Annotated in this window: 170 protein-coding genes and 1 tRNA gene (2 of these 171 only partly in view); 109 read left to right on the plus strand and 62 right to left on the minus strand. The window is 47.7% G+C overall.

Annotated elements, in window-relative coordinates:
- The 4 genes in view from WBG78_RS26670 to WBG78_RS26685 are tightly spaced (at most 43 nt apart) and all read left to right on the plus strand, a layout consistent with a single transcriptional unit that may run on beyond the window.
- Positions 1–574: the final stretch of a VCBS repeat-containing protein gene (locus tag WBG78_RS26670; protein ID WP_337329574.1), read on the plus strand. 2,660 nt of this gene lie to the left of the window's left edge; the window shows 574 of its 3,234 coding nt (coding positions 2,661–3,234); the start codon falls outside the window, past its left edge; it ends in the stop codon at positions 572–574.
- Positions 555–1,151, plus strand: coding sequence for a hypothetical protein (locus WBG78_RS26675; RefSeq protein WP_337329575.1), 597 nt, complete (start codon positions 555–557; stop codon positions 1,149–1,151). The genes WBG78_RS26670 and WBG78_RS26675 overlap by 20 nt, the downstream gene beginning before the upstream one ends.
- Before the next feature lie 4 nt (positions 1,152–1,155).
- Positions 1,156–4,488 carry a VCBS repeat-containing protein gene (locus WBG78_RS26680; protein WP_337329576.1) on the plus strand — a complete coding sequence of 1,111 codons (3,333 nt, stop codon included), beginning with the start codon at positions 1,156–1,158 and terminating at the stop codon, positions 4,486–4,488.
- 43 nt (positions 4,489–4,531) lie between these two features.
- Complete coding sequence (locus tag WBG78_RS26685) at positions 4,532–7,849, plus strand: VCBS repeat-containing protein (protein WP_337329577.1); 3,318 nt, start codon at positions 4,532–4,534, stop codon at positions 7,847–7,849.
- Here the strand turns inward: WBG78_RS26685 and WBG78_RS26690 are convergent, their stop codons facing one another.
- Together WBG78_RS26690 and WBG78_RS26695 are read right to left on the minus strand one after the other, a co-directional pair.
- Positions 7,850–8,926 carry a DUF4249 family protein gene (locus WBG78_RS26690; protein ID WP_337329578.1) on the minus strand — a complete coding sequence of 359 codons (1,077 nt, stop codon included), beginning with the start codon at positions 8,924–8,926 and terminating at the stop codon, positions 7,850–7,852. It abuts the gene before it with no gap.
- A complete protein-coding gene (locus tag WBG78_RS26695; RefSeq protein ID WP_337329579.1) occupies positions 8,926–11,385 on the minus strand; it encodes a TonB-dependent receptor in 2,460 nt (819 codons plus the stop codon). Before WBG78_RS26695 ends, WBG78_RS26690 begins: the two co-directional genes overlap by 1 nt.
- 217 nt (positions 11,386–11,602) lie before the next feature.
- On the opposite strand from WBG78_RS26695, the gene WBG78_RS26700 reads away from it, so the two are divergent.
- Entirely contained in the window at positions 11,603–12,184 is a 582-nt protein-coding gene (locus tag WBG78_RS26700) for an RNA polymerase sigma factor (RefSeq protein ID WP_337329580.1), read from the plus strand.
- Between the two features lie 124 nt (positions 12,185–12,308).
- The gene (locus WBG78_RS26705; protein WP_337329581.1) at positions 12,309–12,848 is read left to right on the plus strand and encodes a hypothetical protein; all 540 of its coding nucleotides are present in this window, start codon (positions 12,309–12,311) and stop codon (positions 12,846–12,848) included.
- A 217-nt stretch (positions 12,849–13,065) separates the two neighbouring features.
- On the opposite strand, the gene msrA is transcribed toward WBG78_RS26705, so the two are convergent.
- The 5 genes from msrA to WBG78_RS26730 all read right to left on the minus strand — a co-directional run bounded on the left by msrA (position 13,066) and on the right by WBG78_RS26730 (position 20,355).
- The gene (gene msrA / locus WBG78_RS26710; RefSeq protein WP_337329783.1) at positions 13,066–13,623 is read right to left on the minus strand and encodes a peptide-methionine (S)-S-oxide reductase MsrA; all 558 of its coding nucleotides are present in this window, start codon (positions 13,621–13,623) and stop codon (positions 13,066–13,068) included.
- A 274-nt stretch (positions 13,624–13,897) separates the two neighbouring features.
- Complete coding sequence (locus WBG78_RS26715) at positions 13,898–15,037, minus strand: hypothetical protein (RefSeq protein WP_337329582.1); 1,140 nt, start codon at positions 15,035–15,037, stop codon at positions 13,898–13,900.
- A gap of 142 nt (positions 15,038–15,179) precedes the next feature.
- Positions 15,180–16,529: an MFS transporter gene (locus WBG78_RS26720; protein ID WP_337329583.1), complete on the minus strand. Its 1,350-nt coding sequence runs from the start codon at positions 16,527–16,529 to the stop codon at positions 15,180–15,182.
- Between the two features lie 210 nt (positions 16,530–16,739).
- Positions 16,740–19,148, minus strand: a complete 2,409-nt coding sequence (locus WBG78_RS26725) for a glycoside hydrolase family 31 protein (RefSeq protein ID WP_337329584.1) — start codon at positions 19,146–19,148, stop codon at positions 16,740–16,742.
- A 166-nt stretch (positions 19,149–19,314) separates the two neighbouring features.
- Positions 19,315–20,355, minus strand: coding sequence for a LacI family DNA-binding transcriptional regulator (locus WBG78_RS26730; RefSeq protein WP_337329585.1), 1,041 nt, complete (start codon positions 20,353–20,355; stop codon positions 19,315–19,317).
- A 414-nt stretch (positions 20,356–20,769) separates the two neighbouring features.
- On the opposite strand from WBG78_RS26730, the gene WBG78_RS26735 reads away from it, so the two are divergent.
- From WBG78_RS26735 to WBG78_RS26805, 15 genes are all read left to right on the plus strand, one after another.
- A complete protein-coding gene (locus WBG78_RS26735) occupies positions 20,770–24,129 on the plus strand; it encodes a VCBS repeat-containing protein (RefSeq protein ID WP_337329586.1) in 3,360 nt (1,119 codons plus the stop codon).
- Positions 24,130–24,231: 102 nt separating this feature from the next.
- On the plus strand, positions 24,232–25,575 hold the full coding sequence (locus WBG78_RS26740) for a vanadium-dependent haloperoxidase (RefSeq protein WP_337329587.1): 1,344 nt from the start codon (positions 24,232–24,234) through the stop codon (positions 25,573–25,575).
- Between the two features lie 107 nt (positions 25,576–25,682).
- Positions 25,683–26,387 (plus strand): MIP/aquaporin family protein, encoded by a 705-nt coding sequence (locus WBG78_RS26745; RefSeq protein WP_337329588.1) that lies wholly within the window; start codon positions 25,683–25,685, stop codon positions 26,385–26,387.
- 51 nt (positions 26,388–26,438) lie between these two features.
- Positions 26,439–27,917, plus strand: a complete 1,479-nt coding sequence (gene glpK / locus WBG78_RS26750) for a glycerol kinase GlpK (protein WP_337329589.1) — start codon at positions 26,439–26,441, stop codon at positions 27,915–27,917.
- 23 nt (positions 27,918–27,940) lie between these two features.
- Positions 27,941–29,569: a glycerol-3-phosphate dehydrogenase/oxidase gene (locus WBG78_RS26755; RefSeq protein ID WP_337329590.1), complete on the plus strand. Its 1,629-nt coding sequence runs from the start codon at positions 27,941–27,943 to the stop codon at positions 29,567–29,569.
- Between the two features lie 104 nt (positions 29,570–29,673).
- Complete coding sequence (locus WBG78_RS26760) at positions 29,674–30,609, plus strand: ROK family protein (protein ID WP_337329591.1); 936 nt, start codon at positions 29,674–29,676, stop codon at positions 30,607–30,609.
- 37 nt (positions 30,610–30,646) lie between these two features.
- Positions 30,647–31,639, plus strand: coding sequence for a carbohydrate kinase family protein (locus WBG78_RS26765; RefSeq protein ID WP_337329592.1), 993 nt, complete (start codon positions 30,647–30,649; stop codon positions 31,637–31,639).
- Positions 31,640–31,684: 45 nt separating this feature from the next.
- Entirely contained in the window at positions 31,685–32,332 is a 648-nt protein-coding gene (gene pgmB / locus WBG78_RS26770; RefSeq protein ID WP_337329593.1) for a beta-phosphoglucomutase, read from the plus strand.
- Positions 32,333–32,465: 133 nt separating this feature from the next.
- Entirely contained in the window at positions 32,466–34,748 is a 2,283-nt protein-coding gene (locus tag WBG78_RS26775) for a glycoside hydrolase family 65 protein (protein ID WP_337329594.1), read from the plus strand.
- A 212-nt stretch (positions 34,749–34,960) separates the two neighbouring features.
- Positions 34,961–35,287, plus strand: coding sequence for a PadR family transcriptional regulator (locus tag WBG78_RS26780; protein ID WP_337329595.1), 327 nt, complete (start codon positions 34,961–34,963; stop codon positions 35,285–35,287).
- Positions 35,284–37,893 (plus strand): ABC transporter permease, encoded by a 2,610-nt coding sequence (locus WBG78_RS26785; protein WP_337329596.1) that lies wholly within the window; start codon positions 35,284–35,286, stop codon positions 37,891–37,893. Before WBG78_RS26780 ends, WBG78_RS26785 begins: the two co-directional genes overlap by 4 nt.
- A gap of 81 nt (positions 37,894–37,974) precedes the next feature.
- Positions 37,975–38,487 carry an O-acetyl-ADP-ribose deacetylase gene (locus tag WBG78_RS26790; RefSeq protein ID WP_337329597.1) on the plus strand — a complete coding sequence of 171 codons (513 nt, stop codon included), beginning with the start codon at positions 37,975–37,977 and terminating at the stop codon, positions 38,485–38,487.
- A 133-nt stretch (positions 38,488–38,620) separates the two neighbouring features.
- The gene (locus WBG78_RS26795) at positions 38,621–39,265 is read left to right on the plus strand and encodes a CDP-alcohol phosphatidyltransferase family protein (protein ID WP_337329598.1); all 645 of its coding nucleotides are present in this window, start codon (positions 38,621–38,623) and stop codon (positions 39,263–39,265) included.
- Between the two features lie 2 nt (positions 39,266–39,267).
- Positions 39,268–40,218: a phosphatidate cytidylyltransferase gene (locus WBG78_RS26800; RefSeq protein WP_337329599.1), complete on the plus strand. Its 951-nt coding sequence runs from the start codon at positions 39,268–39,270 to the stop codon at positions 40,216–40,218.
- On the plus strand, positions 40,219–40,854 hold the full coding sequence (locus WBG78_RS26805; protein WP_337329600.1) for a lysophospholipid acyltransferase family protein: 636 nt from the start codon (positions 40,219–40,221) through the stop codon (positions 40,852–40,854). It abuts the gene before it with no gap.
- Between the two features lie 37 nt (positions 40,855–40,891).
- Here WBG78_RS26805 and WBG78_RS26810 read toward each other — a convergent pair whose 3' ends face one another.
- The 4 genes from WBG78_RS26810 to WBG78_RS26825 all read right to left on the minus strand — a co-directional run bounded on the left by WBG78_RS26810 (position 40,892) and on the right by WBG78_RS26825 (position 45,434).
- Positions 40,892–42,331 carry an amidohydrolase gene (locus tag WBG78_RS26810; protein WP_337329601.1) on the minus strand — a complete coding sequence of 480 codons (1,440 nt, stop codon included), beginning with the start codon at positions 42,329–42,331 and terminating at the stop codon, positions 40,892–40,894.
- Positions 42,332–42,464: 133 nt separating this feature from the next.
- Positions 42,465–43,106: an SGNH/GDSL hydrolase family protein gene (locus WBG78_RS26815; RefSeq protein WP_337329602.1), complete on the minus strand. Its 642-nt coding sequence runs from the start codon at positions 43,104–43,106 to the stop codon at positions 42,465–42,467.
- Positions 43,107–43,317: 211 nt separating this feature from the next.
- Positions 43,318–44,541, minus strand: a complete 1,224-nt coding sequence (locus WBG78_RS26820) for an MFS transporter (protein WP_337329603.1) — start codon at positions 44,539–44,541, stop codon at positions 43,318–43,320.
- 200 nt (positions 44,542–44,741) lie between these two features.
- A complete protein-coding gene (locus WBG78_RS26825) occupies positions 44,742–45,434 on the minus strand; it encodes an NUDIX hydrolase (RefSeq protein ID WP_337329604.1) in 693 nt (230 codons plus the stop codon).
- Positions 45,435–45,543: 109 nt separating this feature from the next.
- On the opposite strand from WBG78_RS26825, the gene WBG78_RS26830 reads away from it, so the two are divergent.
- The 5 genes from WBG78_RS26830 to WBG78_RS26850 all read left to right on the plus strand — a co-directional run bounded on the left by WBG78_RS26830 (position 45,544) and on the right by WBG78_RS26850 (position 50,109).
- Positions 45,544–47,055 carry a xylulokinase gene (locus WBG78_RS26830; protein ID WP_337329605.1) on the plus strand — a complete coding sequence of 504 codons (1,512 nt, stop codon included), beginning with the start codon at positions 45,544–45,546 and terminating at the stop codon, positions 47,053–47,055.
- A 42-nt stretch (positions 47,056–47,097) separates the two neighbouring features.
- Positions 47,098–48,426 carry a xylose isomerase gene (gene xylA, locus WBG78_RS26835; RefSeq protein WP_337329606.1) on the plus strand — a complete coding sequence of 443 codons (1,329 nt, stop codon included), beginning with the start codon at positions 47,098–47,100 and terminating at the stop codon, positions 48,424–48,426.
- A gap of 135 nt (positions 48,427–48,561) precedes the next feature.
- A complete protein-coding gene (locus WBG78_RS26840) occupies positions 48,562–49,122 on the plus strand; it encodes a hypothetical protein (RefSeq protein ID WP_337329607.1) in 561 nt (186 codons plus the stop codon).
- Position 49,123: 1 nt separating this feature from the next.
- On the plus strand, positions 49,124–49,480 hold the full coding sequence (locus WBG78_RS26845; RefSeq protein ID WP_337329608.1) for a hypothetical protein: 357 nt from the start codon (positions 49,124–49,126) through the stop codon (positions 49,478–49,480).
- A gap of 65 nt (positions 49,481–49,545) precedes the next feature.
- The gene (locus tag WBG78_RS26850; protein WP_337329609.1) at positions 49,546–50,109 is read left to right on the plus strand and encodes a hypothetical protein; all 564 of its coding nucleotides are present in this window, start codon (positions 49,546–49,548) and stop codon (positions 50,107–50,109) included.
- Here WBG78_RS26850 and WBG78_RS26855 read toward each other — a convergent pair.
- The 4 genes from WBG78_RS26855 to proB form a co-directional block, all read right to left on the minus strand.
- Positions 50,106–51,341: an alkaline phosphatase family protein gene (locus tag WBG78_RS26855; protein ID WP_337329610.1), complete on the minus strand. Its 1,236-nt coding sequence runs from the start codon at positions 51,339–51,341 to the stop codon at positions 50,106–50,108. The two genes, WBG78_RS26850 and WBG78_RS26855, sit on opposite strands and share 4 nt — an antisense overlap.
- A gap of 112 nt (positions 51,342–51,453) precedes the next feature.
- The gene (locus tag WBG78_RS26860; RefSeq protein WP_337329611.1) at positions 51,454–52,536 is read right to left on the minus strand and encodes a winged helix DNA-binding domain-containing protein; all 1,083 of its coding nucleotides are present in this window, start codon (positions 52,534–52,536) and stop codon (positions 51,454–51,456) included.
- A 15-nt stretch (positions 52,537–52,551) separates the two neighbouring features.
- Positions 52,552–53,814, minus strand: a complete 1,263-nt coding sequence (locus WBG78_RS26865) for a glutamate-5-semialdehyde dehydrogenase (protein WP_337329612.1) — start codon at positions 53,812–53,814, stop codon at positions 52,552–52,554.
- The gene (gene proB / locus WBG78_RS26870) at positions 53,815–54,918 is read right to left on the minus strand and encodes a glutamate 5-kinase (protein ID WP_337329613.1); all 1,104 of its coding nucleotides are present in this window, start codon (positions 54,916–54,918) and stop codon (positions 53,815–53,817) included.
- A gap of 144 nt (positions 54,919–55,062) precedes the next feature.
- Here proB and WBG78_RS26875 point away from each other — a divergent pair, with 144 nt between their 5' ends.
- The 7 genes from WBG78_RS26875 (at position 55,063) to WBG78_RS26905 (ending at position 64,844) form a co-directional block, all read left to right on the plus strand.
- Positions 55,063–55,524, plus strand: a complete 462-nt coding sequence (locus tag WBG78_RS26875) for a (2Fe-2S)-binding protein (RefSeq protein WP_337329614.1) — start codon at positions 55,063–55,065, stop codon at positions 55,522–55,524.
- Between the two features lie 2 nt (positions 55,525–55,526).
- Complete coding sequence (locus WBG78_RS26880; RefSeq protein ID WP_337329615.1) at positions 55,527–57,701, plus strand: xanthine dehydrogenase family protein molybdopterin-binding subunit; 2,175 nt, start codon at positions 55,527–55,529, stop codon at positions 57,699–57,701.
- A gap of 110 nt (positions 57,702–57,811) precedes the next feature.
- The gene (locus WBG78_RS26885) at positions 57,812–58,537 is read left to right on the plus strand and encodes an ROK family protein (protein ID WP_337329616.1); all 726 of its coding nucleotides are present in this window, start codon (positions 57,812–57,814) and stop codon (positions 58,535–58,537) included.
- Between the two features lie 50 nt (positions 58,538–58,587).
- Positions 58,588–59,805, plus strand: a complete 1,218-nt coding sequence (locus tag WBG78_RS26890) for an NAD(P)-binding domain-containing protein (RefSeq protein WP_337329617.1) — start codon at positions 58,588–58,590, stop codon at positions 59,803–59,805.
- Between the two features lie 179 nt (positions 59,806–59,984).
- Positions 59,985–61,985, plus strand: a complete 2,001-nt coding sequence (locus WBG78_RS26895) for a DUF1592 domain-containing protein (RefSeq protein ID WP_337329618.1) — start codon at positions 59,985–59,987, stop codon at positions 61,983–61,985.
- Between the two features lie 3 nt (positions 61,986–61,988).
- Positions 61,989–63,362, plus strand: a complete 1,374-nt coding sequence (locus WBG78_RS26900) for a DUF1552 domain-containing protein (RefSeq protein WP_337329619.1) — start codon at positions 61,989–61,991, stop codon at positions 63,360–63,362.
- 9 nt (positions 63,363–63,371) lie between these two features.
- On the plus strand, positions 63,372–64,844 hold the full coding sequence (locus WBG78_RS26905; RefSeq protein WP_337329620.1) for a c-type cytochrome domain-containing protein: 1,473 nt from the start codon (positions 63,372–63,374) through the stop codon (positions 64,842–64,844).
- Positions 64,845–64,848: 4 nt separating this feature from the next.
- Here the strand turns inward: WBG78_RS26905 and WBG78_RS26910 are convergent, their stop codons facing one another.
- From WBG78_RS26910 to WBG78_RS26935, 6 genes are all read right to left on the minus strand, one after another.
- Positions 64,849–66,129: an MFS transporter gene (locus WBG78_RS26910; protein WP_337329621.1), complete on the minus strand. Its 1,281-nt coding sequence runs from the start codon at positions 66,127–66,129 to the stop codon at positions 64,849–64,851.
- A gap of 213 nt (positions 66,130–66,342) precedes the next feature.
- Positions 66,343–67,122 (minus strand): SDR family NAD(P)-dependent oxidoreductase, encoded by a 780-nt coding sequence (locus WBG78_RS26915; protein ID WP_337329622.1) that lies wholly within the window; start codon positions 67,120–67,122, stop codon positions 66,343–66,345.
- Between the two features lie 21 nt (positions 67,123–67,143).
- Positions 67,144–68,268 (minus strand): sugar phosphate isomerase/epimerase family protein, encoded by a 1,125-nt coding sequence (locus WBG78_RS26920; RefSeq protein WP_337329623.1) that lies wholly within the window; start codon positions 68,266–68,268, stop codon positions 67,144–67,146.
- Positions 68,269–68,280: 12 nt separating this feature from the next.
- The gene (locus WBG78_RS26925) at positions 68,281–70,830 is read right to left on the minus strand and encodes a DUF7133 domain-containing protein (RefSeq protein WP_337329624.1); all 2,550 of its coding nucleotides are present in this window, start codon (positions 70,828–70,830) and stop codon (positions 68,281–68,283) included.
- 27 nt (positions 70,831–70,857) lie between these two features.
- Positions 70,858–72,228, minus strand: a complete 1,371-nt coding sequence (locus tag WBG78_RS26930; RefSeq protein WP_337329625.1) for a Gfo/Idh/MocA family protein — start codon at positions 72,226–72,228, stop codon at positions 70,858–70,860.
- A gap of 194 nt (positions 72,229–72,422) precedes the next feature.
- Positions 72,423–73,565, minus strand: a complete 1,143-nt coding sequence (locus WBG78_RS26935; RefSeq protein WP_337329626.1) for a Gfo/Idh/MocA family protein — start codon at positions 73,563–73,565, stop codon at positions 72,423–72,425.
- Between the two features lie 194 nt (positions 73,566–73,759).
- Between WBG78_RS26935 and bcp the strand changes: the two genes are divergently transcribed.
- Positions 73,760–74,227 (plus strand): thioredoxin-dependent thiol peroxidase, encoded by a 468-nt coding sequence (gene bcp, locus WBG78_RS26940; RefSeq protein ID WP_337329784.1) that lies wholly within the window; start codon positions 73,760–73,762, stop codon positions 74,225–74,227.
- Between the two features lie 25 nt (positions 74,228–74,252).
- On the opposite strand, the gene WBG78_RS26945 is transcribed toward bcp, so the two are convergent.
- Entirely contained in the window at positions 74,253–76,394 is a 2,142-nt protein-coding gene (locus WBG78_RS26945; RefSeq protein WP_337329627.1) for an outer membrane protein assembly factor BamB family protein, read from the minus strand.
- Positions 76,395–76,600: 206 nt separating this feature from the next.
- On the opposite strand from WBG78_RS26945, the gene WBG78_RS26950 reads away from it, so the two are divergent.
- The 17 genes from WBG78_RS26950 to WBG78_RS27030 all read left to right on the plus strand — a co-directional run bounded on the left by WBG78_RS26950 (position 76,601) and on the right by WBG78_RS27030 (position 110,170).
- A complete protein-coding gene (locus tag WBG78_RS26950) occupies positions 76,601–77,050 on the plus strand; it encodes an RpiB/LacA/LacB family sugar-phosphate isomerase (protein WP_337329628.1) in 450 nt (149 codons plus the stop codon).
- Between the two features lie 35 nt (positions 77,051–77,085).
- Complete coding sequence (gene gndA, locus WBG78_RS26955; protein ID WP_337329629.1) at positions 77,086–78,492, plus strand: NADP-dependent phosphogluconate dehydrogenase; 1,407 nt, start codon at positions 77,086–77,088, stop codon at positions 78,490–78,492.
- Positions 78,493–78,504: 12 nt separating this feature from the next.
- Positions 78,505–80,028: a glucose-6-phosphate dehydrogenase gene (zwf, locus tag WBG78_RS26960; protein ID WP_337329630.1), complete on the plus strand. Its 1,524-nt coding sequence runs from the start codon at positions 78,505–78,507 to the stop codon at positions 80,026–80,028.
- Positions 80,028–80,747: a 6-phosphogluconolactonase gene (gene pgl / locus WBG78_RS26965; protein ID WP_337329631.1), complete on the plus strand. Its 720-nt coding sequence runs from the start codon at positions 80,028–80,030 to the stop codon at positions 80,745–80,747. The genes zwf and pgl overlap by 1 nt, the downstream gene beginning before the upstream one ends.
- Positions 80,748–81,055: 308 nt before the next feature.
- Positions 81,056–85,234, plus strand: coding sequence for a hybrid sensor histidine kinase/response regulator transcription factor (locus WBG78_RS26970; protein WP_337329632.1), 4,179 nt, complete (start codon positions 81,056–81,058; stop codon positions 85,232–85,234).
- Between the two features lie 530 nt (positions 85,235–85,764).
- On the plus strand, positions 85,765–88,974 hold the full coding sequence (locus tag WBG78_RS26975; RefSeq protein ID WP_337329633.1) for a SusC/RagA family TonB-linked outer membrane protein: 3,210 nt from the start codon (positions 85,765–85,767) through the stop codon (positions 88,972–88,974).
- Positions 88,975–88,986: 12 nt separating this feature from the next.
- Positions 88,987–90,552: a RagB/SusD family nutrient uptake outer membrane protein gene (locus tag WBG78_RS26980; protein ID WP_337329634.1), complete on the plus strand. Its 1,566-nt coding sequence runs from the start codon at positions 88,987–88,989 to the stop codon at positions 90,550–90,552.
- A gap of 108 nt (positions 90,553–90,660) precedes the next feature.
- Positions 90,661–93,987, plus strand: a complete 3,327-nt coding sequence (locus WBG78_RS26985) for a VCBS repeat-containing protein (protein WP_337329635.1) — start codon at positions 90,661–90,663, stop codon at positions 93,985–93,987.
- Positions 93,988–94,033: 46 nt separating this feature from the next.
- Complete coding sequence (locus tag WBG78_RS26990; RefSeq protein WP_337329636.1) at positions 94,034–95,956, plus strand: alpha/beta hydrolase-fold protein; 1,923 nt, start codon at positions 94,034–94,036, stop codon at positions 95,954–95,956.
- Between the two features lie 143 nt (positions 95,957–96,099).
- Positions 96,100–97,017: an alpha/beta hydrolase gene (locus WBG78_RS26995; RefSeq protein WP_337329785.1), complete on the plus strand. Its 918-nt coding sequence runs from the start codon at positions 96,100–96,102 to the stop codon at positions 97,015–97,017.
- Between the two features lie 80 nt (positions 97,018–97,097).
- Positions 97,098–99,713: a cellulase N-terminal Ig-like domain-containing protein gene (locus WBG78_RS27000; RefSeq protein ID WP_337329637.1), complete on the plus strand. Its 2,616-nt coding sequence runs from the start codon at positions 97,098–97,100 to the stop codon at positions 99,711–99,713.
- Between the two features lie 47 nt (positions 99,714–99,760).
- A complete protein-coding gene (locus WBG78_RS27005; protein ID WP_337329638.1) occupies positions 99,761–101,449 on the plus strand; it encodes a sodium/sugar symporter in 1,689 nt (562 codons plus the stop codon).
- 50 nt (positions 101,450–101,499) lie between these two features.
- Positions 101,500–103,959, plus strand: a complete 2,460-nt coding sequence (locus WBG78_RS27010) for a glycoside hydrolase family 95 protein (protein WP_337329639.1) — start codon at positions 101,500–101,502, stop codon at positions 103,957–103,959.
- A gap of 16 nt (positions 103,960–103,975) precedes the next feature.
- Positions 103,976–105,640 (plus strand): glycoside hydrolase family 43 protein, encoded by a 1,665-nt coding sequence (locus WBG78_RS27015; RefSeq protein WP_337329640.1) that lies wholly within the window; start codon positions 103,976–103,978, stop codon positions 105,638–105,640.
- A gap of 743 nt (positions 105,641–106,383) precedes the next feature.
- The gene (locus WBG78_RS27020) at positions 106,384–107,316 is read left to right on the plus strand and encodes an alpha/beta hydrolase (protein ID WP_337329641.1); all 933 of its coding nucleotides are present in this window, start codon (positions 106,384–106,386) and stop codon (positions 107,314–107,316) included.
- 100 nt (positions 107,317–107,416) lie between these two features.
- Positions 107,417–108,562, plus strand: coding sequence for a glycoside hydrolase family 43 protein (locus tag WBG78_RS27025; RefSeq protein WP_337329642.1), 1,146 nt, complete (start codon positions 107,417–107,419; stop codon positions 108,560–108,562).
- Between the two features lie 48 nt (positions 108,563–108,610).
- Positions 108,611–110,170 carry a carboxylesterase/lipase family protein gene (locus WBG78_RS27030; RefSeq protein WP_337329643.1) on the plus strand — a complete coding sequence of 520 codons (1,560 nt, stop codon included), beginning with the start codon at positions 108,611–108,613 and terminating at the stop codon, positions 110,168–110,170.
- Between the two features lie 108 nt (positions 110,171–110,278).
- Here WBG78_RS27030 and WBG78_RS30805 read toward each other — a convergent pair whose 3' ends face one another.
- On the minus strand, positions 110,279–110,380 hold the full coding sequence (locus WBG78_RS30805; protein WP_443092806.1) for an ATP dependent DNA ligase: 102 nt from the start codon (positions 110,378–110,380) through the stop codon (positions 110,279–110,281).
- On the opposite strand from WBG78_RS30805, the gene WBG78_RS27035 reads away from it, so the two are divergent.
- Both WBG78_RS27035 and WBG78_RS30810 read left to right on the plus strand, forming a co-directional pair.
- Positions 110,379–110,555 (plus strand): hypothetical protein, encoded by a 177-nt coding sequence (locus tag WBG78_RS27035; RefSeq protein WP_337329644.1) that lies wholly within the window; start codon positions 110,379–110,381, stop codon positions 110,553–110,555. The genes WBG78_RS30805 and WBG78_RS27035 overlap by 2 nt on opposite strands.
- A complete protein-coding gene (locus tag WBG78_RS30810; RefSeq protein WP_443092805.1) occupies positions 110,506–110,646 on the plus strand; it encodes a hypothetical protein in 141 nt (46 codons plus the stop codon). Before WBG78_RS27035 ends, WBG78_RS30810 begins: the two co-directional genes overlap by 50 nt.
- Before the next feature lie 36 nt (positions 110,647–110,682).
- Here WBG78_RS30810 and WBG78_RS27040 read toward each other — a convergent pair whose 3' ends face one another.
- The 4 genes from WBG78_RS27040 to WBG78_RS27055 all read right to left on the minus strand — a co-directional run bounded on the left by WBG78_RS27040 (position 110,683) and on the right by WBG78_RS27055 (position 115,706).
- Positions 110,683–110,880, minus strand: a complete 198-nt coding sequence (locus tag WBG78_RS27040) for a hypothetical protein (protein WP_337329645.1) — start codon at positions 110,878–110,880, stop codon at positions 110,683–110,685.
- Between the two features lie 9 nt (positions 110,881–110,889).
- The gene (locus WBG78_RS27045; protein WP_337329646.1) at positions 110,890–112,044 is read right to left on the minus strand and encodes a PepSY-associated TM helix domain-containing protein; all 1,155 of its coding nucleotides are present in this window, start codon (positions 112,042–112,044) and stop codon (positions 110,890–110,892) included.
- A 63-nt stretch (positions 112,045–112,107) separates the two neighbouring features.
- Complete coding sequence (locus WBG78_RS27050; RefSeq protein WP_337329647.1) at positions 112,108–113,331, minus strand: hypothetical protein; 1,224 nt, start codon at positions 113,329–113,331, stop codon at positions 112,108–112,110.
- 26 nt (positions 113,332–113,357) lie between these two features.
- On the minus strand, positions 113,358–115,706 hold the full coding sequence (locus WBG78_RS27055; RefSeq protein ID WP_337329648.1) for a TonB-dependent receptor: 2,349 nt from the start codon (positions 115,704–115,706) through the stop codon (positions 113,358–113,360).
- Between the two features lie 628 nt (positions 115,707–116,334).
- On the opposite strand from WBG78_RS27055, the gene WBG78_RS27060 reads away from it, so the two are divergent.
- Positions 116,335–117,279 (plus strand): glycosyltransferase family 2 protein, encoded by a 945-nt coding sequence (locus WBG78_RS27060; RefSeq protein WP_337329649.1) that lies wholly within the window; start codon positions 116,335–116,337, stop codon positions 117,277–117,279.
- Positions 117,280–117,410: 131 nt separating this feature from the next.
- On the plus strand, positions 117,411–118,016 hold the full coding sequence (locus WBG78_RS27065) for an HD domain-containing protein (RefSeq protein ID WP_337329650.1): 606 nt from the start codon (positions 117,411–117,413) through the stop codon (positions 118,014–118,016).
- A gap of 28 nt (positions 118,017–118,044) precedes the next feature.
- Here the strand turns inward: WBG78_RS27065 and WBG78_RS27070 are convergent, their stop codons facing one another.
- The 6 genes from WBG78_RS27070 to WBG78_RS27095 form a co-directional block, all read right to left on the minus strand.
- Positions 118,045–118,818, minus strand: a complete 774-nt coding sequence (locus WBG78_RS27070) for an ABC transporter permease (RefSeq protein ID WP_337329651.1) — start codon at positions 118,816–118,818, stop codon at positions 118,045–118,047.
- Positions 118,815–119,723 (minus strand): ABC transporter ATP-binding protein, encoded by a 909-nt coding sequence (locus WBG78_RS27075; RefSeq protein ID WP_337329653.1) that lies wholly within the window; start codon positions 119,721–119,723, stop codon positions 118,815–118,817. The genes WBG78_RS27070 and WBG78_RS27075 overlap by 4 nt, the downstream gene beginning before the upstream one ends.
- 77 nt (positions 119,724–119,800) lie before the next feature.
- Positions 119,801–122,254: an outer membrane beta-barrel protein gene (locus WBG78_RS27080; protein WP_337329654.1), complete on the minus strand. Its 2,454-nt coding sequence runs from the start codon at positions 122,252–122,254 to the stop codon at positions 119,801–119,803.
- A 264-nt stretch (positions 122,255–122,518) separates the two neighbouring features.
- Positions 122,519–122,758, minus strand: a complete 240-nt coding sequence (locus WBG78_RS27085; protein WP_337329655.1) for a CcmD family protein — start codon at positions 122,756–122,758, stop codon at positions 122,519–122,521.
- Positions 122,733–123,401, minus strand: coding sequence for a cytochrome c biogenesis protein CcsA (gene ccsA / locus WBG78_RS27090; RefSeq protein WP_337329656.1), 669 nt, complete (start codon positions 123,399–123,401; stop codon positions 122,733–122,735). The genes WBG78_RS27085 and ccsA overlap by 26 nt, the downstream gene beginning before the upstream one ends.
- A 64-nt stretch (positions 123,402–123,465) precedes the next feature.
- Positions 123,466–125,100 carry an ArnT family glycosyltransferase gene (locus tag WBG78_RS27095; protein ID WP_337329657.1) on the minus strand — a complete coding sequence of 545 codons (1,635 nt, stop codon included), beginning with the start codon at positions 125,098–125,100 and terminating at the stop codon, positions 123,466–123,468.
- A 508-nt stretch (positions 125,101–125,608) separates the two neighbouring features.
- Here WBG78_RS27095 and WBG78_RS27100 point away from each other — a divergent pair.
- The 3 genes from WBG78_RS27100 to WBG78_RS27110 all read left to right on the plus strand — a co-directional run bounded on the left by WBG78_RS27100 (position 125,609) and on the right by WBG78_RS27110 (position 128,023).
- Positions 125,609–126,058 carry a PepSY-like domain-containing protein gene (locus tag WBG78_RS27100; protein ID WP_337329658.1) on the plus strand — a complete coding sequence of 150 codons (450 nt, stop codon included), beginning with the start codon at positions 125,609–125,611 and terminating at the stop codon, positions 126,056–126,058.
- A 41-nt stretch (positions 126,059–126,099) separates the two neighbouring features.
- On the plus strand, positions 126,100–126,897 hold the full coding sequence (locus tag WBG78_RS27105; RefSeq protein ID WP_337329659.1) for a phosphatase PAP2 family protein: 798 nt from the start codon (positions 126,100–126,102) through the stop codon (positions 126,895–126,897).
- A gap of 79 nt (positions 126,898–126,976) precedes the next feature.
- Positions 126,977–128,023: a sulfite exporter TauE/SafE family protein gene (locus tag WBG78_RS27110; protein WP_337329660.1), complete on the plus strand. Its 1,047-nt coding sequence runs from the start codon at positions 126,977–126,979 to the stop codon at positions 128,021–128,023.
- 125 nt (positions 128,024–128,148) lie between these two features.
- Here WBG78_RS27110 and WBG78_RS27115 read toward each other — a convergent pair whose 3' ends face one another.
- Positions 128,149–129,855 carry a hypothetical protein gene (locus WBG78_RS27115; RefSeq protein WP_337329661.1) on the minus strand — a complete coding sequence of 569 codons (1,707 nt, stop codon included), beginning with the start codon at positions 129,853–129,855 and terminating at the stop codon, positions 128,149–128,151.
- Positions 129,856–130,062: 207 nt separating this feature from the next.
- Here WBG78_RS27115 and WBG78_RS27120 point away from each other — a divergent pair, with 207 nt between their 5' ends.
- The 4 genes from WBG78_RS27120 (at position 130,063) to WBG78_RS27135 (ending at position 145,153) form a co-directional block, all read left to right on the plus strand.
- Positions 130,063–133,365 carry a DUF6443 domain-containing protein gene (locus WBG78_RS27120; protein WP_337329662.1) on the plus strand — a complete coding sequence of 1,101 codons (3,303 nt, stop codon included), beginning with the start codon at positions 130,063–130,065 and terminating at the stop codon, positions 133,363–133,365.
- Between the two features lie 31 nt (positions 133,366–133,396).
- Positions 133,397–139,981: an Ig-like domain-containing protein gene (locus tag WBG78_RS27125; RefSeq protein WP_337329663.1), complete on the plus strand. Its 6,585-nt coding sequence runs from the start codon at positions 133,397–133,399 to the stop codon at positions 139,979–139,981.
- 61 nt (positions 139,982–140,042) lie between these two features.
- Positions 140,043–140,543 (plus strand): suppressor of fused domain protein, encoded by a 501-nt coding sequence (locus WBG78_RS27130; protein WP_337329786.1) that lies wholly within the window; start codon positions 140,043–140,045, stop codon positions 140,541–140,543.
- Positions 140,544–141,502: 959 nt separating this feature from the next.
- Positions 141,503–145,153, plus strand: coding sequence for an RHS repeat protein (locus WBG78_RS27135; protein WP_337329664.1), 3,651 nt, complete (start codon positions 141,503–141,505; stop codon positions 145,151–145,153).
- Between the two features lie 223 nt (positions 145,154–145,376).
- On the opposite strand, the gene WBG78_RS27140 is transcribed toward WBG78_RS27135, so the two are convergent.
- Both WBG78_RS27140 and WBG78_RS27145 read right to left on the minus strand, forming a co-directional pair.
- Positions 145,377–145,592: a hypothetical protein gene (locus WBG78_RS27140; protein ID WP_337329665.1), complete on the minus strand. Its 216-nt coding sequence runs from the start codon at positions 145,590–145,592 to the stop codon at positions 145,377–145,379.
- A complete protein-coding gene (locus WBG78_RS27145; RefSeq protein ID WP_337329666.1) occupies positions 145,589–146,140 on the minus strand; it encodes an RNA polymerase sigma factor in 552 nt (183 codons plus the stop codon). The genes WBG78_RS27140 and WBG78_RS27145 overlap by 4 nt, the downstream gene beginning before the upstream one ends.
- Positions 146,141–146,707: 567 nt before the next feature.
- On the opposite strand from WBG78_RS27145, the gene WBG78_RS27150 reads away from it, so the two are divergent.
- A complete protein-coding gene (locus tag WBG78_RS27150) occupies positions 146,708–148,147 on the plus strand; it encodes a hypothetical protein (protein ID WP_337329667.1) in 1,440 nt (479 codons plus the stop codon).
- Between the two features lie 272 nt (positions 148,148–148,419).
- On the opposite strand, the gene WBG78_RS27155 is transcribed toward WBG78_RS27150, so the two are convergent.
- Positions 148,420–148,755 carry a hypothetical protein gene (locus WBG78_RS27155; RefSeq protein WP_337329668.1) on the minus strand — a complete coding sequence of 112 codons (336 nt, stop codon included), beginning with the start codon at positions 148,753–148,755 and terminating at the stop codon, positions 148,420–148,422.
- A gap of 439 nt (positions 148,756–149,194) precedes the next feature.
- On the minus strand, positions 149,195–149,500 hold the full coding sequence (locus tag WBG78_RS27160; protein ID WP_337329669.1) for a phosphoribosylpyrophosphate synthetase: 306 nt from the start codon (positions 149,498–149,500) through the stop codon (positions 149,195–149,197).
- 817 nt (positions 149,501–150,317) lie between these two features.
- Here WBG78_RS27160 and WBG78_RS27165 point away from each other — a divergent pair.
- On the plus strand, positions 150,318–151,712 hold the full coding sequence (locus WBG78_RS27165) for a sigma-54-dependent transcriptional regulator (protein WP_337329670.1): 1,395 nt from the start codon (positions 150,318–150,320) through the stop codon (positions 151,710–151,712).
- Between the two features lie 108 nt (positions 151,713–151,820).
- Here WBG78_RS27165 and WBG78_RS27170 read toward each other — a convergent pair whose 3' ends face one another.
- Together WBG78_RS27170 and WBG78_RS27175 are read right to left on the minus strand one after the other, a co-directional pair.
- Entirely contained in the window at positions 151,821–152,294 is a 474-nt protein-coding gene (locus WBG78_RS27170; protein WP_337329671.1) for a nuclear transport factor 2 family protein, read from the minus strand.
- A 47-nt stretch (positions 152,295–152,341) separates the two neighbouring features.
- A complete protein-coding gene (locus tag WBG78_RS27175) occupies positions 152,342–153,220 on the minus strand; it encodes a helix-turn-helix domain-containing protein (RefSeq protein ID WP_337329672.1) in 879 nt (292 codons plus the stop codon).
- Between the two features lie 371 nt (positions 153,221–153,591).
- Between WBG78_RS27175 and WBG78_RS27180 the strand changes: the two genes are divergently transcribed.
- Both WBG78_RS27180 and WBG78_RS27185 read left to right on the plus strand, forming a co-directional pair.
- Entirely contained in the window at positions 153,592–154,539 is a 948-nt protein-coding gene (locus tag WBG78_RS27180; protein WP_337329673.1) for an adenylate/guanylate cyclase domain-containing protein, read from the plus strand.
- Positions 154,540–154,579: 40 nt separating this feature from the next.
- Complete coding sequence (locus WBG78_RS27185; RefSeq protein WP_337329674.1) at positions 154,580–155,101, plus strand: winged helix-turn-helix transcriptional regulator; 522 nt, start codon at positions 154,580–154,582, stop codon at positions 155,099–155,101.
- A gap of 3 nt (positions 155,102–155,104) precedes the next feature.
- On the opposite strand, the gene WBG78_RS27190 is transcribed toward WBG78_RS27185, so the two are convergent.
- The 4 genes from WBG78_RS27190 to WBG78_RS27205 all read right to left on the minus strand — a co-directional run bounded on the left by WBG78_RS27190 (position 155,105) and on the right by WBG78_RS27205 (position 157,658).
- Positions 155,105–155,512, minus strand: a complete 408-nt coding sequence (locus tag WBG78_RS27190; RefSeq protein ID WP_337329675.1) for a nuclear transport factor 2 family protein — start codon at positions 155,510–155,512, stop codon at positions 155,105–155,107.
- A gap of 126 nt (positions 155,513–155,638) precedes the next feature.
- Positions 155,639–156,451: an SDR family oxidoreductase gene (locus WBG78_RS27195; RefSeq protein ID WP_337329676.1), complete on the minus strand. Its 813-nt coding sequence runs from the start codon at positions 156,449–156,451 to the stop codon at positions 155,639–155,641.
- Positions 156,452–156,482: 31 nt separating this feature from the next.
- Positions 156,483–156,875, minus strand: coding sequence for a GlcG/HbpS family heme-binding protein (locus tag WBG78_RS27200; RefSeq protein WP_337329677.1), 393 nt, complete (start codon positions 156,873–156,875; stop codon positions 156,483–156,485).
- A gap of 183 nt (positions 156,876–157,058) precedes the next feature.
- On the minus strand, positions 157,059–157,658 hold the full coding sequence (locus WBG78_RS27205) for a DUF2490 domain-containing protein (protein ID WP_337329678.1): 600 nt from the start codon (positions 157,656–157,658) through the stop codon (positions 157,059–157,061).
- Positions 157,659–157,975: 317 nt separating this feature from the next.
- Here WBG78_RS27205 and WBG78_RS27210 point away from each other — a divergent pair, with 317 nt between their 5' ends.
- Positions 157,976–158,245: a hypothetical protein gene (locus WBG78_RS27210; protein ID WP_337329679.1), complete on the plus strand. Its 270-nt coding sequence runs from the start codon at positions 157,976–157,978 to the stop codon at positions 158,243–158,245.
- Positions 158,246–158,274: 29 nt separating this feature from the next.
- On the opposite strand, the gene WBG78_RS27215 is transcribed toward WBG78_RS27210, so the two are convergent.
- Positions 158,275–158,694, minus strand: a complete 420-nt coding sequence (locus tag WBG78_RS27215; RefSeq protein ID WP_337329680.1) for a response regulator — start codon at positions 158,692–158,694, stop codon at positions 158,275–158,277.
- A 243-nt stretch (positions 158,695–158,937) separates the two neighbouring features.
- On the opposite strand from WBG78_RS27215, the gene WBG78_RS27220 reads away from it, so the two are divergent.
- Together WBG78_RS27220 and WBG78_RS27225 are read left to right on the plus strand one after the other, a co-directional pair.
- Positions 158,938–159,249 (plus strand): hypothetical protein, encoded by a 312-nt coding sequence (locus tag WBG78_RS27220; protein ID WP_337329681.1) that lies wholly within the window; start codon positions 158,938–158,940, stop codon positions 159,247–159,249.
- A 186-nt stretch (positions 159,250–159,435) separates the two neighbouring features.
- Positions 159,436–160,329, plus strand: coding sequence for an AraC family transcriptional regulator (locus WBG78_RS27225; RefSeq protein ID WP_337329682.1), 894 nt, complete (start codon positions 159,436–159,438; stop codon positions 160,327–160,329).
- Positions 160,330–160,350: 21 nt separating this feature from the next.
- Here WBG78_RS27225 and WBG78_RS27230 read toward each other — a convergent pair whose 3' ends face one another.
- Positions 160,351–162,462 carry a sigma-54-dependent Fis family transcriptional regulator gene (locus WBG78_RS27230; RefSeq protein ID WP_337329683.1) on the minus strand — a complete coding sequence of 704 codons (2,112 nt, stop codon included), beginning with the start codon at positions 162,460–162,462 and terminating at the stop codon, positions 160,351–160,353.
- A gap of 309 nt (positions 162,463–162,771) precedes the next feature.
- Here WBG78_RS27230 and WBG78_RS27235 point away from each other — a divergent pair, with 309 nt between their 5' ends.
- The 3 genes from WBG78_RS27235 to WBG78_RS27245 all read left to right on the plus strand — a co-directional run bounded on the left by WBG78_RS27235 (position 162,772) and on the right by WBG78_RS27245 (position 164,786).
- Positions 162,772–163,134, plus strand: a complete 363-nt coding sequence (locus WBG78_RS27235; protein ID WP_337329684.1) for a DoxX family protein — start codon at positions 162,772–162,774, stop codon at positions 163,132–163,134.
- 37 nt (positions 163,135–163,171) lie between these two features.
- A complete protein-coding gene (locus WBG78_RS27240) occupies positions 163,172–164,221 on the plus strand; it encodes a lipid A deacylase LpxR family protein (protein ID WP_337329685.1) in 1,050 nt (349 codons plus the stop codon).
- 61 nt (positions 164,222–164,282) lie between these two features.
- Positions 164,283–164,786, plus strand: a complete 504-nt coding sequence (locus WBG78_RS27245; protein ID WP_337329686.1) for a hypothetical protein — start codon at positions 164,283–164,285, stop codon at positions 164,784–164,786.
- Positions 164,787–165,031: 245 nt separating this feature from the next.
- Here WBG78_RS27245 and WBG78_RS27250 read toward each other — a convergent pair whose 3' ends face one another.
- Both WBG78_RS27250 and WBG78_RS27255 read right to left on the minus strand, forming a co-directional pair.
- A complete protein-coding gene (locus WBG78_RS27250; RefSeq protein ID WP_337329687.1) occupies positions 165,032–166,030 on the minus strand; it encodes a DUF4238 domain-containing protein in 999 nt (332 codons plus the stop codon).
- A 417-nt stretch (positions 166,031–166,447) separates the two neighbouring features.
- The gene (locus WBG78_RS27255) at positions 166,448–167,296 is read right to left on the minus strand and encodes a universal stress protein (protein ID WP_337329688.1); all 849 of its coding nucleotides are present in this window, start codon (positions 167,294–167,296) and stop codon (positions 166,448–166,450) included.
- Between the two features lie 256 nt (positions 167,297–167,552).
- Between WBG78_RS27255 and WBG78_RS27260 the strand changes: the two genes are divergently transcribed.
- The 6 genes from WBG78_RS27260 to WBG78_RS27285 all read left to right on the plus strand — a co-directional run bounded on the left by WBG78_RS27260 (position 167,553) and on the right by WBG78_RS27285 (position 176,757).
- Entirely contained in the window at positions 167,553–169,937 is a 2,385-nt protein-coding gene (locus WBG78_RS27260) for a tetratricopeptide repeat-containing sensor histidine kinase (protein ID WP_337329689.1), read from the plus strand.
- A gap of 104 nt (positions 169,938–170,041) precedes the next feature.
- Positions 170,042–172,450, plus strand: coding sequence for a sensor histidine kinase (locus tag WBG78_RS27265; RefSeq protein ID WP_337329690.1), 2,409 nt, complete (start codon positions 170,042–170,044; stop codon positions 172,448–172,450).
- Positions 172,451–172,994: 544 nt separating this feature from the next.
- The gene (locus WBG78_RS27270) at positions 172,995–173,825 is read left to right on the plus strand and encodes a hypothetical protein (RefSeq protein ID WP_337329691.1); all 831 of its coding nucleotides are present in this window, start codon (positions 172,995–172,997) and stop codon (positions 173,823–173,825) included.
- 177 nt (positions 173,826–174,002) lie between these two features.
- Positions 174,003–174,725: a HEPN domain-containing protein gene (locus tag WBG78_RS27275; protein WP_337329692.1), complete on the plus strand. Its 723-nt coding sequence runs from the start codon at positions 174,003–174,005 to the stop codon at positions 174,723–174,725.
- 546 nt (positions 174,726–175,271) lie between these two features.
- Positions 175,272–176,402 carry a hypothetical protein gene (locus WBG78_RS27280; protein ID WP_337329693.1) on the plus strand — a complete coding sequence of 377 codons (1,131 nt, stop codon included), beginning with the start codon at positions 175,272–175,274 and terminating at the stop codon, positions 176,400–176,402.
- A 121-nt stretch (positions 176,403–176,523) separates the two neighbouring features.
- A complete protein-coding gene (locus tag WBG78_RS27285) occupies positions 176,524–176,757 on the plus strand; it encodes a hypothetical protein (protein ID WP_337329694.1) in 234 nt (77 codons plus the stop codon).
- Positions 176,758–176,876: 119 nt separating this feature from the next.
- Here WBG78_RS27285 and WBG78_RS27290 read toward each other — a convergent pair whose 3' ends face one another.
- From WBG78_RS27290 to WBG78_RS27305, 4 genes are all read right to left on the minus strand, one after another.
- Positions 176,877–177,482, minus strand: coding sequence for a tetratricopeptide repeat protein (locus tag WBG78_RS27290; RefSeq protein ID WP_337329695.1), 606 nt, complete (start codon positions 177,480–177,482; stop codon positions 176,877–176,879).
- A 205-nt stretch (positions 177,483–177,687) separates the two neighbouring features.
- On the minus strand, positions 177,688–178,254 hold the full coding sequence (locus WBG78_RS27295) for a hypothetical protein (protein ID WP_337329696.1): 567 nt from the start codon (positions 178,252–178,254) through the stop codon (positions 177,688–177,690).
- An 11-nt stretch (positions 178,255–178,265) separates the two neighbouring features.
- The gene (locus WBG78_RS27300) at positions 178,266–178,739 is read right to left on the minus strand and encodes a hypothetical protein (RefSeq protein ID WP_337329697.1); all 474 of its coding nucleotides are present in this window, start codon (positions 178,737–178,739) and stop codon (positions 178,266–178,268) included.
- A 78-nt stretch (positions 178,740–178,817) separates the two neighbouring features.
- Positions 178,818–179,390 (minus strand): hypothetical protein, encoded by a 573-nt coding sequence (locus tag WBG78_RS27305; protein WP_337329698.1) that lies wholly within the window; start codon positions 179,388–179,390, stop codon positions 178,818–178,820.
- A 992-nt stretch (positions 179,391–180,382) separates the two neighbouring features.
- On the opposite strand from WBG78_RS27305, the gene WBG78_RS27310 reads away from it, so the two are divergent.
- From WBG78_RS27310 to WBG78_RS27325, 4 genes are all read left to right on the plus strand, one after another.
- Positions 180,383–180,580 carry a hypothetical protein gene (locus WBG78_RS27310; protein ID WP_337329699.1) on the plus strand — a complete coding sequence of 66 codons (198 nt, stop codon included), beginning with the start codon at positions 180,383–180,385 and terminating at the stop codon, positions 180,578–180,580.
- A gap of 146 nt (positions 180,581–180,726) precedes the next feature.
- Positions 180,727–180,984 carry a hypothetical protein gene (locus tag WBG78_RS27315; RefSeq protein WP_337329700.1) on the plus strand — a complete coding sequence of 86 codons (258 nt, stop codon included), beginning with the start codon at positions 180,727–180,729 and terminating at the stop codon, positions 180,982–180,984.
- Positions 180,985–181,019: 35 nt separating this feature from the next.
- A complete protein-coding gene (locus WBG78_RS27320; protein WP_337329701.1) occupies positions 181,020–181,547 on the plus strand; it encodes a glycoside hydrolase family 73 protein in 528 nt (175 codons plus the stop codon).
- A 144-nt stretch (positions 181,548–181,691) separates the two neighbouring features.
- Positions 181,692–182,267: a glucosaminidase domain-containing protein gene (locus tag WBG78_RS27325; RefSeq protein ID WP_337329702.1), complete on the plus strand. Its 576-nt coding sequence runs from the start codon at positions 181,692–181,694 to the stop codon at positions 182,265–182,267.
- 116 nt (positions 182,268–182,383) lie between these two features.
- Here the strand turns inward: WBG78_RS27325 and WBG78_RS27330 are convergent, their stop codons facing one another.
- A complete protein-coding gene (locus tag WBG78_RS27330) occupies positions 182,384–183,424 on the minus strand; it encodes an aromatic ring-hydroxylating dioxygenase subunit alpha (RefSeq protein ID WP_337329703.1) in 1,041 nt (346 codons plus the stop codon).
- Between the two features lie 178 nt (positions 183,425–183,602).
- On the opposite strand from WBG78_RS27330, the gene WBG78_RS27335 reads away from it, so the two are divergent.
- The 14 genes from WBG78_RS27335 to WBG78_RS27400 all read left to right on the plus strand — a co-directional run bounded on the left by WBG78_RS27335 (position 183,603) and on the right by WBG78_RS27400 (position 204,883).
- Positions 183,603–184,757, plus strand: coding sequence for a Gfo/Idh/MocA family protein (locus WBG78_RS27335; protein WP_337329704.1), 1,155 nt, complete (start codon positions 183,603–183,605; stop codon positions 184,755–184,757).
- 49 nt (positions 184,758–184,806) lie between these two features.
- Complete coding sequence (locus WBG78_RS27340) at positions 184,807–185,859, plus strand: sugar phosphate isomerase/epimerase family protein (RefSeq protein ID WP_337329705.1); 1,053 nt, start codon at positions 184,807–184,809, stop codon at positions 185,857–185,859.
- Between the two features lie 54 nt (positions 185,860–185,913).
- Entirely contained in the window at positions 185,914–186,339 is a 426-nt protein-coding gene (locus WBG78_RS27345; protein WP_337329706.1) for a c-type cytochrome, read from the plus strand.
- Positions 186,340–186,456: 117 nt separating this feature from the next.
- Entirely contained in the window at positions 186,457–187,173 is a 717-nt protein-coding gene (locus WBG78_RS27350; RefSeq protein ID WP_337329707.1) for a 3-keto-disaccharide hydrolase, read from the plus strand.
- Positions 187,174–187,205: 32 nt separating this feature from the next.
- A complete protein-coding gene (locus WBG78_RS27355; protein ID WP_337329708.1) occupies positions 187,206–190,520 on the plus strand; it encodes a ThuA domain-containing protein in 3,315 nt (1,104 codons plus the stop codon).
- Between the two features lie 31 nt (positions 190,521–190,551).
- Entirely contained in the window at positions 190,552–191,403 is an 852-nt protein-coding gene (locus tag WBG78_RS27360) for a sugar phosphate isomerase/epimerase family protein (RefSeq protein ID WP_337329709.1), read from the plus strand.
- 68 nt (positions 191,404–191,471) lie between these two features.
- The gene (locus tag WBG78_RS27365; protein WP_337329710.1) at positions 191,472–191,843 is read left to right on the plus strand and encodes a transmembrane 220 family protein; all 372 of its coding nucleotides are present in this window, start codon (positions 191,472–191,474) and stop codon (positions 191,841–191,843) included.
- A gap of 75 nt (positions 191,844–191,918) precedes the next feature.
- Positions 191,919–193,706 carry an alpha-amylase family protein gene (locus WBG78_RS27370; RefSeq protein ID WP_337329711.1) on the plus strand — a complete coding sequence of 596 codons (1,788 nt, stop codon included), beginning with the start codon at positions 191,919–191,921 and terminating at the stop codon, positions 193,704–193,706.
- Between the two features lie 48 nt (positions 193,707–193,754).
- Positions 193,755–195,698 carry an alpha-1,4-glucan--maltose-1-phosphate maltosyltransferase gene (locus tag WBG78_RS27375; protein ID WP_337329712.1) on the plus strand — a complete coding sequence of 648 codons (1,944 nt, stop codon included), beginning with the start codon at positions 193,755–193,757 and terminating at the stop codon, positions 195,696–195,698.
- A 4-nt stretch (positions 195,699–195,702) separates the two neighbouring features.
- Complete coding sequence (treS, locus tag WBG78_RS27380) at positions 195,703–199,032, plus strand: maltose alpha-D-glucosyltransferase (RefSeq protein WP_337329713.1); 3,330 nt, start codon at positions 195,703–195,705, stop codon at positions 199,030–199,032.
- A 60-nt stretch (positions 199,033–199,092) separates the two neighbouring features.
- Positions 199,093–201,069 (plus strand): 1,4-alpha-glucan branching protein GlgB, encoded by a 1,977-nt coding sequence (glgB, locus tag WBG78_RS27385; protein WP_337329714.1) that lies wholly within the window; start codon positions 199,093–199,095, stop codon positions 201,067–201,069.
- 50 nt (positions 201,070–201,119) lie between these two features.
- Positions 201,120–203,513 carry a DUF3536 domain-containing protein gene (locus tag WBG78_RS27390; RefSeq protein ID WP_337329715.1) on the plus strand — a complete coding sequence of 798 codons (2,394 nt, stop codon included), beginning with the start codon at positions 201,120–201,122 and terminating at the stop codon, positions 203,511–203,513.
- Between the two features lie 3 nt (positions 203,514–203,516).
- Positions 203,517–204,029, plus strand: coding sequence for a hypothetical protein (locus WBG78_RS27395; RefSeq protein ID WP_337329716.1), 513 nt, complete (start codon positions 203,517–203,519; stop codon positions 204,027–204,029).
- The gene (locus WBG78_RS27400) at positions 204,026–204,883 is read left to right on the plus strand and encodes an HTTM domain-containing protein (protein ID WP_337329717.1); all 858 of its coding nucleotides are present in this window, start codon (positions 204,026–204,028) and stop codon (positions 204,881–204,883) included. The genes WBG78_RS27395 and WBG78_RS27400 overlap by 4 nt, the downstream gene beginning before the upstream one ends.
- On the opposite strand, the gene WBG78_RS27405 is transcribed toward WBG78_RS27400, so the two are convergent.
- The 4 genes from WBG78_RS27405 to WBG78_RS27420 all read right to left on the minus strand — a co-directional run bounded on the left by WBG78_RS27405 (position 204,858) and on the right by WBG78_RS27420 (position 211,402).
- Positions 204,858–205,841, minus strand: a complete 984-nt coding sequence (locus tag WBG78_RS27405; RefSeq protein WP_337329718.1) for an ROK family protein — start codon at positions 205,839–205,841, stop codon at positions 204,858–204,860. The two genes, WBG78_RS27400 and WBG78_RS27405, sit on opposite strands and share 26 nt — an antisense overlap.
- Positions 205,842–205,874: 33 nt before the next feature.
- Positions 205,875–206,858, minus strand: a complete 984-nt coding sequence (gene pfkA, locus WBG78_RS27410) for a 6-phosphofructokinase (RefSeq protein ID WP_337329719.1) — start codon at positions 206,856–206,858, stop codon at positions 205,875–205,877.
- A gap of 59 nt (positions 206,859–206,917) precedes the next feature.
- Positions 206,918–208,570 carry a glucose-6-phosphate isomerase gene (gene pgi, locus WBG78_RS27415; RefSeq protein ID WP_337329720.1) on the minus strand — a complete coding sequence of 551 codons (1,653 nt, stop codon included), beginning with the start codon at positions 208,568–208,570 and terminating at the stop codon, positions 206,918–206,920.
- Positions 208,571–209,071: 501 nt separating this feature from the next.
- Positions 209,072–211,402: a Tex family protein gene (locus WBG78_RS27420; RefSeq protein WP_337329721.1), complete on the minus strand. Its 2,331-nt coding sequence runs from the start codon at positions 211,400–211,402 to the stop codon at positions 209,072–209,074.
- 82 nt (positions 211,403–211,484) lie between these two features.
- Between WBG78_RS27420 and WBG78_RS27425 the strand changes: the two genes are divergently transcribed.
- Complete coding sequence (locus WBG78_RS27425) at positions 211,485–211,913, plus strand: methylglyoxal synthase (RefSeq protein WP_337329722.1); 429 nt, start codon at positions 211,485–211,487, stop codon at positions 211,911–211,913.
- A gap of 41 nt (positions 211,914–211,954) precedes the next feature.
- Here WBG78_RS27425 and WBG78_RS27430 read toward each other — a convergent pair whose 3' ends face one another.
- Both WBG78_RS27430 and WBG78_RS27435 read right to left on the minus strand, forming a co-directional pair.
- A complete protein-coding gene (locus WBG78_RS27430) occupies positions 211,955–212,956 on the minus strand; it encodes a phosphotransferase enzyme family protein (protein WP_337329723.1) in 1,002 nt (333 codons plus the stop codon).
- A gap of 557 nt (positions 212,957–213,513) precedes the next feature.
- Positions 213,514–213,587: transfer RNA gene (locus WBG78_RS27435), tRNA-Met, on the minus strand.
- 151 nt (positions 213,588–213,738) lie between these two features.
- On the opposite strand from WBG78_RS27435, the gene WBG78_RS27440 reads away from it, so the two are divergent.
- The 7 genes from WBG78_RS27440 to bshB1 all read left to right on the plus strand — a co-directional run bounded on the left by WBG78_RS27440 (position 213,739) and on the right by bshB1 (position 221,426).
- Complete coding sequence (locus tag WBG78_RS27440) at positions 213,739–214,152, plus strand: START-like domain-containing protein (protein ID WP_337329724.1); 414 nt, start codon at positions 213,739–213,741, stop codon at positions 214,150–214,152.
- Between the two features lie 201 nt (positions 214,153–214,353).
- Positions 214,354–216,084, plus strand: a complete 1,731-nt coding sequence (locus tag WBG78_RS27445; protein WP_337329725.1) for an LptF/LptG family permease — start codon at positions 214,354–214,356, stop codon at positions 216,082–216,084.
- Between the two features lie 86 nt (positions 216,085–216,170).
- Complete coding sequence (gene rpsO, locus WBG78_RS27450) at positions 216,171–216,446, plus strand: 30S ribosomal protein S15 (protein ID WP_337329726.1); 276 nt, start codon at positions 216,171–216,173, stop codon at positions 216,444–216,446.
- Positions 216,447–216,541: 95 nt separating this feature from the next.
- A complete protein-coding gene (pnp, locus tag WBG78_RS27455) occupies positions 216,542–218,686 on the plus strand; it encodes a polyribonucleotide nucleotidyltransferase (RefSeq protein ID WP_337329727.1) in 2,145 nt (714 codons plus the stop codon).
- A 76-nt stretch (positions 218,687–218,762) separates the two neighbouring features.
- On the plus strand, positions 218,763–219,626 hold the full coding sequence (locus WBG78_RS27460) for a sigma-70 family RNA polymerase sigma factor (protein WP_073130761.1): 864 nt from the start codon (positions 218,763–218,765) through the stop codon (positions 219,624–219,626).
- 79 nt (positions 219,627–219,705) lie between these two features.
- Positions 219,706–220,656, plus strand: a complete 951-nt coding sequence (trxB, locus tag WBG78_RS27465; RefSeq protein WP_337329728.1) for a thioredoxin-disulfide reductase — start codon at positions 219,706–219,708, stop codon at positions 220,654–220,656.
- Positions 220,657–220,706: 50 nt separating this feature from the next.
- Positions 220,707–221,426, plus strand: a complete 720-nt coding sequence (bshB1, locus tag WBG78_RS27470) for a bacillithiol biosynthesis deacetylase BshB1 (RefSeq protein WP_337329729.1) — start codon at positions 220,707–220,709, stop codon at positions 221,424–221,426.
- Positions 221,427–221,525: 99 nt separating this feature from the next.
- On the opposite strand, the gene pdxH is transcribed toward bshB1, so the two are convergent.
- Positions 221,526–222,167 carry a pyridoxamine 5'-phosphate oxidase gene (gene pdxH, locus WBG78_RS27475; protein WP_337329730.1) on the minus strand — a complete coding sequence of 214 codons (642 nt, stop codon included), beginning with the start codon at positions 222,165–222,167 and terminating at the stop codon, positions 221,526–221,528.
- A 121-nt stretch (positions 222,168–222,288) separates the two neighbouring features.
- Here pdxH and WBG78_RS27480 point away from each other — a divergent pair, with 121 nt between their 5' ends.
- The 3 genes from WBG78_RS27480 to WBG78_RS27490 all read left to right on the plus strand — a co-directional run bounded on the left by WBG78_RS27480 (position 222,289) and on the right by WBG78_RS27490 (position 225,411).
- The gene (locus tag WBG78_RS27480; RefSeq protein ID WP_337329731.1) at positions 222,289–222,864 is read left to right on the plus strand and encodes a YqgE/AlgH family protein; all 576 of its coding nucleotides are present in this window, start codon (positions 222,289–222,291) and stop codon (positions 222,862–222,864) included.
- 56 nt (positions 222,865–222,920) lie between these two features.
- Positions 222,921–224,768, plus strand: a complete 1,848-nt coding sequence (locus tag WBG78_RS27485) for a DUF349 domain-containing protein (RefSeq protein WP_337329732.1) — start codon at positions 222,921–222,923, stop codon at positions 224,766–224,768.
- Positions 224,769–224,892: 124 nt separating this feature from the next.
- Positions 224,893–225,411 carry a hypothetical protein gene (locus WBG78_RS27490; RefSeq protein WP_337329733.1) on the plus strand — a complete coding sequence of 173 codons (519 nt, stop codon included), beginning with the start codon at positions 224,893–224,895 and terminating at the stop codon, positions 225,409–225,411.
- Here WBG78_RS27490 and WBG78_RS27495 read toward each other — a convergent pair whose 3' ends face one another.
- Both WBG78_RS27495 and WBG78_RS27500 read right to left on the minus strand, forming a co-directional pair.
- Positions 225,412–228,081: an ABC transporter permease gene (locus WBG78_RS27495; RefSeq protein WP_337329734.1), complete on the minus strand. Its 2,670-nt coding sequence runs from the start codon at positions 228,079–228,081 to the stop codon at positions 225,412–225,414. It lies immediately after the preceding gene.
- Position 228,082: 1 nt separating this feature from the next.
- The gene (locus WBG78_RS27500) at positions 228,083–228,418 is read right to left on the minus strand and encodes a PadR family transcriptional regulator (RefSeq protein WP_337329735.1); all 336 of its coding nucleotides are present in this window, start codon (positions 228,416–228,418) and stop codon (positions 228,083–228,085) included.
- A gap of 354 nt (positions 228,419–228,772) precedes the next feature.
- On the opposite strand from WBG78_RS27500, the gene WBG78_RS27505 reads away from it, so the two are divergent.
- Both WBG78_RS27505 and WBG78_RS27510 read left to right on the plus strand, forming a co-directional pair.
- A complete protein-coding gene (locus tag WBG78_RS27505; protein ID WP_337329736.1) occupies positions 228,773–229,498 on the plus strand; it encodes an NUDIX hydrolase in 726 nt (241 codons plus the stop codon).
- Positions 229,482–230,686: the 5' end (the start) of a ThuA domain-containing protein gene (locus WBG78_RS27510; RefSeq protein WP_337329737.1), read on the plus strand. Its footprint extends 1,345 nt past the window's final position; only the first 1,205 of its 2,550 coding nucleotides appear in the window; its start codon is at positions 229,482–229,484; its stop codon lies beyond the right edge, outside the window. Before WBG78_RS27505 ends, WBG78_RS27510 begins: the two co-directional genes overlap by 17 nt.

The following is a 230,686-nucleotide window of genomic DNA, read 5'->3' on the forward strand; positions in this document are numbered from 1 at the left end:
TGGTGCTGTCGAGCAGATCATTACCCGGTTCGAAAATGGCGTTGCTTACCCCATTGTTCAAAAAACTGATCTGCTCACGCAATTACCATCGCTGAAAAAGCGTCTGCTCAACTTTAGCGATTATAAGGGAAAACGTATGGAAGAGATCTTTGGGCCAAAGGAGATCGCCAGTTCTGTTCGGTTGAATGTGTACGACATGAAAACCAGCGTCTGGATTAATAAAGGCAATTCAAAGTTCGAACGTATTGACCTCCCTTATGAAGCTCAATACTTTCCGGTATACGCTATCATGGTCGATGATTTTAATGGTGATGGGGCTCAGGACATTCTCCTGGGAGGAAACCTGTATAGGGCGAAGCCGGAAACAGGTATTTACGACGCTGGATTCGGGCTCGTACTAGCAGGGAACGGTCTTGGGCAATTCAATACAATGACGCCCGATCAATCTGGCCTTTACGTAAGCGGCGAAATCAGATCACTGCTAAAAGTCAGAGGCAGTCATCACTCTCGTATTTTAATTGGAGTAAATAATCAGCCTATCAGGACGTATAAATATGACACTAATACAAAGTAGACCGGTTCACCTTCTCCAGCTGGGTTCGCTGGTGCTCTTAATGATAGGTCTTTCATGTTGCGGGCGGCAATCGGCTAAGAGCGATGCAAAATATGATAGCCTGTTCCTCGGCATCTCTTTGGGGATGGAGAAAAAGAGTTTTTATGATCATTGCTGGGAATTGAACAGGCAGAAAGTTGTCACGCATGGTCCCAAGAATCAGGAGGTAGAATATTTGATCAAAGGTGACATGAAGCAGCCGGTATACATGCGTTTCTATCCGACATTCTACAACGACCATATCCTGGAGATGCCCGTTCTTTATAGTTACGAATCATGGGCCCCCTGGAATAAGCAACTCAGCTCTGATTCGTTGCTCATAGATGTCCTCGCATACTATAAAAACACCTATGGCGACAACTTCAAAAGTCTTCAGCACAAAACTATGGGAACGGTCTATTATAAGATCGACGGCAGGAGGAGAATTAATTTGTTCATTCGTGACGACCAGTTCGTGCAGGCGGTTTTCAGCGACATGCGGCAGTTAACTGCGCAGGCCCGTGAGCGCGAGAAGTTGGTTGAGCAACAAACTCAATAAGGCAATGACATATTATTTCGTTCGTTCGATCGGAAGTATCTGCACTATCGTTGCGTTGTCAATTTTGTTCGTTGGATGCAGTAGTCGCAACGAGAAAAATGATTCATTGTTTTTGTCCTTAACCGATGAGCGAACCGGAATTGACTTTGAAAATTCATTGAACTTCGACAATGAATTTAATATCTACACCTACAGGAATTATTATAACGGCGGCGGCGTAGCAATTGGCGATATCAACAATGACGGATTGCTGGATATCTACTTTACCGGGAACATGGTCCCCAACAGACTGTATCTGAACCAGGGAAACTTCAAGTTTAAAGATATCACCGGAACGGCTGGGGTAGAAGGTAAGGGTAAATGGTCTACAGGAGTGAGCATGGCCGACGTCAACGGTGATGGACTTACTGATATTTATGTTTGCAACTCAGGCGATATCCGCGGAGATGCGAAACAGAACGAGTTGTTTATTAACAACGGAGACCTCACCTTCACTGAAAGGGCAAAAGAATACGGGGTCGACGACAGGGGCTACACTACACACGCAGCTTTCTTTGATTATGACAAAGACGGCGACCTTGATCTTTACATTCTCAATAACTCCTACACGCCGATTGGAAGTTTTAACCTCAGAAAAAACGAAAGGCACAAGCGCGACAGTTTGGGCGGTGACAAATTCCTGAGAAATGACAATGGAAAGTACCACGACGTTAGCGACGAGGTCGGCGTGTATGGAAGTTTGATCGGCTTCGGACTTGGAGTGACTGTTGGTGATGTTAACCGGGATGGCTGGATGGATATCTATGTCTCAAATGATTTTTTTGAACGGGATTACCTCTATATCAATACAGCAGATGGAAAGTTTAAGGAGGTGCTTCCAGAGTCAATGCGATCTATCAGTGCGGCTTCAATGGGAGCCGATGTGGCAGACATTAATAACGATGGGTACCCGGATATTTTTGTGACAGACATGTTGCCCGGCAACAATTCAAGGTTGAAAACTGTAACTACGTTCGACAACTGGGATAGATATCAGTATAACGTCGAAAATGGGTACTTTCACCAATTCACAAGGAACATGCTCCAACTGAATAATGGCGATGGAACCTTTAGCGAGATAGGAAGACTATCCGGTGTAGAAGCGACGGATTGGAGTTGGGGAGCGCTGGTATTTGACATGGATAACGACGGCCTCAAAGACATATTTGTTTGCAACGGCATTCTCAGAGATCTAACCAATCAGGACTATTTGCAATACGTCTCGAATCCCGACATTGCAAAAACTCTCGTTAATGGGAACAAGGTGGACTACAAGACCCTTGTGGAATTGATTCCGTCCAATCCTATTTCAAATTACGCATTCAGGAACATGGGCAATTTGAAGTTCTCTAATGTGGCAAAAGACTGGGGCTTAGACGCGCCAGCTTTTTCTAATGGCGCAGCTTATGGCGATCTCGATAATGACGGAGATATGGATCTTGTAGTCAATCATGTCAACGGTAAGGCTGGGGTATTCCAAAACGAAACTCAAAAGAACTTTCCCAGCCATCATTACCTGAAGTTCGATTTGACCGGTTCGCTTGGCAATACCGCTGCCGTCGGCACATCCATAAGTATCGAAGCAAAGGGAAAGATCTACTATATAGAACAAATGCCGATAAGAGGATTTCAGTCGTCGGTGGACGATCGGCCGAATATCGGCGTAGGAGATGCAGATACGGTTGAGCGTGTAACTGTGCGGTGGCCGGGAGGTACGATCACCAGATTGGATAATGTTCCGACGAATCAGGTATTGCACCTTTCAGAGGCTAAGGGCGTCGCGGCAGATTTGCCGAATCCTGTCTCCGCAGCTCATTCAAATACAGTATTGAAAAAGTCTGCGGACCTCATCCCTTTTACTCACGTCGAGAATAGTTTTGTAGACTTCGATCGCGACAAATTGATCTATCATATGCTGAGTAATGAAGGACCGCGCATGACTCAGGGAGATGTAAACAGAGATGGTCTGACTGACATTTACATTGGAGGCGCCAAGGATCAGTCAGGACAACTTTTTATTCAGCAGAAAAATGGCCAGTTCATATTGAGTAAGCAGGCCGCATTTGAGCAGGATAAAGGGTGTGAAGATATGGGGTCCGCGATGTTTGATGCCGATGGAGATGGCGACGATGACATTTATGTCTGTAGCGGAGGAAGTGAATTTTCGAATGTTTCAACAGCGCTGATCGATCGGCTGTACCTGAACAACGGAAAAGGGGAGTTTACAAGAGCAAACCAGACGCTACCGTCCGCTGCCTTCGAAAGCAAATCGACTGTTAAGCCTTGTGATTACGACAACGACGGAGACGTAGACTTATTCGTCGGTGTTCGGTTTGTTTCTTCGTATTACGGAGTGCCGTCTAACGGTTACATTCTTAATAACGATGGTAAAGGGAAATTTACAGAGGTCAGCGCAAGTGCTGCTCCAGGCCTGCGCGGCGTTGGGATGATCACTGACGCGATCTGGTCGGACGTCAACCATGATGGGCAGCAGGATCTTGTTGTCGTGGGAGAATTTATGGCCGTGAAGGTATTTCTGAATCAACAAGGGAAACTTGCGGAATCACCGGATAAATCAGGCCTCGCCAGGTCAAATGGCTGGTGGAATAGAATTGAGGCTGGTGATCTGGACAAAGATGGAGACATCGATTTTGTCGTCGGTAACCACGGCTACAATTCACGGTTCCGTGCGTCATATAGCCATCCCGTTGAAATGTATATCTCTGACTTCGATCAGAACGGTACAACAGAACAAATCATGTCTACATTCATCGGGGATTCCAGTTACCCGATGCCGCTACGGCATGATTTGATTTCTCAGATGCCCATATTAAAAAAGAAGTATCTGAAGTATGAAAGCTATAAGAACCAAACAGTGAGCGATGTCTTTGGGCCAGAAAATTTGGGCAAAGCACTAAGGGTTTCTGCGTATGAGTTTGCAACCTCTGTACTACTCAACAATGGCTCGGGAGAATTCACAATTCATCCTCTGCCTGTCGAGGCCCAACTCGCTCCTGTATTTGGGATTGAGATAGCAGATTATGACAAAGATGGTATCAGCGATCTTCTCCTGGGCGGGAATCAGTACCGATCGAAACCTGAAGTCGGCAGATATGATGCCAGCTACGGGCTGATTCTGATGGGTAATGGTGATGGAACCTTTCGCGCGTTGAGTGCCAAGGAATCAGGTGTGAATATCGATGGGGAAGTGCGGGACGTTATTACAGTCCAGACGCCGCGCGGTCCGGTTACAGTAATCAGTCGAAATGATCGGTCAGTTGTCACGCTTGAGCAGTAATGACTTCTTGCGAGTCGATCGCAGGCTTCGCCGCGTCATTTCAATGATCACTATAACAGTGAGCATACTCTTGTGGACTGCCTGCAAGAACCATAAGCGCGACACGTTCTTACAAGCTTTAAGTCCGGCAGAAACTGGAGTTTCATTTGAAAACACACTGAAGTCTTCGGATGACTTTAACATCATTGAATACCTGTACTTCTATAATGGAGGAGGGGTTGCAGCAGGCGATATCAACAATGACGGGTTAACTGATTTATACTTTTCGTCCAACCAGGAGAGTAACCGGCTTTACCTGAACAAAGGTCAGTGGCATTTTGAGGATATTACGGAAAAGGCTGGCGTTCAGGGAAGCGGCAACTGGAAGACTGGAGTTACGATGGCCGATGTTAACGGCGACGGGCTTCTCGATATTTTTTCCTGTGGAGTAGGTGGTTATAAAAAATTCGACGGAGCCAATCGCCTCTATATAAACAACGGTGACCTGACGTTTTCAGACAGTACGGAAGCCTATGGTCTCTCGTTTCAGGGATTTTCCTCTCAAGCGTCGTTTTTTGACTACGACAATGACGGAGACCTGGACATGTTCCTGGTTAATCATGCCGTTCACACGTCTCGTTCTTTGGCCCCGGCGTCTGATCGTTTACAGAGTGACGCCCGTGCCGGTGACAAGCTATATCGGAATGAGCGCATACCCTTTGGACAACGCGTGTTTAAGGAAGTAACTTCTTCCGCCGGTATATTAAGCAGCGCTTCAGGATATGGTCTGAGTGTATCCGTATCCGACCTGAATCGCGATGGCTACCAGGACCTATACGTGGCAAACGATTTCCATGAAAACGATTATTTATATATCAACGACGGCAATGGCAGCTTTGGAGAGAGTATTGTCAACAGTGTTCCTCACACCAGTCGGTTTAGCATGGGTGTTGACATAGCAGACATCAACAACGATGGATGGAGTGATATATTTTCACTTGATATGCTGCCACGCGACGAAGTGGTAATCAAAACAACTGCAGGTGAAGATCCATTCGATATTTACGATTACAAATTGAAATTTGGCTATCACCATCAATATGCGCGGAATGCTCTACAGTTAAATCGCGGCCTCGATAATCAGGGGCAACTGATGTTCAGTGACATTGCGCCGTTGGCGGGGGTAGAAGCGACGGACTGGAGTTGGGGGCCGGTCATAGCGGACTTCGATCACGACGGATTGAACGACATTTTTGTTGCCAACGGTATAGCTGGGCGTCCGAACGATATGGACTATATTAACTATATCAGCTCCGATTCCGCTCAGCGATTTCTGAGCAACAGCCAGTTAATTGGCAAGATGCCGGGTGGAGCCGTTCCTAATATGTTTTTCAGAAATTGCGGGAGCCTTCGATTTTGCAATGTAACTGAGGATTGGATCGGGAAAGAACCATCGCTGTCAAATGGGGCGACGTCTGCTGATCTGGACAATGACGGAGATTTAGACCTTGTAGTGAACAACATGAATGCCACGGCGTCTATCTTCCGAAACAATCATGATCCAGGTCAAGGCGGTTACTTAAAAATAAAACTGAAGGGAAATTCCTTAAACCGTACCGGTGTGGGCGCTTCAGTCGCGTTATATGCCGGAGGCAATAGCTATGTTAGGGAACAAATACCTGCACGAGGCTGGCTCTCGTCAACTGACCATGTGTTACACTTCGGACTTCCGACAAAAGCCGTTATTGATTCGATAGTTGTCAATTGGCCTGGAGGAAAGAAGCAGCGGTTGGCTGCAATAGCGCTGAACCAGACAATAGAGATTAACCAGCATGATGCCAACGCTCCGGAACGGCACGAGCTTCAGGCAGCCTCGCCATTGCTGAAAATGCTGCCTGAACTGGATGTGGCACACCGTGAAGACGAATTTGTTCCATTTAACCGTGAGCGCCTTATGCCCACCGCCGTATCGATGGAAGGACCCGGGATGGTTAGAGCCGACGTGAATGGCGATGGCCGGGATGATATCTACATGACAGGTGGCAAGGGTCAAAGCGGTTCGCTGTACCTGCACCAGGCGAACGGGGCTTTTCGCCGACTCACTGTCCCGGCATTTGAAATAGACTCAGTTTTTGAAGATGTTGATGCCGCGTTCTTCGATGCCAATGGCGATGGTACGACGGATTTACTGGTGGTCAGCGGCGGTCAGGAGGCACTCACTCCCGGCACTCTCCAGCCTCGGTTATATCTCAACGACGGTCGTGGAGGTTTTCGTCGATCCCAGGAAGTTCCGGTGGTGGATATAAATGCTTCTTGTGTTCGTCCGTGCGATTTCGATGATGATGGCGATGTGGATTTATTCATCGGCGCCAGTGTAGTCCCTGGGCGATACGGTCAGTTTACGTCACAGACGCTTTGGAGGAACAACGGCAAAGGGGTCTTTGAAGATGTCAGTTCAGCGCTCCTCCCAGGCAGTCTAAGGGACAGCGCAGGTATGGTGACCGACGCGATTTGGACAGATATAAATGCCGACACACGAGCTGACCTTGTGATCGTCGGCGATTGGATGCCCGTAACTGTGTGCATTCAAAACATCAGTGGAAAATTTGACGACGCGACCAATAGCATTGGACTGGCAAATACCGGTGGATGGTGGCGTTCAATTGCTGCCGCTGATTTCGACCATGATGGTGACGTGGATCTGGTCGGCGGAAACTTTGGATTGAATTCTCGTCTAAGACCAGCAGGTGAACTGCCGCTCAACCTTTACATAAGTGATATTGATAACAATGGTAGCGCAGAGCCACTAATGACCTATAACAATGATGGCATTTCCTATCCGTTTATATCACGCGACCAGTTGTTAAAGCAGGTCCCATCATTAAAACGGAGATTCGTGAATTATCGTCTGTTTCGCGACGTGAACATCAATGATCTGCTGAATCGGCAACAACCGATCATACAACGGAGCGTCCACACGTTAGCCACGACATATTTTGAAAACATCGGCGGGAAATTTTTGGCAACGGCGATGCCGGTTGAATCTCAGTTAAGTTCTGTTGAATGCATCGCCATTGATGACATAAATAGTGATGGTGCATTGGATGTCGTAATGGCAGGAAACGCAGGTGCCGTTCAACCTGACATTGGCAGGGCAGATGCATCATACGGAGTTATTCTGTTAGGTGATGGCAAGGGCAGCTTCACCAGCATTGAGCCGTCAGCCTCCGGATTTGTCGTACGCGGTCAGGCGAGGAGTATCGTGATAGTGAAAGGACAGAACGATGAGAAGAAAGTGATAGTAGGTCGCAACGATTCGCGACCGCTTGTCTTTTCGACGATTCGACACGAAAATTCTTCTGTCCAGCGCAAGTCTCCCTAGCTAAAACCAATCTGGCCTGTTGTAACTTGAGTTTCGAACGCTCGTGCAATCCAAACAACGGTCGGGGTAGGATGAACGTTCAGCGGCGTATACGCAATCCGTCACCAGCAGAGGAAAAGGCAAATCAGATCTATACAGGAAAAAACGATTTAATGCTTGTGCGTTGGCAGAGAACAGTCCGAAGACACGCTCGTTTCCATTCCCGTGGACATTGCCTTTGAGTTCGGCTGGCGGTGTATCGAATATAGAACCAGTTTGATTACTCAACAAATCGGCCTGATGCCAGTAAGTATGGGTTCGCGCCGATATTGCGGATTGATAAACAGTAATCGCGTGCTTCTCCAGGAACGTCCAATCCACTATTCTGACAGCGACTAGCAACTTATCAATCTTGCGGGTTGTGACCTTGGTTCCATCGTATAGTGTCACTCTCTGAGGATCCACCCTTTGCGCCACCAGGCATGATGGAGGAACATTGCCGAATGGGTCGGGGAAGTCTGTCGGTGATAACAGGAAGACTTCATCCACGTTCCATTTTAAATATTGGCTCCCGGAAGCTTCAGGTAACTCGGCGTCGACGTATACAAACAGGAAGGGCTGATCTGAAACGACGCCATCAAAATCCGTGTATGACTGGACTTTGAATTCGTAACCTGCTTGAATAGTCCCAGGGGCATCTGGCATTACGTCGGTTTCCGACCGGTAGCTCCCTCGTTGTGGCAACTCTATCTCAACATGATAGGCATGTCCCGGAACGCCTGCGTAATTTGTCGGATGATAGATGCCAGGGGCGCTGCTGGATTCAAAAAGAGCAATGGATTCTCCCGTTGTCTCGTCAATAATGTTCACAGCGGCTTCCGATACCGGAAAGGGCAGTCGATCAGTGTCTGCGGTTAACCCGACTTGAACTTCTGTTTGGTCAGCAATATTGCTTACCTGGCCGCTGATGACCACGATGCCGCTGGTGTTGTCGATATTAACGTCGATCGGAGTGAGGCAGCCTGAAAGGGCACCGAACAAGATGATGCGCGGAAGTTGGCACTTGATCACGTGCAGGTATCGTTGGAGTATACGCATCAGAACTTAAAGTTGTAAGTAAGCGAAGGCAACGCGGTTCCGAGAATGGCAAGTTTATACGGCTTGGGTATAAAGTAGTTGGGAGCGGGGCGCTGATAAAAGACCGAGTATGCGTTTTCTCTGCCGAAGAGATTATAGATTGAAAAGACAATAGAGTCTTCGATCTTTCGGAAAACGTTACCCACGGTAATCGAAGCATCAACCCGGAAGTAGTCTGGCATCTTGTAGGCATTGCGCGCCGAGTACACCGGTATAACAGTTCCATTAACTATATAGCTGGATTCGATCGCCGTTAGTGGCCTCCCCGAAGCGTACGTTGCAATGAGGCTAAAGGAGCCATTGTTTTTGAACTTTCGCTCAAGCACAAAATTGAATGTATGCGGCTTGTTGTAGTTTGAAGCATACCAGGCACCGCTATTGATTGATGTTGTTTCATCGCTGCCCTGAACCTGGACCTGGGTCTGTGTGTATGTATACGAGATCCAACCAGTTAGTCGTCCTTTCAAGCGTCTTATATACAGTTCACCACCGTATGCGCGGCCGCGGCCCGTTAGCAATTCAGTTTCCAAATGATTGTTGAGGAACAGCTGCGCGAAGTCTTTGTACTCAACGAGGTTTTGCATTTTCTTATAAAACAGCTCAGCTGATGTTTCCCATGCATTGTTATTCAGATTGAGGAAGTAACCGATTGAGTAATTATCGGCAACCTGTGGAGGAAGGTAACTATTGCTGACCTGCCATAGATCAACAGGAGTGGGAGCAGTTGTATTAGAGATCAGGTGAATATACTGACGCATACGGTTGTAGCTCACTTTAATCGATTGGTTTTGAGTAAGACTTACCCGTGCTGAGATACGCGGCTCAAGTCCATTGAAAGATTGAATAACTTCGCCGCCATCATGGTATGTCGTGTCTGCTATGTTGTTTGGGAGCCGTGGTGAGCCGTCGGCATAATGAAAAACAGTATCTGGTCCGAGGTGTGCATAATAACTATAGCGGAGTCCGAAGGATACTGAGAAATTTTCCGTTACCTTAAAATCGTCGCCTGCATAAATTGCCAGTTCTATGCCATTGTTCTTCGGCACTTCCCGCTGTGATACGTTAGTTGCTCCATTGATACCCCGAATTCGTTCGGCTTGGGGAAAGTATCCGGTTCCGGAAATTCCTGCTACGATCGCGTGCTTGTCCGAAGGTTCATAATTGAGATTCTCCGTGGCCACCAGATAGTTCATTGTGTTGGTTAGCTCGGATGCATCCAGACCATTGGGATCTATCAGTGTGCTGCTGAAGTGCCCGTAGGAGAGCGAGAAGACAGGGGAGGCTTTTCGGTCGGCGAGTGCCTGAAGGCGTGCATCGACGACATAGTTGTTATAACGATACCCAAATTGATCCGAGAATCGGAAGTCATCATGACTTGCATAGAACGACACATCAGCGATGCTATTTGTACTGAAACGATGACTTAACCCAAGGTAGCCATCGTAGAATGACAGATCACTATTGGAAACATCCGGGTCATTAGCTTTATGCAACACCCAGTTGGCGTACGAGCCTCGACCGGCTGCCAGCAGCGAGGTCTTGCCCGGCACGATTGGACCTTCCACGGCAATACGGCTGGAGATGGGCCCGATACCTCCCTGCAATGACCATTTGTCGAAAGCGCCACGCCGCGTATTGATTTGTAATACAGATGAGGCGCGGCCGCCGTATTCTGCCGGAACGTTGCCCTTATACAGACTGAAATCTTCGAGCACATCCTGGTTAAAGGCAGACACAAATCCCAACGCATGTGTCGTGCTGAAGAGTGGAGTGTTGTTTAGCAGCACAAGGTTTTGATCCATGCGTCCACCCCTTACGTTAAATGCTGATGACCCTTCGCCAACGCTGGATACCCCGGGCATGAGTTGGAGGCTTTTGAGGATATCGACTTCACCCATCATCGTTGGCAGCATCTTAATTTCCTGAACATTCAGTGTGTTCAACCCCGGAAGAGACTCTTTCACGTTGCTATCAATGGCACGCGATAAAATAGTCACTTCATCCAGGGAGGTAACGCCTTCTTCCATCGTTATGTCTACGACGCCGTTGGAGATAACCCGCAGTCGCATGTATACATGCTTGTAACCCAAATGACGCACTGCTACCCGATAACGACCGGTTGGCATGTTGAGGATGTAGCGCCCGTCTGCATCGGCATGGTCGAAGTGCTTGAAAGATTCTGCTGAGATAGTTGCGCCTGAGATAGGCGCACCATTCTCGCCACGGATGGTGCCCGTTACAGTCACCATGCTGCCCTCAACCAGATCGGCTGAGTCGCCAACCATTGTATAAGGCACATTCCATTCGTCTCCGACCTTCTGCTGCGCTGTTGTGGGGGCGGAAAGAAAAAGTCCCGTCAGGCCCATAATCATCAAGAGAGTAAGTGGATGTTTCCAGGTCGAAGACTTAAGTCCAGGCATGACGATGTTTAAGTTTGCTAACATATACTATCGACCCTGAAACGACCCGAACATTCTTATGTTTTTTGCTAAACGGCAGATCTAACACGATTGCAGGCGTAATTTTGAGGCTTTTAGAGCATTTTTGTGATCCTGGAAATCCAGTTGTGGTTGTGATCGTTTGGCATGTGTGGCCGGGGTCGGTGACGAAATTGGATGTTACCAATTATTTTAGCTATTGACAGGCAACCTTGCAGGTAAGCCGCTTGTCTTTTGTAACGGATTGGACGAAGTATTTAACATACATCAGGATTTGATTGCTCGCTGCCGGACGGGCGATCAGACGGCGCATCATAGCCTTTACAAGCTGTATTCCCGTGCCATGTACAACGTTGGGTATCGGATCGTTCAAAATGAAGAGGAGGCCCAGGACGTGCTCCAGGAGGCTTTTATCAGCGCTTTCCGAAACCTTGACGGATACAGGGGTGATGCCACGTTCGGGTCGTGGCTGAAGCGTATTGTCGTCAACAAGGCCCTCAACGCCGTCAGCCGCAGGAAGTTTGAACCGATACCCGAAAATGAGGACTGGGATATTGCCGAGCCTGAATCTGACGTTAGCTATCGGGGGGAGCTTACGGTGGAGCGGGTCAAGAAAGGAATTTCACAATTGCCCGATGGATACCGGAATGTCTTATCGCTGTACCTGATTGAGGGATATGACCATCAGGAAATAGCGGAGATTATGGGGTTCACGGAATCGACTTCAAAGTCTCAGCTCAACCGCGCGAAGGCTAAGCTTAGAGAACTGCTAGAGAATTAAGAATTAAGAGTTAAGAATTAAGAATTAGGGATTGCAGGCTACAAATTAAAGTACTCAGTACTCAGGACTCAGGACTCAGTACTAACGATGAGTATTCAGAATAAAGGAACAGAACATCAGCTATATGAAAGACGAGTTGGAGGAATTTTTTAAAACAAACAGAAGCGCGTTCGACGATCGCGAGGTGCCAAAGGATGCGTGGAAGAACATAAGCAACCGACTGTCCTTTCAACGGCCATCGCTTTGGAACTCCGTTGTCATATGGCGGGCCGCCGCCATTCTATTTATGGTGACAACCGGTTACTTTCTTGTGTCAATGACGGTGAGCCGTCGTGGTGATGTAAAAGAGCAACAGGCGAGTGCTGTCACGTTGAAAGAATTCAGAGATGTGGAGGAGTTTTATGTTCAGCAAATTTCAGAGAAAGTTAAGTTGATTGATGACTTCAAACGCGCGGATGGGCTGAATGGATTTACACACGATTTTCATCAGCTTGAAGCCATGTATGATGTGCTCAGGGAACAGATGAAGTCAGATCCCACTGATAAAGTAAAAGATGCTCTTGTGTTGAATCTACTTGTACGTATTGATTTGCTGAATCAGCAACTGCACAAGCTTGAACGCGAGTATAAGGCCGACAAAAAAGATCAGGCCAAATCTGTGTAGTATTTTACGAATGGTCGAAAATCAAGGTTGACTTTTGCACCACTATGCGCAAACAATTGTCCGATTGCGGGGCAACCCCCGCTATAAATGCAAAAAGGCCCAGCGTCTCTGGGCCTTTTTGTTTACCTAAACCTAAACCTATGAGAAGAATTACTCTACTCACAGAATTATAACGCAATCATTGTTCCAAAGTTTCAAACGTACAAGGAAAATTATTTCATTTTTTCAGCTTGTCAGCGAACACCTTTTTGAACTTGTCCATCTTCGGTTTGATCACAAACGAACAGTAGGGAGCGCTTCCGTTCAGGTTATAATAGTTTTGATGGTAGTCTTCTGCCTTATAAAAGTTGGTGAATGGAGTGATCTCCGTTACAATTGGATTGTTAAATGCGCCTGATGCATCCAGTTTCTTTTTGTATTCCTCTGAAAGCTTCTTTTGTTCTGCATTGTGGTAAAAGATCACCGATCTGTACTGTGTTCCCTCGTCAGCACCCTGACGATTTAACGTTGTGGGATCGTGTGTTCCCCAAAAAATCTCCAACAGTTCTTCAAACGATACTTTAGCAGGATCGTACGTTAACTGAATAACTTCTGCATGACCAGTAAGTCCACTGCAAACTTCCCGGTAGGTTGGATTCTTTACTTTCCCACCGGAGTATCCGGATTCAACTTTGGCAACACCGTCTACTTGCTGGAACACTGCTTCTGTACACCAGAAACAGCCTGAACCGAAGGTGGCAATCTGGAGGCTGTCGTTCGTCGCGATTTCGCTCATAGAATTATCTGTACCTGAGTAAATGTTATCACGCGACGTACAGGACGCACTGGCGAACAGTACAACGGCCGCCGCGGACATTATCAAGCGTATCATAGTTTGTTTTATTATTAAACCTATTTACGATAAAATTGGTTTGCACGGATGTTATTAAAATGTCGGGAACACCCCGTCCGCGCATTGATAGCGTAAAAATGCCAATCAATTCCTCATACACCAAAAGGAATTGACTGGCAGTAAATGATTATTCTGATACCGCTGGTTGTAAGAACTCTTAGTAGTTCTGATAGAATCCCCGGATACCCGAGGTCAGCTGATTGTATATCGGCTTTGTGAATTCCAGAAACAGATCCTGGGGGCCGGGAGGTTGTTGTTCGCGAAGGCGGCACAGTCTCAATTGAGGCTCTGCCAATGCACGCTCGTCGCCGTTGAAGCGGGCCCATTCCGATACCCAAACATATTGACCACTATATTTCTTGTGATCGAGAACACCGTTGGTCTTCGCGTCGGTCACCACCATGCTAAGTGTTCCCTGACTCATCACTTCCTTGTGATATGTGGTAAGCTTTGCCTTCACTGTGTTATAAACAGGTACGACCTTGCCGTTCACCTTGGCTTCGCCAACCCTCACGCTATCCTTTGAATATGTTTCTGTCTTTTCGCGCAGCACAGAATTGCCGACGCTGAAATCATCGAATTCTATACGCACCACCTGGTCAATAACCTGCAGATTTTCGCCCTTCGCTTCGCCTGGAGTATAGAATCTTATAAAGGTTGTTTCAGTATATGTGTTGCGCAGATACGATTCTACTTTGTCCTGGAAGAAGTCACCGGACAAATCGTAACGACGGGGAACAGGTATCTGTTCAAGAACAACTTTCAGTGTTGCTTCAAACTTTGCTTTGTCGAGATATTCAACTACGTCTTTGTACCCGGGAACAAACTTTTGGGCATCGTTAAAATTGAAGTAGGCACGTCGTGCCTCCATGCGATTTCCTTTCATCAAAGCATCGATGCCAAGGTTATAGCTTTCTTCTGCCGCCTTCTCCTTTAACGGGCCGATCTCGGCGTAATATTCCTTTGGATTTGGCACTACCTTCTTGCATCCAGGGCACTGTCGAATGAGCTCATATAAGCCGTTTATTGTATTGTACGACTCAATGGCGCTTTTCCATTTAAGGGGAGCGTTGGAAGCGATTTGATTTTTGGCTTCCTGTTCATAGTACTCCACAGCCAAGGGATAGGCGTTTTTCAGGGCTTCCAGTGATTTGCTGTGGTCGGGGTTCTGACGAAGCCGGTTTACCGACTGGGTCACAGCTTCATAGTAATCTCCGCGCTCGTAGGCCTTTTTCCCGGAACTACACGCTATCGTCAAAAAAACCGCAGTTGCGATAGCAAGATGGGGTGCTCTCATAAAAGGGGGTAAACGAAAAAATCATTCCAAGATACCGCCAATTCCGAAAAAAAAGTTTTGAATCTGCGGAATTCAATACATGCGTCGGACGAAGCCCGTAAGGGATCGCTAACCGGTAGTGGCTACGACTGAACCGGGCGCGTTAACGGCGCGCACCGTGCGGCATATCATCAGCGTCTTCTACGAACCGCACAAAGAATGCAGCAACCAAAAAGAATGCTCCGGCCGCTACCAGACTGAACACGGCGTGCGAACCATAAATGTACTTAACCACAGGTCCGCCGATAATGCCGTTTACGATCTGCGGGAGCGTAATGAAGAAATTGAAGACCCCCATATAGAGTCCCATTTTCCTGGCAGGCAGAGCACCCGCCAGGATAGCATAAGGCATGGCAAGGATGCTCGCCCAGGCAATGCCGATGCCGATCATGGGAACTATCAACAGGTATGGATTACTGATAAAGTAAATAGACATCAGTGAAATGCCACCGATGGTGAGCGACATTGCGTGTGTTCGCTTCCTTCCCAACGCATAGGCTATTGCCGGAAGTACGAGCGCATAAACAGCAGACACACCGTTGTAAATGCCGAACAGGCCGCTTACCCAGTTAGCGGCTTCCTGATAGGTCGTTGATGAGTGATCGTCTGCTGGAAGTCCGTAAACATGTGTAGCAATTGCCGGAGTCGAAAACACCCACATAGAAAAGAGGGCAAACCAGGAAAAGAATTGAACGACGCCCAACTGTTTCATGGTCTTTGGCATCTGGGCGAAATCTGTAAAGATCTGCGCTATGCCTTTCATCTTAGCTTCACCATTCCTTTCCTTAGGATATTCATCGGGTGGGAATTCCTTAGTTGTGACCACCGTCCATAAGATGGCAGCCAGAAATACTACTGCTCCAACATAGAAAGATAAAGTCACAGACTGCGGCACAACGCCCTCGCTGGCGGTATTCTCCACACCAAATACTTCTGCAAAGAGATATGGCAACCAGGAGCCAAGCACCGCGCCGATTCCAATGAGGAATGTCTGAACGGCAAACCCTTCTGTTCTTTGATCGGAGGGCAACAGGTCCGCTATGAGTGCTCTGAACGGTTCCATAGCAACATTGAAGGAGGCGTCCATGATCATGAGGATCCCGGCGCCTGCGTAAAGCGGAGGCAGCAAATGAATCAGCACTTCAGCGTTAGGCATGAGCATGAGCGCCAGTGCGGCGACTATGGCCCCCACGAGAAAGTAGGGCTTGCGCCTGCCAAGGGATGTCCACGTATGGTCGCTGTAGTATCCGATAAGAGGCTGGATGATCATGCCTGTAAGTGGTGCCGCCAGCCAGAACCAGGAGAGGTGCTCGACGTCGGCACCGAAGATTCCGAGGATGCGCGATGCATTTCCGTTTTGAAGGGCAAATCCGAACTGGATCCCGAGGAACCCCACACTCATGTTCCAGATGCGCGCATTTGATAGTCGTTGCCGTTGTTGAATGGTAACCATAGTTTGGACGGTGTCGTGAGTACCCGAACCCCGGAATAAGTTTAGTGGAAACAGGTACTGGACGCTACTTTAAACGCGTGCTAAACGGGCCGTCACTAAGAACAGCAAATCGCCAAATATGCTCCAAGAAAAAAATTGAATTTCCTTCAATTTGGCCCAGTTGCAACGTGTGCGGCTGTGTTGCAGCGATGGTTATGGCCGGATTTGAAATTACCAAGTAATGGTGATCGCGTGCGACTCGTTGGACATAGTCGCGGAATGGACCGCCTCGGCCGGAGCAGGTTCAGGATCGTAGAACGGATCGAATTTTTCCAGAGCACTGAAGAAGCTGTTCATCTCTGGTGACAGACCTGTAGGCTTGCCATTAACGGTGATCGTTTCAACCGATGTTCCCAGTCCATGAAATACCAGTTTAATGTTACTTACCGACGATTGGAAAGAACCAGAGACAGCACCCAGCGTTAGCTTTCGCTGGTTCGCGCTATATGAAATGTCGCGTCTGGCGTGATTGCCTGCCTGATAGTTGAAAGTTGAACCGTCGTCATCGTAATAGGTGAATGAACCGTCGGCCCCGATGTAGATATGAAGGATCAGGAGTTCCTGTGCAACATCCGTATTTTGTACGACGGGTTGCATGGGGACGATAGCACCTGCTTTTACAAAAACGGGCAGCCTTCGGAGAGGACACTCAAGGATGTACTCGGCATTTCCGGCATAAGTCTGTCCGTTGTATAACGAGAACCATGTTCCTTCGGGCAAATATGCCTTCACAAACTCTTTATCACTCTCTACTGGAATAACCAGAAAAGCTGGTCCGAACAGATATTGATTTTGAAACGTGCCCTCGTAAATTCTTGGATTGTGAGTGTAGTTAATTGCCAGTGAGCGTTGCAGCGGCATTCCGGTCGTTGCCGCATCATAGAACAATGAATAGATGTACGGAAGCAGCTGGTACCTGAAACGGATATAGTTACGGGAGATTTGCTCAACCTCCTCCCCATACGCCCAGGGCTCGGAGTCGCGACTATTGATCATAGTGTGAGCGCGAAAGAAAGGGGAGAAGGCGCCAATTGAAAGCCAGCGTGCAAAGAGACGGGAGCTTGCTTCGCCTACAAATCCACCGATGTCATAGCCGCAAAACGCAACGCCGCTCATTCCCATACAGGAGACCATGCGGGTGCCAAGCATCATGTGTTCGTCGTACGCGACGTTGTCGCCGGTCCAAACCGCGCCATAGCGCTGCACACCCGCGAAACCAGAGCGCGTCAGATTGAAGGGACGTTTACCATTAAGCAGTGCTTTTGTTCCTTCGTATGTACTGCGCGCCATTTGAAACCCGTAAACATTTCTGCCTCGGCGCATAGTGGCACCGTTACCTTCGAAACTTAGCTCGATGTTTTCAGGGAGCATTTGTCCCCAGGTAGCGATCTCATTCATGTCGTTCCAGAAACCTTCCACTCCAAGTTCAATGGTCTCGGCAAACTGTTCCTGCCACCATTGCCTGGTTTCGGGATTCGTGAAATCGGGGAAGTGACACCAGCCCGGCCAAACCTGCCCCGAATAGGGAGTGCCATCAGGATATTTTAGAAAGGCATTGCTTTTTATTCCGTCGTCATAGGCCTTGTAACCTTCCTCGACTTTGATACCGGGATCGCACATGATCACTACGCGAAACCCAAGTTCACGTAATTCTTCAACCAGGCGTTTCGGATTCGGAAAGTCCTTTCGGCTCCACGTAAAGATCTTATAGTTATCCATGTAGTGGATATCCAGCACGATCACATCCGCAGGGATGTTCTTGTCGCGAAACGTCTGGGCAAGTGTCAGCACCTCTTTCTCAGGATAGTAACTGTAGCGGCATTGCTGATATCCGATGCTCCATCGTGGTGGCAGTTCAATGCGACCGGTAAGCTGAGTATAGTGGTTAATGATTTGTCCGACCGAATGATCATACATGAAGTAATAATCCATTTCGCCGGCGTCGGCAGCGAAGCTTGAGAACCGATTATTTGATGCACCGAAATTAAAGAACGACTTGTGCGTGTTATCGAAGAAAATGCCATACACCAGTTCGGAGTGAATACCCATGTAAAACGGGATAGAGCAATACAGAGGATCCTGGCCTGTACTAAACGCGAACGCATCAGTGTTCCAGTTTGTATAACCGGCGCCTCTTCGATCGAGTGGGCCGGTCTTTTCGCCCAGACCGATAAAGCGTTCCCCGCTTTGTAATTTCTTATAGGTTGTAACCTGTTCACCGTTCCAGCACGTGCCAAAGGCAGCATCATCTTCGTTAATAACGCGGCCATCTGCACTAACAAATACAAAGCGCACAGGATCCTTTCTGATGATGGCGGTTACTGCAGGAGTCTTCACAACGAGATGGTCTGGTTGCTCAGCAATGTGAAACTCTGCCGGCTCTGGTCCTGAGACCACGGCGTATGAGAAATCTTCGAACGTAGATGCACGCGTGATCGTTATGCGGAGCGTGTTCGTTCCATACACCTGTACTCTGAATATGCCATTGGTGGTTTCGCCCGTTAACCCTGATCGGATAAGTGACCAGGACTGGAGTTTGCCTAAACTTGTTGTCTGGGGGGTAGTAAGAGAGCGCTGCATTGGCTGTACGGATTGTGATCAAATATAATGTAAAGCGTAAACAGTGTGTCCGCACATGGTCAACCACAATCAAAGAACAAGTCCGGAATCGATTTCCAGGCGGACATAAAAAAACGCAGCCCGATAATCGGACTGCGCCTTAGTATATTTCAGTATACAGGAAGACCTATTTCCCTTTTTTCAGTGATGAATCGCGAACGATCAACTTTGTCTTCAGGATCTTCGTTTCCGGAGTCGGCTCTTCATTGTCCTTCGACTTCACCTCAATCTGGCGGATAAGCAACTTCGCTGCTTCCTGGCCCATTTCAAAACCAGGCTGATCGACAGATGAAAGAGATGGATCCAGCAATCCGCTGAATACCCAGTTGCTAAATCCAACAACTGCTACATCTTCGGGGATCTTCAATCCGGCAGCCTTAATTGCCTGCATAGCACCCATGGCCGCAGGGTCATTGGTAGCAAAGATGGCATCAGGACGATTGGAAAGTTTCAATAGCTGCTCCGTTGCAGCCTTACCTTCTTCGATTGTTCCCTGAGGACAAGAAACGATCAACTCGTTTTCAACAGGAAGGCCTGCTTCGTTAAGCGCCTGCACGTATCCCTCAAGTCGTTGCTTGGTAATGCCAAGGTTCGGGGGACCTTCAAGGTGAGCAATCCGCTTGCAACCCTGGGATATCAAATGTTGTGTAGCTTCTTTTGCGCCGCTCAGATCGTCAACGATAACGCTGCTTGAGTTGGCGTTTTCGTACACGCGATCAAAGAACACCATAGGTACTCCTTTGGCCAGAATGCTTTCGATGTGGTCGAATGTGCTTGTCTCGCGTGATATGGAAATAAGCATTCCGTCAACGCGGCTGTTAAAGAGCGCTTTGATGTCAGTCTTCTCACGTTGCAGGGATTCGTTTGATTGCGTGATGATGACATTGTATCCAGCGCTGTAAGCAACGTCTTCGATACCCGAAATCACCGTTGAGAAAAAGAAGTGAACCAATTCAGGTATGATAACCCCCAGGGTATTGGTCTTTGATTGCCGAAGGCTCAACGCAACGATGTTGGGCTGATAGTTCAGTTTTTCAGCGAGCTCATTAACTGCCTTCTTCGTCTGCGGGCTGATATCAGGGTGATCCTTCAGCGCACGGGAGACAGTAGACGGGGAGATGCCCAACTCACGGGCAATGTCCTTAATGGTTACTTGATTGTACTTCATAGTTGCAAGATTAGAAGTTCTTGCGGTAGAACCGCAATTAGTTGCGCAATTTTTTTTAAATGCTCTGCAATCGATATAGATGCAAAGGTCTGGTGCATTTCAAACGTGTGCGGAAAATCGGCAAAAAGCTGGAAGTTGCCAATATTTTAGCAGTTTTGTTTCGTTCCCTGCTGGCAGGCGACGGTTCCCGTTTGTCCTAAAATCGCCATTGATCCGCCTCGCCCGCCATTCTTGACGTATGCGAAACATTTAAAAAGGCGCATGTTCAGGTAACGATTGCTTGGTCGTCAGGGGGCGTCTAAAGTATATTACCTCCAAATTTTCATAGTTTAAAACCGCAGGGATCCTCTACTACCTTCATGTCGTTCACATTACATCTTTTAAAAAAAGGGGCATCTTCATCAGGTGTTGGCTATGCGGATTGAGGAAACCATCGGGGATTTGCAATTGGGGAGGAAAGCCTGGCGGTGGATGTTCCTTATGGTACTCATCGCAGGTGCGCTGTCGTCGTGCTCCGACAATACCGACCAGTCTGCGATGACGCTTTTTACCGAGGTCAGTAAACAGAGTGGCATCGACTTCGCCAATAAGCTCACATTCGACAATGACTTTAATATCTACACCTACAGAAATTATTATAATGGTGGTGGTGTAGCTCTGGGCGACATCAACAACGACGGCCTGATCGACATTTACCTCAGTGCTAACATGGGCCCTAACAGGTTATTCCTGAACAAGGGAAACTTTCAATTCGAAGACATTACAGATAGGGCGCACGTTGCAGGTACAAAGGCCTGGTCGACTGGCGTGAGTATGGCCGATGTCAACGGCGACGGTTGGTTAGACATCTACGTCTGCAATTCGGGAGATGTCAAAGGCGACAACAAGCAGAATGAGCTGTTCATTAACAATAAGGATCTAACGTTCTCCGAAAGTGCTGAAGCATACGGAATTGCTGATCGGGGGTACACCACACACGCTGCTTTCTTCGATTACGACCGCGATGGAGATCTCGACCTTTACATTCTCAACAACTCCTATCAGGCCATTGGCAGCTTTAACCTCCGGAAGAACGAGCGGCCTAACCGCGATCCACTGGGCGGGCACAAGCTCATGCGCAATGACGGAAACAGATTTGTCGATGTCAGTGAGAAAGCAGGCATCTACGGAAGCATCATTGCATTCGGCCTGGGGGTCAATGTAGGCGACATCAACAAAGACGGCTGGCCCGACATATACGTCTCCAATGACTTCTTCGAACGCGATTACCTTTACCTTAACAATACTGACGGCACTTTCAGGGAAAGTCTCACCGAACAACTACGATCTATCAGCGGTGCGTCAATGGGCTCCGATCTTGCAGACATCGACAACGACACATACCCTGATATACTTGGCACCGAAATGCTTCCAAGCGATAACGAGCGCCTAAAAACGGTTACCATGTTTGAAAGCTGGGACAGGTATCAGTTCAATGTTAAGAACGATTACTTCCATCAGTTTACACGCAACATGCTTCAGCGTAATAACGGCGACGGGACCTTTAGCGAAGTAGGAAGGCTTGCCGGTGTCGAGGCAACCGACTGGAGCTGGGGAGCGCTGATGTTCGATATGGATAACGACGGGATGAAAGACATCTTCGTCGCCAACGGAATATATCAGGACCTCACGAATCAGGACTTCCTTCAATACATTTCTAATGAGGAGATGGTTAAAACGATTATATCAGGTAATCGTGTCGACTATAAGAAGCTTGTGGATTATATGCCCTCCACACCCGTTCCTAATTTTGCATTTCATAATGAGGGGAATTTCAAATTCACTGACAAGGCGAAAGAGTGGGGACTTTCGAGGCCTGACTTTTCCAACGGTTCTGCGTATGGAGATCTCGACAACGACGGTGATCTGGACCTCGTTGTAAATAACGTTAACGAGCAGGTATCGGTATTCAGGAACAATGCGAACCTCCTGTTGCCCGATAATCATTTTCTGAAGTTTGTATTGAAGGGAAATGGTGCAAATACCTATGCACTTGGAGCGAAGGTCACCGTAACTGCCGGCGACAAAAATCTGTATCTCGAGCAAATGCCGATCAGGGGATTCCAGTCGACCATGGATGCACGACCAAATATAGGAGCAGGCTCCCTTGATACGGTTGACCAGGTTCTGATCAACTGGCCCGATGGAAATGTAACCATTCTCGATCACGTGGCAACCAATCAGACAATCACACTTGAACAGAAGAATGGTGTTCCTCCTCCGGTTTCATATGTGCCACCAGCCCGGCCGTTGCTTTCAGCGGTGCCCGGCATCATAGACTTTGCGCAACAGGAGAATGATTTTGTCGACTTCGATCATGATCACCTTATTTATCAAATGGCCAGCACTGAAGGCCCGCGAATGTCGCAAGGCGATGTTAATGGCGACGGTCTCACAGATGTATACGTCGGGGGACCTCGTGGACAGGCCGGCGCATTGTTCGTGCAGCAGTCGGGTGGCAGTTTTATAAGAACCAATACAGCATTAATGGAACGCGACAAAGAGAGTGAAGATCTTGGCAGTACTTTTTTTGACGCGGACCAGGATGGCGATCTTGACCTGTATGTGGCAACGGGAGGATCTGAGTTTATTGGATCGGTCCTGGAGTTGACGGACAAGCTATACATCAACGACGGCAAGGGTAGCTTCACACGCTCCTCACAAAAGCTTCCGATAAGCACGCCCGAAAGTACTTCCTGCGTTTCGTCAGCTGACTTCGATGGTGACGGTGATCAGGACCTGTTTGTAGGCGGCAGATTGCACACTACAGCTTACGGCCTTCCAATGAATGGTTATCTGCTGCGCAACGATGGGAAGGGCAACTTTGAGGAGGTCGCTAATAGCATAGCCCCAGGGTTATCAGGCATAGGGATGATCACCGATGGAGCCTTTGCAGACATTGATGGCGATGGAGATCCCGATCTTATTGTTGTGGGTGAATACATGCCGGTTAAAGTATTCGTCAATGACCAGGGCAACTTTACGGATAACACCTCGGCGTTTGGTCTGGACAAAACGAACGGATGGTGGAATCGCATTGCCGTTGCCGACCTCGATGGCGATGGCGATCTTGACATAGTCGCTGGAAATCACGGGCTCAACTCGCGCTTCAAGGCATCGGTAGAAAAACCGGTATCAATGTATGTAAGCGACTTTGATCAGAATGGAACCGTCGAACAAATCGTGTGTAACTACATTGGTGATAAGAATTACCCTATGGTGCTGAGGCATGACCTGGTTGCCCAGATGCCATCGCTTAAGAAGAAGTATCTCAAATACGAAAGCTACAAAGATCAAACTGTTGAGGACGTCTTCAGCAAGGAGCAGCTTCAGCGTGCCTCGAAGCTTGAAGTGTACCAGCTTGCGACATGCGTATTCATCAATAAAGGAAAAGGATTTGACGTCCGCCAGCTGCCGACAGACGCTCAGCTGTCGCCTGTTTATGGAATCGCAATTACCGATATAAACAGCGACGACCACCCGGATCTGTTGCTCGGTGGCAACTTATACGGAGTGAAGCCTGAAGCCGGAAGATATGATGCCAGCTTTGGATGTGCACTGGCAGGTGACGGGAAGGGAAATTTCAAGTCAATGAAGAAGTCCGATTCCGGATTCAGGATCGATGGAGAAGTCCGCGACCTTGTTATTATTAAACGGCCAAAATCTGATCTGCTACTGGCGTCCCGCAACAATAATAGCCTGATTAGTTTCGTGCGGCAGAAATCGCAGAAATAGCGGCTTGCCTCTTCGGTACGGTTTACTTTTCATACCGAAATTCATAAAGTTTTTTATTCGGCAATAAACCATAATTTTGATATTTGATTACAAGCACTTCGAATGAAATACACCTTCATTATCGTGACTCTTGTCACCATCGCCATGTCGTGTTCAAAAGAAAAAGCCGACTGGCGGAAGAGGGCAGAGAACGCGGAACGCGTGCACCGTTCAATAAAGCAAATCACCGACATTATTGTTCACGACATATTTTCGCCGCCGGTTGCCTCGCGGATATACACTTATGTGAGTGTTGCAGGCTACGAGGCTGCACGTCAGGAGAATGAAAAGTTCGTTTCTTACGCTGGCCAGTTAACTGGTCTTGAGGCATTTCCCAAACCGGAGGCAGGGCAGGAGTATTGTCATGCTCTGGCAGCCTGTCAGGCCATGCTGAAAGTGGGAAGAGCATTGGTATTTTCGGAAGACAAGCTCGATGATTTTTATGCGAAGACCATGCAGGAGTTCAAAGACAGCGGCATGCCTGACGATGTTTTTGAACGTTCCGTTGCTTATGGAACGGCCGTGGCAGATCACGTAATGGCCTGGTCGTCGAAGGATAATTATAAGCAAAGCCGTTCTTTCCCTAAGTATTCAATACTTGACGATCCTGCGACGTGGAAGCCGACGCCGCCGGCCTATATGGATGCCGTTGAACCGCACTGGAATAAGATCAGGCCTTTCGCTATTGACTCAGCTTCTCAGTTCAAACCTAAACCACCGACGGCTTTCTCTTCGCAAAAAGGCAGCGAGTTCTATATTCAGGCCCAGGAGGTTCATGATGTGGGCGTTAACCTAACTACTGATCAGCGTGAGATCGCTTCGTTCTGGGATTGCAATCCGTTTGTGATGAATGTTAAAGGTCACGTGATGTTTGCCACGAAGAAGATATCACCGGGCGGCCACTGGATGAACATCACGCACGTAGCGTGTCTTAAGAGCAATAAAGGACTGGTCGAATCGATGGAGGCCTATTCACGAGTAGCCATATCGTTGGTGGACGGATTTATTTCATGCTGGGATGAGAAATACCGTAGCAGGCTGATAAGGCCTGAGACCTATATCAATCAGTATATCGACGAGAACTGGGTACCATTACTTCAGACTCCTCCGTTTCCGGAATATACCAGCGGTCACAGCGTTATTTCAAGTGCGGCTGCAGTAACGTTGACAAACTTGTTTGGTGACAACTATAGCTTCACAGATTCAACGGAAGTTGAGTTTGGTCTTACCATCAGGAAATTCAGCTCATTCACCCAGGCGAGTGAAGAGGCAGCAATCAGCCGCCTGTACGGTGGGATACACTACATGCCTGCGTGCAAAAACGGTATAGTACAGGGCTCGACGCTGGGCAATTTCATTGTTCAGAAAGTGAAGACGCGCAAGAGCGACATCACGAAAACCAATTAAGATTCAGTAGGATCAGGGTGCCGGGTGAAGTGCGCGTTAAAAGTGAGCGACGGTTATAGCAATCGATTCCGGTTTTGCTATATTGAAAGCGTTGATTTAAAACGCCTATGTCGCCTTACACTGCTGAATTTCTTGGGACACTCATTCTAATATTACTGGGGGACGGCGTCGTAGCCGGCGTGCTGCTTCGGGATTCAAAAGCCGAGAACGCAGGCTGGCTCACCATTGTCGTCGCGTGGGGCCTGGCCGTTACGCTGGCCATTTACGCTGTCGGCAGAATCAGCGACGCACATCTTAATCCGGCAATTACAATCGCTTTGTTCATTAGCGGAGACTTCCCTGCGGAAAAGGTCCCCGGCTATCTGCTGGCTCAGTTTGCCGGCGCATTTTCGGGCGCAGTGCTGGTATGGCTTTACTATCTTCCGCACTGGCGTCGTACCGATGACCCCGGACGTAAGCTTGCTGTATTTTGCTGTGCCCCAGCTATCCGTTCTTATGGTTCTAATTTTTTCAATGAGGCCATAGCAACGGCAGTGCTCGTGCTGGGCATTCTATTTATTGGTGAAAACAAATTTACCGAAGGTCTGAATCCCATTGTAGTAGGAGCGTTAATCATCGCCATTGGACTGAGTCTCGGGGGAACAACAGGCTTCGCGATAAACCCTGCCCGTGACCTTGCACCTCGCCTGGCTCATTTTCTGTTACCCATCCACGGAAAAGGTTCATCTGACTGGGCATATAGCTGGGTTCCGGTAGCCGGGCCGTTGGTTGGCGGCGCATTGGGAGCATTGCTGTTCAAATTGCTCTTTTGATTTCACTCCCATGAAGTTGTATCTGATAATGGCAGTAAAGTTCATTTTTGTATGAAGTACATCATATCGCTCGATCAGGGCACGACGAGCTCAAGGGCCGTACTGTTTGATGAGCAAGGGATAATCAAAGGTGTTGCCCAGCAGGAGTTCAGGCAGATCTTTCCTCGTTCAGGCTGGGTCGAGCATGACGCCATGGAAATCTACGGTACGCAACGTGGAGTACTCGAACGTCTGATCGCGGAACACAAGGTAAATCCTTCCTCCATTGTTGCACTTGGGATCACTAATCAACGGGAAACCACAGTGATCTGGGACCGTGAAACCGGTGTGCCTGTTTACAATGCTATCGTTTGGCAGGACAAGCGCACCGCAGACTTATGCGAACGTATGAAGAGCGACGGGCTTGAACCTCATGTGAGACAGCAGACCGGCCTCGTCATCGATTCTTATTTTTCTGCAACAAAGATCAGCTGGCTGCTGGACAACGTACCAGGTGCACGCGAGCGTGCCTTGCAAGGCAAACTTGCCGTGGGAACAATCGACACCTGGCTCATATGGAATCTCACGAAAGGAAAGAAGCATGTTACTGACTATACCAATGCTTCGCGCACGATGTTGTTTGATATTCACAAGCTTGCCTGGGATAAAGTCATGCTCGACGCACTCAATATACCAGTGCAGTTACTTCCGGAGGTGAAGCCTTCGGCGGCCTTATTTGGAGAGTGTGAGATCGACGGTGTGAAAGTTCCGATCATGGGTGTTGCCGGAGATCAGCAGGCTGCATTATTTGGTCAGGCTTGTTTCGAGCCAGGTATGGCGAAGAACACTTATGGTACTGGTTGCTTTATGCTCATGAACACCGGACCGAAGTTTCAGGCGTCCAGGCACGGACTGATCACAACGATCGCCTGGGGGATTGAAGGGCGCGTTGAGTACGCACTGGAAGGAAGTGTCTTTATCGCCGGTGCGGCGGTCCAATGGCTTCGCGATGCCATGCACCTCATTGATCAATCAAAGGACTCCGAGTATTTTGCTGCCAAGGCATTGGGTTCAAATGAAGTATATGTCGTTCCTGCGTTCGCCGGATTAGGCGCACCTTACTGGGACATGTATGCGCGCGGTGCCATCTTCGGACTCACCCGTGACACCGGAAAGGATCACATCATCAAGGCGACTCTTGAGTCGCTGGCATACCAAACGAAAGACATCGTTCATGCCATGGAAGAAGATGCAAATCTGAAACTGGCGACCCTCAAGGTGGATGGAGGCGCATCGGCAAACAATGTGTTGATGCAGTTTCAATCAGACATTCTTGGCACAGCGGTTGAAAGGCCAGACGTTATAGAATCTACAGCACTCGGTGCGGCATACCTCGCCGGAATGCAGGCTGGCTTGTGGCGCAAAGATGATATCATCCGAAACAGGAAGGTTCAACGAAGGTTTGAGCCGCAGATGGATGAATCTACACGTAACCGATTATATAAAGGTTGGAAAAAAGCAGTCGACCGAACCAAAGGATGGGTCGATTAGTTATAACATAAGTCTTCGCAGTTTTGGCAACATTCTCCTCTCACGATCGCTTAACTAATCTGCAGCAGCTTCGCTCGCAAACTTTTGATCTCATCATCATTGGTGGAGGGATCACAGGTGCTGGTATTGCTCTTGATGCTGCCTCGCGCGGACTGCGAACTGCGCTCGTCGAGAAGGTCGATTTCGCGTTCGGCACAAGCAGCAGATCGACCAAGTTAATTCACGGTGGTCTCCGCTATTTAAAGCAACTCGAGTTTGGACTTGTAAAAGAGGTCGGCAGCGAACGCGCCATTGTGCATGGGCTTGCTCCTCATCTTGTTGTTCCCGAAAAAATGTTGCTACCGCTGTCGGAGAAACGAGGACTTGGGTATTGGCTCACGTCGATCGGATTGAAGATCTACGATTGGCTTGCCGGCGTAAAGGCGGAAGACAGAAGGCGTATGTTAACCCGCGTGCAGACGCTCCGTTATGAGCCTCTTCTGAAAGATGAAGACATCAGAGGCGGAGCTATCTATGCTGAATACCGGACTGATGATGCTCGCCTTACCGTCGAAATTATGAAGCAGGCCGCACGTGAAGGTGCTATCATAGCGAACTATGTTCTGGTAAAAGATTTTGTATATGAAAACAATGTTGTCGCTGGTGTTGTAGCTGCGCCGGCCGGTGGCGATGAGTTTACAATCAAAGGTAAATTTGTTGTGAGCGCTGCGGGGCCATGGGTTGATGAGCTGAGGGAAATAAATCGTTCAAAGCAGGGCAAGAGGCTTCACCTGACAAAAGGTGTGCATATCGTTCTGCCACGACAACGCCTGCCCGTGAAGCAGGCAATTTACTTCGACGTCGAAGATGGACGTATGATATTCGCGATTCCCAGAGGACGCATTACGTATGTAGGTACTACTGACACGAATTACACGGGCGACAAAGACAACGTGCGGACTACACGCGAAGATGCAAACTATTTGATCAGCGCTGTCAACGCTACTTTTCCATCCGTTCAGCTTAAGGTGTCAGACATTGAGTCAAGCTGGGCAGGTCTGCGGCCACTGATTCACGAAGAGGGCAAGTCGGCTTCAGAGCTGTCGCGAAAGGATGAAATATTTGAGTCCTCCACGGGACTCATATCCATTGCAGGCGGCAAGCTTACCGGATATCGAAAGATGGCCGAGCGGGTTGTTAACCTGGTGGCCAGGAAGCATGGAGGAAACCTGGGTAACAGTAAGACATCCGGCATCCGGTTAGGGAGTAATCCCTTTAATGGGGTGAAAGACGTGGCTAAGTTTGCGGCCACACTTAAGTCACAGGCTGCACCGTTATCGCTTTCGGAACATCAGATTTCTTATCTGGTCGAAAACTATGGAGGTGAAGCGAAGCTGGTGATTGAGCAGGCTCTTCGTTCGGGTGATCAGGGAGACCAAGCCCTGATACTGGCGGAACTCGAGTATTGTGTTCACAATGAAATGGTGTATTCGCTTTCAGATTTCTTTGTCAGGCGTACCGGTCTTATCTTTTTTGACATTGCCAGGGTGCAACGCTGGAAGGAGCTGATTGCCACTCGGTGTGGCACCTTGCTGGGATGGAGTTCTGAACGCACAGCACAGGAACTGGGAGGCGTCGAGGAATGGATCAGGAATGCGACCACTTTTAGTTGATTAACATGAAGTTAGGCGTCGAAACTTATTCGGCCTGAGGGGTAGGATAAGTTTGAAATCATCTATTAAATTACGAATCCAAGCAAGGAGAATCTGGCAACGAAATGACTGGTATCATAGAGGGCATCACGTCCCGTAGTTTGTGGGGAATCGATCTGGGGGGAACAAAAATTGAGGGCGCGATACTCAAGTCGGCGGAAGAGCCGGAAGTGTTGTTTCGCAGCAGAATAGCGACCGAGGCCGACAAGGGTTATCAGCATATTCTGGGACAGGTTGAGAAGATGGTAGATCAGATGCGTGCGGCCTCTGGCGATCAAAACAATCGCATAGGTTTTGCAACGCCCGGGATACTTGATCCGAAGTATGGCGTGATGAAGAACTGCAACACCACGGCCATGAACGGTCAGCCGATGAAACAGGATCTCGAGCGACGTCTTGGCAGGGGTATTGAAATGGCAAATGATGCCGATTGTTTTGCCCTTGCAGAAGCTCGGTATGGTGTCGTCAGGCAGCAGTTCCCGGAAGCCAAAGTTGTATTTGGTGTGATCATGGGCACGGGCGTCGGAGGAGGAATCGTAGTGGACGGGAAGGCAATTGTCGGATTGCAGGGGATAGCCGGAGAATGGGGACACAATTATCTCGATGAATCGGGCGGTCCATGTTACTGTGGGAAGACCGGCTGCGTGGAGAATGTGATATCAGGTCCGGCGCTTGAGAAGTATTATCAGCGCGAAAGCGGCGCATATAAGAGCATGAAAGACATCGTTGAGGCGGCTGCTAATGGTACTGATGCGATAGCTACAAGAACAATCGATCGGATGGTAGTATTCTTCGGTCGCGCATTGAGTGTGGTAATAAACATTCTCGATCCGGACGTGGTTGTACTTGGCGGTGGACTTGGAAATATTCCCGTGCTATATGAACGCGGGATTGATGAATTGAGAAAGAACATATTTAATAACAGACTGGACACGCCAGTAGTCAGACCGTTGCTGGGCGACAGCGCGGGAGTTTATGGCGGAGCCTTTTTGGTGAGTTAGTATTTTTGGCGTGGATCTTTCAATTGAACAAAGGGGTATGAAACAGATTGCAGTGATCGGCCCGATACCTCGGGACCACATTGTCACCCATCAGGGCGACCTTATTCAGAAGTGGGGCTGTGTTACACACCCCGTAATTGCACTCTCGGTGCTGGCAGGTGACAAGATAGAAATTATTCCTGTGTGTCATGTCCGGAGCGTTGACCTGGACAACGTCAAGGAAGTCTTTCGGGGATACGATGGCATCAACCTCAAGCACATGACGAGTAAGAACGATCAGGGTGATATTATCAGTCTGAAGTTCGTCGACATGAACAATCGTATTGAGCGTCAGACCGGGTTCATGGATCCCATTCTGCCTTCGGACATGAAGAACCTTTTAAACTGCAAGGTTTTTGTTTTCATCCCGATCAGTGACTATGAAATTTCACTGGACACACTCAAGTTTCTGAAGGAGAACAGCAAAGGCACGATCATTTTTGACGCCCACGGTCCCACTACTGCTTGTCTTTTCTCAGGAGAAAGGCAACGGAAATTCTGGATCGACCGCGATCAGTGGCTGCCTTACATCGACGTATTGAAAATGAATCTTGAAGAAGCGCACGCATCGTGGTTCAAAAAAGAATACGAATCGCGCGACTACTTTAACGATGCCGAAGATCTCGACCGCGACATGCTCCGTGACTTTGCTGTACACTGTCTCAACATGGGCGTGAAGTGCGTATACATCACCGTGGATTCCAGAGGATGTCTCACTTACTATAGAAATAAAGGTAAGCTGGTAGAAGAGATGGTGCCTGCAGTGAAGGTTGACAATGTCGTGGATACAACCGGATGTGGTGATTCATTTGCAGGCGGTGTTGGATTTGGATTGTTACAAAAGCCCAACGACTACGTTGGCGCCGCCAGATACGGCAATGCATTGGGTGCATTGCGAACGCAGGGTAAGACTTTCGCGGTTTTCAAATCCCTCGAGGAAACGGAAAAAATTCTACAGGAGACTTATTCTGAAAATCCAAAAGAGGCCTGATGTAATAACATCGGGTACAACCCACCTCGTAACTACGCGCCAAACTTGATAAGAGCCTGCATATTTGATCTTGACGGAGTGATTGTCGATACAGCACGCTATCATTTCCTGGCCTGGAGTAGACTTGCCGGTGAGCTAGGTATTCCCTTTACAGAGCGCGACAACGAGCGGCTTAAAGGGGTGAGCAGGATGCGCTCGCTGGAGATCTTGCTCAGTCTTGGAAAGAACAAGACTTATTCTGACTCGGAAATAGAAGCGCTTGCTGCCAGGAAGAATGAATGGTTTGTAGAGTACATCGATAGAATGGATCGAAGTGAAATATTCCCTGGAGTAGAGAAGCTGATTGCTGATTTGAAACATCGCGGCATATTGGTAGGGCTTGCATCAAGCAGCAAGAACGCGCCACAGGTAATTCAATCCTTAGGAATTGCAGACGAGTTTGACGTCGTGGTAGACGGTGGAATGGTTAAACACGCGAAACCAGACCCCGAGATCTTTCTCCTTGCAGCATCACTGCTTAAGATATCTTCGCATGATTGTGTTGTATTTGAAGATGCTGCTGCCGGAATTGATGCAGCGATCGCAGCGGGTATGAAGAGTGTAGGTATTGGATCCAGTGAACTTTTGGGACACGCCAATATTGTCGTTAGCAGGACGGGCGACTTTGATCCTGAGGAATTAAAAAAGCTCTGAAGTAAATGAATCGCAGACGCATGTATAGCTGCAATACATTGAACAATGAGGACGATTTTAGAAATTGATTTAAACTAAAGTGTAACGTGCTGTTAAACGCGCGATTTTAACGAAGGCATAAATTCATCACTTCATGAAGGAGTATTTAAAACATCACGAATGGGAGGTTATCGAGGAAGGCCTCAATCCCCATTACAATATGGTATCTGAAAGCGTATTCAGTCTGGGCAACGGACGGATGGGACAGCGCGCAAACTTCGAGGAATATTATTCAGGTGAGACGTTGAAGGGCAGTTATGTCGCGGGCATTTACTATCCCGATAAGACGCGTGTGGGGTGGTGGAAGAACGGATATCCGGAATACTTCGCAAAGGTATTGAATGCTCCAAGCTGGATTGGTATTCGCATAGCGATTGGCAAGCAGATGCTGGATCTGGCAAAATGCAAGGTCGAGGGATTCAGGCGTGTGCTGGATATGAAGCGTGGACTGCTAACGAGAAGTTTTACAGCGACACTGGCGGATGGAAAAACGCTTAAGGTGGAGGCGAAACGATTCTGCAGCATGGCCAAAGGCGAAATAGGTGCGATTCGTTATTCGATAACGGCCGTAAACTTTTCTGACAAAGCAACGGTGACGCTCGATATCGATGCCGACGTTGTAAACAAGGATTCGAATTACGATGAAAAGTTCTGGGAGGAAGTAAGCAAGGAGGCGAAGGAGGGAAGAGCCATTGTCATTGCTCAAACGAAAAAGACCTTCTTCCACGTTGCGACAGGTATGTGTTATTCTTTATCGGAAGCGGGTAAAGAGGTAAAGGCCGAGAGGGTGAATGTGGAGCAACGTGAGAAGTATGCCGGCAACGTATTGCAGCTCACACTCAACGAAGGCAAGGAGATGGTGATCTATAAATACGCCGCTGTTTTGTCATCGGAGAATCATCCAAAGGATAAGCTTCTGGCGCACTGCCATAAGGTGCTTGATGAAGCGATCGCTACAGGATTTGACAAGCTGCTTGAAGATCACGAAAAGGTATGGAAGCATAAGTGGGAGGAATGTGATATCACGATCGAGGGAGATGTAGCGGCGCAGCAGGGTATCAGGTTTAATATCTTTCAGCTTACCCAAACATACACGGGTGAAGACGAGCGTCTCAACATCGGTCCCAAGGGCTTTACGGGTGAGAAATATGGAGGAAGTACCTATTGGGACACCGAGGCATACTGTATTCCTTTTTACCTCGGAACCGCGGAAAAAAAAGTTGCACGCAACCTGTTAGTTTATCGTTACAAGCATCTACCGAAGGCGATCGAGAATGCGAAGAAGCTTGGATTTACCGACGGAGCAGCGTTCTACCCATTCGTGACTATGAACGGGGAGGAGTGCCATAATGAATGGGAAATCACTTTCGAGGAAATCCATCGCACGAGCGCCATGGCTTATGCTATTCGCGATTATATCGACTATACTGGTGATGATGCATACCTCGCGGAGTACGGACTTGAAGTTCTCATCGGCATTTCGCGTTTCTGGGCACAGCGTGCAACCTGGTCAACCGACAAGAACAAGTATGTGGTGCTGGGTGTAACGGGCCCGAATGAATATGAGAATAACGTTAACAACAACTGGTACACGAATTACCTCGGCGCCTGGACACTCCGTTATACGCAGTTCGCCATTGACCACGTAAAGAAAACCAACAGCGCCCGCTACAGCGAGATTGTTTCAAAGACAAGCTTTGATGAGGCTAAGGAGGCTTCGAAATGGAAAGACATTAGTGAAAAAATGTACTATCCTGCCGACGAGCGAAGGGGCGTTATTTTGCAACAGGATGGCTTCTTCGACAAGGAACTTCTCCGTGTTAATGATCTGAAACCTTCCCAGCGCCCGCTCAATCAGAAGTGGTCGTGGGACCGTATACTCCGTTCATGTTTCATCAAACAGGCCGACGTATTGCAGGGTCTTTATCTGTTCGAAGACGACTTCGAAATAGAGACGCTGCGGAAGAACTTCGATTTTTACGAGCCCATGACAGTGCATGAGTCATCGCTGTCGCCCTGTGTGCATGCTATACTCGCGGCCAGGCTTGGCTATAAGGAGCGCGCGTATGAATTCTATCTTAGAACAGCGCGCCTCGATTTGGATGACTATAACAACGACACTGAAGAGGGCTGTCACATTACCTCGATGGCAGGAACCTGGATGAGTGTTGTAAAGGGATTTGGTGGCATGCGCGTTAAGAATGGTCAGCTGCACATCAATCCTTTCCTGCCCGACAAGTGGAAGTCATATTCATTCCGTCTGGAGTTCAGGAAGCGTGTCATTAAAATACGGGTTACTGCCGATGGCGTTGAAACGATACGGGAGTCGGGCGATCCGCTCGAGGTTATTGTGAAAGAGAAGGCAGTTAAGCTTTAAGCTAAACAACGCAATTACTGGCAAAGAGCACGTGCTACCACGTGCTCTTTTTTGTTTACTGCTCACGGTTCTTAAATGTACAGTAGCGTTTCCTGTTGATTTTATGGGTTTGCTTTCCAATGCCAGCAACACTCGCTTATATTTCTTCTTAAAAACAGAACAAATAAGCGACGGAGCCGTACATTAGCAGAAGGAGAGGTTAACCGAATATCATGAAGCACTACCTTGGAGAGTTGGAGGAGCTCGTATTATTAACCGTTGCTGTCCTGGGACAGGAGGCGTACGGAGTAAGTATTCAGCGGGAGATTGAAGCCCGATCGGATCGCCGTATTACTATAGGTGGATTGCATTCCACGATCACCCGTCTGGAGGAAAAAGGATTGCTGAAGTCCTGGGTGGGTGGCGCCACAGCCGAGAGGGGAGGACGCAGCAAGCGATATTACGACATTACGCCATTGGGCAAGAAGGCTGTTGCTGAAACCAGGAGCCTTAGAGATGAACTGTGGACCGAGTCGGGAATCAAACTGGCTATCAAATGAAACGACCGCTGAAGACACCGCAGCCTCCGGGGTTTGCACGAAGATTGTTCGGCCTCCTGGCAGGTAGGGCCCACGTTGACGATTTGCTGGGCGACATGGATGAATGGTTCTATGAAAACCTCAGACACATGTCGTTGTTGCGTGCACGCTGGATCTATTGGAAGCAGGTCTTCTCATTGTCGTTCTCCTACGCCCTTCGCGCACGCCGGCGAAATGCGAGTCATGCAGCACTCGCTTCCTCTTCACTCAATACCGCGATGCTTGTTAATTATTTTAAGGTGGCCGTCCGGAACCTGTATCAGCATAAATATTTCTCCGTAATCAATGCGTTCGGCCTGGCCCTCGGTATGTCGGTAAGCCTGCTGTTAATCGCACTCTTCAGTTATGTCAGCAACTATGATGATTTTCATGATCGCGCGGAGGATGTTTATGCGATAACTTCAATTGTTGACAAGGGAATTGAACATATTGAATTTGCCACCGCGCCAATAGCCCTCGCCGATAAAATGACATCGGAGTTTCATGCTGCAGATCGTGTACTCACTATCGTGAAGGAATATCAGACGGTTGTTACGCGCACACAGAACTTTGCGGTCAAGACGTATTATACTTCCCCTGAATTCTTTGACGTTTTTTCCTTTGAGTTTTTAGACGGAAGTGCCTTGGCATTGAGGCAGCCAGGTCAGGTATTGTTAACTGAAACAACAGCCCGGCGGCTTTTTGGAGATGAAGATCCAATGGGGAAAACGCTTGAACTTTCAGGCGGCGCCCTCGTCCAGGTAAGCGGCGTGCTGAAGGATCTGAAAAAAACACATTTGAATTTTGATATGCTGATGTCGTACCCGTCGATTGTGCAGCATTCGGCAAGCTTCGAGGAGGATTGGGTGAAATTTCCCAACCAATACGTGTACGTCAGAATGCTCAGCGATGCTGCAATTCAGGATCTCGAACAATATCTCGATGCCGCAGCTAACAGACTTTACACGGAGTCGCCGGCAAAAGTTTCTTTTACTGTGCGACCGCTGAAGGGATTAACGGTTGGTCCCGATCTCAGAAACGACATTGGTGAAAAATGGGAGGCAAGTGGATTTATAGTGTTCGCTGTATTTGCAGCGTTAATACTTCTTCCGGCATGTTTTAACTATGCGAACATATCTGTCGCCAGGGCGATGCGAAGAGCTAAGGAAATCGCATTAAGAAAGACCGTGGGAGGCGTGCGCAGCCAGATCTTTTTTCAGTTCGTTACTGAAACTGTCCTTATGTCGATCTTTTCCCTTATTGGTGCAATCGGAATATTTGTGCTCATCCGGCGCGAGTTTCAAAGCATGCTGGTGGCGGGGGCCTCACTTGACTTATCCTTAACCCCATCGTTGATTCTTCTGTTCGTTCTGTTTGCCATTGTTACGGGTGTTCTTGCTGGCATATTTCCGGCCTTGTATTTCGCGAGGCTCAATCCTATTGATGCTTTTAAAAGCCGGGTCGTGACAAAGACATCTATCTTCAGCGTCCGGAAAGTTCTTACCATATTTCAATTTGTGTTGTCGTTTGGTTTCATATTAACCTTGTTCGCCATCAATCGCCAGTATCGGTATGCCATGAGTTTTGATTTTGGCTTCAGGAAGGGGCAGATCATTGATGTTGCCTTACAGGATGTGAAACGCGAAGTCTTTGATACCAAATTCGGCTCGCTGGCAAACGTAGAAACATTGTCACATTCATCTGGAGTGATGGCGGTCACTGTTTCGCAGGCTTGGTATCATGATGCAAACCGGGATTCTGTTATAGCGGCCCAGATGTACGCAGATAGGAATTATTTCAGCAATCTGGAGCTTACTTTCGTGGCCGGGCAAAGTTTTCCGGACGAATCTTTTAGTCGGGAAAGTTACATGATCGTTAATGAAGAATTTCTTAAGTCGCGAAACATCAGCCCACCACAAGCAGCGATAGGCAGAGTTTATCAGGTGGATGGACATGATCTCGAAGTGATCGGAGTCTTGAAAAATTTTCACTATGCGCCTCTCAACTTTCCCATTGCAAACTTTGTGTTTCGCGACGACCCGTCACAATATCACTTTGCAAATCTTAAAGTTACTGGCGGCGATTCCTATGAAATACTATCAGAGTTCGAGACCATATGGAAGCAATTTCCCACGGAAAAGAAAATTATTGCCCGATATTTTGAAGATGAGATGCGGGAAGGGTACGATACGTATGTGGTGATGTTGAAGATTGTAGGATTCCTGGGACTTATGGCCATCACAATATCGCTTTTGGGCATGATTGGTATGGTTGTGTACACATCGCAATCGCGGACAAAAGAAGTAGGTATCCGAAAGGTTATGGGCGCCGATGTCAGGCACATGATCATGTTGCTATCAGGCGACTATATGAAAATGCTTGCCTGGGCGATTGCAATTGGGACGCCTCTTACGGTCTTGTTTTTAAACGCGATGGTACCAAGGCTACAACATTATCATGCGAGCATATCGATACTGGATGTATTTCTCAGCATTGTCGTGCTGCTGGTTTTCGGAGTCGGTACGATTGTACTTGAAACGTATAAGACGGCAGTTGCCAATCCGGCCACAACATTGAGGAGTGAATAGCGTGCCACCCAATGGATCTATTGCTATGGTCATGTATTATGCTGGCATGTTAAAAGTCATCTACATATTATCAGAGGTGGAATGATTGAAGTAATCCAGGGTGACATCACGAAAATAAAAGTTGATGCGATAGTAAACGCAGCAAACACTTCGCTGCTTGGCGGCGGTGGCGTCGACGGCGCCATTCATCGCGCCGGTGGTCCTGAGATTCTTGCGGCGTGTGTGCAGATACGAAACAGGCAGGGTGGATGTAAAGTTGGAGAGGCCGTGATCACTACCGCAGGGAAACTTCTGGCAAAGTATGTTATTCATACCGTTGGGCCGGTCTGGAATGGCGGTACAAACAACGAACCTGAGCTGTTGGCAATGTCGTACAAGAATAGTCTTCGCCTTGCTGCCGAGAATGAAGTCCGAACAATAGCGTTTCCGAATATCAGCACGGGCATTTACGGATATCCCAAAGATCTTGCTGCAGCTGTTGCAATTGAAGCAGTTAATGAGTGGAAAACAGCGAACTTGACCGTGGATCGCGTCATGTTTGTTTGCTTCGACCGGGAGAACTATTCAATCTACCAGGAACTCCTCGCGAACTAGCTATTGGAAGTCACCGATGACCTTCTGTGAATTGGCCTAACTAAAGTTTCACCAACGAGGTGCCGACGCGAAACTGTTTATCACGGATTTCGTTAGAAAATCACTAATTTGATTTTGCGTTAGACCACCCCCAATGACAGAGCCAATGCAAGGCCGGCGCCCGATTGCTTCGAGGAACTCCGGCTGGGCTAAATCCGTAGCTGCCTTTCTTGCCAGCAACGGAGTAACCCCAAACTTTATTTCAATACTCAGTATCGTCTTTGCAGCACTATCCACCTTTGCTTTTTACCTGGAAGCACGGACAACCGGCTATCATCTACTGTGGATGCTATTAGCTATTGCTGGCATTCAGGGAAGGTTGCTCATGAATTTGTTTGATGGCATGGTGGCAGTGGAACACAACAGGAAGTCAGTGCTGGGCGGAATTTTCAATGAGGTTCCCGATCGTGTCAGCGACACCTTAACTTTACTTGGCCTGATCTTCCTGGTTTCATCGTACTCCTATGGCACTGACCTGGTATATTTGGCCATCGCGTTATCAATCACTACTGCATATATCAGAACGCTCGGCGCTTCGCTCAATGTTGGTCACCATTTTCTCGGCCCTATGGCGAAGCAACATCGCATGGCCCTTTTAACTGCCGGCTGTGTTGTATATGTCTGGTATCCGCCGGTATTTTATTACATCCTTATTGTCATGAACATCGGCCTGCTCATTACCTGTTACCGTCGTCTGATGCGCGTGTGTCATCTGCTTAAATCTCCTGCGAAATCTTAATCATGGACAAGTACTTTCATTTCGACTTTCTGTCCGACGGCGAGCTGATGGCCGTTGTCTATGTTATCTTTGGTATTCTCATCTTTGCATCGACACTGTTCTTTGTAGTAGGAAAAGTCAGACCTAAGGCAAACCTCGTAGAATTGAAATCCAGAACGCGGTCGTGGTGGATCATGGCCTCACTGGTGCTGACTGCTGTTCTCATCAATACAACGCTCTGCTACATTGCGCTGGCTTTCCTGTCATTCATGGCATTCCGGGAATTATACTCGGTCCTCGACTTTCGCGAAGCTGATCGTCGCGCTGTCTTCTGGGGTTACCTTGCAATTCCCGTTCAGTACTATCTTGCCTACATCAAATGGTATGGTGCATTCATTATCTTCATACCTGTGGTCATGTTTCTGGTGCTCCCACTTCGAATGGTGCTGAAAGGCGAGACCAAAGGCATCATCAAGTCCATGTCGTCTTTGCAATGGATACTCATGCTCACCGTGTTTGGATTGAGTCACATGGCCTATCTCTTATCATTGTCGCCGGTAGAGGAGCCGTTGTTGGGCAAGAAAATGTTGCTGTTCCTCGTTTTTCTAACGGAGATAAACGACGTCATGCAGTTCACTTGGGGAAAGCTGCTTGGTAAGCATAAGATTGTTCCAAAGGTGAGTCCTAATAAAACATGGGAAGGATTTATTGGTGGGATTGTGAGCACGACAATCATCGGATATTTTCTCGCGTTTCTCACGCCGTTAACTTCAATGCAGGTTGCCTTCGTGAGTTTCTTTCTTGCCTGCTCAGGATTTATTGGTGATATCGTCATGTCTTCGGTTAAGCGTGACATTGGCATCAAGGACATGGGATCTTCAATTCCGGGCCATGGAGGAATTCTGGATCGCATTGACTCACTTGCGTATACCGCACCCGTGTTTTTCCATCTTGTATACTATATGGCGTTCTAGATGCAGCGACTGATCCTCCGATACGGTTATGGTTATGCCATGCGGACATTCCTCCGGATGTTCGTAGGTGTCAGGTTTGATAATGCGCGCTTTCTGCTAGATGAAAAGCAGTTTATCATAGTTGCCAATCACAACAGCCATCTCGACACAATGACGATCATGTCGTCGATCCCGCGGCGCATTTTACACAAGGTAAAGCCCGTGGCAGCTGCCGATCACTTCGGCAAAACCAGCTGGAGTACGAAGCTCAGCAACTACTTTGTTAATACCCTGCTTATTCAACGCAAGCGCGATAAAGACAACCCGCAGAATGATCCCGTAAACAGGATGGTTAAAGCACTCGATGATGGTTATTCACTCATACTTTTTCCGGAGGGCACGCGTGGTGAACCAGAGATTCAGCAGCAGCTTAAACCGGGTGTGGCTTTCGTGCTCAGTCAGCGCCCTCACATAAAGTATGTGCCGGCGTTCATGAAGGGCATGGGCAAAGCCATGCCGAAGAGCGACAGTCTTATTGTGCCCTTCTCTTCCTCGATATTATTCGGTAGACCAAAGTCCATTTCGCCCAGCCAGGACGTCGCCTCTATCATGCAACAGATAGAGGAGGACTTTCGATTACTGCGTGAGCGAAAATAGATTACGGAGCCTCAGATTGATTACGAAGCGAAAATAGTTAGTGGCCAATCGGTGGTGGTCCGTCCGGTACCAAACCTTTGTACACATGATCGCCTTTACGGCGCTTGAACTCCGCCTTTATCTCTTCGACCTTTTTCGGATCCTGCATGATATCAGCGATCGACATTGCCAGGGTCTTGGAGGTGTGGATCAATCCCTTATGTCCTATGGACATGCCACCGCAGGCAACGACGGCCCACGAATGCCACGGTGTGCCTATCGGCGCCGTTGCCGTTGTCATCCGAACCACGGGAACAATCCAGCTCACATCACCAACATCGGTAGAACCACCCGATCCGCCTGGCAAGGTCTCTTCCAACGGTTCGACCTTGCTGTGCAATCCTATCTGCGGCTTACCTGTACTTTCCTGGATCTTTTTAGCAAATGCCGTTTCTTCATCAGTATAATTTATTGGCCCGAGCAATTCGAGGTTCTTTTGAATGACTTCTCCACCTGAACGGTTGACCAGCACTTCATATATCCCCGACACCAGTGATATCTTGTAATCGACGTTGGCAAGTACAGCAGCTCCCTCGGCCATCTTCATCACTCGTTGATATACTTCGTTCATACCAACTCTTGTGGTATCCCTGATCCGCACCCAGAGGCGTGAGTAGTCGGGCACAACATTTACCACCTGACCGCCGTCCTGGATGTGATAGTGCATGCGTACCGACGGCTTTACGTGTTCGCGAAGCATGTTTATTCCATGCGTATAAAGTTCAAGGGCATCTGATGCACTGCGTCCGTTCCATGGGTCGGCAGAAGCGTGCGCTGCCTGCCCTTTGAATTCCACTATGAAGTCAACAAGAGCGAGAGAACTTTGCACCGAAGCTTTTGTCTCTGCACCCGGGTGCCAGTCCATACAAACGTCGAGGCCATCGAATAAGCCGGCCCGTGCCATCCATAGCTTTCCAAAGTATTTCTCTTCCGCAGGCGTTCCAAAGAACTTTATCGTGCCTTTTAATTTGCCTTGTTCAATGAGTTCCTTAACGGCGATCGCCGCGCCAAGACTTGCAGTACCAAACAGGTTGTGCCCGCAGCCATGACCGGGCATGCCTTCATGCAAGGGTGACTTTGTTGGTTGCGTCTTTTGAGATAAGCCGGGCAATGCATCAAACTCTCCAAGGATGCCGATCACAGGACTGCCGCTCCCATAGGTGGCAACGAATGCTGTTGGCATTTCGGCCACGCCGCGTTCCACTTTGAATCCATTTGCTTCGGCATAGTCCGACAGGAGTTTGGCGGATTGTGATTCCTGGAAGGCGAGTTCTTCGGCGGCCCAGATCTTATCACTGATTGAAATAAGATCTGCAGAATGAGTGGTGACAGATTGTACGATTGTTGTTTTTGCTGGCGTCATCTTAGGCGCCGGAGCTTTTTTCTGAGCGATTGCCAATACGGGCAACAACGCCAGTAACAGGAGTGGTGACTTCACTAATTGCGGGTTTAGGTATACGCAATAAAATAAAACCCAACCAAATACTGAAGCCGTCTATATACAAATCCAGGTTCGGATGTTACAGAACTTACGCCATCGATTTCGGCGTATATATGTGCCGTTGTCAGCTCTACTTTTCCTCTTCTTCGGATTCGGGTACGAGAGTAGCGTCTTTCAGGATCAACTCAACCCACTCCGCGTACATCTTGCCTGAAGGATGAAGTCCGTCGGAAGCCACGAGGTCAGGTTCCGCCAGCCCCTTTCGTGAGATTGGCGTAATGTCAAAATAGCGCACGCCTAATTTTTCACTGATCTCTTTGTTGACTTTATTAAATGCATCAACACCCGGTGTTATCTCATTACGCTTTGCCTGGCCGAATGGGGTGTAGCCATAATCCGGGATGGAAACTACAAAGACATGGTTTCTTCTGCCATCGGCAAGCTTGATGGCCGTCTGCAGGAGCTCTTCAAATTCGGGTGCATATGACTCCACGCTTTTGCCCTGATAGAAATTGTTGACTCCTATCAGCAATGAAACCAGCGAAAACGTCCCTTTAAACTTTGCCTTTTCAATCGCGCGTTTGAGCTCATCAGTACGCCAGCCGGTTGTAGCAATGATGTTAGGCTCCAAGGCGTTGATGCCGCGATGGTGCAGAGAATCAACCAATAAAGCCGGCCACCGCGAATCGGCAGTGACGCTTTCTCCGATCGTGTATGAATCTCCTAAGGCAAGAAAGCGCAGGTTGTCTTCAATGATTATTTTCTGAGCCATAGTTTGTGAGCAAACGAGCAGCGATAGTATGAACAACAATCGAGTCATGGCGTTGAAGGTAAATCGTTTCTGTGACTTACGGAAAAAACAGAGAGGATGGTTTTGCCATCCTCTCTGAAATTTATTTTTCCCGTTGAGCCTGGATGCACCAACAGGACGCATAATGTGCCCGATTGGTTTACTCAGAAGTTCAAGTTTATTTGAGCACCTCTTAGTGTGCAGGCACAGCAGCAACACCCCTTCTTTTGCGAACCCAGAAGAATAAAATAGTGAACAATACGATCAGTATTGCGGGGAAGATCATCATCGTTTGAAGCGTTGCCTGGCCGGCGGCGAGTTCGGCTGCATCGCCCTGGAGTCCAAGGGCGGCCGCTTTTTCTTTACCGTCCTCGATCCAGCCACCAATGATGCGCTGGAACACTGCATTGGAGAACATACCGCAGGCTCCTACGATCGACATGCCCGTAGCGCCACTGGCAGGAATCTTTTCAGCCACGAAGCCGATCATGTTTGGCCAGAAGTAGCAAACGCCCATTCCAAATACTATGGCAGCGACATAGGCCATAGGACCAGTCTGCGAACTCAGCAGGAAAATACCAACAAGAGTGATCACAGCTGATCCCAGCAAAACACCCGTTTGATCGAATCTGTGAACGAATTCACCACCGAAATAACGACCGATGGCCATGAGACCGAATGTCAGTGCTACAATCAGCATGGGTTCAGCGCCGCTCTTTGCAAGCACCAGAGTTGCCCACTGAGAGGGACCGAATTCCGAAATAGCGGTGAGGAACATACAGGCGCTGATGAACAGAAACAGCGGTGAAATCATTGCCTTCAGGTTGTTGCCGATAGAAGACGCTTCTTTCGGAGTCTCTGGAAACTTTTGTCCAAAGAACAGATAAGCATAGATCACGGTAGGGATAAGAATCACCCAGATTTGTGCTTCCCAACCCATGTTCATTTTTGTCATGACAAAAGAAATGATGCTGCCGACAAAAATTCCGCCGGGGAACCACATATGGAACCTGTTGAGCAACGTGTTCATTGTCTTACCCGTGTACATCGTCGCGATCATGGGATTGCAGGCCGCTTCTGTACATCCGTTAGCAAGACCAATAAAGAGAGTTGAAACAAGAAGACCAAAGTATCCTCCGGAATAGATGGTCAGGAGAATACCGATGGCATGCGCGAACAGCGCGAACTGCATAATTCGCTTAGGTCCGATAGAAGCGTAAAAGATACCACCCAATACCATAGATATCGGGAACCCCAGGAACCACATCAGGTTGATGGTACCCAATTGAATGGCGTCTAGTTGAAATCTTTCTGCCAGCTGCGGCAGAATCCCTGCCCTGATACTGAAGGAGAACGCGGTGGTGATTAAGGCAAAGCAACTTCCATAAAAAAGTCGCTTGGGATTAAGCTGTTCCATTGATAATAAGGTTTAAGGTTATAGTGTGTTAAGATACGCTTTATTGATACTTGTTATTTGATGCGTGTCCTTCAAAATCAATCAGAGGGTTTTTCGGTGCTTTGCAGTACTGCAAAGGATTGCAATCTAAAAAAAATGCGGAATTGTTATAGTCTTTTTGACTACCGATGGAGCTTAATTTTGTCCGGCGGAAGGCGGAGTCATAGCTCAAAAATGAACCCTTTGTCTTTCAGCCTCTCATATTTCCGCTTATCAAAACGATAGAGACTTGCGGCGCGGTGCGAAACATCGGTTTGCTTCTCTTTACAAACTTCCAGGAAGTTCATTTTCAGGATCTTTCGTCGAAAGTTTGGCTTATCAAGTCGCTGTCCAAGAATGGCTTCATACAATGCCTGCAGTTGCAAAAGAGTAAACTTCTTGGGGATTAGATTAAATCCAATCGGTTCGCGACGTGCCTTCTCTTTAAGAAAGGTTATGCCCTCAGCAACAATCTGATCGTGGTCGTAGGGCAGGGTAGGAACCTCATCTACCGGGAACCACTGAGCATCTGCGGCCGTGAAGCCGGCGTGCAGCGTATAGTTCTCGGGCTTAACAAGCGCATAGTAAACGATCGTGATAACACGCTTTGTGGGGTATCTGGACACATCACCAAATGCTTTGATCTGCTCCAGGAAAATATTGGTCACACCGGTCAGATCGCGCAGTATACGGTTTGCAGATTCATCAATGCTTTCAGAATACTTTATCCAGCCACCGGGAAGTGCCCACCGGCCTTTACTGATACCCTCGCCATGCTGAACCAGCAAAATCTCGAGCGATCCATTCTGGAACCCGAAAATGAGACAGTCAATAGAGATGGCATCGATGGGTCCATCGGGGGGGTGTTGGTTCATATTTGCGTGTCCCAAGCGGGGTAAAATAATTTCAAATCACTTGTAGTCAAATGTACTATAAGTTATATCTTTACCCAAACTTTCAATCGATTGTAATCATTTAAAAGTTATGAATCAATACCTGTTGGGTTATGATGTTGGCAGTTCTTCTGTCAAGGCGTGTATCATCGATGCTAAGACGGGAACAACAATTGCCTCAGGGCAATCTCCTTCTGAGGAAATGGCTATGCACGCGGCTCAGGCAGGTTGGGCGGAACAGGATCCCGCCATGTGGTGGGACCACGCGGTTAAGGCATTGCAGCATGCTGTAAGTAAAGCACAAATTTCTTCCCGCGATATCAAAGCCATTGGCATTTCCTATCAGATGCACGGACTGGTTTGCGTTGATAAGAACCAGAACGTTTTGCGTCCGTCAATTATATGGTGCGATAGCCGTGCCGTTGAAATAGGCAAGCAGGCATTCCATGAACTTGGAGAGACCTGGTGTTTACAGCACCTGCTCAACTCGCCCGGAAACTTCACGGCCTCAAAACTGAGATGGGTGAAGGTTTTCGAGCCTGAAGTATACGACCGCATTCATAAGGTGATGCTGCCCGGTGATTATCTCGCGATGAAACTCACGGGTGAAACCGTGACGACGCGGTCCGGTCTTTCCGAAGGCATGTTCTGGGACTATGAACAAAACGCTGCCTCAAAGAAGCTGCTTACTCAATATGGAATATCCGAGAAGCTGCTGGCAGACGTAGTCCCCACGTTTGGCGTGCAGGGCAAAGTTAAACGCGACATAGCGGAGTTGCTGAACTTGCAGGAGGGAACTCCGGTGAGTTATCGCGCCGGGGATCAGCCTAACAACGCATTCTCCTTAAATGTTTTGAATCCGGGAGAGACGGCGGCAACTGCGGGTACCTCAGGCGTTATCTACAGTGTGACCGACAAGAATGCCTACGATATGAAGTCGCGCGTGAATGCATTTATTCACGTGAACGATGAACAACATGCACGAAGAAATGGCATTCTTCTCTGTGTCAACGGTACGGGTATACAAAATAGCTGGCTGAGAAAACAGGCGCAGGCCGGAGGGGCATTGCTTTCTTACGAACAGATCAACAGCATTGCTGCCAGCGCCCCGGTGGGCAGTGATGGCCTCACTGTCCTGCCATTTGGAAATGGCGCCGAGCGCGTGCTTGAGGACAAGAACATCAACGGTTCGATCCACGGTCTTAATTTTAATCGCCATTCACAGGCTCACTTGTTCCGCGCTGCGCAGGAGGGAATTGTTTATGCACTGCGTTACGGCTTCGATGCGCTGAAGGAAATGGGAGTGAGCTCAACTGTTATTCGTGCCGGTAATGCTAACATGTTCCTCAGTCCGTTGTTCCGCGAAGCATTTGTTAATACGACACGCGCTCGCCTGGAACTGTACGACACAGACGGAGCAAAGGGTGCAGCTTTGGGAGCGGGCGTGGGTGCCGGACTCTTCGGTTCGTTCAGCGACGCCTTCAAAAGTTTAAAGATCATCCGTTCGGAAGAGCCTACCGCCGAGTTGTCAGAGATGTACGAACAGTCATACATGCATTGGAGCATGTTATTGAAACGACAGTTGCAGCAGCAACACGGATAATGAAATAGTAGTAATTGTAAACACATAATCCTGTTAATAAATATGAAAGCTACATTGGGAAACAAGGAATACTTTAAGGGCATTAAGCCCATCCGGTATGAGGGCCCTGAGTCGGACAATCCGCTCGCGTTTAAGTATTACAATCCAAAACAGCGCGTAGGTAAGAAGACCATGGAAGAGTATTTCCGGTTTGCCATCGCGTACTGGCACACGTTCTGTGGCACCGGCGGTGATCCGTTCGGTCCAGGCACCAAGATATTCCCCTGGAACGAAAGCGGCGATGCCGTGCAGCGCGGATACGATAAGATGGATGCTGCATTTGAATTCATTACCAAGATAGGTGCACCGTTTTATTGCTTCCACGACTACGATCTCGTAGATGAAGCTCCAACATTGAAAGAGTCTGAGCAGCGTCTGCAAAAGATGGTTGATTATGCCAAACAAAAGCAGAAGGCCTCTGGAGTGAAGCTGCTCTGGGGAACGGCTAACATGTTCTCCAATCCGCGCTACATGAATGGCGCAGCAACAAATCCTGACTTCAACGTGGTTTGCTGGGCTGGTGCGCAGGTAAAGAATGCGCTTGATGCTACGATCGCTCTCGGCGGCGCGAATTACGTCTTCTGGGGTGGCCGTGAAGGTTACATGTCTCTTCTGAATACCAACATGAAAAGGGAGCAGGAGCACCTTGCAAACTTCCTTCATATGGCACGCGACTATGGTCGTAAGCAGGGGTTCAAAGGAACGTTCCTCATCGAGCCGAAACCGATGGAACCCAGCAAGCACCAGTATGATTTCGACAGCGCAACGGTGATATCATTCCTGCGACAGTACGATTTGCTAAGCGATTTCAAATTGAATATTGAAGTCAACCACGCTACTCTTGCTCATCATACCTTCGATCACGAACTCCAGGTAGCTGCCGACGCAGGTGCGCTTGGTAGCATCGATGCTAACCGTGGCGACTATCAGAACGGTTGGGACACAGACCAATTCCCTAACAATTTGTATGAGCTCACCGAAGCAATGCTGGTGATTCTGCAAGCCGGAGGTTTCCGCACAGGTGGCGTGAACTTTGATGCCAAGACGCGCCGCAATTCGACAGATCCTGTCGATGTATTCTATGCACACATTGGAGGTATGGACAGCTTCGCACGTGCCTTGCTTACAGCCCAGGCTATCCTCGATGATGGTGAATACCTGCGTATCCGTCAGGAGCGCTACAATTCTTTTGATTCCGGAAAAGGCAGGGAGTTTTCACGCGGCAGACTTTCTCTCGAGTCGCTGCGCACGCTCGCTCACAAGAATGGTGAGCCCGCACAAATCAGCGGTCGCCAGGAATACATCGAGAACCTGATCAACAAGTTCATATAAGTAATTACTCAGCGACGCAAGGGGCCATTCGACTTGTTAACTGTCGAATGGCCTTTGCTTTTTGATGGATTCTGGGCAGTTGCGTAACTTTAAGAGGCGAGAGGACAAATCCAGTCTGTCGCCCGACCGATACTTATGAAACGCCTCCTATTTATCCTGCTTTTTTTGGCTCAGGCATCATTCATCCTGGCGCAGGGCAACACTGCTTTCGGCAACTTTAAAATCGATGAGCAGGAACTCATCTACCAGAAAATATTCCTGAACGATTCTATTACTTCTTCGAAGCTGGCTGACTACTATAAGACTTTGCCATTCGTATCCAATGTAAGTGCGAAAGGCGACGAGATTACCTTCAATCTGAATGAGCTCGTCGTAGACTATAAGAAGTTTCAGTTCACCCAGGTGGCAACACCTTCAATTATCCAGACCGGAAAATACAGTGGCTACGCAACGGTAGGGGTAAAGGATGGAAGGTACCGGGTTACGGTGCGCGAAATAGTCCTCACCGGCGACATCGGATATAAGAAGATCACCAACAAAGAACCACTGACAAGTTTTGCCTGTAAAAATAACGGTACTATCATGGCACAGGACTGGTGCCGCCCAAACATGCTCGGACTTTTAGACCAGGCGTTCACTGACAAGCTTCAGTTTGTTGAGCTGAAAAAGAAAAAGACAGACGATAAGGACTGGTAAGATGCGTCGATCTCCGTTTTATTCAGATCTTTCACTTATCACTTTTGGCTTACTATTCCTCGTAAGCGTTTCCTGCAAGAAGACAAGTTCCTTTCCAAAAGATGATATACGCTATTTTCAGGATCTGCTCGAAGCGGATATGGCAAGCGATGAAGTGATCGAAGTATTAGGTGCACCGGCTATTGATCTGAATGCCGAGTGGGCCGCCAGTGATGGACTGCACATCTACCAGTACCCATTAAATGACACGACGTCCGTGCGCATCGGTGTTGCAGATCGTCTTACATACGTATGCACCGTCGATAAAAAAGATAACCTTGTTGAGGACATCATGTTCTTCGATGCGAAAAGCGACTAAGTGGCCTTGTATGTTCGTGTCTTGTATATTGAAGATGTCTTTCAATTAATCAGGATACATCTGGCATGAACAGCACTGCTACTGCAAGTCTTTGGGAAACAGAATCTGCCCGTTGGACAGCTAACGAGATTGCCCGGCTCAGAGGCGTTTATTGTGGCCCGGCTGCCGTAGCATGGATCGCCGCTGTTTGGAATGCAAATCAGGGTACTTCGTATGATTATCTTCGGCGACTGCAGGATAAAGCATTGTTTCCCGACGGCCCCCGATCGTTTAACAACGCCATTCCATTCTTCAAATCCAGTCTTAATCAGATCCTAAGAAGGGAAACGAACGGTCAACTGGAGCTGTCCTCCAATCGACAATTCCGTTACCAGGACATTCACAATCGTATAGCCGCGAACGGCATGCCATTCATCGTGCGAATTGCCCTTCCGAGCCTTCGCGATGGACTCCACTATGCAACCATTTTCAGGACAACTTTAACTGATGATAAGTGCACTTGTTATTGCCAGGATAACGGAGTCATAACCGGCGGAAAAAAGATAACAGAAGGCATAACCATCACCGCCCATTCGATGCGCAGAGCTCCATTTTTTGCATGGGGAGCACGTCAGGTAAAGGTTGTTTAATCGCCCACAACCCACGTATTGCACCAATTGTCAGCCGTCTTCAGCACAACTTTTTGTATTCGGTTGTCGGCGCTGCCTGCTGTAGGTGCGGGTAGCTTGAACGTTGCCGCTTCAGATTGGATGTCCACAGATGCCACCTTGCGGTATTCGTCCTTTCCTCCGGTCTTGAAATTGTTGCCCGAGGTGACATAAATGTCTGCCTTCCCCGAAGCTCCCGCCACTTTCGTCCACGTCAGATTGATGTCACTGCCTTTGCGTGTAGCCTGAAAGTTGTCTACCGCTACCTTTCCAATGAATGGAATTCCGTCCATTTCTGCTTTTACCTCATCCTTGATCGTGATGTTAAGGTGACGAAGAATGGTAGGGGCAATGTCTGTTGCTCCAGGCAGCGATTTAAAGTGAGCGTTCGTGTTCTTCGCATTCGTAACGATCCACGTTGTTCTTTCCCGGTCTGACTGACCGCCGTGTCCTTTCCCGTCAATCGCTGTACGTCCGTGGTCTGTGGTAATGACGACAAGCCATTCCTCACCATATTGTTTTTCGCGCGCCTGTACTGCCTTCCATATTTTTCCGATGCGTGCGTCTGCAGCTTTAATAGCATCGTAGAATTGCGGGCTGTCACCATAGGCGTGTCCCATGTCGTCGGTGAACTCAAGATAAACCCACGAGAGGTCGGGTGCTTTGGTCTCTATCGTCTTCGCCGCTTCTTCCGTCACGAGATCATCAATGTCGGAAATATACTTGCTGCCCTTCCTGTTAGGAAAGCGTACCGTATCCAGCTCGTATCCGTCGAATGCATAGGTGATATGAATATTTCCTGCTGAGGGCAAACTATCACCAACCAATTTTGTGCGATTGTCAAGCCAGGTGGAAAACACTGCAGTGGTGAGGTTCTTATTTGCTTCGCTGGCGATTCGGAACATGTTTTGATAATGATAGTTCGGCTCCTTAATATCATTGTCCCATACGTTGTGCTTGTTGGTCCAGGTACCGGTTAGTACATGATTGTAGCCCACGGCTGATATGGTGGGCGATTCGGAGTATCCGCCCTTCTTCCCACCTACGTAAGCCCTTGTGTAACCTTCCGCGCCTGCAATCTCCTGCAATACCGGCGGCCTTAATTTTTCAATTACGTCGGCAGGTATTCCGTCGACAATTATGAACACAGCTTTTCGTTGTGAAATGGCGGGAGCTGCGAATAGAAGAAACAACGCCAAAAGATATACTCTCATAAGGCCTTGGAAACAGTAAAAGTGGGTGTACAATAATAGAACCGGAGCACAATGATAAAGAGAATTTGTCTGCTCAGACGATTACAGGTTATGAAGCGTGTGTTATGATATTTCAACTGAGCACTTCTATTGTGCTGTTGTGAACGCCGACGAATGCCGCGTACTTCTTTATCTGCGCATTTATCTTAGTGCGTTGGGCAGCGGTGATGGTACCAAATGGTTTCAGTTGAAAGTTTATCCTGCTTTTTACCAGAGACCGGCTCCATGTACCCATCAGTGCGCCATTGACGGACATCACTGGACTCAATACTTCCATACTGCTTCTGTCACGTTGATTCTGAGGAAGCAGGAGCGTGCGGTCCTTATAGGCAACTGTAAATTCGTCGTAAGCCGGCAGCAGGTGTGTGACGTTGAACTTTGTTGTCTTCTTTGAGTCGGCATCAGAAGTCTCATAGTATGTGATGTCCTTCACTTTAATGGTACGCAGAGCTGAACTGGCCTTATCGATTGCCTGGCGGGCCTCGGTGAGAGTAAGTCCTGACCACCAGGCGAAGTCCTGAACTGTTGCCGGGCCGTGTCCTGCGAAATATCTTTCTGCCAATGTCTGCTGGATGTCATCCGGCTGAAATTCTTTAGCCGTTCTGAGCCATTCATCCCGCAGCACTATAGTGTGCTGCTTCCCTTTTCTGGGACCCAAACATATCCGTCCGGTAATGGCCATGTATCCGGTGATATGAAGTCCTCTCGAATTTCCCGTCGCGATGCCACCTTTCTCCAACCGCTCATACATTTCATCGCGCGTGAGAACGGGTTCCTTCTCAAGAGCTTTAATGATCAAACGCTCGCTTTTTTTGAATACGGATGAATCCAATCCTGCCTTTTGATAAACTGATCGTGTTTTGGGAAGCACGCGGGCAGCAAGAAAGTCGCATAGCCAGCGTGCATCTTCGGCAGCAACCAGGTGGAGAGTACCACGCATTGGCCACGTGCGTATAAGGGAACCGTTAGCGATTGATCGTTCAACAATTGTTTCATCGCTTCCCGGGAGCCGCTGTCCGATGGCCCACATTGATCCTAAATAGTCCTGGGCCTGTACCGCCAGCAACTGCCGCACAACATCCGAAGGGGATTGGGCAGGTGATTCAACCAGCCATTGGTTTTTGAGTCGTTGCTTTAAGATATCGGCAATGGTCATGGGCGGCGCAGTTGATTACGGATTGCGGACATTTCCCTGACCGCGAACAATCCATTTATAGGAGGTGAGCTCCGGCAAAGCCATTGGCCCGCGGGCGTGAAGCTTTTGAGTGCTGATGCCGATTTCGGCTCCCATCCCGAACTGCGCACCGTCCGTGAATGCAGTCGAGGCATTCGCGTATACGACTGCTGCGTCGACTGAACGGAGAAATGTATCAACGTGGCCCGGATCTTCCGCGACGATGGCCTCACTGTGTTTGGAGCTGTGACGATAGATATGATCGAGCGCCTCATTGAGCGATCCTACGGTGCGAATGCTCATTTTATAGTCGAGGAATTCGGTTCCAAAGTGTTCCTCACTGGCGTGTTCAAGCAAACGGGTGGGGTAGTGGTCACGCAACACTTCAAACGATAACTCGTCTGCATAGATGGTAACATTTTTCTCCGCCAGCTTAAGTGTAAGCGAAGGCAGATCATTCAGTCGTTGCTGATGGATGATGAGACAATCCAGGGCATTGCATACGCTCACCCTTCGGGTCTTGGAATTAAAAACGATGTTCGCGCCTTTCTGCAGATCGCCGCTTACATCAAAATAGGTGTGAACAATGCCGGCCCCGGTTTCGATAACGGGGATTTTGGCGTTCTGTCTTACATAGTCAATCAACTGCTGGCTGCCACGCGGGATCAGCACATCGACATATCCTATGGCTTCCAGTAGCGCCTGCGTTGCCGCACGGTCTGGTGGCAGCAATGTTATGGCTCCTTTCGGCAGTCCTTCACCGATAAGAACATTTTCAATTAGCTTTGCAATAAATGAGTTCGACTGTGCTGCATCACTTCCGCCTTTCAGTACGCAGGCGTTACCGGATCGCAGGCACAGCGAAAAAACATCAAAGGTGACATTGGGGCGTGCTTCATAGATCACGCCAATTACGCCCAGCGGTACCGTTACCTTTTCAAGGTGTAGACCATTGGGCAAGAGCCTCGTCTCGATCGTTTTCCCCAGCGGCGAAGGAAGCTTTGCTACCTGACGGATCTCGCCGGTGATCGAATGTATTCGCTCCAGCGTCAGTTTCAAACGGTCATACCTGGGATCATTGGGATCCATTCGCGACAGATCTTCTGCGTTGGCCTTCAATATTCCCTCCGCGTTTCTTTCAGCGCTATCGGCGACAGCGTTCAGCACTGCTGTCACACGGGCAGGTGCCAGCAGCCCAAGCGTTCGCGACGCTTCCCGGGCTCTGTTGAACTCGTCGATCCAGGTCTGTGTGGCTGTCATTTAGTGCAGATATAAGTGATCGTAGTGAATGATTGGTGGCTGATTCTTTTTCCCAACAACTTCTACGGCCTTTTCATTCCCGTAACGCGCAAGTCCAAGTCCGATTTCCTTGCCCTGCTCATCAACTATCCTGATGATGTCGCCCTTCAGGAATTTACCAACCACTTCCACAACACCGATCGGCAATAAACTCTTGGCCTTGTCGGCGAGCAAAGTTGCCCTGGCGCCCGCATTGATCACCACTTTTCCCTTTGGCTCTTCGTATGCATGGGCCATATACTTCTTAAAATTCGAGCGCTGCTTCCTGGCTGGAAATGTTGTTCCGACCGATTCGCCTGCTACTATTCGCGTGACAACCTCAGGCGTTCGGCCATTCGCAATGTGTACACCAATACCCATGGCAGCGATCTTTTCGGCAGTAAGGCATTTTGTAAGAATACCGCCACGACCGAACCCGGATTTCTTCCCGGAAGAGATTTCGTTAACGTCAATAAGGGACGAATCGAAAACTTCTATAAGCTTCGTCCCCGCCTTGTCGGGGTCTCCATCGTAAACGCCGTCGACATTGGTAAGTATAACAAGAACACTTGTATTCGTCATAGCGCTCACCAGCCCCGCCAGCTCATCGTTGTCCGTGAACATGAGCTCCGTAACGGAGATCACATCATTCTCGTTGATGATGGGAACGATCTCGTTACTCAGCAGTCCGGTGATACAGTTCTTCATGTGCAGATAGTGGTTTCTGCTTTTGAAATCCTCTTTGGTGACAAGCACCTGCGCGCAAATGATACCGTGCTGATCAAAGACTTCCTTGTAACGGGAAATCAGCTTGACCTGCCCGATTGACGCGAGTACCTGCCGCTGTACCACCATATCAGTCTTCTTCGAAAAACGATAGATGCTTCGGCCCGCGGCGACGGCGCCGGATGATATGAGCAGCACATCATATCCGCGGCTCCGCAATTCCTTCACCTGATGAACAATGTTCACGATAACCGACTCGTCCGGAAAGCCTTCCGGGTTGGTGATGACATTGGAGCCAATCTTGATCGTTACGAGCTTTTTCTGAGGAGGCATAAGAACGGCAATAATAGCGAATTGCATTGAACCGGAGATGCGTCACTGCAGGCTACAATCAAGGTTGTTCGGGGGCAGCAGAGTGCCATTCATCAAAGTTGAGTTGAATAACTAAATTGAAGCAGGCTAATTTTCGTATTTTCACAGGTCATCCACATAAATCTAAATCACATGGCGCTGTTCAAACTGCAAGTCAATGGAAAGAGTGTTGAAGCCGATGTCGAGGCCGACACACCGCTGCTTTGGGTACTTCGCGACTCTTTGCACCTCGTGGGAACCAAGTATGGTTGTGGTATCGCCCAGTGCGGCGCCTGCACCGTTCATCTTAATGGCACGGCCGTGAGGTCCTGTACCTTGCCAGTATCGGCTGTGAAGGATTCCAAAGTGACGACCATTGAGGGACTTTCCGAGGATGGAAGCCATCCGGTTCAGCAGGCCTGGATGGAGGTGGACGTTCCCCAATGTGGTTATTGTCAGGCGGGTCAAATGATGTCGGCAGCAGCGTTGCTGCAAAAGAACCCGCATCCATCAGAAGAACAGATCGAAACTGCAATGAACGGCAACATCTGCCGCTGCGGGACATACCATCGCATATTCGAAGCCATTCAGCTTGCATCCACTAAAATGAAATAGCCATGACATTACCGAAAACAACCCGTCGTAATTTCCTCAGGATCGCGGCTACAGCCAGCGGAGGATTGCTCATAGGCTTTCATTGGGCGGAAGCTCAGACAACTTCGTCTTCGGCAATGGCCGTGATAGGCGAAGACGCACTTGCCTCAGGCAACATTGAGTTCAATAGTTATCTTTCTATAGGCACAGACGACATCATCACCATCATGTCGCCTAATCCTGAGCTTGGTCAAAACATCAAGACCTCGTTTCCAATGATCGTTGCCGAAGAGCTTGACGCCGACTGGCAAAAAGTCAAGGTCGTGCAGGCCCCATTGGATTCAAAGCGGTTTGATAGACAGGTGACTGGTGGCAGTGGTGCCGTACCCCATTCATGGGAACGCCTGCGGAAAGCTGGAGCAACAGCCCGTACGTTGCTCATCGAAGCGGCGTCAAAGCGCTGGAACGTGCCGGCTAAATCGCTGACAACCGACAAGAGCATGGTTATCCATGCTGAATCAGGTAAGAAAGCTACCTATGGCGATTTGGCGGTTGAGGCATCGCGGGCAGCAATTCCTGCTGAAATCCAGTTGAAGGATAAGAAAGACTTTAAGCTGATCGGTACTTCCGTACGCAATGTCGACAATCCTGAAATGCTGACAGGCAAGCCGTTGTATGGACTGGACTTCTATCGCGAGGGGATGCTTTATGCGATGATTCAACGTCCTGAATCGTTTGGAAAGAAACTGAAGTCTGTTGACAGTGAGGCTGCAAAGGCAATGCCTGGCATCGTTGATGTGGTGACATTCAAGAACAATGTAGCCGTAGTCGGAAAGTCAACCTGGGCAGTGAACAAGGCGCGCAAGGCCCTCAAGATTACCTACGAAGCGGAAGGTGCATTGGAGAGCACGTCTGATCATGATCGGATTTTCAAAGAACTACTCGATAGCACCGACACCGCGGTTGTTTCTGTAAAGCGCCAGGATGGAAACGTCGATGCGGCGTTCAAGAGTGCAGCTAAGGTTATCACGCGTGAATATCAGTGTCCCTTCCTTTCGCATGCGCCTCTGGAGCCTATGAATTTCTTCGCTCATGTTCGCGAGGACGGTGTCGAACTTGTTGGTCCAACGCAAACACCTGAGCTGGCACGCAACGAGGTGGCTAAGCTTTTAGGGATTTCACCCTACAAAGTGACTGTGGATATAACACGTCTCGGCGGAGGGTTCGGCCGCCGTCTCAAAGCAGATTATGTCCTGGAAGCAGCTGAGCTCTCCAGCTTGATTAAGGCACCGGTAAAAGTAATCTGGACGCGTGAGGATGACCTGGGTGGTGGAAGTTATCGCCCTGCTGTACGCTATCGCTTTTCTGCTGCTCTGGATGCAAACAACAATCTGATTGGTTATAAGCTTCGTGGCGTGGGTATCAATGCGGGCAATTGTACGCGTGAAGATAATTTTCCTTCCGGTGCTGTTGACAATTTGCTGATTGAATCAGTGGAACATAAGTCACCCATTACGACGGGACCCTGGCGCGCGCCAATAACGAATTTCCTCGCGTTCGCAGAGCAGGGATTTATTGATGAAGTGGCGGACGCTGCAAAACAGGACCCGGTGAAATTCCGTCTTGCTTTGCTGGAGCGCGCGAAGAAGACACCAGTCGGCGCGATCAAGTACGACATCGACAGGATGAAGGCAGTTATTGAGCTCGCGGCGGCAAAGTCCGGCTGGGGAACGAAGAAGGGTGTGTCGCAGGGATTCAGTGTATACTTTTCGCATAGGTCATACGTTGCGCAGGTGGCCGAGGTAGTAATGAAAAAGGGCAAGCCGGTGCTTGATCATATTATTGCTGCTGCCGACTGCGGCGTGGTGGTGAACCTTAGCGGTGCCTACCAGCAGGTACGCGGCGGGGTAGTGGATGGACTGGGACATGCCATGTACGGACAGCTGACATTCAAAGAAGGTGCTGCCGAACAAAAGAACTTCAATTCCTACAGACTGATACGGATGCGTGAAATCCCAAAGATCGACGTACACTTTACCGACAACGGCATAGATCCAACAGGGCTGGGAGAGCCTGCCTTGCCTCCAACAGGAGGAGCAGTGGCAAACGCGCTCTATAAGGCATTGGGTAAACGTCTTTATGATCAGCCCTTCAGCAAACAGGAGCCACTCCGGGCAACGCTGGGAGAAAAACTGTAGATGTTGATCAACACTGTGTGATTTGCACAGTGGTTATTTTGGTTGTTGGCTTTTGCGCGCCGCGTCGCATCGCTATCTTTGGCGAATAACCTACATCCAAACCCATAACCATGTCGCAATCCACAGCGGACGAAAAGATTCTCTCCTTTGATATCGGTGGATCACGCATTAAGGCAATCCTGCTGGACTCAGAAGGTAATGCCTTGATCGAGTATCAGCGCACTGACACACCCGCGCCATCAACTCCGCAGAATGTGATGCGCGCTGTCTTGAATCTCAGTCAGCGTTTTCCTGGCTATACCAGAGTCTCCGTTGGTTTTCCCGGATATGTTAAGCGTGGTATTGTTCATACAGCGCCGAACCTGGGTACCGGCTATTGGAAGGGCATCAACCTGCGTGATGAACTTGCAACGTTGCTGGGAAAGCCTGTGCGCGTCGTAAATGATGCCGACTTGCAGGGACTCGGAATCGCAAAAGGCCAGGGATTAGAAATGGTGGTTACCCTGGGAACAGGCTTTGGGACAGCACTGTTGATGGATGGAATTTTATTGCCACACCTTGAACTGGCCCATCATCCGTTTACAAAGGATCGCGAATACGATGAGTATATCGGCAACAGAGGATTTATTGAAGTAGGAGCTGAGAAGTGGAACCGCCGTCTGCAAAAGGTGCTCAACACGCTGAACACTGTTTTCAACTACGACCATTTGTACATCAGCGGCGGTAACGCCAAGAAGATCAATTTTGCGCTAAGCAGCAATATTTCACTGGCGACGAATCTTGATGGTATTCGCGGAGGTGCGAAATTGTGGAGCCATGATCATTATAACGTGTAGCATTTCCGTTGCCGTCCGGCGGGTTTGCGCTCGCCGGTCAGGGTCATAATATGAACGGAAATATCTTCGAAGTTATTGTCGTTGGCGCGGGGCCGTCAGGGCTCATGTGCAGCTATTACCTCAAGCACCTTGGTCTTGAGCACATCCTGTTCGACCGGGGAAGACTCGCAGAATCCTGGAGGTCGCAGCGATGGGACAATTTTCGGATGATCACACCATTTAAAGCCAATCTTCTGCCGGGTGCAAAGCTCAAAACGAGAAAGCCCGACGCCTATGGCTCCGCCGCAGACATGGTCACGATGCTGCAGGAATATGTTTCCGCTTTTCAGTTGCCAGTGACAGAACAGGCACAGGTACTTTCAGTCGAAAAGGCCCCGAACTCACCGGTGTTTCAGGTCAAGGTGATTCATGATAATGAAATGACCAGGACATACGATGCATGGCAGGTCGTTGTTGCCGCCGGTATAAGTAACCGTCCGGTGATCCCGCCCATAGCCATCTCGTTGCCGAAAGATATCGACCAGCTGCATTCGTCCGGATACCGACAGGAAAACAAATTGAAGCCGGGTGGTGTGCTCGTGGTGGGTGGTGGTCAGTCCGGACTTGAAATAGCTCATGATCTGTTATCACAGGGGCGGAGTGTCTGGCTTTCATCAGCGCCTCATGCTCAGCTGCCACGCGATTACCGGGGAAATGACATCTTTCAGTGGCTTGCCGATTCCCGCGTATTAGAGGAGGGATTTGGCGCCAGTCACCCAATGCCGGCTATAACGTACCCGCTGGACGACGAGGTTGCAATCACAAGATCATCACTGGCAAATCGTGGCGTTCGTATGATAGGTGAGCTTGCCCGCGTCGAGGGACAAAAATTGGTGTTCCCCGAATGGAAGAAGGAGGCGATTGATTCGGCTAACGCATATTCTTCGTCAATCCTCAGGGCAATTGACCAGCGCATATCCGGAGAGAAGCTCGCATCACCACCTTATGAAGGAAATAATACTCTCGACGCATTGCCCGTTGCCGAAGTACTGGACCTGATAGACGCTGGCATTACCAATGTTATATGGGCAACGGGGTACTCCGGCAGTATTCCTGATATTGAGTATCCGGTCTCAACTGAGCAGATGCAGATTCAAAGCAAGGGGCTCACATCGGTAGAAGGATTTTATGTAGTAGGAGGTGCTCATACGGCGAATAGCGACTACGTTGTAGGAGCAAAGGATCAGGCCAGTTTTGTAACAAATCACATCTACGGCATCCTGCGCTGACGCATTTTGCGTTTCTTTTCATCCCAACTGCTCATAAAGCGCAAGACATTATTGCAATAACTTGCGTCGCAATATCGTGCAGGCCGTCGTGACCGAAAAAACAGGCACTGCGCCACTCGCATAACACTTTCATCGGCAGCGAAAAAATGGGTAAATTGAAAGACATCCATTGCTGCTTCATGGCAATCTCAAACAACACATTGATGGCGCGAATGAAGGTGAAGAAGACTGTCTCGGTTCAATGTGCGCTCGGCTTTCTGCTTGTAATCTTTGCCTCTGTTGCTGCCATTGCACAGGCTATTCCGAGTTACGAGCAGGATATTCGTCCATTGATGGCATCGAAGTGTTTCTCATGCCACAACACCGGAAACACAAAGGGCGGAGTGAATCTTGATAATTATAAAGAGCTGGGACGCGTCATTGAAGATGGAGCTTTTTGGCTTAAAGTGGTTGATCAGATCAAGACACGCTCGATGCCTCCAAAATCTGAACCGCCTTTATCTCCGGCGGAATACTCTCAGCTGGTCGATGGCCTGACTGGAATCCTGCAGCAGTCGCTTCAGCAGGAGAGTCCCGGGCACGTGGTGATCAGACGTCTTAGTCATAGTGAATACCGCTACACGGTTCTTGATTTGTTGAATGTAGACTTTGATGCAAAAGCTTATTTCCCTTCTGATGGTTCAGGCGGTGGCGGTTTCGACAATCAGGGCGGTGCCTTATTCTTTACTCCCTTGAAGCTTGAAAGGTATTACGATGCCGCCGACATGATCGTCACAGAAGCTTATACGAACGAAGATAAATGGAAGCGGCTCGTTCCTGATGAATACAGTCAGCACTGGTGGGAGAGATTTGCCAATTGGGTGAAAGATTTGATGTTCGATGAGTACGATGAAGTCAACGCGCCGGAAGAGGCTGCAATGCGTGTGGTCACACCGTTGGCTACGAAAGCCTATCGAAGGTTCCTTACTGACGACGAGAAGCAGAAGCTCTCCGGATTGTTCCGCAGAGTATACGACGCAAAAGATAGTTTGAAGAATCCGGAAAGATTTAACCAGTCGGTTGCTGAGACCTTTAAATCACTGCTGATATCACCCAACTTCCTTTACAAGGTCGAGGAGGAGCCGGACATGCCGGGAGCGTATGACCTCAGCCACTTCGAGGTGGCCACACGCTTGTCGTATTTTCTTTGGTGCAGCATGCCCGACGATGAATTGTTTTCTCTTGCGTATGCCGGAAAGCTGCAGGACACGTTAGTGCTGCAGCAACAGGTGAAGCGAATGCTCGCCGATCCAAAGGCTAAGCGATTTGCCGAGAACTTTTCAACGCAGTGGCTGGGCATATCAAAATTGCTGGATCAGCAACCGATGGTAGATGAACAATTGTATCCCGGCTTTAGCAAAACGATCAGGCAGGGTCTTTATCGCGAGACCGTGGAGTACTTCTACTATGTGCTTACCAGGAGCAGAAACATGCTTGAACTTATTAGCAGCGACTACACATTCCTGAACAAAGAGCTGGCAGACTTCTATGGCATCGAGGGTGTAACGGCGGAGGACATTCAGCGCGTGATGTTGAATGATTCGGTTCGGGGTGGAGTGTTGGGCATGGGAAGTGTTCTGGCGGCGACTTCATTCCCCATGCGCACCAGTCCGGTGATCAGAGGTAAATGGGTCATGGAACAACTGTTGGGGATATCGCCTCCGCCTCCGCCACCTGTCGTCGCTGAGTTTAACGAAGACACGAAGGCACATGAAGAACTCGGTCTGCGTAAAATCCTTGAAGCCCATCGGGCCAAACCGGACTGCCAGTCGTGTCATCAGAAGATGGACCCGCTCGGACTGGGTTTGGAGAACTTTGACCCCACAGGCAGATGGAGGAACAGTTATGGTAAAGCATCTGTTGATGCTTCCGGTGTTATGGCTGATGGAAGAACTTTTAAAGGTCCCTACGAACTGAAGCAGCTGCTGCTGACCGAGCGGGCTCGGATAGCACGCAATCTTTCAGTGCGCATGCTTTCATACGCTCTGGGCAGATCCATATTGTTTACTGACGAACCTGCACTGAGACGATTGGACGATACACTCCTCAACAACCACTTTGATCCGGAGCCATTCCTGATTGAGCTGGTGAAGAGTTATCCATTCAGAATGAAGATCAATGACTTTGAAAAGAGAGTATAAGCGATGAGCAAGAAGTGGCATATTTCCCGGCGACGAATGTTAAAGGGCATGGGCGCATGTATCGCGTTGCCTTTCCTGGAGGCAATGGCAATACCCGGACAGGGGAGTACTGGTAAGGCGCCAGTGCGTACAGCTTTCTTGTTCATGCCCAACGGCGTACATCCCGACCGTTGGACGCCGGCAACAACTGGCAATACTTTTGAATTGACGCCCCAGCTTCTTCCATTACAGAAGTTTCAAAAGGACATTGTTGTTCTTGGCGAATTGATGAACAAGAATTCCCTCTTCAAGGGAGCAGACGGGCACTACGCAAAGTCTGCGAGCCTGCTTACGTGCATGCCCATCAAACAAACGATAGGAGATAACATCAGCAGCGGAGGTGTGTCGATCGATCAGGTAATTGCAGGAGATGTGGGTAAAGACACGTTGTTCCCTTCGCTGGAATATGGCCTGGATCGTATTACCACTGGCGTTGATATCAATGTTGGATTCACGCGCCTGTATGGATCAAGCATTTCCTGGAAATCTCCGAACCAGCCATTATCAAAAGAAATAGATCCTCGACTCGCATTCGACCGGTTGTTTCGTCCGTATGTTCCCGGGGTTAAAATAAAGGCCGATCCTTATAAACAAAGTATCCTGGATCTTGTCCTTGACGACGCGAATGAACTGAAGCGCCATCTTGGTCGTGCTGATCAGGACAAAGTTTCCGAATATCTGGAGTCGATCTATAGCGTTGAGAAAAGGATTTCAAATGATGCCAACCGGGCAAAGTTTGCAAAGAACATTTCTCCCGACATTACGCGTGAGCTGGTTCGGCTGAACAAGAGCATAGACGAATACAAGGAAGTATACGCGGGCGTTAATGTTACTGAAAAGACGCGGCTGATGCTCGATATCATGGCGCTCGCTTTCTGGAGCGATGCAAGCCGCGTGAGTACTTTCATGTTCGGCAACTCAGTGAGTGATCGCAATTTCTCATTCCTCGATGGCGTGAAAGGCAACCATCATTCGATATCACACCATATGGACAAGCCCGAGGCGTTGGAGGAGTACACACGAATCACTTCGTGGCATATCAGTCAGTATGCATACTTCCTCGACAAGCTTCAAAACATTCGGGAAGGCGACAAAACGCTGCTTGAAAATTCTATGGTAGTGTTTACTTCTGACCTCAGGGATGGTAATCGCCATTCTCCAAGGAATCTTCCAGTTGTGCTCGCCGGCCAGGGCGGTGGCAGGATCAGGACGGGACAGAATCTTATTTTTGAGAAGGAAACCCCGCTCGCAAACTTATATTTAACAATGCTTCATACACTGAACATTCAACACGACAGGTTTGGTGACAGCACGGGAACACTGAAGGAACTTGTTTGAGTGAGGCAGATGACGCAAACAAGGTTTGCTGCAATACGCAAATGGATTAGTATCGCGGTTGCGCTGGTAGGCGTGGGGTTGCTTGTATTGCCCTTCACTTCGCTGTCAAAGGTCCCGCTACTTTTTCTTTTCGTAGGAAGGCTTCATCCACTCGTTTTACATTTTCCAATTGTGGCGTCACTGCTGGCGCTTGGCATTGAAGTTTCGAGGCTGACCGTCCTGAAAAGGCTGCCGATCATTTTCACCGAAATTCTTGTGGCCATTGCAACGGTCTCGTCGTGGATCACAATAGGGGCCGGGTATTTTCTTTATGCGTCAGGCGACTACTCGGGCGAAACAATTGCTCAGCATTTCTGGGCCGGTACACTAAGCGGCACGGGGCTTTCAATTGCATTGTCTTTGCTTTTGTATTATCATATTACTGGAAGGCTATACGCTGCCTTCCTGGCTACGCTGGCGCTCACTAATGCCGCTGTCGCCTATGCAAGTCACCTGGGCGGCACGGTTACCCATGGACAGGAATATCTGGTTGAATATCTGGATATGATGAGGGCGCAGGATAACTACGTGCAAAGATCGGAAAGTGAACTGCTACTCTATGCAGATATGGTGTCTCCTGTACTCGAGTCGCGATGCGCAAGTTGTCATAACCAGCAGCGTGCGAAAGGAGGACTTGCATTGGATCGCTATCAGCAACTTTTTGGCGCGGGCGACAGTAACAAACCGGCCATTGTGCCGGGATCGGAATCAAGAAGCGAAGCGCTTATTAGAATACATTTGCCTCTAAATGACGATGAGCACATGCCTCCGGAGGGGAAGTCACCGCTTACGGCTGATGAGATTGCATTGCTCACTTATTGGATTAAGAGTGGTGCCTCAGATACCTCGCGCGTATGGACCGCACGTGGTGTGGATACCATTCGCGCATCGCTGGACAGACTAGCGCCGGAATTGCAGAAGTATCAGTTGCGTATGGCAGTGAGTCGCGAGAAGAACGCCAGTACTTATGAACAACTAATAAGCATGGCCCCGGCACTTGGGCTGATCATTTCACGCGACTCATTGAACGACGGTCAACTTCATCTTGGATCAACAGTGCCTCCTCACCGGCTGACCGACGAATCACTCCATAAACTCGCTCCATACTATTCAGAGTTTTCCGGCCTGTCACTGCCGTCTTCAGGGCTTGAGGATGACGACCTGTACTATCTTGCCCAGATGGTGAACGTGAAGGCAATGTACCTGCAGAAAAATGCCCTTGAAGGCTCCGGTCTCATCTACCTTTCAAAGATGCCTGCACTTGAAACTCTCAACCTTTCCTATACACGACTCGATGATCGCCACGCGCTGGAGTTGTTGAAGTTTCCGGTGTTAAAGAAGGTTTATCTGTTCCGTACCAATGTGAGTGCTGATGTAATCAGGGCAATCAGACGTAATCGCCCGGGACTTGAATTACTTCAGGAGGAGGGGCCGTACCGGTAAGTGCTTATTTTATCCGCTCGATCTTTCCCACTACGAAAATATAAGAGCACGCTCCAATGAAGCCGAGTGTCCCGATGAACACCAATGCCGGGCGGAAGTCACCGCCGCGCGCGAGGTATCCGATTACGATGGGTACTATGATTGAAGCAAGGTTGCCCATGAAATTGAATACTCCGCCAGTGAGACCAATAAGGTGCTTAGGCGAGAGAATGGAAACAAACACCCACGAGATCAGCGCCATGCCTGCGCCGAAGAAGGCAAGGGCAAGAAAGAAGATCACCATCGTAGTATCCTCCGTATAGTTTGCGCCTACAATTGACACAGACAGCAGCATTCCGAATATGATAGGAGCCTTGCGGGCAAAACTCACTGACTTGCCTTGCTGGGCCAATTTATCTGAAACAAATCCCGAGAGCAGAAGCCCTGCGCATGCAGCCAGGAAAGGCACCGAAGCGAGATAGCCTGACTTGATAAAGTCGAGGCCGCGATAGTCAACGAGGTAGGAGGGAAACCAGGTTAGAAAGAACCAAAGGGTAGCGTTTACTGCGAACTGAGCAATGTATACACCCCACAGCGTTCTGCTGGAGAACACTTGCTTTAAGTTCTCTTTGCTCCATACCGGCTTTGCTGATTCAACTTTCTTTTGAAACACGCCACCGCCCTGTTCGATGTAATCAAGTTCTTCACGGTTGGCTTTCGGATGTTCCAGCGGATCGCGATAGAAGAAATACCAGACCAATGACCATATCAATCCGACAAGTCCCGTGACTACAAATAGTCCGCGCCAGCCTACTGCCGCTTGCAACGTGACCAGAACGGGAGTAAGAAACGCGAGGCCGATAAACTGACCGGATACGTAAAGCGCGATAGCTGATGCTCTTTCATTGTCCGGAAACCAGCCTGTAACAATGCGGTTGTTGATTGGATAGGAGGGTGCTTCAAAAGCGCCGGTTGCCAGTCGAAACCCGAACAATCCAACGAATCCACGGGCGACGCCCTGCAGCATCGTGGTGATGGACCAGCTGGCAAGACATGCCGCATAGAGCACCCGTGGTGCGACGCGATCGGCCAGTATCCCACCCGGTATCTGTAAGGCAGCATAAGTCCATCCGAATGCTGACAGGATGTATCCACGTTCAACAGATGTAAGTCCTAAGTCCTTTGCAAGTTCGGGCGCAGCCACCGAAAGGTTGGTCCGGTCAAGATAGTTGATCACAATGTTGATGAACAACAACGCAAGCATCCAATATCGAATGTTTGATCTGTTGGTAGTTGCAGAAGCCATAGAATTCTCTGTATCGTTTATTTATCAGTACGACAGAAACAGAGTGAGAGTGGAGTGTGAGAGCGAACGACGTTTCCCTCACTCTCACTATGTTCTTCACTCTCACACTGTTCCTCACACTGTTATTTCGCTGTCCACCTCCAAAAGTCAGAGTGAGAGTGGAGTGTGAGAGCGAACGACGTTTTCCCCACTCTCACACTGTTCCTCACACTGTTATTTCGCCGTCCACCCTCCGTCCACCGGAATAATGCTCCCAACCATATAGCTCGAAGCATCACTGGCAAGCAGCAGTGCAGTGCCTTGTATCTCTTCCAGCCGCGCCCAGCGGCCAAGGGCAGTTGCTCCAACAACGAACTTCTTTGCTTCATCGGAGTTGGCGATAGGCTCATTCATTTCTGTTAGGAACGGCCCTGGGCAAATGGCGTTGACGTTGATGTTAAACGGGCAAAGTTCAAGTGCGAGTGCGCGTGTCATCTGCACAACGGCCCCTTTACTGGACGTGTAGGGTGTTCTGTTTGAAAGTCCAACAAGCCCAAGCGTACTTGCCAGGTTAATGATCTTGCCTGACTGTTGCTTTTTCATATAAGGTGTCACCGCCCTCGATGCCAGCCAGGTTCCTGTTACATTTACATCCATCACCTTAATAAAGTCTTCAGGCGTAACCTCATCAATAGCGCCACGGATGTTAATGCCGGCGCTGTTAACAAGAATGTCGATCCTTCCAAAGACCTTCACGGCCTCTTCCGCCATGTTTTCGGTATGCTCCCGGTTCGTAATGTCGCCGGCAACGGCGACTGCTTTTGTGCCGTATGTCGATGTAAGATGCTCTGCTGCCTCCTGTCCTTCACGCATGTTTCTGTTGAAGATCATGACAGATGCGCCTGCCGAAGCGAGCCCTGCAGCAATTGCCAAACCAAGGCCCTTTGACCCACCGGTTACAATAGCAGTTTTCTTGCTGAGATCGAAGAGTTTAACTCCCGGAAGCTTTTCCATTCAGTATGTTATTTCTGTAGGTTATTTCAGTCCCAATTTATTCTCACTGTACTGCAGTGATTTAATGATGTTTTGCTCCTCAACGTCGAGACGCTGATCGTTAGATAACTGAGCCACTCGCGGCAGAGGTGTTGTGCTCTTATGCTCGCGTACTGATCTTAGTGTGCGCGCCAGCTCAATACCCGGAACAGATCCGAACGTTGACCAATAGTCATCTGTCAGACATGGTATAACCAGCGGATCACGCGTGATCATCTCAAGGTTGAACGTGATGTTAGGATTGTGCTTTTTGCAAATGCTTACAATCTCATTCAGATCAAGAATTCCTGTTCCGAGCGGAACCTCCGACAGCAGAACACCATTCTCGTATTCCTCAAGTCCCATATCCTTTACATGCGTTGAAACGGCAAATGGCGCAAGTGTCTTAACAACGGTCATCGGATCCTCCATCAAAGCAATGCTATTGCCAAAGTCAAGGGTTGCTCCAACCCATTCGCTGCTGATTTGTTTCAGAATCTCGGCAAGTTCTGGCGCACGCCAGTCCTTGTGATTTTCAACACCGAGCTTCACTTTGTGTTTGCGCAGCACGGGCTCTGCCAGTTTGATTGCGGCAATGGCCTTTGAGCGCGCCGTTTGAAAATCAGATTCGGAATGATAGATCTCATAGCGACGGCCACTGGTGCAGACTGTCCGTACTACATCCATCCCGGATGCTTTGGCCGCGGCGATGTTCTTGTCGAAGGCGTCTACCTCAGACGTTGTATAGGGCATTCCCACAGATCCTTCGAGATACAAACCAAGCTTTTCCTTTTGTGCCCTCACTTTGCTGACGAAATCAGATGACCAGTTGTTCACGCCAACCTGAACGCCGCCGGCGCCAATGCTGTGACAATGCTTGATGAGGTCCATGGCGTCTGCGAATCCAGGATAACTGGTGCTTTGCACTTTGGGATTCCAGCGTGCAGCGTAGGAGTGGACCACAATGCCCATTTTGGTTTCCTTGAACAACGCCTCTAACGACGTTGCCTGTTTCGGTCTGGACGATGCGATTCCAGGCATCGAAAGAGCAAATGCAGACATTGCCGATTTCGTAAGAAAGTCGCGGCGATTCAGCGCTGACGAAGAGTTATTAGATGTTGATGCCATAGCAACAGTTGTTTACTGAGACTCGGGAGGCTCAGGGTTCTTTTCAATGTATTCATTCAGTTCCTTCGGTGTCCACGGTTGCACGCGACCCTGCGAAGTGTGTCTTGTCTTCCCCACAAGCCGTGGTTGAATGGCCGGAGCACGGTTGCCCCATTCATTCCGGATATAGGTCATCACGGCTCTGATGGCGCCGTCATCCATGGTTGAATGTGACGGCATAACGGTTAGAATGTCGGGAGCATCATACTTCTTCCCTGCAACGTCGACGGAGCCTTCCAGTCCATGAAGGATAATCAGTGTCAGACGCTTTTCGTTGCCAAGTACCCAATCGGAACCGGCCAACGGTGGCGCCATACGTTTCATTCCTGCTCCATCGGTGCCATGGCATCCTGCGCACGTGGCGAGATAATGCTTTCTTCCAAGGGCAAACTGCTCGAGATCTTTCTCTGCCAGTTCAGTTCCATCTGATTGTTGCTGAGGAGCTGGCGTATGACCAGGCCAGGAGAACATGGACGCCAGTTGATTTACCTGCGCCTGTTGCTGGCTGCTAACGTTGTGAGCGGCCTTAATGGCTTGCATAATCGCCGGTGCGCTGGCAAGTCTAATAGGATTCCGGCGCGCTGCAGCACCCTGAGTCACCAGACCTGTCAGTACGCTTCGGCTAACCCATGGCATGTCACCATGAATTACAGCTAGCAGCGAGGATATTTTTCCTGGGTCTCTTTCTTTCAGAACAGCAGCAGTTAACATCTCAACGACAATCTCTCTCGATGGTGACGATGTTTGCCAGTCGCTGGTGGCTGCCAATCCTTTTATGATGTCGAGCTCGAGCGACTGTGCGCTGCTCATTACCGCATCTCTTAAGAGTGCTGATGTGTCATTACGCTGCAACACCGATTGAAGTAACGGCAGGCGTTTTTTCGGTGGCGCTATGTACGCGCTTAATGATGCCTGAAGGATCTCCGCCTGACCCGCAGCCGATAAACGTTCCATAGCAGCTCCCATCTTATCATATATTGACGGGTCCTTATGCACCATAGGCTCAATCAGTCGCAATGCATTGATGCGTATAAGGGCCTCGTTGTCGTCGAGCATTTTTAGCAACAACTCGACGTTCAGTGCATTCAAACCGTCGAGCGTCCATAGCATGTGAAGCCTCGGAATCGCGCCCTGCTCGCTATCGGTGACCAAAGCCTTTAGCCGATCGGCCGATGATGGATCGTTTCGTTCAACGAGCAGGCGCTGGGCCATGTCGCGATACCATCCATTCGGATGCTTCAGAAGCAGAATAAGACTGTCGTTATTGGTTGTGGACAATTTAAGCCGTCGTTCTGCTTGAAAATTGCTGGGAGCGACGCGCCATATCCTTCCGCAGTCAACGGGCTTTACAAGTTTTCTTGAAAGCGTCTGTTCACGTAAATAGGGCGTCACATATGCACCATGCTGTATAAGTCCGCGATACATATCTGCAAGATAAAGAGCACCATCAGGCCCGGAGGTAATGAACACCGGCCGGAATCTCTCATCAGTGGATGCAAGGAACTCTTTGCCTGGATGTGGATCATGGGCACGTACATAGGTTCCTTCATGTTTTACAACATTGCGTTTAACAAGGTTGCCCGACGGTTCACATACGTAAACATTATCGCGATACTCTGAAGCAAATGCCTCCCCCCGATAATAGAAAGGCGAGCAGGCGGCCGTGAATTCAAGCAAACGCCCCGACTCACTTAAGGTGCCTGGAATGTATCCCCGGTTAACAGCTGGGTTATCACGTATGGGATATACGCGCCGGTCGATGGTCACCCCATAGTCTATGCCCGATGTGGGCTCGTGGTGCTTATTACGTGAAAGATAGTTCGGAGGCACCAGGTCAGCATGCAGCTGCGACCAGTTGTAGTTGTAGTACAACCGTCCAGCGTCGTCCTGGCTGATTCCCCATTGTCCGCGAAACTCAGTACTGTCGCGAATCCATTGACCGCCTTTCAGCGCATAGCGAAACCGTGATTTAGCGTTGTAATACCAGTTGTCCATTCCGCGCAGCAAACCATTGCCGGAATGTTCTGGCATCTTACTGCCCGCGTAGTCTTTGTCAATCAGCTGCTTTTTGTCGCCCTTACCATCTCCGTCTGAGTCCGACACATACCACAACGCCTCCTGTTCAACAATGAGTGCGCCGCCTTTGACAACGGCAAGCGCACGCGGCATGATCAGGCTGTCAAGATATACCTGGTGCTTGTCTGCGGTGCCATCGCCATCCGTGTCTTCAAGAATGCTTATTCGCCCAACGGGATCGCGTTCGCCTTTGCCATCGATATCCGGCATGAATCCACGCATTTCAACAACCCACATTCTCCCGTCTTCATCAAACGTGATCACTACGGGATCCTGTATCGAAGGCTCTGATGCGAATAGCTGAATGTCAAAGCCGGGTTCCGTCACAAAAGTTTTCTTCTCCTCATCTGCGGTCTTCGCAGGAGAAGGTCCGTCGTCGCGCTTCTTACACTGCAACAGCCACGGAAATATGAAGCAACAGATCAATATGTGGCCTACGTTGCGCATGAGCGAATGAACCGGTTCTTAGAAGTCTTAAACTTTTGATGCCTCGGGATGTATCCACGGTGAGCGATACGGGCGGCGTAGCAGCGCAGTGGCTTCAGCATCGCCCTTGACCTCATGGCTATTGGGATCGTAAACGATGGGTCGTCCGGTTTTCATGGAAAGGTTCGCCAGTATACACGAGGCAGTAGAAATATGTCCCTCTTCAATATCTGCAACAGGGCGCGATTTCTTATCAATTGCTGCAAGGAAGTCCAGCATGTGCAAACGAGTTGCCGGTGCTGCATTGAGCTCAATAGCATCTTCCTTAAGGTCCTCCGGATATTTCTCTTTTTCGTAAACGACATCCAGATGTTTCTTTTCTGCGTTTTTGTCAACTGGCGTGAAATCAGCACGCATGGTACTTGCGCGAAGCGTACCCTTTTCACCATACAGGGTGAATGACCAGGGATAATCCGGATCAGCAGGCCCACCCCAGGTGCGATGAGTCCACACGCAGTTCAATTCAGGATATTCGAATATTGCCGATTGTGTATCTGCGATATTAGACTTGCCTTCCTTCTGTACGTATATGCCACCCGTTGACGAGATACGCGTGGGCCAGCCAAGCTTAAGCATCCAGCGCACGGTGTCAAACATGTGAATGCACATGTCGCCCATAATACCGTTTCCGTATTCCATAAATGTACGCCACCAGCGGAGGTGAGGGATTTGATCATAAGGCCGCAGCGGTGCAGGTCCCGTCCACATTTCATAGTCGAGAAAATCAGGAACTGCGGTAACAGGAGGATTGCCGTTGTTGCGCATGTGCAGGTAACAACACATCTCCACGTGCGAGATCTTTCCAAGCAGACCAGCATCGACGATATTCTTCTTGGCATCGATCAGGTGCGGTGTACTTTTGCGTTGAGTACCAACCTGCACCACCTTATTATACTTGCGTGCCGCGGCAACCATCGCCTCTCCTTCAGCAACATCTACGCTGATGGGTTTTTGAACATATACGTTCGCGCCTCCCTTAACCGCTTCAATCATGTTGAGCGCATGCCAGTGATCGGGTGTGCCAACCAGTACAATGTCCAGCTGATTCTCCGACAACATCTTTCGATAGTCACCATAGAGCTTGGGTGTCTTGCCCGATTTCTGCCGCTGACTTACCAGCTTACCCGCAGCACTGAGCATGTTCTTATCAACATCACAAAGGGCAATTACCTCGACTGACGTTACCTGTATGAGACGGAAGAGGTCACTCTTTCCATACCAGCCAGTGCCGATCAATCCAACCCTCAGGGGTTTTTGTGGATGGACGAGGTCCAGGCCATAAGCGCCCATTGTCGACAATGCCAGCGATGCTGTTGCACCTTTCAGAAAATGTCTGCGATTGATGTTGAAGTTGTTCATGGAGACGGGGTTTTCTTAGGATTTTAATTAGTTCACACGTGTTCGAACCAAATTAATGGTTCCTGATGTCAGAATCAATTGACGATTAGGGCATGTGGTGAAAACATGATTTGGCCGGTACACAACACAACAACCGTTACCATAGCGGTATCGTTGCTGTCAGCAGATAAGCATTAATAACTTAAATAACGGGTCTACTTTGATAACTTCAATTGATAGGCCTGCTTCTGTGCCTTAAGAGCAAGTTCCGTAGCCAGAAAGCAATGCTGTTGCGTCATGGCGGTTTCGGTACGGTTCACAACATCGTTTATAAGTTGTTTGCCATAAGGCAGGTCCACCGCGCTGCAATCCACATAACGCGTTTCCTTTCCGTCAACAACGAACAAATGATTGCCACCGTCGCGGCCTCCGATGTCCGTGTTCTTGCGCAATTCCATGAAGCCATCCGTACCCAGCACCGTAAGCCTGCCATCGCCCCAGGTGTTGAGGCCATCAGGCGTAAACCAGTCAACTCTTATATAACCAACACCCTGGTTGCCGCGGATCATCACATCTCCGAAGTCTTCAAACTGAGGGTACTCGGGATGATGCACATTTCCGGTTTGGGAAGACACGATGGTTGCTTCAGTTGATCCGGTGAAGAAAAGGAACTGATCGAACTGATGCGAAGCAATGTCGCAGATGATGCCTCCGAATTTTTCGCGTTCAAAGAACCACTCGGGCCTGGTCTTGGCATTCATCCGGTGCGGTCCGAGTCCGATCGTTTGAATCACTTTCCCTATTGCCCCTGCAGCAATCAGCTCGCCTGCCTTAACAGTCGCCTTATTCTCGAGCCTTTCGCTATACATGATCGAATAGATCCTCTTGGTCTGGGCCTGTACTTTACGCACTTCGGCAAGTTGGTCCAGCGTTGTGATGCCCGGCTTATCGACCATGAAGTCTTTGCCGCTCTTCATCACCCGGATTCCCAGCGGTGCCCGCTCTACCGGTATTGCAGAGCTGAGAACCAATTGAACGGACTTGTCCTGAAGGATCTCATCCTCGCTTTTGGCAGCCTTCACATCGGGGTATCGCTTTTGAAATGCAGCAGCGAGGTCCGGTTCTTTTGCATAGAAAGAATAGAGCTGACCTCCGCCACGAACCGCAGCCTCCACCTGGCCATAAATGTGCCCGTGATTAATTCCGATTACACTGAACCTGACAGATGGCGCCGCAGGTTTCACAACAATGTTGGCTCCGATAGCCGGCTCATTAAAACCAGATGGAATTGCGAATGCCGCCAAACCAGCAGCTGTGGTAATCGATTCGCCAAGGAACTTTCGCCGGGTCTTTTTCATGTCGTATATACCGTTACTATTATCAGTTACGGCGTACTATATTATAAGAACCTCTGCCAATTAGCAATTATTAATTATCAATTGTCAATTATCAATTGTCAATTTGCATTTCTATCTTTATTCAGGCAGCCAACGGTAACAGCTGTTATGATATGAAAGGCTTATTGATTTTACTGGTAGCAACCTCAATCACCATGGTATCTGCACAATCGACATTGAAGATCGGCGACAAGGCGCCGGCTTTTACAGGAAAAGATCAGGACGGTAAATCCGTTGCCCTGAGCTCTTTCGCGGGCAAGAAAGTGGTACTGTACTTTTATCCGAAAGACCAGACTCCGGGATGTACGGCGCAGGCCTGCAACCTGAGAGACAATATCGACATGCTCACCCAACAAGGTTATGTGGTTCTTGGTGTGAGTACCGACGATGAAGCATCGCATCGCGCATTCCGCGAAAAATACAATCTGCCGTTCACATTGATTGCAGATACAGATAAGTCCATCACGCAGTCATATGGCGTGTGGGTTGAAAAGGAACGCGAAGGCAAGAAGTTCATGGGTACAGCGCGAACAACTTTTCTGATTAATGAGAAGGGCGTCATCACGGATATTATATCAAACGTGGATACGGCCAATCACACATCTCAGATCGTCAAACAATAGAATGTCAGGGTTGCTCAAACGGCGGTCACTCTCCAAGCGAGAAGGCAACATAGGAGTCGCCGGACTTTGAACCGACTTTGCCTCCACCGCCCGCAGCGATTACGATAAATTGTTTACCACCGGATTCGTATATCGATGGCGTTGCATAGCCGGCAGCAGGCAACGTGTATTCCCACAGTTGCTTTCCGCTGGACTGTTCGAACACCCGAAGTTTTTCATCTTTCGTCGCAGCAATAAATACCAAACCTGTTGAGGTGATCGCTGGACCACCAAGATTTTGCGTTCCGGTAACGCCAATACCTTTACTGCTTAACTCGGGATACTCACCCAACGGTACTTTCCATTTTAATTCACCGGTATTCAGGTCGATCGCATTCAATGTTCCCCATGGAGGCTTGATGCCGGGATATCCGTTTTGGTCAGTGAGGATTACCCATCCATTGTGAGCATAACGGACCCTGCTTTTAGTACTCCGTGCAGTGTCGACATCGTCTTTGTCAAACAAAAAGGAGATGAGCGCATCGACTTCGTCTCGTTTGAGATTGGGAAACGCCGGCATCTGTCCTTTGCCATTGCGTAGCAACGTGGAGACATCGGTCTCACTTTTTTTCTTCTTTACGTCGAGGAGGCGTGGGAATGAACCCGAACCTTTTCGATCGGCTCCATGACATGACGCACAGTTATTCAACTGGTATATGCGCTCACCGCGAAGTGCCAGTCGTTTCCCCGCCGGCAGATCTTCGAGTCGTTTCATTTTCACCAGCAATGGTATTTCGTTGGCATTAACAAACATGATCGCATTGTCAGGATGAACGGCCGCGCCTCCCCATTCCGATCCACCACGCGTGCCTGGCAACTGTACAACTCCCGCCGTATCGGGTGGCGTATAGATAGAACCCATCTTTGCCGATCCAATTCTCTTAAGAACAAATGCATGAGACTCTTCGCTGATATTCGTGATTTCATCTGACGAAAAGCTTTGTCGCACGAGAGGAGCGGGGCGAACAGGAAAGGGCTGAGTCGGCCATGCTGCTTCTCCAGTGAGCTTTGATGCAGGTACATTGCGTTCTGCCACCTCATGAATTGGTTTTCCATCACGGCGATCGAAGAGAAAGACCAATCCCATTTTTGTTACCTGTGCCACTGCCGGTACTGGCTTACCATCGACGGTAACAGTCACAAGATTGGGAGGCGCCGGAAGATCGTAATCCCATAAGTCGTGATGAACGAGTTGCTGATGCCAGATGAGCTTTCCGGTACTGGCTTCGAGGGCAAGCAGACTGTTGCCATAAAGATTACTGCCGTTTCTGTTGCCTCCATAAAAGTCAAAAGCCGGCGAGCCGGTCGGTACATAAACGATCCCAAGCTTTTCATCAAGGCCCATCCCCGGCCAGCTGTTGGCACCTCCAACTTCCTGGTATGCATCGGGAGGCCAGGTTTCATAACCGGGCTCACCGGGTTGGGGAATGGTATGAAACGTCCACACCGTTTTCCCGCTATGCAAATCAAATGCTCTCACAAACCCGGGTGCAGCATCATAGCCTTCACCCAAAGCAGTGCCCTGAATGATCAGACCGTTGTACACTACCCCGGGCGTTGTGGCCCACACCGACAAGGTTTCAGGATCTCTGCCGAGTCCTTCACGTAAATCAATTCTTCCATCTAATCCGAAGGATTTCATCAAAGTGCCACGCGAAGCATCCAATGCGTAGAGATAAGGCCCGGCCGAAAAGAAGATTCGCGAGGTGTCTTTGGCAGGGTAATAGGCAACGCCGCGATTTACCCCGGTTGCCGTTGTATTAATGAATGGATCGAACTTCCACTTCTCAACGCCAGTCGCGGGATCAAGTGCGATGAGTTTAAGTTTGGGAGAAGTCACATACAACATTCCGTTTGCATGCAGCGGGTTACACTGAATGGTGGAGCGGTTCCCGGAGTCCGCATCCCCTGTGTGATAAGTCCAGGCAACTTTTAGCTGTGATACATTATCAGGTGTGATTTGATCGAGTGACGAAAATGCTGAGCCATGAAGATCACCGCGATAATAATTCCATGTTTCCTTCGATTGCCTTTCCTGGCAGGACAAAGCAACGATCGCGATGATAAATAAGCCGGTAACAGAAGGTGACAGGACGAAACGGACAATCTTTTCGCAGACAAATAACATACAGTTAATGACAGGCATTTCGGATACCCGGCCAGGACAATATAATCCGGTTCGGGATCATTACCTATGCATCCTGTTCAACTTGCCATAGGCCCTGGCCCGCGGAACGCGGGCCTATTGTCAATTGTTTGCCACTGCTTACATTTACGCCGCAAAGTGTGCATATTACGCCATTAGTAGTGGCACCAAACACGATTGCATTTGTTATGAAGCTAGGGATTGCCGCCGATCATGGTGGGTATGTTTTGAAGGAAGCCATTAAGCAATGGCTCACAGCGTCTGGCTATGAGGTCAAAGACTTTGGCGCACACGTTCTCGATAACGCCGACGACTACCCGGATTTCGTCGTGCCCCTTGCTCAGGCCGTTGCTGATGGGACATGTGAACGAGGAATAGCGATTTGTGGCAGTGGCGTCGGCGCCTCGATAGCAGCCAACAAAGTGGTTGGTGTCCGCGCCGCGCTGGTAGTCGATGGCTTCTCGGCGCACCAGGGTGTAGAGGACGATGACATGAACTTAATTTGCCTGGGCGGAAGAGTAGTGGGCAACAAGCTTGCCGAGGAACTGATAATGGCCTTCATAAAGGCAAACTATATTGGAGGCGAACGCCACCGCCGCAGACTAGACAAAGTGAGCAAGCTGGAGCGCTCACGTTAACCGCAGTTGCAATACCATTAAATCAAACCTCAAACATGAAGGGTGACAATTACGAATTTGGAATGATAGGCCTCGGTGTCATGGGCCGAAACCTGCTTCTCAATATGGCCGACAACGGATTCAAGGTTGCAGGCCATGATAAAGACCAGGCAAAAATCGATGCACTTGGCAAAGAAGCAAAGGTTACCAACGTCAAGGGCTTCCTCTCTGTGAATGAGTTCATAGAAAGTCTGCGCTCACCACGTGCAATCATGTTATTGGTGCCCGCCGGGAAGATCGTCGACGCGGTATTGGCGGAGATCACGCCATTGCTCGATGCCGGCGACATTATTATCGATGGAGGAAACTCTCACTATACAGATACTAACCGTCGCGTTGATGAACTGAAATCCAAAGACCTTCACTTCTTCGGAATGGGTATCTCCGGCGGCGAGGAAGGAGCACGGAAAGGACCAAGCATGATGCCGGGCGGCGATGCCCAGGCTTACAATGTTATGCGTCCGATCTTTGAAAAAGTTGCCGCTAAAGTGGATGGCGCCCCCTGTGTTACCTACATCGGACCAGGAGCATCAGGGCACTTCGTGAAGATGGTTCATAATGGCATTGAGTATGGCATCATGCAGCTCATTGCAGAAACGTATGAGATCATGAAGAAGGGGTTGAACCTTCCTGATGAAAAGATCCACGAGATGTTTGTTGGATGGAGTCGTGGTAAACTTCGTTCGTTCCTCATCGAGATCACACGTGATATTCTTGGCTTTAAAGAACCGGGAAGCAACACGTTGCTTCTGAATGAAATCAAAGATGAAGCGCGGTCGAAGGGGACAGGTAAGTGGACGTCGCAGGTAGCGATGGATCTCCAGGCGCCGATAACGGCTATTGATACTGCGGTTTCGATGAGAGATCTTTCAAAATACAAGGCACTGCGTACCACCGCATCGAAGCTGTATCATTCACCTGGCGCACCGTTATCATCCGACATAGTGAATCAGCTGGAGGATGCACTCTATTTTGCAACGATCGTGGCTTATGCACAGGGCATGCACCTGCTCTCTCAGGCGTCAGCTGAATTCAACTATGGACTGAAGCTCGACAAGATAGCTTTGATCTGGCGCGGAGGTTGTATCATCCGGTCAGCATTCCTGCAGGACATCTATCAGGCTTATACGGCGGATCCATCACTTCCGCATTTGCTCGTCGATGGTAATGTGCAAAAGACAGTGAATTCCTTATTGCCGGCAGCGCGCAACGTATTGGCTGGAGCATTGGCGTCAGGGATAGCTATGCCTGCACACACTGCTGCTCTCAGTTATCTCGATAGTCTAAGGAGCGAACGGATGCCATCAAATGTGATCCAGGCGCAACGCGACTTTTTCGGCGCACATACTTACGAACGAATTGGAAAAGAAGGCGTATTCCATACGCAATGGATACCCAAGTAACTCAACCACACTATGGCTCAGACAAAAGGCCCTTTGACCTCTCAATCAATATTGTTTTTCATCTTCGGAGGTACCGGAGACCTTACTTCGCGAAAGCTGATACCGGCGCTGTACAACCTGTTCATCGATGGCTGGTTGCCGCAGAACTTTAAGATCATTGGGCTGGGACGGACATCACAAACAGCCCAACAGTTTCGCGACGCTCTTAAAACGGATGTATCGTCTTTTTCAAGGCGTTCGCTCGGTAAGGAAGAGACCTGGAATGAATTTGCCGGGCATGTCGATTTCCTCGTATCCGACATCGGGGCTGACAAGACTTACGACGACATCGGAGGTCATATATCTTCCGCGCGTGAGTCGTGGAATGCAGAGCCATGTGTTATATACTACCTGGCTGTAGCACCTCGTTTCTTTGGGCCCATTGCGACCAGCCTTTCCAAACACGGTCTTGCCAGTAACTCCAACAGCGCAAGAATTGTCATCGAAAAACCTTTCGGCACTGATCTGGCATCGGCACTTGAACTGAATAAATTGCTCACAAGCATCTTCGACGAGTCACAGATCTATCGCATCGACCACTACCTCGGTAAGGAGACGGTACAAAACATCTTAGCTTTTCGGTTTGCCAATTCCATACTGGAACCGTTATGGAACCGAAACTATATCGACCATGTACAGATCTCTGTAACGGAACAGCTCGGCGTCGGCGATCGCGGTGGATACTATGATGAAGCTGGCGCTCTCAGAGACATGGTGCAGAACCATATCCTTCAGTTGCTCTGTTTGATTGCCATGGAACCGCCTGTGAATTTTCAGGCTGATGAAGTACGCAACCGGAAGGTGGATGTGTTACACGCGATGAGAAAATTTCATCCTGAGGAAATCCAGAAGAATACGGTGCGCGGCCAGTATAGCAAGGGTTGGATCGAAGGGAAGGAAGTGCCGGGATATCGTGAAGAGGGTGGAGTGGATACCGAATCGAATACGGAGACATTTGCCGCTATCAAATTTTTTATCGACAACTGGCGCTGGAACGGCGTGCCGTTTTACCTCCGTACCGGCAAGCGGATGCATCAGTCCTCTTCGATCATCAGCATTCAGTTCAAAGACGTTCCGCACATGATCTTCCCCACAGGTGCGATAGAAGGCTGGCAGCAGAACCGTCTTATCATCAGCATACAACCCGAGATGAGCATACGCATACAGGTTCAGGGAAAACGGCCGGGCCTCGATATGACTCTCAACCCGGTCGACCTGGTATTCGACTACAGCGGTACTTATAAGGGAGAAACTCCCGAGGCATACGAAACGCTTTTGCTCGACACCATGCTCGGCGATCAGACGTTGTTTATGCGCGGAGACCAGGTCGAGGCAGCCTGGGAACTGTTAATGCCCATACTCAGCACCTGGACAGGCAAGAAGAGCCTCAGCTTCCCCAACTACCCCGCCGATTCATGGGGACCGGAAGCCGCCGAAGCGCTCATTGCCCGCGATGGTTTTCATTGGTTTGCCCTTCCACTTAAACAGAAAAAGTAGTGATCAGGAGATTTCCCACGCCCGACTTACTGATGGCCGGACTGGCCGACTTTATTGTTGAAACTGCTAACAACGCCATAGCTACACGCGGTCGCTTCGACTTCGCTGTTTCCGGCGGCAGTTCACCGAAGAGGCTATATGATCTCCTGACAAGCGACGGATACAAAAACAAGATCGACTGGAGCAAAGCATACTTCTTCCTGGGTGACGAACGAAACGTCGGCCTCGAGCATCCCGACAGTAATTTCCGCATGGTGAAGCAGTCGCTGTTCGAACCACTGGGCATTGCTGCAGACCATGTCTTTCCTGTCGATACTATTCTGACACCCGCCGAGGCTGCCGAAAAGTACGAACAGCTCATACGCCAGCATTTTAATGGCGGCCCTTGTCAGTTCGATCTGGTATTGTTGGGGCTGGGAAGCAATTCTCACACGGCCTCGTTGTTTCCACACACCGAAGTATTGCACGAACAAACAAAACTCGTAAGCGGATTATTCATTCCTGAAGTGAACATGTTCCGGATCACGTTCACGGCACCGCTGATCAATCAGGCCCGGCACATTGCGTTTCTCATTTATGGTGCATCCAAAGCTGAAGCAGTTGCAGAGGTCATACAGGGCGAACGGAATATTGAATCTCATCCTGCTCAGCTTGTTCAGCCGGTAGGCGGCACGTTGGAATGGTTTCTTGATGATGCTGCGGCGAAATTTGTCTCTTGACTAGTAGTCGGGAAGATCCGTCAAAATCGACAAGTTCAACAAACCTGTCCTGACGGAAGTGAATCCCGCCTCCAGATTTCCATTGAACCTGACTTCCTTTTCTGGTTAGTCAGCAAGTATTGATTTAAGGACGTTGACAAGCGTCCGATTAGAATCACCACTGTTTGAAATCGCGTAATCATCTTACGAAAAGAACATTACGTCCATTCGAATCGCTTAAAAACCCTTTTTGCATTCGATTGAAATTGGTATAATTGTATTAGATACACTTATTACCCTCAGGTAGGTTGGTAGAAAGCGGTTTGGCGATGGTAAAAACGAGAAGCAGACAGTTTCATAGCATCCTCTTATGCACGACGATCAGAGTCACGATCGTTCTATGTCTCTCCGCAATCACTTTTCTGTCATTTACGCTTTCAGCAACTGCTCAGGAGTTGCCGCGTTCATTCATACCCGTTGCCGCGGAGACGTTGTCTAATTCTTTTGTCCGTTGTGTATACAAGGACAGCAAAGGCTACATGTGGTTTGGAACTGATGATGCGCTGATCCGATACGACGGCAGCAATGCTTACCGGTATGTTCACGATCCGAATGACCGTGCCTCTATTTCAAACAATTCGATTAACACCATTTTAGAAGGCGCGGACAAACGTTTATGGATTGGAACCGCTCAGGGATTATGCATCTATAATCGCGAACTCGACAATTTCACAACGCTCGATTCGATTAAGGCCAATCGAAATTATCTTAACAACAGATATATCACCGACCTCGAATTTGATTCGCAAGGGCTGCTTTGGATAGGAACGCATGAAGGAGGAGTCAATATTTATGATCCCCAAAAAATGGAGTTCTCTTATATCACTGATGCTCCAAGCGAAGGGGTGATGCCCTCGACAAATTTCATAACTGTACTTGTAAACCATGGAGATAAAATATGGTGTGGCAGCAGAGGTGGCCTTATGTTGTTTGATGCGCGAACTAAAAAGCGTCTCCCACTGGGTCCACTCCAAAGATTTTCAACTGCTCAGATCAGTAAGATCATTCCCGAAAAGTCGGGCGACATATTAATCGCAACAATTACCGGGCAGATAACCCGCCTGAGCCCAGGGGATGGACATTATTCGTTCCATGAACTGTTGTCGCGTGATGCACTGGGCAATAGTTCAAACGCTATCCTTGCATTAGACATCGATCATTACGGAAATATCCTCGCCGGTGGTGAGAGTTCGGGATTTAATCAAATTGATCACACAACGAACAAGGTCAATCATCTGCTCGGTGAAGAAGGCAATCCAAAACGCTTGCCTACCAATTCGATTCACTCAATTTATGCCGACGACCTCGGGTTGATCTGGATTGGGACGTTTAGCGATGGTGTATTCGTGTTGGACAATACCCGAAAGAAGTTCGATACTAATGAAAACTCGTTTGCAAAAGCCCCTATTGAAAAAAATGAAGTAAGGAGTTTTGCCGAAGACCGCCACGGAAATGTTTGGGTCGCCTTGTATGGTTTTGGTCTTGCAAAAATTGACGCTGGTAGTAACCATGTTGAATATGCCGATCGGATCAATCGCCAATTGACTAACAGGGATGTGACATCCGTAATCTCCTGCCGCGATGATCAACTGTGGATTGGCACCGCCGGTAAAGGAGTTATCCGTATTAATCCGAACACCAATCAATTGTTTTACTATTCACTTCGATCACAAGGATTCGGTAACGATCAGATCTTTTGCTTGTATGAAGATAAACTGGGAACGGTATGGGCAGGAACGTGGGGAAGTGGCCTTTTCTTCTACGATAAGAAAAATGACAAGTTTGTCGGTGCGACAGAATACGATCAGCCAACTCATATTCCAAACACGGCTTACATCTCAGACATCGTTGAAGACTCGGAAGGGACATTCTGGATCGGAACGATGTATGGCCTATATGAGCTAAAGCGTAAATCACAAAATTCATTTACACACCGTTTGCATATTCTGGAAAACAGTGCAGGAATCATTAAATCTTCGCAGATACAGGCAATAGTGGAAGATAAGAATAGCCATGATCTGTGGATCGGAACAACCGGCGGTTTATGGCTTAAGAAAAGAGACAGCACACAATTCTTGTCGTATGAGATGCCCAGGGGAAGCAGCAATAATGCTATCCGTTCTATACTCATAGACAAGCATGGAAATCTTTGGTCGGGTGGTAACGCGGGTCTTTCAAAATTTGACACGAAGACAAACACGTTCATCAACTACACGCGCGAAGATGGTCTGAAGGCAAATAGTTTTCTGTCGAAGGCTGCGCTGCAAACATCAAACGGAAGATTTTTGTTTGGCAGCAACCATGGCTTCGACAGTTTCTTTCCCGACAGCATTCGTACAACATCCGCCTTTGGAAAAATAGTTCTGGCCGACCTGAAAATTAATGGTCAATCGATCAAACCCGGCGCTGCCGGATCACCGCTGAAAAAACACATTAGCCTGACATCGGCCCTGCAACTGTCGTATGATCAGAGGTCTTTTGTGATTGACTTTGTTGCGCTCAATTACAGTCCTTCAGAAAGCTACACTTATTATTATAAGCTCGACGGGTTTGATGATGACTGGAATTTTACGAGCCGCAGCCATAGCGCTACTTACACTAACCTCGATCCTGGTACATATGTATTCGTCGTCAAGGCCGCGAATAGGGAAGGGGTTACGGTTGATAAGCCATTGGAGTTGGAGATAACTATTCGTCCTGTTTTTTGGAAAACCTGGTGGGCGTTTTGCATCTACATTTTTACAGGGATGTTGTTTATTTATGCACTGATCAAAATCAGGGTGGAGAGGTTGAAGATGAGAAACGAAATCACCATTGAAAAATTCAAACGCGAGCAGGAACATGAATTGAGCGAGTCGAAGACTCAATTTTTTACGAACATCGCTCATGAGTTCCGAACGCCTCTGAGTTTGGTTTTAATTCCCCTGGAAAGTCTAATGGAAACAAACGAGGTTCCTTCATTGCTCCGGGAGAGGATTTTTACGGCGTATAAGAACGCCGATAGAATGAAGAGACTTGTCAATGAGTTTTTGGATTTTAATAAGCTTGAGGTCGGAAATCTCAAATTGAAAGTTCAGCATGGTGAGATAGTTCAGTTCATTACAGAGTGTTGTTCAGCTTTCAATGAAATGGCGGCAAAGCGGGGAATACGTTTTTGTTTAAGCTGTGATGAATCCGTAATTATGGGATGGTTTGATCGCGATAAATTGGAGAGCATAATCTTTAACGTCCTTTCAAATGCGTTCAAATTTACCGCAGATTCAGGTGAGATAAAGTTGCACCTGAAGACCAGCCATTCTGTAATTACCGACGGGACCCTTTCACGATGCTTAGTGTTAACTATTGAGGACAACGGAATTGGTATACTACCGGAGGAACTTCCCCGCATTTTTGAAAAATTCTATCAGGCGAAGTCGTCGTCTAAAATTTCCAGTCCGGGCACGGGAATTGGCTTATCATTGACTAAGGCGCTCGTCGAACTTCACGGCGGAAACATAACGGTCGAAAGCACACCTGATCAGGCAACTACTTTTACCATTTTACTTCCGATCGGTTCTAATATTTATGAATTGAGCGATGCAGCCCTCGACCTCCCGGACGTCAATTATACCAAAGACAACAGTGACGCGGTGAACTTACTGAAGGGCGAGGAATTTGAATATACGGATACGGACAACAACACTGACAAGCCTGAAGTATTGGTGGTAGAGGATAACTTCGAGTTGAGAGAATATCTGATTGCTGAGTTGAAACGTGAATTTTCAGTGTTTGAAGCTAGAGACGGAGAGGAGGGGTTGGCTATTGCTCTAAGCAAAAATCCGGATCTTATCATCAGCGACATCAGAATGCCAAAAAAAGATGGAATCGAGCTCTGCAATGCCATTAAATCGGATTTGAACACAAGCCATATTCCATTTGTCCTTCTTACCGCAAAAGCAACAATCGAAGACCAGATCAAGGGGATAAAGACAGGAGCCGATTTATACTTGTCAAAGCCATTCAATATTCGATACCTTATTGAACACGTTCGGCAGATCATCAACTCGCGGCGGAAGCTGTATGCGCGATTTAGTCATGACGTCTACCTGACTCCGGGCAAAGCTACTACCAATGCTTTAGACCAGGCATTCTTACAGAAGGCGATTGACTACGTAGCTAACAACCTGCAGGATTCGCAACTCAGTGTCGATTCTATGGCTGCTGTTTTTAGCTTGAGTAGGATGCAGGTATACAGGAAGATTAAATCTCTTACGGGAAAGTCTATCGTTGAATTCATCAGAATGGTGCGGATGAAACAAGCCATCAAATTGATGGATGAACATAAGCTCACGTTATCAGAAATCGCATTCGAAGTTGGATTCAATTCAGCATCATACTTCACACGTTGTTTTAAGGAGGAGTATGGTAAAACACCTTCAGAGTACCTTGATCACGCTTCGGTAAAGTAAGTTCTTCGTTTCTTTACATCGTTGTTTGCGTACACACATCTCAGGCAGCGCTATTTCGTCCGTCGATGGGCACGAACTATTGTAGTACGGTAAAGCGCAGCGCATAATAACACTCCACTTAGCAATCAATTCAGTTCTTTCTTAGCGCAAGTCTACGCATTGATTGCTGCCTTCAATGCTGCCACAGAAGCACCTGCTGATCTGCCGTTTCCTTTCAATTATCGTTCAAAAGGGGCCTCGTTTCAAAATTTCAAGTGAATGTTCATTTTTTGATACGTATCAGATAGCGTCAAATCGGACTTTAGCAAACGTGTGCGTTGAAATATGAAGCGTGAGTCTCGAGTTCAGATCCGCAACATGTTTCGAACCCCCAAAGCAAACGGAATGTGAAAGTTCTACTCAAAATCTTAAATGCCAGACGAAGATCCTTTTAACCGGAATCAGGTGTGAGCCTCGATTCAAAACTCATGCAGTAACAGTTATTGTATGAGCCGTCGTCAAAAATTATTTCCAAACAACCCAAAGAAGTTATGAGTGAAATCTACTCGAATTGGTTAAGCCGCAGGCGACTGCTATGGCTAAAGTTCAAGCTCTTGCCGTTTTTGTCCGCGGCACTAATGGTGTGTTTTGTTAGCGCAAACACAGTTCAGGCAAAGCCTTCACTATTTCAGGAAGTGACAGTAACCGGACAGGTCGTTGACGACGCAAGTGCGCCGCTTCCCGGAGTAAATGTCCTGGTAAAGGGTACAACGAACGGAACGACCACCGACGCCAACGGCAACTACCGCCTTAATCTTGGAAGTGGCGATGCAACGCTGGTGTTCAGCTTCATTGGATATGTTACGCAGGAGATCGCTATAGCGGGGCGCACCTCCATAAACGTGTCCATGGTGACCGATGTCGCTACCTTGTCGGAAGTTGTTGTTGTGGGTTATGGTGTTCAGGCGAAGTCTTCGGTGACTGGTGCGGTCTCTTCTGTGAACTCGAAAGAAATTTCAGCGTTGCCTGTTCCGAGCGTTTCTGCAGCATTGCAGGGACGTGTTCCAGGAGTATTTGTCACCAATAACGGGGGACCGGGCACAAGTGCAATTGTTCGGATACGCGGCATAGGTTCCATCACGCAAAATGCAGATCCGCTTTATGTGGTGGATGGATTTCCTGCACCAAACTTCAATCTCAATAGCGTAGATACAAAAGATATTGAGTCTGTTGAAATCTTAAAGGATGCTGCTGCAACTGCTGTCTACGGATCACGTGCCGCTAATGGTGTGGTCATTATTACCACAAAAAGCGGATCTAAGGATCAGCAGGTGCATGTGGATCTTGAAGCCTACGCCGGCACTCAAAGCGCATGGAAACAATTGGACCTGTTGAATCGCGATCAGTACCTGGGATATGGAACGGCACTCGCAACCAACGCAGGTGGCACACCGCCATCCCGGTTCTCCAGTATGAATCAACCTATTTACGCAGGTACAACCCAGACGTTTGCTCAAACAGAAACCGATTGGCAGGATGAGATGTTCCGTTCGGCACCTATTTCTCAACTTCAGGCTTCTGCATCCGGTTCAACCGAAAAGACAAAAATGTATTTGTCGTTCGGTAGATTCAAGCAGGATGGTATCATGTTGGGTACTTCCTTTGACAGATACAACGGAAGACTTAGTGTAGAGACCAAAATTGGCAAGCGATTTACCCTTGGTGAGAACCTTCAGGTTACGCAAAGCAACAACCAGAATCAGTTGGAGAGCGGTGGAAGAACAATGGTCATGCACATGCTTCGTTCCGTTCCCTATATCACGGTACGCAATCCAAATAATCCTGGTGGTTTTAACGGTACCACTTCTGCTGACGGTTCGGACCCCGAAAACCCTGTCCGCTTGGCATTGATGGATAAGAGAAATAACCATAATCTTTATATTCTGAGCAATACGTTCTTACAGGTTAAGATCCTTGAATCACTCAGGTATAAGTTCACTTTCGGTGCAAACTCGTCCCAGGACCGTGCCTTGCAAAATGATCCAATCTTCAGCGACGGCGGTTATCAGGGAAGAACTACGCACAACCTGACAGACAACAGAAACAGCTATTACTCGCTGTATTACTCTAATCAGCTGACGTACGACAAAACCTTTGGTGGTCATAACATAAATGTTGTTGTCGTTGCTGAACGGCAGGACGAAAAGAATAATTTCCTGAATACCAGCGGTCGGTTAACCACAAATGATATCAATAATCTGACAGGAGGAACGAACCTGACGGTAGATAATCAGAGCTGGGAAATGTATCTGCTTTCTTTCCTGGGACGCGTGAACTATGACTTCAAAGGAAAATATTTGCTTAGCGCGTCCATGCGTCGGGATGGTTTTTCAGGATTCGCGCCAGATCATAAGTGGGGTAACTTCCCCGGTGCGTCCGTGGGCTGGAAGATAAGCGAGGAGAATTTTATGCAGGGTATCAGTCAAGTCACTGACCTGAAACTGAGAGCAAGCTATGGAAAGGTTGGCGCGAAGCCGACGGATGCGTACAGCTATGTGTCATCCATATCAACAAACTCCTTCTACCCATTTAATAATGCGCTCGCGCAGGGAGCATACTATCAGAAGCTTCCAAATGCTAACTTCGGATGGGAAGTGTCGACGATGAACAACATAGGTCTTGACCTGGGAATGTTCAATAATCAGTTCACGTTTTCAGCTGACTATTTCATTAAGGATACCGATCATCTGATTTTGGCAACCCAACCTGCTACTTCCTTAGGCCTCGACGAGCCGACGGCGCTGAACATCGCGAAGATGACAAACTCCGGATTTGAATTTACAGCTGGTTATTCTTTGATAGGCAAAGATTTCCGCTTTAATGCTTCCGGAAACGTTTCGATCATTAAGAATGAGATAAAAGCACTTTACGGTGAAAATACTGCGTATTTCGCTGGAGGTAATCAGGACTATGGATCAGGTAATATAACAAGGACAATCGCAGGGTCCAGCATTCAACATTTCTACCTCTCAGAAACGGATGGCCTGTTCCAGAACGAAGGAGAAATTGTTAACGCAGAAGGCAAACCAACGCAGACCGGCATGGTGCTTCCTTTAAAGGCCGATGGTACAGTTGATCTTGCAGCATGGCGCGACCCTGCGAACTCGGGTAAATATACTCGTCCCGGTGACGTTCGGTTTACAGGCGTGATGAAAGACATGGGCAGCTTCCTCCCTAAGTTCAGTTATGGATTAAATCTCTCAGCTACATTCAAAGGCTTTGATGCAACGATGTTTATTCAGGGCGTTCAGGGCAACAAAGTGTATAACGGAACGAGAGTTATAACTGAAGGTATGCAAAGGTTGTTCAACTCCGGCACAGAAGTACTCGATGCCTGGACACCTGGTAATACTGAGACGAATGTACCAAGGGCTGTAAGCGGTGATCCAAATTCAAATGCAAGACCAAGCGATCGTTTCCTTGAAGACGGTTCATACCTTCGGATCAAGAACCTGAATATTGGTTATACATTGCCATCTTCACTCTTCGACTTTACCAACGGAGCTGTCAAGAAATTCAGGATCTATTTCACAGCGCAGAATCTCCTGACCGTAACGAATTACAAAGGCTATGACCCTGAAGTCGGTAATCGGAATATCAACAATACAGCCGACACGAACCGTTTCCTGGTGAATGGCATCGATTATGGGCAGTTCCCACAGCCTAGGACTTTCATAGGTGGTATACAATTAGGATTTTAATCCATATTTAAGATGAAAAAGGTTTTTCTATTAACAATAGCTTTGGTGTCAATGATTGTCATCTCCTGTGATGAGAGTCTGCTGGACACCAAGAGTCCTAATCAGATAACGAGTAACGCTTATTATACTACGTTAGAGCAAATCGGGACTTCCGTGAATGCGATCTATGCGGTGTTGCAGGGCAACCGCCTTGTAGGAAGAGAATACTTCTTCATTCATGATCTCAGGGGAGACGAAATGAAAGCAGGTGGCGGGCAACTGGAAGTGCCGAGAGCTCAGTTATTGAATGGTTCTCATACCTATACCAACGCCGTTATGTCTGACGTCTATAAAGGATTGTTTACCATGATTCATCGCGCGAACGCCGTTATCACAAATGGAGCGGAGCTGACTGACTCGGGTAATCAGGCTTTACTGGACAGATACATTGCCGAAGCACGTTTCCTGAGAGGCTTTGCTTACTACACTCTCGGCGCTTTGTGGGGTGGCGTTCCTTTGTATGACCATCCCGGAGAAGACTTCAGCGACGCCCAGCCAAGGTCAACTCAGGCTGAAACTTTTGCCTTCGCCCTTGCCGATGCTAATGCAGCAGCAAGTGTTCTGCCGGCCAGCTACGAGGCTGCCGACCTGGGTCGTGCAAGCAAAGGCGCCGCGCTTACATTAGCCGGAAAAATTAACCTGTGCAAAGGAGACTACGCAGCAGCTAAGACCGCCCTTGAGGGAGTAAAGAACCTGGGAGTTTACAGCCTTGTGCCGAAGTACTTTGACAATTTCACCGAGGAAGCTGAATATAACAAAGAATCGGTTTTTGAAGTTGGTTTCTTAGATACTGGCTATGGCTGGGACGCATCCGGAAACGGTTCATCAGCCGACAGCTGGGTTCGCTCTCAGGAATATTCTGCCGTTGGATGGGCCAACCTGATTCCATCGGATAAGCTCATAGCGGAATTTGAAGATGCTGATCCAAGACTTACAGATTCTTTCTGGTTTCCTGGAGATAAATTCGCCGATGGATCCAAGACATTAGTGACCAAAGATGGCGACGGCAAAACAACCTTTAACATTGCTGGAGATAACGGCACAACATATGAAGGACAAAATGTGAAGATTAGATGGAAGAAGTATTCCGTCATGTATAAGTCTGATCCTGGAGGATTCAATGTAAACGTCGGTATCAACTACCGTCTTTGGAGATATGCTGACGTGTTGTTGTTGCTTGCTGAGTGTGAGAACGAAACCGGTTCAGCTGCAAACGCGATCGGCTACCTCAACCAGATTAGAAACCGTGCCAGTGTGAACATGCCTAACTATGGTAGTGCAACCATGAATGCTGCCGGCTACCCGGTGACCAGCAAGGACGAGATCCTGAAGGCCATTCAGCATGAAAGATTCATCGAATTAGCGGGAGAAGAAATCAGGAACATTGATATTCTTCGTTGGAGAGCAAATGGCAAGATTAAGGGCCCGGATCCTATCAGCTATTTCCAACCTAACAAATATGAGTTCCTCCCCATTCCACAAGATGAATTCAACACTAACTCCAACTTTACTGAAGCATCACAAAACCCTGGATACTAAAAAGAATTCAGCTGTTTAATAATTGAGTTTAAGATAGTAGCATCTATTTTGGTAATCCCGGAATGTTCAGTTCCGGGATTACTTATGCTTACAAGCATGTTCTTATAAATGAAAATAGCCATCCTTACCACAGTTGTCGCGCTTCTATTTTTATTCAACGGATGCAGGCAGAATCGAACACTTTTTCGATTGGTCGACCAGGCTGATTCAGGAATACGCTTCTCCAATATGCTAACGGAGAATGACACGTTGAATGCCCTGAAATTCGAATACTTATATAATGGTGCTGGCTTAGGTGTGGCAGACTTTAACAATGATGGACTCGCAGATATCTTTTTCGCGGGCAACATTAATAGCTCCGGACTTTATCTCAATAAAGGCAATCTGACTTTCGAGGATGTATCCGACGCTGCGGGTGTAAAGACAAGCCTGTGGTGTACTGGCGTCTCTATCGTTGATATCAACCACGATGGATTGCTGGATGTTTATGTTTCTACCGCCCATCCAAACAAGGACAAGCAAGTGCCGAATATCTTTTTTATCAACCAGGGAATGGATGAAAAAGGTGTTCCTCAGTTTAAGGATTTAGCTACGCCGCTGGGACTTGCTGATTCAAGCTATTCAACTCAGGCGGTGTTTTTTGATTACGATCTCGACAAAGATCTTGATATGTTTCTGCTGACGAATTCCCTCGAGTCTTATCACCGTAATACGCCTTTTGGTCAGCGTACCGACGGAAGCGGCAAGAGCGTTGATAGACTGTACCGACAAGATATTCTGCCAGACGGAACCGCTCATTTTATCAATGTTTCAAAAACGGCGGGGATCCTTGAAGAAGGCTGGGGCCTCGGCGTTATCGTAAATGATTTTAACCAGGACGGTTGGCCAGACATCTACTGCGCCAATGATTTTCTATCATCTGATCAATTGTACGTGAATCAAAAAGATGGCACGTTCAAAAATGAAATTTCAACCTGGATGAACCACCAGGAGTTTAACGGGATGGGTACTGATATGGCAGACCTTAACAATGATGCGCTGAATGACCTGGTGGTCGTAGATATGATGCCCGACGATAACCTCAGACAAAAGACGATGTTCTCCTGGATGGGCTATGAGCGTTTTATGAAGAGCCTGCATTTGAACTATCGTCCTCAATACATTCGAAATGTACTGCAACGTAACAATGGGAATAACACGTTTAGTGATATCGGGTATCAAAGTGGCATATATGCTACCGACTGGAGTTGGTCACCCCTGATTGCCGATTTTGACAATGATGGCCTCCGGGACATTTTTATATCCAATGGTTATCTGAAAGACATCACGGACCTCGACTTTGTAACCTATAATCAGGGCGTAACAATGTTCGGGACGGATTCTTTAAAAATGAAAAATGCTGCCAAAGCGCTTAAAGAACTGGGCGGCGTGTTTAAGCCTGATTTCATGTTCCGGAACAAAGGCGACTTTCAATTCGAAAATGTTGGAATCGACTGGGGTATTACCGAACCCATGTATTCAAATGGAGCTGCCTACGCGGACTTTGATAACGATGGAGACCTTGATCTGGTACTTAATAATCTTAATGGAATATCCCGCTTATACGAGAATACCCTTAACAATGAGCAGGTGAATGCAAAATTCCTGCGATTGAAACTGAGTGGCCCGCAGGAAAACCCACAGGGAATAGGCACAAGAGTTTGGTTGTACTGTGATGGACAAATGAGTTACGGTGAACAACAATTGCAACGCGGCTATCTCTCCAGTGTTGATCCGGTAATGCACTTTGGATTAGGGGCTGCGACAAAAGTGGACTCTGCGGTCATTGTGTGGCCCGGCGGTCAAATGCAGGTAATAAGAGATGTGCTTGCCAACACGCGCGTTGTAGTGTCCTATGACGAGGCTAAACTAGTATATCAAACTCCCGCTCGTAAGCCAACATTGTTGACGAAAGAAGAGTCAGTAGTCACCACAGTGATGCCTGAAGATATTTATACAGACTACAAATCCGGTCAGGCAACATTGCCGCACAAATTCTCTCAGCAGGGTCCGCGACTTGCCGTTGGAGATATTAATAATGATGGCCTTGATGATTTTATCATTGGAGGTACTGCTTACCGTAGCGCAATAGTATATCAACAGAAGGCGGATGGTAGTTTTGATGTTGATTCCCTTTCTGTTAAAGACTCCGAGGATGTTGGCCTGCTACTATTTGACGCAGATAAGGATGGCGATCTGGATCTGTATTGTGTAAGCGGAAGCAGTGAGTTCGGTAGAGATATTTCTAAGTATCAGGACCGGCTGTACAGGAACAATGGCAAAGGTAAATTTCAGCTGGATAAAGAAGCTTTGCCGAAAATTGAAAGCAGCGGAAGTTGTGTAACTGCAGCCGACTTCGATCAGGATGGCGATCTTGACTTATTTGTCGGCGGGCGTGTCATACCGCTCTCGTATCCACTTGCGCCGCGAAGCTATCTCCTGCGAAATAATGGCGAGGGAAAATTTGAAGATTTTACCACCAGTATAGCCAGTGGGTTAGATTCAGTTGGTATGGTGACAGACGCATTGTTTACTGATGTTGATAACGATGGATCAAAAGATCTGATCGTTGTGGGAGAGTGGATGCCCATTACAATCTTCCATAATGAAGGGGGTAAGTTTAAAAAGGCAAAGGAACTTGCTACAGGTTGGTGGAATAGCATTGCTGAAGGCGACTTCGATAATGATGGAGACCTGGATTATATCATAGGTAATCATGGTAAAAACTCGGTCCTTCAGGCGAGCGATAAGGAACCGGTGTCGATATACGCAAAAGACTTTGATGGCAATGGTTCGTTGGATGCATTCATGTCGCGATATATTAACGGGAAAGAATACCCGGTGCATTATCGCGAAACGATGACCGAACAGACACCCACTCTACGCCGTCTCCTGAAGACTTATTCAGAATACGGAAAGATGGAGATGCCACAAATACTTAAATACCTGGGCGACCAGGGAGTGGATGTTAAGCGTGCCACCTCATTTGAATCTTCCTATATGGAAAACCGTGGCAATGGGGATTTTGTGTTGCACGCATTGCCATCGAATATTCAGGTCAGTTGCATGAATAGCATAAGTGTCTGCCACCTGAATAACGATTCCTATCTCGATTTTCTTGCCGTCCAAAATTCTTATGCCGAGGAAACTTTGTCCGGTTATCTCGATGCCGGGATAGGAGTGTACGCCTTAGGCAAAGGTGATGGAACGTTTCAAATTGTTCCACCTGATGAAAGCGGGTTTTGTGTGATGACGGATGCGAAGGCAATAAGAGAGATAAGAGTTGACAATAAGCGCAAATGGATTGTAAGCTCTAATCAGGCGCCGTTGATGTGGTTCAGTGACGTCCAGACAGATATTGCAAGGCGATTGGCCTCGTCTGCTCAACGCCATTGATATCATTAGACATAAGTCGCAGTTAAGCTGAACCTATAATATGAAAATGAAAAAGAGAAGCATTTTTATTTTACTGATCACTATTCAAATAGGTTTTGCATCCGCGCAAAGCATTGAAAAGTCGGCACCGGAGGGTTTTGATAATATTCGTAAGGGAATCGTTAACGGTAAACTGGACACAATTTCCTATTCATCAAAAACGGTGGGTGTTGCTCGCAGGGCCTTGATATATACTCCTCCTGGCTTTTCAAAAGGCAAAAGGTATCCTGTATTGTATCTGCTACACGGAATCGGAGGTGATGAGAAGGAGTGGTTGAGAGGCGGTAGCCCGCAGGTGATCCTGGATAACCTTTATGCCGATAAGAAACTGGAACCGATGATCGTAGTAATGCCCAACGGCAGAGCTATGAAAGATGATCGTGCTATTGGAAATATATTTGACAGTCTTAAGATCAAGGCGTTTTCAGATTTTGAACAGGATTTGATCACCGACCTTATTCCTTTCATTGAGAAAAAATATCCGGTTATTAAAGACCGTGAACATCGCGCCGTTGCCGGCCTGTCGATGGGAGGGGGGCAATCGCTGAATTTTGGTTTGGGCAATCTCGACAAGTTCTCCTGGGTCGGTGGTTTTTCATCGGCGCCAAATACAAAAAGGCCGGAAGTATTGGTGCCCGATGCCGATGTAGCAAAAGCAAAATTGAAACTGCTGTGGATCTCATGCGGGGATGCTGACGGATTGATCGGTTTTAGTAAACGAACGCACGACTATTTATACAGCAAACGCGTTCCACATGTTTTTTATGTTGAACCAGGCGGACATGATTTCAAAGTGTGGAAGAATGATCTCTACATGTTCGCTCAGCTACTGTTTAAGCCAGTAGACCCAGGTGTTTTCTCCTTAACTGTATTGGGTTTTCCGGCATCGACGAATGTCCGGTCAGCAAAGTATCCTCAAGTTCTTCCCGATAATCGCGTGCTCTTTAAAGTCAAAGCGCCAGATGCGCAGAAGATGCAGATCGATCTGGTAAAGAAGTACGATATGAGCAAGGACAGCGAGGGATACTGGTCAGTAACGACAGACACAATCAGCGAGGGAATTCATTATTACTCGCTGATCATCGATGGCGTTGCTGTGGCAGATCCGGCAAGTGAAACGTTTTACGGCATGGGCCGAATGGCAGCGGGTATTGAAATTCCGTCTAAGAATGGAGATTACTACGCTTTGAAGGATGTGCCACATGGTGAAGTGAGGATGAAGAGATATTATTCGGCCGTCTTTAACGACTGGAGACGATTTTATATTTACACTCCCGCAGAATACGAGACAAACCCAGACAAGAAATATCCGGTCCTGTACCTTTTACATGGTGGTGGTGAGGATGAACGTGGGTGGTCTACTCAAGGCAAAACAGATTTGATCCTAGACAATCTCATTGCTGATGGAAGGGCAAAACCAATGCTCGTGGTGATGATGGATGGCAACACTGGTGGAGGTGGTATTGCGTCTTTCGGAGAGCGCTCCCTGCAAACTTTTGAAAACGAGTTAATGAAAGTAGTAATCCCTGTTGTTGAGCGGAGCTATCGCGCGCAAACCACTTCTGACAGCAGAGCCCTGGCTGGTCTGTCTATGGGCGGACTCCAAACTTTGCACGCAGGGGTGAAGAACCACCAGATGTTTTCATACTTAGGTGTTTTCAGTTCCGGATGGTTTGCAAACAATCCGACCCTTTCGGATCCACAGTATGCATTCATGAAGAATAATGTAGCAGCGATCAATAGCGATATCAAACAGTTTTGGATAGCGATGGGGGCTAAGGAAGATATCGCCTATGAAAATTGTAAGGTCATGCTTAAGAAATTTGATGAGATGGGCGTCAGATATCAATACAGCGAATACCCTGGAGGCCATACCTGGCCGGTGTGGAGGAATAATCTTTACAAGTTCGCCCCGTTGCTTTTCCAATAGTTATCAACTGTTGCTATGAGCCAGGGCTCATTGTGAAGAAGGCGTGAGAGAAATAAAACAAGTGTGAGAAAGAAAACAAATATGATCACTTACAAAAACAACACAACATGTTGAAATCATTTACGAGGCTGATAAAAATCTTCATGATCGCCGCTTTGCTTTTTGATGTGACGTTGACATCTGCGCAAGACGGCACCATCTATCCACTCGCATCTCCTGCGGAACCGAATGCCATCCCGTTGGGCACTGGTGGTGTTGAATCACAACCTGCCCCTGAAACCTGGTTCAAACAGTGGGGCGATCCAATGGCACGAAATATTTCGAAGGCAACGCTGACACCATTCTTGCCTAAACCTGAAAAGGCAAATGGCGCAGCCGTGATCGTGGCGCCGGGAGGCGGCTTCCGATGGTTGTCTATGGGCAACGAGGGCTGGGAAGTGGCACAGGCTCTTGCCGATCAGGGTATCGCGGCCTTTGTCCTTAAGTATCGGCTCTTTCCCACACCGGAATCACTGGATGGTTTTAAAGAGTCAATGAACAGAACGTTCGCTGCTGCAGCGCCGCCGGCCGATGGTAACAAAGATACTCCTCCACCCAGCCGTCCGCCGATGGACCTCAGGAATCAACTTGCAGATGCAGAAGCTGCTTATAAGATGATTGTCAATCGCGCAAAGGAATGGGGTGTTGATACAAGCCGGTTGGGAATGATTGGCTTCTCCGCTGGTGCGGGTCTTACGATGCACTCTACACTTAATTCAAAAGTTATGCAGCTTGACTTCATTGGCCCTATATACGGTGGCATGGGGCCGGTTGAAGTTCCAAAGAATGCTCCGCCAATGTTTAACGTAATAGCTACTGACGATTTCTTATTTCGTGGCCAGTTCGGCGTCATCGAATCGTGGTTCAAAGCGGGCAAGCCTGTCGAGTTCCACCTTTACCAGAATGGCGGCCATGGCTTCGGACTGGGCAATCCTAACCGGACCAGTAACAAATGGTTCGATGCGTTTATTCACTGGCTCGATGTTAATAAGTTCCTTGCCAAAGAGACTGCGAAAAAATAAGCGAATTGGATACGGTCCGTCAGTCCGCTATTGTCGGTGATAAGTGAGAATAGGCTTCTGGTGAATAAAAGTATTGAAGTATGAATCAATCTGTAAATGATGTGAATAAGGATGTGCGGAAAAAAACGTCAGTGCTTACAGGAAGCCTGGCGCTAACTGCGGTTTCAACCTGGCGCCTGAAATCAATAGCGACCTTAACGATTTTTCTTCTTTCTTTAGGTGACGGCTTCGCACAGGAATTAAAGCTTAATGATCTGGAGTATTTTGAGACGCAAGGCGTTAACGTCCTCGTTTATAGTAATCTTTTCACGGGAGGATTTAACGACGAGAAGAACGCTGGTATTGAATTAATTCATCATGGCGTAAGGACCGCACAAGGCGGTGCCGTTAGACTCTCCAACACTCCTGAACAGTGGGACCTGGTTCCTGAAATTTCGAACCGAAAGGTGGACCGGGCTTCAAAAAGTATAGAATCTACGTTGCGCTATAAAGACTACGATTTCGATTCGCGCGTGATTGTTACAGCGAAGGGGAATGGTGTTGAAATATCCGTGTACCTGGACAAGCCCCTTCCTAAAGAACTGGAGGGAAGCGCAGGCTTTAACCTTGAATTTCTTCCTTCACAATATTGGGGCAAGGCTTATATAGTGGACGGGCGTTACAATCGATTCTCCCGCTACGTGGTAGGTAACAGTGTGACTAGACCGAACAACGAAAAGCCAAAACAATTTAAAGGATATAAAACATACGACGACAGAGGCACTGGTAAGTACATTGACCCACTTCCGCTGGAGACGGGCCGTACTTTTCTTCTTGCCCCCGATGAACCGTCACGCATGGTGAAAATCACTTCACCCGATGTTGACCTTATGCTTTTCGATGGCAGGATGTTAGCGCAGAATGGTTGGTTTGTCGTCCGCAGCATTCTTCCCTCAGGAAAAACCGGAAAAGTTTTGACATGGACAGTTGAACCAAACGCCATCAAAGGGTGGGTGAGAGAGCCGAATATTGGTTTCTCGCAGGTAGGATACATTTCGAAACAACCGAAAATCGCAGTCATCGAACTTGATAAGAAAGACAAGCCACTCGCAACGGCCTCGCTATATAAATTGGGTACTGATGGCAATGCGAGCACAGTGTTCAGTGGAAAGATAGTGTCATGGGGCGATTACCATAAGTACCACTATGTGAAATTCGATTTTACCTCAGTCACAACGCCTGGTATATACTACATCCAGTACGGAAATTTCAAAACCAACGACTTCCTGATCGAACATAGTGTGTATGATAAAATAACAGACGCCACGAGCGACATCTGGATTCCGATTCACATGAATCACATGTTTGTAAATGAGGCCTACCGCGTGTGGCATGGAGAACCTTTCAGGGAGGGATATCTTCAGGCCCCGCCAAACACAGATCATTTCGATCTGCATGCACAGGGTCCAACAACAGATACAAAGTATAAAGCCCTCGAATTAATACCGGGATTAAACGTCGGCGGCTTTTTTGATGCGGGTGATTTTGATATTGAGACAGGTGCGAATATTAGCGTCGTACAAAACTTCGTTCAAACGTGGGAGTATTTTAAACCATTACGTGATCAGACTTTTGTCGATCAGAAGCAACGTTACGTTGATCTTCATCGGCCCGACGGAACACCGGATGTATTGCAGTTCATTGAGCATGGAACATTAAACCTCGTTACACAGGCAGAGACCATTGGCCACATGGCGCAGACACTTTCAAACGCGGTGCTCGATAATTACCATCACCTTGGAGACGCCGCCTCTTTAACCGATGGACTTCCTTATAATCCGGATCTTGGTCCGTACGAAAAAGCAAAAGATGGAAGATCGAGTGGAGTCAAAGACGACATGTGGGCATTCACAAGCCGGGAGCCGAGACTCGACCTTTACGCGGCCACCACGTTTGCCGCCGCGAGCAGGGCGTTGAAGGGTTATAATGATGATCTTAGTGCCAGGGCCTTAATTCAATCTAAAAGACTTCTGAAAGAAGCAAGCGATCTTCTTGCTGCCCAGCCGGAAGATGCTTCACCCTGGGGAAGGTCTGCTAATGTCGGCACCAATCTTCAACTCTATATCGCGACGGGCGAAAAGCAGTATCTCGACAAATTCATGGAACTGCTGTGGCCGGCACTTGATCGCAACGTTAATTTCATGCTATTGACGGCACTGTACGCGGTCCCGCATGCGGATGAATCATTTAAAGAGAAACTTCGCCCATACGTCGTCAGGTATGCGGAGTATATAAAGGGACTGGAGAAAGAAAATCCTTACGGCGTACCGATCACCCTGGGCAACTGGGCGGGAAGTGGCACAATTATAAATTTTGGTACCACGATCTGTTTTGCAAGCAAGTACTTTCCAGACGTCGTCGCCCCTGAGGAAGCCTTTAAGGTGACGAATTGGTTATTTGGTTGTCATCCCTATCATAATTATTCGCTTGTGGCGACCGTTGGAGCGACTCGTCCTAAAGCAGTATTTTATGGAAATAATCGCGCCGACTTCTCTGCCATACCGGGCAACGTTGCTCCCGGTATCTTATTCAGGAAGCCTGATCACTTCGAGAACTACGACGACTGGCCGTTCCTCTGGGGACAAAACGAAGGCACCATTGGCGGCAATACGAGCTATTTAATTTTCGGATCAGCGTTTAAGAATCTCGTAAAGTAATACACGCCTTACGCCACCGCATTCCATTCAATCCCACATTTATAACTATGAATTCGGAACTCATCTTCGCCGACTATTTGGTATTTGTCATCTACTTCCTGATTGTTGTTGCATACGGCACGTGGATATATCGACGTAAGAAACGCGACTCGGCGAATACAAAAGACTTCTTTCTTGCAGAGGGCTCGCTCACATGGTGGGCCATCGGCGCGTCGCTGATAGCATCCAATATATCCGCCGAACAATTCATCGGCATGAGCGGCGAAGGCTTCTTCGTAGGAATTGCCGTTGCTGCTTACGAGTGGATCGCTGCGCTTGCCCTCATCATCATCGCTGTGTGGTTTATACCGATATATCTGAAGAATAAGATATATACGATGCCACAGTTTTTGAAGACGCGGTACAACGAAACCGTTGCGCTTATAATGGCAGTGTTCTGGCTGTTTCTCTACGTCTTTGTTAATCTCACTTCCATCCTGTACCTCGGCGCGGTTGCCATCAATGGATTAGTTGGTGGTGAGTCTCTCCACCTCATTATGGTAGCCCTCGCGTTGTTCGCGTTGCTGATTACACTCGGTGGTATGAAGGTCATTGGTTATACGGACGTCATTCAGGTTGCAGTACTGATCATTGGTGGTCTGGCGACAACTTATATGGCACTAACACTGGTGAGCTCGAAATTTGGAATGGGCCACGATGCGTGGACTGGCTTCACGCTCCTGATGAAGGATTCTCCCGACCACTTCCACATGATACTGGAAAAGCCGGGACCTGACGCACCTCAGGAGTATATCAACAAGTATTTGGTCCTGCCTGGCATTGCCATGTATTTCGCAGGCCAATGGATTGTCAATTTGAATTACTGGGGATGCAACCAGTACATCACACAGCGTGCTTTAGGCGCAAACCTGCATACTGCGCGAACAGGTATACTCTTCGCTGGTTTTATTAAACTGATGATGCCGGTAATCGTGATGCTTCCGGGAATAGCGGCCTACGTGCTATATAAAAACGGACATCTTCCACAACTCGAAGGCGGCAGCAAAGATGGTGCTTATTCTGCTATCCTCTCGTTCCTGCCGGCTGGATTGAAAGGTCTTTCGATCGCTGCGCTCACTGCCGCGATCGTAGCATCGCTCGCAGGCAAGGCAAACAGCATTTCAACAATTTTCACTCTTGACATTTATAAGAAGTACCTAAACCGGGAAGCCAATGAAGACAAGCAGGTGTGGATTGGTCGTCTCACGGTTTTTATATCCATGATCATTGCAGTGGTGTTCACATGGGAGGATCTGTTGGGTATCGGTGGGGAAGGAGGTTTTACCTTCATTCAAAAGTATACAGGGTTCATCAGTCCAGGTGTATTTGCCATGTTCCTGTTGGGCATGTTCTGGAAACGCACCACCGGAGCGGCAGCTATCGCCGGCGTGCTCACGGGCTTTATCATGTCGGTGTTCTTCAATGAGTTTGCACCTCAGGTATTCGGAAATGAGACGTGGCTGTACACGGCATTTCCCAACGGCAAAGGTGGATATGAGATTCCCTTCCTCATCTGCATGGGCTGGGCTTTCTTCTTCACGATGCTGATCATGGTGCTGATGAGCCTCGCTGGTCCGAGGATTAATCCAAAGGCTTTTGAAATCGACAAGTCTATGTTTGAAGTGAGTCGCTCCACACTGGCGCTGATCATTCTAACGTTGATGATCCTGATGGCGATCTACGTAAAGTTCTGGTGAGTATTGATACCAAAAGTGCGGCTTGGGATTTTGTTAAATATGGAATGGATATGAGATTGACTTTTATAGTACTGCTAGTGATTGTCTGTAACTATGCTGAGGCACAGCAGGCAACTGATCTCAAACTGTGGTACACAACGCCCTCCGGCTCGACATGGGAAAATGCTCTACCTGTTGGTAACGGACACCTGGGAGCCATGGTGTATGGAAACGTAATCAAAGAGACCATTCAGCTCAACGAAAATACGGTTTGGAGCGGTGGTCCTAATCGGAACGATAATCCCGAAGCGCTGCCATCCCTGGCAGAAATAAGAACATTGATCTTCGATGGCAGGCAGAAGGAAGCAGAACAACTGGCAAACAAGGTGATCATCAGCAAGAAGTCCCAGGGCCAGATGTTTCAACCTGTTGGTAACCTGCAGTTGAATTTCCCCGGACATGCGCAATACACAGATTATTATCGTGAGCTGGATATTGAACGGGCGGTAGCGAGAACGAGCTACAAGGTAGATGGAGTTACTTATTCCAGAGAAGTATTCGCTTCATTCACAGACAGGGCTGTAGTGGTCCATCTCACGGCCAGCAAACAAAAAAGCATTTCTTTCGAAGCGACGTTGTCTTCTAAACAGTCCTCGGCAAAGATAACGAGTAATGCCAATGAACTGGCTATAGCCGGTACCACGTCCGACCACGAAGGCATTAAGGGACAGCTGCGATACCACGGAATAGCGCGACTGAAAAATGAACATGGAAGCGTTACGGTTACCGATTCATCACTCGTGGTAAAGGATGCCAACGCAGTGACTATATACATTTCAATCGCGACAAATTTCAATAACTATCACGACATCACCGGAAAAGAACACGAGCGGGCTCGTTCATTTCTCAAATCACCGTTGTCGAAAAGCTATAGTACGTTATTGAGTGAACACGTTTCGAGATACCAATCTTTTTTCAAACGGGTAAGCCTCGACCTCGGTTCAACATCATCCACTCATAAACCGACTGATCAGCGTCTGCGCGAGTTTCGGGATGCTGATGATCCGCAGTTTGCCGCGCTTTATTTTCAATATGGACGCTATCTGCTGATCTCTTCGTCACAGCCGGGCGGACAACCTGCGAACCTCCAGGGCATTTGGAATAGCAGGATGCAGCCCCCGTGGGACAGCAAGTACACGATCAACATCAATGCGCAGATGAACTACTGGCCTGCCGAGAAGACGAACTTGCCTGAAATGCACGAACCCTTCCTGCAGATGGTACGGGACCTGTCGGAAACAGGAAAGGAAACGGCGCGCGTCATGTATGGTGCGCGTGGCTGGATGGCACATCATAATACCGACATATGGAGAGTGAACGGTGCGGTCGATGGTGCTTTCTGGGGCGCATGGAGTGCCGGCGGCGCGTGGTTGAGTCAGCACCTCTGGGAACGATATCTTTATTCAGGCGACAAGAAGTTCTTGTTGTCTGCGTATCCTGTCCTAAGGCAAGCATCCAGTTTTTATGTCGATTTTCTAATTGAACATCCTGCGCATCATTGGCTTATTGTAGCACCCGACATGTCGCCGGAAAACGCCCCGAAAGCACATCAGGGTTCCTCTATAGATGCAGGTACCACGATGACGAACCAAATTGTGTTCGATCTCTTCACTTCAACGATCCGTGCCGCAGAAATACTCAACCTCGACGTGCCATTCGCCGACTCACTTCGGGCATTAAGAAAAAGGCTACCACCGATGCACGTCGGGCAACACGGACAGCTCCAGGAATGGCTCGATGACATTGACGATCCTAACGATCACCATCGCCACGTTTCTCATTTATATGGTTTGTTTCCATCAAACCAGATCTCACCCTACAGGACGCCGGAATTGTACAGTGCCGCGCGCACCACACTGGAACAGCGTGGCGACGTTTCCACCGGATGGAGCATGGGATGGAAAGTCAACTGGTGGGCTAGACTTCTCGACGGCAATCATGCTTTTAAGCTCATCCAAAATCAACTCACGCCGGTTGGAACGGATCCCGAAGGAGGCGGCACTTACAACAATCTTTTCGACGCCCATCCACCGTTTCAGATCGACGGAAACTTTGGATGTACGTCAGGCATCGCCGAGATGTTATTGCAATCTTCTGATGATGCGGTGAACATTCTTCCCGCGCTGCCGGATACGTGGAAGTCGGGTAGTGTTTCCGGACTGCGTGCCCGAGGAGGATTTGAAATCGTTGAGCTGAAGTGGAAGGACCTGAGACTGGTGAAGCTAACCATCCGATCCGTGTTTGGCGGAAACCTCAGGTTACGAACTCCCGATCAGGTTACGTTGGCGAATCGCATTCCTTTGTCGGCAGCCAGTGGTCGCAACGACAACCCCTTCTTTATTGTTGCCGAAACACCATCTCCGGTGATATCATCAAAAGCAACCATCAACACCCCGGCATTAAAGCAATCATGGTTATACGATTTACCCACGAAGGCTGGGGAGTCATACACGCTGATAGCATTGGATTAAACAAATTAAAATCATTATGAATGTTCGCGCACGCCTGCTTATCTTTCTCGCAGCCACACTGATAGTCTCGCAATCAGCAATAGCCCAGACAACGATTACCAATCCAATACTCCAGGGATTTTATCCCGACCCAAGTGTATTGCGCGTCGGTGACGACTATTACCTGATCAATTCCACGTTCTCGTACTTCCCTGGCCTTCCCGTATTCCATAGCAAGGATCTGAAAAACTGGAAACAGATCGGAAATGTGATCAGCAGACCATCGCAGATGAATTTTCTTGAAAATCGTATGACACGCGGATTATTTGCTCCTGCTATTGAACATCACAACGGTGTCTATTATGTGACTTGCACGCTCATCGATCGGGGTGGAAACTTTGTCGTCACGGCCACCAATCCGGCCGGTCCATGGAGCGATCCAACTTATCTGCCGCAGGTTAAAGGCATTGATCCATCATTATTCTTCGATGGTGACAAAGCCTATATCATCTATAACAATGACGCTCCGGAAAACAAACCGTTATATCCAGGACATCGGACGCTGAGGATGTACGAATTTGATCCTGTTCAATTGAAGGTTGTTGGCGAGGAGAAGATCCTGGTGAACGGTGGTGTCGATTTGAGCAAGAAGCCGGTATGGATTGAAGCCCCTCACATCCTGAGGAAGAACAACTGGTATTATTTGTATGCGGCCGAGGGTGGTACGTCGGTGAATCACTCGGAAGTCGTGCTGAGAAGCGAGTCCGTTTGGGGACCTTACGTGCCCTACGAAAAAAATCCTATACTAACTCAAAGGCATCTGCCCGAAGACCGTAAAAATTCAATTACGTCAACAGGTCATGCTCAATTGGTAGAGGGGCCCGATGGTAACACCTATGCTATATTTCTCGCCGTACGGCCCTACCGTGGTAACTATTACAACACCGGTCGCGAAACGTTCATAGCGCCCGTGTCGTGGATAGACGGATGGCCGGTTATCAATCCTGACCACGCAGAAGTGCAGTACAAGTATTGGGTTGGTTACAAAGAGGTAAAGCAGATGGACGCCCGCCCGCAAAGCGGCGCATTTGATTACACCATCACCTTCGAAAAGGAACTCGACCCGGCGCTATTGTTCCTGCGCACCATCGATAGCAGCGCATTTAAGCTCGGCAAGGCGAACGGCCTTACACTAAAGCTGAAGCCTGAAACCTGTATGGAACTGGGACATCCGGCTTTTGTAGGCAAGCGTCAACAGCATCTGAACTGCACGGCGGATATTGAAGTAAAGTTTGAAGCAAATAGCGCAGACGAAAAAGCCGGCTTGACGATCTTTCAGGACGAGCATCACTTCTATTATATCTGTAAATCGTTGGATGCGGGTAAACCGGTAGTGCAGTTGTACCGGAGTACAAAAGAGAATACGATGGAGCTTATTAACCAGGCCGTGGTTGGAAAAGGAAATCTGATGCTGCGTATAGTCGCGGAAGGCGAGTGGTATAGTTGCTACTATGCTGAGAAAACCAACGACTGGAAACTCCTAAAAGATAAACTTGATGGCACTTTCCTGAGCACTCAGGTTGCCGACAGTTTTATCGGATGTGTCTTCGGTATGTATGCTACTTCGTCGGGGGCGGCAACTACGAACGTTGCTTCGTTTAAATTCCTTCGTTACAGCGGCAGTGATAACCTGAACAAATAACGTCGCGCACGGAAGTCACCTTGACACCTGGTTGTCGACGCGACTCTTGCTTTAGACGGCGATTGACATTTGCGCACTTGCAAATCTTTCAGGGGGCTCACCATGGGTTTGAGTGAGCTCCCCTGATCGTATACATTGCACGGCGTTCCCCTTCGTGCCTACACCTAAAGCCTGGAGGTATGCGTAGATGTCGCCCGTTTGATTTGGAAGGATTGTAAAATGGACAGGTTAGCAAGGACGCTTCCTTTTGGCAGGGTTACACCTCAAAGAGAGCGGCAGATATACGAGGATTTTACTGATCAATGGATGATAGAACAAAAGTGGTAAGTTGAAAAGAATTGATATCCTGAATGTCTCTAAAATACTCAAAACACTGATTGTTACGTTTTCGATGTTCTAAAATTATAAGTAAATGAATAGTTTTTGACACCGATACTTTTTTCGATCTCTGTACATTTAGAGTTGTAGATAAAAAGCCGCCGTCAACAGCGGGAACACTTGCACTCGCATGATGGAGATGATGAACAGAACGAATTCCCAAAATGATTGGAATCTTTGCCCGTACAGTAACGATTGTCTGTTTTACACTTTGTATAACTTTTTGCCTTTGCGCACAGCCGGCCCCGACGCCGGTATTTGAGTCTCCTGAGGTTCGTTCCGACAATACAGTCATCTTCAGATTTTTCTCAAAATCTGCCCGTGAGGTAAAGCTCAGTACACAAATTGAAAATTCTCCCGTGGCAATGACTAAAGACTCACTTGGAGTTTGGTCAGTAACGCTCGGACCAGTTAAGCCGGATATATATCCTTATCATTTTGTAGCAGACGGGACGTCAGTCGCCGATCCGCGGAATTCGGCGATCTTCCCAAACGAAGGTTTCCAAAGCAGTCTTGTAGAAATCACAGGTTCATCACCGCTGGTGCACACGCTTCAGAACGTTCCTCACGGAACTGTCTCCTGGCGTTATTATAACTCTCCGGAACTCGGTACACGACCGGTGGTGGTTTATACTCCGCCAGGTTATGAAAAGGATAATAAAACAAAGTTCCCCGTTCTCTATCTGCTTCACGGTAGCTCCGATACGGAAGAGACCTGGACTAAAGTCGGACGAGCCAACATCATCCTTGACAATCTTATCGCCCAGGGTAAGGCGAAACCCATGATCATCGTGATGCCCTATGGCCGCGCTTTTCCCGCCATCAGTAAGTCGTCAGGGAGCTTGCGCAATTGGGACAACCTGCAGGAATTCAAAAAGGACTTTCTTAATAATTTGATTCCCTTTATAGAACGAAACTATCGCGTAAATCCTGATAGGAACAATCGCGCTATCGCCGGCTTCTCGGGCGGAGGAGGGGAGACGCTGTACCTGGGACTTAATCATCCGGAGTTGGCCGCATGGATTTGTGGATTTGCCCCCGGAATGTTAAAGGAGGAATTTGAACGCAACAATGCCGTAGCTTTCGCAGATCCGGCTGAGACGAATAAACGACTTAAACTATTTTGGATCGGCGTTGGAAAGGAAGACTTCTTATACGGGGTGGTGCAGGAGTATATGGACGTGCTGAAACAAAAAGACATTAAACATGAAACCTTCATCTCCGATGGAGGCCATACCTGGATGAATTGTAAACTCTACCTCACAACGATCGCGCAAAAGCTATTTAAACCTCAATGAATTTAAAACAGTACCACATCATGGTCATGACTTATAAAATGATGACGGGGTTAGCAAGCCGCTGATGAACTTCACTTTTACTCAAACACTATTTTAAAACATGACGACCATCGACCCCAACTTTAAAAAAGCATTTGCTTTCACCACATGCAGTTTGATTACGTTTGGCATAGCCTGCACGTTGCTTTTTTCCTGTGGCTCCCGCCCTGCAGAAACCAATGACACAGCCGAGCAAACTACCGCGGAGCAGGAAGACACGCTTCAGGCAATCTCCGATCCATTGGTGAGTGACATTTATACTGCTGACCCATCGGCACACGTATTCAATGGCCGGATCTATATTTATCCATCGCACGACATCGAGTCGGCAGTTCCTCAGGACGACCTGGGGTCGCACTTTGATATGAAAGACTACCATGTCCTGTCTATGGACAGCGTGGGAGGAAAAGTCACTGATCACGGTGTGGCCCTGGACATAAAGGACATCCCCTGGGCAGGCAGACAATTGTGGGCCCCTGATGCGGCCGAAAAAGGTGGCAAGTACTATTTATACTTCCCTGTAAAGGATAAGGAAGATGCGTTCAGAATCGGCGTCGCGGTAGGTGACTCACCTCAGGGGCCGTTCAAACCGGAAGCGAAACCCATTGAAGGAAGCTATAGCATTGATCCCGCTGTCTTTAAGGATTCCGACGGAAAGCACTATATGTACTTTGGCGGAATCTGGGGCGGTCAGCTGCAACGCTGGGATAAAGGAAAGTACGATACCAATGGCTCCAAGACTGATCGCAATGATGGTGGTCCGGCCATTAGACCACGCGTTGCACGTCTCTCGGATAATATGGTTTCATTCGCCGAACCCGTTAAAGAGGTTGATATTGTTGACGAAAATGGAAAACTCCTTGCAGGCAGCGATCACGACAGAAGATTTTTCGAAGCTTCCTGGCTCCACAAGTACAATGGCAAATACTATTTTTCGTATTCAACCGGTGATACCCATTTTATCTGTTACGCGATCGGCGACAGTCCCTATGGTCCATTCACGTATAAGGGTGTAATCCTGAATCCCGTTCTCGGATGGACAAACCATCATTCTATTGTGGAAGTCAATGGAAAGTGGTACCTCTTCTATCATGACGTCGAGCTTTCCGGCAAAACGCATTTGCGGAATATCAAAGTCACACCGCTCTCACACGAGGCCGATGGAAGTATCAAAACCATCAATGCATACGGGAAGCCTGTAATGTGAGACTTCGCGATTCCAACCAGCGACCCTTAAATTCAGTTTCATCTTTCTATGAAAGGCTTATTTAATTCAAGTCTCGGCTGCATCATACTTGTCGCATTGCTCCTTCAGGCATGTGGTCCGGCTGTCGGGGACCACGTATCGACGGTTAGTACAAGCTTTGGCGAGATTTCTGGATCGAGCGAAGACAGTGTTTTTATTTTTGAAGGAATACCGTATGCAAGGGCAGAGAGATTTATGCCGCCGCAGGATCCCGATCGCTGGGAAGGCGTACGTCAATGCGTGGCGTTCGGACCTGTCGCCAAACAAGTGGTGCCATGGATTGCCGACTCGTTGATGAACGAAAAGGAATTGTTCAGTGTCAACATATGGACGCGCGGGTTGTCTGACGGAAAGAAACGACCCGTGATGTTTTGGTTACACGGCGGTGGCTTTCATGTAGGCAGCAGCAGCGATCCTATGACTGATGGAAAGGCTCTTGCAAAGAAAGGAGATGTTGTAGTTGTATCTGTAAATCATCGTCTTAATATTCTGGGCTTCCTGGATCTCTCGGGTGCGGACTCAAAATATGCGCAATCAGCAAACGTCGGTATGCTCGACGTAGTAAAGGCCCTCGAATGGGTAAGGGACAATATTAAAGAGTTCGGTGGCGATCCTTCCAATGTTACCATTTTTGGCGAATCTGGTGGAGGCGGAAAAGTGGGAACGCTCATGTGCATGCCTTCCGCGAAAGGATTGTTTCACAAAGCTATTATTCAGAGCGGGACACTCATTAACGTGATGACGAAGGATAAGTCACAGGCATTAGGTTTGGCAGTACTGAAGAATCTTGGACTTACAACAAATGACGTCCACAAACTTGACACGCTTTCTTATCATGCTTTGTTGAAGGCTGGAAACGAAGCGATCGAATCAATCAATGGTCGAAGAATACCGGGATCCCCAACGATGTTTGGTTTTGCCCCTTCGGCCGATGGAAATGTACTCCTGCAGCAACCATTCACTCCAGGCTTTGCCAGCGTTTCAAGGGAGATACCCCTTCTCATAGGAACCACATTGAACGAATTGATACGCACTGCCTATGGAGAAAAAGAACTTACAATGGAGCAGGCAAAAGACCGACTTAAGAAAATATACGGCAACAGAACGGACGAGTTTGTAAAGTTATACGCGAAGGCTTATCCAGGTTTCACTCCGCAGGATTTGCTTTCTGTTGACACTGTATTCAGGCCTTTTACCATTCGCACGGCCGAAGCCTGGGCGGCTCAATCCAGTGCACCTGTTTACAGTTACTTTCTCGCCTGGAAAAGTCCTGTTGATAGTAGCTCCCGCGGTTCCTTTCACGGTCTGGATGTTCCCTTGGTCTTTGACAATGTAGACCTCAGGTCGGACTGGACAGGGACAACGAAAGAATCATACGATATCGCCGACAAAATGAGTTCGGCATGGATAAACTTTGCCAGAGCGGGTAACCCTAACGTTGCAGGTAAACTTCCCGCGTGGGAAACCTATACAGCGTCAAACGGGGCAACCATGATTTTTGATAGCGGTTGTATCGTTCGTAACCATCATGACCGCGAGTTAATGAAGTTCATCAAGCCATTAGAGTAGCGTGCAGATCTGTGAAGTTTAGTCTCGGTTCTTTATCGTTCGATAAAGCGGCTTCATTTTGAAGAAACAGCATCATTTGAATATTTTATAAGAAACCTCCGACCCTCTTTATATCCGAAGTCCCTGGAGTACCGGATGCCTTACAATTCCGTCCGACGTTATCTGGCAATAGGTAACATTACACACAAGCTTCGGCTCCAGGCAGAACATGTCCCTTTTCCGTTTGATGGGTAAGCAAGCAATGTTGGTGGGTACCTCGCCGGTGCCTCTAGCCGATGTAAAGCTGAAGAGCGTAACGTCCGACAGCATCCCGGTATACATTTTTAACACTACTCATGAAGCGAACCTTGGCAGTCACTATCCGCAGGGCGAACCAAATGTTTGAGTCTCATCCTACGCGGCTTGCTCAGCCCGTAGGGGGCACGTTGGAATGGTTTCTGGATGATGGTGCGGCTAAATTGTTTCCTGAGTCTTAAGGATCATTTACCAGAGAGTACTCTGCATTAAATTGACTAGGTTGTTTTTTTAACTCCAATTCCCCTTCCCGGGAAAAAACCAAAGCGAATACATGATGCAACAGGCACGGCGAGCGCCAGCCAGGAAAGCAGGTGCCAGATACCGGTACCTGCGAGAGCAGCAAGCAATCCAAAGACCGTCAGCGCAGCAAGTAACACTGGGTATTTCCAAACACGAATAAAGTTGTTTTGCATATTGAGTTATCAGGCAGGTACAGCGATTTCTCTTTCCTCAAGTTCTTCAATGCGCGCAAGCTGCGCTTTCCTTCTTGCAAACCACAGATAAAGTCCGCTAATAAGGACAATGATGGTTACGATGTCAAACAATGTCCAGAGCACCTTCAACGGCATACCACCATAATCCCCGAAGTGGAGCGGTTGAGACAGGAATAATGCGTTTACAAACCATGGCATGGTACGCATGTCGGTGAGTGCACCACTCTTGGCGTCGATAAGCGCGGGTTTGATTAATCGTGACGTCATCGGTGTGTTGCCTCGGACGAAAACAGCATAGTGATGCTTACTTGTAAACATAGTGCCCGGGTAAGCAACTATCGAAACGTGCATTTCGGGTTCCTTCGCCTGCGTGACCTCAATAGCGTCTTCCAGTGGACTTAAGTCGCCCTCTAGTGGTGCTGCATCCTTGTACGGCGCCACCATCTCAGAAAGCTGCCCTACCTGCCAGAGTCCCAAAACGATTTCTGACGTTGTGTTGATTACGCCCGTAAACCCAACGACTAACGCCCATGCCAGCGTAACAACTCCCAGCATGTTGTGCATGTCGAGCCATTTCAGTCGTGATGACTTTTCTGTTCGCACCATGCCGAAATTGAATTTTCGCATGATCGGACTATAAAGCATGATGCCCGATATAATGGCGACTACAAAAAGTAAACCCATCAAACCCAGAAACAACTTTCCAATAATGCCTGCGAACATGTCGACATGGAGTTTATACACGGCGTACATAAATCCTTCGTCAAATTTTGGCTGCTTTAAAACGGCACCAGTTCGTTCGTCGATAGCAACGAGGTTAGCTACGGTAGGAGGGGCATCAATAGAATCTGCCATGCTCACCGTTACTATGTTAGGATGATCTTCCTCCCAGTATACGTAACGGATCACATTGTCAGGATACGTCTTCCTGGCGCTGACGAGCAGATCGTCGATTTTCATCCTGGGTGTTCCCAAAGGCATTTCCGGTGCCTCAGCCTCATTTCCCGCCAGGTGATTGATCTCTTCGTAAAAAATAAGAGGCAACCCGGTAATGCATAGCATCAGTAAAAAAAGGGTGCATATCAGGCTGGTCCACTTGTGGACTTCAAACCACGCACGAACGGTCTTTTTAGAAACATCCATAAATTTTCATATTAGGCATTGATACCCGGACATTTACATCCGGGTATCATCTGTTATTGCTGCTTAAGGAGCTACTTTCGCGAAGCCCCAGGTAAACCCGTCGTGATCGACATTGAACGACTGAGTAGCACTGACTCCATCCGAACCCAGCTTGTAATAACCGTCGATTCCTTCGTCAATATTTCTCACCCAGAAATACACGTCGCCGTCTATCTCTGTAATCGCTTGTTCATTTGCGTAGGCGTAGTGATGTTTAGGCATGCCGCTGATCCTGGTTGCAGTACCGCTGGCGAGATCAACTACGTAGTAATCGAAAATGAAAGACTGGAGGTTAGCGAAAGCCGGATCGAGATCTTCTGACGCCAGTTCGAGATACATCTTTCCTTTTTTCACCAGCGCCATGGCAATGGAAGTATTTTTTTTGAGCCCAATGTTAGCCGCATCAACCGTCCAGGCCTCATCAAATGTTGTTGCTCCAGCCTTGATCCTGATCACTTTGCTCTTGGAGAATCCGTTGGTTAATCCAGTGCTGTAAAAGTACAGGGCGCCATCATCGCCAACCGACCACATCTTGTTTCCGGATGATCCCCAACCAATGCTATTGATAACACCGTCATCGTACTTAATCACCTTGTCAAGTTTCTTTGTTGCTATATCGATCACGGCAAACTCGACATGATCAATGAGATCGCCGCCGTATCCGGCTGTATTCAGCGGAGTGTAATTGATGCCTGCATACAATTTTCCCTCCTTAGCGGCGAGGGTATGCTTGCCAACGACCTGATACTCGGATATGGTTTCATCACGCAGTTCCGAGAGATCGATCTCACCGGTCCGTGACATGGTTGACGGATCGAACGTTTGGATCTTCATTGCACCGCGCTTTTCGTCGGAGTAAAATCCCGTTGTTTCATTAACAACCAGGAACTGGGCAGCGTCGATTATAAATCCTTCTGCTTTCAACGTTCCGTCTGCATTTACAGTAAACTTCTGTAGCCCTTCATCGCCGGCTGCATTGGTTCGGGTGAATATCCAGTTCTTATAGGTGCGAAAACCAAACGAAGAGTTTACCTGCAGTGAAGAGCTTTCCAGCGGCGGAACAATACCTGAAGGAAAATCATCGAACGTCGTGAAGTAGCCCTCATCCCATTTTTCTGCGGCATTCAGGAATACGTATTTCGTTTCGCCTTCGGCGCCAGAGCCGCCTTCATCGTCATCACTGCACGAGGCCAGTACGAGTGCCGAAGCAAACAACGCATATCGCAATATTGAAAAGAGTTTGTTCATAGTAAGTAATTATCAGATTGCTTTAGTTATAGATTATATGTGAGTTTCAGGTGAAAGCTGCGGCCGGGGTTCTGGATGCGGAAGTTGTCATACACGCGGGCATCGAAAATGTTTTTGACCTGCATGCCAACCGAGAAGTGCAAATCAAAAGGGAAGTATGTAAAACCTGCTGTGTGCACAGACTGATCGGGAACGATATTGGGAGCATCTACTTTGGCATGTCCCCATAGCCCCAGGAAAGAGTCAGGTTCGAAGTCCTTGGGTATGCTGGAGAGGTAGTATTCGCGCACAAATGAGAAGAACCAGTATCCTTCGATGCGGTCTTTGCCCGTCAGAAAATGATTGGTCGATGCGCGCAATCCCAGGTTGGAAAAGAAATATGGAGTATTCTGTAGCCGTGAGTCTTCCTTCAGATCATTGCCGGTGTCGAACAACCGGAAGTCCTGATAAGTAAAGTTTCCGTTTGCCTTAAGCCACGGCAGAACGGTGTAATTGGCGTCCATCTCAAAACCGATACCCCTCACGTTGCTGATGTTCTGGTTCTGATTGAACAGAAAATTGTACGGGACATTCAGGATGAGGTCATGCGTTTTCCTGTAAAACGCATTCATCTCCACGGTCAGCTTCTCATTCTTTGTGGACGTATAGATGCCGGCATTGACATTAAAGCTCGTTTCAGGTAGCAGTGCAAAGTTGGAAACGTGCAGGTTGCCGTCGCCGAAGAGCTCGTCCTGCTCAGGCAATCGCGTGGCAAACTCAGCCGAAGCCCTCACGAAACTTCTTGTGCTTATAGAATACTTCAGAGCATCTGCAACTCCCCACCGTGATTCCATGGTTGCGCGTTCCTGTTCGGCGCCCTGCCAGTCGCCATCGGTCGCATTGATGGTAAACCCAAAGTACTTTACAATAAGGTTGTTGGTGATCTTGCTGTCGAGGAATCGCGACTCAAGACCTGCAGAAGAGACTGATTTGTCATAGTACGCCGGTACAGAAAGGATGTCACGACCGGAACCTACGAACGTAAGGCCTAATGGATCTTTTCCAACACGTTTGTTCGCCGCGTAAACGAAGTTGATCTCGAGTTTTTGTGTGGGGGTCAACTCAAACGACGCATAGGTGCGCGATGTGAGGTAGCTGAAATCTATCTCGGAGAGAGAACCTCGCAAAGATGCCTCACCGATATAGGACGACGACGGATGATAATCACCGTACCAATCGTAAGAACCGTGCGCAGTATCCACCTGCGATGTTGTGATGGTATTGGCTTCCAGAAATTGGTCGAGCGTAAGGCGTCCATCAAACAAAGTTTTTTTATAACGCAGGGTCGGAATAACAGAATACTGCTTGCTCGCATATTGACCAAATGGCTGCGTCATGCGAGCTCCGTATTGGTTTTGCCGATCGATCCAATACCCGGCAACACCAATCCGAAGTTCATCGGCCCATCGCGTGTTCGCCACACCACCGTATACCTCTCCATAGTAGTGTTTAAACCTGTTGTGAAACAGCTTCACCCGTTCCTGTATCAGTTCAGGTGTGACGTAGTAGTCGTTGTCAGAGTAATTGACGAAACCCTCAACACCGGCAAAAAAATGATGAGCAGTATCTGCTCGTTGCACGTTGAGGTTAGCGCGATGTGTGTTAAAGGAGGCAATCTCGTACGAAGCTTCAATCGCATTGCCCACCACTTTTCTCGATACCATATTGATCCCTCCGCCAAGTGCGTCTGCCCCGAGCGTTACGGGAAGCACGCCTTTGTACACTTCCATGCGCTCAAGCTGATTAACCGGCACCAGTGAAAAATTATAACCAGCGCCGAGGTAGTCCATGGGTACGCCATCTTTAAAGTATCGTATGGCGCGATCCTGAAAACCATTTACAATAATGCCCGCGTTGGAGCCGAGCCCGCCGGTTTGACGAACCCGCACACCTGCCGATCTGTTCATTAACTCGATCATGGTGGATGGTGTCCGCGCGAAAACCTGGGCGTTGATCACAGCGGATTTAATCGGACTCTCCATGACCAATCGCGTATCTGATTTCCCCTCTACGGTTACTTCAGACAACTGTTGTTGAGAGATCATCAAGTGCACTTTCAGTGAATTGCCTGGCACCTGAATAGTAAGTACTTGCGTCTCGTAGCCGACTCCGGAGAAGGTCAGTTCATACGTGCCATCCGGCATATCATGAAAAGCGAATAATCCTTTTTCATCCGTGATCATTCCCTTGTTAGCGCTCTTTATGAAAACACTCACGTATGGAACAGGACCATTGTCATCAACAACACTTCCTGAAATAGAACCTGGTTGAGCCCAACAGAATTGTGTGAGCGCCAGCGACAGAATAAAGAGAACAGATAAGTAACTTCGCTTCAATGATCGAACTGATTTGAAGCGCCAAAGCTAAGTGTCGGAGCAGTAGTTTAGAATCGTTATGAATAGAGTTTTTGAAAATTACCCTTCGTTGGGTATCATCTACCCTGCAACGGGTAGTGTGATGTAACTATACCAGGGGAGAGATTAACGTTACAACCCAGTCTACCATACCCACGGTTTTGCCGGTAATGTCTACTTTAAAACATGACCGATTGTTGAATGTAAATAGTCGGGCTGTATTTGAACTGCTCCTTTTCCGATCGTAAAAAAGCCGTAGGTCATTTTGAAGTGAATTATTTCACCACGCCCAAAAACTCTCATTCTTATAATACGGATAGACGTCATTGTCTTGCGCCATAACTGCAGAAAGAATGACAACAACGAAAAGGGCAGAGATTAATTTCTTCATACTGCGCATTCCAAAGATAAGCACATTTCCATGCGCAGGTTCTGCCATCGATCCAGAATGTATACAGAATTTTCACCTACGTTACAGAGAACGGGTTATTAAGCAATCAAAAGGCGGGGTTCTGTTTTCATACGGAGGAACGAATTGTGATGGGGAAGGATGCATAATAGCATCAAAGCTTAACCCTTGCCGAAAATGACATTGTAAAAAACCATTATTATGGAGCTCTCTGTAGTCGTTACTTTATTTAACGAGCAGGACAATGTCAAGCCATTGCTTAAACAGATAAGTAGTGCGCTCAACGGAATAGAGCACGAAATCCTGTTGATCGACGACGGATCGACTGACGCAACGGTCGCGCGAATAAAACAATACGCTTCTGCCAACGTAACGCTTATTGTTTTAAGAGGCAATCATGGCCAAACGGCAGCGATGTCCGCGGGTATCGAAAATTCACGCGGATCTTATATCGTTACCATGGATGGTGATTTGCAGAACGATCCAACTGATATTCCCTCAATGCTGCATAAACTCAGGAGCGGGGATTGGGATGTTGTGGCAGGAAACAGGAAGCACAGGAAAGACCGTTTGCTGCTCAGAAAGTTTCCAAGCCGGATTGCTAATACTATCATACGCCGCCTCACGGGTGTCGCCATAAGTGACTTTGGCTGCACACTGAAAGTATTCAAGTCTGAGATTGCCAAAAGTCTTGGTCTTTACGGTGAGCTTCATCGATTCATTCCTGTGTTGGCTTCACTTGAAGGCAGCAGGATCACGGAGGTTGATGTTAAACACCATGCGCGCAAATTTGGAGAATCAAAGTACGGTTTGGGCCGAACCTTTAAAGTTCTGAGCGACCTGGTTCTGATGTACTTCTTCAAAGCATACTTCCGCAGACCGATTCATTTCTTTGGACCGATCGGAATACTGTCACTTTTCCTGGGAATGGCAATCAATCTCTACTTGCTGGTGAAGAAGATCATGGGTTTTGATATCTGGGGGCGACCGATATTGATTTTAGGAATTACGCTTGTACTGGCTGGCCTTCAGTTTCTGACTTTTGGCGTTATTGCTGAGTTGATTGTTCGGGTGTATTATGAATCTCAGCATAAACGCACTTACAATGTGAAAGAGATCGTCGCTTTTGGATCAAATGAAATATAATCGCATTTATTTTGCCCTCACCGATAATCACATCGGCATCCGGAGTGATCCACAGAAATTCTACAGAATCCAATGCGAAATTGGCTGAGCCCGTTGTACGTGCAATACTACATTCGGAGCAAACCCACACGATGCAACCTTATACATACCTGCAGCATGAGGCGGAACTATTTTCGAAACAACTAATTGCCTCGCGCATTGGTCAGAATCGCTACTTTCATAATATAGAACACACGCAATTGGTTGTAAAATCGTGTCGCATTTTAGTGGAGCATGAGACATACGCGCCGGTTGACTATGCGGCCCTTATCGTCGCGGCCTGGTTTCACGATACAGGATATACGGTTGTAGGACCCGGTCATGAGTTTGAGAGTGTAAAAATTGTTTCTGGCTTTCTTGAGTCATTTAATTGCGAGAAGCAGTTCATCGCATTGGTTGTCGATTTGATCCTAAGTACGAGAGTGAATTTCACCCCTGCTCATTATTTGGCCGAAATTCTGTGCGACGCAGATCTGAGTCATCTGGGCTCGCCGGAGTATAAACGCTGGGAATTCCGGCTTCGTCATGAGTTGGAATATTCTGATGGTATTTCAAAGACAGACAAAGAATGGCTTGAACAGAATATTTCTTTCTTTAAGTCTCATGATTACTATACTCCTCAGGCACGTAAGTTATGGGGTATTCAAAAAGATCAGAACCTTAGATTACTTGAACTTAATCTGGTAAGGACCGTCTGAGACATTGTGCCCATGTCCACGAAGTAAACTACCTGCTGCGTCTCAATGCTACCGTGAGGTAGCCTCCAAAAACAGCAATTGCCGTCCACGCCCACGACGCCCATATCACGTTGGTCGCGGTACTGGCAGGTAGCCCGGGATTTTTAAAGTAGACGAGAAAAGGGTGGATGTACGGGTATAGATAAATCAGTTCCCACTGTCGTATCATAAATCCCGAAGTAAACAGTACCAGCCCAATGCCAATTGGAATCGCGAAGTTGTTAAACATCAATGAAAGACAGAATTGGATACTTACTATGCCTAAGATTGAAACTATCATTTTGTAAGATGTCGTAAGCATATAATACCATGGTACCGGCAGTTTTGCAAATTGATAGGAGGGATCGATAGCAGACGTGAACCACCCAAATGCGACAATGAACACGTTAAAAAGCAGGAAGCACAACAAGACGAGTGCAATTAGTATCAGGAATTTGGAGAAGTAGATTTCGGCATACGTTCTCGGGGTTGCATATACTTGTTTCCAGGCATTGTTGCCGAACTCAATTTGAATAATCAATGTAGCTAACAGAATAACATACATTGTTAACATGAATCCGGCAGCTATCTGCCAATTGTATTCAATGAATGTTCCCCAGGGATCCTCGGCCATCCTTGGTCGGAAATAGTCAGCCCGGAGAAGGGATTTGAGAGCGTTAATGAAAGGTATTAGTGCAGCACCGGCGATAGTAAGCCAGAATGCCGGCGTGTTTCTTGTCTTGATAAGTTCAGCGGAAGTGCTGTTAAGAAATGTACTCGTCATTTGCTGATCAGTTTAAGATAAATTGATTCCAGATTTTGAGACTCGAATCCTGCTCCGAGAAGTGGAATTTTGTTTTGAACCAACAGTTCGATGATTCTGGGCGCGGAATCTCTGTTGATGTTGCTGATCATTAAGACTGAATCATCCACCTTTTGCGCGTCATAATCAGAACATAGCAGGGCCCTGGCGTCATCGGTCCGGGGCGATTCGATTCGAAATAGTCCAGTAGGCTCAACTACGGAGTAGAGCTCTGACTTCGGCCCTTGATACAATAGTCGACCGCTGCGAATAATTCCAACGTCTGTAGCTATTCTTTCCATTTCGCTAAGAAGGTGGCTGGAGATCAGAAGTGTTTTTTTAAAGTCACGGTTCAGCGAGATGATTAAGTTCCTTACTTCGATCATCCCTTCGGGATCAAGTCCGTTGGTGGGTTCATCGAGAATGAGCAGCTCAGGATCATGAAGAAGGGCGATGCAGATTCCAAGTCGTTGTCGCATACCCATGGAATAGGACCCGACCTTTTGGCGGGCAGCATATGAAATTCCGCAAATCTCCAGCACCGCCTCGATTCGACTTTTGGCAACGCCGTATGCAAGTCGATGGATCTCGAGGTTCATGTATCCTGTCAGATGCCCATATAGGGAAGGTTGCTCTATGAGCGTCCCTGTTCTGCTCAGAATCTCAAGGCGGTGGGTGGTTAGGTCTTTGCCAAATAATTGAATGTCCTGATTACTGGAAAGCAAGCCAAGCAGCAATCTTAGGGTAGTGGTTTTTCCTGCTCCGTTGGGACCAAGGAAACAATAAATACTTCCTTTGTTTACTTGCAGACTCACATTGTCTACAATTCGGTGGCCCTTGTCAAATCCGAACGTAAGGCCTTGCGTATGAATGATAGGTTGGGTCATAGAGTCACGACGAGTTCCGCTGGACAATGTTACTGCGACATGCAGAATTATTAACCAGGTTCCGCTCCAACTCCTTGTCAATTCGAAAAATCGATGTCAGGACCCATCGCTTTTTTCTCTTTCATCTTTCGGGTGTTTTTACTCAGAGGGAGTTGCAGCGAAATCTTATAATACCGGATGTCGCGGCGATTCATGGTATTTTGGTAAGTCAGTGGCTGGTCATAAACGGTGTACTGCACGCGTGAATTAAAAATGTCATTTATAATGAACGTGACTGCACCACGGTTCTGCCAGAATCCTTTTCGCAACGCAAAATCAGCGCCGGCGATTGCCTTCTGGTAACCCTGGAGTTGTGCGCTTTTGCTTCTGTATTGGCCGCTGAGTTGAGCGGATATACCCCAGGGAAATTTGTAAGTCAGATTCATTTTCGCATTGTAGCGCAGCATTCGTGTCGTCACTTCCGTGGACTGAAGTATTACTTCAAAGATGTTAAGGTTACCGAGCAATGAAAGATTGCCTATGGAGTAGGTTAGTGTATTGTCAACTCCATATTGGATGTCTGCCTTGACATTCTGAAATGTTGTAACCAGTATGGTGGAATCTTCCGGGTCTGGCTGTGTAACTGGTTTTATGGTGTGATCTTCATAAATGTAGTAACCGGTTACAAGCCATTGCAGACTCGATCCGGACGTCTTGTCCCAGGTCTTGTTGTAACTCGCCTCTGCCGTATTAACAAATTCAGGACGCACTGCCGGATTGCCAATGGTTATGTTTTGTTTATCGTTTGCCTGAATGCCGACAAACATGTGTCTGAAGCTCGGTCGTCCAACCTTTCGCGACAGACTGACATTCCACTCGGAGCTTTCGTTGATCTTGTTGTTAAAGGAAAGTGAGGGGAAGATAGATTGAAAAATATTCTGACCCGTTTTCGATGGATAGTTGTAGCCGAACGTACTACCATCAAACCTTGACTTGCCGTGCAAAAATGATTGCTCAAGACGAAGTCCACCTTGCCAGTTCATTTTTTTGTTGATCTGGTGCGAGTACAAGCCGTAGACCGCGTTGACGGTCTCATTGATTTGTGCATTCTGTGAATAGTCCTCCAGCAGCCTTATGCTTTCACCGGTTACTTCACTGAATAGGTACTGTTGATCGCGCAGATACGTAAAGCTTCTGGCGCCGAATTCCAGCTTGGAGGATTCGTTTAATGGATGAACATAATCCAGTTGCGCGAGAATTTGATTGCCGGTAATGCTTCCGTCGATCTGGTTGGTAACCGGATATCCTTCCTGAGGCACGCTGGTTCCCTCAACAATGTCGTAGGCAGTCGTATACCAGTCGCCCGCATTGGAAACACGGTTGTGCGTGAACGATGACATGAACGATAGTTCTCGTCCTTTCTGTGAAAACTGATGTTTCCAGTCCAGCTCTATTCCTGTGTTGATGTAGTCGTTGTGTGGCGTTGTCGTGCGGTTGCCATAACTGATTATCGCGTCGTCGGTGTTCCTGTATGCGTAGTTTTGTTCGGTGGATGTGTTAAAGACTCCTCCTGCGAGCGAACCTGCTATCGTTAGTGTATTCCTGTCATTGAATTTGTAGTCTGCGGAAATTCTTCCGCTTTGGAAGGTATTGTCTTGTTTAAGCGAAGTGTTCTGGTCGAAATACGCGATTGGTTCTCCGTTCGGATTCTTGCTGATACGATAAGAGGAGGAAGGGAGTGGATTTTTTGTGGAGTTGAAACTGTACAAACCGGAGATGTTCCATTTGCCTTTTTGATAGTCGAGATTTAATGTGCCGTCGTATCGCGAGTTGGTGCCTACACCGATTATAAGCATGCCGTTGTATCCTTGTTCTTTGTTTCGCTTCAGCACCAGGTTAATGATCCCACCTGAGGTACTTGCATCATAACGGGCAGAGGGGTTGGAAATCACTTCAACAGACTCAATCTGGTTCGCAGGAATTTGGGCGAGCGTTAATTGGGTTGGTTTTCCATTCACGTAGATTGTCGCTGTGAGATTACGCATCGTGGCAGCACCCGATTCATCTATTGTTACCGAAGGAACATTTTTCAGGACCATCTCAGCCGTTCCTCCCTGTGAGGTAAGGTTCTTGTCAACATTGAAGATTCGCTTGTCGGGAGCTATCTCTATTGGTGGCTTCTCGCCAACGACCTCCACTTCTTTGAGTAATTTGGAGTCAGGTGTCATGACTACTCTAACTGAACCATCTGCTGTACGAAGGTCCACATGTTGCTCAGCTGTCTGGTATCCTACGAAGGAAACCTGAAGTAGTATCGTATCAGCCGGTGCATTTGAAATTCCGAACGTACCATCCAGCGCTGTCTGGGATACAGCGATGCGTGTCAGTTGACCATCCTTATTTTGTAGAAGGGCAACAGTCGCGAATGGCAGCGGTTCAGAACTGGTTGCGTCCGTAACAATGCCCTTCAGGTTCCGGCCAGTATTCTGACCGTTGACATGGTGGCCAATGGTGATCAGCAACAATACAGTTATGAATGTCAGGTATTTCATAGTGACTTCGATCACAATTTTCGATAGTCTCCTGGCTTGTCTTCGATAGCACTAAGCCGAATTCCGCATGCAAGCAATAGTTTGAATATGTAGACATTCTGTACAGAGATTTATAATCGACCCGATAGAGATAATTCTCGACGAACAAGGCCGATTTTTCGATTTACACACGATCCCACGCTCGTTATTTCTTGCGGTTAGCAATGAATGAGTGGTTGCCCAAAATTGACGATCTGGATGACAGGCTTGATGCGGGGATTTGCCCTAAACAACTTTATCTTGATCTTTACTTCTAAGGTGGTTGACCTTCCGGTCTACTCTGATCAAAAATTTAATCAGCCCTGTCAGCACCGTGACAAGTCCGATCACGACAGTGTAAATCTTGCCATCGCGACGAAGGGTATCCGCCATCTCGACTTCCTCCGATTGTTCAGCTACGGCAATAGTGGCCGCAATGATGGTTATGAACAGAACAAGACTAAACTTCTTCAACACGTCTTTCATGTGCTTTGACTTTTATGAGTAAGGTTGTAATCCACCATCCCGTCAAACAAAAGGCAATGATGGCTGTATAGATGACGAATTTCATGTTGTGTGAAGTATCGAATATGCTGAACCCGGGATTTCCGCCGTTGCCAGGATGAAGGGAGTCCGTCATTCGCGGCAAAATAAAGATCAACGGAATCATGACACTGAAAGCAAAGATGTTATAAACCGCACTTAGCCTTCCCCGTTGTGTCTCATCCTGCAGTGAGGAACGCAAAACAAAGTACGCCGCGTAGATGAGAAGGCTGATCGCAGTATTGTTGAGCTTCGGGTCGCTCGTCCAGAATGTTCCCCAGGTAGCTTTACCCCAAAGCATTCCGGTCGCGAGGCCCAGCAAACCAAACAATATGCCAACCGTTGCGGATAACGCCGCCCGGTCGTCCAGCTCAATCCTGTTCGAGCGAAGGAACCCAATCGACGACCACAATGAGATCACGAAGAGCAGAAGCATCGTGCACCATAGTGGAAAATGAAAATAGAACAAGCGAATACTTTCGTTCAGAATGGGCAGTCGTGGTACAGGCAAGAGGAACCCTGCGACCACTGTATAATACAGCAAAAGGATCGCGAGGACCTTCCACCATTCGAGACGTTGCTTCATTTGTCAATATGCCGATTAAACTGGAACGGTCAAATCCGTTTGTTTCGGGGTTTGGGTGTATTCTTTAATTGTGATATATCCTCCATTTGCCAAATTTCTTGGTTGCCCATTTTCCGGTCATGATGGAATCCAGATGGACAGGCATTCCATCTCTGGCAATCACTACACATTCCTGCTGCAATTGGAAACGCAATTGTTGTGATTGCTTTGGGTTAGTCGCATCCAGCAGGCTTTTTTTCCATTGGTCATCACGCTCGAATTGCGTCTCACGCTTCAAGGAGGGATCACCTGCAAAAACAGAGATGATGTCCTTGTCTAGTTCAAAAGCGACGGATGGTAATAATCTGTCGTATACAATAATAGTTCTGTTTTGAAGATTGGCTTCCCTTATATAGGAGGTTACATTTTTGAGCGAATTCACTTCGTTACTGTTTAGCCGGAAGAACAGTGCCGAAAAGAGAATCAGGTGCATCGCGAGAATACTGCTCATCAGGATAACAGTATGTTGTTTTGATTTTCCTATCAACAATAGGGAAAGACTGATCACGAGAATCAACGCGGATGATATAACCAGATAACTATCAGTAATGAACCTCCGATAGAAAAGTGAAACAGACATCAAGCACAGGTTAATAAGAATTACGGATGCATTGAATATTATCAAGAGTCTCCGCGGCATATCCTGGGCAAGAAGATGCCCGGTGATCAGGCTGAACCCAATAGCGAGCGGAAGAATATAGAGAACAAGTTTGGAACTGGCGATTGAAAAAATGATGAGAGGAATCACTATCGTCCACGTTAATAATGATTTAATGATGGGCGACCATGAGCCCTTTCTTTTCATAACAACAAGACCACCGGCAAAGACAATAATCCATGGGAACGTGACCAGTGGGACGATGGGCAAATAGTAGTACCATGGTTGCGTCCTCGCAAATACTTCAGCGTGCGCTACCCTGTCCACAAAATGATGAAAGACAAAGTAGTCTGTAAACTTCGCATCCTCGGATACGAGAACCACAAACCATGTTAGTCCGACGACACAGAAGATCAAAAGCGCTATGATGATCTGTTTAAATTTGATGATCAGTTTTCCTTGAAGGATCGGATTTTCTTTGCGCGACAAACGCCAGAGACCGAAGATCGCAAAGAACGGGACTACGATGATGGCGGGGCCCTTCGTAATAAACCCAGCTCCAAGAGCAAATGCCATCAGGTACAGGAATATGCTTCGTCTTGTAGCAATGAACTTTGCCCCTCCATATAAACTGAGCAATACGAACGTTGTCAGGTACGCATCAGTAGTTAATCCCCGTACAGAGACGAGCACCAGCGGCAACGTTGCATACACTATAGAACTGTAGCATGCCGACTGCTCACTCTTGAAAATAACTTTGCCGATTCCAAAAACAAGATAGACCTGTACAACGAAGGCGATTACCAGGAAGAAGCGTGCGGCAAAGGGGGTGATGCCGAAAATTGAATAGGCAAGTGCCGTTAGCCAGTAGGTGAGGGGTGGTTTGTGATAATGATGAACATTGAGCAGCGTGGGATGAATCCAGTCACCAGAACGGTACATTTCACGACTCACTTCTGCATACCTCGCTTCACTGGTTTCGGTCACGCCCCACATATTGCCTGTTGATAGCATCAGCAGGCAAAGAACACTAACTACGATTAAAACAGACCTGATGTTCAAAGTTCGTGATGTTGGAGCTCCTTTACGTTCAATTTTTTCTCAATCTGTTACCAACGTTGTACTTGACTTTCCTGGCGAAATGCGGGTATGCTGTATGGTCTGTTTTGTAACTGTAAGCGAACCCGCCATACATCTTGTTCAGGTTGTTTGTGATACGTCACTCAATTGGTTTGCCAATCTGAAAAAGGATCAGATTAAAGCCCGCGATTTGTCTGACTTGAATACAGTGATCTTAATCTACTAAATTCTCGTATTGAATTCGTGGAAACGCCACCACAAAGGTGGGCGCAATTACCATTGTGTTAATATTTACAACTTCATTGCAGTTGTGAGTCGCCATGTGAGTGATTAATTCAGAATGTCTCCAGAATTTGAGACTAAATGTGAAACACGTGGCCCGTTGAATCGCGACGGATAGCGAGCTCGTCATTCATGACTACGCCGGTAGAATCCAGAGTCGCTCCAGAATCGTTTCGTTAGTTTGTTTATAACATTAAACAAGCATCATATGAAACAATTCCTGGTCGTTCTCGCATTATTGTTTTCCAGTCAATGGTTGGTCGCTCAGAAAATAGCGGCCAGCGAGGTTCCTCAAAACGTCAAGTCTACCCTTGTAAAATCGTACAATGGCAAAGGTGTGGTGTGGAGTAAGGAGTCCGCTGGCTATGAAGCTAGCTACAAGCAGAATGGTAAGGAGATTTCTCTGGTAATAGACACCTCCGGCAAAATAGTTGAAACAGAAACGGAGATTGAAAAATCTGAACTTCCTGCTTCAATTTTAGAGGTTTTAAAGACAGACTACAAAGACTATAAATTAGAAGAGGCGGCAAAGATAGTTGCTGCTGACAATGCTATAACATATGAGGCTGAGGTTGAGAAAGGAGAGGACACGTTCGACCTGATATTTGATTCCGCTGGAAAATTGTTGTCGAAGGAATCTAAAGAGGATCATAATTGATCCTGGTAGCGTATTGCCGCTTGATCTAAACCTTTTCTTTCATGGCCTTGCGACATGTCCTTGTTCTTTTATTGACGTCAATACCCGGATTCGCCCTCGTCGGTCAACCTCTTGCCTCCAGGTCATTTGCAAATACGATACCTCAGTTATTGGTCGATACCGTTGGAATTAATTCCAAAGCTTACTTTTCAACTGAGCTTTCGCGTGCAATAGTGCCACCGTTGTTATTGGTATCGGCAGGGCTGTACGCAACGACAGATAACGAATGGCTGAACAAGTATGAAGTGAAGGAGGAGCGTGACGAGCGCATGCCACATTTCAGATGTCATGTCGATGACTACCTTCAATACGCACCGATTGTAGCAGTGTATGGTTTGAACCTGGCGGGCGTAAAAGGCAGGAACGATTTTGTCAACCGCACAGTATTGCTTCTTAAGTCTGAAATACTTGTGGGAGTTTTGACGTACTCCTTAAAGCAAATCACTGCTGTACCGAGACCCGACACCGGTAAACCTACTTCAATGCCTTCGGGGCACACCGCTCAGGCCTTTGCTGCGGCAACTTTCATGGCGAAAGAGTATGGCCATCGGAGCATTTGGTATTCCATAGGTGCGTACACGGCAGCAACAAGCGTGGGAGTCATGCGTGTACTGAATAACAGGCATTGGGCATCTGACATCCTGGTCGGAGCGGGTGTGGGAATCTTTTCAACCAATATGGCTTATCTGACGCACAGGTATAAGTGGGGGAATCGTGACAAACCACATGGCACGACGCTGTTTGTTCCCGGCTATGATGGACAGAGTTATTCACTTGCTATGATACATCAGTTCAAATGAAGTCAGCCATTTACACAGTTTCTGCAGCAAATCTGAACTGTGCTTTTAAGAAGTGTATGCCTGCACCGATTGGTTGACGATGGTAACAATCGAATCGATCGCCTTGCTTTTTCTGTCCGCCTTTGTCGCCTTCTCGCTTAGTGCTGTAAGCGGTGGTGGCGCGGGCTTGTTATTGATTCCGGTCATCGGTTTTGTCGCACCGGTAGTTCAGGTCCCGGCAATCCTGTCTATTGGAACTGCGACATCTTCGGTATCACGAATCGTCGCATTTAAGACCCATATACAGTGGAAGATAGTTGGCTGGTTTGTTCCCGCAGCAGTGCCCGCCGTATTTCTGGGAGCATGGTTGTTACGCTTTGTTAATCCCCATTATCTTGAATTGGGATTGGGACTTTTTTTAATAAGCAATTGGATCTTTCTTTTTCGAAAAAAGAATACCAGTGCAGAAGATCGCCCCCCACACAGATCTTTGTTATTGGTTGGATTCTTTGCAGGGTTTTTGTCCGGCCTCACTGGCGCTGTTGGCTTGCTTTTTAATCGCTTTTATCTTCGATGGGGGATGACCAAAGAGCAAATTGTTGCCACAAGGGCTGCTAATGAAGTCGTTCTCCATATTATAAAGATTGTGCTGTACACGATGTTCGGCCTGCTCAACCTGAAAGTGGCAGCGTTTGGTTTCGCAATAGCCATTGCGAGTATTGCATCATCGTGGTTCATGACCTGGGGTTTGAGCCGGATCAGTGAGTCGCTGTTCAGAACTGCCGGATATGTATCCATGGTTATTTCCGGCCTGGTAATGACATTTCAGTCCGTGAACGTGCTGGTGGAGCAGAACAATGCAAGTGTTACATTTAGTCCAATTGCATTAGGGGTTGAATCTAAAATCCAGTGGCAGAATGCAGGCATTGCCTTTGAATTTCAGTTTGATGAGGGTCTTGAATTTGAACAAACTGTTTCAATGAACGACGTGCCGGAAGAAGTGCAAAAAATTATTCTTGCACATCAGGGTAACGCCAGTAACATTGTAGTGGAAGAAGTTCATGGTCTCAATGGTCACAGTTTTGAAGCTTATTATTTTTCAGATAATAAACTCTTAAAGAAATGCGAGTTTCCGGCGACCCGTTAACTTAGCCTTAGGTGTATCATTTCAATTGCCGAGACAAAGTTGGTGGCACCCGAATAAGTCGCTCGAGTTTATGAACATCTTCGGAGAGCGTTTGCAAACTATAAAGCTAAGAGGTATCAACGCACCTATCGCTTCCGCTTCTTAATCACATACTCAAACCCAAACCTCGCATTCACCACATCTCCATAAGGACTCTGCCTCTTCGGATCAAACAACCTGAACATTACTGACGCGGTGCCGCGAAGTTGCTTGTAGAGCTTGTATTGTTTCTTCATCCCGGCAAATGCACCCGGTACCCACTGACGTCCATGTGGATCACCCTGCTTCACGGTTGCTGGCGGAACAAGCGTATTCATTAGTTCAACCTCCAGCCTCGGACTAAACCCTTTCGATAAATTAAACTCTCCATATACACGCGGCCCATAGATCTGGCTGCTGTGACTGAACGACTTGTTGTCCCAGTTATAGGCCACGCGCTGGTTCCATCCTGCGCCAGCAGTAATCCTCCTGGTAAACTTATATCCAACGTACGGATTGAAATCCACGAGGATATCGTCGCTCTTTTTGAGCAGCTGGAAGCCTAAGCCCGGAAGCAATCGTTCATGGAACTTATTTTCCTTCAAGGGATTTGTAGGCTTTTTCGCAAGGTCGGCCATGCTTTTCATCTCTGAATATTTCTGCTTGTACTTCGAGATCTTTTCCATGGCTGCTTTCAATTGCGCCTCCTTACCACTGAAGTGATCGACAGCAGCGGCTTGTGCCTGACGTTTCATTTCGGCCTTGAGTGCTTCTTCTGATTTCAGTGCATCGACGCCCTCGAGCTTTGCACGCTTTTGAATTTCCTGCGCTTCGCTGAGACTCGTTACTTTGCTCTCCGCGAGCTTGTCGATGGGCTGCTCCTGGATTGTTTTCAGTTCACCGGTGACTTTTTCTGTCTGACCGGTAACCCCGGTAACTTTCTTCAACTGAGGAACCGGGTCGGCAGAGGGAAGTGACAAATTCGTCGAAGACTTAGCGATGTTTGCGTTAGGCAGGGTCGTATTTGGCAGAGTATTGTTGGGGATAGAAACCCCCTCCGTGATAGCCGTACCGTTGGGAACCTTAACGACATCAGTTATGCCTGACGTGAGATTAGAAAGGGAAGGCATCCCCTTACTCAGCACATCAAGACCCGGAACATCGAACGACAACTTTCCGGCTACCTGCGCAGGTACAAGTTTTGAAATGGATGACTTAAGGTCATTCACCTGTTGTTGCATTTCCGGCGGAACTTCTATTGCTCCCAGTTTTTCCACCGCTTTGCTTTTGGTGTCTGACAGTTTTGATTGAAATTCTTGCTGAAGGTCCCCTAACTTCTGATTGACACTGTCAAGACTGGCAGCCAGCTTGTTGTCAGTTAGTGCCATCCGACTCAGGCTGTCAACTTTGGTCTGAAGTCTTTGCTGAATCTGCGTGACCCTGTTTGCCTGTTCTTCGTATTCTTTTTGCAGGCCTGATACTTCGCCCGACATCCATTGCTTTACCGAATCAATGCGCTGCTGATAATAGCCCACGGAATCTTTAAAATCTGAAACAAACTGAAAGTTGGTCGCGGAATCGATCTTTTGCAATGCCCGTTGTTTCAGCGCCCTCGTTGAATCCTGGAATTTATCAATTGGAGTTAATATCGTATCGGGTGACGGGGTCTTTTGCAGAATGCCTTTGTTCGTGTCGCTTGGTGGCTCCTGCGATTTGTTGTCTGTTTTAGAAAGCGAATCAATCTGGGCGTGTACGGTGACATAACAGCCCACGAACAACATTGTCCAGATCAAATGCTTTCTGAAGAGATTCATGAATTTATGCTAACGATTAGCGCGATGTTAATTGGATACACTTCTTCTCATACTCCTTAGTACAACAATAGCGTTGAGGTCATCAGCCTTTTTGGGATTTGTTTTCAGATAATTCGGATGAATTGCTGAATGGATATTTTTTTAGTGATGACCTTTTTGATATCCGTGGACTAACCGCTCGTAAACCTCTAACCAAGTTGAGTTGTTATGAAGTGGTTCCAGCGTTTGGCCCGGCCGTTAGCATTGAATATTTCGGGTGAATTGAGCACGAGGCGTTTGCGTGTATTCTGTACTGCTGCCTTGCTTTGTGTGGCAGTAATTGCTGCTAACGCACAGACAATCATTTATGTGAAGAAGGGCGCTACGGGTACTGGAGACGGCAGCACGTGGATAAATGCATATCCCGAACTTCGTACCGCTCTTACTGCAGCGGCTGCGCTGCCAGGCGCCAAAGAGGTTTGGGTGGCGCAGGGTGAGTATAAACCGACGGCAGGTATTGATAGAACGATCTCATTCATTATTGGTCCTAATGTGTCGCTCTACGGAGGTTTTATCGGAACAGAGACAAGCAAGAACGATCGTGATTGGAGGAAGAACAGAACAGTACTCAGCGGGGACCTGGGAAAGCAGTTTGACTACTCCGACAACAGTTATCATGTTTTATATAATAACAATGCAACATCAGACTTAACTGTCGACGGGCTTGTAATTAGCTACGGCAATGCTAATTGGATGAATGGTTCGAGTTCCGGTGACGAGTCCGGAGGAGGCGGTTTTTTCTGTAAAGCGCCCGGTGCACAAATAACCGTAAGCAACACCCTGTTCGAAAATAATCGAAGTATCGTCGGTGCTGGTGCAATGTTATGGCTTGAGAACGGCGATGTCGGACCCCGAATTGTCGCTTGCGAATTTAACGGAAACACCGCCGAAGGATTTGGTGGTGCACTGGCAACCAACGGTAATTCCGAAGAACTTTCGGGCACTTTCATTAATTGTACCTTTAGCGGTAATTCAGTTTACAATTCTACCACAACGGAGATTGCAGGATCGGTATTATTCAACCTCGGCTTTGCAAAATTCATCAACTGTACAATTACAAGTAACCGAGGCACTGTTCTGGCGAATGGTGGAAAGATAGAAGTCGAAAATTCTATTTTCTGGAGAAACTTTAAAGGAACTATCGAGAATCCGGAATGGTTGGGCCCAGACGATCCAAACTTGCCAGGCGCGTTATCCATAAAAAACAGTATTGTTCAGGGTGGCTACGGTACATCTGCCGACAACAACATCGACAGCGACCCCTTATTCGTACGCGATCCTTCCATCGTAGGCGTCTACCCACGCACCAGCATCCTTCCGGTTGCCTTCACCAATCCCAAATACGAAAACCAACTCGAATTTAATGGCGCAAGAATGTGGGGCCTCTGGCCGTATGTCGCTTTCCATGATCACACCTACAACAAGACGTACATGCTCGGAAGCACGGTTCAGATACTCGACTATAACAACCTTGTCGACAACAAACCAACGGGCACCCTATACACACAATACTCATGGCCTCGCACCCAGCGGCCCGAGCGGTCCTATCACGCCGCCAGCAACACAATAAAACTGGCCATCCTCGACAATGGAATACTTTCCATTCACAGGCAGACGGGTGCCATGTCCCTTTACAATCCGGCAACTGGCGAGCCTGCCGGTACAAGCCTTAAACCTAATGATCTCGTTGTCGACGACGCCAATAACCTGCTCTACACGCCTGTCTTTTCAAATACCGACAACTCCTTCTATGGATTGTTGGAATTGAACCTCACCACCCAGGCCAAGCGTTGGATTACGGCGAGTAGCTCGCCCGTTGCGATTTCCGGCGGCGTTGCCAACTGGAATGACGACAGCTATTGGGGTGGGTTCAGACTGTTCCTCGACGGTCAGGCCAACGTGCTTTATCTGTCAACAGGCAATGGCCTCTGGTGGTGGAACCGTACCACCAACGCTACTGGCCTTTATAATACCAACGGAGGTATCCCCGTTGCGCCCGGCAATCCACAAATTCCATCCAACCTGGCTACCGGCGTTTATGTTGACAACACCGAAAACAAGGTTTACATCGGCACACACGCGGGACTCTACGTTTGGAACAGAAGCAACAACACCAGCCGCGTTTACAACGCTTCAAATTCGAAGCTGATACATAACCTTATCAATACGATAGATAAGAACGACGAGCGACATCTCCTCTACGTTGCCTGCGAAGATGGCGCTTTGCTCACCATCAACACGGAGACAGGAGAAGAGACATTGACCTCACGCGACATTGGAAGTCCTACGCATCCCCAGTACATGGACGTGTCAGCGGCCTCTGCGTTCTATGATGAATTCGATAAAAAGCTATGGGTGTCTGCCGATCACAACACCGGTGGTACCTGGATAGCGGATTACAACAATCTCGTACCCGACTATGGCGACCTCCGCCTGCAGGTGACTTCGCCCGCGATCGACAAGGGTAATCATGCTGCTCTTCCTTCATTTGTAACCACAGATCTTTTCGGTCTGCCGCGCTACGTAGATTATCCTACTCTTGCCGGGTCGAATAGCCTCGACCTCGGCGCCTACGAACGGATCTTTGAAGAGACGGATGAACCACCGACTCCGCTTCCATCGAATCTTGGTCTGAACTACGTGCTCACGTATACGGCACAACGTGAAGGCATCGATGCAGAAGCACTCGATAGCTATGCAACAAAAGACGTTAACCGGAACATTCAGTACGTCGACGGACTCGGACGACCATTGCAAACTATCGCTATCCAGGGCTCGCCAACGAAGAAAGATGTAATTGTTCCCGTGGAATACGATGAGTTCGGTCGGGAAGTGCGAAAGTATTTGCCATTCACCAAAGAGAACAATGGCGTCTACGTGCCCAATACAACGATCATTGGCACTAGTCATCAGTACATAGGCGATGCGGCATCTTTTTATGCGGGAGCATTGGATCCCACGATCGATGCCGACACGCGTCCTTTCAGCGAAACGGTATTCGAACCTTCACCACTGAATCGTCCGCTTCAGGATTATGGTCCAGGCGAATCGTGGTCGGCTGCTCAAAACAACCGTCCGGTGTCACATCAATATCTGACAAACATCCACAATGCGTCTCTGACGGCGACCGAAGGAGAACGGATTATCGTGTGGAAGCTGGACGCACAGGGTATGCCTGCACCAGCTTCAGTTCCCGTTGCGGGTTACGTGGAGGCTGGCGGTTACTACAGCAGCAACCAGCTGAGCATTAAAGTCACCATCGACGAAGAGGGACACGCGGTTCGTGAATACACCAACAAGCAGGGCCAGGTGATTCTGAAGAAGGTGCAGGCGGTGGCCGGCGCAAATCCGCCATTGAACAACAAAGATTCCTGGGCATGTACCTACTACATATACGACGACCTTGACAATCTCGTGTTCGTGCTCCAGCCCGAGGGTTATAAGCAATACCTGGAGCTACTTCAAAACTGAGTCTTGTCAAACGTTACGCTGATCCTTGAATATGAAAACATTCCCATCTCTTAAACGATATATAATCGCGTTTCTTTTGACAGGCTTTGCCGTAGCTGCGCGGGCGGTTGAAACTCCGCCGGTGATGGCCACAACATTCTACCGCGCCATTAACATCAACGGTGCAGCGCTTACGATCGACGGCAACAGCTGGGTTTCCAGCACGGGCGCTGCAAACTTCAGCTTCGCCGGCGCGACGTTCGCCAATCAGTCCGTCACCCTGAACCCGGCCACAGACGCGAACCGGGCCACGATGATCCGTTCCTCTGCCTACGGCAACGTGACAGCTAACATGAGCGCCATGCCATCGGGCTATTACAAGGTTTTCATCTATGTGTGGGAGGATAATGGGGCAGAAACCTTTTCTGTCAATGTTGAAGGCACCGCCGCAGTGACCAACTACAACAGCGGCACTGCCGGAACATGGGCAAAGCTTGGCCCGTTCATCAGAAATGTAACAGACGGTACGCTGAACATCGCTACTACGGGTGGAACGGCCAACGTGTCAGGCATAGAAGTATATACAACGAGCGCACCTCCGGTGGTGTCCAACGCCATTCCCGATCATACAGCCATAGTAGGAGAGACGTTCAATTATACCATCGCATCAAATGCCTTCACCGATCCCGATGCGGGCACAACGCTGTCGCTATCGGCGACATTATCGAACGGCAACCCATTGCCGTCATGGCTGACCTTTAACCCGTCAACTAAAAAATTCACAGCAACTCCCCAAAGTGGAAATCTGGGTACCATCAGTGTAAGCGTGAAAGCAACTGACGGCGATACCGACGTAACCGACGTTTTTAATCTTACCGTAGCCAACTCGTTTTACCGTGCGATCGATATCAACGGCGTTGCGCAGACGATCGATGGCAATTCATGGGAAGCAAGTTCGGGAGCACCCAACTTTACTTTTACAGGGATCCAATATGCCAATCAGGGCATTACGCTCATTCCCCCAACCGATGCCAATCGGGCGAACATGATTCGCTCGGTAATCTACGCCGATGCAACAACCAATATATCGGGCGTTCCTAACGGAGTATACGACATCTACATTTACATATGGGAAGACAACTGGCCCATTTCTTATAGCCTTACCGTTGAGGGCACTGCTGTTAAAACAAACGCCCTTAGCGGCAACGGCGGCGAATGGACAAAGTTGGGCCCATACAGACGGGTCATGACGGACGGTACGATCAATATTGCCGGGACAGGGGAGCTGGGTTTATCAGGTGTTGAGATCAGAAGAGCTTCTACAGGAGAAGTTTCCTACACTATTGCCGTTGATAATCAAACCGCACAGATAGCGGCCGGCCAGGCCAAACGCATTATCGCTGACGTGAGCCCAAACGACGGTGTTCCGAAAACAGTAAGCTGGAGCAGCTCTAACACGGCGGTTGCGACCGTGGATACCAATGGTCTGGTACGTGGCATTGCCGTAGGCACCGCCACGATCACAGCAAGCCTGGCCGGAGGGGCCAGCGCGACAACCGCCTTTACTGTTCTTGGACCCGGTGCAAATGCCATCTTCAATCCCGAATTTGACAACGGCCTTAACAATTGGTCGATCGTCGACCTCGCAGGAACGCCGGCGAATACCGCAACGGTTGTACAAAATGCGGGAATGTCTGGCGCGAACGCCCTATATGTTGACATTATCAATACTGCCGTTGAGGATTGGAAATATATGATCCGTGCCAGAATTCCCTTCAGGCTCGAGGTAGGAAAGACGTACCGGCTTTCGTTCCTGGGTAAGGCGCAGGCCAACCGGAACATTAGCGCGAACATAGTCGGTAGTCCCTCCAATAATAGTTATTCCTACAATAGCGTTGCGCTCACAACCACGTCTCAGGAAAAGACCGCCACCTTCACGGTCAGCAACACTGCTGTGAACGGCGAAACAGAGTTCCTGCTTGAATTCTATTTGGCGAACGGCACGCTCAACGACGTTTGGCTCGATAAGGTAGCAATCACTGATGTTACGGGTATCACACAAGTATCATCCGTGAGTGTTTCCCCGACTACGCTCAATCTCGCCGTTGGTGCGACTAGTCAGTTGACTAAAACAATATCACCTTCCAACGCGACTAACCAGACAGTGACCTGGTCATCAAGTAATACTGCCGTAGCTACGGTGAGTAATACCGGCCTGGTAACTGCGGTGTCACCGGGAACATCTACGATCACCGTCCTCACCGAGAACAATGCGCGGCAGGCAACGACTACTGTAACGGTAGCGGTACCGGCCATCGCCGTTACTGGTTTGTCGATAAGTCCTTCGGCGATCAACGTGCCTGCAGGTAAAACGGTAAAACTGTCGAAAACTATTCTACCCGCGAACGCAACCAACCAGAATGTAAACTGGGTGAGCGCGAGTACCGCAGTGGCAACGGTCGATGCCAACGGTGTGGTTACAGGTGTCGCTCCTGGCCTCACGAGCGTCACGGCAACCACAGTTAGTGGTGGTTTTTCGAAGTCATCCTCCGTGTATGTAATGGCTGCCGGACCTGATTTCATTGTCAATGGTGAATTTGATTCAGGCACGTCCAGCTGGCAACTGGTCGATAATACGACGCCTGCAACGGCATCCATGTCGGTTGTTACCAATGCATCAATGTCCGGTACCAACGCTTTAAAGATCGACGTAACCAATATAGTAGACGACGCCCCTAAGCTGAAGCTGATGCAAACCCTGGGTAGGAAAATTGAACTGGGTAAAACGTATCGTATTACGTTCGGGGCGAAAGCAGAGTCGAACCGGCAGCTGAGGCTCGCCATTGCCGGTGCAAGTGATTACACCTATGCACTCGAAACCTTTAGCCTTACGCCAACTACTCAGCAGTTCTCGATCGACTACACCTGCAACCAAACCAATGTCAGTTCCGAGAACGCGTTCCAGCTGAGGTTTTATCTTGCGATGGGAGTGCTTAGTGACGTATGGCTGGACGACATCACCATGACTGACATCACGCCTTACGCTGCCGCCACGGGCATCGACGTGACTCCGGCATCGGCCTCTATCGCCGTCGGCGAGCTGCTCCAACTGACGTCTTCATTCTCTCCGGCGAATGCGACTAACCGTACCGTTACGTGGAGCTCTTCAAACACGGCGGTGGCAACCGTAAATAGCGGCACAGGCCTTGTTACCGGTGTAGCAGTGGGGTCCGCTACCATCACGGCGACGAGCGTAGACGGCAATTTTACGGATGTGAGTAGCATTACCGTTGCGAGCACTGCCGTAACTTCTCTTGGCGACCTGGTGAACCTCTTTGCCTTCCAGTACAAATACGATGGCAGGAAGCGCATGATTCAAAAGAAAGTGCCTGGTGCCGACTGGGTGTACATGGTTTACGACGACCGCGACCGCCTCGTCCTGACGCAGGACGGCGAGCAGCGAAAGGATCATGAGTGGACCTTCACTAAATACGATGCCTTGAACAGGCCAATATTAACAGGTATTTATTCCAACACGGCAAATGTTGAGGATATGCAGATAGCCGTAGATGGATTCTACGACATAGCCGACGCTCCCGGCAATCCTCATGAATGGTTCGAAGTCACGGGCGGCACGGTTCATGGCTATTCAAATAATTCCTTCCCTGATGTTAGTGTTGAGAACTCCTATCTCACAGCCACCTACTACGACGACTACAATTTTAAAAGTGGTTTCAATTCGAAGTATAACTACGACAACAATCAGTTATCAGCATCTGGCGGTAAAGCTCAGGAGACTGCTGAATTTAACCGCGTCAAAGGACAGGTGACAGGTGCAAGGATAAAGAACCTCGAAACCAACGACTGGTACTGGACGATCAACTACTACGACGATCACTACCGCGTCATTCAAAGCATTAGCGACAACGCCAAAGGCGGCATCAATAAGGTGACGAACGTCTACGACTTCACCGGAAAAGTGCTGCGCACAAAGAGTGATCACAGCATCTCATCCGGTCCTGTCGCGGCAACCGAACGCCGGATGTCCTACGACCACGTCGGCAGACTGCTTCAAACGGATCATAAGACCAATGTGGTTGATCAACCGAGCCAGCTCGATTTTGTGACGCTGGCTAAAAACGAATACAACGAGCTGGGCCAGTTAATCACCAAGGGACTGCACAGCACCGACAACGGTGCCAACGTAAAACAAAAGATCGATTACCGATATAACATTCGCGGCTGGCTTACACGTATCAACGACAGCGAGCTGAGCGACATTGATGGTGGTCCCAAGGATTTGTTTGGTATGAACTTAGGTTACGAAGATGCTTTGAACCTAACCGGAGGTGACGACCAGTTCAACGGCAACATCAGCGCCATCAAATACAGCAGCAATCTGGGCATTCAGGTTTTTGATCCCTTATCTGAAGTTTACCAGGCATCAGAGCGCGGCTATGCTTTTACCTATGATGTACTCAATCGACTTCACCACGCGGATCATCAGGAGCGCACTACGCAATGGGCGGCGTCGACCTCCTATGACGAGAACGGCATTGATTACGATTTGAACGGCAACATAAAGCATCTTTCGCGCAGTGGGAAAAATGGAGCTGCGATCGATCTCCTTGGTTATCAATACAGGGGGAACCAGTTGATAAGCGTCGCAGACAGCAATTCGAACCCCAACGGTTTCAAAGACGGAAATACTTCCGGAACCGACTATTTATATGATAACGGCAATCGCAGCATGACCTCAGATCTTAACAAGGGGATCAGCCTGATCACTTATAACTATCTGAACTTGCCGTCACGGGTACAGAAAAATACCGGCGAGTATATCAGGTACTACTATGATGCCTCGGGCATAAAGCTGCGCCAGGAAGTTTACAATGCGAGCAATCAGTTGCAAAAGAAATCGGACTATGTCGGGGAGTACTTCTATGAGAATGATACACTACGATTCATCAATCACGAAGAGGGTAGGATCGTGGTGAATGAAACCACACCCGAATATCAGTACATGCTGAAGGATCACTTGGGCAATGTGAGGGTGACCTTCACATCAAACACCTCAACCGATGTCTTTACCGCGAACATGGAGGACGCCACGCGGGCACAGGAGCAAAGCACGTTCAATAATTATAATTCTACCATAAACGACCTGCTGGATCATACCGACGAAGGAAGCGTTTACAACCGCGCGCTTGTATTAAATGGTGGCAATGGAAGTCAGATCGGTTTGGCTAAAAGCTTCGCTGTTAACATGGGCGACAAGGTCACCGCAAGAGCGTATGCAAAATACATTGACACGGCTCCATCAGATGGGAATCTGCAGTACTTCGCTTCGGCGCTTCTGAACGCGTTTGGCGTTACCGCGGTGGGCGGCATCGATGGTCACTCTGCATTTACTGCCTTAAATGATGTGGGAGGTAAGGTGGCTATCGGACTGCGGCCTGTCGAGGACATTACTGCGCCAAAGGCTTTTCTTAATATATTAGTGTTTGATAAAGATTATAATTTCATTGAATTTGCGTTCGATCAACTCGATGCTGGATATGGGCAGGAGGGGGTTGACAAGTCCGCGCCAAGCTTTAATGAATTGTTAGTGGAACAAACGATTGGCCAGGATGGATATGTGTATGTATACGTATCGAATGAGGAGCCAAATGAGCTGCAGGTGGGGTTTGATGATTATGAGGTGAAGCATGAACATGGTGGAGTAATACAGTTGGAGGAGTATTATCCTTTTGGGCTTACATTCAATAGTCATCGAAGAGAAAACTCAACGCTAAATCAATACCTCTATAACGGAAAAGAACTACAAGATGAATTGAATCTCTCTTGGTACGATTATCAGGCGAGACAGTATGATGCTTCGATTGGACGATTTTTATCTATCGATCCAGCGGCTGATTTAATGCGTAGGTACTCACCTTATGCATATGCATATGATGATCCAATAAGATTCACGGATCCAGACGGAATGATTCCGCAAGGTCCGGGTGATCCAAAGACGAAGTCAGATCTGGAAAAATTTTCTGATGGGTTTGAAAACGCCGGCAACCGATTCCAAAAATTTTTTCTTGATCCGGGTGCTAGCGGTCGCATCGATCAGGCTTTAAATGGACTTGTAAACGATCCACTAGGAGCGCTAGAAAATTTATTTACTGGAATATTAAGTGATGCTGAGGCAGCAACGAACGATCCAGTAGCCGCAGGAGAATTTGCTTTTGATGTAGGATTGGCAGTGTTCACGGATGGGATTGCGACAGAAGCGAAAGTCGCCGATGACATTGCAGAGGTGGCAAGTAAATCAATCGATAATCTTAATAAACCGACAGTTGCTTACAATAGAAAGAAACACTATCCAAATACGCCAACTAGGAGCGATCGCAAAGCATTGGGTGCCGGCCCTAATCAGGTCGTTGATCACAATCCGTCTCTTGTCGAGCGATTTTATCTTGGAGACCCAGTAATAGGTGAAAAACCTGGTTATCTTCAAACGACGGCAGAGCGAAAGGCCGGTGCCAGCGATAGGAACCGTATGCAGTTGCAAGAAAAACACGATTCAAATGTTCAAGGAGGCGAAAAGGCGAAGTTTTCAAAAGAAATGAAGAAAAAATTTGGATTATAATTACATGGAATATTCCGAAGCGATTATAAAACACTATGAGACCTGCTGGAAGAATAAGGGAATGACCAGATTTTGGTACAAGGGTCCTATTGGTAAGACTAGTTTGGATTTTTGTGTGTTAGAATTCCCCCCAACGTCTGACCGAAACATGTGGACATATGCAACGTGTTGCATGTCTTCAATCAGCGATATAACACCTCTTGAGGTTCATATGTTCTCCTCAATTCAAGATCAATCTATTGTGGAATTGTTGACTGTAGTTGCTTCATATCATCAAAACGATTCTCAGCTCGACATATATCATACCGTTAATTTTGGACGGCCATGGCAAGGAAAGTCAAAATGCCATTATGGGCTGATTTCTCTTCCATACTTGGATGGTCCAAATTTGGAAGATCTGATTTTTTCGGACTCGCTTAAACGAGTAAAGTTTTACTGGTTGATTCCGATAACCAAAGATGAAATGGAGTTCAAGAAAGGGTTTGGCATAGAAAGTCTCGAAGAGAAGTTTGAAGAAAGTGAGTTTAACTATCTTGATGCAAATAGGCCCGGCGTTGTTTGACGGGAACCTGCGCTAAGACTGGTGGGTACCATTAGATGACCGGGAAAGTAAATCGGAGTCTAGGTTGTTACTTGCGACGAGCCAATCCAAAAGGGACAAATCAGTTTTGAAGAACGCTAGAGATGTTACGCGATATTTTCAGCAAGAGTGTGTAAATCAAGAGCAGAGTTCTACGGTTCTAATTTGGGTAAGAGTGTGCTGACACTCAGTGAGGATGTAATGAGAAAGATAATAAAATGAGTCGGTATATACTGGTGTTATTCCTCGTTGGCTGTTCGACAGTTGCTTTTGCACAATGTGCCAAAGTGCTCAATGTTACATTAACCTTAGACGGGAGTTTGATTGTTGAGCTAATTTATGACATGGCAATTATCGATCAGGCTGGGAAGGAAATTAAATGCACCTATTTTCCAGGACGAATTGTAGCAAAGGATTCAACTATCAGTTTAGACTTCACTGACACCCACACCCAATGGTTGCGTTTAAAGTTTGACTCTCGTATTTATAATGGTAGGAATTATGATATAATAGGAAATATGTGTTGATATTCCCATCACTTACTTTCAAAAGGAATACTTAGTCATTGACGTTTACAACTTGGATAAAAAACATTACTCGCGTCGATTTTCACCTCTCGATTCTGAACGTAATTATACTTTCGAACTGACCTACTTTGGCGGACAGTTACTGAGGGGCAAGAAGTGAAAACCCAGGCGTTCAGTTAACGCTTTATTGCGAATCTTGGCGCAGTGTCTCGTTGTTTATATTAATCAACGCTTTAGATTGTTGTAGGCAACCAATACCTCTGACGTAAACGGTATTCAATAAAGACCGTCGCAGAATTTAGCAAGTTGTCGCATTATTTAGGCACGATGATGATTTTACATACAAATTGACCGAATTTACTGATGACCATCTGTTTCTTTCGGGAACTAAATTAGGTAAAGTAACAGTATGTTATGAAGGTCATTAGATTTACAGTTCTTCTAGCTTTAGTGAGTTTATATTCGTTTGCTCAACAGATCGTTGAACGCTCGGAAAATATGCTCCCTCCGGCACCAACAGCGGCAGAGCTGGGCAAATACGGTCTCTTGCCCATCGGGCTTGCCACCGGAAGCGCTAACGTGACTATTCCTATTCATACTTACGCCACACGAAACCTTTCTCTGCCTCTTTCCCTCAGCTACAGCTCAAATGGCGTAAAAGTAGATCAGGTCGCCTCTTGGGTAGGTCTCGGATGGTCCCTCAACGCAGGTGGTGTCGTAACCAAAATAGTCAGGGACCAGCCCGATGATGCAAATCCGGAGCCCTATCCAGCGCAGATTGGCGCAAGCACAGTTGAAGGCATCAGGTACTTGGAAAAGGCAGATCCCGTAAATGGTTTTGATTCAGAACAGGATCTTTATGCGTTCAATTTCATGGGTCATGCTGGCAAATTCATGTATTCCAGGGAAGGCGAGCAGATCGTCATGCCGCACCAAAACATTTCCATTGAACATCTCTTAGAGAATTCCGAATCAAAAGGATACTTCAAAATAACAACACCTGATGGTGTGTGTTACACCTTTGAAGCCACCGAATCCACCAAAACAACTAGTGAAGGAACTGGCTGCGGACGGACATTTGACGCGAGACGTGTCAACTCCTGGTTTCTAACCAAAATAAAACATCCCGCCGGTGACAGCATTATTTTGGAGTACGATGAATATCTATATCAGTATCCACTAAGTATTACTCAGACTGTCGGCAGAAATATGTCGATTTCTAACTTCGTATGTGCACAACCTGAAATATCAGAACCCTGTATGAACGACTATATCCAGGCTTGTCAAACGAACTCAAGTGTTCTCGGCAAACGACTGAAAAAAGTCAGTGCGGTTGGTTATGGATCGTTGGAATTTGTTTCAACAAGCGATCGACAGGATATCGCCGATGACTATCGATTGAACGAAGTAGTTGTTAAGGATCGCCACGGTGCCGTTGTGAAGAAATTTAAATTGGGATACACATACTCTGTAAGCCAAAATCAGGCATTTTTTAATGAATGGACTACCGAAACTCTTAAAAAGAGACTGTTCCTAACCTCGGTGGAACAGCGCGATGTCAACGGCGCGTTAATCAATTCGCATTTGCTTAGCTATGAAGATATCAATGCCTTACCACCAAGGCTTTCATATGCGCAGGACCATTGGGGATACTTCAACGGTGCAGTAAATAAATACTTCGTTCCGGTTGATGAAATGAGGAGAGAAGACGATAAAGGTCGCAAAATCTTTGACGGCATCGGTGGAGACAGGGAAATACATGCAAATTCTAGTAAGAAAGGCATGTTAAAAACCATCACGTGGCCAACGGGTGGTGTAACCACCCTTCAATACGAGCAGAATAATTACTTTGGCTCGAAGTATGTTTATCCCCCGTTAATTGGTGATACTATTGATATAACAGGTTCCGGACTAAATATACTGAATTCCGTAACCCGGGATACGATGTCAATCAAATACACGCAAGAACTATACATCAATGTTCGCGCGCTATCAAAGCGAGAAGATTATCCTCAAGATGGATTTGATCCAGAGCACCACATTGTATCACTAACAGTTTTGGATCTCACCGATAACCCGAATCAACCTACTCAGGTATATAGCGTCCAGCTAACTCTGGACGACCAGCCAGTGACTAAATATTTGGATGTCAACAAAGATAGGCTGTATCGGATTGTGCTCAGTGCGACGGGACGAATAGTTCAGGGTAAGTTGATGACGAGCTATTTGCGCGCGGGGCCGCAGCTTGTGGAAACAAATATTGAGACTGGAGGTGTAAGAGTCGCTAAGACACTTGATACTGATGGCCTAAGCGGCGTAACAACATCCACCAATTATCTTTATTCGCAATTGGCCAATCCGTCGGTATCTTCGGGCGTGTCACGCGGACTTCCGAGATATTTCGCAACTGACAAGCAAATGATGCAAGTTACATGTAGCACATACAATGGCGGGGAGACTATTACCATATATTGTAACAATGGCATCATGCATTCTTCGAGCATGAGCAACTTGTATCCAGCGGATGGGGGAAATGTATTCTATAAATTTGTAACAGTCACCACTGGCGCGACTGCAATAGACGGTGTCACTGAGCATGAGTTTATAGTCAACCTGGATCAACTTCCTGAACAGGTCTGGGGAACCGATGAGATTCTAAGTGTTCCATCGAGCAATTTTGGATGGAACAATGGATTAGAAAAGGAAACCAGGATTTTTAAGAACACGTCCGGCGGGCTTGTATTGATAAAAAATGTTTTGAATGAGTACAAGACAGATGATCGTGTTCATAAAGAAGTCAAAAACCTGGTTGTGCGTAGACGCTATGATCCTGCTCTTTCCCAGGACGCGGTGATAACCTGCGATCAGGCAAGCATCGATGCTACGTGGGAGATTTCAGGATGCAGAAATTCGAATCACAGAGACCCTATTTTTGACCGGCCTATCAATCACGCATGGTCGGTAGGATTAGGAGGGACACGCTGTATACTCTGGGACTCAGACAACTATGTACAGCAAATTCATGGGCCTTGCCATAACCACAATGTGGGGGATGTGTTAACTATCACATACGCATTGGACCATCTGGATGCCATGCAATACAGGAATGTCGCTTTTTGGTTTTATATGTTTCGAACGACAGAGACGAACTATGATATGAATGGTTTAAATCCTGTCACAAGCGTCTCTGAATTTTATTATGACAATCCGGAACACGCGTTGCTGTCAAAAACACGTCAAACAATGAGTGACGGACAAATAAAAGAAGTTAGCACCAAATACATTGATGACTACAATGACGTGGGCAACTTTGTGACCCTTCGTGAGAAATTTATTGTAGGCATGCCAGTCCAAACGCTAACTGCAATTAATGGAAGATGGTCTCAGGCGGATGTTATTTCTTATAACGACATCGGACTTCCTGTCCAGCTATATAAGTTCGAGGGCACTCCGCTTCAAAATGTGACGACGTTTGATCCATCGGTAATTGTTCCCTCCTCTGATTATAAGGTACAGGCGACATTAGCCTACGATGCAATAGGAAATTTGAAAGACATGGATTCTCGCAAGCTGCCTGATATTGCGTACATCTGGGGCTACAATGGTACAAAAATTATTGCCAAGGCACTTGGAGCTAATTCGTCAAGAATCTTCGTGGAGGGCTTTGAAGAGACAGGAACCGATACAAATGCAAAAACGGGCGAGAAATGCCTTGCATCAGGCAGCTATACCATTTCAACTACAAGTTTCAATCCTTCATCAACTGAAGATCTGATGATGACCTATTGGTACTGGGATTCGAATAAGTGGAAATTCAGCGGTGAAATACCCTTTAACAGAAATATTTCCGCTGGCACGAAACTGGACGAAATAAGGGTATATCCACGTGGTACTCAGTTGACGACGATATCATATGATACGCATTTTGACAATGTTAAGTCGATGACCGACCCTAACAACGTGTCCCATTACTATCAGTATGATGCTGCAGGACGATTGAAAAATGTTGTTGATGAGGATGGAAATGTACTGACGACTTATAAGTACCAATACTATAATAACTAGTGGAAGTCTTGGTTAAACTAGAAAGCGCAGGCGGGAACTTAGAGCAATTTCTTAAAAGCTGCTCGATTCACAAAGGCCCTATTATTGAGGTCAAGCTTTACACTGTTTAGACAGTGTAAAGTGTGGGGTATAGTAATCTGTTTGTCGATTGGTACGTAATGGCTATCGGAGGGCAACAGCCCTCGAAAGCTTGGTATAAATCGTAAGTTTTCTGTTGACCTGTTCATTCTTCGGGATACAGGTCCTTCTTGATCTTTTTCAACATCTCCCGAAACCCATAAGCCCTGATAGCCTCCACAGCGATCTTCATATTGTCAAAATCCTTTTGAGCATCCTTATCCTCCAACAACAACTGTTTTAAGTCCTCCTGCTCTGCAAGTGACAACGCTCCTTCAAAATATCTTTCGATGAGTTTCTGATGCTGTTGTGTAGTACTCATTTCTTTTTAATTTCTGGATTTAAATCTGAAAGGTCAATAAGATCCCGCAGGTATTTCAGACACCTCATCTTCTTGTTCTTCATAGCCTGTTCTGAATTAACGTCATAGCGTGCCTGAAGTTCTCTCATCGACTTATTATTAAAGTAGAATTCTACAAGGACCTCGCGACACTCAGGCCCTAGTTTATCCATAAGCGCCGTCGCTACCCGATCCCACATAATGTCGCGCTCTGGATCATAGTCTGACGCCAGTATCTGATCGTTCCAGAATTCCAATTCGGCAGTAAGCTTTTTGTTAAGCTTATGAAACCGCTTGCAGAATAGTCTGAAGCAAATACCGTACAAATACGTGGACACACTTGCGCGGGATTCAAACTTATTTTCGCGGAGATTCACTAACAGAGCCGTAAGCGCATCTTGTAACAGATCGTGCGCCTCATCGAGTGTTCCGCCTTTCTTAAGAATAAGCGAACGTATCTGAGGATAGCATCGAAGATACAATTGATTCCAGGCTTTTTGGAGCTCAGTTGGATTATCAGAACAAAGCATTTTAACTAGTTCCTGCTCGAAAGCGGAACTGGAATGGCCAGCAGTCATCGGGTTTACTTACAACAAAGTGTTGCAACTTACGAATGAGCGCCGCTAATAACGATTGCATTCGTCGACTATTACGTCACGTTGTAGACGAGTTTGTATTTGTTGAAAATTGATTTGGCGTTTCATAGTGTAGGGCAGGAGTTGTGGCCGTTTTTGGCTTGTTTAAAGCTCATCCGGAACATGTGGGTAGTCGGTCGAACTGGACGAATACAACATACAAAGGAGTTGAACCTGACTAAATGAGGTCAATAATGTCTTAAGCGTCATGGCATACATGTGAAGTGTAACACGTGTATGAATTTGAACCAAAACACACTTTTCCAGCTATTTGGCAGCTATATCTTGCGCCCGAAAAACCGCCAGCCCTCTCCAAGGCAAGTTATAAAGTTAGATATATAAGATCGTTTTTGCGTCTCTGGGGTGATCGAGTCAATTGGTTTTTATGCGCCGACGCTTGTTTGTTAGCGCTGGCACGATATGCCTGCGCTTTAGTGCATCCATCTATACATCCATAATCATATGAAAAAAGTTATTGCAATTTTTGGAATCATCATGACAAGTTCCGCCATAGCACAGGAGGTGCCTTTGCTTAAACTGGATGATCCGATTAAAGGATTTAATCGAAAGGGAACGTGGTCCATTTATGCAAAGTCAGGGTCCGGACCAAATATCTCTTCCTTGCCTCCACGGATTGATGTGACCGAAGGTACAGATGGAGTAATTGTAAGGGGCGACTTTCACCTTGCGAAGTATGACTTCGAGGGCAGAAAGAAATGGGAAGTGACCATGGAAAAAGAATTCGGATTGCCGGCCCAGCCCTATATGAAAATATTGACCGATGAAATCGCCACCTATATCATTGAGGTGCAGACACAGCTTGAATTCTCCGAGAGAGTCAGAATCACACACATTACCAATGACGGTGTTAAGAAGGAATATGCCTTCCATTCGGACCTTAACAAGTTCATAACAGATCCCAAAGTGAAGCCGGCAGTAATTGCACCTTATCTTGTTAAGGGTGAATTGAAGATCCTGGCGGAGAGCAAAGACTTCGACAATGAAGATGAAAACACACCACCTTATCGCCTTTATACTATGGACCTTAAGTCGGGCAAGCTTATTTCAAAGGACATTGTATTGCCGGTTGACCAGGATGAAGAAAACGCACATAGCTGGGATTTCGCCGGTCTCCTGGGCAACAATGCCATTCTAACCAAATCTTTTATCAAGAGAGTTAAAAAGCAAGAAGTTGCTGTCGTAGAAGTCTTAGAGATGGATCCAGAGGGCCGTGTCATCAACCACCGAAAGCTTGACTTCAGGCCTTCTGAAGTGGCCGATCGTGAATTCATTGTTCCTTCGCTCTTCTGGAATGCCGAAGACAGGTCTATCGTCGCCGTCGGCTTCATGTGGCCTGATAAAAGCAAACTCAATGCACTCTATTTAATCAAATATGACTACGCAACAGGCAACCCGGTGTATCGCCAGGAACACTCATTTGAGAAGATCCTGAAGCCCGAGATCAAAACCGATATTAAAGCACATTACTCAATTCCCGAATACATTTATGGAGTGTACTCGGTGGCGCTGGACCCGGAGGACGTACTGATATCTTCAAAGACAAATACGCTCGAAGTGCGGATCATCACGGCATACAATTTCGGCGGTATGAATTTTTTCCAGGTGAAATTTGATAACAATGGCCAACACATTCAGACGGCAATTGCTCAGTATGGTGCCGATTTGACATACTATCGCAGTGTTGTACCTCAGCCCGAAGAATATCAGCTGGTATGGAAGGACCGCCAGATAAATTCTACGTCCAGTTGGGACTTGATAAATATGCAAGTTTCGGGCGGGAAAAGCGATGCCAGCTACTTTGTTCCGCTTAATAGAACCAACAAAGTGGTGAAATACGACCAGGAGAAAGGTTCTTTCTGGATGATATCTCCTAAGCCATAACTCAACGGGTAGAACCGGTTGCGACAAGTCTATACGGGCACAGCTAAATCTAACTGACATTTTAGTACAGTGAAAAAAATACTCATCATGGCCGTGTCACTAATCGGCCTTTGTACGTGCGCCGCAGCACAGGAACTTTCTGTTATGGCTTCGTATGAGATTCCCATTGACGAAATGAAATCGGTATTCGAGCCGGGTCGAGGTGTAAGCGTGACACTGTCCAAAACCAGGAAACGAAAGAAGAAACGAACCGCCATGGGGGTCACTGCTGGTTACTCCAGGTACGTACAAAGGAAGATCTTTTCTACTACCAGGTCAATGAAGACGAACTCGGCACGATCCATTATGACGATATGGTGGTGTACCAACTCAGCGCGCAGTCCCGTCGTGACTTTGTCCTTCAGAAACATCTTGAACTTTTTTATGGCGTTGAAATCGGATGCCATTTCACTAAAACAGGGTACCAACTGCATGACCCATACACCAATGAAAGCAATAGCACCTTCGGTGCCCGGATTGCTGTTGCAGCAAGGCTCGGCGTCAACGTCCCCATTACTGACAAGTTTGGAGCGTCCCTGCAGACAAAGTATCTGGCCAGTTTTGGGCAATCAGAAGACCAGGACAATGTGGTTAATGTTTATTGGAATAACGCATTGGGAATATTTTATCGATTTTAAAAGAGGGCGTAAGCGTCGTTGAGAAGCTAACCTCTTTTGTAATGAATCATGGTTCTCGGTTTAGTCATCGCTACTCTCTGCCTGGGTGTGGCAGGAGAAAGTGACATAGTTGATGTCCGCTCTCATACATCTGTGTGATCCTCGGGATTGTTAGCTATTAATCGATCACGAAAGTCATAAGCTTTCTCAATCTCGTCAATAAGTCCATACGTGTTCAAATCCGTCGGCTGGAAAGATTCTTTTAAACCGTCACAATTGGATAACGCATTGACGGAGTAATCGGTCCAGTATATCGTGGCCTACAAATTCAAGATCAGGCGGCTGTATCGCAGATGCCGCCTTAAGAATTTAATGCTTCAGGCCGACCAAATTACAACCTTCCAACATCGAATTTCCGCGCCATTTCAAACGTCACTTGCTCCGCATACATACCAAACGAATCCACGACCGTGCCCTTCATTCCAGTATGTGAGGAGACCGCATAGAGTACTGAGTTATCATCCGGATTGGAATCTTCTTCAAACCTGTACACTTCGTCAACGGTAAATTGTTCGGGTGTAAACCGAAGGTTGTAGGCGAAGCAATATAGACAGGTCGGGTCCTTCCTAAAGTCGTGTTCATAACCTCGCTTTTTTAAGTCCGTCAGGGCGTCGATCAGGGAATCATAAGTTTTCATACGCTTCGATTTAGTATTCGGATTTTTCGGGTCTAACCACAAATATGTCTGCGGCGAATAGCAAGTAACTGTTTGGCCGAAGTCAATGATGAGTTATACAACTGCAAAGTATTGCATTACCGAGGCATCAGAAATGTCTGATTCGTGTATTCAGTTGCAATATTCCAACCAGTTAAAGAGCGGAGAGAGGACACATGTTTGTTAACCGGCTTGACAAATCTTCCTAAGTTCGCCACCTTCAATTCCACTATTTGCATGTGCGGGCACAAGAGACAACAATTAATGGAACATAAGAGGACAGCGTTATGATTTTGGCTTTCAAAATGACGGGATACCTTTTATGCTCGCATACGATAAAGATTTAATGATCTCCTCAATAATGTTCGCGATCGAATCGAGGCCACCGAGTTGCTGACACTTTGATGGGACGAGGTTCATCCAATTCGAATCTACCAATGGCGTACAAATCGAAGTCATTTTTCCTCTGTCCGGGGAAATCGCTCCGCCTGTCGGGAGCTTGATTTAGTAAATGATCGATGTGACTTTCGTCCCTCAATTAATTCAGCGTGCAATATTCTCGCTACCGTATTCCGGCCAGACAGATTTACGACACGCGCAATCGTCCTTTTGCATATCGTCTGAAGACGAGCCCACCACAGCAGAAGAGCGATCATTGGATTCTCATGCCTCATGGTATAAAAATGGCCTGTTCAACGCAGTAGTGAAATGTAAAATTTGCGGATAGCACTGTACAAATCATTTCTTCTCTTTTTTTGCTATCTTATTTTTTGAAATTGCGGCATTGTTCTCAATCGGCATGAGAAGACTGGAAAGAAAAATCATTGTAGTAGAAGATGAGTTCATTGTGTCTGAGGACTTAAGACTCATCGTCGAAAAGGCCGGATATACTGTGCCGGGAACAGCGGAATCAGTCGAAGAAGCTGAGCGCCTGATTGAATTTCATCGTCCGGGAATAGTGTTGTTGGATATTAATCTAAAGGGACCTCTCACGGGCATCGACCTTGCTATTCAGCTGAACGCCCGATCGATACCATTCATATACATCTCCGCCTATTGTACTCAGAGCATCCTGGAGGAGGCAAACAAAACAAATCCATATGGCTTCCTGGTCAAACCGTTTCGCGCAGCCGACGTAAGGGTGGCCCTGGATATTGCCAGATATCGTTACGAGAATAGCCCGGACGTTGACCCACCGGTTGCTGTCCAGCCCGCTGATTTCGACGGCATTATAGGCAATGATCCCGGATTGCTTCGGGTTCTGGATCAGGCAAAGAGGGTGGCGCCATACGATACATCAGTGCTATTACTGGGAGAGACGGGCACTGGCAAGGAGCGACTGGCACTTTCAATTCATCGGGGCTCCGCGCGTTCGAAAGGTCCGTTGGTAAAAGTCAATTGTGCGGCATTGCCGGTAGACCTTATTGAATCCGAACTATTCGGTCATGAGCGGGGAGCTTTTTCCGGTGCAGTGAGCTCGCGTGTTGGAAAGTTTGAACAGGCAAATGGAGGTACAATTTTCCTTGACGAAATCGGCGAATTGCCGTTGGCGGCACAGACAAAATTACTGCGGGTGCTTCAGGAGAAGGAGATCGATCCCCTTGGAAGCACGGTCACAAAAAGTGTCGACGTCAGAATTATCGCGGCAACAAACAGGAATCTGGAGTTGGAAGTTGGTGAGGGACGTTTTAAGCTCGACCTGTTCTACCGCCTCAACGTCTTTCCGCTGATAGTGCCACCGTTGCGTGAGCGCAAATCGGACATTGAGCAACTGGCTGTGTTCTTTGCCAGGACGCTATGTAAGACGCATAACAGAAAATTTGAAGGAATACATGGTGACATGATGGCAATGTTGCTGGCCCATGACTGGCCTGGCAACATTCGGGAACTCGAGAATCTGATCGAACAAACTGTGGTGCTGCACGACAACCGGGGCATGCTGAACCTGGGCAATGCATCGAATCTCAGAAGAGACTTTAATGCGACGAAAGCTCCTGCTGGTCCCAGAACACTGGAAGATGTGAAAGCGATTCAACGCATGACCGAGCGCGACTACATTATTTCTGTACTTAAGTCTTCGGGCGGCCGAATCAGAGGTGAGCAGGGGGCCGCACACATATTGAAACTTGCACCAACAACACTGGAGTCAAAAATTGCAAGACTTGGCATTTCTAAGCAGGAGTATCTTTCCTGAGTTCCATGTGCCATGAGCACGTTCCAACTATCTTGCCACTCAGGACAGTTCTGCGCTGAGATAGCTCAATAGCACTTCCTGCCCGCGATGTACTCCAGAATACCTGGATTAATCAGTTTTTATTCTCTTCATAATATCCGCGAACTCGATGCCGTCGAGAAACGCTACAACTTCCGTTATTTTTCCATTCTTCATCTTCATATACCAGGAATAAGACGAGCGGTACGCCTTGCCGTCTAAAGCAGTGGCTTCTCCATCCCACAGCACAATCACCATGTCGTGATCGGCGAAGATGTTTCTGACAGTCGGCTTAATTTTGATCCTGAGCTTCTTGTTGAGTGGAATGATCACTTCGTTAAGGAATTGCTTTTTCGAAGTGTATGTTTTTGAATGAGGAGTTGAACCTGTTATTTCCCAGCGCACATCATCCACAAGTAAATCGAAAAAGTTTCCGTTTCCATCGTGCCACTGCTGGAATCCTTTCGCGATAATTTCTTTGTTGGAAAATTCTTCGCGGGTATCCTGAGCGTTGGTTTGAATCGAAAAGACGATCATGGCGGTAAGTATTAAAGGATGTTTCATTAGAGTTCTAAAGGTTTAAGTGAATCTTCAGACGGGTCTGTAATGGTTTATCTTGATAGATTGGGTGTATTAAACCGGTACTGCGAGGGCGGACAATTGAAGTGCGTTTTGAATAACTTTGAAAAGTGACCAATGTTCTCGAAGCCCAGGCTAAAACAGATATCGGTTACAGACATGGTGGTATGCTGAAGCATCTCTTTTGCCTTTTCCAACCGTCTTTGTCTTATCCATTTTGAAGGAGGCATGTTATAAATGGCCAGGAAATCCCGCCGGAAACTTGACAAGCTTCTGCCCGATAGGGACGCCAACTCGTCCAGCGCTATGGAATTTGTTACATTACCCTCTACAACCGCAGTGATGTCGGTGCGGTAATGCTGGCGCAGATCCATAAGCTGCATAAAGATGTTCCTCTCGGCCTCTGCCAGATTGAACAAAAGTTCGAATATCTTGATCTTCGCCAGACGCCGGTCGATGCCGGAAGTCAATAAATAGGTTTTCATCGACTGGAAAAATCTGCGGAGTTGTTTGCCTGTAGCGTATACGTTGATGGACTTTGATTCACCTCGTTCGGGATAAGTGAGCTCAACTAGTTTCAGGAACTCAGTAACGGTGTCTCTTTCCAGCGAGACAATTACAAACGAGCATTCCACCTGCTCGTCGGTCTGTCGCGGGGATGCCTGCACGTCTACCAGCGAGTCTTTTTTGATGAAGGCAATCTGCTTTCTTTCAACGCGGTGCATCACACTTCCATACCGTAAATGCAGTTCTCCGCTGATTACATAAAGCAGCGCATTGTCTTTTAGAAATACAGTTCCGGCAGTCTCTGACAGTGTTCGCTTATACCGGATAGGAGGGTTGGCGTCTAGCGTCACGACTGTATTACCGTTGAGCAGCAGATTGTTTGTGGGGTTTGACGGCGAGTGCATGTCTAGGATGTTTTCTCGGTGACTTGATTCATTGGGTGTAAGTTCTTTTGGTGGCTTCGTGCCTCCTGATATCCAAAGAAAGTGCCGGAGTTGTATCTGTCAGATTGTGAGCGCTCTACGAGACAAATGTCGTACGACAGGGTCGCGATATATCGCTGATCGGCGATCCGTCCTCCGCAATTTTCGGACTCGCAGTAACGTCTATTGAACCGAGTGTGATGCGTTGTGATCGCTATAGGGAAAGTAATTGACTTTCCCGGCGAACCTGACCTTGGAAACGTCAACATAACTTTCAATCACGTAATCAAATAACCAGTCATTGCATTCACAGGCCTGTGTGCGCTGGACTGTCAACAGATAATTGGCCCGGCATGAACATCGAGATAGTTGGTACACCTCCATTTCCAATCCAAAGGAGTCAAACGATTCTTAATGCTGCGATTGAAAACAACGTTCCTATCTTTCATACGTGTGGCGGCAAAGGTGATTGCACAACCTGCAGAGTCGTCGTCATCGAAGGTTCCGAAAACCTCAGCCCGTCCAGTGATAGAGAAGAATGGCTCCGCGAACGAGGAAGACTTCCGCTGAATGTAAGATTGGCGTGTCAGACACAACAAACGAAAGGAAGCGCTAAAGTACAGCGGATCATCCGCGACGACGATGATGTGGGGTTCTACCTCGGCGCGCAATCGATCGACGCCGAAAGTGAAATCGGCAGCGAAAGAATGCTTTCATTGTTTTTCATTGATATCAAAGACTTCACTCCGTTTTCCGAACAAAGCCTTGCATTCGACGTGGTTCATGTGCTCAGGAGATTGTTCAGACTATTTTATGATGCAATAGGATATTATAAGGGTGATGTTATTGAAACAAACGGCGACGGCTTGTACGCAGTATTCGGCCTTGACGGCACTAATACAATCCAGTCAGCATCAAATGCCGTTAAGGCAGGTTTCAGGATTCTGGATGAACTGAGAAGGCAGAACCAAACTTACTTCAAACCCTTTTTTAACTACCTGTTTGAGGCGGGGATCGGGATACACTCGGGTAAGGTGATCGTGGGTAACATCTATAGCTGTTCGAAAGATATTACTTCTGTTATGGGGTACAACGTAAGTATTGCGTCCCGCCTGCAAAGCATAACCAGAACACTCAACAACAATTTCATTATTTCAAAAGACGTTTTTCACGCACTCGAATTCAACACTGAGTACTCAACGAGGGTGGTAAATCTCAAGGGAGTGAGAGAAAGTCTGGATGTTTACCTCCTCGGGATGCCATTTGTGAACAGCTCAACTGGCAAACCAGCTGGTCATTGAAGCGGGCAGAGACCGGATGAATTCGTCTAGAGCATGCGTTATGTTGTGCCGACTGGTAATTCATTTTGAATCTGTCTCTGCAGGTGGAGCAGTATACTTAAGTATAGTGGTGTATCGTGTTTTCCAGGATCCGTTATTTATTTACGGCATGACCAGGCGTCAGCAACATAGCGTAAAGAATTGCCGCGATAGCATCAAGGCGTTAAAAGACACTCTCTATGTCATCAGCGGAAAGTGGAGAATATTTGTTATCGTCGCTTTGATCGAAGGGCCGAAAAGGTTCAATGAAATTCAGAGGAGCGTGGGAGGGATCACCCCCAGGGCACTATCCAGGGAGTTGCATGAGCTGGAATTAAATATGTTTGTTGAGAGAGCGGAAGACGACCGGACGCCTGGCAAAGTCATTTACAAGTTAACACCATATAGCAATTCATTTCGAAAGCTCCTCGACGCTCTGGTGGCATGGGGAGAAAATCACAAGAAGCATGTATTTGGAAGAATCGGGGACACGCAGCAAAAGAGTAAAAAGGGAAAAGGTAAAACTCCTGAGCCTGACTGGTAATATTTACGGCCTTACGCGCTCCCATAGCAGCGACAGTGAAACAGTGTCAAAGAATGCCGTGACTTCTGTTATTTTGCTTTTCTTGATTTTCATATACCACGAGTAGGTATTGTTGTAAGGCGTGCCGTCTTTCGCCATAGCTTTGCCGATCCACAAAGCAATTACCATGTTACCCTCGGCATACAGTCCGGTAACAGTTGGTTTGATTGTCTTAGCAAGCCTCTTATTAAGAGGTTCGATGGCTTCTTCGAGAAACTGTCTTTTGCTCGTATAGGTTTTTGATATCGGACTATTGCCAGTGATGGTCCAGTTCACGTCGTCAGACAGGAGTTCAAAGAAGTCAGCTGTGCCTGCTGACCATTTTTCAAATCCTTTCTGAATGAGATTTCTGTTGATGTTCTTCTTTTTCATGTTGAGATAGTTGACTGGAATGGCAGGTGCGTCGAACCCCGGCCACCAATGTCCCCTTGACAAAGGCGACCAGGGGTTCTGACACCCAAACCTCACCAGAAAGTGTTTCTTAAGTTAACGGCTTCATTATATGGTCGCCACCCAGGCCTTCTCCTGTGTATCTTTCAGCATGTCCTCGACAAATTGAGGGACAACGTTTCTGAATTTTCCTTCGTCCGATGGAACAATCTTAATCATGGCATCGATCATTTCGGCAGGATCCAGTCGTCCCTGAGGCGTGTTGAGCAATGAATCAAAAGTTGCCCGCATCTCGGCCTTCTTGGTAAAATTCTTCTTGTCGTCGAGCCAACGGAATGGATTGTCGGCCATCGTTTCATTGTAGCCGGTCAGGTAGGCACCTGGATTGATCGTTTGAATCTTAATGTTGTACTTCGCAAGCTCGGTTGACAGCGCTTCAGCGATCGCTTCCAGGGCGTGCTTGGTTGATACGTATATCCCATAACCGGCAGGCGTGAAGAGTCCACCCATCGATGATGTGAACACCACTTTCCCTTTCCTTTTTTCATTGATGAACTTGGCAATGAATTTTTGCGCGATGTTTAACCCGGCGAAAACATTTGTTTCAAAGTTTCTGCGAACAAGATCAATCGGTATTTCAAAAACCGGACCGGCCTCACCAATCCCTGCGTTGCTAAGGAGAATATCAATGTCCCATGTTATTGCAAAGGCAACATCATAAGCATCCGTGACATCAAGTTTTTCTACTCGTAGATTTTTCTCAATTCCAAGATCAATCGCCTTCTGACGCAAGGCAGTCACTTGTGGTGAGATCTGCACACCGGCTATAACGGAATGACCTAGTTTGGCAAGGCCGATCGCAGTTCCTTCGCCCAATCCCGAACCTGCTCCGGTAATAAGGATTCTCTTTTTGTCCTTCATAGATTTTCGTTTTTGTTTGGTTATTGATTATTTAAATTCTGCATCCTTCAACTGCGATAAGCAGATCCTGTGGCACGGCGCCGCCGGAAACGCCAATGTATCCGACAATTTCATCGTTGCTGAAAATTGGCCGGCCGCCGGCAAATCCAACGAGCCCATTATTTGTATTCTCCAGCCCGTAAGCTGCTGCCTCTGGACGTAGAAACTCTCCGACTGACTCTGAATTCATCCTGAACAGCATCGACGTCTTTGCCTTTTGCATCGCGATGTCGATAGAGCCGAGCAATGCTCCGTCCATCCTGACAAAATGTTTTAAATGACCTCCTGTGTCGAGCACGACAATATTTACGGGCACCTTTATCTCCTGCGCCTTTGCTGCTGCCAACTCAATTGCGCGGGCAGCCTGTTTAGTAGTGATACTCATTTTTAAGTTTGTATAAGTTGAACTTCGATTTGCTGATCATGCGTTGCTGACGGTGTAAAGTTCATGGATACTGATAAGTTGTCTTTCTCTGTTCGGTTCAAAGTATTTCTTTATGCCGTTTATAGAATGAACTTATTAGATAGTGCGCTGATGGTTCATCGCCACGCAACATCAATCACATCCTTACACGCGCTTCCGGGAATGCCACGGCTGAAACAACCACATCAGAAATAATACGTTTGACTGTCCCTCGTATCGGTCGTACTGTCGAAGCATGGATAAATCGATGAAGAACCACCGTGTTACGGAAGTTTCAAGACCGATGGCAATTCTGTTTCTCACCCATTTCCCCGCACCGAAATAGTAGGATGCCTCGTTATATATGTACAGGCGGGGAGCGTTGGTGCCGGGGGAAAGCGGATGACTGAAACGAAGTCTGTTGCGATAGAAATGAGAATCCTCACCGGTGTTTCCAAACCGGTTCCATATCATATTCCTGTCTTCAATAAGAAATTTTCCGACGGGAACTGTGAGGATGATAGAATTCATGGTAGTGTGTTCCTGGTAATGATAACCACCTGCGTTGCCAAAGTCGATGAACAGATAAGCAGGGTTAAGAGTTACATATTTATTGAGCGTGATAAATACTTGAGGATACACCACTTGCATGCGCTGAGTGCTGATGCCATATTGTGCCATCACTTTCACTTTTGGGGATGCCTGATACATGAAGCCCGGGAGGTTCCAGGCTATGGTCGGGCGATAGGGTTCTTGCGCGAACACGTAGTGTGTGATGCTTTGTATTACGCAGACTGATAAGTAAACTTTGTAAAGACTCGCCCGTGTCATGAGTGTATCGCCTGGACTTACTGTTTGGTCGGATAAAGTAAAGCCTCTGCGTACCAATCTAATTCTTCCTAAGCGTCAGAATTTTTGACTTTGTCACTCGCGTATATGCGTTGTAAGGGGAGGCACTGAATTGCCAACTATTTGGCGCGCAGAGAGAAGTGCTTCTGCGGGAAAGCGATCATCTTTATTATATGCTTACGCATTTATCTGGGCGACTGCCATTGGCTTGATTCTTTAGAATAGGTACCAACATGAAGAATACTGTAAGTGAAAGATCAAAGAAGCTTCGTCCCTTTGCATTCCTCGTGTTGGGCGTTTTGCTGATGATGAAAGTCAGCTGGCCAGGGGATGACTACAACGCAGATGATGAAATGGTTGTCGCTAGCCTGACCATTTTTATGCCCGCAGACTATGCTAGTCACAATGTAAAAAGTCCAATGGAGCGTTGTAGCGTCAGTACACAGGCTGGATCGAAAATGATAGTTCCGGCATGTCTGTCAGCGGGCGACGACATAGAGTGACCGTAAACCAGTGGTAGAGGTTGTGCACTTCACGACTTAGATCTGGTTACGTAACTGATCTGAAATGGCATAAGCAACTTTCTGACTTTAACAAGATCGAATGGCTTGGTCAGATATCCGGCAACGGACGAGAACTGCAGCGCCTTCGCTACGTCATCTGCCGCGCACGAAGAGCTGACAAAATAAAGGAATGTATCGGGATGATGTTTCCAGAAGATTTGCTCGTAGGTCTTGATGAACTGGAAGCCATTCATTACAGGCATGTTGATGTCCACGATAACCAGGTGTGGGAATTGTTTGCCAGCATCTTGAAGAATTGTCAGTGCATCCTCACCATTATCGGCTTCCTGGAAACTGACTTTCTTGAACAGATAACTAAAAAGGCCGATAGTGATGTAGCGATCAATTTCGCTGTCGTCAACCACCAGGATGTTAATGTCGTTTGTCATGATTTGCGTTCGATGCAGGTCCGGATTTTGACGCAACGAGCTATTAATGCCGTGACAGGCTCATGCATGTTAGCGGAACGAAATTAATGAGTTTATCAATACAATCGTTAGCGCTATATAAAAGTATAGTACCGTTGAAAAGTATACTGCAGCTAACGAAAGAAAAAAACAGTCGCGATATCAATCGTCACCACACTATCACGACACAGGGAATAGTTTCAGAGTTAATAAACCTTAAATAGTATGAACACACATTTCGCTGAATCCATTCTCGCAACACTGGTAGCAGACCTTCGTCGATACGATGACCTCGTTGACAGGCTGCAGGGCCAGGGGTATACAGCTAATTTTGTTTGGGTTGCCAATGAGATTCGTTGTGTACAGGATAGTTCATACCTCGCTTTGAAGGCGATCAGGGTGGACCAGATTTATCCGATACGGGTCAATGAAATTAGTCCGCAGTATTACCTGTATGCGCTCGCATATCCGCCAACTAATCAAAAGGGCCTGTTTCTTATTCGTCATGGAATAATGAATAATGCGCCGTTCAGTTAACGACCATTGGCATGAGTGGTACATCCATTGGCTGTTGCTGTTTTTATTTTGCTGGCTGCAGTATTCAAAGTATTTGAAAGAATTTGAAAAATAATAGTTCCTCCAGTCAGCAACCTTTGCGAAGACAGCACGGGCCGCGTCGCAGGACGAGGGTTGATAATACTATTGAACTAAACTGCTATACGTATGATGGTGAGTCGCGCATCGACGATGAGTCGTAAATCTGCAAAGGAAGAAACACCGGTTTTGAATTCAGGATTATCAGTTCGTGCTATTGAACCACTAGCGATCGGACTGGTTGATATGAGATCGTGCGTTGTGTCTAATTCCGCGCACTCGGTGATATTTGTCGAATCCGGAAGCGGTACGCTCCGGGTTGAATCTGGGGAGTATAAGGTCGCCGGTGGGTCACTGTGTTTTATTGGTGCTCACCAGCCATTTGAGACGGCGCTGAGTCACAATACCCGGGGACTCATGATTTGCTGGTCTATGGAGTATGTTACACTATATGAAAAAACTTCTTCAGCGGTGACGAATGCCATTCAGTTAAATCGTCAGATATCACATCCGGTCATTCAGTTGGGGCCGGAAGATGGGTTATTTATCGCGCAGATTGGAGCCGCGATGATACGGGAATTGGAGCAGGAGCTGGAGTTGCGGCAGGAGATGAGTGAAAACCTGCTAAGGACTGTGATGATTTGTGTAGCCAGGCAGTTGGAAGTCAGCTTTGATGGTTATCGTTCGAGGCGGGCGGATTTGGTTAACAGCTTCTATACGAAGTTGGAGGAGCACTTCTCTACTATGAAAAGCACAAGTCGTTATGCAAAGTTATTAAATGTGTCACCCGGATATTTGAACGAAATCGTTAAGCAGGTAACGGGACACACGGTTCGTTATCATATAAGTCAGCGCGTCGTGCTGGAAGCAAAGCGCAGGGCGCTGGTCGACGGATTTAATTTGAAGCAAATTGCCTATGATCTGGGCTTCGAAGATCCTGCGCACTTTAGTAAGTACTTTAAGAATCAGTGCGGCAGAAATTTTACCGATTTCAGGAAAAGTGCTGGCTCGTCCGCTGCCTGAAAGGATATGTCCGGTCGGCAACTACCCTTGGAAAGACCTTCGGATGCCAAGTTTCTTGATGCGTGAGTTTAAGGTGCTGGGCGGAATTCCCAGCAACTCCGCTGCTCCACCTTCGCCTGAAATTCTTCCGTTCACGTGAGTAAGTACCTTAAGGATATATTCCTTTTCGTGCTCAAAGATCGTTTGAACTTTAAATGGCTCTGGGCGGTTCTTCGCAACCGTTCCTGGTTTGGGTAAGTGGATATCTTTTATAGTCACTCCATCAGCTAAAAGGATACTTCGCTCTATAGTATGTTCCAGCTCGCGGATATTTCCAGGCCAGTCATATTCCTTTAACTCCTGAAGAACTTTTTTGCTGAGGCTTGTAATCTTCTTTCCGGTTTTTTTCGAGTAGCGGTCGATAAAATAGCTCGCCAGTTCTGGAATATCTTCTATGCGATCCCGCAGAGAGGGAAGATGAATGGGAAAAATATTGAGACGGTAGAACAGATCCGCTCTGAACTTTCCTTCCTCGACCAGTTTCATGAGGTTTCGGTTTGTGGCAGCTACAATCCTGATGTTGATCCTGATGGTCGTTTGTCCTCCAATGCGTTCTATCTCTTTCTCCTGCAGTGCCCGCAGTAACTTGGCCTGCAGTTCAAGAGGGATTTCGCCAATTTCATCCAGGAACAACGTGCTGTTATTCGCTAACTCAAACTTGCCAATGCCGCGGGCACTGGCACCTGTGAAGCTTCCACGCTCGTGACCAAACAATTCGCTTTCTATGAGGTTTGCGGGAAGTGCTGCACAGTTAACCTTGATCATCAACTTGTTTTTCCTCGACGACGAGTTGTGAATGGCGCGGGCAATTAATTCCTTCCCGGTACCGGTTTCACCTAAAAGTAGAACGGTGCTGTCGGTCGGGGCAACTTGTGTTATTAATCGGAACACGTCCTGCATAGCCTTACAACGCCCGACTATGTCAGACGTGTTTTGCGTGATTTCGATCTCACGCTTCAGGTAGATCTTTTCCTCCTCCAGTTGTTGCCTGTACCTTTCAATTTCCAGAAGTTGCCGTTCGATCTCCTCGTTGGCTATGATATTGGCCAACGCGATGGCTATCTGCGAACAAATGCTCTTGAACAAAGGGCGGTGGATGGCGGCGCTGTCCGTACCGTGCGTGCGAAAGTTCATCACAGCAATGTTTTCATTCCCAAGCTTGATTGCCAGGCCGGACATCCGCATGAGACCAATCGCCTTTGCCGCATTGGTGTATACTGGCGGCGTGTCTGACGTAAACCATTCTTCAACGTTAAAGTCAATAAGATCGTCGGACGCCAGTATCTTGTTAAAGATGCCATCATTGACGTCGGTGTCGGCGTCGATCAATTTGGCAAAATCGGGTTGTTGAACAAAGTCTGCGTCAGGATCGAATAGTACCGGCCGGTGCGTCCGTTTGTCTTTGCTAAGTGCGTGGATAACATAATCTTCAATTCCGAACAAATCTTTCAAATGAGACTTCAGTAGTTTGCCCAGTACCATCTTGTCGCGCACCGAAGCCATGGCATTGCTGAACTCCAGCAGTCTCGTCTTTTCCTGCTCGCGTTCTTTGATCTTTTCATTGGCCAGTATGTTGGAGATCGTAACGGCCAGCTGCGGAGTGACAGCCCTTAGCAAGGTGTCTTTATCTTCGAACGTTACGTTCTTCTCAACAATAAAATGCATGGCTCCGATGGTCTCACCACCGACGCGAAGCGGTACGGCCACTACGCGTTCGATGTTCATAATCTTCCAGAACTGTGCATAGCGGGGAAGCCCGGCGGTAGACTGAATCGATGCTATATCATATTGAATAGGCCTGGTCGAACGCACAATTTCACTAAACAGCGGATCGTCAACATTAAAATTCCCTGCTATGAGATCCTTCAGCTCCTGGCGTTCCCAAATCGCCATGCAGATATCTACAAGGAAGAAACTATAGGTCGTTCGGTCGTCATTGATAATCAGAAAGCCGATTTCCTTCGCCGAAAACAGACCCTTGATGGTGGAGTTAACTACGCCTAATAAATCAGTACGGCTACTTACCGCGGCAATCTGACCCATTGCCGTGTACAGAGCGTCACCTGTGGGAGTTTCATGTGTCTGCTGTGCCATGATCGGTGGCGTCAATATCGAATTATTAACCTGGTTTTTAAAGCATTGGTGCAAAGTAATTTCCCCTGGAACGGCGATACGAACTGAGCACGACACGACGACATCATGGTAAATGTATCTCTACGAATCCGCGACTGAAGTGAATAAACTGATCGCTGTTGCGGATAGGCACACGGTTGACTCAAATGAGCAAATACAATGAATGCGACTGACAATCCGGTTCGTGTTCGTTGAGCGAATTTTACTGAGGCCAGGCTGAGACACATGCCTGGTAAAAATTAACCAAGTCAGAAAACTTAACCACTAACAATGATGGAAGATTATTTGCCTGTCGCTGGAAGGATCATGTTCTGTGCTGTGTTCCTGATCACGTCTCCAAACGCTTTTAAGAAGCAAACTATTCAATACGCCGGGATGAAGGGAGTGCCTTTCCCATCCCTGGCCGTCCCGCTGTCGGGAATAATAGAAATCGCTGGATCACTTTCAATCATCCTGAATTACCATCCGCAATTGGGAGGTAGCCTGATTGTCATGTATTTGTTACCCGTTACACTCTCAATGCACAATTTCTGGTCATTCACTGATCCAATGACCAGACAGATTGAGTTCGCCAACTTCTTAAAGAACCTGTCCATCATGGGTGGAGCTGTGCTCATCGTTGCCTGGGCCTGATCGCTTTAATAACTCTTGCATCGCGACAACCTGCCGTATGAAATTTATCGCGCTCGACTTCATTCGCTTATACCTGAGGTTGCTGTATTCTGCAACATTGATTTTGATGTGGTCTGCCGGTAAATGCAACGGTCAGGGTGGAGTTTCCCGAATGCTCAGGGTCTACGAAGACAACGACTTTATTAACATCCATTTTTCCGGTACAGATAAAGCTTATACACACGGACTTCGGCTGGATTTTTTTGCCACGAGAAACAAACGCAACGCGAGGTCAGGGAGATGGTGGATGATTGCGTCCGGTGATTCAAGCATCATCACCTCGGGTTGGGGCTTGATGCAGGCTATGGTCACACCTGCGGTATTAAGTAACACGGGGATAACTCCCGGCGACTATCGATATGCCTGTTCGATTACGGCACACTATAGTCATCACACGGCTATTCCGGAAAAGAAGGTTAACCTTCAGGCTGACTACGTAGTCGGAATAATGGGACCCGCAGCGCTGGGCCGGCAAACGCAAGCCGCTATTCATCATCTGATAAACGATGAGCCCCCGCGCGGCTGGAATACACAGTTAAAAACAAGTGTGCTGGTCAACGTCAATGTGATGGGAGAGAGGCAGGTAATGAACATTGGTAACATAGTAGAGTGTATTGCCGGAGGCAAGCTATACCTGGGTACTGCCCGCACTGGGTTGTCAGGCTATGGACTTTTGAGAATCGGTAGGCTGGGTTCGTATTTCTCGGGTTATAATAGTCAGTATCTGTCAGGGGCCGGCCCGAAGTGCTGGCAGCTATATGCTGTGCTTCGCCCGTCTTTGGACGTTACATTCCGGAACGCGCTTATTCAGGGTGGCATTATCCGACCGGAACGCGATAGAGTGCTTAAGGAGAATGGTGAATGGACAGAGATAGATTCCGTCGCACTTAATCGCTTTGGTGCAGCACTCGATTACGGAGTAGTGCTTGCCCTCGAACGTTTTTGTATAACGTTCATGCAGATGAATCTTTACCCAATGATTCAATCGCAGTCCCGCCATGAGGTTGGAAACATCTCAGTTTACATACCCATGAAGGCAAAGCATTGAGTTCACACATAAACGCATGGGGACAAGGCATTGGGTTTATTACACATTAGAATCTGGAATTATGATCTTTAGTAAAATACAACTATTCAAATTATCTGTGATATGTTGCCTGATCGTCCCGGCAGTATCGGCACAACCTGTTAAAGACGAGATATCGATCATCGAGGGTGGTTATGGCCTTCAGAAAAGGCAACTCGTCGCGGAATGCATGAAACTTTCCAATGATGAAGCAACTGCATTTTGGAGAATATACGACAAGTATGAGAATGAGCGACGGAAACTGGGAGAGGAGCGGCTAATGCTTACGCACGACTATATTATCGCGTATCCTCTACTCACCGCAGAACAATCGTCGAGCATAACTTTGAGGTGTTTCAGAAACGATGAGGAACTATGGAGGCTTCACAAGAAGTACTATAAGCAAATCAGGAGGTCAGTGTCACCGATGCGCGCCGCGCAGTTTGTACAACTGGAGAACTACCTGCAGCACGTTGTACGAGTCGATCTTCAAAACAAAATCCCGTTCATTGGAGAAATTGCGGATTCGGAGTTACTACAGCAATAGTGCGCGGCAACCAGCGATCTCCTCCGTTTCTTCAGGGCAGTTCTTTACATGCATGCGACTACTAAATTTTCAGCGGACATCAAAGAAGGTAATTGGCGTCGGAAGTCTTGCTGGATGGACGAAATAAGGTGATGATGTTGAAAGTGAAGAGATAAAAGATAAGTGCCCCGCAGAGTCAGCTTCGCGAGTTGAATTCCGCAGCCGTTGAAACTCAAGTACTTTTCATACATATAAGCCAAATCCATTCATGTCGCAACTCTCTCGATGAATCTTCTTAGATACTCCCTATCGCAACAGAATACATATTGATCGCTGTTTTTCAACGTATCTTGGTTGTAAACATACATATCCTCTGGGCTTGCACTATAATAGTTCAAGTGCCTGTCCCTCTCGTCTGAGGGTGGTTCTTGAATCATTTGGAACATTAGGGCTTGATTGCTGCTGATCGGATAGAATGCAGCGATCATGTCGTTCAATCTAAAGCTATGCGTCAAGAATATTGGTTCATTGGGGTGACGCAAAATCGAAAATCCAGGGTTGTCTGAGGCTAGGAAATATTCACCTTCTGGTGCATTGATAACCACCACTCTCATCTGCGCTAAGCGAAACAATGCGTGGTTGGCGGTTTCACTTATCCCAGATAATGCTTCGATGATCGATTGTTGTTGGGTGGTTTTAGCGTCAAATGGTATGTGTGGTACATCTTTTCTGAGGTTATCCCAGTAGTCATCTGTAAAATAGTAATCAAAATTGGGATCACTCCTGAATCGATCGAGCCTCGGATCGTCCTTTTTGAGTTCTTTCCTAAATGACTCAAACGCTTTCATTCTCATTTCAAGTCCACTAATTTTATCCACTTCCTTTACACCTTTAATGTACGTGGGTGTCCTTAGCTTCTGTAAAATATAACCGCGACAGATCAGTAGGAATACTGGAATAGGGATTGTTGCTGGCTTGGTTGCGAATTCAGCTACTATAGCCTGAATATTGTCCTCAAAGTCCTTGAACGCGTGTTGTTCGATTAGTGATGGATTCGTTGTTCCGTAACGGCTCATTACGGACTGGTCAAGGTCATAGAAATAGTTTTCGTAGCAGACCTGTGAAGGGCATGATTTACCGATAGACCTATACTGGGTCCTCCACTTCCAAAACATAATCCCTCCCTTACCGTCGGGTATTGTGAAGCTATTCAAGTAGCATTCAGGTACGTAGTGATCGTGACGGTTGGGCTTTGTCTTTGACATAACGTGATTCCCTAAAATAGGGGAAAATATCTGGATCCTGGAGGTGCATAATCTCCAGGAGATTATGAGTGACTGGCAATCAACGAAATTGTATTACGATCCCAAAAGCGAGAGTCGACTTATGCGGGCAAACATAAAGGGCAGATTGAAGGACCCAGGGTGTCAGGATGGTGAAAACGTGATAAGGTGGGTGCCTCTATAATGCAGTTGGGCAGCTGCAATAAACGAGGAGCTCTTAAATATACTACACAGCTTCATCGCTAATCAGCACAAAATGCAATATCAAAGGAAATCAATTTTCCGAAAGATTACCCAGCGTGTTAGACAATGGCGCGTTTGATTATTGCAGTGTTTTTTTCTTCTCTCAATGCGCGCTGACACTGATGCCTGAAGCTATCTTATTTCGTTTTGCGTGGATCAGTCGGTCAGATAGGTAAGCACAGGTCTTTTGGAGGAATTTACCACACCCCGGGCGATCCCTCTCGTTAGCAGACTGACTACCCCCGAATGCGCATGTGATGCAATGCTAATAAGGTCGGCATTAATATAGTCGGCGAAGTACAGAATGCCTTCTTCTTCCGTTTCGTCATTGAGGATGTTGATGGTATAGTTGGTTAACTCAAGTTGTTTAACGAATGTTTGCATTTGAAGCCGGCTCTGCCTGTCAGGCATAAAGTTTGACTTTGTATTGACCCGCACGAGATGTATGGTGGAGTCGTACAATTTCTGAACATGCTTGAGTACATTTGAAAATGATCTTTCCTCGTGTGAAACATTGGTGGCATAAACGATACTTTTATATGCCTTCGCGGTTGGCTGCTCATGCACTGCCAACACAGGACACCTGGAGTTATTGATGGCCTTTTCCGTGTTCGATCCGTTCAGCAGTCGCCCCAGGTGGTCGTGACTTTGCGTGCCCATAACAATAAGACCGAAAGAACCATCTGACGCGATCGAGTTTATTTCTTCATGAGGCGTACCCATTCGTAAACTTACTTCCGCCTTTACTCCACGGGCCTCAACCTGCTGTGCGGCAATCTCCAGATCCTTAAGGCTTTTCTTTATTATAGCCACTGTAAACAACTTTTCTTCCCAGCCGTTCGTGAGCTCCCACTCGCCGGTAGTGTTGAATGATTGATCCGGCGGACCTTCAATGACGTGCAGCAGATGGATGCTGGTCTTCGATTGTAAGGCGATGTCTGTTGCAACTTCTACTGCCCAGGCGGAAGGATCTGAGAAGTCTGTGGGTACTAAGATTTTATTCATAGCTGAATGGTGACTCGCCCTTGCGGTCGATGGTTAGTCATTGTAGTAATGTAAGGTAGTCCACTCTTGCATTTCTACCGATGAACGAAAGGCGGAAGCTGATGCATAATCCGACGATGCTACTAAAGAACTTGTTAATAATACTCAGGTCTTTCGCAGTGACGTTTTTAGAGGTAACTTGGACTATGGGTAGCAGTGGAAATTTCTGTACTACCTCGCTCGTTGTCCCCGGCTATGTGTTCAATATCCGCTCCCTATGCTGAAATATATTGCGACAATTCTATGTTCGATTTTTTGCGGACAACTATGCGGCCAGGAGAACTCGGGGGTAAATACTGTTTCGCATTATAGTCTTGCACAAAAGAGGCTTCTTTTGCTGAGTACAGCTAGTTTCATCCATCGCGTCATTCAGGATGACGTTGATAGAGATAGCGTGCTGATCCTGGCTTGCCAGATTACGGGACTTCCGTTTCTGCTGGCGTATGACGAGCATATTGGAAGAGGATCACCAGGCGCAAAACTGATTAATAATGGAAGAATTAAAGAAGCTGTTCGGTTACAAACGAAACTGAACGCAGAACAGAGAATGCAGCTTCAGGCTGAACTGGCCATTTGGTATCTGCATAAGCCAGGCGCCAGCACGAGTGACATGGACAGCGCAAATATTTTCATCCAGATGTTAATGCCTGTAAATACCGACAGCAAACATTGGCGAGACATTTATGCGCTGCTGAAAGGGGAGTATTTCAGGCAACTGCAAAAAGAAGACGATAGCAAGAAGGTGTTTGATGAACTCTGGGTAAGGGTAGCAAGTGACGACACCACCACCCTACCGGCAACCACTTTGCACAATGTTGCATCCCTAAGCGGTGATGATAATTTTACCAGGGTCCAGTTGTTAAACAAAGCATTGACGCATTGCCAGCAATACGGTCATGTTGAAAAAGAGATTGAAATACTATGGTCGTTGTTGGACGTTAACTTCGGCTTCGATCCCGTACCCTTAGAGCAATACCTAAGCAGAATTGACTCTCTACAGCGGTCTAGCGGATTCAGGCATTTGCTGTACGTGGACTACTCGTTCGCTTTCACCAGCGTCTTGCGGGCTAAATATTTGGAGGCAACTAATTATGCCAGGACTGCATTGCAAAATTATGAATGGTCGGGAATGACAAATTTATCCGCTCCTTTTTTCTCGCGCATAGGCCTTTCTTACAGGGCGCTGGGAATGAATGACGAGTCACTAACTTGGTTTAAAAAAGCGCTCGACCTAAGAAGGTCAGAGCCGCAGTTCTCCTGGTATAAAAGTTTGTTTTATACGGCCAGTCTTCAAGTTGACATGGGTCGAATAGATGATGCGATTTCACTTCTTAATCAAATAACGAAGGAATATCCACCGTTGTCGCCATGGCAAGATGCTCAACTAAGTACTCTATACGGCTACTGTTACGGTAAAAAGGGCGAGCTTGGAATGGCTGGTACGCACTATGGTCGTATCCTTGAAATAATCGACAAGAGTCCGAACATTGAAAATAGGATGCCGTTCGAAAACCTCGCTGAGGCGGGTAGGTTATTTGTGCAGCTATCCAACGAAAAGATGGCTCGTTTGTTTCTGGAAAAAGCACTTGCAATCAAATCATCGAGTCCGCACGTTGAAATGGAGAAGCACTATCTCATGTATAAAATAGACTCAATGGCAAGGGACTACAGATCTGCACTTCAACACCATGTGCAATACAAGTTCTTTGCCGACTCTGCGGCAAGCGCCTTCCAACGCAGGGCGTTCGATCAACTGACAGCGAAATATAACTCGGAAAAGAAAGATCAGGACATTAAAATGCTCAAGGAGCATGAACTGGTTCTTCAGGGAAATGCTGAGAGAGATCAATTAACGCGGCAAATCCTGATCGCAGTAGCTGTTCTCTTACTCGTGATCGCAGCACTGCTTTTTAACCGCTATAAGCTAAAGCAGCGTTCCAGCGCGAAGATCGATGCCAAGAATGCCGAACTTCAGCAAGCCATCACGGACAAGGAGTGGTTGTTGAAAGAAGTGCACCACCGCGTAAAGAACAACCTGCAGATCATGATCAGCCTGCTCAACACGCAGTCCAACTATCTCAGTGACGAAGGTGCGCTCCAGGCCATCCGTGAAAGCCAGGAACGGATGTACGCGATATCATTGATTCATCAGAAACTATACAGCGCTGAGGACACATCGTTCATTAATGTCAGAGAGTACATACATGACCTGGTAAAGCAATTTAAGTCAGGTCTCGCCGGACAAACTTCGATCACTTTTGACATTGAAGCAGACGAGCTCCGCCTGGATGTGGCGCAGGCTGTTCCTCTGGGACTGATCCTGAACGAAGCTATTTCCAATTCTATTAAGTACGCGTTTCCAAATCGCGCACGCGGACGTGTGAAGATATCTGTTACCCGCACAGAAGACGGATTGCATAAACTTAGTATCACTGACGATGGAGTAGGCCTTCCGTTGTCACAGAACAATAACGATCATGAATCCTTTGGCATTCGGCTGATGCAGGGCCTTAGCAGACAACTCGGCGGCTCGCTGACGGTCGAGTCGCGGAGTGGGGTGAGTGTGGAGGTGAGTTTTAGGCCGGCGGTTTTAGTTAAGTAACTCAACCAGCTATAAGGTGGCATTGTGCCTACTATTTTGGAAATAACTTAGATAACGAATAAGTGGGATACTGCTATTATGTTTTGCTTACCGTCCTCACCCATATGTTAAATATCCGCATTCATTTGCTAAGAAGCATAGCGATTGTTCTATGTTTGATTGTCTGCGGACCGCTATATGCCCAAAACGACTCCGGCGTAAATACTACGTCGCATTATAGCCTGGCACAAAAGAGACTACTACTGCTGAGCACAGCAAGCTTTATCCATCGCGTCTTTCAGGACGACATTGATGGAGATAGCGTGATGGTTTTGGCCTGCCAGATTACCGGACTTCCATTTCTCCTGGCATATAACGAGAATTTGAGAGGAGAATCTCCGGGCGCAGAATTGATTAACAACGGAAAAATCGTAGATGCTGTCGGCCTGCTGAAGACGCTGAGTGCCGACCAGAGAACCCAGCTTCAGGCTGAATTGGCCACCTGGTATTTGCATAAACCAGGAGCCCGCATAAGTGACATGGACAGTGCAAATTCCTTTATCCAGAGGTTATCGCCGCCTCACGTACCCACAAACAGTGATCATTGGCGAGACGTGTATGCGATTCTGAGAGGTGAATACTTCAGGCAGCTGGGAAGTTTAGCCGAGAGTAGGAAGGTGTTTGATGAGTTGTTGCTGAGAACAAATGTCGACTCCACGACGCTACCCGCATACACTTGCCAGTACCTCGCACTGTTGAGTGGCGACGAGGATTCAACTAAAGTCCAATTGCTAAATAGGGCATTAAGACAGTGCGAGCAGTATAGCCATGTTGAGAAGGAAATCGAGATACTATGGGTATTGTTGGATGTGGAGTTTGGATTTGATCCCGTTCCAATAGAGCGATATCTTAACAGGATCGACTCTTTGCAGCGATCTATCGACTTCAAACATTCACTCTACGTCGACTACTCATTCGCTTTCACCAGTGTGTTGCGGGCCAAGTATTTGGAAGCGGCTGATTATGCTAAGGCTGCACTGGCGAATTATGAATGGTCTGGAATGACGAAATTCTCTGCCCCATTTCTATCGCGCGTCGGTATTTCTTACAATCCATTGGGAATGCCTGACCAGGCGATGATCTGGTACAACAAAGCGTTAGATACTAGAAAAGTCGAATCTCAGATATTTTGGTATAAGAGTTTATTCTTCAAAACGTATCTCCTGGCTTTGTTAAATCGCGGTGTCGAAGCGCTCTCAGTCATGAATGCGATCACGAATGAATATCCTCCTCTGTCTCCGTGGCAGGAAGCTCAAATGCATGCAATAAAAGGTTCTTGCTACCGTCGTCTAGGCAGGTTGGATATGGCTGTCCAGGAATACACAATCGTACTGGACCTCATGAACCGCCATCCCAGCTTGGACAAGACCCTGCCCTTCGAAACTATCCACGAAGCGGGTCGGTTTTTCGTTCAGATTGGAAAGGAAAATATGGCTCGGCTATTCCTTCAAAGGGCAATGGCAATAAAATCTAAGAGTCCGCATATTGAAATGGAAAAACACTATCTGATGTTTAAGATTGATTCGATGTCGGGACTTTTCCCGGCGGCCCTTAAGCATCATATCCAGTATAAATTCTTTTCAGATTCGGTAGCCAGTGCTTCTCAACGACGCAGGTTTGCCGAGCTGAATGTTAAGTATGAGACCGAGAAGAAAGACCAGGACATTAAGCTGCTAAGGGAACATGAACTTGTTCTGAAGGCGGAGGCTGAAAGAGATCAACTTACCAGAAGAATACTGATTGGAGTGGCAGGGTTACTGCTGGTGATTGCTGCACTGTTTTTTAACCGATACAAACTCAAACAACGTGCAAGCGCGAAGATCGATGCCAAGAATGCCGAACTTCAGCAAGCCATCACCGACAAGGAGTGGTTGTTGAAAGAGGTGCACCACCGCGTAAAGAACAACCTGCAGATTATGATCAGCCTGCTTAACACGCAGTCCAACTATCTGAACGATGAGAGCGCGCTCCAGGCCATCCGTGAAAGCCAGGAGCGGATGTACGCGATATCATTGATTCATCAGAAACTATACAGCGCTGACGACACATCGTTTATCAATGTCAGAGAGTACATACATGACCTGGTAAAGCAATTTAAGTCAGGTCTCGCCGGACAAACTTCGATCACTTTTGACATTGAAGCAGACGAGCTCCGCCTGGATGTGGCGCAGGCTGTTCCTCTGGGACTGATCCTGAACGAAGCTATTTCCAATTCTATTAAGTATGCGTTTCCAAATCGCGCACGCGGACGTGTAAGGATATCTGTTACCCGCACAGAAGACGGATTGTATAAACTTAGTATCACTGACGATGGGGTAGGCCTTCCGTTGTCACAGAACAATAACGACCATGAATCCTTTGGCATTCGGTTGATGCAGGGCTTGAGCAGGCAACTCGGCGGCGCGCTGACGGTCGAGTCGGGAAGTGGAGTGAGTGTGGAGGTGAGTTTTAAGCCGGCGGTTGTGGTGGTGTAGGTGTTGATGTTATTAGCTCCGTCAGTTATAAGCTGATTGGCCTCGTTCTCCTCTCCACCAAATGGATTGAGGGTTCGAATCCCGCCCTCTCCGTTGACATCGCTGTAAGTAATGGAAATTCAGTTGCTTACGTGATTTATGGTGCCATTTTAGGGTACCAAGTAATGTAAATTCAACTATTTTTTCTTCTGACTTTAGCAAATACCCTTATAGCGGCCATCGAATAATCGTCATGCTTGTACTCAATCGTACCTTGCCGGCAGTGGATCACAAAGCCAAAAGCTTTTGAACCTGCAATAGTACGGTTGCCCTTGATCGAAGCCAACCCATAGAAACAGATAATCAGTGATGAAGTGGTCAGGCTCGTTGTTGATTATCAGCGTGTAATACAAAGAACCTCCATGAGTTTGGACGGCCTTTAGTTGCCGTGGTGTAGTTTCTGGAAATGGCATAGCAGCACAAGCGTTTAAGTTTGCGTTGCCTTTGCCATAGACAGTGTCAATATAGTATCTTAGTTTCAAACACCTCAAAAACGAATAGCAAGATGGATCAGTATTTCAATACCATTGAGTATACGGTAGATTGGCGAATGCTAATCAGCTTAATTTCCTTAGCAGTTCTGGTTTTTAAAGGAATTGACAAACTTACTCAGGATTCGAACAAGAATATCAGCATTAAACAAGTCTCGCTCGAAAAACTTCTTGACAAGCCAAACGAGTTGGTTAATGAATTGAATATACTTTTGAATGGGCAACAAATTCAGGGACTAAATAAACTTGAAATAGGAATTCAAAACGAAGGTAAAGAAACGGTTAACGCCACAGACTTTCACATCCTACCAAGAATGGTTCTTGAAGGCTTTGTGAATATTTTTAGCATCAACGTTTCGACTTCCAATGAGTTTACGACCTGCGCAGTCAATTTGATCAACAACAACGAGATAGAATTAAGCATTAACACCTTGGAACCAAAAGACTATTTACGGCTCGAAATCCTGTTCGAAGGTCTATCAGAAGTTCACAACTACCGCCTTCGCTATCGATTCAAAGAACGTAAGCTGGAGGAAGAGGAATACTTGAAAAATTGGCGAATAGACAAGCATTTAGGACAGAAAAGGGACTATGACGCGTTTATGTATATCCTTGTATTCTTAGGTCCAATATTTATTGGCATTACACATTTCATACTTCGTTACGGCGTTAATATTGATACGTCTAATTCCGACAAATTCGCAATCGGATGGAAAGTCCTATACTTTATTCCGGCTGGACTTGTGTGTCTACATTTGATGCTTAAGTGGAATAAAAACATAAGGGCATTTCACTATGGTTACAAGAATGTGAAACAATGGTTTTCTTCAACCACAGAGCACTAGAAATCTGAGAAGGCCGGAAACGAAAATACGGGAAAACCTGATAACCAATGGCAAAGAAAAACAATTCATTAAATAAGTTGGGCGACCTTTCCGTGATGTTTACTAATGTGGTTCCTTTATATTATCCGACAATTCACACCACTCGCATAAATAACAGACTGCAGAACTAATACTCATATGCCGAAATCCAAAACATCAATTGACACAACGCTAAAGCGACTACTAACCAAAAAGCAAATTACACCGCAAGACGTTCAAGAAATAGTCGATGCAGCAACGGAACGCGTTGACTCATTTTATTTTGCAGCCAATCGAATCAGCGATGCTATTTTGACATGCTTAAGACTGAATAAGTTGCTTAAGCCTGAGTTTGCGGAAGCAAACAAACTTAAAGCTGAGGCAATAGCAACTATTAAGAATGAAGCAGGAAAGAATGCGATGGTAGCCTCTGTATCAGCCATAGAGGTTTTCTTTAAAGATTTGATAACAGAGAACGTTGACGGTTGGAGTTCTGCCGGATATGACGAATTGCTTAAGGACAAAATCACTCTGTATGAAGCCTATCACCTGTTTAAGCACGAGAATCTTTCGCGCGAAAGTATTATAGCGGAACATTATAACTTCAGTACCATCGAAAACATTGCTGCGACTATGGACACTCTCACTGGCGGCGGCTTCTATAAGAAGATGATGGATACCAAAGTAGGCAATAAGGGCGAGACATTTGAGAATACATTTTTGGCTGGCCTGCGTGAACTTTATGACCTTAGAAATAGAATTGTACACGAACATAACAAGGGGATTGAAATTAGCTATGAGCAGGCTCTGAGTCTCCCAACTAATGCATTGATTTTTCTGTTGCGTGTCTCTGCTTACATCATTGAAAAGACTCCATTCTAAGCTAGTCTTTTTAACACGTCTTCAAGTTTCCAGTACGCTTCTGTTTTTGGTGCGAACTTGGTATCAATTCAGCGGTTTTCAAGAGTATACTTTTTTCGTTTGTTCTTCAATGCGTTGGCGAATAGCTGCTAATTGTTCTTCAACCAAATTAATCTAAGTAAGGATAATCACCGTCGTAAATGACTCTATAAACCTGCTTTGTACGCAGCTTCTTCAATTCGTCCTTGGCATAGTCGACAACGAGACGACGACGAAACAGCTTGCGAGCTTCGGCCGTATCTCTGCAACCTGCTGATCAGTTAAACCGATTTCGTCCCAAGCATACGTGAACTGTACGTTGTCAACGTTAGGTAACACCTCAACTTTAAGTGTGGCCCTAAACTGTCTAAGAAACGTGAATTTTAACTTGTCTTGGTTGACCAATGCTATCATTTCACTTTCTTATTTCCCTTAGTTATCCGATTCGCGGCACTTACAAGTGCTGCAATTTCCATCCCCAAGTTCCCATTTTTTTCACTATCTTCCGTATTCACCCCGTTACGCCTCATGAACAAACCTGAAAAACGCAGTCCGAACCCCGGAACCACCAAGCCCTATCCATCACTTCGCTTCAGGCATATGTGCAAACTGGCAGAACAAGTCTATGAACTACGTGCTGGCCAATCCCTAAAGCGGGATGAGTTGTTCAGCATGCTCAACCACGGTAATCCTGATAAAGTCAACAGTCAAATTCGTAACATGATCAAGTATGGTTTGTTAGACTCATCACCTGATGCCGAATCTTTCGAATTGTCTGATAGGGCAAAGACCATGTTGAATGGTCAAAGCTCGCCGGCAAGGCAAATGCAGCTAAAGTTCGATATGGCAGTAAGCCGTATCGCAGTATTTAAGATGTTGTATGATTGTTACGTAGACCAACAGGTTCCCGATATTTCAACTGTGGCCGAGCAGTTAAGAGAAATGGACCGCACCGTCAACCGCGCCTCACTTGGTATCGTCGAAACTTTCATCGATAACGTCAAATATCTTGGACTCTTTAAGGTGGTAGGTAAAACCGAAAGGCTGGTTTCGATCGGACAGCATATCACTGATTTGTCGTTGGCTAGCAACTCACAATCCGTCGTGTCTCCGGGTACATTAACAATTAACAGTAACCGTGCTGGCTTCCGAGCCGTGGATGAGTCAGATAACGTCGGTTTTTATCTGGCACCAGTCAACGCACACAATGACGAGGTTTCAAAGCACGCCCACGCAGTTCTCCATTCTATCATTGAACCTGCCCTCAAGGGGCTTGATCTCAAAGTGGCAGTCAGTAGTGGCGTGAGTGGTTCCGAGGGAATTACCGGCGATTTCATTAAAAAGATTATCCAGTCGAAAATTGTTGTTGCAGATCTGTCATTTCATAGTCCGCATGTTTTTTACGCTTTGGCATTAAGACACGCTGCAAGACTGCCGGTAATTCAGTTGATTCGGAAGACCGATAATTTGTTTTTCAACTTTGATCAATCAAGTACCATCGCCATAGAAACATCCGATATCTATACAATGATGGCTAACATCGAATCATATCGGGATCAGGTTTTGGCATCGGCCCGTAAAGCTATTCATGATGCTGAGTCTATTGGCAACCCTATATCGCAAGTATTTCCAAACATGAAATTCAAGGTAGAATTGTAGGCGCCCTATGATACAGTCTATTGAATTACCTCCCTCTGCCTTGATTTTAATAGGATGCGTCGTAGCATTGGGCTTTCTGATTGCTCTTTTAACCCGGCGGATTAAACCAATATTGCGAGCGATGGTTAAGATAGTATTTATTGCCTTGCTGATTTTTCCATTTATAGCACTTGGCCTGGGCGTTTCTATTGCAGACGTCGATCTCTCTGTACACATACACACGGCGAAGTTCCCTTCGTCGTTTGTGAAGTTCATCTGGTTATTCTTTGTTGTGCTGAACATATGCTATTGGCTGCCCGAGTTTGTGAAGTCCATTAAAAAACGGAAAGGGTCATCTGACCAGCGACCGCAGTAGCTCATAGTCAGTGTTAAGATCCCTGCATCTCAACTTGCTGGATTAGATTAAAGAAAACCGAAACAACTCAGGTCTCATTCTGTCACCACAAGAACCTGAGCCTTCTATCCATATTGAGTTTATAGTTCCTCACCACCTGTCATTTCCTCGATGTTCTCTTCCGCATAGCACGTGCCCACGCCTTTAGCCAGGTACCTCTTGTATACGGTCAGAAAATACTGATACAGGCACCGATACCCCAGACGCTGATAGCACGCTGCGGTGAGAAATCGAGAGTCATTGAGAACTCCTTCAGCGCGATCCAATGTAAGATTACAATCGCTGCCACTGCCACATGGTCCTGCATGAATTTCACGCGCAGGTTCGCACATCAGCTTGTTAAGGACTTCGAGGGCGTGCACGTATTCGCCGTTATAAAAAAGTATTTGTGCGCAGGTCCATCGTGTCAATGGACAACCGCCGCAGATTGATATGGCTTTATTGATACTTTGCAGCGCCAGGTCAAAATCGCCTTTTCCATAGTAGGCCCCGGCGAGTACGCCCTGAAGCCAATGATCGGGCTCGGTCTTACGAAGCAGGGAATTTATGATGTCGATCAATGTATCCCAGTCGCCGCTTTCTGAAAGTTCGTCCATGACATCCAAAAACAGTTCCTGACTTATTGTTCTGTTAACCCTGATTTTCGGATGCGAAGTGTATTTATTGCTTGGCTTTTTGTTTTTCATTTTAACTGTGAGTTAGAAATTGAGGAGTAACGTTCTTGTAGAATAGATGATGGTTTGCTTATTCGGGAACCTCGATAACTTCAGTGCTGGGCCTTGGGAAGGCAGGGGACAAGTCCATAAATTACTTGTCCCTTGCCGTTGCCAGGTGTTACCACGAACATGCCGGCGGAAATGGCCTGACTATTGAAGCTTCACGATGCATGCGTTATAAGGTGATCGTCTTCGATCCTTTGTTGCCGGCAAAGTCCTGGGCGATTGCCGTTATAGTACAACCCTTCGTCGCCGCGATTTTTTGTGTCGTTACATAGTCCCAGAAGCAACTTGAGTCCATCATCTGAGATGCCTCTCCGCTTTCGATAAGTTTACCAGCCGAGTCGTGAATTTGGACCATGACGGCAACGACCCAAAAGTCATCTTTTGCGTGTATGCCGACCGTTTCTCCGGCCTGCCCCTGATAACTCTTAGTGAAAATTGATCCGATCTTTGGAGCGGTTAGATAATCACTCACTGCGACGAGATAGGGGGAGTTCATCTTCGAGTTCACACCCGATTCGTACAGCTCTTTGATAGCTATGTCCTTCATTTGTTCCCGCGCATAGAAGGCCGCATCTGAGAATCTGTTTCGTACTGCCTTTTGATTTGTACTTACGGACTTCGTTTTTCGGGGTCTGTTTGCCACGACCACGCCGTTAGGTGTATTCCGGAATACGAGATTTCCCACGCGGCCGCTGATACCCTGGTATGGGCTGCCTGTTGTTCTTATTCTTGCCATAAATGCTGATTCTAAATGGTTTGTTTGATTGTTGAATTGTTTGACTGTTTTTTGCTTGCATTCCGAAACAGAAGTTGATCACCTTTGCTGCTGCCGAAATAGTATCCATAGATATCCTTGGCTATGGCCGCTGCCATGCCGGTAAGGTTACCAATGATGAAACTTTCGTCTGCGTCCAGAAGGCCAACTCCGTTCGCCAGAATGTATCCGGTCATCGAGAAGAAAGCAACGATGGCCATATACGCCAGCACGTCCTGAGTGAAGTTCAGACTTCCGCTTTTCTTTACGTCAACTTCGCGTTGTCGTGCCGATTGAAGATCTGCCAGCGCCGACTTTGCCATTACCTCCGTGTGCTGAATTTCCAGCTCACGAAGTTTGATGTGCAGTGCTTCCTTTTCCTCATTCGTAGTGACCACCTCATCGATGAGTTCTTTAATTCTTCCGAACAGCTTGCCCGAAAGAATGTCGCCTATGATGTCTTTCATGTTTAATAAAGATTGTGTTTAGAAATAGCAGCCCCGTTCCCGACCGGTCAGGTTCGGGGCTGCATGTTTTTCAACTCACTACACGGTTACCGTGTCAGACACCTCGTTACCGGGAATGTCTTTCGCAGTAGCAGTAATGGAAGTTCCAGCAAGCGATGCGTTCACGACTTTTGCCGTGTAGACCCACTCAGGTTGCAGACTACCGGCGACGAGGGATGCCTCGCCGCTTTCTAGTTCACTTCCTGTCGCACTCTTGATGACAATCCAGACTGAAGCAACCCGGAAGTCGTCCGATGCACGTGCTTTGATCACGTCACCTACGGCTCCGCGATATTGCCTGGCATCAATGCCACGAATTCTGGGCTTTGTCAGAAAATCCGAAATGGCCACCGAGTATGGTGAGGTCAACCTTGGCGTTATAGCCGCTTGATACATAGCCAGAGCTTCTGGTACTTTCATCTGCTCACGCGCGTAATAAGCTGCATCCGAAAATTTGTCTCGCACCGCGAGCTGAGTAGCGCTCGGCGGTTTCGTCGTCTTCTTTGGCTTGTTAGCCACAACTGTCCCTAACTTTGATTGGCGGATCACAATGTTGTTACCCAGCTTTCCGCTCACGCCGTTGAGGACGTTGTTGTTTACTGCTTTTGGCATAAAAATTTGGGTTTAAAATTTCGCAACAACACCGACGTAGACTCGGCCGTTAATCATGACACCAGCTGCTGCTTGATACAAAACTGCAACAACCCAAAAAACTGGTTTTGCACTTTTGACCAATCGTGGCCAAACTTTTCCAAACTTTTCATTCTCTCCTCTGAGAATTTTTTCAGACAATTTTGGGTTGCAATAAAAAAAGCTGAATCTGCTGTATTTGAAATGCAGTGAAAAAGAGATGATGATGATAACGAAACATCCATCGATTCCTCATCTCACAGATTATACGATACATTGATGAGTCTTGATTGTAGTAATGCAGCGTCACGGTATTCGATAACGTGGATGAGAGTGTTTCGTGATAAGTATAATGTGATTCTTGCTTGGCGATGTATTTGCCTACGTACATCATTTCATCCCTCAGTCAAATTTTACCTTCTTTAAGAGCAGCTGCGATTCATTGCTCAGACAATCTCCAGTCGATAACTTGGGTTTAGTAAGATTGTCATGCGCACCTTAAACTTTGTCGTGCTGCCAATATGCCAATACGACCATCGCCCGTAATATTTTGAGAGTTGTATTGAAAAGTTGTTAACACCCGCTCCACACTTTTACTCGTAATCCATTACACTTGGATTACACTTGCCGTACGCTTGGTGTACACCTGGCATGCTGCTCCTCAACTCAAATCAATTCCTAACGGTTGTTAAGGAGTGCGCTCCTGATTCAAAAAAAAATATTTGAAATCTTCATAACCCAAATCACCCGCCTTGCGTTACGAAAACTTAGATGCCACGGATAGACGGCTATCGACATTGATGTTGGTACGTTGGATTAAGATGTCGCAGATTAGCCGCAGTTGTTAGAAAGGTGCTCGAAAATGGCTGACGATGAATTGCTCGTCGTCAACTGGTGAAACTAGTTATATGGGTTGTGAGGACAGTTCCCAGTGGTTATTCAACTCGTTGAAACTTAATCAAAACTAGTTTCATATGGATTCCAACAAAAAAAAGAAGAAGAAGAAAAACGTTTCAAACGTTTCACAGCTCGCCAACCTCTATCAGGTAAGCCGGCCAACCATGCGCAAATGGATTCAGCCTTTACTTGGTCAACTCGGAGAAATCACGGGTAGATTATTCAACAGCAGACAGACACGGATTATCATTGGCCATCTTGGTGATCCCGAGTAGAACAAGACGCTAGCGCGACGCGCGGATTATCAGGAAAATTGCTCGTCACCCCAACTTCTTTCAAAGCAATCGGCCCACTAGTATCTGGGAAAAGTTTGAAAAAGTTTGGCCATGATTGGTAAGCACTGGAAAACCTGATTTTCTCGATGTATCATCTTCGCGCCATGCAACAGAACTACCATTCCCATGACAGCTCAGGCAATTGGATTGCCTTCCTGTTCGGCGCGACGTTCAACATCGTCACGCACGTGATTGATTCCGGTCCTGCCAGCTATTTAGTACACGCTATTGCTGGAGGTATCATCTGTCTGACCTTTAAAATGCTTGGCGACTTGTTTGCCCCTTTGGTCCGGCGTATTGGCATTCGTTTATCGAGATGGCTCGAAAGCCTTGTTGACCAATGATCAAAACAGTTGTTAAACATTAAAACTTCAAGCAGATGACACGCAAAGAATACATCATCAAGTACGCGCCCTTCGTAATAAGCGCGCTGAAAGGCACCAAACTCTTTCCGTCAGTTATGATGGCGCAAGCCCTCATCGAAAGTTCAAACAAAGCCGGCATCCCTGGTGAAAGCCTCCTGGCATCGAAGTATAACAATCACTTCGGTATCAAGGCCGACGCCTCATGGGTAGGAGACAAGATTGATCTGAAAACTACGGAGTATGTTAAAGGCGTCGTCAAGACCGTAAAAGCCTGGTTCAGGGTATATGAACATGCACACCACTCTTTCGAGGACAGAATTGTCTTCCTCACAGCGAACCCTCGCTATCAAAAGGGCGGTGTGTTTAACGCTCTTGATGCTTCCCAGCAAACTCTCGCACTACAACGATCAGGCTATGCAACCGACCCAGCCTACGCTTCAAAGCTGATGTCACTCATCACGCGACTTGGACTGGAAGAACTCGACAAAATAGGAGCAGATGTGCTCGACCTGGTGAGGTTCATTAACCGAAGGGGAGGATAAATTAAGAATTAAGAGTTAAGAATTAGCTATCACGACCAGCGGTCGTGGCTTTCAATCAGGCGCAGGCTGGCTGCTAATTCTTAACTCTTAATTCTTAATTCTTAATTTCTCTCGACCCGCTCAAACCTTTTAAACAGAAACACCTTGAGTATTAAAGATTATATTTCCCGCTTCCGTGGTTTTATCAAGGCCCGGCTCCGCACAACCGGTATCTTGCCGTCCGTTGTGATGGCGCATGCGATCTACGAGTCAGCCGATGAAACAGCAAATGCAGGCGAAGGCGTTCACGCCAGCGTTTATAATAATGACACCCGCATGCGCGCTGATTCGAAATGGAAAGGCCCCAAAGTACGCTTGCCCATCCGGACCATCAGTCCAAAGGCTAAGGGTCGGATGGCCTGGTTCAGGGTATACGTCACGGGTGAACAATCCGTCGCCGACCGGATCGACATGCTGCTGAGCAAACGCAAGTCGTGGCCCACGATGTTGTTTTATGACGACACTTTAAAGATGCAGTCAGAAATCTTACAGGCTGCCGTCGTCTCAAACGACCCGCGCTATGGCGAACGCATCGTCCAGATTGTTAACAAGCACAAGCTTTATTGGATGGACACGCGTTGGATCCTGGAATACGTCCTCCGGACCGTAGTCACCATTAGCCTCGTTAGACTTTGCATCTACCTGCTGGGCTTTTGGGACCAGATAGTACCGTGGCGATGAGAATTAAGAATTAAGAGTTAAGAATTATGAATTAGCCGCCAGCCTGCGGCTGATGAAAGCCACGACCGAAGGTCGTGCCTGCTAATTCTTAACTCTTAATTCTTAATTCTTAATTCCTATGTTATCCAATGCAGCGTCTTCCCCTCCACCGGATTTACAAACGGTGTCTTGTTTTGTACTGACATCGACCACGCCCGCTTCAACTCAAAGTACCATCTCGCCTGCGCATCGGGTTCCCCCAATAGCATTAGCGTTGGCTTGCTTTGCAGTCCTTCATTGAGCTTCCTAAACACTCCGAGGTCCTGGTGTATGAACTGTTTACCAAGAAACCTCAGGGGCCACCATAGGTATTTTATAACACTAATGGACGTATAAAAGATGTGATTTAACTCAGTCTCATTTTCATTGATAGGAGTGAGGCACGTAATCGAAACGATCTCACGGTCACCAACCTTGATATGTTCCGTGCGCACTCCGGGCAACTGGAAATTGATCTCAGTCGAGGTTCCGCCCTTCAGCACCGAATAACCCTTCGAGTTCGATGACGGCGCATGACGCACCATCTTAAAACCCATGCCATCGGGCTCGAACTTCTTTTCCTTCAGCTTCAGCTTCTTGGCGGATCGCCAGTACCACGACTGATGTACAAACGTAACGTGTGCCGGATCAATAAGTCCGATAACGGAGTGATCGATATCCGCGGGCATGGTCACGGTCTCTACATGCAGAAAGTCTTTGTCTTTCGGGACAAGCAGATCAGGCAGTCGCTCATCCGCATCCGCTATTTGCAGTTTGTTATGGGGAATGTACACCCAGATGGTGCCATTGATCTCCCGTACGGGATACTGAAATACCTTTATCTTGGAAGCATTGAATTTCTCATCAAACAATGCCGGGATCCCCAGGCATGTTCCTGCCGTATCAAACCTCCAGCCATGATAACAGCATTGGATCTCCTTGCCATCGTACCAGCCCTGAGAAAGTGGCACGCCCCGGTGAGGGCAGTTGTCGCGTAACGCAAACGGCTTACCGTCAGGATCGCGCCCGAACACAATCTTCTCGCCTACGATCTCCCGACCCTGAAGCTTGCCCTTTTCAAGCTTCGACCCATGCATGACGAAGTACCAGAGATTTTTCAGAAAGAGGGATTCGTTCATGCTGCAGTTCTAAAGAGAGCAAGGAAGGCCTATTTGGTCAGGTTTCCAAATTCAACAGGACATCGATTGAACCATAAATTTTCTCGACCTCCAATGCTTATCGCAATCGTTTTCTGTAATTTTCATGCTTTATTATTAAACTTTTAATCCTTTACTTGAAACCAAACTGTAAATCTGAATGAAAAGAAAATTGCGTATGGGAATGGTCGGTGGCGGCCTTACCTCATTTATCGGTCCTGTTCATAGAAAGGCAGCTGGTATCGATGGAGAAATTGAGCTCGTGTGTGGTGCCTTCAGCATCGTTCCGGGTGAATCAAAAGCAACAGGTGACGCTCTTTACCTGAATCCCAATCGCGTTTATGAAACGTACCAGGAAATGTTCGAAGCCGAGAAGAAGCTTCCTGCTGACCAACGCATAGATTTCGTTTCTGTAGTTACCCCCAACCACGTGCACTTCGGCCCCTCCAAGATGGCCCTCGAAAGCGGCTTTCACGTTGTTGTTGAAAAGCCAATCTCTTTCAACCTCGATGAAGCCAAAGAACTTCAGCAGCTGGTAAGCAAGACCGGCCTCCTCCTCGGACTTACTCATACTTATACCGGCTATCCGCTCGTGAAAGAAGCACGAAAGATGGTCGCAGACGGAAAGTTTGGCAAGATCAGAAAAGTGTTCGTTGAATATCCTCAGGGATGGCTCTCTACTCTTCTCGAAGGCACCGGCAACCTCCAGGCTTCATGGCGCACAGACCCTAAGCAATCTGGTATGGGTGGCGCTATCGGCGATATCGGAACTCACGCGGCTAACCTCGCTGAATATATCACAGGCTTGAAGATCACCGAAGTATGCGCGATGCTTAATACAGTCGTGCCAGGTCGCTTGCTTGACGACGACAGCTCTATGTTGATCAAATTCGACAACGGAGCGTCTGGCGTGCTCATGGCTACTCAGGTGGCAGCAGGTGAAGAGAACAACCTCAACATCCGTATCTATGGAGAGAAGGGTGGTCTCGAGTGGAAACAGGAAGAACCAAACTCCATGATCCTCAAGTGGCTCGATCGTCCGAAGGAGATCATCCGCACGGGTATGGGCTACATTTCTCAGGATGCTAAGAACTTCACCCGCACTCCTGCAGGTCACCCTGAAGGATACCTGGAGGCATTTGCTAACATATATCGTGCGTTTACGAAAGCAGTGCGCGACTACAAGCCGGGCGTGAAACTGAATACTAAGGATTATGATTTCCCAGGTGTTGATGACGGTGTTCACGGCATGAGCTTCGTTCAAACAGTTGTCGAGTCCAGCAAGTCCAATCAGAAGTGGACAAAGCTCGACTGATCTTATCCTGATACTTATTCTAATACACCTTTAACGACTCTGGCTCTTAATGAAAACAATAAAAGGACCGGCGATATTCCTGGCCCAGTTCATGGGCGACGCGGCGCCATTCGATAATCTGAAGTCAATCTGCAAGTGGGCAGCTTCACTCGGCTATATCGGAGTTCAAATTCCAACATGGGATGCACGCTGCATAGATCTTAAGCTGGCTGCGGAAAGCAAAGACTACTGTGATGAATTCAAAGGCATCGTAGAGTCTGCCGGACTACAGGTAACTGAACTGTCAACTCACCTTCAGGGACAGCTCGTAGCTGTTCATCCTGCATATAATGAACTGTTCGATTCGTTCGCTCCGAAGTCGGTGCGAAAGGATCCTAAGGCGCGCACTGCGTGGGCGGTTGATCAGTTAAAGTCTGCAGCTAAGGCAAGTAAGAACCTTGGCCTTAACGCGCACTGTACTTTCTCAGGCGCACTCATGTGGCATACGTTTTATGCATGGCCACAGCGCCCTGCAGGACTTGTTGAAGATGGATTTAAAGAACTGGCAAAACGCTGGCTGCCGATATTGAATACATTCGATAAAGCCGGTGTTGATCTTTGTTATGAGATCCACCCTGGAGAAGATCTCCACGATGGTGCATCTTTCGAACGCTTCTGGGAAGCGGTTGGAAAGCATACACGCTGCAACATCCTCTACGATCCAAGCCACTTCGTATTGCAGCAGCTGGATTATCTCCAGTACATCGACTTCTATCATCAGTTCATTAAGATGTTCCACGTAAAGGATGCCGAGTTCAATCCAACCGGAAGAAGCGGCGTGTATGGTGGATACCAGGATTGGGTTAACCGCCCGGGCCGCTTCCGTTCATTGGGCGACGGACAGGTTGACTTTAAGTCGATCTTCTCCAAGCTTACTCAATACGGTTACGAGGGATGGGCTGTTCTCGAATGGGAGTGCGCTATCAAGCATCCGGAACAGGGTGCTGCCGAAGGTGCGCCATTCATTAAGGACCATATTATCCGCGTGACGGAAAAGGCGTTCGATGACTTCGCCGGTACAGAAAAGAATTCGAAGCTGAACAGAACTGTTCTCGGAATTTAATCTCCGGGAAGAATCAAATAAGAACTAATAGTATAACAAATAACCAATAACCCAATGAAGAAGATTTTTTTGGCGATTGCATTGGTAAGTGCGGCCACCTTTGCACTTACATCATGTGGTTCTAAGAAGGAAGAAGCGAAGGAAGAAGACAAGGATGCTTACGATGCTTATGAAACAGCAGAGCCCAAGAAAGAGTCTGCAGATGATCTCATTGCACAGGGTAAGGCACTTGTAGATGCAAGCGACTGCAAAACCTGTCACCATCCTACGAACAAGATCATCGGTCCTTCGCATACCGATGTTGCTAAGAAGTATGAATTCACTCATGCCAACGTAGGGCTACTGGCCAAGAAGATAATTGAAGGCGGCAGTGGCGTATGGGGTGAGATTCCAATGTCACCACATGCTATCCCAATGGCAGATGCAGAAAAGATGGCGATGTATGTCCTCTCACTCGACGGTGAGAAGATCAAAGACTGAGACATCACGGCAAATATCATTTGAAGTTTGATCTGAAAGAGGCCTCGCATTTTTGCGGGGCCTTTATGCAGATCGTGTAGAACGTATAGCGAACATTAAAACTTACACCCAGAAATCATGAAAAGAATTTACTTGACCTCTATAGTTGCTGCTGCACTTTGCGTAGCAGGTTCACTTCAGGTGGCGGCTCAGAACACGCTTACCGCAAAGGAGAAGAAGGAGGGATGGACACTTTTGTTTGACGGCAAGTCAACATCAGGATGGAGAACATTCAACACACAATCAGCAGGTTCCGGTTGGAAGATTGAAGACGGCGCACTGACGCTCAACAGCGAATCGAAAGAAGGTCGCGGCGATCTGCTCACCGACAAGACATACGAAAACTACGAGTTTAGCATCGAGTGGAAGATTTCCAACTGCGGAAACAGCGGCATCATCTTTAACGTCGTTGAAGATCCAAAGTACAAGGCAACCTATGTTACAGGTCCTGAAATGCAGGTAATCGATAACACCTGCCATCCTGATTCAAAGATCATCAAGCACCGCGCAGGCGATCTCTACGATCTTATCTCCAGCTCAAAGGAAACAGTAAAGCCCGCTGGCGAATGGAACGTTGCTAAGATCGTTTCAGATCACGGTAAGATGCAGTTCTGGCTCAATGGCGAGAAGATTGTGACCTTCACGATGCACGATGCCGCATGGGACCAGATGGTGGCCGGCAGCAAGTTTAAGAGCATGCCTGACTTTGGTAAAGCCACCGGCGGACACATCGCCCTACAGGACCACGGTAACCAGGTTTGGTACCGCAACATCAAGATCAGAGAATTGAAATAATTCTCCCGAAAACATTTTACGCGCCTCCTTTTATGAAATCATATTTATCCATCGTGGTATTGTTTTGCCTTTTGCTTTCCTGTGGGAAGAAGGATCAGGCAAGGGTACTGGTATTTTCGAAAACAAAGGGCTATCGCCACGAGTCCATCGATACGGGGAAAGTCGTATTGATGCAGCTCGGGAAAACGCATGGCTTTGAAGTTGACACAACGGAAGATGCCAGCCTTTTTAATGAAGAAACCCTCAAACGTTACCAGGCCGTTATTTTCCTCAGCACAACCATGGATGTGCTGGACGTTCCCCAGCAGGATGATTTCAAACGCTTCATAGAGGCAGGGGGCGGTTTCGTGGGTATTCACGCTGCAGCGGATACGGAATACGAGTGGCCGTGGTATGGCCGCCTTGTCGGCGCGTGGTTTAAAAGCCATCCAAAGACACAACAGGCCACTGTAAAAAAGGTCAAAGCATTTGGAGAGGATGGCGTTCCTGAAAGCTGGACACGCACCGACGAATGGTACAACTATAAGAAGATCTCCCCCGACATTCAGGTCATCCTGAACCTCGATGAGTCATCTTATGAAGGTGGCGAGAATGGCGACAGCCATCCGATTGCCTGGTATCACGACTTCGAAGGTGGCCGATCATTCTACACGGGCATGGGGCACACGAAGGAAAGTTATGCCGACGCCGTATATCTTGGTCATTTGCTCCAGGGCATACGTTATGCCATCGGCGACAACGTTAAGCTCGACTACAGCAAGGCAAAGACGAAGCGTGCACCAGACGAGAACCGATTCACAAAGACGGTCCTCGACTTCAACCTCGACGAGCCCACGGAGATGGCAGTACTGCCCGATGGACGCGTGATGTTTCTCGAACGCAAGGGTACCGTTAAAATGTACGATCCCGCTGAAGGCAAGATCAAACTGATCAACACTTTCACTCCGGGAACAAAGTTTGAAGACGGCATGATCGGCCTTGCACTTGACCCTAAGTTTGCTGACAATCATTACGTGTACATCTTCTATTCGCATCCCGAGCGCTCGGCAAACATCGTAAGCCGGTTCGTGTTTGCAGATGGCAAGATCGATCAGTCATCGGAGAAGGAAATCATTGAAGTCGTAACACAGCGCGAAACGTGCTGCCATACGGGTGGATCTATGGCATTCGGTCCCGATGGCAATCTTTATGTATCAACAGGTGATAACACCAGTCCTTTTGCTTCTGATGGTTACAGCCCTTCCGATGAAATCCCTGGAAGATCACCCTTCGATGCGCAGAAGTCTTCGGGTAATACCAACGACCTCCGTGGTAAGATCCTCCGCATTCATATTGAACCGGATGGAACTTATACCATCCCTGAAGGAAATCTCTTCGCCAAAGGAGAGGAGAAGACGCGCCCCGAGATTTATGTAATGGGATGCCGCAATCCGTATCGCATTTCATTGGATGAAAAGACTGGCTTCCTTTATTGGGGCGAAGTTGGCCCCGATGCCGGACAAAACGATTCGCTCCGCGGACCTCGTGGCTATGATGAAGTGAACCAGGCCCAGAAGGCAGGTAACTTTGGCTGGCCTTACTTTGTCGGCAACAACTATGCATACGCCAAATACGACTTCGCTAAGAAGGCAGTATTGCAGAAGTGGGATCCTAAAGCGCCACTCAACGAGTCTCCCAACAACACAGGAAAGAGAGAATTGCCTCCTGCAAATGCCGCGTTTGTATGGTATCCTTATGCTAAGTCGGAAGACTTCCCGATGGTGAAGGAAGGCGGACGCAACGCTATGGCTGGACCCGTTTATTACAGCGAGCACTACAAGAATGTAGCCACTGCCTTCCCTGATTACTTCGATGGCAAGTTCCTCATGTACGACTGGATCAGAGGATGGATGTTCCTCGTGACGATGAACCAGGACGGAGCACAGGAGGACATCGAGGCCTTCATGCCGAACACAAAATTCAACAACATCAGCGACATGGCTTATGGTCCCGATGGACGGCTGTACATGATTGAGTATGGAACTGCATGGTTCAAACAGAACATCGATGCACGTCTCGTTCGGATTGATTTCAACGGAGGCAATAGGCCACCAGTTGTAGCCTTCTCATCAGACAAGACCTCGGGCGCCGTACCATTGCAGGTTGCTTTTACATCCAAAGGATCATCAGATCCTGATGGGGATAAGCTGACCTATGAGCTTGAAGTTGATGGTAAGAAGATCCCTTCTGAGAATGGCGACTTCAACGTTGCACTCGATAAGGCCGGAGTCATCAACGCGAAGCTGACAGTTACGGATGATAAAGGCATGGCCGTATCAAGCATCATTCCGATCACTGCGGGCAACCAGCCTCCGGTGGTTAAGGCGAGCATTACCAGTGGCAACAAAACATTTTATTTCCCAGGTACGCCGGTTGGTTATGACGTAAGTGTTACCGACAAAGAGGATGGAGCAACGTCTGATGGCAAGATTGCTAAAGACGCCGTCATCGTGACCTTCGATTACCTCAAAGGCTATGACATGACCCACATCGCGCAGGGCCATCAGCAGGCAGCCATCGAGTTGCCGGGCAAAGCGCTTATCGCAAAGAGCGACTGTAAGGCATGTCACATCATCGATCAAAAGTCCGCTGGTCCTGCATACAAAGATGTAGCGTCGAAGTATAAGGGACAGAAAGACGCCGTAGATCTGCTGGCAGCTAAGGTCATCAAAGGTGGAGCAGGCGTCTGGGGAACAACGGAGATGGCCGCGCATCCCCAGGTGAGCGTTGACGATGCTCGCCAGATGGTTCAATATATCCTTTCTCTGGCCGACGATAAGGAGCAGCGGAGGCTTCCGCTGAGCGGAACGGTGACGCCCGGTAATGAAACCGACGGAGCCTATGTGCTCACGGCCAGCTACAACGATAAGGCTCAGGGCGCAGTTCCCTCGCTTTCCGCAACCGATGCGGTATTGCTCCGAAGCAACGTGCTCAGTGCCAATGCAGTATCAGAGCTTCAAACCGCACGAAAGATCAACTACCAGGGCCAATGGGGACTGGAGAACCTGCGCGACGGCTCCTATGCCGTATATAAGAATCTTGACATGAGCGGTATCAAAAAAGCGACAGCGACAACTTATATTGTGGATAAGAACACCAACACTGGTGGTGACATCGAGATCCGTCTGGACAAGCCCGATGGCAAGCTCATTGGAAAAGTAACTTTCTCCAAAGTCGGGGTAGCTGCTGTATCCACAAGTTTGCAGGCTGAAACCGGCAACCACGATCTGTACCTTGTATTCAGGAGCCCGGATGCAAAGGAAAAGTCGATGTTCTATTTCAGCACCCTCAAGTTGGAGAACAAATAGCCCATTCAACTACACCCAAACCAAACCTGATATGAAACGAAGAGAGTTTGTACAAACAGCATCCTTTGCAGCCGTAGGCTTGCTGTCCCTTCCGTCTTTTCTGGCGGCCGGAAAATCGCAGAAGGGCATGGGACTTGCCTTATATGCTGTTCGCGAGTCTATCATGAAGGACCCCAAAGGCGTACTGCAAAAAGTAGCCGGCTTTGGTTATAAAGATCTTGAAACGTTTAGCTATAAAGATGGCCAGATCTTCGGAATGAACTTTTCGGACTTCTGTAATCACGCCAAGAGCCTTGGCATGAAGGTTACCAGCGGACACTATGGTCTGGCCCAGATAACAGGAGATACCTGGCTGAAGGCTGTTGACGATGCCAAGAAGAACGGTCAGGAGTTCATGGTGATGCCCTATCTGGTAGAAGCCGATCGTAAGTCAATCGATGACTATAAGAAGATCTGCGCTGCTCTTAATGCAGCAGGAGAGGTCTGCAATAAGAACGGTATTCGCTTCCAGTATCATAACCACGCCTTCGAATTCGAAACCTTGGATGGTCAGATTCCATTTGATGTGATGCTGAAAGAACTCGATCCCAAGAAGGTAGGAATAGAATTAGACCTTTACTGGATCATCCGCGGCGGGCACGATCCTGTGAAGTACTTCAACGCATTCCCGGGCCGGTTCGAGCAGTGGCACATTAAAGACATGAGCAAGGACGACAATACTAAAAATTCCAATGTTGGCGACGGCTCAATCGACTTCAAGAGCTTGTTCGCACAGGCCAAGAAGGCTGGTATGAAGCATTGGTATGTTGAGTATGATACGTTCCCCGGCGATCCTATTGAAAGCGTAGCAGCGTCGGCGAAATATCTCAAGACCCTGCACTAAAGCACTAAACTGAAAACACAAAAGGTCGCCCGAAATGGCGATCTTTGTGTTTATATATTAATCTGACTATGAAAGTTGTCAATTTTCTGCTCGCCGTCATGTTTCTGATTTTTGCCTTTGTGCAAATCAATGACCCCGATCCGCTGATATGGATATTGATCTATGGGGCAATGGCGGTGGTGTGTGTGATGGCAATATTCTCGTATTATCCTTTGAGGTTTCTTGTTGTTCTATTGGTTGCTTACCTGGCATACAGCGTATTCTACTTCAAGGGTGTGATGGAATGGTTAAGACAGGACAACAAAGCCCTCTTGTTTGACGACATCGCTAAGATGGAACATTGGTATATTGAAGAAGCCCGCGAGTTCTTAGGCCTTCTTATTTGTATGATTGTAGTGGTTATTTATATCGTTCAGGCGAGGAAACGCAGCGTGGCCTGAGGATAATCACCATATCATCAACGATTTTGAAGAGACAGCGCAAAAAGCTGTCTTTTCTTTTTAAATTCAAGCCCTATGAGAGGTCTTATACCTTGCCTTGCTACTATTGTTTTGCTGGTCGCCTGCTCGAAGCAGAAAGAAAAAATCCCACCACTCATGTCAAACGACAACGGTTCAGGAAAAATCGCGATATATCAGGTGATGACGCGTTTGTTTGGTAACAAGAACACGAACAACAAACCCAACGGTACGCGTGATGAAAACGGTGTCGGTAAGTTCAACGACATCGATGCGCGCGCCCTGAAGGCAATCAAAGAGATGGGCATAACCCACGTTTGGTACACGGGAGTGATTGAGCATGCCCTGTTAACTGATTACTCGGCACAGGGAATTCCTGCCGACGATCCCGATGTGGTGAAAGGCATCGCGGGTTCTCCATACGCGATCAAAGACTACTATGATGTCAATCCTGATCTTGCCGTAAGCCCGGCGAACAGGATGGCAGAGTTTGAACAACTCGTGCGCCGTACGCATGAGAACGGTCTGAAGGTCATTATCGATTTTGTTCCTAACCACGTGGCGCGTCGTTACCATTCTGATAAGAAACCCGCTGGCGTTGTCGACCTCGGCGGGAAAGACATCGATACGCTTGCATTCAGTGCTTCCAATAATTTCTATTATATACCCGGAAGCACCTTTCAGCCACCGAAGCGCAGTGCATCAGCATTCGCTGAGTTCGATGGAAAGTTTGATGAGACGCCGGCAAAGGTTACCGGCAATAACGTCTTTTCCGCTTCACCCAGTCTTACGGATTGGTACGAAACGGTAAAGCTCAACTATGGCGTCGACTATCAGCATAACAATGCAACACACTTTGATCCGGTGCCGGACACATGGATCAAGATGCGTGACATACTTAAGTTCTGGGCTTCAAAGAATGTAGACGGCTTTCGCTGCGATATGGCCGAAATGGTTCCTGTCGAATTCTGGCACTGGGTAATTCCTCAGGTCAAGTCCGAGAACCATGAGCTGATCTTCATTGCCGAAATTTATAATCCGGCATTATACAGAAGCTACCTGGAACAGGGCGGATTCAACTATCTCTACGACAAGGTCCAGTTGTATGATACGCTGCGGTTGTTAACATCCGGCCAGCGGTCCACCCGTGAAATAGTGGATATCCGCCAGTCACTGCATGGTATCAATCACAACATGCTTCACTTCCTGGAGAACCACGACGAGCAAAGAATAGCATCGAGATTTTTTGCTGGAGATCCATGGAAAGCAGTACCAGCCATGGTCGTGAGCGCGACGTTAGATAGGGGAGCCGTTATGATCTACTTTGGCCAGGAGGTAGGTGAGCCGGGCGCAGGTAACGAAGGATTTCAGGGCGACGACGGACGCACAACTATTTACGATTACTGGGGTGTGCCTGAGCATCAGAAGTGGATGAACCACGGTAGATTCAATGGTGATTCTTTATCTGCCGAACAAAAGCAGTTAAGAATGTTTTACAGCGACCTCACAACACTCGCGACCACTAATGAAGCTATATCTTCAGGTGAGTACGCCGACCTCACAGTCCATAATCAAGCCAACGGAAACTTTAACGACAAGGTGCACGCTTTTGTCAGGTATGCAGGTGAAGAAAGACTTCTGATCGTGACCACCTACAGCGCTGAGCCACTTACTATAAAAGTCCAGATTCCTCAGGACATCGTCACCCAAATGGGGCTTGACAACAGCAGCGCATATATAGCACGTGATCTGCTGTGGCGGGATGCCGAAGTTGGCTTCAGTGCCGACTACACATTCGAATTGAAGTGTAAGCCCTTTAGTTCTTTTATATTTAAGATTAAGTAATTAACAGTATCCGCTGAGGATGCTGTTTTCATTATACGAGCTACAACCATGATCAAGATACCAGGAACATCGCGTGTCATCATTGAGAATGTTCAGCCGTTCATCGACAATGGCCTCTATCCTGCGAAGCGCACGGTAGGAGAGCAGGTGGATGTTACGGCCGATATTCTCGGAGATGGTCACGATCATATCCGCGCGCGCGTGCTTTTCAAAAAGTCGTCAGAGTCGAACTGGCATGAGACTGAAATGACTCACCTCGGAAACGACTTTTGGAAAGGAACATTTGATACAACTGAAAAGGGCATCTATCACTTTAAAGTCACGGCATGGATCGATCATTTCGATACCTGGTACGATGGCTTCAAAAAGAAGGCAGCAGCGAATGTTGATGTTCAGCTTGAGTTGAGAGAAGGTGTCGTGTTTCTGAAGACTTTGGAAACGCGCAAACATAAACTGACTCACGCTATTGCGCGTCTGGAAGGTAGCTACGATGAAGCTGTTGCTTATGTACGGTCGGATGAATTCGCGCATGTTGTTCACGATCATCCTCTGATTGATCACGCAACAACTACCGAGCGCGTATACGAAGTCGTGGTCGAAAGCAAGCGTGTAAACTTCACGGCGTGGTACGAGTTGTTTCCCAGGTCTGCATCACTGGATAACAGGCATGGCACGTTCCGCGATGTGATCAAATTACTACCGCGTATTGAAGCAATGGGCTTCGATGTTCTTTATCTTCCTCCGATCCATCCAATAGGAAAAGTTAACCGCAAGGGTAAGAACAATACGGTAAAGGCGGAGCCGGGTGAACCCGGTTCTCCCTGGGCGATTGGAAGCGATGAAGGCGGACATAAGTCAGTACTTCCCGCGTTAGGCACGCTGGATGACTATAAGATGCTCATCACTGAAGCAAAGTCACATGGACTCGACATCGCGCTCGATCTTGCATTCCAGTGCGCGCCGGATCATCCTTATGTGAAGGAGCATCCGGACTGGTTCAAGCAACGTCCCGACGGTTCTATTCAATACGCTGAGAATCCACCAAAGAAATATCAGGACATCTATCCATTCAACTTCGAATGCAATGACTGGCAGGCGCTGTGGATGGAATTGAAGTCAGTAATTACATTCTGGATCGATCAGGGCGTGACCATCTTTCGCGTCGATAACCCTCATACGAAACCAACGCCGTTCTGGCAGTGGGTTATTGGTGAGGTAAACAAATCATACGCTGATATCATATTTCTGGCGGAAGCATTTACGAGACCCCGCATTATGGCCTCCCTTGCAAAAGCAGGCTTTAATCAATCCTATACTTACTTCACCTGGCGTGTTCACAAACAGGAGATCGTTGAATACATGAACGAGCTTGTGTATGGCCAGTCGCGAAATTACTACCGTCCGAATTTCTGGCCCAATACTCCAGACATTCTTCCATACCATCTGCAGCATCAGGGAGAAAACATATTCATCATGCGTTACGCGTTGGCAGCAACGCTTTCATCGAATTACGGCATGTACGGACCTGCATATGAGTTGTACGACAACCAACCTTTGCCAGGTCGCGAAGAGTACATGAACTCCGAGAAGTTCGAGGTAAAGCACTACGACTGGAAACGCACGACGCGGCTGACCGACATCATTACGCTGGTAAATCGTGCGCGCAAAGAAAACGACGCACTACACTCGACGTGGAACCTGCAGTTCTGCCAGATAGATAATGGTTTCCTCCTCAGTTATCTGAAGGCAACTCCGGACCTGAGCAACATCATTCTGGTCGTCGTTAATCTCGATCCCAATGGAACGCAATCGGGCTACGTACAGCTGCCTAAAGACCGCCTGAAACTTGGAGACCATATTCATGTTCGCGTCCGCGATCTTATAACAGAAGAAGTATACACATGGACTCAGGAGTGGAACTTTATTTCTCTCGATCCATACAAGATGCCATTCCATTTATTCAAGGTGGAGATCGGAGATCCTTTCCAATAGTTGCATGAAGACTTCGCCAAAGGCCAACGAAGCATTATGGTTTAAGGACGCAATCATCTATGAGGTGTCCGTGCGCGCTTTCTATGATGGCGACGGCGACGGCATTGGCGACTTTCAGGGCCTCATAGAAAAGCTTGACTATCTTGAAGACCTTGGCATCAACACGATCTGGTTGTTGCCCTTCTTTCCATCGCCATTGCGCGATGATGGATTCGATGTAACAGAATATTGTGATGTGCACCCTGACTATGGGACGCTGGCAGACTTTAAGCAGTTCCTGAAGGAGGCACACCGTAGAAATATCAAAGTGATCACGGAGTTGATATTGAATCACACTTCGGATCAGCATCCGTGGTTTAAGCGAGCACGAAAAGCGAAAGCCGGATCCAGGTTTCGCGATATGTACGTGTGGAGTGATTCCATCGATCGCTATAAAGAAGCACGCGTTATATTCTCGGCAGAAGATTCAAACTGGACCTGGGACTCTGATGCCCGTGCCTATTACTGGCACCGCTTTTACAAGCACCAGCCCGAGCTAAACTTCGACAGCGTCGATGTCCAGCTCGAGATGATTAAGGTAGTCGACTTCTGGATGAAACTTGGAGTAGATGGGTTTCGTCTCGCATCCGTTGCCTTCCTGTTTGAAGAGGAGGGGACCAGCAGCGAGAATCTACCGCAGACCCATGCCTTCCTGAGAAAGCTTCGCTCGCACATCGACAAGAACTACCGTAACAGGATACTTATTGCAGAAGCGAACCTCTGGCCTGAAGATGCTGCTGCATATTTCGGAGATGGAAGAGAATGCCAGATGAACTTTCACTATCCACTCATGCCGCGGATGTTCCTCGCGCTGAGAACGGAGGATAGTTATCCTATCATTGACATTATTGAACAAACGCCTGAAACTCCTGAGACAAGTCAGTGGGCCGTGTTTCTTCGAAACCACGACGAGCTTGGACTGGAGATGGTGACGGAGGAGGAGAAGGATTATCTGATGAAGGCGTATGCGGACGATGCCGGCACAAAGTTCAACGTTGGCATCAGGCGCAGGCTCGCTCCGTTGATGAACAACGACAGGCGAAAGATTGAACTATTGCACGCCATTCTTTTCTCTCTGCCGGGCACGCCGGTGCTTTACTACGGCGACGAGATTGGAATGGGCGATAATGTATACCTCGGTGATCGCTTCGGTGTGCGTACGCCGATGCAATGGAACATGAATCCTAATGCAGGATTCTCCACGGCCAATCCGCAAAGATTATATCTGCCAATTATTACCGATCCGGTCTACCGCCATGAATCTGTAAATGTGGCCACGCAGGAACAGAACCATTCATCGCTGTTGTGGTGGATCAAGAACGTGATGGCTATGCGCAAGCGCCTCGGCATCTTTGGCAGGGGCTCGATGAAGTTTATAGAATCAACGAATGGACGGGTGATGGCATTCGTTCGCTCGTATGAAGGTCTTCAAATCATCACCGTAGCAAACCTGTCGCAGTTTCCCCAGTCTGCAACGCTGAGGCTAAACGATTATCGCGGCTGCGAAGTGATTGAAGTATTCAGTCAGAACCGCTTCATGAGTGTCGATGTAAATGATTATCCGATCACCATCGGTCCCTATGGTTATTTCTGGTTTCAGCTTGATCCGCCCGAAAAGAAAGATCGCAGTGAGGCAAGCGGCGAGCTTCCGGTGATCACTACGGACACATCATGGGAGAAATTCTTCGATGACTACAGTGAAGTGCGCACGCTTGAACGCAAGATCCTTCCTCCTTTCATGAGGAAGTGTCGCTGGTTTGGCGGAAAGGCAAAAGTGGTGAGCAAAGTGAGCGTCAACAAGGCGATAGCGCTGAAGGTTGAACGCGACATGCATTTCCTTCTGATACTCGAAGTACAATATGTTCAGCGATTGCCCGAACTGTACTTCCTGCCGGTAACATTTATGCCGGAGAAGCTGATGAGTGATCGCGTGGAGTATTCTGCACAGAGTGTTGCTTGTCGGGCCGAAATCCAGGGTGAGCCTGGTTTTATCGTTGACAGCAGCTACGACAAACCATTCCGGGATTTTCTCTTTCTCAGCATGGCAAAGGAAAGCCGCATTCGCGTCGACGAGGGCGGAACACTTCAGTTTCATTCCAGTGTATTCGCGAAGATCGATCAGGACAAGGCCATTGACTCTAAGATCCTCAAGACAGACCAAAGCAATACCTCTGTCATTTATAACAATCAGTACTTTTTCAAGTTCTATAGAAAGCTTGAAAAGGAATTGAACCCTGAGGTCGAGGTAGTGCGATTCCTATCTGAACGTACATCATTTCAAAACTCTCCCCGGTATGCAGGAAGTTTTGAATTCAGGGATCAGCAAGGTAAAGTAATAGTGTTTGGACTCTTGCAGGAGAAGGTCGACAACCAGGGCGAAGCCTGGGGACTCGCCCTGGAAGCTGTTGGGAAATATTATGACAGGATCCTTTCAAAGGATGCGGCGTTAACACCACCACCTCTTGTTAACAGTGTGAGCCTTCGCTTTGATGAAACGCCTCTGCCATTACAGGAGTTGATTGGGCGCGGATTTTACGAGCGTATCGTTCGGCTGGCCCAGCGTACGGCTGAAATGCATCAGGCGCTTGCGTCGGACAAATCAAACGCGGCATTTGCGCCGGAGCAGATCACTCCCAATTACCAACGGTCGCTCTACTCGTCGTTCAGGAAGCTAGTGCGCGATCGCTTTAACCTGCTTGAACATTCTATTTCTAAAATTGATCCGGCAGCACAGGACCTTGCCAAAAAAGTGCTGGCGATGGAGGACGATATTCTTGCCTGTTTTGCACAGGTGAATCAATACAGGATCTCCGGCGAGAAGATCCGTGTTCATGGAGACTATCACCTGGGACAGGTGCTCTTCACAGGGAGTGATTTTGTAATCATTGACTTTGAAGGCGAGCCCGGTGTTTCATTCAACGAGAGAAGGCTTAAGAAAAGTCCATTGAAAGATGTTGCCGGAATGATGAGGTCACTGCATTATGCCGCGCTCGGAAAGATATTGCTAAGCGATACATACCGGAAGGAGGAAATCGGGCGGCTTGAGAAATGGGCAGACCAATGGCAACATTATGTCAACCGGTATTTTCTGGGCGCTTATTTGCAGGCGATGGGGTTAGAGACGCGATTCAGTGCGCAGCATGAGATATTGCTTCTTACACTGCTCCTGGAGAAGGCCATCTACGAATTGGGCTATGAGCTGAATGGCCGGCCGGCATGGACAATTGTTCCGTTGCGGGGGATTTACTATCTCATGCAGCGTTATCTTGCTGAAAAGGAAGACAAGGGGAAATGAGGCGCAGCACCATCTGTGGTGCTTTATACATTATCAACACGACGCTAAAAAAGGAAAGTCATGGCAAAGAAAGGCGCATCCAAAAAATCGATGTCCACTCCATCGGACGCATTTACACTGATCACTGACTTTGATGTGCACCTGTTCAAGACGGGAAAGCACTATAAACTTTACGAAAAGCTGGGCGCTCATTATGTCGACAACGGTACCCATAAGGGTACGTACTTCGCTGTGTGGGCTCCGAACGCTAAAGCCATCTCTGTTATTGGAAATTTTAATCACTGGAAGGAATCAGTACATAAGCTTTCTCCCCGTTGGGATGAGTCTGGAATTTGGGAAGGCCTCTTTACCGACATCAATCACGGCGAAGCATACAAATATGCTATTCATTCCAACACCGGAGAGTTCCTCGAAAAGTCAGACCCTTTCGGGTCTTTATCGGAAGAGCCACCACGCACGGCTTCCATTGTGTGGGAAACCCATTACGAATGGAAAGACTCGGTATGGATGTCGGACCGGAAAAAGAAGGCTACTGCGAAGAAGCCCTATTCAATATATGAAGTGCACCTCGGCTCCTGGCGACGAAAGCAGAAGGATGATGGTGAGTTCGAGTGGCTGACTTATCCCGAACTGGCAGAGCAACTCGTTCCATACGTTAAGGAAATGGGCTTCACGCACGTGGAGTTTCTTCCGGTGATGGAGCATCCCTTTTATGGTTCATGGGGCTATCAGCTCACGGGATACTTTGCGCCAACGAGTCGTTATGGAAGCCCTTCTGATTTCATGTATCTCGTGGATTGCTTTCATCGTGAAGACATTGGGGTCATATTGGATTGGGTTCCATCGCACTTCCCCGGCGACGCTCATGGCCTTTACAAGTTCGATGGAACATTCCTGTATGAGCATGAAGATCCGAGAAAAGGATTCCATCCTGATTGGAAGAGCTACATATTCAATTATGGACGAAATGAAGTAAGGTCATTCCTTATCAGCAATGCTGTGTTCTGGCTGGATCGTTATCATATCGACGGACTTCGTGTCGATGCAGTAGCTTCAATGCTTTATCTGGATTATTCACGGAAAGCCGGTGAGTGGATACCGAACTCGTACGGTGGAAACGAAAATATCGAAGCCATCAGTTTTCTGAAGGAGATGAATGAGGTGGTATATAATCAGTTTCCTGATGCAGTGACGATTGCTGAAGAGTCTACGTCATGGACGGGCGTTTCAAGGCCGACTTATCTTGGCGGGCTTGGCTTCGGACAGAAATGGATGATGGGATGGATGCACGACACGCTCCACTATTTTAGTCAGGATCCCGTGTATAGGAAGTACCACCAGAACGAGATCACCTTCAGCATTGTTTATGCGTTCACAGAAAATTTCATGCTGCCTCTCTCTCACGATGAAGTCGTGCACGGCAAGGGATCCATCGCCGGTAAGATGCCTGGTGACGAGTGGCAGAAGTTCGCCAACCTTCGCTTGTTGTACGGCTATATGTTCACTCACCCTGGAACGAAGCTGCTGTTTATGGGGGGTGAGTTTGGTCAGACGTCTGAATGGAACCATGAGAAAAGCCTCGACTGGCATCTGCTTGACTACGGAGTTCATCAGGGTCTGCAGAAGTTTGTTGCGGACCTCAATCGATTTTACGCCGCTGAAAAGGCGCTTTATCAATATCAGTTTGAGCACAAAGGATTCAGCTGGATTGATTATTCCGATCAGGAGAATAGTGTGATCGCATATCAGCGGCAGGCCGATACTAAAGAAGATCTGATCATTGTGATCTGTAACTTTACTCCGATTGTTCGTCAGCATTACCGGATTGGTGTTCCTCAGCGTGGCTTTTGGAAGGAAGTGCTAAGCTCTGATCACAGTAAATACAACGGCAGCGGTGTGCTTAATGATAATCCGGTGATGACGAGCCCTGTAAAATTCCATGGGAGAGATTATTCGATTTCATTAACTTTACCTCCGCTGGGCATCTCCGTTTGGAAACTTGAACGCGAAGTGAGCGAATTTGATCTCCCTGCTTAGATTTTTTACAAGCATGTGAACTGGGACCCGGCTTGATCTAATATTGAGCCTTGAAGAAACATATTTGCATACACGGGCATTTCTACCAGCCTCCGCGGGAGAATGCGTGGTTAGAAGTAATTGAAGTTCAGGATTCGGCCCATCCTTACCACGATTGGAACGAACGAATATCTGCGGAATGCTATGCGCCTAACACGGCATCGCGTATTCTCAATGGCGGTGGTGTCATTAAGAACATCATCAACAACTATTCAAAGATAAGTTTCAACTACGGCCCGACTTTGTTGTCGTGGATGGAGGTTAATGATCCTACAACCTACCACGCCATACTCGACGCCGACAAAGACAGCGCTCGTCAGTTCAGCGGCCATGGCTCGGCCATGGCGCAGGTATACAACCACATGATCCTTCCCCTTGCCAACGATCGCGACAAGGAAACGCAGATCATCTGGGGCATTAAAGATTTTGAGTTCCGCTTTGGCAGGAAGCCTGAGGGAATGTGGCTGGCAGAAACTGCTGTTGATGTGAAGTCACTGGATCTTCTTGCAAAACACGGCATCACTTTCACAGTGCTGGCGCCGCGCCAGGCGCGCAGCATTCGCAAGATCGGTACAACGGTATGGCAGGACGTTACAACGGAATCGCTGGATACAAAGCGCCCTTACAAATGTGTGCTGCCCTCCGGTCGCGAGATTGCATTGTTTTTCTATGACGGACGCATCTCACAGGGCGTTGCATTCGATGGCCTTTTGTACGATGGTAACAAATTTGCCAACCGGCTTTTAGGTGCCTTTGATCCGGCAGAAGAAGGACCTCAGCTCGTGCACATTGCCACAGATGGAGAAACCTACGGTCACCACCACAAGCATGGCGATATGGCACTTGCATTTTGTGTCGACCATATTACTCGTCTGAAAGACGTAACGCTAACCAATTATCCGGAGTACCTGGAGAAGTTTCCTCCCGCTTACGAAGCCATCGTACACGAAAACAGCTCGTGGAGTTGTGTGCATGGTGTTGAGCGCTGGAGAGACAACTGTGGATGTAATTCCGGCAAGCCGGACTGGCATCAGCTGTGGCGTAAGCCCCTGAGGGAATCGCTCGATTGGCTGCGCGATGAGGTAGCCAAAATATACGAGGAAGAAGGAGGGAAGATACTTCACGATCCATGGAAGGCCCGTGATGAATATATCGACGTGATCCTTTCCAGGAATGAGTCAACGATAGAAGAGTTCCTGAAAAAACATTGCATACAGGAAGTAGAACAGAACCGCGTGTTTCGGTTGATGGAAGTGCAGCGCAATGCACTCCTGATGTATACGAGCTGCGGATGGTTCTTCGACGAGATTTCCGGTATTGAAACAGTCCAGATTCTTCAATACGCCTGCAGGGCGATGCAGCTTTTAAGTCAGACGAGCGACGTAAATCTTGAAGAAGAATTTCTGAAGCGCATTGAAAAGGCGCCAAGCAATGTGCCCTCACTGAGCGACGGCGCTGAGGTCTATCGTAAATTTGTGTTGCCATCGAGGACCAACCTGCAACGCGTGGGAATGCACTTTGCCGTTGCTTCTATCTTCGAGGAAGATCCTGAGTCCACGCCGGTTTTCAACTATACCACAAGCAACGATTATTTCGTCCGTAAAGAAGCCGGTGAACTGAAGATGGTGTTGGGTGTTACCAATGTCAAGTCGAATGTAACCAGGTCCGAAAAACGCTTCGCGTTTGCTGCGATCTACATGGGACAGCACAATATCATTGGGAACATTTCGCTCGATATGCAGAATGAGCGGTTTGCCGATGTACAGGCGCAATTGGAGCGGGCTTTTGATGAAGCGCGCCTGGCGGATGTTCTTGCAATGATGCAGAATAGTTTTGGCGGAGAGAAGTATACGATCTGGCAATTGTTCCGTGATGAGAAGCGCAAGGTCTTTAATCTGATAACTTATCAGAGTATGCGCGACATGGAGAGCTCTCTGCGCAGGATCTATAACCGCGATTATCCGCTTGTGATGGCACTGGCCAACAGCGATACGCCCATACCGAGTGCCTACAGGACCACATTCGCCTACGTATTGAATGAGGACCTGGTGCGCGCATTCGATTCTGAGCGTATGAATGTCGCCCAGATAGAACGCATTATGAGCGACCTGGTGAAATGGAGGCTCGTACTCGAAGATACCGGAAAGCTTGAGCGGCTTGCAGGTGAAAGTATTTTCAGGGAGGTAAAAAGAATTGCTGTGGAAGGAGATAATCATAAAAGAATTCAGCGTCTTAATCGCGTGTTCCCCTTGCTCCTGAAATTCAATCTGAATCCGAACCTGTATAAGAGTCAGAACCTGTACTTCGAAATGGCTTCTGCAAACCGTACGCATCGTGGCCATTCACCCGAATGGATTAAACATTTCATTGCCCTTGGAGATCATTTGCGGGTAAAGCTTGAGTAATTAATGAGAGATCGCCGAACGATCTTTTCTGTTTTCGGTACGCTGATCTGCCTTGCCATAGCAGTGCACGTACTGCTCGCGCTCATCATTATCATCAGTCCTGAGACAAGCAGGGTAAGCCCTGCATTGAAATTCTATCGCCGGTTTGTCGTACTGGGTCCGTTCTTTCAGCAGCCTCGTATCGGGTCAAAGTCGCACCTGATGGTGAGCCAGCAAGTCAATGGCACATGGTCGGTCCCGACAGACTATGCTTGTGAAGATGTCGCGAATCCACATCTGAGCAAAAACCTGGCGCTTCAGCGACGTGCCTTTGAGGTATTCCTGACGGAGAGCGTAAACCATTCGCGCAGAGAAGCTGACCGAACGCGGGCGTTGAACGAACTGAAGATGTACTTAAGAACGCAGGAGCGATTCCGGAATGCCGATTCAATTAATATGGTCAGCATCCGGAGAGGATTTTCTGATGGCGTTGCCGGTGTAGATACGGTGTTTCAATTCAGGTTCCGCAATAGATGAACGTACAACAAAAGGTTGGTGCAGTAGTTGAGGCGGCGCTGAGGCGTCCATTGCAACCTTTGTCTACGCTGGTCTTTTATCGCGCACTTACGGCAGCAGTACTGTTACGTGTGTTGCTAGCATGGCGGTCACAGGCGATGATCGCAGGTGTTCATGAATTCCGGATACCGGATGGACGTATATCCGGACCGTTATTGTGGCCGGCCCGTTTCGCTGCCCATCATCCTCATGCGTTCTTCCTGGCGGTTGTTGTATTTCTGCTGGTGCATCTGTTCCTCCGGTGTAACTACATCACAGCAATATTGTTCAGCCTGCTTGCCTTTAACCTGCTGATTTTTACCATTCCAAGTGGCGATGGCGGAGATGTTCTTACTTTCATGCTGTCGCTGTGGGCGATCTTTCTGATACCGGCTAAATCAAAATCCGGCCTAAGGCCTCAGACCCTTTTATACAACGCCGCCCGGATAGGATGTATGCTGCAGTTCGTATTTCTATACGCCGCCTCTGGTGCAGATAAAATTAAAAGTAACGTTTGGACTACCGGTAAGGCGTTTGATTACATGCGCTATGCAGGAGGGATGCTGAACCCCGATTTTCCTTCATTCCTTGCTACGCCATTGTGGGACTTTGCATTCTCCTGGTCAGCGATACTTCTGGAAACGCTCTTCGGTGTGCTGATATGGTTCAGGTCGTGCCAACCCACGCTGATCTTCATGGCAATAGCGTTCCACCTTGGAATCTGGTGGATGATGGACCTGGGGGATTTTTCAAGAATAATGATCGTCGCGGTATTGATATTTATCCGCGACGATCAGTATGCAGGAATGTTCAGGCCAGCGCTTCTTTCAGCGTAGTGTTATCTAGGTAATTCCATACCAGGCTGCTGGCACCGATGATTGGCGCCGCCTGATTTTGAAGACCTGATGGAAGGACTTTCACCTTGCCGCGGAACAGCGGCATGAGGTTAGCTTCCATGTGTTTAATAGTAGGCTTGAAGATCAGATCTCCTGCGAGTGAAAGTCCACCGAACAGGAAGATTGCTTCAGGATCTGTATGAACCACAGTCTCGGCAAGTTTCATTCCGAGGATACGTCCTGTGTACTCAAATGCTGCCAGAGCAACAACATCACCGCGCACAGCTGATTCAGTGATCATCTTCGTCGTGAGGTTGTCGAAACTGATGCCGCGAAGTTCACTCGGTTCGAGGTGATCGGCCAGCAACTTATATACTGTTCTCTTAATGCCTGTCGCAGATACGTAGGTTTCAAGACATCCGCGCTTTCCACAATTACAATAGCGACCGGCAGGATTTACAGACGTATGTCCGACTTCTCCGGCGATGCCATGCTTACCATTAAGGAGTTGACCGTTGCAAACGAATCCACTTCCCAATCCCGTGCCGAGCGTGATCACGACGAAGTCTTTCATCCCTTTAGCTGATCCGTAAACCATCTCACCAACGGCTGCGGCATTCGCATCGTTAGTTACAATGGCCGGCAGATCAAACTCTTCTTTGAACATGTCTGCTAACGGTATGATACCTTTCCACGGCAGGTTGGTTGCCCGTTCGATTGTACCCTTGTAATAGTTGCCGTTCGCGGCACCTACACCAACGCCAATGATCTTATGAGATCCGGGTATCTGTGCGATCTCTGTTCGCAACGCAGCAGCTAAGCCTTTGAAATAGTCCTTGAATTCTGCGTATTGGGTGGTGGAAATGCTGCCATGAGAAATCACATTTCCTGTGCGGTCAACAATACCATATTTAGTATTGGTGCCACCAATGTCAATGCCGATCGTAAGCTCTCTCATAGTACGAGTTTTAAATTTTTAAAGGATTGTGACTTATATCGAAAGGATCTTGGCGATTCGGAAGGATTCGTCGTCGATATCATGGTGCTTGCCCACGACGTCATCGAATTTGTTGTAGACTATTTTTCTATTGCGCACGCCTACCATCGTATCGAACTCGTTATTGAACAAGCCCTCTACTGCGCCTACACCCATTTGTGAGGCCAAAACTCTGTCGAAGTAAGTCGGAGTGCCACCTCGTTGTAAGTGACCTAAAACGGTAACCTTGATGTCAAAATAGTCGGTGCGTTCGGCAACCTGCTGCGCCAGGGCGTGTGCGCCGCCGATCTTTGATCCTTCGGCAACCACAATGAGATTCGACTTTTTGTTGGTCTTCACGCCTTCACCTAAGAGTGCATATAACTCATCGAATGACATGCTTTCTTCGGGGCATATAATGGCAGCAGCACCACCGGCTATTCCACTGTTCATGGCGATATACCCTGAGTGCCTTCCCATCACTTCAATAAAGAAGAGACGATTATGAGATAATGCAGTGTCTCTGATTCTGTCAATGGCCTCAACAGCAGTATTGGTTGCTGTGTCGTAGCCAATGGTGTAATCAGTCCCTGCAAGGTCGTTGTCGATGGTTCCAGGAATGCAGATCGAAGGAATGTTATATTCCTGATAGAACTTGTTTAGTCCGGTAAACGTACCGTCGCCGCCAATGGCGATGAGCGCGTCAATACCCTGCTTTTTAATATGGTCGTAGGCCTTTGCCCGGCCTTCTGCGGTTCTGAATTCCTTGCTGCGTGCTGACTTCAAAATGGTGCCGCCGCGCTGTATGATGTTTCCAACGGAACGCGCGTCCAGCTTCATGATATCGCCTTCAATCATGCCTTCATATCCGCGCATGATACCCACACAACTCTTCTTATAATAGGTGCAGGCACGAACCACGGCACGGATAGCTGCATTCATTCCCGGAGCATCGCCACCCGACGTGAACACCCCGATCTTCGAAATTTTATTGTCCATTTAAGAATACAATCCAACAAAAATAAGGGACGAGTTCTACTTTACAATCAACAATTTCATCAATTGAATCTCAAACGTTTGAAATTGTTGATCAGGCCGTTGGTTGAGGAGTCGTGGGAGGTAATGGTCGCGTCATTCGTGAGCTCACCAAGGATTTTCTTGGCCAGAACCTTACCAAGTTCAACGCCCCATTGATCAAAGCTGAAGATGTTCCAGATGACGCCCTGAGTAAAAATCTTGTGCTCGTACATGGCTATGAGCGAGCCCAGTGTTCTGGGTGTTAGTTGTTTAAACAGAATGCTGTTGGTGGGACGATTTCCATCAAACACCCGGAATGAGGCCTGAAACTCAAGTTCATCCTTACTCATTCCAGCACCTTTCAATTCTTCTTCCACTTCTTCGCGCGTCTTCCCCTTCATCAGGGCCTCGGTCTGCGCAAAAAAATTCGACATGAGCTTTACATGATGATCGCCAATTGGATTATGGCTGACCGCCGGTGCCAGGAAATCGCACGGTATAAGTTTAGTACCCTGGTGAATGAGTTGATAAAATGCGTGCTGGCCGTTTGTTCCTGGCTCGCCCCAGATGATAGGACCGGTCTGGTAGTGTACGGATTCACCATCGCGGCCTACAGCCTTACCGTTGCTCTCCATGTTGCCTTGCTGAAAGTAAGCAGCGAAGCGATGAAGATATTGGTCGTAGGGGAGGATGGCCTCCGATGCAGCGCCAAAGAAGTTGTTATACCAAACACCGAGAAGGGCAAGAATCACAGGGACGTTCTTTTCAAAAGGTGTTTCCCTGAAATGTTTATCCATCGCATGCGCACCTTCAAGGAGTTGCACGAAGTTTTCATAACCGATGGTACATACAATAGAGAGACCAATTGACGACCACAGCGAATAACGTCCGCCCACCCAGTCCCAGAACACAAACATGTTTTCCGCGGCAATGCCAAAGCGGGTTACTTCAGACGTGTTGGTTGATACGGCCACAAAGTGCTTTGCAACGTCTGCCTTACCTGCCGATTTCTCGAGAAGCCATGCACGTGCCGATTCTGCATTCGTCATGGTCTCCTGAGTGGTGAACGTTTTGGAGGCAATGATGAACAGCGTGGTCTCCGGATTGAGATCCTTCAGCGTTTCGGCAATATGAGTACCATCAACATTTGATACAAAGTGCGGCTTGATATGTTTGGCGTAGGGCTTCAGCGCTTCGGTAACCATATAAGGTCCGAGGTCCGAACCACCAATACCTATGTTTACAATATCAGTGATCGATTTGCCTGTATATCCTTTCCACTCACCCGATAACAGACGCGACGAGAAGTCAGACATCTGTTTAAGCACCTTGTTTACCTCTGGCATTACATCAGCGCCATCAGCAAGGACAGGCACCGACGAGCGATTGCGCAGTGCGATATGAAGAACAGAGCGCTTTTCTGTCTGATTGATACGAACGCCGGTGAACATGGCTTCGATAGCGTCTTTCAAATCAACTTCACGCGCCAGCTCCAGCAGATCCTTAATCGTCTCATCCGTTACAATGTTCTTTGAATAGTCGACGAGAATATCTTCGAAGGTCGCGTGAAATCTGTTGAAGCGTTCAGGGTCTTCCTGGAAGAGCTCTCGCATGGTTGTTGCCTGCATGGTGAGAAACTGAACTTCCAATTTTTGCCACGCGCTGGTAGACGTTGGGTTGTGCTGTGGAAACATCGAGATAGTCTTTAGTATTTAGTCGTTAGTCGTTAGTACTGGTAACTTTAGGTTAGTCCTTAGTAGTGAGTCCTTAGTATTGAGTCCTTAGTACTGAGTCCTTAGTACTGAGTAAAACTCAATGTATTCAAATACTCTGTGTTTATTACATCTCAGGATTACTTAGCATTAGTACTTATGCTTTAGTTCTGAATAAACTCAACACTTCAAATACTTAATACCCACTAAGGACTCAGGACTAAATACTAAGGACTCTAAAGTATTTAGTCTTGAGTATTTAGTCCTGAGTAATTCTTTAATTGTTAAATAATGTAAGGCCTCAACATTATCGGAACAGTCCGGCAAAACTCAATTCTACACTACTCAATACCCACTAAGGACTCAGGACTAAATACTAAGGACTCTAAAGTATTTAGTCTTGAGTATTTAGTCCTGAGTAATACAACCTCAATACTTCAACTACTCAAGACCTACTAAGGACTCAGGACTAAAGACTCAGTACTACTTCTTGTATTTATTCAGAAGCATGGCCATTTTCTCCTCCATGCTCATCTCTTTTGGCTTCTCCTTTTGCCTGTTGTCCCGATTGTCGCGGTTATCACGATTATCCCTGCGGTTGTCGCCATGAGGACGATCCTTCTTGCCTTTGCCGCCGCCATCAGATGGTCGTTGAGGTTCCTGGGCAAATGGATCCTTCTTCATAGAAAGTCCGATGCGTTTACGCGGTACGTCGACCTCGACAACAGTCACCATTACTTTTTGCTGTACGCTTACTACCTGCTGAGGATCTTTGATAAAGTTATCCGACAAGTGACTAATGTGAACGAGGCCGTCCTGGTGAACACCGACATCTACGAAGGCACCGAAATTGGTTACGTTCGTTACGAGGCCGGGCAGACGCATACCTATCTTAAGATCACCAATGCTGTTAACGCCATCCGTAAAGCTGAACACTTCGAATACTTTCCGCGGATCACGGCCTGGCTTCTCCAATTCAGCAACAATATCAGTTAATGTCGGGAGTCCGACTTTATCAGATACGTATCGCTTCAGATCGAGCTGAGCACGCAGCTCGGCGCGGGTCATAAGGTCACGTACTTCACAGCCGAGATCTTTTGCCATCGTTTCAACGAGTGCATAACTTTCGGGGTGAACGGCGCTGGCATCAAGTGGATTCTCAGATTCACGAATGCGCAGGAAGCCTGCAGCCTGTTCGAAGACTTTCTCACCCAGTCGGCTGACCTTCATCAGCGACTGACGATCTTTAAAAGGGCCGTTCTGATTCCGGAAGTCAACGATATTACGGGCGAGTGCCGAACTCAGTCCTGATACATAGGAAAGCAATTCCTTGCTCGCGGTATTTACTTCTACTCCAACAGAGTTAACACAGCTCATGACGATGTTGTCGAGGCCGGTTTTCAATCTTGTCTGATCTACGTCGTGCTGATACTGGCCGACGCCGATAGATTTTGCGTCGATCTTTACCAGTTCGGCCAGAGGATCCATCAGTCGTCGCCCGATAGATACAGCGCCGCGCACGGTCAGGTCTTTGTCAGGGAATTCATCACGGGCTACCTCTGATGCAGAGTAAACGGAAGCACCGCTCTCATTAACCATCACGATAGTGACCTTGTGAGGAAGCCCGATAGATTTCACGAATGCTTCGGTTTCACGCCCAGCCGTACCGTTACCTATTGACACAGCTTCGATATCGTACTTCTCGCAAAGCATTTTTATCAGCGCTGATGCCTTGGCAGTTTCTCGCTGCGGCTCATGCGGATAGATCGTGTCGTTATGCAGTAACTTACCCTGACGGTCCAGGCATACCAGTTTACATCCTGTACGGAACCCGGGATCAAGAGCAAGCACATTCTTTTGTCCTAAAGGAGCGGCCAGCAACAATTCACGAAGGTTGTCTGCGAACACGCGAATCGCGTCTTCATCTGCCTTCATCTTTGATTCCATCCGAACTTCGGTTTCGAGCGATGGTTTCAGCAGGCGCTTATAGCTGTCGCGGATAGCGACCTTCACTTCTGCAGCGGCAGCATTATCTATTTTGACAAATACGCGCTCAACAGCACCGATGGCCATTTCTTCGTCGGGGAAAATATCGAGAGCCAGAATGCCTTCCTTCTCTCCGCGACGCATCGCCAGCAGCCGGTGTGAAGGTGTTTTGCCAATGGATTCAGTCCATTCAAAATAGTCTTTGTACTTCTGTCCCTCAGCTTCCTTGCCCTTCAGTACTTTGGATTCGATAACGCCTTCGTTCCAGAAGAGGTCGCGTACGTTCTTTCGCACGATGGGGTTTTCACTTGCCCACTCGGCAATGATGTCGCGGGCACCGGCCAGCGCTTCACTAATGTCGGCGACTCCTTTTTCGCCATCGACAAACGTAGATGCATAATCATTGATATTGAATGACTCCTGATCTACCAGTTTCTGGGCCAGCGGTTCAAGACCCTTTTCACGGGCAACACTTGCCCTGGTCTTTCGCTTCGGCTTAAATGGCAGATAAATATCTTCAAGCTGTGCCAGCGTTTCGGCCGACACGATAGCGCTCATAAGCTCTACAGTAAGTTTTCCCTGCTTTTCGATCGATGAAATGATGGCCTCTCTACGGGCATCCAGCTCCTGCAGTTGCTCCAGCCGATCCTTGACGGCAGCGACCGCCACCTCATCCATGCTTCCGGTGAGCTCCTTACGGTACCGGGATATGAAGGGTATCGTTGCACCTTCTTGTAGTAAGGTGGCTACGGCATTAACATGCTTTACCTGAAGTGATAGTTCTTTAGCAATCTGCTCTACCCAACGCGAAATGTTTTCCTTCTCCATAATAAACGAACAGGTGGCAAAAATAGAATAAGGTTCACAACCTGCAATAGCGTATTTTTAGATTCGACTCTTGCGAATTACTATGAGTATTAAACGAATCGCCCTCATTGCCCACGACAACAAGAAGAAAGAGCTGGTCGAATGGACGAAGATCCATTTAGCCAGCATGCAGAAGTGGGAAATATACGCAACCGGCACCACAGGGCGACTGCTGGCCGACGAGTTGGGTCTGACGGTACATCGGCTTCATAGCGGTCCTCTTGGCGGGGACCAGCAGATCGGCGCACTGATTGCCGAAGGCATGATCGATATCTTAATTTTTTTCTGGGACCCGCTCGAGCCCCTGCCTCACGATCCCGACATCAAGGCCCTTTTGCGACTCGCCGTGGTCTGGAATATTCCGGTGGCCTGCAACAGGGCAACAGCAGATATTCTTTTAAGTTCGGAAAAGTTGTTCTCCTATTCCCGCACGGTTCCGGATTTTACGACCTACCAGAACAGGAAATTATAAGGGCTCCTTACCCTCTTCTGCTCACGTCCACGACCAAGGAGTTAACAATATCTGTCTGACCACTTCGCATTTCGTTCTGCCAGCTGACGAATCAATGCAGTGCGCATTTTCAGGTGACCCGGCTGAACAAATGCCAGGAACTGGTCATGTGAAGCATGAAAGCCCATATAGTAACACCACCAACCAATGGAAAGGCTTGGTATCGCCCTTAGTTCCTCATCGCTTATTGAACGATGCTGACGATATGCATCCAGCAACAGATCGAAAGAGTGATCTGCATCCTGCTGCGTCATTCTGTTAATCTGTACATCAAGAGTAAGTTGTGTCCAGAAAGTCATTAGGTCGTTCACCAACCAGCCCTTGCCGAAGAAGTCAAAGTCGAAGAGTGTGATGTTGTCGTCATCGAAGTGAAAATTTTTTGGAAGGAAATCATAGTGACAATAGCCGGTAGAGAATTGATCGGTAGGAATACTTTCCAAATATTCCCTTGCCTGCCCGGCAACGGATACCCACCACGTTAGTTCATCGGCGAGAGATGCAAACAGATGACGGGTTTTGTTTATAGGTTCAATGAGCGTCGTCGATATGTCAAACGTCCAGCGTGTATTCGACAATCCTGCTACCGATGAGATGTTGTGAAATTTTGCAATCTCACCGCCGAGAACTTTCAATTGAGTGTCACTAAGTTTAACGGGCGATTCTCCTTTGGCATAGCTGAATAGTACGGCATGTCGTTTCCCTTCTGCTGCATCGAGTGCTTGCACATACTGTTCATCCCGGTCAGCTATTGGATAAGAGACAGAAACATTGTTGTCGCGGAGAATGCTCAGCAGTTCAACCTCGCTTTGAATGTGCCCGAAGGTCCTTTGATCGTTTCTGTATATCCGCAGCACAAACTTATTAGTAGATGTGGTGATAAGGTAAGTATCGCCCACACCGCGCTGGATCAACTGACACCGGCTGTCTCCGAGTTCATATTGAGAGGAGACAAAAGAGGCCAGTGCCGCGGGATCGAGTGTGGAGTAAATGGTCGGGAATAGCATTGAAGAGATTGATGTCTATATTAAACGGTCACGTACTTCAAATCGAAGCAGCAAATGTAAATCGTGCTTTGATCATCAGACCATGATGGCTACAATCTTTTATCCGACGAAGAAATGACGCCTGTGTGGGTCACCGTTGCCGATGACTTTGTTGACGATGATAAATCATTTTTAAAACCTATGTGAAAGTCTGGGAATAAACTGCCAGGGTGTGAACGTTAAGGTGTCAACGTTTAATTGGAAGAGCCGGGAAGACCATGGAAAAGTGTGAGAAGAATATGGAATAGATCAGCTGGGCGTTTGGAGCAGAGTGGGAGAGGGTGGGGAAAACACTGATAGGGGAAAAGCGTTGCTGGGGCGCCGAGGATAGTCCGCTACTACATCTCAGAAGATGGAAAACAAACCATTACTGCCCTCTGGTAAGTCTCTGGCTGGACAAAGAATGTGACTTGAGGTCTCCTTGAATCCGATAAAAATGGCCCCAAAAACAAAAACCAACGCTTCCAGCGTTGGCCGCCAAATCAACCAATCAACAAATCACTAAATCAATAAATGAGTAGCGCGGGGGGGAGTTGAACCCCCGACCTTTGGGTTATGAATCCAACGCTCTAACCACCTGAGCTACCGCGCCATTTAAAGTACCGCCCCGACCGGGCTGTTTTTAAGGGAGTGCAAACTTACAAGATTGTCCGGAATTAGCAACAACCCAATGCGATTCAAACTCTCCAATTGTTTTGTCATACTGACTAAAATGCTATAAATTCCCTCACTCAATACTTTTGATGGCAACTGTAAGTACCAAAAAGAAACTTTTCGCAGTCGACTATGAGATTCATGCATCGGTCAAGATGCTTTATCCATATATCCAGACTGCAAGCGGTTTATCCGAATGGTATGCTGAGGATGTAAGAATCAATAACGAAGATAAGACCTTTACTTTTTTTTGGGACGACGAGGGGCACCGGGCCCGCCAGGTGGCTCACCGCACCAATCACTTCGTCAAGTTTGAATTTGTCCCGGAGACAAAAGAGGACGAACGTGATCCTGCTTATATAGAGTTCCGGCTCGAGTCAAATGAACTGACTCAGTCTGTTTACCTCAAAGTATTTGACTATTCCGATTTCGACGACCTGCGCGAACTTCGTTCCTTGTGGGATGGTCTCGTCGAAAACCTTCGAAAGATCGTCGGAGGCTAATTCATTTCTTGATCTGGTGATTTGTTGATCTGGTGATTTGAGGACAACGCCTGAAAGGGGCGTTGGTTTCATTGACAATCTTGACCTCGTTTTACGGCATTATTATTGGTAATTTTGCATTTCAATCAACAAACCTGTCCAGCCGCAAGGCGGGATCAACATATCACCAAACCTGTCCAGCCATAGGCGGGATCAACAAATGTGAAGAAACTGGATAAGCTTGTACTCGACGCTTTTATAGGTCCGTTTGTGATCACCTTTCTCGTCGTTGTATTCATTCTGCTCAACATCAACATGTTGAAGTATTTTGACGACATCATCGGAAAGGGGCTTGACTGGTGGGTGCTTGGAAGGCTCTTCTTTTACTTTGCCATATTCACCATCCCGACGGCCATGCCATTGGCTGTACTGCTGTCATCCCTGATCGCGTTCGGCAACCTTGGCGAACATTTCGAGCTTACTGCAATCAAGAGCGCGGGCATTTCACTGCTGCGTGTACTCCAGCCGATATTCTTTTTCATTTTGCTTCTTACGGCCGCCGCTTTTCACGCGAACAACAACATGGTTCCGCGGGCAGCACTCGAAGCTTATAGCTTGCTCTATGATATAAAGCAAAAGAAGCCGGCGCTCGAACTACGGGAAGGCGAATTCTATCGCGGCATCGACAACATGAGTATCAAGGTGAACAAGAAGTTCCCGAAGGACGAGCAGGCATTGAAAGGAGTGCTTGTCTATGATCACCGGAAAAACAATGGGAACAAGGAAGTGATCGTCGCCGACTCCGGCCGGATGTATACCGTCCTGGGAGATCGCTACCTTAAGTTCGAACTCTATAATGGGTTCAATTACACCGAAGGCGCGTCGACGCAGCGTGGCGTTGGAGCACGAGCAAATAATGAAAAGGAAACGCTAACCCGTAGTCAGTTTCAGAAGGCGCAGTTCGTGTTTGATCTGTCATCTTTCCAGTTGCAGACTACAGATAAAAAATGGTTTCAGGGTAACAGGATCATGCGCAATCTGGGTGAACTTCAATCCGATATGGATTCCCTGCATCGTGAAGTGCTGAACCTTCAGTTAAATCATTTCCTGGGGCGACCTGACTACTTCAACTTCTTCACGCGTGGCGACTCTTTGATCATGCCACCAGAGGTTTACGCGCATAAAGTTTACAGGGACTCTATTGCAAACTTGCCCTATGTGATGAAGTATAAGTCTGGAGGGGCTGCTTCCGTAGACAGTGCTGCACTGAAGCTTGCAAATAACAACAAGACTGTCGTACAGGGAACGCCGGCCAGCGGTGCCGCTGATTCTGCTGCGGCCGCGAAGCCTGTTGCGCCGGCGTTGAATAAAAGGAAGAGATCACAATCATCTTCGAAGCCATGGAAACAAAAGCCATTGTTCGCCATTGATGCAAAGAAGCAGGCCAAAGTAGACAGCGTTTATAATCTGACGCTAACCCGCGAAATGATACAGGGGGCCGCCAATAAGGCGCGCACCATTAAGAGTCAGCTCACCAATGCAAAAGACGGCATTGATAATTTCAGATCGGAGCTGGTTATTTTTGAAATTCAATGGCACAAGATTCTGGCGAGCTCTTTCGCCTGCATCGCCATGTTTCTGATTGGCGCTCCGCTGGGTGCCATCATTAAGAAGGGGGGACTCGGCGTGCCGTTTCTGGTGTCGATCCTGTTCTTTATCGTCTACTATGTGATAGGAATGCAGGGCGAGAAGCTCGCCAAACAAAACACCATATCGGTTATTGCCGGTGTATGGTTGGCAGACGTCGTACTTTTTGTGATAGGATTGTTTTTCCTGAAGCAGGCGAGGAAGGATGCGCGCCTTTTCGAGGCTGATTTCTACTCGGTAATGCTGGATAAAGTAAAGAGGTGGTTTGCCCGAAAGTCTAAGTCGGTGGCCGCCAGTGCTGTGTAGCGTGCGAAACTTTAAGTTTTTTTTGATTTACTGCGTGATTCCCTTACCTTTGCCCCCTGAAATAAAGGAAATAACATTTATTCGAAATGTATCTGACATCAGAAATTAAAAAGGGCCTTTTCGCAAAGCATGGCTTCGGAAAGAAGAAAGAGGAAACCGGATCAGCAGAATCACAGATTGCCCTCTTCACGCACCGCATCAACCATCTCACGGCGCACCTGAAAGAAAACAAGAAAGATTTCTCCACACAGCAAGGCCTGTTGACCCTTGTTGGTAAGCGCAAGAGATTGCTCAACTACCTTCAGAACACAGACATCGCACGGTACAGAGCCATATTGGCCGACCTCGATCTCAGAAAATAATCGGCATTAGTCCGTTAGAGGGAACCCTTTCCAAGGTTCCCTTTTTGCATTTTTTCACATCCGAGTCCTTCACGGTCTCCAATCACATCTCTCTTATGAAACCTACCGTAATAACTAAAACTTGCCAACTCCCTGATGGTCGGGAGATCTCTATAGAAACCGGAAAACTAGCCCGCCAGGCTGATGGTTCTGTTGTGTTGCGCATGGGAAATACCATGATTCTGGCAACAGTAGTTGCCGCCACCGAGCACAAGGAAGGCACTGATTTCCTGCCTTTGTCGGTTGATTACCAGGAAAAATTTGCTTCCACCGGTAAGGTACCAGGTGGTTTTATGAAGCGCGAAAGCAAGCTGTCGGATTATGAAGTTCTCATTAGCCGCCTTGTTGACCGTGCTATACGTCCCTTATTCCCAGCTGATTACCACGCCGAAACACAAGTAATGATTTACTTGATTTCAGGTGATCAGGCTGCGCTTCCTGATGCCCTTGCCGCTTTTGCTGCATCCGCAGCACTTTCTGTATCAGATATTCCGTTCCAGGGTCCTATTTCCGAAGTTCGGGTAGCCCGTGTTGATGGCCAGTTCGTCATCAATCCTACCATGGAACAAAAGGAACGCGCCGACATCGACCTCATCGTAGCGGCCTCTATTGAAAACATCCTCATGGTTGAGGGCGAAATGAAAGAGGTTTCTGAAGACGACATGCTGGAAGCGCTGAAGCGTGCCCACGATGCAATCAAGATACAGTGCGAATTGCAGATCGAATTGACGAAGGCTGCGGGCAAGACCGAGAAGCGCGTATACAGCCACGAAAATAACGATGAGAGCCTCCGCGAGGAGCTCTGGAAGCTGATGTACGAACGTGCCTACCAGGCCGCTCGCGCATTGCATACAAACAAAAAAGTCCGCTCTGATGCGTTCTCCACTATCCTGGACGAGTACCTGGACGGACTCCCTGAGGATACGACGGTTGACAAGGTAATGGTTAAGCGTTACTTTAAGGATATCCAAAAGAAAGCGGCGCGTGACTTAGCGCTTAATGAAGGACTTCGTTTGGATGGTCGTAAAACCACTCAAATCAGGGATATATGGAGTGAAGTAGACTACCTCCCTTCACCCCATGGTTCTGCGATCTTTACAAGAGGCGAAACACAGTCACTCACCACGGTTACGCTCGGTACCAAGCTGGACGAGCAGATGATTGACGGTGCTATGATTGAAGGATTCTCAAAGTTCATCCTGCATTACAATTTCCCGGGCTTTTCTACAGGTGAGGTGAAACCTAACCGCGGCCCCGGACGTCGGGAGGTTGGACACGGTAACCTGGCACTCCGCGCGTTGAAGCAGGTGCTTCCTCCGGACGATAAGAACCCATATACTATCCGTATCGTTTCAGACATACTGGAATCAAATGGCTCGTCTTCAATGGCGACAGTTTGTGCCGGTTCTCTTGCCCTTATGGACGCCGGTGTTCCTGTGAAATCAGCCGTGGCTGGTATCGCTATGGGAATGATCTCCGATAGCTCTACTGGCAAGTATGCTATCCTTTCTGACATTCTTGGTGATGAGGATCACCTTGGAGATATGGACTTCAAGGTTACCGGAACAGAGCAGGGCATCACGGCCTGCCAGATGGACCTTAAAGTGGATGGCCTTACCTATGAGGTAATGCGTCAGGCTCTGCTTCAGGCTAAGGAAGGCAGACTTCACATTCTCAATGAGATGAAGAAGACAATCACTGCACCTCGCCCTGACCTGAAGCCACAAACGCCACGTGCAGAGACCGTAATCATCGAGAAAGAAATGATCGGTGCCATTATCGGCCCTGGCGGAAAAGTTGTTCAGGATATTCAGAATACAACGGGTGCAACTGTTTCGATCGAGGAGGTAAATAACAAGGGCGTTGTCCGTGTGTTTGCCACCAGCAAGTCGGTGATGGAAGCTGCCCTGAAGCGAATCAAAGGAATCGTAGCAATTCCGGAAGTTGGCGAGGTTTATGATGGCAAAGTGAAGTCGATCATGCCTTTCGGCGCATTCGTGGAATTCATGCCAGGCAAGGACGGATTGCTCCATATTTCGGAAATTAAGTGGGAGCGCCTTGAGAACATGGAAGGTGTACTTGAAGTAGGCGAAGAGATCAAAGTGAAACTCATCGAAGTAGACAAAAAGACCGGTAAATTCCGTCTCTCCAGGAAAGTATTGCTTCCACGGCCGCCGCGTCCCGAAACAACGCACGCCTAATTATCGTAAGGATAAATTGACAGGAACTATATTTTGACATTATATTGTTATCGAACACAGAGACTAAAATCAAAGGATGAGACAGCTCAAGATCAGTAAGCAGATAACCAACCGCGAAAGCCAGTCGCTGGACAAATACCTCCAGGAGATTGGTAAGGTTGACCTCCTTACCCCCGACGAAGAGGTAGAGTTGGCAAAGCGTATCAAGGAGGGAGATCAAATTGCCCTTGAGAAGCTCACTAAGGCAAACTTGCGTTTTGTTGTATCAGTAGCTAAACAATATCAGAATCAGGGCTTATCGCTGGGGGACCTCATCAACGAGGGTAACCTCGGTTTGATTAAAGCGGCACAGCGTTTTGATGAAACCCGTGGTTTCAAGTTTATATCGTACGCAGTATGGTGGATCCGTCAGTCCATCCTTCAGGCTCTTGCCGAACAATCACGTATCGTTCGTCTTCCGCTTAACCGCGTTGGTTCTTTGAATAAGATATCAAAGACGTTCTCGGAACTTGAACAGAAGTATGAGCGCGAGCCATCACCTGAAGAACTTGCAGAAGTTCTGGATGTCACAACGGCTGAGGTAGTGGACACGATGAAGATCTCCGGTCGTCACGTATCTATGGACGCTCCGTTTGTACAGGGAGAAGAAAACAGTTTGCTCGATGTTCTTGAAAACGACAGCGAAGAGACACCAGACTCTGGTCTGATGAATGACTCTTTACGTCGTGAAGTACAGAGAGCACTTTCAACGCTTACCCAGCGTGAAGCAGACGTTATCACGTTATACTTTGGCTTGAATGGAGAGCATTCAATGACACTCGAAGAAATCGGTGAGAAGTTTAACCTTACCCGTGAGCGCGTTCGCCAGATCAAAGAGAAAGCCATCCGCAGACTCAGACACACATCCAGGAGCAAGGCTCTCAAGCCTTACCTCGGTTAATAATTTTGCATTTTAAAGATATTTAAAGGGTCTCGAATGAAGAGGCCCTTTATTTTGTTATACAGTTAAACATCGTCCCATGACAACTGAAGAAGTAAAAGTACTGATCATCGGTTCCGGACCGGCTGGTTATACGGCTGCCATATACGCAGCGCGCGCAGGCTTGAACCCCGTGCTGTATACCGGTGGACAACCCGGAGGCCAGCTCACAACTACTAACGACGTCGAGAATTTTCCAGGTTATCCCGAGGGCATTAATGGCCCGCAGATGATGATAGATCTTCAGAAGCAGGCTGAGCGTTTTGGTACGAAGGTTCATTACGGACTTGTTACTTCCGTTGACTTTTCCACTTATCCATTGAAAGTGGTTGTAGATGAAAGCAAAACCGTAATTGCCCATGCAGTGATCATAGCAACTGGTGCTTCAGCCAAGTACCTTGGATTGCCATCCGAAGAGAAGTTCACCAATCGCGGTGTATCGGCGTGTGCAGTATGCGACGGATACTTCTACCGTCAGAAAGATGTTGCCGTTGTTGGTGCGGGAGACTCTGCCGCTGAAGAGGCTACTTACCTTGCAAACTTATGTACGAAGGTTCACCTTATCGTACGCAGAGATGAAATGCGCGCATCGAAAATCATGCAGAATCGCGTGCTTAAAACACCCAACATTCAGATCCACTGGAACTCTGAGACTGATGAAATCCTGGGAGACGATTCAGGTGTAACGGGTGTGCGCCTTCGTGATACACAGACTGGTGAGAAGCGTGAGATTGCTGTTCAGGGATTCTTCCTCGCGATCGGACACAAGCCTAACACAGATATCTTCAAGGAATATATCGACATGGACGAGACTGGCTACATTCAGGTATTGCCGGGCTCTACGCGTACCAATGTTGAAGGTGTTTTCGCCGTTGGCGATGCAGCTGATAATGTCTACAGACAAGCGATTACCGCTGCAGGCACGGGCTGTATGGGAGCACTCGATGCAGAGCGATTCCTGGCATCCAAAGAAGTTGAAGCCGTCCACTAAAGTCTTCAGCAGTAAACAGATATTATCTCAGCAATAACAAAACGCTCGTTTTGAAACTCGATGTACTTGTTTTGGCCGCGCATCCCGACGATGCGGAGATCAGCTGCGGCGGCACGATAGCGAAGCACGTTGCCCTTGGTCACAGTGTTGGAATTGTTGATTTCACAAAAGGAGAATTAGGCACCAGGGGCACCCCTGAGTTACGCGCTGAAGAAGCTGCCGATGCCGCGCGGATACTTCGTGTCAGCGTCCGTGATAATCTTGGATTGAAAGACGGTTTCTTTCAGAATGACCCCGAGCATCAGCTGGCCGTGGTGAAAGCAGTACGCAAATACAAACCGGATATTGTACTGGCGAATGCGGTTTATGACCGGCACATCGATCACGGAAAGGGCGCAGCTCTTGGCTACGACGCTTGCTTTCTGTCGGGCCTTGCCAAAGTCGAGACCGTTGATGAGAATGGAAAAAAGCAAGCACCCTGGAGGCCTTCGGCAGTGTACCACTGCATTCAGAGTTTGTTTATTGAGCCCGACTTTATCGTCGACATCACGGATCACTTTGAGTTGAAGATGGAGGCCGTACGTGCCTTTAAATCACAGTTTTATGATCCCAGTTCGAGCGAGCCGGAGACCTACATTTCCAGCCCTTCATTTCTGCGCATGCTCGAAGCACGCGCTGTGGAGTTTGGCCATGCGATAGGGACAAAGTACGGAGAGGGATTCACCGTCCGGAGATACCCGGGCGTAAACTCCCTCTTCGATCTGATATAGGTCACTGTTCCTCACTCTCACACTGTTCCTCACTGTTCATCGCTCTCACACTGTTCCTCACTCTGTTTTGAGTGTGAGGAACAGTGTGAGAGTGAAGAATTAGGGTGCCAGGCGGTGCGTTCCCCACGCGCCATCAGCAAGTGTAAACACTATCCGGTCGTGAAGCCTGCTCTGCCGGCCCTGCCAGAATTCGATCATGTACGGCGCAACCTGAAAGCCTCCCCATTGTTTGGGCTTGGGTAGTTTGGTAGCACCCTCAAAACGCTTGCTGATTTGCTGTACCCGCTCTTCCAGGATCTCCCTGTTCCCGATCACCGAACTCTGTGGAGATGACCACGCGCCAATCTGAGAGCCTACTGGCCTGCTTTGAAAGTAAGTTTCGGATCTGTAGTCGTCTACACGGGTAACACTTCCTTCAATCCGAACCTGCCGTTCGAGCTCGGGCCAGAAGAACGTTAACGCACAAAATGGATTGTTATCAAGATCTTTACCCTTATGGCTCTGGTAATTTGTGTAAAAGACAAACTGATTATTCTCGACCCCTTTGAGTAAAACGATGCGGCATGATGGGCGATGGTCACTTCCGACTGTTGCCAGACTCATTGCATTTGGTTCGGGTACACCCGCACTCATCGCCTCATTAAACCAGATATTAAATTGTTCTATTGGATCTGCGGAAACGTTTTTAACGTCCAGCGATGTCCTGGAATATTCCTTTCGAATGTCTTCAAGTCGTTGCATACGGTTGCAATTTATTCAAATGTGTGTCGTGGAAATAATGCTTGCTTTCAAGCAAATGAAGTATTTTATTCAAGTACGAAAACATTGATAACATAGTTCGGCAATAATACAGCGAGTGTAAATGGAGTTCTTTAAATACAAGAATAAACTTCAGCCCGAGCGTGGAAGGTTACTGATATCAGAGCCTTTTCTTGCTGATCCGAATTTTGAAAGAACTGTCGTCCTCTTATGTGAACATAATGAAGAAGGATCTTTCGGCTTCGTTGTGAATAAACCGTCGCTATTGAAAATCGGTGAGGTGATGGATGTTATTGGTAGTATTGATGAACGTGTATTCGTAGGAGGTCCGGTACAACAAGACACCCTTCATTTTCTTCATCGCAATACGAACCTCGACAAGGCCGTTAAGATTCGTGAAGAGATTTTCTGGGGTGGTGACTTTGAAAGCCTTATCGCCAGCATCGATACGTCTGAGATAAAGTCCTCAGATGTACGGTTTTATCTGGGGTATAGCGGATGGTCATCAGGCCAGCTTGAATCAGAATTGCAGGAAGATTCCTGGATTGTTTGTGACTATGTCACCGACGACCTGTTGTTTGATACTGAACCAACACTGATGTGGAAAAAGGCTCTGGATAGTATGGGAGGGAGATTTTCGGTATATGCGAACTATCCCACCGACCCCCGGCTTAATTGATCCAATTTGTGTAAATTTACGATATACGCCGTTTAGCAATGGACATGACCATGGAAATGGAACGAGAAAAAAAGGAAGCGCAGGAACAGGAGAAGGAGTTGTCCAACGGACGGACTTTACAATCTGAAGTGGATTTATCTGATCGCGATGAATTTCGCGACGAAGCAGCCGAAGATCATCATGAGGTTGAACACCATGTTGATTATTCACAGTACTCCAAGCATCAGCTTTCCGAGCTGGTAAAAGACCTTACCAAAGAATCAGACTTTAAAAAAGTCGATGTCGTTTTGCGCGAGATCAAACCAATCTTTGATGAATTGCGTGAGAAGGAACGTGCAGAGGCTTTGCAACGCTTCGTTGATAACGGAGGTGTAGCCGAAGACTTCGAATACAAAGGAGATGAGGCCGAAGTTGTTTTCGATGCCAACTTCAAACTTGTACGCGACAGAAGAAATCAACACTTCCGTCAGCAGGAAGAAGCCAAGGTGGATAACCTTAAGAAGAAGCAGGACTTGCTGGAACGCCTTCGCGTACTGTTTGACTCTCCCGATGCAACGAACCAGTTCGATAAATTCAAAGAGCTTCAGAAGGAGTGGAAGGCGATAGGACCAGTTCCTGCCGCTCATGCAAAAACACTTTGGGCGAATTATCACGCACTGACCGACCGCTTCTACGACAATCAGAGTATATACTTTGAGTTAAAGGAACTTGACAGGCGCCGCAACCTCGAGGCAAAAATCGAACTGTGCGCTCGTGCTGAGCGCCTTATTGATGTGTCCGTGATCAAGGATGCCATTGCTGAGCTGAACGAACTTCACCATGAGTTCAAGCACCTTGGCCCTGTACCCAAAGAAGAGAAAGAAGCCGTATGGCAGCGATTCAAAACTGCATCGGATGCGATATACGCCAAACGGGATGGCTACCTGCAGAACCTCCAGCAGGAACTTCAGGAGAACCTGGGCGGCAAAGGAAAGCTTAGCGATGAAGTGCAGGAATTTGTGAACTTTCAGTCTGATCGCATAAAGGACTGGAACCAGAAAACAAAGGACATACTCGAGCTGCAAAAGCGCTGGGAAGTTATCGGTGGTTTGCCTCGGGCAAAAGCCAAAGATGTCAACAAGAAATTCTGGTCTGCATTTAAGACCTTCTTCAATAACAAGAATAACTTCTTCAAGAAGCTTGACGAAGAACGCGAGCACAATCTTCAGCTGAAGAACGAGTTGGTGAAGAAAGCCCTCGAGCTTAAGGAAAGCAGCGATTGGGAGAAGACATCGGCAGAATTGAAGAGCCTGCAACTTCAGTGGAAGGATGTGGGACCTGTTCCTGAAAAGTTTCGGGAGAAAGTGTTCAAGGAATTCAAAGACGCCTGTGACCATTTCTTTGAGCAACGTCGTTCTCAGCATGACAGGGTGGAAACCGAGCAGTCCGAGAACCTCAAAGCAAAGGAAGAGATCTGTACAATACTTGAAAGTCACGCCGCAGGGCGCACGGGTTCACAGGACGTGCTACACGATCTTCAGGACAAGTACGCTACGATCGGCTTTGTTCCCCGCAAAGACATAAATTCTATTCGTCACCGCTATCATGAGGCGGTGGAACGCTTTATCAATTCACTGCCTGGATTATCAGAGGATGAAAAGGGCAAACTTTCTTTGGAGAGCCAGCTGTCGGATCTCAGGAACGATCCTGCTGCCGACCGTAAGATCTATCAAAAGGAGCAACTCATCCGCAAGAAGATTACCAAGGTCGAGAACGATATTGCCTTGTGGCGTAACAATCTTGAATTCTTCGGCAAGTCCAAGAATGCCGATAAGGTGAAGGACGAGTTCAACGACAAGATAAAGGATGCTACGGACCACCTGAAGCAGCTGAAAGAACAGTTGAAAATGTTAAAGCAGGCGTAGCCAGGGGTTCATATTTCCGTCACTTTATATCTATATAAGTTCGAACCCGGCAACCACATTGCTCTGAAACTACCGTGCTGGTTCAAAGGCCGTTTCTTAGTACTTTTGTACAAAATTGCAGGGTATGGCGTATAAGGTTGAGAGCGCGTTGAAGAGGCTTCTATGTGGTATGATGATCGTTGGGATGGTGGCTTGCGACGATGATACTGACCCAGGTCCTGCTCCCGAACCCGAAATTTTTCCTTTCCGGTACCTTTCTGTTGAGGTCCGCACGCCTCTTGAACCCAAGGGCATTGCCGAGATAACCTTCCATGCCGACGACTTAAAGTCCTACGGGTACGTTCTCTGGCAAAGTGGAACGCGACGGATCCAATGTGCCTCCAATTCGTTCATTGACGCGGACGATGAAAAGGTAACGGAAGACAGCAACAGCGTAACCTATAAGACGGATGAGGACGTGATCTTCGACGTCGTTGATATCAATGGTAACATCACCCGGTTTACCCCATCGATTACTGGTGCCACAAGTTTACTGATTCATGGTGCAGGCACAGTTTTGTCTGGCAGTGAACTGTCGACTTACGTATCTGACGTAACCCGGGAAATAAATAAGATGCCCAACACGGTATACGAGGTTAACTAGCTATTCCGTTCTCAGTCCATTTGCCGGGTTTGACCTTGCAGCTTTTATTGTCTGAAAGCTGATAGTAATTACGGCAACCGATAATGCAAGTGCACCGGACATCACGAACACATCCCACGTAAGCGGGATCTTATATTCGTAGTCCTGCAGCCAGATGTTTATCAGATACCATCCGATGGGAACTGCGATGATGAACGAGACTGCAATGAGTCTGACAAAGTTCTGCCCCAGCAGCCTCAATATGCTATTGCCCGAAGCTCCAAGCACAAGACGTACAGCGATTTCTTTTGTTCTTTGTTCGATCATGAAGGCAGACAAAGCGAACAGTCCGAGGCATGCAACAATGATGGCCAGCGCTGCAAACGTAAAGAATATACTTCCTGTTCTTTTTACATCGTCGTACATGATGGCAAAGCTGTCGCTCATGAACGTATAGCGGAAGGGTTGGTTCGGCATGAATTTGTCCCATACCGACTGCGCAGATGTGATCATGGACTGCATCTGATTTCCTTTTCCCTTTACACATACAATGAGCCCACCGGAGCCTTTGCTAAAGAACAGAGGTCTGATCGGGCCTTTCATATTTTCGTAGTGGAAATCCTCTACCACACCTATGATGTTGAATGTTTTCCAGGTCATGATCTTTTCGCCCACAGGCTTCTTTAGGCCAAGCGCTTTTGCCATAGACTGATTGATGATCACCGATGATGAATCTGATGCCATGTCCTGGATAAAGTTTCTGCCTTCGAGCAACTTCATCCCCATGGTTTCCATGTAATCTTCGTCGACGTACCAATGCTGGGCGCCGACAGCCTTGTCGATTTTGGAACGTCCGTCGAGCCACGTGCCGTTCTGGTCCCTGTTAGTACCGGCAACCGGCAGGTAGCTGCTGATGGTCACGTGATCCACATTGGCCAGTTTTTTCAGTTCGGCCTTGAATGACTTATGCTGATCGCCGAGCGTGTTGGCCCCCTGTATCATCAGCACCTGGTCTTTCTCGAAACCAATCTTAGTGTTCATGATGAAATCAATTTGCCGCGAGATCACCAGGGTCCCTATAATAAGAATGATGGAAGTCGAGAATTGAAACACAACCATTGCTCCACGCAGTGTTGAACTTTTACTTCCACGGCTTAAGGTGCCGCGCAGCACCTGAACTGGCTGAAATGCCGACAGGTAGAACGAAGGGTAAAGACCTGCCAGGATGCCGATAACAAATGCTGCGGCAAGGATGCCAGGAACAAACCATATTGTTGTCCATGGCAGCACCAGCGACTTGCCTGCCAGTGAATTGAAGTACGGCATTGCCAGCACGCAAATGATTACGGCAATAGCAAATGATACATAGCTGTACATCAGTGATTCGGCGAGGAACTGGCGCATCACCATTGCTCGTCCTGAACCGACAGCCTTGCGCAGGCCAACTTCTTTGGCGCGATTGGCAGAGCGTGCTGTAGAAAGGTTGATAAAATTGATGCACGCCAGAGCGAGAATGAAAGTGGCAACACCGCCGAATAACCAGAGGTAACGAATATCGCCATGAGAAAACTGGTCGCCGATCTTTTCGGGATTCAGATGCACATCGGAGATCTTCTGCAGTTTATAAAAGTGATGCAGCTTGACGTCCGCGGCGCCTGCATCTCCGGTCTCATTCAAATACGCCACCTGATATTTATCGCGGATCGACAGTAACTTCTTTTCAAGATCCGCGACATTCACTCCAGGACGAAGTCTTACATAGTGGTCGTAATTCCAGCAGCACCAGCTCGTTTGTTCACCCTGCCAGAATTCGACTCCGGTCAACGTCAGAAAGAAGTCATACTGCAGGTGGCTGTGCGTGGGAAAGTTTTCCATTACACCGCCAATGGTGTAAGCGCCTTTGTCTTTGTCATCGTTGAGAATTAAAGTCTTTCCCGTCGGATCCGTGTTGCCGAAATACTTTTCGGACATTCGACGGGAGATTACTATCGTATGCGCCTTATCGAGCGCCTGCTGATGATTGCCATACACCATGGGAATTTCAAGCACGTCGAGGAGGTCGGGGTCTGCATAAGCAAAGCCTTCTTCAAAAGTATTTTCTGTAACATCATCTCTGCGCATGAGATTACTGCCGGCGCTGAACCACTTGTATGGAATCAGTCGCGCTGCTTTTTCCACATCGGGAAATTCTTCTCTGAGAATGCTGGCCACGGATGGAGGCATGGCCATCCAGCTTCCTCCGTCGCTGGTGTTATAGTTGTTGTATAGTCTGAAAATCCTGTCGCCCTGCGCGTAGTGTTTGTCATAGCTCAGCTCATCGGTGATGTAAAGAAAGATAAGGAGGCAGGTGGCAAGTCCCAGGGCAAAACCTCCGATGGTTATAGCCGAGTACATTTTGTGGCGGTTCATGTTTCTGATACCCACCTTGAAATAGTTATTGAGCATGGCCTGTTGATTTATATGGTAGGAAGATTTTCTTTTCTTAATGGCGAATGGCTGAACAAACTGCAGCACATTTAAATAGAACAGTACGTCAGCACGATGTTTGTTCATCCGGGAACGACGATGCTGATACAGTTCTGTAAGATCTCCGAGAACGGCATCCGACAGCTCATCATTGCAGATTGCACGTAATAGTCGAACGCCAAACATTGGTGGCGTAAACTGATGGGGGTGATGTTCGTTACGCATATTATTTTCCGCCCTCCCAGATAATGGATGGAACCTGTTTCCACATTTCGCTCCGCAGCTCCCGGCTTTGATTAAGGGCCTTAATACCAGCACGTGTCAGTTGATACAGTCTTTTATCTCTTCCACCGCGTACACTTGTCGCTCCGCCCATGTGTGACTTCAGAAAGCCCTTTTCTTCAAGGCGTACCAGTGTCTTGTGAACAGAGCTGATCATGATGGATCTGTCTGTTTGTTTTTCCAGTTCCGTCAAAACAGAAAGTCCGTAAGCGTCTTCCATGAGAATGCCTACAGTGAGGAGCACGAGCTCTTCGAATTCGCCCAGATAGGTTCCCTTCATTGTTGTAGTAACATAGTTTTACATAAGACTTACGGTAATAGCTGCGGGTTAATGTTGTGCCACGGCCGAGATATGTTTCACCTTTGCCTATGATACCGGCGATGGGGACGAAGGTTGCACGGTCAGGCAAACTATTTTTAGTTACCGTTCAGATGGAACAGACTATTGCGTCGCGCATTGAATAGTGTCCAGTCCGCTAAAGCGTAGCCTTCGAGAACGAATATTACGGCCAACAGCCCGAATATCTGGTTTTAATCTGCTTATAATCAGGTTCTTACTCTTAGTGCGTAAAAAATACGCTATCAAGTGCGTATTATTTACGCTAAGCTGCTACCTTTAAAACGTTTGCAGGAAATGACACGTAAAACCTCCGCCTCAATTCAACAGCAGTACATCAGGGACGTTTCGGTCGACTGTGTCATGTTCGGCTTCCATGATTATCATCTCAAAGTTCTTCTATTACAATGGCCCGGGGAATCCGGATGGAGTCTTCCAAGAGGGCCGGTGCTGCGGAATGAACCTATCACGGATGCTGCCATTCGGATGCTTCACACAACGACCGGCCTGGACGACGTATTCGTTCAACAGTTTCAGACGTTCAGCCGGCCAGCGGAGAGCGTGCAGCAGGAAACCGCAGCACCATCATCCCGTGACAGCAACCCTCACCGCGCACCCAGTCTCATCACTGTTGGTTTCTATGCGCTTGTTGATTTCGACCGGGTGAAGCCAAAGGTCGAAGGCAATTTCCAGTGGTGTGAAATTACTGAGATGCCCGACTTGCTGTTTGATCATCATGAGGTCGTTGAGTCGGCACTGCTCGCCCTGCGCAAGGACCTGCGCTATCTGCCGATAGCAAAATTGCTGCCCGGCAAGTTTACGCTGCGCGACATGCAGAAGCTATATGAGACAATTCTCAACAGAACGTTCGACCGGCGCAATTTCCATAAGCTATTAATGAGTTATGATTTTCTCAGTAAGCTTCCGGAAAAGAAAACGGGCAGTCAGAACAAATCGCCGCACCTCTATACCATCGATTTTGAAAAGTATGAAAGCGCATTGCAGGATGGCATATCGTATTAGAGCATATTATAAGAATGCACTCGGTGCATCAGCATTGATGCTACAGGTTGCTGTTAGCTGCCTGGTATTGCTTGCTGCTGCTAACGTTTCGGCGTTGCCAGAGAAACGGCCTGGCAAAACGCGCGTATTTGTTATCGGTGCTGTCGACAAATATCATAGTCCAATGGCACAATGTGCCAGGGCCATGTTTGATAAGATTGCAACGGAGAATGGGCTCGACGTTCATTTTACGACGGACACAGCGGAGATCAGCATAGCTACGTTAACGAACTACGATGTATTTGTTCAGCTTCACGTTGCGCCGTACGATCTTTCGGCTTCGCAGCAATTCGCCATCCAGCAATTTATCAGCAGGGGTAAGGGATGGATAGGCATTCACGCGGCGGGACTGATAGGCACCAACCTTCAACCCGCAGACCGCCATAGCTGGCGATGGTACTGGCAATTGCTGGGAGGCGCAAACTATACCCCGCATCCACCCTTGCAGGATGGCACCGTAAGGATTACAGACCGTGCACATCCCGTTGTCGCTAATCTCCCGGAGTCATTTACGCTTCGCGATGAATGGTATGAATTCGATGCGCCGCCGGCGGATGCGCATGTGCTTGCCATTGCAGATGAATCTTCATATCAGCCTAAAACTGCGATGGGCAATCATCCCGTAATATGGACGAACCCAAATTACGAACGCGCGCTTTACATCAGCGTGGGTCACGATGTTTCGTCATGCGGGAACACTGACTATCATGTTCTCATTCGGGATGCAATCAAATGGGCTGCCGACAATGAAGGCCATGAACAACGTGTGATGGACGCGTTCGCGAACAGCCCCGCTTCGGTACTGGTGAACCAGGTAGGATATGATGCTGCTCATTCGAAGCGGGCAATGCTGCGCACAAGGGAGATGATTGCTGCGGCCACCAGCTTTACCGTTGTAGATGCGCTAAGCCTTGAGAAGGTTTTCGAAGGAACGGTAGGTCCAGGCTCACAGGTGAAGGATTGGGGAAACCATTGGTTTGCCTCAGTGGATTTCACATCGTTTACTAAACCCGGCTATTATAAGATAGTCGTCAACACGGGCAACACCGCTGTTGAATCCTTTGCATTTGAAATCGGTAATCAGATGCTGACAAAGCAACTCGTGCCTGCCATCACCAGCTTCTTCGAAGGGCAGAAGGCGCTATCGAA

The organism is Chryseolinea sp. T2 (genome assembly GCF_037203685.1).
Taxonomy (GTDB): domain Bacteria; phylum Bacteroidota; class Bacteroidia; order Cytophagales; family Cyclobacteriaceae; genus Chryseolinea.

Coding starts and splice junctions, on each gene's coding strand:
- WBG78_RS26675 (WP_337329575.1), top strand. CDS start 555: ATGACACTAATACAAAGTAGACCGGTTCACCTTCTCCAGCTGGGTTCG.
- WBG78_RS26680 (WP_337329576.1), top strand. CDS start 1,156: ATGACATATTATTTCGTTCGTTCGATCGGAAGTATCTGCACTATCGTT.
- WBG78_RS26685 (WP_337329577.1), top strand. CDS start 4,532: ATGATCACTATAACAGTGAGCATACTCTTGTGGACTGCCTGCAAGAAC.
- WBG78_RS26690 (WP_337329578.1), bottom strand. CDS start 8,926: ATGCGTATACTCCAACGATACCTGCACGTGATCAAGTGCCAACTTCCG.
- WBG78_RS26695 (WP_337329579.1), bottom strand. CDS start 11,385: ATGCCTGGACTTAAGTCTTCGACCTGGAAACATCCACTTACTCTCTTG.
- WBG78_RS26705 (WP_337329581.1), top strand. CDS start 12,309: ATGAAAGACGAGTTGGAGGAATTTTTTAAAACAAACAGAAGCGCGTTC.
- msrA (WP_337329783.1), bottom strand. CDS start 13,623: ATGAGCGAAATCGCGACGAACGACAGCCTCCAGATTGCCACCTTCGGT.
- WBG78_RS26715 (WP_337329582.1), bottom strand. CDS start 15,037: ATGAGAGCACCCCATCTTGCTATCGCAACTGCGGTTTTTTTGACGATA.
- WBG78_RS26720 (WP_337329583.1), bottom strand. CDS start 16,529: ATGGTTACCATTCAACAACGGCAACGACTATCAAATGCGCGCATCTGG.
- WBG78_RS26725 (WP_337329584.1), bottom strand. CDS start 19,148: ATGCAGCGCTCTCTTACTACCCCCCAGACAACAAGTTTAGGCAAACTC.
- WBG78_RS26730 (WP_337329585.1), bottom strand. CDS start 20,355: ATGAAGTACAATCAAGTAACCATTAAGGACATTGCCCGTGAGTTGGGC.
- WBG78_RS26735 (WP_337329586.1), top strand. CDS start 20,770: ATGCGGATTGAGGAAACCATCGGGGATTTGCAATTGGGGAGGAAAGCC.
- WBG78_RS26740 (WP_337329587.1), top strand. CDS start 24,232: ATGAAATACACCTTCATTATCGTGACTCTTGTCACCATCGCCATGTCG.
- WBG78_RS26745 (WP_337329588.1), top strand. CDS start 25,683: ATGTCGCCTTACACTGCTGAATTTCTTGGGACACTCATTCTAATATTA.
- glpK (WP_337329589.1), top strand. CDS start 26,439: ATGAAGTACATCATATCGCTCGATCAGGGCACGACGAGCTCAAGGGCC.
- WBG78_RS26760 (WP_337329591.1), top strand. CDS start 29,674: ATGACTGGTATCATAGAGGGCATCACGTCCCGTAGTTTGTGGGGAATC.
- WBG78_RS26765 (WP_337329592.1), top strand. CDS start 30,647: ATGAAACAGATTGCAGTGATCGGCCCGATACCTCGGGACCACATTGTC.
- WBG78_RS26775 (WP_337329594.1), top strand. CDS start 32,466: ATGAAGGAGTATTTAAAACATCACGAATGGGAGGTTATCGAGGAAGGC.
- WBG78_RS26780 (WP_337329595.1), top strand. CDS start 34,961: ATGAAGCACTACCTTGGAGAGTTGGAGGAGCTCGTATTATTAACCGTT.
- WBG78_RS26785 (WP_337329596.1), top strand. CDS start 35,284: ATGAAACGACCGCTGAAGACACCGCAGCCTCCGGGGTTTGCACGAAGA.
- WBG78_RS26790 (WP_337329597.1), top strand. CDS start 37,975: ATGATTGAAGTAATCCAGGGTGACATCACGAAAATAAAAGTTGATGCG.
- WBG78_RS26795 (WP_337329598.1), top strand. CDS start 38,621: ATGACAGAGCCAATGCAAGGCCGGCGCCCGATTGCTTCGAGGAACTCC.
- WBG78_RS26800 (WP_337329599.1), top strand. CDS start 39,268: ATGGACAAGTACTTTCATTTCGACTTTCTGTCCGACGGCGAGCTGATG.
- WBG78_RS26805 (WP_337329600.1), top strand. CDS start 40,219: ATGCAGCGACTGATCCTCCGATACGGTTATGGTTATGCCATGCGGACA.
- WBG78_RS26815 (WP_337329602.1), bottom strand. CDS start 43,106: ATGGCTCAGAAAATAATCATTGAAGACAACCTGCGCTTTCTTGCCTTA.
- WBG78_RS26820 (WP_337329603.1), bottom strand. CDS start 44,541: ATGGAACAGCTTAATCCCAAGCGACTTTTTTATGGAAGTTGCTTTGCC.
- WBG78_RS26825 (WP_337329604.1), bottom strand. CDS start 45,434: ATGAACCAACACCCCCCCGATGGACCCATCGATGCCATCTCTATTGAC.
- WBG78_RS26830 (WP_337329605.1), top strand. CDS start 45,544: ATGAATCAATACCTGTTGGGTTATGATGTTGGCAGTTCTTCTGTCAAG.
- xylA (WP_337329606.1), top strand. CDS start 47,098: ATGAAAGCTACATTGGGAAACAAGGAATACTTTAAGGGCATTAAGCCC.
- WBG78_RS26840 (WP_337329607.1), top strand. CDS start 48,562: ATGAAACGCCTCCTATTTATCCTGCTTTTTTTGGCTCAGGCATCATTC.
- WBG78_RS26845 (WP_337329608.1), top strand. CDS start 49,124: ATGCGTCGATCTCCGTTTTATTCAGATCTTTCACTTATCACTTTTGGC.
- WBG78_RS26850 (WP_337329609.1), top strand. CDS start 49,546: ATGAACAGCACTGCTACTGCAAGTCTTTGGGAAACAGAATCTGCCCGT.
- WBG78_RS26855 (WP_337329610.1), bottom strand. CDS start 51,341: ATGAGAGTATATCTTTTGGCGTTGTTTCTTCTATTCGCAGCTCCCGCC.
- WBG78_RS26860 (WP_337329611.1), bottom strand. CDS start 52,536: ATGACCATTGCCGATATCTTAAAGCAACGACTCAAAAACCAATGGCTG.
- WBG78_RS26865 (WP_337329612.1), bottom strand. CDS start 53,814: ATGACAGCCACACAGACCTGGATCGACGAGTTCAACAGAGCCCGGGAA.
- proB (WP_337329613.1), bottom strand. CDS start 54,918: ATGCAATTCGCTATTATTGCCGTTCTTATGCCTCCTCAGAAAAAGCTC.
- WBG78_RS26875 (WP_337329614.1), top strand. CDS start 55,063: ATGGCGCTGTTCAAACTGCAAGTCAATGGAAAGAGTGTTGAAGCCGAT.
- WBG78_RS26880 (WP_337329615.1), top strand. CDS start 55,527: ATGACATTACCGAAAACAACCCGTCGTAATTTCCTCAGGATCGCGGCT.
- WBG78_RS26885 (WP_337329616.1), top strand. CDS start 57,812: ATGTCGCAATCCACAGCGGACGAAAAGATTCTCTCCTTTGATATCGGT.
- WBG78_RS26890 (WP_337329617.1), top strand. CDS start 58,588: ATGAACGGAAATATCTTCGAAGTTATTGTCGTTGGCGCGGGGCCGTCA.
- WBG78_RS26895 (WP_337329618.1), top strand. CDS start 59,985: ATGGCAATCTCAAACAACACATTGATGGCGCGAATGAAGGTGAAGAAG.
- WBG78_RS26900 (WP_337329619.1), top strand. CDS start 61,989: ATGAGCAAGAAGTGGCATATTTCCCGGCGACGAATGTTAAAGGGCATG.
- WBG78_RS26905 (WP_337329620.1), top strand. CDS start 63,372: ATGACGCAAACAAGGTTTGCTGCAATACGCAAATGGATTAGTATCGCG.
- WBG78_RS26910 (WP_337329621.1), bottom strand. CDS start 66,129: ATGGCTTCTGCAACTACCAACAGATCAAACATTCGATATTGGATGCTT.
- WBG78_RS26915 (WP_337329622.1), bottom strand. CDS start 67,122: ATGGAAAAGCTTCCGGGAGTTAAACTCTTCGATCTCAGCAAGAAAACT.
- WBG78_RS26920 (WP_337329623.1), bottom strand. CDS start 68,268: ATGGCATCAACATCTAATAACTCTTCGTCAGCGCTGAATCGCCGCGAC.
- WBG78_RS26925 (WP_337329624.1), bottom strand. CDS start 70,830: ATGCGCAACGTAGGCCACATATTGATCTGTTGCTTCATATTTCCGTGG.
- WBG78_RS26930 (WP_337329625.1), bottom strand. CDS start 72,228: ATGAACAACTTCAACATCAATCGCAGACATTTTCTGAAAGGTGCAACA.
- WBG78_RS26935 (WP_337329626.1), bottom strand. CDS start 73,565: ATGAAAAAGACCCGGCGAAAGTTCCTTGGCGAATCGATTACCACAGCT.
- bcp (WP_337329784.1), top strand. CDS start 73,760: ATGGTATCTGCACAATCGACATTGAAGATCGGCGACAAGGCGCCGGCT.
- WBG78_RS26945 (WP_337329627.1), bottom strand. CDS start 76,394: ATGTTATTTGTCTGCGAAAAGATTGTCCGTTTCGTCCTGTCACCTTCT.
- WBG78_RS26950 (WP_337329628.1), top strand. CDS start 76,601: ATGAAGCTAGGGATTGCCGCCGATCATGGTGGGTATGTTTTGAAGGAA.
- gndA (WP_337329629.1), top strand. CDS start 77,086: ATGAAGGGTGACAATTACGAATTTGGAATGATAGGCCTCGGTGTCATG.
- zwf (WP_337329630.1), top strand. CDS start 78,505: ATGGCTCAGACAAAAGGCCCTTTGACCTCTCAATCAATATTGTTTTTC.
- WBG78_RS26970 (WP_337329632.1), top strand. CDS start 81,056: ATGGTAAAAACGAGAAGCAGACAGTTTCATAGCATCCTCTTATGCACG.
- WBG78_RS26975 (WP_337329633.1), top strand. CDS start 85,765: ATGAGTGAAATCTACTCGAATTGGTTAAGCCGCAGGCGACTGCTATGG.
- WBG78_RS26980 (WP_337329634.1), top strand. CDS start 88,987: ATGAAAAAGGTTTTTCTATTAACAATAGCTTTGGTGTCAATGATTGTC.
- WBG78_RS26985 (WP_337329635.1), top strand. CDS start 90,661: ATGAAAATAGCCATCCTTACCACAGTTGTCGCGCTTCTATTTTTATTC.
- WBG78_RS26990 (WP_337329636.1), top strand. CDS start 94,034: ATGAAAAAGAGAAGCATTTTTATTTTACTGATCACTATTCAAATAGGT.
- WBG78_RS26995 (WP_337329785.1), top strand. CDS start 96,100: ATGATCGCCGCTTTGCTTTTTGATGTGACGTTGACATCTGCGCAAGAC.
- WBG78_RS27000 (WP_337329637.1), top strand. CDS start 97,098: ATGAATCAATCTGTAAATGATGTGAATAAGGATGTGCGGAAAAAAACG.
- WBG78_RS27005 (WP_337329638.1), top strand. CDS start 99,761: ATGAATTCGGAACTCATCTTCGCCGACTATTTGGTATTTGTCATCTAC.
- WBG78_RS27010 (WP_337329639.1), top strand. CDS start 101,500: ATGAGATTGACTTTTATAGTACTGCTAGTGATTGTCTGTAACTATGCT.
- WBG78_RS27015 (WP_337329640.1), top strand. CDS start 103,976: ATGAATGTTCGCGCACGCCTGCTTATCTTTCTCGCAGCCACACTGATA.
- WBG78_RS27020 (WP_337329641.1), top strand. CDS start 106,384: ATGACTAAAGACTCACTTGGAGTTTGGTCAGTAACGCTCGGACCAGTT.
- WBG78_RS27025 (WP_337329642.1), top strand. CDS start 107,417: ATGACGACCATCGACCCCAACTTTAAAAAAGCATTTGCTTTCACCACA.
- WBG78_RS27030 (WP_337329643.1), top strand. CDS start 108,611: ATGAAAGGCTTATTTAATTCAAGTCTCGGCTGCATCATACTTGTCGCA.
- WBG78_RS27035 (WP_337329644.1), top strand. CDS start 110,379: ATGTCCCTTTTCCGTTTGATGGGTAAGCAAGCAATGTTGGTGGGTACC.
- WBG78_RS30805 (WP_443092806.1), bottom strand. CDS start 110,380: ATGTTCTGCCTGGAGCCGAAGCTTGTGTGTAATGTTACCTATTGCCAG.
- WBG78_RS30810 (WP_443092805.1), top strand. CDS start 110,506: ATGAAGCGAACCTTGGCAGTCACTATCCGCAGGGCGAACCAAATGTTT.
- WBG78_RS27040 (WP_337329645.1), bottom strand. CDS start 110,880: ATGCAAAACAACTTTATTCGTGTTTGGAAATACCCAGTGTTACTTGCT.
- WBG78_RS27045 (WP_337329646.1), bottom strand. CDS start 112,044: ATGGATGTTTCTAAAAAGACCGTTCGTGCGTGGTTTGAAGTCCACAAG.
- WBG78_RS27050 (WP_337329647.1), bottom strand. CDS start 113,331: ATGAACAAACTCTTTTCAATATTGCGATATGCGTTGTTTGCTTCGGCA.
- WBG78_RS27060 (WP_337329649.1), top strand. CDS start 116,335: ATGGAGCTCTCTGTAGTCGTTACTTTATTTAACGAGCAGGACAATGTC.
- WBG78_RS27065 (WP_337329650.1), top strand. CDS start 117,411: ATGCAACCTTATACATACCTGCAGCATGAGGCGGAACTATTTTCGAAA.
- WBG78_RS27070 (WP_337329651.1), bottom strand. CDS start 118,818: ATGACGAGTACATTTCTTAACAGCACTTCCGCTGAACTTATCAAGACA.
- WBG78_RS27075 (WP_337329653.1), bottom strand. CDS start 119,723: ATGACCCAACCTATCATTCATACGCAAGGCCTTACGTTCGGATTTGAC.
- WBG78_RS27080 (WP_337329654.1), bottom strand. CDS start 122,254: ATGAAATACCTGACATTCATAACTGTATTGTTGCTGATCACCATTGGC.
- WBG78_RS27085 (WP_337329655.1), bottom strand. CDS start 122,758: ATGAAAGACGTGTTGAAGAAGTTTAGTCTTGTTCTGTTCATAACCATC.
- ccsA (WP_337329656.1), bottom strand. CDS start 123,401: ATGAAGCAACGTCTCGAATGGTGGAAGGTCCTCGCGATCCTTTTGCTG.
- WBG78_RS27100 (WP_337329658.1), top strand. CDS start 125,609: ATGAAACAATTCCTGGTCGTTCTCGCATTATTGTTTTCCAGTCAATGG.
- WBG78_RS27105 (WP_337329659.1), top strand. CDS start 126,100: ATGGCCTTGCGACATGTCCTTGTTCTTTTATTGACGTCAATACCCGGA.
- WBG78_RS27110 (WP_337329660.1), top strand. CDS start 126,977: ATGGTAACAATCGAATCGATCGCCTTGCTTTTTCTGTCCGCCTTTGTC.
- WBG78_RS27115 (WP_337329661.1), bottom strand. CDS start 129,855: ATGAATCTCTTCAGAAAGCATTTGATCTGGACAATGTTGTTCGTGGGC.
- WBG78_RS27120 (WP_337329662.1), top strand. CDS start 130,063: ATGAAGTGGTTCCAGCGTTTGGCCCGGCCGTTAGCATTGAATATTTCG.
- WBG78_RS27125 (WP_337329663.1), top strand. CDS start 133,397: ATGAAAACATTCCCATCTCTTAAACGATATATAATCGCGTTTCTTTTG.
- WBG78_RS27130 (WP_337329786.1), top strand. CDS start 140,043: ATGACCAGATTTTGGTACAAGGGTCCTATTGGTAAGACTAGTTTGGAT.
- WBG78_RS27135 (WP_337329664.1), top strand. CDS start 141,503: ATGAAGGTCATTAGATTTACAGTTCTTCTAGCTTTAGTGAGTTTATAT.
- WBG78_RS27140 (WP_337329665.1), bottom strand. CDS start 145,592: ATGAGTACTACACAACAGCATCAGAAACTCATCGAAAGATATTTTGAA.
- WBG78_RS27145 (WP_337329666.1), bottom strand. CDS start 146,140: ATGCTTTGTTCTGATAATCCAACTGAGCTCCAAAAAGCCTGGAATCAA.
- WBG78_RS27150 (WP_337329667.1), top strand. CDS start 146,708: ATGAAAAAAGTTATTGCAATTTTTGGAATCATCATGACAAGTTCCGCC.
- WBG78_RS27160 (WP_337329669.1), bottom strand. CDS start 149,500: ATGAAAACTTATGATTCCCTGATCGACGCCCTGACGGACTTAAAAAAG.
- WBG78_RS27165 (WP_337329670.1), top strand. CDS start 150,318: ATGAGAAGACTGGAAAGAAAAATCATTGTAGTAGAAGATGAGTTCATT.
- WBG78_RS27170 (WP_337329671.1), bottom strand. CDS start 152,294: ATGAAACATCCTTTAATACTTACCGCCATGATCGTCTTTTCGATTCAA.
- WBG78_RS27175 (WP_337329672.1), bottom strand. CDS start 153,220: ATGCACTCGCCGTCAAACCCCACAAACAATCTGCTGCTCAACGGTAAT.
- WBG78_RS27180 (WP_337329673.1), top strand. CDS start 153,592: ATGAACATCGAGATAGTTGGTACACCTCCATTTCCAATCCAAAGGAGT.
- WBG78_RS27185 (WP_337329674.1), top strand. CDS start 154,580: ATGTTGTGCCGACTGGTAATTCATTTTGAATCTGTCTCTGCAGGTGGA.
- WBG78_RS27190 (WP_337329675.1), bottom strand. CDS start 155,512: ATGAAAAAGAAGAACATCAACAGAAATCTCATTCAGAAAGGATTTGAA.
- WBG78_RS27195 (WP_337329676.1), bottom strand. CDS start 156,451: ATGAAGGACAAAAAGAGAATCCTTATTACCGGAGCAGGTTCGGGATTG.
- WBG78_RS27200 (WP_337329677.1), bottom strand. CDS start 156,875: ATGAGTATCACTACTAAACAGGCTGCCCGCGCAATTGAGTTGGCAGCA.
- WBG78_RS27210 (WP_337329679.1), top strand. CDS start 157,976: ATGAAGAATACTGTAAGTGAAAGATCAAAGAAGCTTCGTCCCTTTGCA.
- WBG78_RS27215 (WP_337329680.1), bottom strand. CDS start 158,694: ATGACAAACGACATTAACATCCTGGTGGTTGACGACAGCGAAATTGAT.
- WBG78_RS27220 (WP_337329681.1), top strand. CDS start 158,938: ATGAACACACATTTCGCTGAATCCATTCTCGCAACACTGGTAGCAGAC.
- WBG78_RS27225 (WP_337329682.1), top strand. CDS start 159,436: ATGATGGTGAGTCGCGCATCGACGATGAGTCGTAAATCTGCAAAGGAA.
- WBG78_RS27230 (WP_337329683.1), bottom strand. CDS start 162,462: ATGGCACAGCAGACACATGAAACTCCCACAGGTGACGCTCTGTACACG.
- WBG78_RS27235 (WP_337329684.1), top strand. CDS start 162,772: ATGATGGAAGATTATTTGCCTGTCGCTGGAAGGATCATGTTCTGTGCT.
- WBG78_RS27240 (WP_337329685.1), top strand. CDS start 163,172: ATGAAATTTATCGCGCTCGACTTCATTCGCTTATACCTGAGGTTGCTG.
- WBG78_RS27245 (WP_337329686.1), top strand. CDS start 164,283: ATGATCTTTAGTAAAATACAACTATTCAAATTATCTGTGATATGTTGC.
- WBG78_RS27250 (WP_337329687.1), bottom strand. CDS start 166,030: ATGTCAAAGACAAAGCCCAACCGTCACGATCACTACGTACCTGAATGC.
- WBG78_RS27255 (WP_337329688.1), bottom strand. CDS start 167,296: ATGAATAAAATCTTAGTACCCACAGACTTCTCAGATCCTTCCGCCTGG.
- WBG78_RS27260 (WP_337329689.1), top strand. CDS start 167,553: ATGCTGAAATATATTGCGACAATTCTATGTTCGATTTTTTGCGGACAA.
- WBG78_RS27265 (WP_337329690.1), top strand. CDS start 170,042: ATGTTAAATATCCGCATTCATTTGCTAAGAAGCATAGCGATTGTTCTA.
- WBG78_RS27270 (WP_337329691.1), top strand. CDS start 172,995: ATGGATCAGTATTTCAATACCATTGAGTATACGGTAGATTGGCGAATG.
- WBG78_RS27275 (WP_337329692.1), top strand. CDS start 174,003: ATGCCGAAATCCAAAACATCAATTGACACAACGCTAAAGCGACTACTA.
- WBG78_RS27280 (WP_337329693.1), top strand. CDS start 175,272: ATGAACAAACCTGAAAAACGCAGTCCGAACCCCGGAACCACCAAGCCC.
- WBG78_RS27285 (WP_337329694.1), top strand. CDS start 176,524: ATGGTTAAGATAGTATTTATTGCCTTGCTGATTTTTCCATTTATAGCA.
- WBG78_RS27290 (WP_337329695.1), bottom strand. CDS start 177,482: ATGAAAAACAAAAAGCCAAGCAATAAATACACTTCGCATCCGAAAATC.
- WBG78_RS27295 (WP_337329696.1), bottom strand. CDS start 178,254: ATGGCAAGAATAAGAACAACAGGCAGCCCATACCAGGGTATCAGCGGC.
- WBG78_RS27300 (WP_337329697.1), bottom strand. CDS start 178,739: ATGAAAGACATCATAGGCGACATTCTTTCGGGCAAGCTGTTCGGAAGA.
- WBG78_RS27305 (WP_337329698.1), bottom strand. CDS start 179,390: ATGCCAAAAGCAGTAAACAACAACGTCCTCAACGGCGTGAGCGGAAAG.
- WBG78_RS27310 (WP_337329699.1), top strand. CDS start 180,383: ATGGATTCCAACAAAAAAAAGAAGAAGAAGAAAAACGTTTCAAACGTT.
- WBG78_RS27315 (WP_337329700.1), top strand. CDS start 180,727: ATGTATCATCTTCGCGCCATGCAACAGAACTACCATTCCCATGACAGC.
- WBG78_RS27320 (WP_337329701.1), top strand. CDS start 181,020: ATGACACGCAAAGAATACATCATCAAGTACGCGCCCTTCGTAATAAGC.
- WBG78_RS27330 (WP_337329703.1), bottom strand. CDS start 183,424: ATGAACGAATCCCTCTTTCTGAAAAATCTCTGGTACTTCGTCATGCAT.
- WBG78_RS27335 (WP_337329704.1), top strand. CDS start 183,603: ATGAAAAGAAAATTGCGTATGGGAATGGTCGGTGGCGGCCTTACCTCA.
- WBG78_RS27340 (WP_337329705.1), top strand. CDS start 184,807: ATGAAAACAATAAAAGGACCGGCGATATTCCTGGCCCAGTTCATGGGC.
- WBG78_RS27345 (WP_337329706.1), top strand. CDS start 185,914: ATGAAGAAGATTTTTTTGGCGATTGCATTGGTAAGTGCGGCCACCTTT.
- WBG78_RS27350 (WP_337329707.1), top strand. CDS start 186,457: ATGAAAAGAATTTACTTGACCTCTATAGTTGCTGCTGCACTTTGCGTA.
- WBG78_RS27355 (WP_337329708.1), top strand. CDS start 187,206: ATGAAATCATATTTATCCATCGTGGTATTGTTTTGCCTTTTGCTTTCC.
- WBG78_RS27360 (WP_337329709.1), top strand. CDS start 190,552: ATGAAACGAAGAGAGTTTGTACAAACAGCATCCTTTGCAGCCGTAGGC.
- WBG78_RS27365 (WP_337329710.1), top strand. CDS start 191,472: ATGAAAGTTGTCAATTTTCTGCTCGCCGTCATGTTTCTGATTTTTGCC.
- WBG78_RS27370 (WP_337329711.1), top strand. CDS start 191,919: ATGAGAGGTCTTATACCTTGCCTTGCTACTATTGTTTTGCTGGTCGCC.
- WBG78_RS27375 (WP_337329712.1), top strand. CDS start 193,755: ATGATCAAGATACCAGGAACATCGCGTGTCATCATTGAGAATGTTCAG.
- treS (WP_337329713.1), top strand. CDS start 195,703: ATGAAGACTTCGCCAAAGGCCAACGAAGCATTATGGTTTAAGGACGCA.
- glgB (WP_337329714.1), top strand. CDS start 199,093: ATGGCAAAGAAAGGCGCATCCAAAAAATCGATGTCCACTCCATCGGAC.
- WBG78_RS27395 (WP_337329716.1), top strand. CDS start 203,517: ATGAGAGATCGCCGAACGATCTTTTCTGTTTTCGGTACGCTGATCTGC.
- WBG78_RS27400 (WP_337329717.1), top strand. CDS start 204,026: ATGAACGTACAACAAAAGGTTGGTGCAGTAGTTGAGGCGGCGCTGAGG.
- WBG78_RS27405 (WP_337329718.1), bottom strand. CDS start 205,841: ATGAGAGAGCTTACGATCGGCATTGACATTGGTGGCACCAATACTAAA.
- pfkA (WP_337329719.1), bottom strand. CDS start 206,858: ATGGACAATAAAATTTCGAAGATCGGGGTGTTCACGTCGGGTGGCGAT.
- pgi (WP_337329720.1), bottom strand. CDS start 208,570: ATGTTTCCACAGCACAACCCAACGTCTACCAGCGCGTGGCAAAAATTG.
- WBG78_RS27420 (WP_337329721.1), bottom strand. CDS start 211,402: ATGGAGAAGGAAAACATTTCGCGTTGGGTAGAGCAGATTGCTAAAGAA.
- WBG78_RS27425 (WP_337329722.1), top strand. CDS start 211,485: ATGAGTATTAAACGAATCGCCCTCATTGCCCACGACAACAAGAAGAAA.
- WBG78_RS27430 (WP_337329723.1), bottom strand. CDS start 212,956: ATGCTATTCCCGACCATTTACTCCACACTCGATCCCGCGGCACTGGCC.
- WBG78_RS27440 (WP_337329724.1), top strand. CDS start 213,739: ATGGCAACTGTAAGTACCAAAAAGAAACTTTTCGCAGTCGACTATGAG.
- rpsO (WP_337329726.1), top strand. CDS start 216,171: ATGTATCTGACATCAGAAATTAAAAAGGGCCTTTTCGCAAAGCATGGC.
- pnp (WP_337329727.1), top strand. CDS start 216,542: ATGAAACCTACCGTAATAACTAAAACTTGCCAACTCCCTGATGGTCGG.
- WBG78_RS27460 (WP_073130761.1), top strand. CDS start 218,763: ATGAGACAGCTCAAGATCAGTAAGCAGATAACCAACCGCGAAAGCCAG.
- trxB (WP_337329728.1), top strand. CDS start 219,706: ATGACAACTGAAGAAGTAAAAGTACTGATCATCGGTTCCGGACCGGCT.
- pdxH (WP_337329730.1), bottom strand. CDS start 222,167: ATGCAACGACTTGAAGACATTCGAAAGGAATATTCCAGGACATCGCTG.
- WBG78_RS27480 (WP_337329731.1), top strand. CDS start 222,289: ATGGAGTTCTTTAAATACAAGAATAAACTTCAGCCCGAGCGTGGAAGG.
- WBG78_RS27485 (WP_337329732.1), top strand. CDS start 222,921: ATGGAACGAGAAAAAAAGGAAGCGCAGGAACAGGAGAAGGAGTTGTCC.
- WBG78_RS27490 (WP_337329733.1), top strand. CDS start 224,893: ATGGCGTATAAGGTTGAGAGCGCGTTGAAGAGGCTTCTATGTGGTATG.
- WBG78_RS27495 (WP_337329734.1), bottom strand. CDS start 228,081: ATGCGTAACGAACATCACCCCCATCAGTTTACGCCACCAATGTTTGGC.
- WBG78_RS27500 (WP_337329735.1), bottom strand. CDS start 228,418: ATGAAGGGAACCTATCTGGGCGAATTCGAAGAGCTCGTGCTCCTCACT.
- WBG78_RS27505 (WP_337329736.1), top strand. CDS start 228,773: ATGACACGTAAAACCTCCGCCTCAATTCAACAGCAGTACATCAGGGAC.